Raw genomic sequence first — 172,388 nt, forward strand, 5'->3', positions numbered from 1 at the left:
TCGTCAGCTCACGTCGTCATCGACCCAGTCGAACGTCTTCGTCACCGCCTTCTTCCACAACCGGTACGTGCGCTCGCGCTCTGCCTCGTCCATCTGCGGCTCCCAGCGCTTGTCCTCGGCCCAGTTGTCGATGACGTCCTGCTCACCGGACCAGTAGCCGACGGCGATGCCGGCGGCGTAGGCAGCACCGAGCGCCGTCGTCTCGGCCACCTTCGGCCGGACCACCGGAACGCCCAGGATGTCCGCCTGGAACTGCATGAGGGTCTCGTTGGCGACCATGCCGCCGTCGACCTTGAGCTCGGTGAGGTCGACACCGGAGTCGGCCGCCATGGCGTCGTTGACCTCCCGGGTCTGGAACGCCGTCGCCTCGAGGACCGCACGGGCGATGTGTCCCTTGTTGACGTACCGGGTCAGGCCGACCAACGCGCCACGGGCGTCCGCCTTCCAGTACGGCGCGAAGAGCCCGGAGAACGCCGGGACGAAGTAGGCGCCGCCGTTGTCGTCGACCGACTTGGCCAGGTCCTCGATCTCCGGTGCGGACGTGATGATCCCGAGGTTGTCCCGGAACCACTGCACGAGAGATCCGGTGACGGCGATCGACCCCTCGAGCGCGTAGATCGGCGCGTTGTCACCGATCTTGTACGCCACCGTGGTGAGCAGCCCGTTCTCGGAGGGCACCGCCTCGGTCCCGGTGTTGATGAGCATGAAGTTGCCGGTGCCGTAGGTGTTCTTGGCCATGCCGACCTCGAAGCAGGCCTGCCCGAACGTCGCAGCCTGCTGGTCGCCGAGGATGCCGGCGATCGGCACACCGGGGATCATGCCGCCGCGCCGGCCCTCGCCGTACACCTCGGAGGAAGAGCAGATCTCCGGCAGCATCGACATCGGAATGCCCATGTCCGCCGCGATGTCCTCGTTCCAGGTCAGGGAGTCGACGTTCATGAGCATGGTGCGCGAGGCGTTCGTGACATCCGTGAGGTGCCGGCCGCCGTCCGTGCCGCCGGTCATGTTCCACACCAGCCAGGCATCCGTGTTGCCGAACAGCAGGTCCCCGGCCTCGGCCCTCTCCCGTGCACCGTCGACGTTGTCGAGGATCCACTTGACCTTCGGCCCCGAGAAGTAGGTCGCGAGCGGCAGGCCGACGCGCGACTTGTACTTGTCGGCCCCCTCGGATCCGCCGAGCTCCTCGACGATCTTCTGTGTCCGGGTGTCCTGCCACACGATGGCGTTGTAGACCGGCTCACCGGTGTTCTTGTCCCACACCACCGTGGTCTCACGTTGGTTGGTGATGCCGACCGCCGCGAGGTTCTCGTAGGTGATGTTCGCCCGTGTCAGCGCGAGCCCCACCACCTCGCGGGTGTTCCGCCAGATCTCCTTGGGGTCGTGCTCGACCCATCCCGCTTTGGGGAAGATCTGCTCGTGCTCGATCTGCCCGCTCTCGACCGGCTGGCCCGCGTGGTCGAACACGATCGCGCGCGTACTGGTGGTGCCTTGGTCGATAGCGAGGACGTAGGTGTCGTCAGCCATGGTGCTCCCTTCCGAGTGTCCGGGCACCGGAGGTCGCTGCCCGGTCGAGCGATGTCAGGTCCGTGCTGTCTCGACGTGGTGGGTCTACTCGACGTGGCGGGTCTACAGGAAGTCCCCGCCGTACGCGGCGCCGACCACGCCCGCCAGCACGCCGCCGACGATGGGGCCGGCCACCGGCACCCAGGAGTAGGCCCAGTCGCTGGAGCCCTTGCCCCTGATCGGCAGGACGGCGTGCGCGATGCGCGGACCGAGGTCACGAGCCGGGTTGATCGCGTACCCCGTCGGGCCACCGAGGCTCATGCCGATGCCGACGACGAGCATGGCGACGGCGAGCGGGCCGAGCCCGCTCGGCGACGGGCCGAACATGAGGATGACGAAGACGAGGACGAACGTGCCGACGACCTCGGTGGCGAAGTTCCAGCCGTAGCTGCGGACCTCGGGTCCGGTCGAGAAGACGGCGAGCTTGACCGCGCCCGGGGCGTCCTGGTCGAAGTGGCGCTTGTAGGCGACGTACATGATCACGGCGCCGAGGAAGCCACCGACCAGCTCGCCGGAGAGGTAGGTCATGACGTTCGCGAACGTCGTCGGAATGGGGGCGATGCCCAGTTCCTCGTTGCCCGCGAACAGGTCGCCGCCGCTGGCCGCCAGGCCGAGGGTGACGGCCGGGTTGATGTGCGCGCCCGTCTTGAAGGCCGTGTACACGCCGGCGAAGACGGCCAGGCCCCAGCCGAAGGTGATCAGCACCCAGCCGCCGTCGAACCCCTTGTTCTTCGGAAGGACGGCATTCGCCACGACGCCGCAGCCCAGCAGCGTCAGCATGGCGGTGCCCATCACCTCCGAGAGGAAGATGTCGAACGCTGACAGTTCCACTGTGAACTCACTTTCCGGTCACGTCGGTGTGACCAGTCGGGCGCCTACCGGCGCAGTTTCCCCGCGGTGGTCCGCGGCCGGTGAACGAATGATGCCCTTCGATGCCGCCGGAGGCGTCGTGTTTCGTGACGTGCCCCAGCCGGTGCCGCCTCCTGCCTGCCGAATGCGCGCATGCGGGTCAGTCCGTGCCCAGCTCGCGGACTGGGACCAGATCCTCGGCGGCAAGCCTGGCCTGCTCCGCCGCCGCGTCGGTGCGTTCGCGTTCCGCAGCGGCCTCGGCCTCGGCCCGCGCCCGATAGGCCTCGATCTCCTCGCGGGTGCGGGTCTTGTCCCACCCGAGCCGGGGTGCCACGATCGCGGCGATCTCCTCCACCGCGCAGACCCCTCGGTCCCGGGTCTCGAAGCTGAGCCGTATCCGGCGCTCGAGGATGTCCTCGAGATGCAGCGCGCCCTCGTGGCTGACCGCGAAGGCGACCTCAGCGGCGAGGTAGGCCTCGGCGCTCGGCAGGGGGTCGGCCAGCTCCGGCTCACGGTCGACGATCTCCAGCAGTGCGGAGATCTCGGAGCCGTACCGGTGCAGCAGGTGGTCCACGCGCTCAGCGGTCCATCCGCGTTCCGCGGCGATCCGGGCGGCGCGCTTCTTCGTCGCGGCGAACCCTTCGGCGCCGATCAGCGGCGTGGCCGTGGTGACCGACGGATTGGCCGACGCGCGCGCGCCGAGCGCGAAGTCGACGGCGTCCTCGGCCATCTTGCGGTACGTGGTGAGTTTGCCGCCGGCGATCACGGTCAGTCCGGGCGCGGCCTCGGTGACGGTGTGCTCACGTGAGACCTTGGTGCTCGACGTCTCGCCGCCGGCGACCCCGGGCTGGAGCAGCGGCCGGAGGCCGGCGTAGACCCCGATGATGTCCTCCCGCGTCAGCGGTGGGTCCAGCACCGCGTTCGCCTGCTCGAGGATGTAGTCGACGTCCTCCGCGGTCGCAACCGGATGCTGCCGGGCCTCGGTCCATGGGGTGTCGGTGGTGCCAATGACCCAGTACCGCTCCCACGGGATGACGAACAGGACGGACTTCTCGGTCCGGAGGAAGAGTCCGGTCTCCCCGGAGATCCGTTCCTTCGGCACGACGATGTGCACACCCTTGGAGGCCAGCACCTTCAGCCCGACATCGGTGCCGCCGAGCGCCTCGGTCTCCTCGGTCCATACGCCTGTCGCGTTGATGACGTGACGCGCCCGGACCGTGCGTCGCTCGCCGGTCTCCAGATCGACGACGACGGCGCCGGTCACCTCACCGGCCGGGCCCTTGGTGAGGTCGAGGACCTGGGTCCGCGACGCCGGCAGGGCACCGTACGCGGCCGCCGTCCGTACCAGAGCGAGCACGAGCCGGGCGTCGTCGACGCGTGCGTCGTAGAAGCGGATGGCGCCGACCATGCTGTCCCGGCGCATGTGCGGGAAGACCCGCAGCGCCGCGTCCTTGCTGTAGTGCTTCTGGATCGGCACGGACCGGCCGCGGGCGCCGAGCAGCGCCAGGGCGTCGTACATGCCGACCCCGACAGCGCTGTAGGCGCGTTCGACCAGCGGGGTCTTCAACGGCCACAGGAACGGCTGCGCGGTGACCAGGTGCGGCGCCGTCGTCCGCAGCAGCAGGCCCCGCTCGCGCAGCGCCTCGGCCACCAGGGCGAAGTCGAGCTGGTAGAGGTAGCGCAGGCCACCGTGGACGAGCTTGGACGACCGGGACGACGTGCCGGCCGCCCAGTCCTGCATCTCCACCACCGCGGTGCGCAGCCCGCGCGTCGCCGCGTCGAGCGCGATACCGGCGCCGGTGACCCCACCGCCGATGACCAGGACGTCCACGCCCTCCTCGTCCGACATCGCCTCCAGGGCCGCGGTGCGGGTCTCCTGGTTCAACTGCGCGCCCACGTCACCGCTCCTCGTCGTCGGTCGGTCCGGCTGCCCGGCTGAGGCCTATGCTGGCCGCGCTCGCACACACGCGCAATGGCGCTGCACGAACGTGCGATGAACAGGAGGTGGCGTGAGCGGTCGTGATCACCCGTGGTGAGCCGGGACGAGATGGTGTATGTCGCCGCGCAGATGTATTACCTCCAGGACGAGACGATGGAGGCCATCGCGCGCCGGCTCGGGGTGTCCCGGTCGACGGTCTCGCGGCTGATCCAGCGCGCGCGGGACACCGGTCTGGTGCACATCTCGCTGCAGCCGCGCACCGCCGGCGCCGACGCGCTCTCCCGTGAGCTCCAGGAGGCGTTCGGCGTCCGGGCGCACGTCGTCTCGGTGCGGGAGGGTACGGCGGAGATGCAGCGGCTGGAGCAGGTGGCGCAGGTCGCGGGCCGCCTCGTCTCCTCGTGGGTCGAGCCGGGCACGGTGCTCGGCCTGGCCTGGGGAACGACCACCTCCGCCGTGGTCGGGCACCTGACGCCGCGGCGGGCGCCAGGCAGCGCCGTCGTCCAGCTCAACGGCGCCGCGAACCCGGTCACCTCGGGGATTCCGTACGCCGGCTCGATCATGACCGCCGCCGCGGAGGCGTATGACGCGCGCGTGCACCACTTCCCGGTACCGGCGTTCTTCGACTACGCGGAGACGAAGGCCGCGATGTGGCGCGAGCGTTCGATCCAGCGTGTGCTGGCCGTCCAGAAGCGGGCGGACATCGCTCTTTTCGGCGTCGGCGCCCTGACCGGGCCGCTGGCCTCGCACGTGTATTCCGCCGGCTACCTCGACCCGGCGGAACTGGCCGACCTGCGTGCCGGCGGCGTCGTCGGCGACGTGTGCACCGTGCTGCTCCGGGAGGACGGCTCCTACGACGACATCGCCCTCAACGAGCGGGCGACCGGGCCGACGCCACGCGAACTGCGGCGTCTCGGCCGCCGGGTATGCGTGGTCGCCGGCACGGCCAAGGTCAGTCCGCTGCTCGGCGCCCTGCGCACCGGCGCGGTCACCGACCTCGTGGTCGACGAGACCACCGCGCGGGCGGCGATCGAACGGCTCCACGGCCACCACCACAGCGCACGACCGGGGTGGAACCCGTTCGACGACGCCGCCGTTCGCCTGCGCTCGCGCGACCGCGGCGCGACGCCGCCCGAGGATGCCTGACCCGACCGCCCCTCCCGTGCCGAGTGATCAGTCCTGTGCCGAGTGGTCAGTCGTGTCCACCGCCGCGGGCCGAGCAGGACACAGCGAATACTTATACGATGTACTGCATGAACAGGCAGGCGCCAGGTCCCGCACCGGACGGCATCGAGGTCCGGCAGGCGTTACCCGCCGACGTCCGCGCCATCTACGAGCTCGTCCGTCCCTACGCCGAACAACGCATCCTCGTCGCGAAAGAGCTCGTCGAGTACTTCGAGGCAGTCCAGGAGTTCGTCGTCGCCGTCGACCAGGACAGCCGTGAGGTGGTCGGTTGCGGCGCCCTCCACGTGCTCTGGGACGACATCGCGGAGGTGCGCACGCTCGCCGTCGCGCCGGAGATGGCCGGCCGGGGGATCGGCCACCTGCTGCTCGAGGCGCTGCTGGGCCGGGCCCGGCACCTCGGCCTGCGCCGGGTGTTCTGCCTGACGTTCGAGGTCGGCTTCTTCGGGCGGCACGGCTTTCAGCCGATCGAGGGCACGCCGGTCGGCACCGACGTCTACGCCGAGATGCTCCGTTCCCACGACGACGGCGTCGCCGAGTTCCTCGACCTCGCGCGGGTCAAACCCAACACTCTGGGCAACTCGCGCCTGCTGCTCGAGCTCTGAGCGCCGCGGGCACGCGGCTCGCCATCGACCTGCTGATCACCGGCGCAAGTAGCGGAGCACCACGATGGCCTGCGCGCCGACCAGCGCGCATGCGCACACCGCCAGCCAAGCGTCCGGGCGCGCCAACATCCACGCCGTCACGCCCAGGACCAGGAGTGCACCGAGGACCGAGGCCAACCACTCGTAGGCGGCACGAACCCCGCGGGTGACGGCGCGGGACTCGCCGCCGCGGAGCACCCGGCGCAGTCCGAGGCCCGTGACCACGGCCGCCACCAGGGTCACGGCCTGCGCCAGGAGCAGCAGGGACAGTCCCGGCCACGGGTCCACCTCTCCGCTGAGCAGTACCAACGCCGCCCCGAGACCGCCGAGGCCGACGCACGCACCGGCGGTGACGGCCAACGCGATCCGCAGCGCCCGCACACCGCGGGTCGGCCGAGAATCCGGGCGTGGACCAGGTTCCGGGCCTGCGCCCGGGTCCGGCTCTGGACGGGCGCCTGAGTCGGGCGCCGAATCAGCCCCGGGGCCTGTCACGGCAGTCGGTAGGCGGCAACACCGCCGTCGTCGGAATCCGCTGGCGCCACCAGTCCGTCGGTGACCAGCGACGCCAGGGCGCGGGCGGGCTGGCCGGGATCGGCGAGAGCTGCGGGGTCGGCGCCGTCCGCGACCGCCCGCAGAACCTCCTCCTCGCTCACCGGACCGTCCGGTCGATCCCGCAGCAGCGCCATGATCTTGCCGCGTGCCTGCCGGTCGGTGCCGTGCCAGGCCTGCCGACGCCGGAGACCCGCGTGCGGATCGGCCGGCCGTCCGGCGCGGCGCCAGGCGCAGTACCCCCGGAGCGGGCAGGCCTCGCAGCGGGGCGCGCGTGCGGTGCAGACCAGGGCTCCGAGCTCCATGAGGCCGACGTTCCACCGCACCGAATCCGGCGTGTGCGCAGGCAGCCGGGCGGCGGCCCGCTGCCGCTCCGCCTGAGTCAGGCTGGGCGCGGGCAGGGCATGGCCGTCGAAGAGCCGGCCCAGGACCCGGCGCACGTTGGTGTCCAGGACGACCACACGGCGGCCGTACGCGAAGGCGGCCACGGCGGCGGCCGTGTAGGAGCCGATGCCGGGCAGAGCGAGGAGTTCGGCTTCCGTCCCGGGGACCCGGCCACCGTGGTGCGCGACGATCGCCTGGGCGCACTCGCGCAGCCGCAGCGCACGCCGCGGATAACCGAGGCGGTCCCAGGCACGCAGCACCTCCGCCGCCGGCGCGGCGGCCAGGTCGGTCGGCGCCGGCCAGGCGGCCATCCACCGGTGCCAGGCCGGCTCGACCCGGCTGACCGGCGTCTGTTGCAGCATGACCTCGCTGACGAGCACGCCCCACGCACTCGTATCCGGTCGGCGCCACGGCAGGTCGCGCGCGTGCTCGTCGTACCAGGCGAGGACATCACGGTGGAGCTCGGTCGGGTTCTGCACCCCAGCAGTCTGCCAAGCCACACGTGACGGGCGGCACTCGAGAAGAACGACCGGTCCGCGGCGCGCCCACATGGGCGGCGAGTCGCGGTCGTCGTACGGTCACAGCGTGGTCCCGACGCGCAGCACGACGGCGCGCCCCCGACCCGCAGGCGGGGCGCCGGGACAGCGTGCACCCAGGAACGGCCCGTCCCGGCCTCGTCGCCGGCCCAGCCGGCGGGTGATCCGGCGCCGGCGCGCGGTGGCCCTGCTCGTGGTCGTGCTCGTTCTGGTCGGTCTCGTCTGGGGCGTGCGCGCCGCCGCGGGCCTGGCCACCGAGTGGCTGGGCGACGAGGCGGCGGAGGACGAGGCGACCGAAGCGGATGCGCCGGCCGAGGAGCAGACCGCACCGCCGCAGCCCGGGCCGTGCGCCCCCCGTGATCTCGACGTCACGCTGGAGCCGCAGCACGGCTCGGGCGGCACCGACTTCGCCCTCACCCTGCTCAACGCACGTGGCTCGGCGTGCCTGGTCGACGTCGGCTCCGCGAACCTGGCCATGACGGTGCACTCGGGCGAGGACCGGGTGTGGGCCTCCGCCGACTGCCCGAGCGGTCCTGAGGAGCACCCGCTGCTGCTCGCGCGCGGCGACCGCACCCAGACTGTCGTGACCTGGGACGGCCGCCGTTCCGAACCCGGTTGTTCCGGCGACCGGCAGATGGGTGGGTCGGGGACCTACCGGGTGGAGACCGCTCTCGACGGCGTCGCCCTTCCGACGGCTGAGGCGAGCTTCACGCGCTGACCACGACGGGCCCGGACGGCGTCATCGCTGCGTCGCGCGCCGACCGGCTTTCGGAACCGAAAGCTCATCGTCGCTGTTGACACCGCGCGCGCCGATTCCTAGCGTGCTGCCCGATAGCCGGCGACGGGGCCGGCGCGGAGAGCTGAGGGCAACGATGCGAGACAGCAGACGAATCATCGCGACCGCGGCAGGACTGACACTCTTCGGTGCGCTCGCCGCCTGCAGCGAAGGGGACCCGGGCACCGGCGGGAACGGCGAGGGGGACGGTGGCCCGATGGGCGACGGCGAGTTCGACCTCATCGGATACATGGCCCAGGACATGTCGAACCCGTTCTTCCAGGCCATGGAGGAAGGGATCGTCGCCGAGGCCGACGAACTCGGGGTCGAGGTCAACACCCAGGACGGACGCCAGGACCTGAACGAGCAGAACGACCAGATCGACACGTTCATCCAGCAAGGGGTGGACGCGATCCTCCTCAACGCCGTCGACTCCGAAGGCATCGGGCCTGCGGTGGAACGGGCCGTCGACGCCGGCATCGTCGTCGTCGCGGTCGACGTCGAGGCGCAGGGCGCCATGGCCACCGTCACCCTGGACAACGTCCAGGCCGGTGAGGTCGCCTGCGAGTACCTCGTCGAGCAGATCGGCGGCTCGGGCAACATCCTGCTCGTCGACGGCACGCCGATCAGCTCGGTCCAGGACCGCGTCGAGGGCTGCGAGAGCGTGCTCGAGCAGCACCCCGAGGTCGAGGTGGTCGGGCACCAGAACGGCGACAACGGACGTTCCGAGGCACTGAGCATCACCGCCGACCTGCTCACCGCCCATCCCGACGTCGTCGGCATCTTCGGCATCAACGACCCGACGGCGCTCGGTGCCATGCTCGCCGCCCAGCAGGCCGGCTACGACGACCTGACCATCGTCGGCGTCGACGCCTCGCCCGAGGCCGTCGACGCGCTCGAGAGCGACAGCATGTTCATGGGCTCGGCGAAGCAGGATCCGACGACTCAGGGTTCGATCGCCCTGCAGATGGCCCACGACCTGTTCAACGGCGAGGAGCTCGAGGAGAACCCGGTGCTCGTGCCGACCGAGATGCTCACCCGCGAGAACCTCGACGAGTACGAGAGCTGGTGACCGTGACCACGGGCGGGAACGCCAAGGGCACGCTGCTGCGGATGCGGGGCATCACCAAGGCGTTCTCGGGTACAGCCGTCCTGGCGGACGTCGACGTCGACCTGTACCGGGGCGAGATCCACGCCCTCATGGGGGAGAACGGCGCGGGTAAGTCGACGCTGATGAAGGTGCTCGGCGGTGTCCACCTCGCCGACGCCGGACACATCGAGTTCGACGGTGCCCACGTGGCCTTCACCTCGCCGGGTGAGGCGATGGACCGCGGCGTGGTGATGATCCACCAGGAACTGAGCACCGTCCCGGACATGACGGTGGCCGAGAACCTGGCGCTGGGGTCCGAGCCGGCGCGGGCCGGGTTCGTCCTCGACCGCCGCCGGCTACGGTCCGAGGCGCTGCGCAAGCTCGGGCCCATCGGTGGCGGGATCGATCCCGACCTGCCGATGCGCAAGCTCTCGGTCGGTCGTCAGCAGATGGTCGAGATCGCCCGGGCGATCGACCAGCAGGCCAAGATCCTCGTGCTCGACGAGCCGACGGCGTCGTTGTCCGACACCGAGTCGCGCCGCCTGTTCGAGGTCCTGGAGCGGATGCGTGACGCCGGGATGGGACTGTTCTACATCTCCCACCGGCTGGACGAGGTCTGGCGGCTCGCCGACCGCGTCACGGTGCTGCGGGACGGCCGGCACGTGAGTACCACACGTCGCGGAGAGATCAGCCAGAACGACGTGGTGGGCCGGATGATCGGCCGCCAGGTGGAGGCCCTCTATGTGCGCGAGCACCGCCGGCCCGGTGACGTGGTGCTCCGCGTGCGTGACCTCGTGGGCCGCGACAACGGCATCGGCCCCGTCTCCTTCGACGTGCGGGCCGGTGAGGTGGTCAGCCTCGTCGGCCTCATCGGCGCCGGCCGCACCGAGATCGCACGGACCGTCTACGGCGTCGACGCGCGCGGCTCTGGCACCGTCGAGATCGGCGGCCGCCAGGCCCGCATCGGCGGCCCCGGTGACGCGATCGCCCGGCGCATCGGCATGGTGCCGGAGAGCCGGAAGGAGCAGGCGCTGTTCTCCTGGATGGACGTGCGGGACAACATCACGATCGCCTCACTGCGCAAGCACTCCCGCTGGGGCGTGCTCAACCAGCGCCGGGTCGACGCCGCCGCCCGGCAGTTCATCGACGACCTCACCATCCGGATCCGGTCGCCACGGCAGGAGGTCCGCACCCTCTCCGGCGGCAACCAGCAGAAGGTCGTCCTCTCGCGGTGGCTGGCCAACGATCCGCGCCTGCTCATCCTCGACGAGCCCACGCGCGGCGTCGACGTCGGTGCCAAGCACGAGATCTACCGGATCATCAACGAGCAGGCCGAGCAGGGCACGGCGCTGCTCGTGGTCTCCTCCGATCTGCCGGAGGCGCTCGGCATCTCGGACCGGCTCCTGGTGGTCCGGGACGGGGTGATCGTCGCCGAGCTCGACGGCGCCGGCGCCACGGAGGAGGACGTCATGTCGCACGCCACAGGTGTGGCGAAGGAGGCCTCATGAGTCAGTCACAGGCGCCCGCAGCGGACCCGGCGGAGGCGCCGGCGCAGACGTCGGGTGCCAGGATCGCGCGGCGCGCTCTTGACCTGTGGAGCACCTGGGGCATCGCCCTGGTGCTCCTGCTCCTCATCGCCCTGATGGCGTTGATCGCACCGAACTTCGTCAGTCTGTCCAACGCGTTCAACATCATGCGGGCCACCTCGATCACCGCGATCCTGGCCGCAGGCGTGACCGTCGTCATCCTCACCGCCGGCATCGACCTGTCCGTCGGCTCTGTCCTGGCCGTGTGCGGCGTCAGCTCGGTGGTGCTGTGGAACGCGGGCCTGCCAGCCGTGCTGTGCGTCCTCATCCCGATCCTGCTCGGCGCACTCATCGGGCTCGTGCACGGCACCCTCGTGGCCTATCTGTCGCTGGCGGCCTTCATCGTCACACTCGCCGGCCTTACGGCCTGGCGCGGGACTGCCTACGCCCTGACCGGTGGCCGGCCCCTCATCGCCGAGGGGGACCTCGGGTTCAGCATGCTCGGCAGCGGGAACTTCATCGCGGTCCCGGTGCCCATCTGGCTCATGCTCGCCACCTACGCCGTGCTGTGGTTCATGCTCGAGCGGACGACCTGGGGCCGGCACGTCTACGCCGTCGGCGGCAATCCCGAGGCGGCGCTCATGGCCGGCATCAAGGTCCGCCGCGTGCTGACGTCGGTGTATGTCATCTCCGGCTTGGCCGCCGGCCTGGCCGGTGCGATGTTCGCCGCACGGGTCGAGTCCGGTCAGCCCAACTCCGGGCAGGGGTACGAACTCGAGGCGATCGCCGCCGTCGTCCTGGGTGGTACATCGCTGGCCGGAGGCCGCGGGCGGATCCTCGGCACGCTCGTCGGCGCCCTCATCATGGGGGTGCTGTCCAACGGCATGATCCTCATGAACACCCCGTTCTTCACCCAGCTCATCGTCCAGGGCGTCGTGATCGTGGTCGCGGTGGCGATCGACAGCCTGAAGAACCGCTACACCCGCTGACCAGGTCATGGCGCCCTCGCCGGAGCCTCCCGCGCGACGTACCGCGGTGGACAGGCGGAAACTCGCGTTGGAGAAGGTGCGTGCACGCGAGTTCGTCCCGGTGGCCGACCTCGCGGCCGAGCTCGGTGTCTCCGTGGTGACGGCCCGGGGCGACGTCGCCCACCTGGCGGAGGCCGGGCTCGTCCGGCGCGTGCGGGGCGGCGCGATCATCGCCCGGGCGGAGCAGTCCGAGCCCCCCTTCGAGGACCGCCTCGGAACATTCGCGCAGGAGAAGGCGACGCTCGGCATGGCCGCTGCCGGGATGGTCACGCCCGGTTCCGCCGTCGTCCTAGACGGCGGGACCACCTGCCTGGCGGTGGCGAAGGCGATCGTGGCCCGCCACGACCTCGAGGACCTGACAGTCTACACCCCGTCGCTGAGCACCGCGACGGCGCTCGTGGCGGCGGCGCCGCGGGTCACGGTCGTCGTCACGGGCGGGACGCTGCTGCCGCAGGCCCAGACGCTGGGCGGGCCGTATTCGGAGCTCATCCTCGACCGGGTCATTGCCACGACGGCGTTCATCGGCTGCAACGGCGTCTCGGACGCGGACGGCATCTCGGCGGCCGACCCCGGGGAGGCGGAGCTCAAACGCCGCATGCTCGCCTCTGCCAAGACGGGCGTGGTGGTCACGGATGCGTCGAAGTTCGTCCAGCACGGCACGGCCCGCGTCTGTCACGTGGACGAGGTCGGCCTGGTCCTCACCGCCGGGACCGTGGACCGGGCGCTCATCGCCGCCGTCACGGGGGCCGGCGGCACGGTCCAGGAGGTCTGAGCGGGCTCGATCGATCAGCTGAAGCGTTCCAGGATCGAGGACTCGGCGAGCCTGGACAGGCCCTCCCGGATCGCCCGGGCGCGGCTGGGACCGACCCACTCGACGGCCTGAAGCTCTTCGGCACTGGCGGACAGCAGAGCCTGGAGCGTGCCGCAGTGGGACACGATCGCCTCGGCGACCGGCAGCGGCAGGCGAGGAATCCTGGCAAGCACGCGATAGCCGCGCGGGGTGAGCGAGGCGTCGACGGCGTCTCCCTCCAGGCCACCGACCCCGAGGAAGCGGGCGATGGTCGGGATGTCGACCAGCTCGGCCGAACTGAGCCCGGCCAGTGCGGCCAGGACGCGGGCCGGTCCGTCCGGACGGTCGTCGGCGAGGTAGTCCCGCACGATGAGCGTCCGATCCTGCTCCAGCCCGCTCACGAGCTCCTCGAGCTGCAGCGAGAGCAGCCGCCCGTCCGTTCCCAGCTCCAGGACGTACCCCTCGACCTCGGCGGAGATCCGCGCCACCATCTCCATCCGCTGGATCACCGTGACGACGTCGCGCACGGTGGCAAGATCCTCGATCTCGAGCGCCGAGAGGGTCGCCGAGACCTCGTCGAGCCGGGCCTTGTACCGCTCGAGCGTGGCCAGAGCCTGGTTCGCACGCGAGAGGATGACGTCGGAGTTCTCCAGCACATGGCGGTGCCCGCCGGCGTAAAGCGCCACGGTGTGCATCGACTGACTGACCGAGATCACGGGGTAGCCGGACTGCTTCGCGACCCGCTCCGCCGTGCGGTGCCGCATCCCTGATTCGGACGTTTCGATGCTCGCGTCCGGCAGGAGCTGGACGTTGGCACGCCGGATCCGCCGGTTCACGCGGTCCACCACGACGGCGCCGTCCATCTTGGCCAGCTCGCGCAGCCGCGTGGCGGAGAACTCCACGTCGAGATGGAACCCGCCGGAGCACATCTGCTCCACGTGATCGTCGTAACCGAGCACGACGATCGCGCCGGTGCGCCCCCGGAGCACCCGCTCCAGGCCGTCACGCAGTTCCGTGCCGGGCGCCACCGCCTCGAGCATCCGGCGCAGCGCGGCGTCACCGACGGGCTCGGGCACGTGACCTCACTGACGTGTCGTGGGACCTGCGGGGGCGGGGATCCGCCACCGGGCGCCATTCTAGAGGTGGCCTCAGTCGTCCGGCGTGACGATCCGCGGACGCCAGCGCTGCTTCGGTCGAGGCTCGCCGATCGTCGTGGCGACGTTCCCGAGCCACAGCAGAGCTTGATGAATGGTCGCGACCTCGACGACGTCGGCACGCACCTTGTCGAGTGAGACGGATTCTCGCGTACCGGCCGGTACGAGGATGCGGCGGTGGCCGAGGCGCGCGGCCTCGGCCACGCGCTGGCCCAGCATGCTGACCCGGCGGATGTCCCCGGAGAGCGAGACCTCGCCGACGGCGGCCACGTCCAGCGGGATCGGGATGTCGGCCGCGGCCGAGGCGATCGCCAGGCAGACGGCGAGGTCGCTGCCCGGGTCACCGGAGCGCATCCCGCCGACGGTCGCGGCGTAGACGTCCTTGTCGTAGAGCCGGACGCCGGCGATGCGCTCGGTGACGGCGATGAGCATCGAGACCCGTGAGGTGTCCAGGCCGCTGACCCCGCGCCGTGGGTTCGGTGCGTTCGTGTCGGAGACCAGCGCCTGGATCTCGGCCAGCAGCGGCCGGCGCCCCTCGATCGTGACCGTGATGCACGTGCCGGGCACCGGCTCCTCGCGCACGCCGCGGAACAGCCCGCTCGGGTCGGCCACCTCGACCAGGCCGCCGTCGGTCTGCTCGAAGCACGCCACCTCGTCCGCGGGGCCGAACCGGTTCTTCACCGCACGCAGCAGCCGCAGCGTGGTCTGCCGGTCGCCCTCCATGGACAGGGTGGTGTCGGCGACGTGCTCCAGCGCCCGTGGTCCGGCCACGGTCGACTCCTTGGTCACCTGGCCGACGAGGCAGAACGGGATGCCTCGCGCCTTCGCCAGGCGGGTCAACGTTCCGGCGACCGCCATCACCTGGGCGACGCCACCGGCGCGCCCCTCGACCTCGGACGAGGAGACCGTCTGCACCGAGTCGACGATGACGAGAGCGACGCTGTCACCGAGTGCGTCGAGGTGGCCGACGGCCTCTCCGAGGTCACCGGAGTCCGCGAGGTAGAGGTGGTCATCGGTGGCTCCGATCCGGCGGGCGCGCGTGGCGAGCTGGTGCACCGACTCCTCGCCGGAGACGTACAGCACGGGTCTGCCCGTGGCCGCTGCCACGCTGTTCGCCGCGGTCAGCAGCAACGTCGACTTGCCCGCTCCGGGCTCGCCGGAGAGCAGCAGGACCTGCCCGGCGACGAGCCCGCCACCGAGGATGCGGTCGAGTTCGCCGAGGCCGGTCTTTAGCCGGGATCCGACCTCGGCCTCGCTGATCTCCGAGACGCGGCGTGCCGGGCGTTGCGGCGCCGCGGCGACAGCAGGTCGCGCCGGCGCGGCGGCGGCCGACTCCTCGACCGTCCCCCAGGCCTGGCACTCGCCGCAGCGGCCCACCCATTTCGACGTCGTCCAGCCGCACTCGGTGCACCGGAACGTGGGGCGGGTACGTGTCGCGGGGCTCACAGCCACCACGGTACGGCGCGGGCCTGACACGCGTCCGAACCGCTGCACAGGAATGACGAGTGGGCGCACGAGTGACGAGCGGGCACAGGAATGACGAGTCGGCACACGAGTGACGAATCGGCGGGGGAGGCGGTGGCCGACTACACTCGCGGCCACTTCGAGAAGAGGGGACGACGACGATGCCGAGGACCAGCGAACGGCCCTCCGGTGCGTCCTCACCGCCGTCCATGGCGGACGTCGCCGCCGCGGCCGGCGTCTCGCACCAGACCGTCTCCCGCGTCCTGAACACCCCCGACCTCGTACGCGAGGAGACCCGGGCGCGCGTCGAGGACGCCATCCGTGCCCTCGGGTACCGGCGCAACCGCACCGCTCGCGCCCTGCGCACCCAACGCAGCGGCCTGGTCGGCGTCGTCAATCCCGGCGAGGCACGGTTCGGGCCGGCCCACACCACGATGGCGATCGAGGAGGCGGCCCGGCAGGCCGGCTACGCCACCACCATGGCGGTGGTCCGCGACGCCGACCCCGCCACGGTCGACGGCGTGCTCGAGTTCTTCCTCGACCACCGGGTCGACGGGATCATCGTCATCGCCCCGGTGACCGCCGTCGCGGCGGCCGCCGACCGCCTGGTCGGCGAGCTCCCCGTCGTCCTGGTGGCCGCGGGGCTGCGACCGACCCGCCGCCGGCACGTGGTCGGCGTGGACCAGGAACTCGGCGCGCGCCTGGCCACCCGCCACCTCGTCGGCCTCGGGCACCGGCGTATCGCGCACGTCTCCGGCCCGCACGACTGGTTTGACGCACGCGCACGCATCGACGGGTGGCGCCACGAGCTGGAATGCGCCGGCCTGCGCGTGCCGCCCCTGATCACCGGAGGCTGGGACGCCGAGGACGGCTACCGGGTGGCCCGTGGGCTGGTTGCCGCCGGTGATGTGCCCGAGGCGATCTTCGCGGCGAACGACCTGCTCGCTCTCGGCATCATCCGGGCGCTGGAGGAGGCCGGGTTGCGGGTGCCCGACGATGTCTCCGTCGTCGGGGTGGACGACGCCGAGGGGGCGGGATTCTTCAGTCCGCCGCTGACCACGGTGCGCCAGCCGTTCTCCGAGGTCGGGCGGGCGGCGATCGAGACCGTGCTGAAGGCGATGGACGGCGAGGCCTCGCCGGCACGCCGGGTCATCGCACCGGAACTCGTCGTCCGGGCTTCGACCGCCGCTGCCCGGGTTTGACAGCGCCGCTGGTGTGATCGTTAACATCCGAGTCGCGTCTCGAAAGCCGGGACGCGACCTGCAGCCCCTGCACACCGCCCAGTCGTGGCAAAGGAGCCGAAACCTCATGCAGTCCCAGGACACCGGCCGGCAGTCGACGCCCGATCCAGGTCCGTCCGTCACGCCCGCCGAGGCGCTCGCCGCGGGGCGCACCGCCCTCGGTATCGAGCTCGGGTCCACCCGGATCAAGGCGTGCCTGATCGGGGAGGACCACGCCGTGCTCGCCAGCGGTGGCAGCGACTGGGAGAACCAGTTCGTCGACCGCATGTGGACGTACGCGCTCGAGGACGTCTGGTCCGGGTTGCAGGCCGCGGTCGCCGAGCTGCTGGACGACGCCGAGCGCCGCCACGGCGTGCGCCCGACGACGGTGGGATCGATGGGGATCTCGGCGATGATGCACGGCTATCTCGCGTTCGACGCCGAGGGGGAGCTGCTGGTGCCGTTCCGGACGTGGCGCAACACGACCACGGAGACGGCCGCCACCGAGCTGACCGAGCTGTTCGGCCACAACGTGCCGCTGCGCTGGTCCGTCGCGCACCTCTACCAGGCGGTGCTCGACGGCGAGGAGCACGTGCCGGCCGTGGACTTCCTGACCACGCTGGCCGGCTACGTGCACTGGCGGCTGACGGGCCGGCGGGTGCTCGGCGTCGGCGACGCCTCGGGGATGTTCCCGGTGGACGCGGCGACCCGCGACTACGACGCCCGCATGCTCAGCGCGTTCGACGAACGGGCCGGCGGCCACCCGACCGCGCCGTCGCGGCCGCTGGGTGAGCTGCTCCCGCAGGTGCTCGTCGCCGGGGAGGACGCCGGGAGCCTGACGGAGGAGGGGGCCGCCCTGCTCGACCCGAGCGGGAGCCTGCAGGCCGGGATCGCCGTGTGCCCGCCCGAGGGGGACGCGGGCACCGGCATGGTCGCGACCGGGGCCGTCGCCCCGCGGACCGGGAATGTCAGCGCCGGCACCTCGATCTTCGCCATGGTGGTGCTCGAGCGCCCGCTGCAGGCCGTCCACCCGGAGCTCGACATCGTCACCACCCCCGCGGGCGACCTGGTGGCGATGGTGCACTGCAACAACGGCGCCAGCGAGCTCGGCGCCTGGGCGGACATGTTCCGCGAGTTCGCCGCGGCCCTGGGCCACCCGGCCGAGCCGGCCGACGTCTACCGCGCCCTGCTGGGTGCCGCGCTGGACGGCGAGGCCGACGGCGGCGGACTGCTGGCCTACAACTACCTCTCGGGCGAGCCGATCACCGGCCTGGCGGAAGGGCGGCCCATGGTGGTGCGCACGCCGGGCAGCCGGCCGAGTCTGGCCAACTTCGCCCGCACCCAGGTCTACGGCGTCTTCGGCACGCTGTCCCTCGGCATGCGGGTCCTGGCCGACGAGGGCGTGAGCGTGGACGAGATGTTCGCCCACGGCGGGCTGTTCCGCACCGCCGGGGTCGCCCAGCGTCTGCTCGCCGCCGCGATCGAGGCGCCCGTGGCCGTGGGGCACACCGCCGCCGAGGGCGGCGCCTGGGGGATCGCGGTGCTGGCTGCGTACCAACGCCGCGGCGGGGACGCCAGTCTGGCTGACTACCTCGCCGGGGACGTCTTCGCGCAGTCGGAGGCCGACGTCGTCGAGCCGGACCAGGGTGACGTCGCCGGCTACCGCGCCTGGCTGGAGCAGTACTCCGCCGGCCTGGCGATCCAGCGCGCGGCCGCGGAGGCCGTCCGGTGACCGAGAAGGACCGCGAGATGAGGAGGGTCGGTGCCGACCATGTCAGGTGAGGTCCCCGGCGCGATGCGCGCCGCCGTCGACGCCGCGAAGGAGAAGGTTGCCCGGCTGCACGCCGAGCTTCCCCGGTGGGAGCTCGTGGTGTGGACCGCGGGCAACGTCTCCGAGCGGGTGCGTGGCGTGGACGGGCATCCCGATCTGCTGGTGATCAAGCCCTCCGGCGTCACGTACGACGAGCTCACGCCCGAGGCCATGGTCGTGTGCGACCTCGACGGCGCCCTCGTCGAGGGGGACCGCGCGCCGTCGTCGGACACCGCGGCCCATGCGTATGTCTACGCGCACATGGACGAGGTCGGTGGCGTGGTGCACACGCACTCCACGTACGCGACCGCGTGGGCGGCCCGGCGCGAGCCGGTCCCGTGCGTGCTGACGATGATGGCCGACGAGTTCGGTGGTGACATTCCGGTCGGGCCGTTCGCCCTCATCGGTGACGACTCGATCGGCCGCGGGATCGTCGAGACCCTGCGCGAGTCGCGCTCGCCCGCGGTTCTCATGGCCCAGCACGGGCCGTTCACCGTCGGCGCGGACGCCAAGGCGGCGGTCAAGGCGGCGGTGATGTGCGAGGAGGTGGCGCGCACCGTCCACATCGCCCGCCAGTACGGCGAGCCGAAGCGGATCGAACAGGCGAAGATCGACTCGCTCTGGGAGCGCTACCAGAACGTCTACGGTCAGGCCGACGAGCACGGTCAGGCCGACGAGCACACAACCACCGAGCACGACGGCGTTGTCGCCACCGAGGAGCCCACCGCATGAACACCCCCTTCGACGGCAAGCAGATCTGGTTCCTGACCGGGTCACAGGACCTCTACGGCGAGGACACCCTCCGGCAGGTCGCCGAGCAGTCCCAGCAGGTCGTGGCGGCGCTGAACGAGGCCGCCGAGATCCCCGTCCCGATCGAGTGGAAGCCGGTCCTGAAGGACCGTGACGCCATCCGCCGGGCCGCCCTGGACGCCAACTCCGACCCGAACTGCCTGGGCGTCGTCGTGTGGATGCACACCTTCTCGCCGGCGAAGATGTGGATCCTCGGCCTGGACGCGCTCGCCAAGCCGATGCTGCACCTGCACACGCAGGCCAATGTCGAGCTGCCCTGGGCGGACATCGACATGGACTTCATGAACCTCAACCAGGCGGCCCACGGCGACCGCGAGTTCGCCTACCTCGCCACCCGCATGGCCACGCCCCGCAAGACGGTGGTCGGCCACGCCACGCACCCGGCCGTGCGCGCCAAGGTCGGCACCTGGGCCCGCGCCGCCGCCGGCCGGGACGCGCTGACCAACCTGCGGCTCGCCCGGTTCGGCGACAACATGCGCGGCGTCGCCGTCACCGAGGGCGACAAGACCGAGGCGGAGATCCGGCTCGGCACGTCGGTGAACACCTGGGGCGTGAACGACCTCGTCGAGCGGGTCGAGGCGGTCCCGCAGGCCGACGTCGACGCGCTGCTGGCCGAGTACGACGAGACCTACGACGTCGCCCCGGAGCTGCGCGCCGGTGGCGAGCGGCGCGAGTCGCTGGCCTACGGCGCCCGACTCGAGGCGGGCATGCGCTCGTTCCTGGAGGAGGGATCCTTCGGCGCCTTCACCACGAACTTCGAGGACCTCGGCGGCCTGCGCCAGCTGCCCGGCCTTCCCGTCCAGCGGCTCATGGCCGCCGGCTACGGTTTCGGTGCCGAGGGTGACTGGAAGACGGCGATCCTCGTCCGCGCCGCCAAGGTCATGGGACACGGGCTGCCCGGCGGGGCCTCCCTCATGGAGGACTACACCTACGAGCTCACCGAAGGGAAGGAGAAGATCCTCGGCGCCCACATGCTCGAGATCTGCCCGACCCTGACCGCCTCCACGCCCCGGCTCGAGATCCACCCGCTCGGCATCGGCAACCGGGAGGACCCGGTGCGCCTGGTCTTCGACACCGATCCTGGCGAGGGCATCGTCGTCGCCCTGTCCGACCTGCGTGAACGGTTCCGGCTCACCGCCAACGTCGTCGACATCGTCCCGCCCGACGCCGAGCTACCGAACCTGCCGGTGGCGCGCGCGGTCTGGCAGCCGCGGCCGGACTTCGCGACCTCCGCCGAGTGCTGGCTGACCGCCGGCGGCGCGCACCACACCGTGCTCTCGACCGCGGTGGGCCGGGAGGCCTTCGAGGACCTCGCGGACATGGTGGGCCTCGAGCTCGCCACCATCGACGCCGGCACCACCACCCGCTCCTTCGCCCAGGAACTGCGGTGGAACGCGGCGTACCACCGACTCGCCCAGGGGCTCTGACGTCCCCCGGCGACTTCCCGGGCATACCCGGGAACCACACCGACCACCCCGCCCGACCGGGAGGGGCCGGCCCGGCCGGCCGCCGTCGTCACCCACATCCGGGCGCCGACGGCGCGGCCGGGTGAACTCCGAGGAGGACACACCATGCGAAGCACCAGGATTGCGGCCATCGGCGCCGGGTTCACCCTCGCACTGACCCTCACCGCCTGCGCCGGAGAAGGCGCCGGCAGCGGGGGCGGCGGTGACGACGGTGGCGAGGGCGCCGGCGAGGACGCGACCGTCGGCGTGGCCATGCCCACCCAGACCTACGAGCGCTGGGTCGCCGACGGCAACAACGTCCGCGAAGGACTGGAGGAGGCCGGCTACAACGTCGATCTCCAGTTCGCGAACGACGACATCCCCACCCAGTCCCAGCAGATCGACCAGATGATCACCCAGGGCGTCGACGTGCTCGTCATCGCCGCCATCGACGGCACGGCGCTGTCGGGACAGCTGCAGGCGGCGGCCGACGCCGGGATCCCCGTCATCGCCTACGACCGCCTGCTGCGTGACAGCGAGAACGTCGACTTCTACGTCACGTTCGACAACTACCAGGTCGGGGTCGCCCAGGCGACGTCCCTGCTGCACGGGCTCGGCCTCGTCGACGAGGAGGGCAACGAGGTCGACGACGCGCCGGAGGGCCCGTTCAACGTCGAGCTCTTCGCCGGCTCGCTCGACGACAACAACGCCCACTACTTCTGGGACGGCGCCATGGACACGCTCCAGCCGTACCTCGAGGACGGCACCCTGGAGGTCCCCTCCGGGCAGACCAACATCGAGCAGGCCGCCACCCAGCGCTGGGAGCAGGAGACCGCGCAGGAGCGCATGGAGAACCTGCTGACCTCCACCTACAACAGCGGCCAGGAGCTCGACGGCGTCCTCGCCCCGGCCGACCCGCTCTCCCGCGGCATCATCAACGCCCTGCGCAGCGACGGCCGCGGCCAGACCATCGAGGACGGCCTGCCCGTCATCACCGGTCAGGACGCCGAGATCGCCTCGATCAAGCTCATCGCCGACGGCGTGCAGTACTCGACGATCTTCAAGGACACCCGCGACCTCGCCGACCAGGCCGTCAGCGCCGCGACCGCGTTCCTCGAGGGCAACGAGCCCGAGGCGAACGACACCGAGACGTACGACAACGGCGTCAAGGTCGTGCCGTCGTACCTGCTCGAGATCCACACCGTCTACGAGGACAACATCACCGAGACCCTCGTCGACACCGGGTACTACACCGAGGAGCAGGTGGAGTCCGGGCAGCTGTGACCCGGCTCTGACCATCGGGCCACGGAGCCGGGCCGCGATCCGGTCCCGGTCCGCGGGGCGGTGTGGGAGCGCTCACACGCCTCCCGCACCGCCCCGGACCCGAGCAAGCCATGAGGAGAACCATGAGCGAGAACATCCTCGAGATGCGCGCCATCACCAAGAGATTCCCGGGCGTCACGGCGCTGAAGGACGTCTCGCTGTCGGTGCGCCGCGGCGAGATCCACGCCATTTGCGGCGAGAACGGTGCGGGGAAGTCGACCCTGATGAAGGTGCTCTCCGGGGTCCACCCGGCCGGCACCTACGAAGGCGAGATCCTCTTCGACGGCGAGCCGGTCAGCTTCGCCTCGATCAACGACTCCGAGGCGCGCGGCATCGTCATCATCCACCAGGAGCTGGCGCTGATCCCGCACCTGTCCATCGCCGAGAACATCTTCCTCGGCAACGAACAGGCCAGGGGTGGCTTCATCAACTGGAACGAGACGAACGCCCGCGCGGCTGACCTGTTGGCCCAGGTGGGCCTGGCGGAGAACCCCACCACGCACGTGGGCACCCTCGGCGTCGGCAAGCAGCAGCTGGTCGAGATCGCCAAGGCGCTGTCCAAGGACGTGCGCCTGCTCATCCTGGACGAGCCCACGGCCGCTCTGAACGACCAGGACTCCGAGCACCTGCTCGGACTCATCCGTCAGCTCCGCGACCGCGGTGTCACCTGCATCATGATCTCCCACAAGCTCGGGGAGATCGCCGAGATCGCGGACACCACCACCATCATCCGGGACGGCTCGACCATCGAGCAGATCGACATGTCCTCGCCCGACGCGACCACCGCCCGCATCATCCGCGGCATGGTCGGCCGGGACATCGACCACCTCTTCCCCGAGCACACCTCGAAGCCGGGGGAGGAGGTCTTCCGCATCGAGGACTGGACCGTCATGCACCCGACCCAGCCGGGACGGGTGGTCGTCGACGGCGCCAGCCTGAACGTGCGCGCCGGGGAGATCGTCGGCATCGCCGGCCTCATGGGCGCTGGACGCACCGAGCTCGCGATGTCCGTCTTCGGTCAGTCCTACGGTCGCGACATCTCTGGGCGGGTCTACCTCCACGGCAAGGAGGTCAGAACCCGGACCGTGGCCGAGGCCATCGAGAACGGCATCGCCTACGCCACCGAGGACCGGAAGAAGTACGGCCTCAACCTCATCGAGGACATCCGCCGGAACATCGGCTCCGCCGGGCTGAAGAAGCTCTCCCGCGGCGGCTGGGTGGACGGCAACCAGGAGATCGCCGTCGCGCAGCAGTACCGGCAGGACCTGAACATCAAGGCGCCGTCCGTGATGTCGGTCGTCGGCCAGCTCTCCGGCGGCAACCAGCAGAAGGTCGTCCTAAGCAAGTGGCTGTACACCGAGCCCGACCTGCTCATCCTCGACGAGCCGACCCGAGGCATCGACGTCGGCGCCAAGTACGAGATCTACACGATCATCAACCGACTGGCGGACGCCGGTAAGGCCGTCCTCGTCATCTCCTCCGAGCTCCCCGAGCTCCTGGGCATCTGCGACCGGATCTACGCCCTGTCCGCCGGCCGGATCACCGGCCAGATGGACGCGTCGACCGCGACGCAGGAGAGCCTCATGGAACTCATGACCCAAGAGAAGGACTAAGCCATGCCCGGCACGTCGAACCTCGTCGAGCTCCTGACGCGCAACCTGCGTCAGAGCGGCATCTACATCGCGTTCGTCTTCATCGTCGCGCTCTTCACCGTCCTCACCGGCGGCACGCTGCTCGCGCCGAACAACGTGACGAACCTGATCCTGCAGTACTCCTACATCCTCATCCTCGCCATCGGCATGGTGATGATCATCGTGGCCGGCCACATCGACCTCTCGGTCGGCTCGGTCGTCGCCCTCACCGGTGCCGTCTCCGCGGTCCTGACGATCCAACAGGGCCTGCCGTGGTGGGTCGGCGTCCTCGCCGCCCTCGGGACCGGCGTCCTGGTGGGCATCTGGCAGGGCTTCTGGGTCGCCGTCGTCGGGATCCCGGCGTTCATCGTCACCCTCGCCGGCATGCTCATCTTCCGCGGCCTGACCCTGCAGGTCCTCGGGAATGTCTCGCTGTCCCCTTTCCCGTCGGAGTACCAGCAGATCGCCGGCGGCTTCCTCAACGGCCTCATCGGTGGACAGGGCTACGACGCGTTCACGCTGCTCATCGCTGCCATCGCGGTCATCGGCTACGCCGTCTCCTCCTGGCGCACCCGCATGCGCAAGCTGGAGTTCGACCAGCCGGTCGAGTCGCTGGTGCTGTTCGCGCTGAAGATCCTGGCGATCGCCGCCGTCGTCATGGCCTTCGCCTGGCAGCTCGCGCACAGCCGCGGACTGCCGATCGTGCTCATCCTTCTCGCGGCGCTGGTCCTCATCTACGGTGCGGTGACCAAGCGCAGCGTCTTCGGCCGGCACATCTACGCCATGGGCGGTAACCTCTCCGCGGCCCAGCTCTCCGGCGTGAACACCCGACGGGTCAACTTCCTGCTGTTCGTCAACATGGGCGTGCTCGCCTCGATCGCCGGCATCGTGTACGCCTCGCGCTCGAACAGCGCGCAGCCCGCGGCCGGTGAGATGTTCGAGCTGGACGCGATTGCCGCCGCCTTCATCGGTGGCGCGGCGGTGACCGGCGGCGTCGGTACGGTCATGGGCGCGATCGTCGGCGGTCTGATCATGGCTGTCATGAGCAACGGCATGCAGATCATGGGCATCGAGCAGTCCACCCAGTCCGTGGTTCGCGGTGTGGTGCTCGTGCTCGCCGTGGCGTTCGACGTCTACAACAAGCGGCGGGCGCAGGGCAGCCGCTGACCGGACGCCCTTTCCTGCCGAGCGCCTTCCCGCCGAGAGCGGAAACCTGAGCTTCGAGCGGACGTTTGAACAACCGCTTTTGACTCGAGTTTCCGCTCTCGGCGGGCGGCGGGTGGGAATGGGGCGCGTGCGGTCCTGGTTCCAGGCTGCATGACCGACGTCGAGAGCGCGGGCCAGGGGTTCCTCTCCGGGGACCTCCTGGCCCGTATCCGTTCCCGTGCCGCCACCTACGACGCCGAGAACTCTTTCCCGTACGAGGACTTGGACGACCTGCGCGAGGCCGGGTATCTGACCGCCATGGTGCCCACCGAGTTCGGCGGGGGCGGCCTGACCCTCGAACAGATGACGGCCGAGCAGCGACGGCTGGCCGCGGCCGCGCCTGGCACGGCGCTCGCGGTCAACATGCACCAAGTGTGGGTCGCGGTCGCGAATGCCGTGCGGGCAACCGGGGACGACTCGGTCGACTTCGTACTGCAGGAGGCGGCCGACGGCGAGATCTTCGCCTTCGGCGTCTCCGAACCGGGCAACGACCTGGTGCTCTTCGCCTCGGTCAGTGAGGCCCGTCCCGACGCGCGGCCCGACGGTGGCGGCTACACCTTCCACGGGCTGAAGATCTTCACCTCCCTGGCGCCGGTGTGGACCCGGCTCGGCACGTTCGGCACCGACAGCACCGGGGACGAGCCGCGCAACGTCTGGGGGTTCGTCTCCCGGGAGGGGACCGAGCAGGTGGGGGAGTGGGACGTCCTCGGCATGCGCGCCTCCCAGTCCTTCGCCACCAAGCTCGACGGCGCCCACGCACCCGCCGACCGCGTGGTGCGCATCCTCCCGCCGGGGCCGACGACGGACCCGTTCGTCGTCGGCATCTTCACCGCGTTCGAGACGCTGCTTGCCGCCGTGTACACGGGCATCGCGGAGCGCGCGATCGAGCTGGCGACCCAGACCGTGGGCAAGCGGACCAGCTTGAAGAATGGCGGCGCGCCGTACAGCGCCGACCCGGACATCCGCTGGCGCCTCGCGGACGCCGCCATCCAGCTCGACTCCGTCCTGCCACAGTTGCGTGAGCGGGCCTGGGAGTTCGACGCCGGGGTCGAGGTCGGAGCGCTGACGCTGCCACGCTTCTCGGCAGTGAAGTCGCGTGCCACGGAGGTCGCGCTCGACGTGGTCACCAAGGCGGTCCGAGTCTCCGGCGGTGGGATGTACGCCAACACCAACGAACTCTCCCGGCTCTACCGCGACGTCCTCGCGGGGCTGTTCCATCCGAGCGATGACGAGTCGCTGCACGGGGCCTGGGCGAACGCCCTCCTCGGCCCGGTGAACCCCTGAGTGCCGAGTCGTCAATCCGGTGCCGACTCGTCAATCGTGTGCCGAGCGGTCAATCCTGTGCCGGCTCGTGCGCGCCGGGTGGTCAATCCTGTGCCGGCTCGTGCGCGCCGTTCTGCCCGAAGTCTGAGGGGCTCTCCCACTCCAGCGTGTAGCGGAAGAACAGCCGCCGACGCACCAGCGCCCCGGGCAGGATCTGGCGCGCGGCGGAAGCGATCTCATCGACGCTCAGCTCCGGGTCGCGGACGGGCATCGCGTCGTCCGGTGCGTCCCGACGCACCGGAAGTGGGTGCTTGGCCAGCCCGACGACGGGGTTGAGAAGGGCAGAGGCCAGGTCGTAAACCGTGTCGGCCGGCGAACTGACCCGCGCCAGTCCGACGACGAGGAGCCGCCCACCCGGGCGCAAACAGCTCCTTCGCGTGCACGAGCGACTCCTCGAGCGGCATGTGATGCAGTGACGCGACCATGGTGATGAGGTCGAATGTGCCGCCGACGTCCGCGAACCGTGCCTGGCACGCTCGTACTCGGGGTTGCCCGGCGGTCCGATGGCGCGTGGCCGCCACCATCGCCGCGTCCACGTCGATGGCGAGCACCTCGTCGACGAGACGGCCGAGCCGTTGCGCGAGCAACCCCGCGCCGCAGCCGACCTCCAGCGCGCGACCGCGCCGGGATGGCAGGCGCCGGCAGATCCAGCCGTGGAAATAATCGTTGTGGCTCCACGGATGGCGTGCGTTGAATCGGCTGAGCGCATGTCCGACCGCCCGGACCGGGAGACGGGACGAGGCACGGACGTCCATGGGTTTCGCCCGGTCAGCCCGTGCCGGTGGCCGGGACCGGCGTCTCGATCCAGGATGCCGGATCGGCGATGACCGCCTCCAACGCCCGCATCGCCCCTCCGGTCGCGGCGGGGGCGTCGTCGGGCGGGGCAGCCCTGAGCGTGACCGAGGACCACGGTGCCGCGAGGGTGCGCACCCTCAGCTGTTCCTCGATGCCCGGGCGGAGCGCGTCGACGAACGGGACGAAACCGCTGCCGAGGACGATCTCGTCGGCGTCAACGATATTGACGGTCGAGGCCAGCGCGACCCCGAGCGCCCAGGCCGCTCGGTCCACGGCGGCCAAGGCCTGGGGGTGCCCCTCGGCGACAGCCCGCTGCAGGTCCGCGGACGACGCCGTCGGCGGCAGGCCGGCCGCGGCGAGGACGGCGTGCTTGCCGGTGTAGACCTCCAGGCAGCCCCGTGAGCCGCAGTGGCACGGCGGGCCGTCCGGTTCGATGGAGACGTGCCCGATCTCGCCCGCCCAGCCGTGCTGACCGGCCACCACCTGCCCGCGGCTGACGATGGCGGCCCCGACGCCGATGTCGCCCGCCACGTAGAGGAACGTGTTCCGCTCAGCCACCCGGCCCGGCGCCGCATGCGCGATCCCGTACGCCGCCAGGTGCGCGTCGTTGTCCACCCGCAGGTCCACGCCAGCCGGCAGCGCTGCGTCACCGAGCAGCTCCGCCGGGGTGATGTCCCGCCACCCGAGGTTCGGCGCCAGCAGCAGCCGCCGGCCCTCGGCGTCCACCAGCCCCGGAAGCCCGAGCCGCGCACGCGCCACACGCGCGCCCGCGGCGTGGACCCGGGCCACCAGGCGGGCGGCCAGCTCGCCGGCGCGGGGGAGCACGTCCGCGGGATCGGAGGCCTCGAAGTCCCCGGTGAGATGCTCCTCGGCGAGCACCGCGCCGGTCAGGTCGACCACCCGCCCGGTCATGTAGTCGACGTTGACGTGCAGTCCCAGCCCTGCCACGGAGCCGGCCGCCGGGGCCAGCGGGACCGCCGGGCGCCCCGGACGGCCACGACCGTCCGCGTCGCGGGTGATCAGCAGGCCCGCCCGCACCAACTCCTCGGTGAGCCGTGAGACGGTGGACCGGGTCATCCCCGTCTCGGCCGCCAGGCGCGCTCGCGAGAGCGGTGTGGCGCTGGCGAACACGGTCTGGGAGACCACGGCGAGATTGTGCTCACGCAGCGACGACTGCCGGGCGGCGACGGCGTCACGGCGACGCTCGAGCGGGGCCTCGGCGCCGGTGTCGGCGTTGCTCTCTGCGGGTCGGGTCACGGGCTTGACCCTACTCTGCACCGGACGTAAGTTTCGCAGGACAACAAATATCGACGTCAACCTCGACGACGAGACCGGAACGGAGCCCGCCATGGTGCGCAAGCCCACGAAAGACGACCACTTCTCCTTCGGACTCTGGACGGTCGGCTGGACCGCCCGGGACCAGTTCGGCGACGCCTCTCGCCAGGAGCTCAACCCTTGGGACTACGCCACCAAGCTCGCCGAGCTCGGTGCCTGGGGCGTGACCTTCCACGACGACGACGTCGTCCCCTTCGGCAGTGACGACGCCACCCGCGCGGACATCCTCCGTACCTTCAAGAAGGCGGTCGACGACGCCGGCCTGGTGATCGAGATGGTCACCACCAACACCTTCACCCATCCCGTGTTCAAGGACGGCGCGCTCACCTCGAACGACCGGTCCGTGCGTCGCTTCGGGCTGCGTAAGCTGCTGCGCAACGTCGACCTCGCTGCCGAGGTGGGGGCCTCCACGTTCGTGATGTGGGGCGGCCGCGAGGGCAGCGAGTACGACGGCGCCAAGGACGTCAACGCCGCCCTGAACCGCTACGCCGAGGGCATCGACACCGTCGCGGCCTACATCAAGGAGCAGGGCTACGACCTCAAGATCGCGCTCGAGCCGAAGCCGAACGAGCCGCGCGGCGACATTCTGCTTCCCACGGTCGGCCACGCACTCGGCCTCATCGCCAAGCTCGACAACGAGGACATCGTCGGCCTGAACCCGGAGACCGGTCACGAGCAGATGGCCGGGCTCAACTACACGCACGGCATCGGCCAGGCGTTGTGGGCGGGCAAGCTCTTCCACATCGACCTCAACGGCCAGCGCTCCATCAAGTACGACCAGGACCTCGTCTTCGGTCACGGTGACCTGCTCTCGGCGTTCTTCACCGTCGACCTCCTCGAGAACGGCTTCCTGGGCGGCGGCCCCACCTACGACGGACCGCGCCACTACGACTACAAGCCCTCGCGGACCGAGGGCCTGCAGGGCGTGTGGGACTCGGCCGCGGCGAACATGGAGATGTACCTGCTGCTCGCCGAGAAGGCGAAGGCCTACCGCGCGGACCCCGAGGTGCAGCGGGCGTTCGAGCAGGCCGGCGTGCTGGAGCTGTCCCAGCCCACGCTGAGCGAGGGCGAGTCGATCAGCGACTTCCTCGCCGACCGCAGCGCGTTCGAGGACTTCGACGCCGATGCCGCGGCCGAGCGGGAGTTCGGGTTCGTGCGGCTGAACCAGCTCGCCATGGCGCACCTGGTCGGCTGACCCATGGCCACGCTGGTTGCCGGCATCGACTCCTCGACCCAGTCGTGCAAGGTCGTGATCCGGGACGCCGAGACCGGCGCGCTGGCCCGGTTCGGCCAGGCGCCGCACCCGGACGGCACCGAGGTCGACCCGGCGGCGTGGTGGGACGCCCTCCAGGCCGCCGTGTCCGCCGCCGGCGGGCTCGATGACGTCGCGGCCGTCTCGGTCGGTGGCCAGCAGCACGGCATGGTCGCCCTCGACGCCGACGGAGAGGTGATCCGCCCGGCGCTGCTGTGGAACGACACCCGTAGCGCGCCGTCGGCCGAGGACCTGATCACCGATCTCGGTGGCCCGGGGGAGTGGTCCCGGGCCACCGGTTCGGTGCTCGTCGCGTCCCTGACCGTGACCAAGCTGCGTTGGCTCGCCGATCACGAGCCGGACAACGCCGCGCGGGTGGCCGCCGTCGCCCTGCCGCACGACTGGCTGACCTGGAAGCTCATGGGCGCCGGGTCCCTGGACATGCTGACCACCGACCGGTCCGACGCCTCCGGCACGTCCTACTTCGATGCCGCGGCCGGACAGTACCGGCGGGATCTGCTGGCCATGGCGCTGCGGCGCGAGAGCGCGGAGGACATCGTGCTGCCGCGGGTGCTCGGCCCGAACCAGAGCGCGGGGATCGGCGACACCGCGGCCGGCCTCGGCCACCTCGTGCTCGGCCCGGGAGCCGGGGACAACGCCTCGGCCGCGCTGGGGTTGGGCATGCGGCGCGGTGACGTGGCGATCTCCATCGGTACGTCCGGCGTCGTCTCTGCCGTGGCACCGGACCCGGTGGATGACCCGTCCGGCACGGTCAACGGCTTCGCCGACGCCACGGGCGCGTTCCTGCCGCTGGCGGTGACGCTCAACGGCTCGCGGGTGCTGGACGCGACGGCGCGGCTGCTCGGCGTGGACCACGGCGAGCTCGCCGAGCTCGCCCTCGCCGCGGATCCCGGCGCCGGCGGGCTGACCCTCGTGCCCTACCTCGAGGGCGAGCGCACCCCGAACCTGCCCGACGCGACCGGCTCGCTGCTCGGCATGTCCGTGGCCGGCATGACCCGGGAGAACCTGGCCCGGGCCGCCGTCGAGGGCCTGCTGTGCGGGCAGGCCGACGGCGTGGCCGCGGTCGAGGCGCTCGGAGTCCCGGTGGAACGGATCCAGCTCATCGGCGGCGGAGCACGCTCGCGCGCCGTGCAGCAGGTCGCCCCGGCGATCCTGGGCCGTGACGTTCAGCTACCCGAGCCGGGTGAGTACGTGGCCGACGGCGCGGCTCGTCAGGCCGCCTGGGTCCTCGCCGCCACGGAGGAGCCGCCGACCTGGCAGACCTCGAAGGTCACCACGGTCGAGGCCGCACCGACGCCGGAGGTGCGGGAGCGCTACGCCGAGCGTCGCCACCTGGTGGCCGACCGGGTCTGAGCGCGCTCGCGTCCGACGACGACCGAGGGCCCCGGCCGACACAGTCGGCCGGGGCCCTCGCCGTTCTCTCGGCGCCGCTCGTCACGTCCGGCTGAACCGTCGCCGGACCAGCAGCGCCAGACCGCCGAGGAGCAGCAGCACCGCGGAGAGCAGGGCCGCACCCGTGGCGTCGGCGCCGGTGTCCGGCAACCCGCCGTCACGGCCGGGCCCCGGTGCCGGTGCCGGTCCCGGCTCCGGTCCGGTGGCGGGAGGCTCCTCGCCCGCGGGGACCACGTGGACCGTCGCCGACGCGGTCAGGTCCGGGTTGTCGCGGTCCGTCGCCGTGACCGTGACCGTGCCGCCCGAGGCCCCGGCGGGGACCGTGCAGGTCGCGCTACCCGTCCCGTCCGCACCGATCGTCACGACGGAGCGGCCGATGACCGGGTTCATCTCGCACACCACCTCGACCTCCGAGCCCGGCGTGAAGCCGCCGAGATCGATCGGGATGTCTTCGCCGGGTGCGACCGTGTCCGGCACCGTGACCGACGGTTCGTCGTCCGGTGGTCCCGGCTGGTCGTCGTCGGCGGCCACGGTGACGGTTCGGGTCACGGTGACCGTGCTGCCCGCCGAGTCGGTGACTGTGTAGGTCAGCCCGTACTCGCCCGGCGTCGACGTATCGACCATCCCGACGACGCGGATCTCCTCCGTGAGGTCACCGTCCTCGGCGTCGGTGGCGCTGACGCCCTCGAGCGGGTCGAAGTTCGCCCCTTCGGGGATCTCGACCGGGCCGACCCCCTCGAGCACCGGCGGGGTGTTGTCCGGCGGGGTCTGCGCGACGGTCACCGTGCGGGTGACCTCGATCGCCGTCCCGTCGGAGTCCACGACCCGGTACGTCAGCTCGTAGTCGCCCGGAGTGGAGGTGTCGACGGTACCGGTGACCTCGATCTGGTCGGTGAGGTCGCCGTCCTCCGGGTCGGTGGCGGTCACGCCCTCGAGCGGGTCGAACTCGGCCCCTTCGGGGATCTCGACCGCGTCCACGCCCTCCAGGACCGGCGGCGCGTTCGGCGGTGCCGCCTCACCCACGGTCACGATCCGCGTCACGGTCGTCGTCGCGCCGTCGGAGTCCGTGACCGAGTACGTCAGCTCGTACTCGCCCGGGGTGGTCGTGTCGACGGTGCCGGTGACCTCGATCTGGTCGGTGAGGTCGCCGTCCTCGGCGTCGGTGGCGCTGACGCCCTCGAGCGGGTCGAACTCCGAGCCGGCCTCGATCGTCACGCTGTCCACGCCCTCCAGCACGGCGGGACTGTTGGCCGCCGTGACCGTCACCACGCGGTTCGTCGTCACAGTCGTGCCGGCCGAGTCGGTGACCGAGTAGACCAGTTCGTAGTCGCCCGGGGTGGTGGTGTCGACGGTGCCGGTGACCTCGATCTGGTCGGTGAGGTCGCCGTCCTCGGCGTCGGTGGCGCTGACGCCCTCGAGCGGGTCGAACTCCGAGCCGGCCTCGACCCGGACCTCGTCGATGCCTTCGAACACCGGAGGCGTGTTGGGTGTCGCCTCGGTGACCGTGACGACCCGGGTCACCGTGACGGTCGTGCCGGCCGAGTCGGTGACCGAGTAGACCAGTTCGTAGTCGCCCGGGGTGGTGGTGTCGACCTCACCGGTGGTCTCGATCTGGTCGGTGAGGTCGCCGTCCTCGGCGTCGGTGGCGCTGACGCCCTCCATCGGGTCGAACTCCGAGCCCTCATCGACCTCGACACCGCCCACGCCCTCGAGCACCGGCGCGCTGTTCGGCGGGCCGGCCTCGGCGACCGTGACGACCCGGGTGACGGTGATGGTGCTTCCCCCCGAGTCGGTGACGGTGTAGGTGAGTTCGTAGTCGCCGGGGGTGGTGGTGTCGACGGTGCCGGTGACCTCGATCTGATCGGTGAGGTCGCCGTCCTCGGCGTCGGTGGCGCTGACGCCGGCCAGCGGATCGAAGTCCTCGCCCTCGATCACCGTGGTCGCGCCCACGCCCTCCAGCACGGGCGGCGTGTTCGGCTCCCCGGTCGGGTCCTCGGTGACCGTGACCGTCCGCGTCACCGTGACGGTCGCGCCGTCGGAGTCGGTGACGGTGTAGGTGAGTTCGTAGTCGCCGGGGGTGGTGGTGTCGACGGTGCCGGTGACCTCGATCTGGTCGGTGAGGTCGCCGTCCTCGGCGTCGGTGGCGCTGACGCCGGCCAGCGGATCGAACTCCGACCCCTCACCGACCTCGATCGAACCGACACCGTCGAGCACGGGCGGCGTGTTGCTCGCCGCCTCGACGACCGTCACCACGCGGGTGGCCGTGACCGTGGTCCCGTCGGAGTCGGTGACGGTGTAGGTGAGCTCGTACTCGCCCGGGGTGGTGGTGTCGACGGTCCCGGTGACCTCGATCTGGTCGGTGAGGTCGCCGTCCTCGGCGTCTGTGGCGCTGACGCCGGCCAGCGGATCGAAGTCCTCGCCCTCGACCACCGTGACCGCGTCGACCCCCTCGAGCACCGGCGCGGTCCGCACCGGAGGAGCCGCCGTCACGGTGACCACGCGGGTGGCCGTGACCGTGGTCCCGTCGGAGTCGGTGACGGTGTAGGTGAGTTCGTAGTCGCCCGGTGTGGTGGTGTCGACGGTGCCGGTGACCTCGATCTGGTCGGTGAGGTCGCCGTCCTCGGCGTCGGTGGCGCTGACGCCGGCCATCGGATCGAACGGCGCACCTTCCTGCACCTGTGCGGCACCCACCCCCTCGAGCACCGGCGCCGTGTTGCCCGGCGTCGCCTCGGCGACCGTCACCGTCCGGGTCACCGTGACGGTTCCCCCGGCGGAGTCGGTGACGGTGTAGGTGAGCTCGTAGTCGCCCGGGGTGGTGGTGTCGACGGTGCCGGTGACCTCGATCTGGTCGGTGAGGTCGCCGTCCTCGGCGTCGGTGGCGGTCACGCCCTCGAGCGGGTTGAACTCGTCGCCCTGCTCGAGGGTGACGGCACCCACCCCCTCGAGCACCGGCAACTCGTTGTCCGGCGCCGCCTCCTCCGAGACCGTGACGGTCCGGGTGGCGGTGACGGTGGTGCCGTCGGAGTCGGTGACGGTGTAGACCAGTTCGTAGTCGCCGGGGGTGGTGGTGTCGACGGTGCCGGTGACCTCGATCTGGTCGGTGAGGTCGCCGTCCTCGGCGTCCGTGGCGCTGACACCCTCGAGCGGGTCGAACTCGCTACCCGGCTCCACCGTCGTGTCCACGATGCCCTCGAGCACCGGGGCGGTGTTCGGCGCCGGTTCCACGGTCACCACACGGGTCACCGAGACCGTCGCACCCGCCGAGTCCGTCACCGTGTAGGTGAGCTGGTACTCGCCCGGTGTGGTGGTGTCGACGGTGCCGTCGACGGTGATGTCGGCGGTGAGGTCGCCGTCCTCCGCGTCGGTCGCGCTCACCCCGGACATCGGGTCGAACTCCGACCCCGCGGTGACCGTGACGCCGTCCGCGCCTTCGATCACCGGCGCGTTGTTCACCGGCGGTGACGGCAGCACGGAGACGACGCGCTCCGTGGTCACGGTCGCCCCCGCCGAGTCCGTCACCGAGTAGGTGAGTGTGTAGTCGCCCGGTGTGGTGGTGTCGACGGTGCCGTCGACCGTGATGTCGGCGGTGAGGTCGCCGTCCTCGGCGTCCGCGGCGCTGACCCCGTCCATGGGATCGAAGGCCGTTCCGGTGAAGATCTCTACCGAGTCCGCCCCCTCGATCACCGGCGCGGTGTTCGGCGTGGGAGCCACGACAACCGTGCGAGTGGCCGTGACCGTTGTGCCCGCCGAGTCGGTGACCGTATAGGTGAGTTCATACTCGCCGGGTGTGGTGGTGTCGACGGTGCCGGTGACCTCGATCTGGTCGGTGAGGTCGCCGTCCTCGGCGTCGGTGGCGCTGACGCCCTCGAGCGGGTCGAACTCCGAGCCGGCCTCGATCGTCGTGCCCTCCACGCCGCCCAGCACGGGCGGTGTGTTGACCGGCTCCGGCTCCGTGACGGTGACCACGCGGGTGACCGTCACGGTCGTGCCCGCCGAGTCGGTGACCGAGTAGGTCAGTTCGTACTCGCCGGGGGTGGTGGTGTCGACGGTGCCGGTGACCTCGATCTGGTCGGTGAGGTCGCCGTCCTCCGGGTCGGAAGCCGCGACGCCGGCCATCGGGTCGAACTCGCTGCCGGAGACCACCGTCACCGCCTCGACCCCCTCCAGGACCGGCGGCTCGTTCGGTGGAGCGCTCACCGTGACGATCCGGGTGGCCGTGACAGTGGCGCCGTCGGAGTCGGTGACGGTGTAGGTGAGTTCGTAGTCGCCGGGGGTGGTGGTGTCGACGGTGCCGGTGACCTCGATCTGGTCGGTGAGGTCGCCGTCCTCGGCGTCGGTGGCGCTGACGCCCTCGAGCGGGTCGAACTCCGCCCCCTCGGCGACCTCGACGGAGTCCACTCCTTCGAGCACCGGCGGGGAGTTGACGGGGTCCGGCTCGATGACGGTCACCACGCGGGTGGTGGTGACGGTGGCGCCGTCGGAGTCGGTGACGGTGTAGGTGAGTTCGTAGTCGCCGGGGGTGGTGGTGTCGACGGTGCCGGTGACCTCGATCTGCTCGGTGAGGTCGCCGTCCTCGGCGTCCGTGGCGCTGACGCCGGCCATCGGATCGAACTCGCCGCCGGCGACCACCATGGTCGCGCCCACGCCGTCGAGTATCGGAGCCGAGTTCGGCGCCGGTAGCACGGTCACGATCCGGCTCTCGGTGACCGTGGCGCCGCCCGAGTCGGTCACCGAGTAGGTGAGCGTGTAGTCGCCCGGGGTGGAGGTGTCGACGGTGCCGTCGACGGTGATCTCGCTGGTCAGGTCGCCGTCCTCCGGGTCGGACGCCGAGACGCCGGCCAAGGGGTCGAAGTCGGCCCCGAGGTCCACGGTGGTGTCCGCCGTTCCGTCGATCGCGGGCGGCGTGTTCACGGGCTCAGGGTCGACGACCGTCACGGTCCGCGTCGCGGTCACCGTCGTGCCGCCCGAGTCGGTGACGGTGTAGGTGAGTTCGTAGTCGCCGGGGGTGGTGGTGTCGACGGTGCCGTCGACGGTGATCTCGCTGGTGAGGTCTCCGTCCTCGGCGTCGGCGGCGCTGACGCCGGCCATCGGATCGAACGCGCTACCGGTGAGGACGGTGGCGTCCACCACGCCGTCAAGGGTCGGTGCCGTATTGACCGGATCCGGGTCGGGATCCGCCGTCACCGTCACGATCCGGGTGGCGGTGACGGTGGTCCCGTCGGAGTCGGTGACCGAGTAGACGAGTTCGTAGTCGCCCGGTGTGGTGGTGTCGACGCTGCCGTCGACGGTGATCTCGCTGGTGAGGTCTCCGTCCTCGGCGTCGGTGGCACTGACACCCTCCATCGGGTCGAACTCCGCCCCCTCGGCGACCTCGACGGAGTCCACTCCCTCGAGCACCGGAGGCGTGTTGACCGCCGCCTCGATGACGGTCACCACGCGGGTGGCCGTGGTGGTGGCGCCGTCGGAGTCGGTGACGGTGTAGGTGAGTTCGTAGTCGCCGGGGGTGGTGGTGTCGACGGTGCCGGTGACCTCGATCTGGTCGGTGAGGTCGCCGTCCTCCGGGTCGGTGGCGCTGACGCCGGCCATCGGGTCGAAGACCGCGCCCTCCGGGATCTCGACGGCGCCCACGCCCTCGAGCATCGGCGCTTCGTTCGGCGGGACCAGGACCGTCACCGTCCGGACGACCGACGTCGTCGCGCCGTCGGAGTCGGTGACGGTGTAGGTCAGCGTGTAGTCGCCGGGCGTCGAGGTGTCGACCGTGCCGTCGACGGTGATGTCGGCGGTGAGGTTGCCGTCCTCGGCGTCGGTGGCGCTGACGCCGGCCATCGGGTCGAACTCCGCACCGACGTCGATCGCGGTGTTCTCCGCTCCCTCGATCATCGGCGGCTCGTTGGCCGGCGGCGCCTCCGTGACGGTCACGGTGCGGACCGCGGTGGTGGTGGCGCCGTCGGAGTCGGTGACGGTGTAGGTGAGTTCGTACTCGCCGGGGGTGGTGGTGTCGACCTCGCCGGTGATCTCGATCTGGTCGGTGAGGTCGCCGTCCTCGGCGTCCGTGGCGCTGACGCCGGCCATCGGATCGAAGACCGCGCCCTCCGGGATCTCGACGGCGCCCACGCCCTCGAGCACCGGCGCCTCGTTCGGCGGGGCGGTCACCGTCACGGTCCGGGTGGCCGTGGTGGTGGCACCGGCCGAGTCGGTGACGGTGTAGGTGAGCGTGTACTCGTCTGGCGTGGAGGTGTCGACCGTGCCGTCGACGGTGATCTCGCTGGTGAGGTCGCCGTCCTCGGCGTCGGTGGCGCTGACGCCGGCCATCGGATCGAATTCGCCACCCTGTTCGACCGCAATGTCGGAGACACCCTCGAGGACCGGCGGAGTATTGGCCGGCGGCGCCTCGGTCACGGTCACGGTGCGCACCGCCGTCGTCGTGGCGCCGTCGGAGTCGGTGACGGTGTAGGTGAGTTCGTACTCGCCGGGGGTGGTGATGTCCACCGTGCCGTCGACGGTGATGTCGGCGGTGAGGTCGCCGTCCTCCGGATCGGAAGCCGTGACGCCGGCCATCGGGTCGAACACCGTCCCCTGCTCGACGGCAATGTCCACCACGCCGTCGAGAGCCGGGGCGGTGTTCGGTGCCGGCGTCACGGTGACCACGCGGGTGGCCGTCGTGGTGGCCCCGTCCGCGTCGGTCACCGAGTAGGTGAGCTCGTAGTCGCCGGGTGTGGTGGTGTCGACCTCGCCGGTGATCTCGATCTGGTCGGTGAGGTCGCCGTCCTCGGCGTCGGTGGCGCTGACGCCGGCCATCGGGTCGAACTCCGTGCCGACCTCGACCGACACACTCCCGACACCGTCGAGCGCCGGTGGGGTGTTGACCGGCTCGGGCTCCGTGACGGTGACCACTCGGGTCGCCGTCACCGTGGCGCCGGCGGAGTCGGTGACCGTGTACGTGAGCTCGTAGTCGCCGGGTGTGGTGGTGTCGACCTCGCCGGTGATCTCGATCTGGTCGGTGAGGTCGCCGTCCTCGGCGTCGGTGGCGCTGACGCCGGCCATCGGGTCGAACTCGGTGCCGGCCTCGATCACCGTGTCCATCACGCCCTCGAGCACGGGGGCGGTGTTCGGTGCCGGTGTCACGGTGACCACGCGGGTGGCCGTGGTGGTGGCTCCGGCGGAGTCCGTCACGGAATAGGTGAGCGTGTACTCGCCGGGTGTCGAGGTGTCGACGCTCCCGTCGACGATGATCTCGCTGGTGAGGTCTCCGTCCTCGGCGTCGCTCGCGCTGACACCCGCCATCGGGTCGAACTCGCTGCCGGCCTCGACCGTCGTGCCCACGACACCGGCCAGTTCCGGTGCCTGGTTCGGCGGCTCGGTCACGGTCACGATCCGGGTGGCCGTGGTGGTGGCGCCGGCGGAGTCGGTGACGGTGTAGGTGAGTTCGTAGTCGCCGGGTGTGGTGGTGTCGACGCTGCCGTCGACGATGATCTCGCTGGTGAGGTCGCCGTCCTCGGGGTCGGTCGCGCTGACGCCGGCCATCGGGTCGAACTCGTTGCCGGCCTCGACAGTCGTGCTCGCGACCCCCTCGAGGACCGGCGCCTCGTTGGGCGGAGCGGTCACCGTGACCACCCGGCTGGTCGTGACGGTCGCGCCGTCGGAGTCGGTCACCGAGTAGGTGAGCTCGTAGTCGCCGGGGGTGGTGGTGTCGACGGTGCCGTCGACGGTGATGTCGGCGGTGAGGTCGCCGTCCTCGGGGTCGGTGGCGGTGACACCGGCCATCGGGTCGAAGGCGGTGCCCTGTTCGACGACGACGTCTGCCGCGCCCTCGATGACCGGTGGCTCGTTGGGCGGTTCGCTCACCGTCACCACGCGGGTGACGGACGACGTGGCGCCGTCGGAGTCGGTGACGGTGTAGGTGAGTTCGTAGTCGCCGGGGGTGGTGGTGTCGACGGTGCCGTCGACGGTGATGTCGGCGGTGAGGTCGCCGTCCTCGGGGTCGGTGGCGGTGATGCCGGCCATCGGGTCGAAGTCAGCACCGAAGTCCACCGTGGTGTCCGTGGCCCCCTCGATGACCGGCGGCGCGTTCGGCGGAGCCGAGACGATCACCGTCCGCGTCGCCGTCACCGTCTCCCCCTCGGAGTCGGTCACCGAGTAGGTGAGCTCGTACTCACCGGGCGTGGTGGTGTCGACGGTGCCGTCGACGGTGATCTCGCTGGTGAGGTCGCCGTCCTCGGGGTCGGTGGCGGTGACGCCGGCCATCGGGTCGAAGTCGGCGCCGAAGTCGACGGTCGTGTCGGCGACGCCCTCTAACGTCGGCGGCTGGTTCACCGGCGCGGCCTCGGACACTGTCACCGTCCGGATCACAGTCGCGGTGGCGCCGTCGGAGTCGGTGACGGTGTAGGTGAGTTCGTACTCGCCGGGGGTGGTGGTGTCGACGGTGCCGTCGACGGTGATCTCGCTGGTGAGGTCGCCGTCCTCGGGGTCGGTGGCGGTGACGCCGGCCATGGGGTCGAAGGCGGTGCCCTGTTCGATGGCGACGTTGGTGGCGCCCTCGATCACGGGCGGCTCGTTGGGCGGTTCGCTCACCGTCACCACGCGGGTGACGGACGTCGTCGTCCCGTCGGAGTCGGTGACGGTGTAGGTGAGTTCGTAGTCGCCGGGGGTGGTGGTGTCGACGGTGCCGTCGACGGTGATCTCGCTGGTGAGGTCGCCGTCCTCGGGGTCGGTGGCGGTGATGCCGGCCATGGGGTCGAAGGCGGTGCCCTGTTCGATGGCGACGTTGGTGGCGCCCTCGATCACGGGCGGCTCGTTGGGCGGTTCGCTCACCGTCACCACGCGGGTGACGGACGTCGTCGTCCCGTCGGAGTCGGTGACGGTGTAGGTGAGTTCGTAGTCGCCGGGGGTGGTGGTGTCGACGGTGCCGTCGACGGTGATCTCGCTGGTGAGGTCGCCGTCCTCGGGGTCGGTGGCGGTGATGCCGGCCATCGGGTCGAACTCGGTGCCGAAGTCCACGGTGGTGTCCGTGGCGCCGGTGATGACCGGCGGCTCGTTCGGGGGCTCGGTGACGGTGACGATCCGCGTCACGGTCGCCGTGGCGCCGTCGGAGTCGGTGACGGTGTATGTCAGCTCGTACTCGCCCGGGGTGGAGGTGTCAACGGTGCCGTCGACGGTGATCTCGCTGGTGAGGTCGCCGTCCTCGGGGTCGGTGGCGCTGATGCCGGCCATCGGGTCGAACTCGGCGCCGAAGTCCACGGTGGTGTCCGTGGCGCCGGTGATGACCGGCGGCTCGTTCGGGGGCTCGCTGACGGTGACGATCCGCGTCACGGTCGTGGAGTCACCGTCGGAGTCGGTGACGGTGTATGTCAGCTCGTACTCGCCCGGGGTGGAGGTGTCAACGGTGCCGTCGACGGTGATCTCGCTGGTGAGGTCCCCGTCCTCCGGGTCGGTCGCCGTCACCCCGGCCATCGGGTCGAAGTCGGCGCCGAAGTCCACGGTGGCGTCGTCCGCGCCCTCGATCACCGGAGCGGCGTTCGGCGGCTCCGCCACCGTCACGGTCCGGACCACACTCGCGGTGGCGCCGTCGGAGTCGGTGACCGAATACGTGAGCTCGTACTCGCCGGGGGTGGAGGTGTCGACCGTGCCATCTACGGTGACGTCGGCGGTGAGGTCACCGTCCTCCAGGTCACTGGCCGTGACGCCGGCCATCGGGTCGAAATCGGACCCCGCTTCGACGACGGTGTCGGCCGCCCCCTCGATCGTCGGAGGTGTGTTCGCCGGCGCCGGCTCGACGACGGAGACCACGTCCGTGGCCTCGTTGCCCGAACCGTCCGTCGCACTGATGGTCAAGTCACCGAGGGCGACGTCGTCGGGCAGCACGAGGGAGTCAGTACCCGATCCCGTGCCGTCGAGCGTCACCTCCGACGTGCCGACGACGTTGCCGTCGGAGTCGGTGTAGGTGACGGTCACCGTCGAGTCCGGCGGGAAGCCCGAGATGTTCGAGGTGACGGTCCCACCCGGGTTGAGCTCGTCGGGGGTCGCCTCCAGCGCAGGAGCCAGCTGCTCCACCCGCACACTGGAGGAGGCCAGCGGGATGTCGACGGCATCGAGGGTGGGTAGGACGGTCAGGTCGAGCGCGGTGACGGTGAACAGCCCGTTCTCCGCCGTGGACTGGGCGTTGATGGTGATGGACAGCAGATCCGCGAGGATGCCGTCGAGGATCGGGTCCAGGGTGTTGACGAGCCCGGAGACCGTCCCGCCGACGAGGTTCGTCGTCGTCTGCTGGCCCGTGGTCAGCACCGGCTGGAGGGCCGAGCCGATGGAGGGGATGAGGTTCTCGAGCACCGGCTCGAGCGCACTCGTCAGCGACCCCAGGTTGATCGTGGTCGGCGGGAGGAGCGGCGGGTCCCAGACGACGGATCCGGTGATATCGACGTCGGGCTGCGTCTCGGACTGGCCGAGGAAGTCCGCCAGGGTTCCGGTGATCGAGGCGTCGACGGTGCCGCTGACCGTCCCGCCGATGCCGCTGATGGTGGGGTTGAAGTCGATGGTGATCTCGGTGCTGAGCAACGCCGCGGTGACCGCGTCCGTGATCAGGCCGGTGACCTGGCCGAGCAGGTCGGCGATCGTGTCGGTGATCTGGGTGATCTCCTCGGCGGTGAGGAGTTCGGTGTTGGGATCGAGTCCGTTGAGGTTCCCGCCGTGCAGCTGGGCGAGGTCGATCGTGATGTCTCCGGTGGTCAGGTCGATGGCGACGAGCCCGTTGTCGCTGACCAGCGGCTCCTGCAGCACGCCTGCTGTGACGGCGCTGAGGTCCACCTGGGCATTGACCTGCGGTGCGCCGAGGTTGACGTTGATCAGGCCGAGGACGTTGACCGGCGGCGGCGCCAGGGTGTTCAGCGTCTGCTGGACGGTGCCGTCAGGCCCCAGCATCCCGTTGAGCTGAGTGCTGACCGATGCCAGGTTGGCGTCCACGGCGTTCGTCAGGTCGCCGACCAGAGGGCTGGAGACCGTCATCTCCAGACCGGAGACGACGTACTCGCTCGTCGGGTCTGAGCCGGTGGTCTGGTGCGCCGTCGAGGCCAGGGCGCCGATGCCGAGGCTGACCTCGTCGACGATCTCGTCCGTCAGCCCGTCGATGCCGAGCTGGCCGAGCAGCGCGGTCGCGTCGAGTCGGGCCATGTCGACGCCCTGGTTCTCCTGGACCGCGCCGAGGTCGATCGCGCCGTCATTCGTCACGGCGCCCGAGGAGGCGGTGGCGTGGTACGGGTCCGGGGCGTACGCATAGTCGTTGAGCACGCCCGCACCGGCGCCGGGGCCCAGGTCGAGCAGGGCCGGGCCGGAGCCGTCACCGATGAGCGGCAGGCCGGGGAGGGAGACGCCGACGCCGATCAACTCGGAGAGCAGGGCAGCATCGATCGTGCTGCTGTTGACGGTCGGATCGCTGGGGTAGCCCGACTCCGCGCCCACCAGCGAGGCGAGCTCAGTGCTCAGGGCCTCGACCGCGAGGAACTCGGCGATGGCCTCGGACTGATCGCTGTCCAGCGCACTCGCCGGGGGAGCGAGGAACGCTCCGGCAAGTGCCGCGGTCGCGACCGTTCCGACCGCCGCTCGGCGCCGCCCCCCGTGATGCCGCTTCGAACGCCACATGTGTCCGACCCCTTCGCCGGTTCCGCCTCCTGATCGCGACCGGCCCGGACGGCACCGGCGAGAGCCGGAGTCCCGGTCACCGCCGCGCACCGGGCACACGGCCCGGAAATGCGCGCACGGGTTCCAGGAAATCCGGTCGACCTCCCTGTCGCGCCGGTGCCGTGAGAACCATTCACGTGCCGCCGATTGTTGTGTGGCTCACAGGCGCCGTCAAGCCCACGGTGAGGAGCTGACCAGGACGTTCGGCCCGAGGGCTGGGGTCTCGGTCCCACAACAGGAAACGCGCACACCCCATTCACCGAAATGCGGCGGAGGCACATTCACGAAATAGGTTTCGCTTCGTCGTGGTGTCGGATTCCTGGCCCTCATTCGATGAGCCGGACCCTGGCGCCGAGGACGGTGCATCTCCGATCGCGAGACGGGACGCCGTACGGCCGGTAGGTTTACGGGTGCATTTCGACGCAGCGGGAGGCTGGACGTGCGAAAGCCTTTCGAGAGTGTTGCGTGTGGACGGACGAAGGAGTGCGTCGATGGGGAGCAGGCCGACGCTCGAGGTGGTCGCCCGCGAGGCCGGGGTCTCGAAAGCGACCGTCTCGAAGGTGATCAACGGGCGCGACGACGTCGGACCGACGACACGAGAACGGGTCCAGGCCGTCATCGCGTCCATGGGGTACATGCCGACGACTGGGCGGCGCACCAAGGACACCGCGCCCACCGTCACCGTGCTGTTCGACGCGTTCGTCAACCTCTACTCCGCCCAGGTCCTCACCGGGGTGGTGACCGCCGGGCTGGAGCAGGGGGTGGACGTCGTCGTCAATCATCTGCCTGCGGGTAACGGCCCGGGGGCGTTGAGTCCGGCATGGTTCCGGTCCCTGGCGGGGCGTGGACATGCGGGCGTCATCGTGGTGACCACCGAGATGAGTCCCGAACAGGTGCGGTCCTGCTCGGCGGCCGGCCTCGGGCTGGTGGCGATCGACCCGGTCAGCATCGACCCGAGTACCACGGACCGGCTGGTCAGCGTCAGCGCCACCAACTGGTCCGGCGGGATGCAGGCCACCGAGCATCTGCTCTCCCTCGGACACCGTCGTATCGGCTTCGCGGGCGGACCGCCCGCGTCCCGTCCGGCCGAACAGCGCCTGCACGGCCATCTCGCCGCCCTCGGTGCCCGCGGCATCCCGCGTGAGGACGACCTCGTCCACCTCGGCGGCTTCGCCTACGAGGACGGCCTCGCCATGGCCGAGCGGCTGCTCTCGCTTCCGGACCGTCCGACCGCCGTCGTCGCCGGGTGCGACGCCTCCGCGCTCGGCGTCATGGAGGCGGCCCGGGCGCGCGGCCTGCGCCTGCCCGAGGAGCTCTCGATTGTCGGCTTCGACGACACCTACGCCGCGGAGTGGACCTCACCGCAGCTGACCACGGTGCGCCAGCCGATGACCGAGATGGGGCGGGTCGCGCTGCGCACCGTGCTCGAACTGTCGAACGGGATGCGGCCGGAGACCCACCACTTCGAACTGGCCACCACGCTGGTCGTGCGGTCCTCGACGACCCCGCCGCCACACGCCGCCGCGGCGTGACGCAGGGGACGCGGCTCTCACGGACGGTGCGCGAACACCTCGAGCAGATTGGTGTCACCGGAGACGATGAGCAGATCCTCCGCCCCGATCCGGGTGGACTCGCTCGCGTACTCGAACGGCTCACCGGGCGGCTTGACCCCGATCACCGTCACCCCGTAACGCTCGCGGATCTTGCTCTCACCGATGGTGAAGCCGTGCGTCTCCCGCGGCGGACGCATCTTGACGATGGTGAAGCCGTCCTCCATCTCGATGTAGTCGAGCATCCGCCCGGAGACCATGTGGGCCACCCGCGCCCCGGCGTCGTACTCCGGGTAGACGACATGGTGGGCGCCGATGCGGCGCAGGATGCGGCCGTGCTCGGCGCTGATCGCCTTCGCCCAGATCTGCGGCACCTCGAGGTCGACCAGGTTGGCCGTGGTGAGCACCGAGGCCTCCAGCGAGGTCCCGATCCCGACGACGGCGACCTGGAAGTCCTCGGCGCCGAGTTGTTCCAGCGCGTCCGGATTGGTCGCGTCCGCCTCGACGAGCGGCAACCGGTGCGACCACTGCTGGACCAGGTCCGGGTCCTTCTCCACGCCGAGGACCTCGCGGCCGAGCCGCTCCAGGGTTGCGGCCAGGGCAGCGCCGAACCGGCCCAGGCCGATCACCAGCACGCCCGTGTCGCGGGAAGGGCTGTCACTCATCGGTGTCACTCACTCTCCGTCGTCTCAGCCGATGACCGGACGCTCGTTCGGCATGCGGATCACCCGGCGCCGCTGCCGCAGGGCGAGCGCGGCGGCCATGGTCATGGTGCCCGTGCGGCCGAGGAACATCAGCGCACTGAGAATGTACTTCCCGGAGTCGGGCAGGTCGGGCGTGATGCCCGTGGTGAGGCCCACCGTGGCGAAGGCGGAGATGACCTCGAAGAGCACCACGTCCAGGTGCAAGTCGCTGACCGCCAGCATCGCCAGGGTGCCTGCCCCCACCAGGGTGGCGCCGAGGAAGGCGACCGAGACGGCCAGCCTGACGGTGGAGGATCCCACGCGCCGCCCGAAGGCCTCGATGTCCCGGTCACCGCGCGCCTCGGCGACGATGGCGAGGACGAGCACGGCGAACGTCGAGACCTTGATGCCGCCGGCCGTCGAGGCCGACCCGCCGCCGACGAACATCAGCGCGTCGGTGAGGAACCAGCTCGCCTCGCGCATCTCGCCGACGTCGATGGTCGCCAGACCGGAGGAGCGGGGGTTCACCGACTGCACCATGCTCGCGAGGATCCGCTCGTCCACCGCCAACGGGCCGAACGTGTCCGGGTTGGACCACTCGAACGCGCCGATCGTCACCGCGGTCGCGACGGCGAGCACGAGATACGTCGTCATGGACAGCTTGGTGTGCAGTGTCCAGCGCGTCCACGGCTTGCGACCACGCCGGTTCCGCAGGCTGCGTGCGACGTCGAGGATCACCGGGAAGCCGATGGCGCCGATCGCGGTCCCGAGGATCAGCGGCACGCAGAACCACCAGTCGCCGACGAAGCCGCCGATGCCGTACTCGAGGTTCACGAACCCGGCGTTGTTGAAGATGCTCAACGCCATGAAGACCCCGTGCCACAGCGCGGTCGGCACCGACTCGCCCATGGTGAGGAACCGAGGCACCAGCACCGCGGTGAGGACCGCCTCGATGACGAGCGAGGCGACGACGACGGCGCGCACCAGGGTGCCGACCTCGCCCAGGCGGGTGGTCTTGGTCTCCGTGGCCGCCAGCATCTTCTGCGTCAACCCGATCCGCCGGGAGACCGCGAGCCCGAGGATCGAGGCCAGGGTCATCACGCCCAGCCCACCGATCTTGATGCCGACCAGCAGCACCACCTGGCCGAACGGCGACCAGTACGTCGCGGTGTCCACCGTCACCAGGCCGGTCACGCACACCGCGGAGACTGCGTTGAACAGGGCGTCGGCGAACGGCGCCCGCTGGCCGGACGCGGTCGCGGCAGGCAGGGACAGCAGGGCCGTCACCACCGCGACGATCCCGGCGAAGACCAGGAGCGCGAGCCTCGCCGGTGACTGACGGGCGACCTCGTCGATCCAGTCGCGGGCCCGCGAGACGGCGGAGCTGTTGGTGCGGACCCGCTGCGGAGGCTGCGCCACCCGTCCCTCCTGTGCTCCTCGGTGACGACCGGCCGGGACCGGCCCGTCGCGGCGCCACGATGTCGGTGCCCACTCTGGCACAGCCCGCGGCGGACGCCATGCCCGTGGCGGGTGGGTCGGCGACTACGGTGGGGCAGCATGGCTCGTACCGTGCTGGTGTGGTCCGACGAGCTCGTCGGCTATGACTTCGGCGCCGGGCACCCGATGGCGCCGGCGCGGCTCGTCCTCACGGTCGAGCTCATGCGGGAGCTCGGCGTTCTCGACGCCGACGACCTCGAGGTGCTCGGCGCACCGGTCGCCGAGGACGCGGACCTGCTGCGGATCCACACCGCCAACTACGTGGCGGCGGTCCGGGACGCCGAGGGGGACGGCCAGGCCCGCGAGAGCATCGGCCTCGGCACCGTGGACAACCCCGTCTTCCCGCACGTGCACACCGCCTCGGCACGGGTCGCCGGAGCCACGTTGCGTGCGGCGCGATCCGTCTGGCAGGCGACGGGACCGGCGCGGGCGCTGAGCCTGGCCGGCGGACTGCATCACGCCATGGCCGACCGCGCCTCCGGGTTCTGCGTATACAACGACGTCGCCATCGCGATCGCGTGGCTCGTCGAGGCCGGCGCGCGGGTCGCCTACGTCGACCTCGACGCGCACCACGGCGACGGCGTCGAGCGCGCCTTCTTCGACGACGACCGCGTGCTGACGATCTCGGTGCACCAGCACCCGGGCACCCTGTTCCCGGGCACCGGCTACCCGCAGGACATCGGCGCCGGGACCGCCCGGGGCGGGGCGGCCAACGTCGCGTTGCCCGCCGGGACCTCCGACGCCGACTGGTTGCGTGCCGTGGACGCGGTCGCGCGGCCCCTGGTGCGGCATCACGCCCCGGACGTGCTGGTCACCCAGCACGGCTGCGACAGTCACGGCAACGACCCGCTCACCGAGCTCGAGGTCTCGGTCGACGCCCAGCGCCGTGCCGCGATACTGATGGCCGAGCTGGCAGACGATCACGCCGGCGGACGGTGGCTCGCGACCGGAGGCGGCGGCTACGACGTCGTCGGGGTCGTCCCCCGGGCGTGGGCGCATCTGGCCGCGGTGCTAACCGGCCGGCCGATCGACCCGGCGACCGAGGTCCCGCAGACCTGGCAGCGGCGGGTGACCAAGCTGGCGGACCTGCGCCCCCCGTCGACGATGTCCGACGGCGGCGTGGGCGACTTCACGCCGTTCACGGACGGATACAACCCCGACGACGCCGTCGACCGCGCCATCATGGCGACCCGCCAGGCGGTCTTTCCGTGGCACGGGCTGGACGCCGTCCTGGACTGAGCCCTGGACAGATGGAGTACGCTCGGGCGGCGTTGGACGTGACCGAACTGAGACCAAACGTTTCGGTCGGGCGCACGTACCTCTATATTGCGAGGTGCGTCAGGGTCGCCGACCGGCGGCAACGAGAGAACGGGTGGAGATGGCCGACCAGCTGGGAGCGCCGCGGTTCCTGACCGTGGCCGAGGTCGCCCAGCTGATGCGGGTGTCCAAGATGACGGTGTATCGGATGGTGCACGCCGGTGATCTGCCCGCCGTGCGCATGGGCCGGTCCTTCCGCGTCCCGGAGGCCGCCGTGGAGAAGCTCATCGCCGAAGGCCTTGGCGACGAGTGGGGCGCCGCCGCGCAGTAGGCCGTCCTGCACCGAGAGCGGACGATTGAGTCAAGAGCGGATGTTTGAACGTCCGCTCTTGACTGAGGTTTCCGCTCTCGGCGGGCGCCGCTCGGGCTAGGGCAGTGGCGGCGAGATCCGCGCCGGCAGGTAGACTTCTTCAGTTCCGCGCGAGCCAGGCTCGCGCCGACCCGATGTCACGACCGATCAGTGAGGTACCCGTGGGTTCAGTCATCAAGAAGCGCCGCAAGCGCATGTCCAAGAAGAAGCACCGCAAGCTGCTTCGGCGCACGCGGCACCAGCGCCGGAACAAGAAGTAGCCGACGCCGCAGGAGCGAGAGGCATGACCGCACCCGTCGAACCGTCCGAGGTTCGCGTCGTGCTCTACGGGCGCGACGGCTGCCACCTGTGTGACCGCGCCCGCGCCACGCTCGAACGGGTGCGCGCCGAGACCGGTGAGAGTTACGTCGAGATCGACGTCGACAGCGACGACGACCTACGGGAGCGCTACGGCGAGCTCGTCCCCGTGGTCACGGTGGACGGGACCCAGCAGGGGTACTGGCGCATCGAGGCCGACCGGGTGAAGGCGGCACTGGCGGACCGGTAGGGGTCGGCACGGCCACACCGGCGGCGAGAACGAGACGAGGACGGCGGCTACGGCCGCCGTCCTCGTCGCGTGTGCGCCGGTCCGCCGGTTGTCGTCTCGACCGGCCCGCGCCTGTGACGCAGTGGTCAGGCGTTCGTCTCGGCTTCGGCCGACTCGGCCGCCTCGCCGGCGTCGGCGGTCGCCTCCACCTCGAGGGTGATGGTGACCTTCTCGCCGACGAGGACGCCGCCGGTCTCGAGGGCGGCGTTCCACGTGAGGTCGAAGTCCTTGCGGTTGATGACGGTCTGGCCGCTGAAGCCGATGCGCTCGTTGCCGAACGGGTCGGTGGCGGCGCCGTTGAACTCAGCCTGGAGCTCGACCTGCCGGGTCACGCCGTTGATGGTGAGGTCACCGGTGACCGTCAGGTCCTCCTCGGTGCCGCTGACCGCCCTGGAGACGAAGGTCCACTCCGGCTTGTTCTCGGCGTCCCAGAAGTCGGGCGAGCGCAGGTGGCCGTCACGGTTGGCGTCGCCGGTGTCCACGGACGCGGCCTCGATGGTGACGTTCACCGACGAGTCGGCGAGGTTCTCACCGACGGTGATGGTGCCCGAGAAGCCGAGGAACTTGCCCCGCACCTTCGAGATGCCGGCGTGCCGGACCGAGAATCCGATCTCGGTGTGCGACGGGTCGATGACGTAGGTGCCTGCGGGAATCGTGCTCATACCGTGGTCCTCCTCAGTGGCCCCGCGCGGGACCGAAGTAGTTGACGTTTAAACTATATACTTCTCGGGTCGACATGAGGCAAGAGGTGGGCGGTGATCCGGCGGTGCGCCGGTGCGGACCTACCGGACGAGGGAGAGCAACGTGACCGATGTGCGTTGGCTGAGCGCCGCGGAGCAGCAGTCGTGGCGCAACTACCTGCGCGGCAATGCGGCTCTGGCGGAGCTGCTGAACCGGGACCTGGTCGCCACCGCCGGCCTCTCCCTCAGTGAGTATGAGATCCTCGTCCGTCTCTCTGAGGCGGATGGATGCACGCTGCGCATGTCGGTACTCGCGGAGGACCTCGTCCATTCGCGCTCGCGCCTGACGCACGAGGTGCGCCGGCTCGAGGCGGAAGGACTGGTCGAACGCCGGCCGTGCCCGCAGGACCGGCGCGGCATCAACGCCGTGCTCACCGACGCCGGACTCGCCCGCCTCCAGGCTGCTGCCCCCGGCCACGTGGAGTCGGTACGGCGGCGCCTGGTGGACAGACTGACCCCCGAGCAGTTCGCCCAGCTCGGCGAGATCATGGCGCTCATCGCCGCCGACGAAACGCGACCGCGGAGCCACGTCGGCCCGCCGGACGGGGCGTGAGCGTTCTCACCGTGCGGCGAGCCGGCCGGCGCCGGGCAACCCGCGGCGCACCGGCCGGGCGATGCGACACTGGGAGCATGGAGCGCACCACCGTCCACCTCATGCGACACGGCGAGGTGCACAACCCCGACGGCATCCTCTACGGACGCCTGTCCGGGTACCGGCTCTCCGACCGTGGCCGCCAGATGGCCGCTCGCGTGGCCGAGGACCTCCGTGAAGGCGGGCACGACGTGCGTGCCGTCGTCGCCTCGCCGCTGCTGCGTGCGCAGCAGACTGCTGCCGCCACCGCCGAGGCGTACGGGCTCGAGGTGGCCACCGACCCGCGGCTCATCGAGGCCGCCAACCACTTCGAAGGACTCGCCGTCAGCGCCGACCGCCGGCAACTCGCCCATCCGCGGCACTGGCCGGCGTACCTCAACCCGCTCCGGCCGAGCTGGGGCGAGCCGTACCGCGCTCAGGTGCGCCGGGTCCGGGACGCCGTGGTCGCCGTGCTGGACAAGGTCGCGGGCGGAGAAGCCGTCCTGGTCAGCCACCAGCTCCCCATCTGGGTGACACGCCGTCACCTGGAGGGGCGGCCGCTCTGGCACGACCCCCGGCGCCGGGAATGCTCCCTCGCATCGCTGACGTCATTGACGTTCGTCGGACGCAGGCTGATCGCCGTCGGGTACCGCGAGCCCGCCGCCGACCTCCTGGTCGGGGCGCGCGACACCGTGCCGGGCACGTCGCCGGCCGACCTGCCCGCCACTGTCACCTCCGCCCAGCCGGTGCCCGGGGAGGGGGCGACGGCGTGAGAGCACGTTCCGTCGTGGCGGCGGTCGCCGTCGTACTCGCCGCGCTCGCCGGCTGCGCGCCGGCGGGAACAGACGACGGTGGGGGAGCCGGAGCGGTCGACGCCGGCTACGAGTCCGGCGACGGGTCGTTCACCACCTGGGAGCCCGACGAGCGCGGCGAGCCCGTCGAGCACACGGGCACCACCTACGACGGCACCGAGGTCGATCTCGCGAGCATGCGCGGTGACGTCGTCGTGCTGAACTTCTGGTACGCCGCCTGCCCCCCGTGCCGGGCCGAGGCGCCGGACCTGAAGGCCATCGCCGAGGACTACACCGGCCAGGACGGCCCCGGGGTGCAGATGCTCGGGGTCAACCCGCGCGACGACACCGGCACCGCACAGGCCTTCGAGCGCACCTTCGACCTGCCATACCCCTCCCTGCACGACGAGCGGGCGCAGGCGGTGGCGGCCCTGGAGGGGGTCGTGCCGCTGCAAGCCATGCCCTCGACGGTGGTGATCGACCGCGAGGGCCGGGTGGCCGCCCGCGTCCTCGGCCAGGCGGATCCGGAGATCCTGCGCGGCCTCATCGACGACGTCGTCGCCGAGGACGCAGGGCAGGAGTCCTGACATGTGGGACCAGCTCGGGCAGACTTTCCAGCACACGGTGGTGGATGGCTCCATGCTGGCCGCCCTGCCGGTGGCGGCAATCGCCGGCCTGGTCTCCTTCGCCTCGCCGTGTGTGCTGCCGTTGCTTCCCGGCTACGTCGGATACCTCGGCGGCATGTCCTCCGTCACCGGGGCCGTCGGCGCCACGGCGGCCGGCGGACGGCGCCCGCGCTTCGACCTGCGGCTGCTGGCCGGGGTGTTGCTCTTCGTCGCCGGGTTCTCCGCCGTCTTCGTCCTCCTCGGTGTCGCGTTCTCCCTCGCCGGGCTCGCCCTGCAGCAGTGGATGGACATCGTGCTGCGGGTCCTCGGCATCGTGGTGATCCTGCTCGGTCTGGCCTTCCTGGGGTACCTGCCGTTCCTGCAGACCGACCGGCGCCCGCACCTCGCGCCGCGTGCCGGGCTGGTCGGGGCCCCGCTCCTCGGCGTGGCGTTCGGACTCGGGTGGGCACCGTGCATCGGGCCGACGCTCGCGGCGGTGCTCACCCTGTCCTTCGGTGGCGCCGACCCCGGCCGCGGGGTGGTGCTCGCCGTGGCCTACTGCCTCGGTCTGGGCGTCCCGTTCGTCGTGGTCGCCATGGTGTTGTCGAGTTCGACCCGCCTGCTACGCGTCCTCGGCCGGCATCGCCGCACGGTCCAGCGACTCGGTGGCGGACTGCTGGTGCTCCTCGGGTTGGCACTGGTCACCGGACTGTGGGCCGACTTGTCCGGGTACCTGCAGGGACTCGTCCAGGGCTTCGAGACGGTGGTGTGAGTGGCTGAGCACGAGCGGCAGACGGTCGCCGCGAGCGAGGCGGACCCGACCAACCTCAGCTCGAAGGCGGGACAGGGCGAACGACTCGCCGAGGGGGAGCGCCCCGGCGCGGACGGTGCGGCTCCCGACCGGCCGGAGGTGAGTCAGCCGAGCCTCGGGCTGCTCGGCTGGTTGCGGTGGATATGGCGGCAGCTGACCAGCATGCGGGTGGCGCTCATGCTGCTGCTCCTGCTCGCGGTGGCCGCGCTGCCCGGCTCGTTCATCCCGCAGACGCCCCAGGACCCCGCCGCCGTCACGGACTTCCGGACCGATCACCCGGCGCTGGCGCCGTGGCTGGACCGGCTGGGCTTCTTCGACGTCTACAGCTCGGTCTGGTTCGCGGCGATCTACCTGATGCTGTTCACCTCGCTCATCGGCTGCATCGTGCCACGCGTGGCTACCCACTGGCGCGCCCTGCGGGCTCGGCCGCCGCGCGTGCCACGCCGGTTCGACCGGTTCCCGGCCAAGCGCTCGGTGCTGCTCGCCGAGGACGCCGACACTGTCGAGGCCGCCGTCCTGCGGCGACTCAAGGGGCGGTACCGGGCTGCGGTGACCGACCGCGGGATCACCGCCGAGCGTGGCTACTTGCGCGAGACCGGCAACATCGTCTTCCACCTGGCCCTGGTGGGCGTGCTCGTCTCCTTCGCCGCCGGTCAGCTCTACAGCTACCGCGGCCAGGCGGTGGTCGTCGAGGGGGAGTCGTTCGCCAACTCGGTCGTCGATTACGACAGCTTCGACCCGGGCACGTTCTTCGACTCCGGCGATCTCGAGCCGTTCACGTTCACCCTGGACGAGTTGCGCTCGGAGTTCACCGTCGACGCGCAGGCGCGCGGATTCGGAGCCGACGTCACCGTCACCGAACCGGGCGGCGGCACCCATCGGGACACCATCGTGCCCAACGAGCCGATGAACGCGGGCGGCGCCAACGTCTACCTCTCCGGCAACGGCTACGCACCACGGCTGACGGTCCGCGACGGCGCGGGGGAGACGGCGTTCTCCGGCACCGTCCCGTTCCTTCCCGAGGACGACGTCTACACCTCCCGCGGCGTCGTCAAGGTGCCCGACGTCAGCGGCGGGCAGGAGCAGATCGGCCTGACCGGCGCGCTGCTGCCCACCGCCGTGGTCGAGCCGGACGGTTCCGGCGCCCATTCGGTCCATCCGCAGCCCAACGCCCCGCTACTGGTGCTCACGCTGTGGGCCGGCGACCTCGGCCTGGACGAGGGCGTCCCGCAGAACGTCTACGTCCTCGACACCGACGAGATGCGCCAGGTCTACGAGGAGCGCGAGGACGGCTCGCCCGGGTTGGCGGAGACCGGCCAGCAGCCGGTGACCCTGTTCATCGAGCCAGGGCAGACGGTCCAGCTGCCCGAAGGGCTCGGCTCGGTCAGCTGGGACGGCCTGCCCCGGTTCGCCGCCCTCGACCTGCGCTACGACCCGTCGCTTCCGTACCTGCTCGGATCCTCGATCGCCGCGATGCTCGGGCTGTTCGCCTCGCTGTTCGTGCCGCGGCGGCGGCTGTGGGTCCGGCTGGAGCCTGCGGCCGGTGGCCGGACCCGGCTCACCTCCGCCGCCCTCGCCCGCGGGGACGACCCGGGCCTGGGCCGGGAGCTGGACCGGGTGGTCGAGGCCGCCGGCACGCCGGTGCAGAATGAGGAGACAGACACGAAGGGAACGTCCCGATGACCGACGTCGGCCAGCTCAGCACCCTCCTCATCTACGGAACCATGGCGGCCTACGGGGTCGCCCTGGTCGCCTTCGCCGTCGACCTGTCCGGGCTGCGTGACCGCGGCCCCGAGGGACGACCGCGCAAGGCCGTCGGCATCGCCATGTCGACGACGACGCTGGGGGTGGTGCTGCATCTTGCCGGGGTCGTGCTGCGCGGCGTGGCCGCCGGCCGGGTGCCGTGGGCGAACATGTACGAGTTCTCCATCCTCGCCACCCTCATCGCCGTGGGTGTGTTCCTCGGACTGCAGCGCGGCCGGGACATGCGCTTCCTCGGCACCTTCGTCCTCGGGCCGACCCTCCTGCTCCTCGGCATCGCCGTCTCGGTGCTCTACGTCCGCGCCGACGGCGTCCAACCCATCCTGGACAGTTACTGGCTGATCATCCACGTCTCCATTGCCACCATCGCTACCGGCATCCTGACCGTGGCGGCGACCCTGTCCGTCCTGCAGCTCGTCCAGGAGCGCGCCGAGCTTCGGCAGGTCGAGCAGGAGGCCGCCGAGGTCGCCGACCGGGAACTCGTCGGCGCCGGCGCGCCGGCCCGGCCGGCCTCCCGCGGACCCGGCCGTGGCCGCCGGTCGAAGGTATGGCAGGCGATGCCGAACTCGGCCGAGCTCGAGCGGCTGGCGTTCCGGCTCAACGCCGTCGGCTTCATGCTGTGGACCTTCACGGTCGTCGCCGGAGCCATCTGGGCCGAGCACGCCTGGGGCCGGCCGTGGGGCTGGGACCCGAAGGAGGTCTTCTCGTTCGTGGTCTGGGTCGTCTACGCGGCCTACCTGCACTCCCGCGCCACCCGCGGCTGGGAGGGGAGGCGCGCCGCCTACCTGTCGATCTTCGGGTTCGCCTGCGTGCTGGCGAACTACTTCCTCGTCAACTTCCTCTTCGACAGCATGCACGCCTACAGCGGACTCTGAGGCTGCGCCGTCGCCGGGCCACGCCGCGACGACGGTACCGTCCGGCGCGGGTCTCCTCGGCTCAGCCGGTCTGCCCGGGATCCGTGCTGCCTTGACCACTATCGCGGCCGCGGCGTTCGTCGTCCCGCCGCTGGCGCTCGGCTCGCCGGCGCTCGCGTTCGAGTCGGGCCAGGAACTCCGGGTCGTCGTCCGGGGCGACCGGTCCGCGTGACGGCGGCCGCCGGCCCGATGCGCCGCGGGCCGGTCCCGGCCGCCCCGGGCCGCGACGGTTCCCCGCCGAGACCCGCCGGGCGACGAGCCACACGACGGGACCGACGAGCGGCAGCAGGACGATGAGGACCAGCCACAGCGGCTTGGGCAACCCGGCCGGCATCTCGTCCTGCGGTGTCCGCACGCAGTCGATGAGCGCATACACCAGGACGGCGAACGCGAGGGCGAGAGGGAGCAGTCGGGCCATACATCTCAGGGTAGGTGGCCGCGGCGCCGGGCGCGGGACCGGCCGTCGGGCGCGGGACCGTCCGGCGGACGCCTACGCTGTCCGGGTGCGTCTGTTCGTCTACTCCCTGCTGCGGGTGGGCATCATCCTCGCCTGTGCCGTGGTGCTGTACCTGCTCGGCATGCGGTCGTGGCTGCTGTGGGGCAGCGCGGTCGTCGTCGGGGCGATGGTCTCGTTCCTCGTGCTGCGGCGCCAGCACGCCGAAGCGGCACAGGTCCTCTCCCAGTACGACCCGCTGCGCGCCCAGCGGCCCCGCTTCTCGCGTGAGGCAGAGGAGGACGCCGCGTATGAGGACGCCGCGGTCGACGCGGCAGGCGAGGGCTCCGCTGCGGGCGAGTCTGCGGGCAAGTCTGCGGGCGAGGACTCAGAGGGCGAGGCCGACGCCGAGGAGGAGTCCGTAGACGAGCTCGAGACGCCCCGTCCCGGCGAGGACGGCGATGAGGTCCCGCCCGCTCGCCCCGGCGAGGACCGGGCGGGCTAGCCGCGCCACCCACCAGCCGAGCGGCAGCACCAGCAGGGCCCACGGGCGCTCCAGTGCGCACACCAGCCCCAGCGCCAGGGGTGCCACGACGAGCGCGACGTAGCTCCACCGGGCCCGGCGGTCGCCCAGGCGGACGGCGAGCGTGAGTTTGCCCACCTGGCGGTCCGTGGGAATGTCCCGGATGTTGTTGACCATCAACAGGGCGGACGCCACGAGGCCGATCCCCGCGGCTCCGACCCACACCGGCCACGTGCGCGCGGTCTCCGGTGACTGGGTGTAGGCGGTGCCGACCGTGGCCATGAGGCCGAAGAACAGGAAGACGGAAACTTCGCCCAGACCCAGGTACCCGTACGGTCGCCGGCCGCCGGTGTAGAACCACGCGGCGGCCACCGCGAGTGCCCCTAGCGCCAGGAGCCACCACTGACCGATCAGTGCGACCAGGGTCACACCCAGGGCACCGGCCACGCCGAACGCGGCGAACGCGGCAGCCTTGACGGCCGCGGGGCTCGCCGCCCCGCCTCCGGTCAGCCGCGGCGGCCCGGTCCGCACGTCGTCCGTGCCGCGGACGCCGTCGGAGTAGTCGTTCGCGTAGTTCACGCCGACCTGCAGTGCGAGCGCCAGACCGGCGAAGAGCACGGCCCGCACGGCGTGACCGGGCCCGTAACCCGGCACAGTGCCGATGGCGGCACCGGTGCCGACGAGGACCGGGGCGACGGCGGCCGGCAGCGTCCTCGGGCGCGCACCGTCCAGCCAGTCGGCGAAGGTGGCCATGGAGCTCCGGGTCTCGCGTCGGGCGGTCAAGGGCAGAGTGTGGCACGTGCCAGGGCCGGGCTCAGCGCCGGCGGCGGGCACTCACTATATGTGGGCTGAGCCGGGGTCCGGTGCGCCTGCGCCGGACGGCGGGTGCGGCGGGTGCTCCTCCACCCCGGTCACCCTCGGCTGCGCGTGGGCCACGGCTCGGTCGGGGAGCTGCGGGTCGTGGCTGACGGCGGCCGTGGCCCGGCGGCCGAGCGCCGTGGCCGCGAGATGGGCCGTCGCGCGACGGTCCACCTTGCCCGGCCCGCGCAGTGGGAGTGCCTCGGTGAGCACGAGCACCCGCGGGGCGTGGGCGGCGCCCAGCTCGACGCGGACGGTCTCGCGCAGGTCGGCCAGACGCACACGCTCGCTCGCGCGAGGCACCACGACCGCCGTGACGAGCTCGCCCCACTCCTCGTCGCCGACTCCGACGACGGCGACCTCTGCCACGCCCGGGTGCTCGCCGAGCAGGCGCTCGACGGCGGCGGGAGAGACCTTCACCCCACCGGTGTTGACGACGTCGTCCACCCGCCCCAGGACGCGCAGCCGCTCACGGCCGCCCTCGACGACGAACGCTCCGCGATCGCGGGTGCGGTGCCAACGGAGGCCGTCGGAGGTGACGAACGCGTCCGGGTCGGCGCCGTCGAGATAGCCGGCGGCGAGGACCGGCCCGGCGATCTCCACCCGGTCGTCCTCGCCCAGCCGCACGCGCACCCGGGGCAGCGGCACGCCGTCGTAGACGCAGCCGCCACCGGTCTCGGTCATCCCGTACGTGGTGCGGACCGCCAGACCGGCGCCGCGGGCCTCGGCGAGCATGCCGGGTGAGCTGGCCGCACCACCGACGAGGATCCCGGTGAGCCGGCGTAGCGGCGCCACGACTCGTTCGCCCGCCCGCAGTACCCGGCCGAGCTGGGTGGGCACCAGCGAGAGGAACGCCGGCAGGTCGACCCGGGCCGCCGCTGCGGCGAGCGCCCGCGGATCGAACCCCTCGGAGGTGTCGACGACGACCGGGTCTGTTCCGGCGACGACCGTCCGGACGAGGAGCTGGAAGCCGGCGACGTGGTGCGCGGGGACGGCAAGCACCCAGCGCCCCGGCCCGCCGAGCCGCTGCGCCGTGGCGTCGGCGCCGGCCACGAGTGACCGGTCGGTGAGCGCGACGTGCCGACCGGCCCCGGTGGTGGACCCGGAGGTGCGCAGGGCGGCGGCGGTCCCGCCCGGGACGGGACCGCGCATCCGGGCGCGCAACTCGGCGAGTGCCCGCTCCCCGGTAATCTCCGGCGCATGCGGCAGCAGGACGGTCGAGCCGGCGCCCGCGGTGTCCTCACCGCCGAGCACGGGTACCAACCGCCGGCGCAGCGCCGCGTGCAGTCGGAACACGTCCTCCGGTGCCGTTCCGCCCCGCAGCGGCAGCACGGTGGGCGCAGTGCGGGAGGCTGCCTCCGGCGACGGGGAGGACGGCTCGGGCTCGGCCTGCACACGAACACTGTAGGCGCGGGCTACGGTGGCCCGCGCAGGGGGAACGCGAGACGAACGACAGGTGACCTCATGGCGACCTCCCCTGGCCACGACCGGCGACCGGACGGCGACCCGTCGGCGCGACCGCCGACCCGCCGTGCGGTATCGGCCGCGCTGCTGAGTGCCGTGGCGCTCGGCGTCGCGGGCTGCTCCTCCTCAGGGCGGACCGCGGCGCCCGCCGACCGTCCGACGCCCACCCCGAGTCCCGAACCCACGCCCACGCCGACGCCGGAGCCGGCACGCTGGCCACTGACCGGGATCGAGGTCGACGGTGACGTGCCGGACCGGCCCGCGCTGTCGGTGAAGATCGAGAACTCGCCCGAGGCCCGCCCCCAGACCGGTCTCGATCAGGCCGACGTGGTCTTCGAGGAACTGGTCGAGGGCGGCATCACCCGCTTCAACGCCGTGTACCACTCGGTGGTCCCCGGCGAGCTCGGGCCCATCCGCTCGATCCGACCGATGGACGCCGCGATCGCCGGGCCCTTCGGTGGCATGCTCGCGTTCTCGGGCGGCCAACCCGGCTACGTCTCGCGCGCGCAGGACGCCGGCCTGACCGTGGCGTCCTTCGACGCCGGAGACGCCGGCTTCTTCCGGCTCGACGGGCGGGTCGCGCCGCACAACGTCTACGGCCGCGGCGAGGACCTGCTCGCCCAGGCCCGCGGGACGGCCGGCCCGCCCGAGGAGATCTTGGCCTTCGCCGCGGAAGCGGACGCGGCGAGCGCCACCGCCGGGACGACCACCGACCGCATCTCGCTGACCTTCCCCGCCGCGAGCCCGGGCTGGCGCTGGGAACCCCGCGCCCGCCTCGCCCGCGCGGCCGGCACCGGGGCGTGGCGCCGGACCGAGGACGGCCGCGCCCAGTCCACCGCCGATGGCCGGGCGCTGCGCGCGGCCAACGTCGTGGTGCTGCGTGTCCAGGTGCGCGCGACCGGCCGCCTCGACGCAGCGGGCAGCCCGGTGCCCGAGACCGTGCTGACCGGCGAAGGGGACGGCGTCGTCTTCAGCCGTGGGCACGCCGCCCCGATCCGGTGGGCGAAAGGCCGGGCGGCCGGTCCGTTGGAGCTGCGCGGTGACGACGACGAGCCGGTACGGCTCGCGCCGGGGCCGACGTGGATCGAGCTCCTCCCGCGCAGCGCGGGACTGGCGTACTGAGCCGCCACCACGACCGGCGCGGAGCCCACGGACCCTCGGACGTCAGGGCCCGACGAGGCGTGCCGGGGCATGGCGCGTTCGGCCCTGCGGTGGTGAGCCGGGGCGCGGACTCCTAGGGTGAGGGCCGCCGTCGACCCGAAGGAGGGCCCATGTCGCTCGCCGTGCTGGACCGCGAACGGACCGTCGCCAAACCCGGCTTCAACCGGTGGCTCATCCCGCCGGCCGCGCTCGCGGTGCACCTGTCCATCGGGCAGGTCTACGCGACGAGCGTCTACAAGAACGCGCTCGCCGAACACTTCGGGACGGCGCTGACGCCGATCGGCATCATCTTCTCGATCGCCATCGTCGTCCTCGGCCTCAGCGCCGCGATCTTCGGGACGTGGGTCGACAAGGGCGGTCCGCGGCGTGCCATGGCCACGGCCGCGCTGTGCTGGTCGGTGGGCTTCCTCGTCGGCGCCGTCGGGATCTGGACGTCCCAGCTCTGGCTGGTCTACCTCGGCTACGGCGTCATCGGCGGTATCGGGCTCGGCATCGGCTACATCTCGCCGGTCTCGACACTCATCAAATGGTTCCCGGACCGGCCGGGGCTCGCGACCGGGATGGCCATCATGGGCTTCGGCGGCGGCGCGATGATCGCCAGCCCGCTGTCCTCCTGGCTCATGGGCCTCTACGACCCGGACTACGACCCCTCCGCATCGGGCGAGGTGGCCTCGGGCAACGCCGTCGCGCTGCTGTTCCTCACCCTGGGGATCGTCTACGGGATCCTCATGCTCTTCGGGGCCGCCATCGTGCGCGTCCCGGCCGAGGGGTGGAGGCCGCGCGGCTTCGACCCGAGCACCTCCGAGGACAAGCCGATGGTCACCGACGCGTCGGTCTCGGCGAACAACGCCATCAGGACGCCGCAGTTCTGGTTCGTCTGGATGGTGCTGTTCTGCAACGTCACCGCCGGGATCGGCATCCTCGAGCAGGCCTCGCCGATGATCCAGGACTTCTTCCGCGAGGGCGGCTCGTCCGCGGTCGCCGCAGGTGCCGCCGCCGGGTTCGTCGGCCTGCTGTCGCTGTGCAACATGGCGGGGCGGTTCGTGTGGTCCTCGACCTCGGACTACATCGGCCGGAAGAATATCTACATCGTCTACCTCGGGCTCGGGATCGTGCTGTACCTGCTGCTCGCGCTGTTCGGGACGGTGTCGGTGTTCCTCTTCGTCCTCATGGCCGGCGTCATCATCAGCTTCTACGGCGGAGGATTCGCCACCGTCCCGGCGTACCTGCGAGACCTGTTCGGCACCTTCGAGGTCGGCGCCATCCACGGCCGGCTGCTCACCGCCTGGTCCGCCGCCGGCGTCGCCGGACCGCTGATCATCAACGGCTTCCTCGATGCCCGCGGCGAGCCGGGCAACCTCGTCGCCGCCGACTACCGGCCCGCGCTGCTGACGATGGTCGGCATCCTCGCCGTCGGCTTCGTCTGCAACCTGCTCGTGCGGCCGGTCGCCGAGAGGTTCCACGAGAAGGACACCGGCGAGCCCGCCGCGCGCCGCGGCGAGCGCGGTGCCACCGATGACGAGGTCGAGCCGCGGCGCTCCCCGCTGATCGTGCTCGCGTGGGTGCTCGTCGGGCTCCCGCTGGCCTACGGGGTGTGGCAGACGGTCACCCAGGCGGTCGCCCTCTTCGGATGACGGGAGCGGCAGCCCTGGCGAGCCGCGGTCTCAGCCCGCGGCCTCCGCGGCCGCAGGGTCGCGGCGGACGATGCGGGTGAGCATCTCGTGCAGCGTGGCCCGCTCGGACGGGTCGAGGTCGCCGAGCACCTCGTCGAGGGAAGCGTCCACGAGAACCTTCGCGCGCCGGTAGGTCTGCTTCCCGCGGGCCGTGGCGGCCACGGCCTTCTGTCGCCGGTCCGCCGGGTTGGGGCGCCGCTCGGCGAGGCCGCGGGTCTCCAGGCCGTCCACCAGGGCCACGATCTGGCTGGGGTCGAGGCGCAGATCGTCGGCAAGCGCACGCTGGCTCATGCCCCCGGTGTCGATGACGCGCTCGAGCAGCGTGTAGGACCGCACACTCAGGTCGAGTGGGCGCAGCGCCTGGGTCGCGCGGGCCACGCCTTCGGCGCTCGCCAGTGAGAGCAGCAGCCCGAGGTTGTCCCGGCTCGACATGCGGTTCCTCCCGTGGTCGGCCCGAGCGTACGGGCGGACAGTTGTCAGGGTCAATGATTGACACTCACCACGAGTGCCGGGAGACTCGGCGTGCGCCGGCCCGGTGCCGGCCGGCAGTGCCGACCTGCGTCGACGACGACATGGAGGAGTGTATGGATCTGACGGGGAAGGTCGCCATCGTCACCGGCAGCGGCCGTGGACTCGGCCTCGCATACGCGCGCGAGCTCGCCCGGCACGGCGCGAGCGTCGTCGTCAACGACGTGGACCAGGAGGCTGCGGACGAGGCCGTCGCGACGATCACCGGCGACGGCGGCCGCGCCACCGCCGTCGTCGCACCGGTCGGGCCGACCGAGACCGCGACGCGACTCGTCGAGACCGCGGTCGAGTCCTTCGGTCGCCTGGACGTCCTCGTCACCAACGCCGGCGTGCTGCGCGACACCGTGCTGTGGAAGATGTCGGACGAGGACTTCGACACCGTCGTGAACGTGCACCTGCGCGGCACCTTCACCTGCGTGCGCGAGGCCGCCACGCACATGCGCAGCGCCGGCGAGGGGGGCCGGATCATCTGCATCGGCTCACCGACCGGTCAGCGGGGAAACTTCGGGCAGACCAACTACGCCGCGGCCAAGGCCGGCATCGTCGGGATGGTGCGGACCTGGGCGCTCGAACTGGCACGGGCGAACGTCACGGTCAACGCAGTGATCCCGGTGGCGGCGACGGCGATGACCGACACCGTGCCGTTCTTCAAGCAGTTCTCGGACGCCGCCGACCGCGGCGAGCCCGTCCCGTGGGCGCGCCGGGTGCTGAGCTTCGGCGACGCCGACGACGTCGCCGGACTCGTCGCCTTCCTCGCCTCCGACGAGGCCGCCGAGATCTCGGGCCAGGCGGTCGGCATCGGCGGTGACCGGCTCGCACTGTGGTCGCACCCGGACGAGGTCGTCACCGCCTTCCAGGACGGCGGCTGGCGTGCCGAGTCCATCGCGGCCGGTTTCGACGCGCTGTTCGGTCGCAGGCTCCAACAGGTCGGCCAACCCATGCCCGAACCACCCGCGGACGCCCTCCCGGGCGAGGGGAAGCGGTGACGTCGGTGCCCGCCAGGTACACCTGCGCCGTCGACGCGTCGGCGCTGTCCGCCGTCGACATGCACGTGCACGTCGAGAAGGACCACACCGGCCACCAGTCCCTGCCGGAGGCCTTCGTCGAGGCCGCCGCCACCTACTTCAAGGCACCCACGGACCGCCTCGACGTCGACGAGACCGCGGCGTACTACCGCGAGCGGTCCATGGCCGCCGTCGTCTTCACCGTCGACGCGACCACCGCTCTCGGGCACCGACCGAACTCGGTCGAGGACATCGTGGCCGGTGCCACCCGGAACAACGACGTCCTCATCCCCTTCGGGTCGGTCGACCCATGGGCGGCCGACGCCGCGAGCCGGATCCGGCGGCAGGTGGAGGACTGGGGCGTCCGGGGCTTCAAGTTCCACCCGTCCGTGCAGGACTTCGACCCCTCGGACGCCCGGCACTTCCCGCTCTACGAGGTCATCGAGTCCTACGGTCTGCCGGCGCTGTTCCACACCGGACAGACCGGCATCGGAGCGCGCACACCCGGAGGGTTCGGGATCTCCCTGGCACTGTCGAACCCGATGCTGCTCGACATCGTGGCCGCGCGCTTCCCGGGGATGCCGCTGATCATGGCGCACCCTTCGGTGCCATGGCAGGACGAGGCGATCGCCGTGGCCACCCACAAGGGCAACGCCTACATCGACCTGTCCGGCTGGTCGCCGAAGTACTTCCCGCCGCAGCTCGTGCAGCAGGCGAACTCGCTGCTGCAGGACAAGGTGCTCTTCGGATCGGACTTCCCGCTGCTGACACCGGACCGGTGGCGCCGTGACTTCGACAACCTCGACATCAAGGACGAGGTCCGGCCGAAGATCCTCAAGGACAACGCCGTGCGCCTGCTGGGACTCGCCACGGCCGACGAAGGAGTGTCATCAACGTCATGAACGAGGTCACCACGGTCGCCTTCGACCAATTGCCCACCCTGGCCGGCACGGACCTGGGGTTCACCGGGTACCGGGAGGTCACGCAGGACCAGGTCAACCTCTTCGCCGAGGCCACCGACGACCATCAGTGGATCCACGTCGATCCCGTGCGCGCCGCCGCGGGGCCTTTCGGCGGACCGATCGCCCACGGCTACCTTTCGCTCGCGCTGGTGGTGCCGTTCTTCGAGGAGCTGCTCCAGGTCGAAGGCGTCACGGCCAAGGTCAACTACGGGTTGGAGAAGGTCCGGTTCCCGGCGCCAGTGCCGGTCGGCGCCCGGATCCGGATGGGCTCGACCATCCGTGAGGTCGTCGACGTCCCCGGCGGATACCAGCTCACGATGGACAATGTGGTCGAGGTCGAGGGCGGCGCCAAGCCCGCCGTGGCCGCGACGACGCTGTTCCGTTTCTACGGCTGAGTCTCGCCGCGCGGGCCTGGCCCGGGACGAGGAGGTGGCCATGACCGCGCAGGAGCGGCTGTACGGCGACGTGGACCCGTACCGCTACGAACTGCTGCTCACCGATCCGGAGCGCGCCGCACTGCGGCGGCTGCGCGACGTGCTCGACCGGGACATCCGCCCGCTGATCGACGAGCTGTGGGACGCCGGCGAATACTCCTCGGCGGTCGTCGAGCCGCTCGCAGGGCTGCGGCTCATGGACCCCTTCACCGCGGCCGGCGAGATCTCACCCGGCTTCCGGCACCGGGCGCTCTTCGAGGGCTTCCGCACCTTCGAGCTCGCGCGCACCGACGTCTCGACAGCCGTGGCCTACAGCGGGCAGGCGATGTTGTTCCGCAACGCGGTGCTGGAAGGTGGTTCGCCGGAGCAGGTCGCCGAGCTCGACGCCGCGATGCGCAGCTTCGAATTGACCGGGGTCTTCGCCCTGACCGAACCGGACCACGGCAGCGATGTCGCCCGCGGGCTGCGCACGACGGCGCGCCGCGAGGGCGAGGAGTGGGTCATCCACGGCGCGAAGCGGTGGATCGGCGGCGCCGCCCATGCCGACGTCCTGGCCGTGATGGCGCGCGACGAGGAGGACGATCAGGTCAAGGCGTTCCTCGTGGACCGACACGACCCGGCGGTGCAGATCGAGAAGATCCGGCGCAAGGCGGCGCTGCGGATCGTCGACAACGGCCACATCACGCTCGAAGGCGCGCGGGTACCGGAATCGCGCCGACTGCAGCGCGTCGAGTCGTTCCGGGACGTGGCCCGCATGCTGCGTTCGATGCGGAGCGGCGTGAGCTGGATGGCGTCGGGGGCGCAGGCCGGGGCGTTCCGCGCGGCGGTGCGGTATACGACGCAGCGCGAGCAGTTCGGGCGGCCGGTCGCGGGCTTCCAGCTGGTCCAGGACAAGCTAGCCACGATGTTGGGCAACCTCACGGCGTCGCTGGGGATGGCCGTGCGGTTGAGCCAGCTCGCCGACGGCGAAGAGCACACGGACGCGTGCGGCGGCGTGGGGTACACCGACGCCGACGCCGCCATGGCGAAGGCGTGGATCGCCCGTCGCACACGCGAGACGGTGGCGCTGGCCCGTGAGGTGTGCGGCGGCAACGGCATCACCCTCGACACGGAGGTCGCACGCTTCCACGCCGACGCCGAGCCGATCTACACCTTCGAGGGCACGAACGAGATCAATCAGCTCGTCGTCGGCCGCGCGATCACGGGCATCAGCGCCTTCGTGTGAGGAGCGCCACTAGTCGGCGACGGCAACCGCTCGCCCGATGGTCGCCGGGTTCTCCAGCGCATCCAGGACGGCCTGGGCGAGGTTTGCCCGGGAGACCGAGAAGCTGCCGCGGACGTTCCGATCCATCGAGCTGCGGTACGCCGCCGTGCGGGGGCCGTCGGTCAGTCGCGGCGGCCACATGAGTGTCCAGTCCGTCCCGGACGCGGTGATGAGTGACTCCATCGCACGCTGGTCGGCGAAAGAGTGCCGCAACACGCGCCCGAGGACCGGTTTGACCACACCCCGGACGAACCTTCCGTCACCCTCGGTGTGGAAGCCGGCGGCACTGACGGCCACGAGGCGCCGGACGCCGGTCGCCTCCATCGCGGACAGGGCCGTGCGCGCGACGTCAGTCTGCACGCTCGTCGGGCCGGTGCCGCGTGGGCCGACCGTACAGACGACGGCGTCCGCACCGCTGACGGCGCCGGCAACGGTACGTGGGTCGGCGAGGTCCAGGACGCGAACCTCAAGGCTGCCGGGGGCATCGGTCGGGCGGGTGCCATCGAGCTCGTCCCGGGAGATCCGGCTACGGGCGACGGCGGTCACCGCGTGGCCGCGCTCAAGCGCCTGTGCGGTGATTTGACGGCCGGTCCGCCCGCTGGCACCGAAGAGGGTGAGGCGCATGTCTGTCTCCGTTCCGTGGCTGCCTACATCAGGGTGAGTGAACACTTACCACTATCGTGGTGAGTGAACACTCACCCCGTCAACATCGGAGGGACCCGTGGCCGCCAGGGATCGGATCCTCGACGCCGCGGCGCAGATCATGCGCAGTGAAGGCCTCACGCACGCCACGACCAAGGAGATCGCCCGGGTGGCCGGCTGCTCCGAGGCGCTGCTGTACAAGCACTTCGCGGACAAGACCCGACTCTTCGCCGCCGTGCTGCAGGAGCGGGCGCCGGCCCTGGTCGATCTCCTCGCGTCGTTGCCCGAGCGCGCCGGCACCTCGACCGTCCGGGAGAACCTCCTCGAGGTGGTGGCCGCCGCTCGCGTGTTCTATCTCGAGACCTTCCCGATGGCCGCCGGCCTGTTCGCGGACCGGGAGTTGCTGACCGCGCACCGGGCCCGGCTCGCCGAGATCGGTGCCGGCCCGGAACACGTCAACGTGGCGGTGGCGGACTATCTGCGCCGGGAACGCGACCTCGGCCGGGTCCGGGCGGGGGTCGACGAGAGCGCCGCGGCCACCCTGCTGCTCGGCGCGTGCCTGCAGGAGGCGTTCCTGACGCGGTTCTGGGGCCGGGAGACCATCGACACCGATCCGGCCGCCCTCGTCGGCGCGGCGTGCGACGGCCTTCTCGTGGAGTGAGCCCCAGGGCCTTGTCGTGGAGTGAGCCTCAGAAGTAGTACGGGAAGCGCGACCAGTCGGGGTCCCGCCGCTCGAGGAAGGCGTCGCGGCCCTCGACGGCCTCGTCCGTCATGTAGGCGAGCCGGGTGGCCTCACCGGCGAAGACCTGCTGGCCGGCCAGTCCGTCGTCGGCCAGATTGAACGCGAACTTCAGCATCCGGATCGCCTGCGGCGACTTGGTCGCCACGGTAGCGGCGTATTCGAGGGCGAGATCCTCGAGGTCGTCGTGATCGGCGACCTCGTTGACCACACCCCACCGCTCGGCGGTCTGCGCGTCGTACTCGCGCGCCAGGAAGAAGATCTCCCGCGCGCGCTTGTCCCCGACCTGACGCGCGAGCAGGGCGGAGCCGTACCCGGCGTCGAAGGAACCGACATTGGCGTCGGTCTGCATGAACCGCGCGTGCTGGCGCGAGGCGACGGACAGGTCGCACACCACGTTGAGGCTGTGCCCGCCGCCTGCCGCCCAACCCGGGACGGCCGCGATGACCACCTTCGGTGTGGTGCGGATGAGGCGCTGGACCTCGAGGATGTGCAGGCGGCCGGCACGGGCAGGGTCGACCGCCTCCGCGTGGCCCGAACCGGCCGCATCCTCGAAGCGGTGGTACCGGTAGCCGTCCCGGCCGCGAATACGTTGGTCCCCACCTGAGCAGAACGCCCAGCCGCCGTCCTTGGGGCTGGGCCCGTTGCCGGTGAGGATGATCGCGGCGACGTCGGAGGTCATCCGGGCGTGGTCGAGCGCCCGGTAGAGCTCGTCCACGGTGTGCGGGCGGAAGGCGTTCCGGACCGACGGCCGGTCGAACGCGATCCGGACCACGGGTAGGTCGCGCTCCTCGCCGTTGCGGCGGACCCCGCGGTGGTAGGTGATGTCGGTGAAGTCGAAGCCGGCGATCTCGCGCCAGCGCATAGGGTCGAAGATCTCCGAGACACGGGCGGGCAGGCTCGTCACGTCCGTCACCCTACGTCCCGCCCGCCCGGGGTACCGCCGACCCCCGCACCGCTCTACGATCGCCGACATGACCGGCGAGGTCATCGACTGGTTGCTCGACTCCGACCCGGCGTTGCGCTGGCAGGTCGAGCGCGACCTCGCGGGCGCACCGGAGGCCGTGTGGGCCGCGACGAGGGCGTCGGTGGTGTCCGAGGGATTCGGCGCCCGCCTGATCTCCCACCAGGATCCGGACGGACAGTGGGCCGGCGGGGCGTTCTTCCCGGCCGGCTTCGACTTCTCCCGGGTCCCGCACGAGGGACAACCCTGGACGGCCACCACCTGGTCCCTGAACGCCCTGCGCGAATGGGGAGCGGACTCGCACGCGCTCGCCGGAACCGCCGAAAAGCTCGCGCGGAACGCGCGATGGGAGTACGACGACAGACCGTACTGGAACGGCGAGGTCGACTGCTGCATCAACTCCTGGACCCTGTCCAACGGGCTGTGGCTGGGCGCCGACGTCGACGCCCTCGCCACCTGGTTCCCGGAACACCAGCAGGCCGACGGCGGGTGGAACTGCGAGTGGGTCGAGGGGGCGACACGCTCGTCGTTCCACTCGACGCTGAACGCACTCAAGGGCCTGCTGGACCACGAACGCGCGAGGAACGAGACCGGCCGCGTCCGCGGGGCGCGCCGCCGCGGTGAGGAGTATCTGCTCCGGCGCCGGCTGAGCCGCAGACTCTCCACGGGCGAGATCGTCGGGCCGTGGGTGGCACACCTCGCGTACCCGTTCTTCTGGCGGTACAGCGTGCTGAACGCGGCCGACTACTTCCGTGCGGCGTCGATCCACGACGGCGCCGCGCCCGACCCGCGCCTCGGCCCGGCGATCGAGCTCATCAGGAACGCCCGGCAACCGGACGGCACTTGGCTCCAGGCCGGTCGGCCAGCGGGGGAGGTGTGGTTCGAGGTCGACGCTCCCGCCGGCGAACCCTCCCGATGGGTCACGTTCTACGCCCTGCGCGTGCTCCGCTGGTGGGAGGTAGAACACCGGGACGAGCCGGCCGCGTGAGGGCTGCGAGGCCGCCGCCTATCCTGACCTCCATGCCTGCCGCCCTGCCCGAGGTCCGCGCGACCTACGCGATCGGCCTGCGGACCCGGTTCCGGCGGATCACCACGCGCGAGGGCGTCCTCGTCCGCGGTGACGCCGGCTGGGGAGAGGTCTCCCCGTTCTGGGACTACGACGACGCCGAATCCGCCTCGTGGTTGCGGGCGGGACTGGAGGCCGCGGAGCACGGGTGGCCGGAACCGGTCCGCGACCGCATCCCCGTCAACGTCACCGTGCCCGCCGTGGGCCCCGACGACGCCCACGCCACGGTCACGCGCTCGGGCGGCTGCACCACCGCCAAGGTCAAGGTCGCCGAGCCCGGCCAGAGCCTCGCGGACGAACAGGCGCGCCTCGAGGCCGTCCGCGACGCCCTCGGTCCGCACGGTGCCGTCCGCATCGACGCCAACGCCGCCTGGGACCTCGAGACCGCGCTCGACCGGCTCGCTCACCTGGACCGGGCCGCCGGGGGACTGGAGTACGCCGAGCAACCGTGCGCCGACGTCGCCGACCTGGCCGCGCTCCGGCGTCGCACCGGCGTCCCCATCGCCGCCGACGAGTCCGTCCGCCGCGCCGACGACCCGCTCGCCGTCCGCCGTGCCGAGGCCGCGGACGTCGTCGTGCTCAAGGTCCAGCCGCTCGGGGGCGTGCGTGCGTGCCTGCGCCTCGCCGCGGACATCGGCCTCCCGGTCGTGGTCAGCTCCGCCCTCGAGACCTCGGTCGGGATCGCCGCCGGCGTCGCCCTTGCCGCCGCCCTGCCCGAGCTGCCGCACGCCTGCGGCCTGGCCACCGTGGACCTGCTCACGCGCGATGCCGTTCCCGAGCCGTTGCTGCCCCGCGACGGCGCCTTGCCGGTGCGCAGGCCGGAACCGACCGACGCCGACCTGACCGCCGTCGCGGCCGGCGACGACGTCGCCGAGCGCTGGTCGCGCCGGCTCGCCGGCATGGGCGCACATCTGGCGGCGACCCGGTGACCGCCGCATCCGGGAGCGGGCACGCCGCCGCACAGCCGCTCGATGCCACCGGCACCGCGCGGGCCCTGGTCACCGCCCTGGTCGCCGGAGGAGTGCGGGAGGTGGTCCTCGCCCCCGGGTCCCGCAGCGCCCCGTTCGCGTACGCGCTGCACGAGGCCGAGCAGGCCGGATGGCTGCGGCTGTACGTCCGCCTGGACGAGCGCGGCGCCGGTTTCCTGGCGCTCGGGATCGCACGCGCCACCGGTGCTCCGGTCGCCGTCGTGACCACGTCGGGAACGGCGGTCGCCAACCTCCATCCTGCGGTGCTCGAGGCCGCGCACGCCGGCGTCCCGCTCCTCGCCCTGACCGCGGACCGGCCGCACGAGATGCGCGGCACCGGCGCGAACCAGACCACCGACCAGGTCGGCCTCTTCGGTGACGCTGTGCGGTACGCCGTCGACCTGCCGGCCGCCCCGCAGGCCGGACCGGGCCTGACCCAAGTCGTCACCCGGGCCCTCGCGGCGGCCTGCGGCAGCCGGAGCCGGGATCCGGGCCCGGTCCACCTCAACGTGGGCCTGCGTGATCCGCTCGCACCCCACGACCCCTGGCAGCCGGGCGCTCCGCCGGCCCGCCGGGCCGTCGTCGACGCCCCGGCGGCGCTGCCGCCGACACCGCTGCGGCCGGGACCGCGCACCGTGGTCGTCGCCGGGGACGGGGCGGGCCCGGCCGCCCGGGCCCTCGCCGAGCAGGCGGGCTGGCCGCTGCTCGCCGAGCCCACCTCGGGCGCACGCACCGGACCGGCCGCGATCGGTCCCTACCGTGCGCTGCTCGACCACCCGGAACTGGGCGGTGCAGTCGAACGCGTCGTCGTCATGGGCCATCCGACCCTGTCCCGGCCGGTCAGCGCCCTGCTCGCGCGGCCGGACCTCGAGGTCGTCGTCGTCTCACCGGGCGGCATCTGGACCGATGTGGCCGGTACGGCCGATCGCGTCGTCGGCGCCGTCACCCTCGAGGGCACGCCGGAGGACCCCGCCTGGCTCGACCGGTGGCGCCTCGCGGCAGCGGCCGCGTCCACCGTGCTCGACCAGCACGCCGACACCGCGTTCGACGGGCTCACGGTCGCCCGGGAGGTGTGGCGCGCCGGCGGCGTCGGGGCGCTCGTCGTCGGCTCGTCCAACCCGGTCCGCGACCTCGACCTCGTCGCGCCACCGGCCACGGACCCCGCACCCGCCCTCGCCAACCGCGGACTCGCCGGCATCGACGGCACCGTGGCCACCGCCACCGGCGTGGCGCTCGGCCTCGGCCTGCCCGTGCGCGCGCTGCTTGGGGACCTGACGTTCCTGCACGACGCCGGCTCGCTCGCGCGCGGAAGCCTCGAACGCGACGTCGACCTCCAGCTCGTGGTCGTCGACGACGGCGGCGGTGCCATCTTTGCCACGCTCGAGCACGGCGCACCGCAGCACGCCCCGGCCTTCGAACGCGTCTTCGCCACGCCCCAGGACGTCGATCTCGCCCGCCTCGCCGGCGCCTACGGGGCGAACCACACCCCGGTGACGACGGCGGAGCAGCTCACCGAGGTGCTCGCCGCCCCCGTGCGAGGGCGCTCCGTGGTCACCGTGCCGGTCGACCGGACGCACCTGCGCCGCACCCGTCACGGCCTCGCCGAGGACATCGCCCGCGCCGTGCACGCGGCCCTGACCTGAGCGCCCGGTCGCACGGCCCGGACAGGACGGGCGGACCGGACAGGACGAGCGGCCCGACGTGCGGGTGCGTCCAGGCAATGCCCAGCTTCCCGTGAGGCGTACCCCAGGTCGGTGATGTTCCCTGCATTCATCACGAGGACAGAACCACGAAGGAGTCAGCGATGAGTTCCCCCGACACCAACCGGCCGAGCGGCGAGCCGTACCCCTGGTCGTCGCCGTCCGCGCCGCGCTCCTGGCAGTCCTCCTCGGCGCCGGAGCAGCAGAGCCCGTACTCGGCCACGCCCTACGAGGCCGGTCAGCACCAGGAGGCCGGGGACGTGCACGAGGCGAACCCACACGGGGCGAATCCGCACGAGGCGGCCACGCCCGAGGCGCCCCAGCAACCGTACGGTTACGCCGCGTACGGCTCGTACCCCGGGTACGAGCAGTCGCAGGCGGAGCACACCACTGCGCAGTACGCCTACACCCGCCCCGGCGAGCACACTGGCCACCAGCACAGCGCCAAGCGCCGTCCGGGGTGGCCGGCGCTGGTGGCCGTCGGTGCCGGCGCGGCCCTCCTCGCCAGTCTCGGTACCGCCGGCCTGACTGGTGCCTTCGACGACGCCCCGGCGAGCAATCAGGGTCAGGTCCAGGACCCGCAGGACTCCTCCGACTCGTCCGCGGGCCCGGTGGTCACCTCGACGACGGATGATCCGGACTGGGCGAACGTCGCCGACGCCGTCCGACCCGGCGTCGTCGCCATCCAGGTGCAGACCAGCGGCGGCAGCGGTCAGGGCTCCGGCGTCGTCCTCGACCAGGACGGGAACATCCTCACCAACAACCACGTCGTCGGCGGGGCGGGCGACGGGGGACAGATCGTCGTCACGCTCTCCGACGGGCGGCAGTTCGAGGCCGAGGTCGCCGGCACCGACCCGACCACCGACCTGGCGGTCATCACGCTCGTCGACGCGCCGGACGACCTCCAGCCGGCCACTATGGGGTCCTCCGAGGACGTCGTCGTCGGTGACCAGGTGATGGCCGTCGGCAACCCGCTGGGTCTGAGCTCGACGGTCACCACCGGCATCGTGTCCGCGCTCGACCGGCCGGTCTCCACCGCCTCGAGCCAGCAGTCGCCGGGCCAGCAGGCCGAGCCGGTCGTCACGAACGCGATCCAGGTCGACGCGGCGATCAACCCGGGCAACTCCGGCGGACCGCTCTTCGACGCCACCGGCCGGGTCATCGGGATCACCAGCTCGATCGCCGGCGTCCCCGGCGCCAGCACCTCCGGCAGCATCGGGCTCGGATTCGCCATCCCGAGCGACCTCGCGTCGACCGTCGCCGATCAGCTCATCGACAAGGGGGTGGCCGAGCACGCCTATCTCGGGGTGTACCTCGAGGACGGCACCGTCGAGACCGACGGCGCCCACCGCACCGGCGCCGAGGTCGTCCGTGTCGAGTCCGGCACCCCCGCGTCTGAGGCAGGTCTGCAGCAGGGCGATGTCATCACCGCCATCGACGACGACACCGTCTCCGGCGCCGAGTCCCTGACGGGGTACGTGCGCCAGTACTCCAGCGGCGACCAGGTCACCCTCTCCGTCGTGCGGGACGGTGAGCAGATCCAGGTGCAGACGACGCTGGCCACCCGCGAGGACGGCTGACCACCGGCGACCCGCCCTTCGGCGAGAGCGGACGATCAAGTCTTGAGCGGACGTTTGAACGTCCGCTCAAGACTCAGGTTTCCGCTCTCGGCGGGGGCGGGATGCGCGAGCGCGGTCGGGCGTGCGGCTCAGCCGAGGGCCGTGCGCATGACCTCGAACTTCGCCTCGGCCTCGGCCAGCTCGGCGCCGGGGTCGGACGCCGCCACGACACCGCACCCGGCGAAGAGCCGCAGCCGGCGCCGGTCGGCACCGATCTCACCGGACCGCAGACCGATGCCCCACTCGCCGTCGCCGTCGTGCCCGATCCAGCCGACCGGACCGGCGTACCGGCGCCGATCCATCGCCTCGGCCTCCCGCAGGATCGCCGTCGCCTCGGCGGTCGGCGTCCCGCCGACCGCCGCCGTCGGGTGCAGCGCCGCCGCGAGCGACAGGCTGGACGGGCCGAGACCGCCGGGGGAGTGGGCGGGGAAGGTACTGGGGTGGCCGAACGCACCGTCGACCACCCCGGTGATGTCCGTGGCGAGGTGCATGACGTTGGGCAGGTGGAGCACGAACGGGGCGTCCGGCACGTTGATGGACGCACAGTACGGCCGCAGCGCCCGCACCAGCGAGGCGACGGCGAACTCGTGCTCCTCGAGGTCCTTGGAGGACCGCGCGAGTTGGGCCGCGTGGCGCAGGTCGTCCGCGTCGTCCCCGGTACGCCGGATCGTCCCGGCCAGCACCCGGCTCGCCGCCAGGCCCTTCTCCCGGCGTACGAGCAGCTCGGGTGTGGCGCCGACCAGCCCGTCGACGCTGAACGTCCAGCACCAGTCGTAGCTCTCCGCCAGCCGGCCGAGGAGGTGGCGGACGTCCACCTCGCGCTCGGTCCGCGCCACGACGTCGCGGGCCATGACCACCTTCGAGACCTCGCCCGCGGTGATCCGCCGCACCACCTCGGCGACCGCGCTCGACCACTCCTGCGCGGTCAGGGCGCCGTCGGCGTAGGTCACCCGTCCCGGCGTGCGCACCGGCTCGGGCTCCGGAAGGCGCGGTTCCTGTCCGTCCGGCAGCGTGGTCGCCGTCGTCATCCAGGCCCGGCCTTCGCGGCGGCCGACGACGACCCGCGGAACCACCAGCGTGCCGCCCGCGCTCGAGGACGGGGCGAAAGCGAACGAGCCGAACGCGACGGGGCCGGTCCCGGTGGCTGCGACCTCGTCCTCCACGGCCATGCCCGCGACCGCGCGCGCCCAGGCCGTGTCCGCCTCCCGGATCCGGTCCGGGCCGGACGTGTCGATCCGCAGCGCCGTGCCCCAGCCGACGAGCCCGTCGCCACGCCGCACCCAGGAGAACGTCTGGGTCGGGTCGGCCGACGGCAGCAGCGCCGCCAGGTCGCCCGGGTCGGCGATTTCGCGGGTACGCACCAGCAGCTCGGCCTCGGCGCCGACGGGCACCGGCCGCAGGGCGGGAACGCCGTCACGTCCGGCGGGCCGCGGACCGGAGGAGGAGGACGGAGGCATCACGCGCAACAGTACTGGCCCGCCATGTGCTGGTCCGCTCGTGCGGAACTGGGATGATGGAGCGCATGAGCCGAGCGAGCCTGGAGAAGGACCCCCGTGAGGTGGCGGGCATGTTCGACGGCGTCGCGCGCCGTTACGACCTGACCAATGACGTCCTCTCGCTCTGGCAGGACCGGATCTGGCGGGTCGCCACCCGAAAGGCGGCCGGCGCGCGGCCGGGCGACCGGGTGCTCGACCTCGCCGCCGGAACCGGGACCTCCGCGGAGGAGTACGCCGACGCCGGCATCGACGTCATCCCGTGCGACTTCTCCACCGGCATGCTCGACGTCGGCAAGCGCCGGCGGCCTGACCTGTCCTTCGTGGCCGGCGACGCCACCCAGCTGCCGTTCGCCGACGAGGCCTTCGACGTCGTCACCATCTCCTTCGGGCTGCGCAACGTCGCCGAACCCAGCCGCGCGTTGCGGGAAATGCTGCGGGTCACCCGGCCAGGTGGCCGCCTTGTGGTCTGCGAGTTCTCCCGGCCGACGTGGGCACCCTTCCGGGCGGCCTACGAGTACTACCTGACGACGGTGCTTCCGCGGGTCGCCTCGCTGGTCTCCTCGAACACCGAGGCCTACAGCTATCTCGCCGACTCGATCGGCGCCTGGCCGGACCAGATGGCACTCGGTCGCCTCATCCGCCGCGCCGGCTGGCGCGACGTCGCCTACCGCAACCTCTCCGGCGGCGTCGTCGCCATCCACCGCGGGGTGCGGCCGGACTGAGCGGACGCCGTGCCGAACCGGGACCTCGCGGGACAGCATGACGAAGAGGGGACACGACCAGCCGGGGTTAGGCGACCCTAACAAGACGCCCGAATGCGGCCCTCGTAGACTCGCGGTGGGCCACATCGGCCCACCACCTGTCCTGGAGCGATGACGTTGGGTACAGCTGCGCGCGCGGAGACGCCGTCCGGTGACGGCGCTGCCAGCGCGCCCTCGCCTGCCCCGACGCCGCAGACCCTCGGTGGCGCGGACGAGGCCGACGTGATCGTCGTCGGGGCGGGGCCCGGGGGGGCCGCCGCGGCGCACTACCTCGCCCGGACTGGCCTGGAGGTGCTGCTGCTCGAGAAGGCCCGTTTCCCGCGCGACAAGGTCTGTGGAGACGGCCTCACCCCGCGAGCGGTGGCCGAACTGATCCGGATGGGGGTCCCGACCCGCGAGTCCGACGGCTGGATCCGCAACTGGGGCCTGCGCGCCCACGGCGCGGGCCACACCTTCGAGATCCCGTGGCCGGAGCTTGCGGAGATGCCCTCCTACGGGCTGGCGCGCGCCCGCGTCGGCCTCGACGAGACCCTCGCCCGGCATGCCGAACGCTCCGGGGCGAGGCTGCGCGAGGGGATGTCGGTCACGGGGCCGGTGCGCCACGAGCGCTCCGGGCGCATCCTCGGGGTCCGTGCCCGGCCGGTCGACGAGCGTGGACGCCGCACGGGGGAGGACGTCACCTTCCGTGCGCCCGTCGTCCTCGACGCCGGCGGGGTCTCCGCACGGCTCGCGACCGCCGTGGGCGTGGAGAAGAACGTCAAACGGCCGATGGGCGTCGCGGTCCGCACGTACTTCCGCTCGCCCCGGCACGATGACCCGATGATGGAGTCCCACCTCGAGCTCTGGGACGGCGAGCCGGGTCGGTCGAAGCTCATGCCCGGCTACGGCTGGATCTTCGCCCTCGGTGACGGCACCGTGAACGTCGGCCTCGGCTCCCTCTCGTCCACGGCCCGGCCCACCGGCCTGGACTACAAGGCGATGTTCCGCACGTGGATGCGCAACGTCCCCGCGGAGTGGGGGTTCACCCCGGAGAACCAGATCGGCGACCTGCGCTCGGCGGCGCTGCCCATGGCGTTCAACCGCAAGCCGCACTACACGCAGGGCCTGCTGCTCGTGGGTGATTCCGGTGGCATGGTCTCGCCGTTCAACGGCGAAGGGATCGCCTACGCCCTGCAGTCCGGGCGGATCGCGGCGGACGTCGTCGGCCAGGCGCTGGCGCGCTCGTCCGGCTACGCCCGCGAGAAGACACTGCGAACCTATCCGGCGATCCTCGCGGAGGAGCTCGGCGGGTACTACTCGCTCGGGCAGGCCTTCGCCCGGCTCATCGAACGGCCCGAGGTGATGCGGCTGTGCGTCAGGTACGGCCTGCCCCGGCCGACGTTGATGCGGCTGGTGATGAAGCTCCTCTCGGACGGGTTCGACCGTCGTGGCGGGGACTGGATGGACCGGACCCTCACGGCCCTGACCAAGGTGGCGCCGGCGTCATGAGCACGGGGTCAGCAACGGAGCTGGGCAGGACGAGCCGCCGAGGGGCGGCGACACGGCGGTGGCGACCGCGTCTGGCGAACGAACCGGCGCGGACGTCGTACGCTGGCGACGAGACGGTCGTCACATTTGTCGACGATCCATGCGGCACACCGACGGAGGCACGATGACGAACCCGTACGTCCCGCTGCTGATCATGGCGGGCGTGGCTGCCGTGATGGCGCTCGGCGGCATCGCCACGTCACAGATCGTCGGGCCGAAGCGGTACAACCGGGTCAAGGTCGCCAACTACGAGTGCGGCATCGACCCGACGCCGCGCGCCGCGCACGCCGGCCGTTTCCCGGTGAAGTACTACCTCGTCGCGATGACGTTCATCATCTTCGACATCGAGGTGGTCTTCCTCTACCCGTGGGCGGTGGCGTTCTCCGAGCTGGCCGTGTTCGGGCTCGTGGCCATGCTGCTGTTCATCGCCCTCATCACGGTGCCCTACCTCTACGAGTGGCGCCGCGGCGGGCTCGACTGGGACTGACGGACGCGACCGGGACGACCGGCCCGAACCACGGAGCGAACGCCCGCAGTTCGGGGCTGAGAGGAGGCAGACATGGGTCTCGAGGAGAAGGTGCCCGCCGGGTTCGCGCTCGGCACCGTCGAGAAGATCGTCGGACTCGCCCGCAAGGGTTCGGTCTGGCCCGTGACCATGGGCCTGGCCTGCTGCGCCATCGAGATGATGGCTGTCGGTACGCCGCGCTTCGACATCTCCCGCTACGGCATGGAGGTCTTCCGTGCCTCGCCACGGCACGCGGACCTCATGATCGTCTCGGGCCGGGTCAGTCACAAGATGGCCCCCGTCGTGCGCACCATCTACGACCAGATGCCTGAGCCGAAGTGGGTCATCTCGATGGGCGTCTGCGCCTCCTCCGGGGGGATGTTCAACAACTACGCGATCGTCCAGGGCGTGGACCACGTGGTGCCGGTGGACATCTACCTGCCCGGCTGCCCGCCCCGGCCCGAGATGCTCATCAACGCGATCCTCGAGCTGCACGAGCAGATCAAGAACGCCCCGCTCGGCGTCAACCGTGAGGAAGCTGCCCGTGCCGCCGAGGAGGCCGCACTCGAGGCCACGCCGACGAGCCGGATGAAGGGACTGCTGGCATGAGCGCACCGGATGAGGGAGGTGCAGCATGAGTGAGGAGGACAAGCGCGACGCCCGCGACGCCGCTCGCACCGTCAAGCCCGGCGGCGGTGACGCCGAGGTCGGGCAGCGGCCCACGGCGGCGGCCCTGGAGGCCGGCGGACAGAACGTGCCCGCGGAGCCGGGGGCGCGCCGCCGCCTGGAGGTCGTGGACACCCGTCGCGGGCTCTTCGGAGTCGAGGGCTCGGGAGACACCTCCGGCTACGGCGGCCTCGTCTCCGAGATCTCACTGCCGCCTGCCGCCGAACGGCCGTACGGCGGATGGTTCGACGAGGTCGTCGACATCCTCATCGAGCTGCTCACCGAGCAGGGTATCGACGCCGACGAGGCGCTCGAGAAGGTCGTCGTCGACCGCGGCGAGCTGACGATCTTCGTCGCCCGTCAGCACCTGCCCTTGGTCGCCCGCGCGCTGCGCGACGACCAGGACCTGCGCTTCGAACTGTGCCTCGGCGTCTCTGGCGTCCACTACCCGCACGACGCCGGCCGTGAACTGCACGCCGTCTACCACCTCATGTCCGTCACTCACACCCGCGAACTGCGCCTCGAGGTCACCTGCCCGGACGAGGACGCCACCATCCCGAGCGTCGTCGACACCTACCCGGGCAACGACTGGCACGAACGCGAGACGTGGGACATGTTCGGCATCGTCTTCACCGGCCACCCCGACCTCGCCCGGTCCCTCATGCCGGACGACTGGGTCGGTCACCCGCAACGCAAGGACTACCCGCTCGGCGGCATCCCGGTGGAGTACAAGGGCGCCGTCGTTCCGCCACCGGACAGCCGGAGGTCGTACCACTGATGGCGCAGCAGTCCACGAACTTCTCCCGCCCGATGGCGACGGGCCCGGCCACGGAGGAGGCCGAGCCCACCGGCGCCCCGGAGTTCGTCGCCGACGGCGGCGACTGGGCCGAGATCACCGCCGAGGCCGAGCGTCTCGGCGAGGAACGCATCGTCGTCAACATGGGCCCGGTGCACCCCTCCACTCACGGGGTGCTGCGCGTCGTCCTCGAGCTCGACGGCGAGATCGTGCGCGAGCTGCGTCTCGGGACCGGGTATCTGCACACCGGCATCGAGAAGAACATGGAGTTCCGCACCTGGACGCAGGGTGTGACGTTCTGTACCCGCATGGACTACGTGGGCCCGTTCTACCAGGAGGTCGCGTACTGCCTTGCGGTCGAGAAGCTGCTCGGCATCACCGGCGAGGTGCCCGAGCGCGCCACGACCATCCGGGTCCTCCTCATGGAGCTCAACCGCATCGCCTCCCACCTTGTGGCGATCGGCACCGGCGGCAACGAGCTCGGCGCGACCACGATGATGACGGTCGCCTTCCGCGGGCGCGAGGACATCCTGCGGATCTTCGAGCGGATCACCGGCCTGCGGATGAACCACGCCTACATCCGCCCCGGCGGTGTCGCCCAGGACCTGCCTCCGGGCACCACCGACTACATCCGTGAACTGCTGCCGAACATCCGTCTGTCGGTCAAGGAGCTGCAGGACCTGACCCAGGAGAACCCGATCTTCAAGCTGCGTCAGCAGGAGGTCGGCTACGTCTCTCTCTCGGCCGCGATGGCGCTCGGGCTGACCGGGCCGTCGGTCCGTGCCGCAGGGCTCCCGCTGGACCTGCGCAAGACCCAGCCCTACTGCGGCTACGAGACCTACGACTTCGAGGTCCCGACCCGGGACTACTCCGACAACTACAACCGCACCCAGGTCCGGTTCGAGGAGTGCTACGAGTCGATCAAGATCATCCTCCAGGCACTCGAACGGCTCGAGCAGCGCGAGGGACCGGTCATGGTCGCCGACAAGAAGATCGCCTGGCCCGCTCAGCTCTCGGTGGGGTCCGACGGGCAGGGCAACAGCCTGGAGCACATCCGGCAGATCATGTCGACCTCCATGGAGTCCCTGATCCACCACTTCAAACTGGTCACCGAAGGGTTCCGGGTGCCCGCCGGCCAGGCGCATCAGTCGATCGAGCACTCCCGTGGGATCCTCGGCGTGCACGTGGTCTCCGACGGCGGCACCCGGCCGTACCGGGCCCACTTCCGGGACCCCTCGTACTCCAACCTGCAGGCGACGGCGATCATGGCCGAGGGAGGCCAGCTGGCCGACCTGGTGGTCACGCTCGCCTCGATCGACCCGGTACTCGGAGGTGTGGACCGATGACCGCGACCACCCGCGAGTTCTACGCCCACGACGTCGAGGCGCGCCTGCGGAGAGAGGCCGCCGAGATCGTCGCGCGCTACCCGGACGCCCGGTCCGCCCTGTTGCCGCTGCTGCACCTGGTCCAGTCCGAGGACGGTTACGTCTCCCCGCGCGGCATCGCGCTCTGCGCGGACATCCTGGAGCTCACCCGGGCGGAGGTCAGCGCCGTCGCTACCTTCTACACCCAGTACAAGCGCCACCCGAACGGCGAGTACACCGTCGGCGTCTGCACCAACGCACTGTGCGCCGTCATGGGTGGCGACATCATCTGGGACCGGCTCTGCCAGCACCTCGGCATCGGCCACGACGAGACGACGGCGGACGGCAAGATCACCCTCGAGCAGGTCGAGTGCAACGCGGCCTGCGACTACGCCCCGGTGATCATGGTCAACTGGGAGTTCTTCGACAACCAGACCCCGGCCAGCGCCGTCGATCTGGTCGACACCATCACCGCGGGCGAGCCCGTCCGGCCCACCCGCGGCGCCGAGACGGTCGCGACCTTCAAGGAGATCTCCCACCTGCTGGCCGGGTTCGAGGACGGCCGGGCCGACGAGGGGGTCGGCGCCGGCGAGGCGACCCTCCTGGGCCTGCGCATCGCTCGCGAGAACGGCTGGACGAGCCCCCGGCCGGCCGACCGCGTCGCGGCGGAACGGGCCGAGGACCGCCCGGGCGAGGAGGTCACCGAGCCCACGGCCGACGTCGCCGGCGCCGAGACCTCCGGCACCGCCCCGGTCGGCGACGAGTCCTCCAGCGCCGAACGGCCGGCCGGACACGCACCAACGAAGACCGACGAGGCGGCCGGCGAGGCTGAGCCCGAGCGGCCCGACCGGGCGGCGCGGACCGACGAGGAGAAGTCATGACGACCGAGTACACGGTCGACCGGCTCACGCCGGTCCTGTCGGACATCTGGGACGTCGAGAACTCCTGGAAGCTGGACGTCTACCGCGACCACGGCGGCTACCGCGCCTGGGACAAGGCGCTGACCATGGCCCCCGAGGACATCGTCGAGACGGTGAAGGCCTCCGGCCTGCGGGGCCGCGGCGGCGCCGGCTTCCCCGCCGGACTCAAGTGGTCCTTCCTTCCGCCGCCGGACGGCGGGCCGCGCTACCTCGTCGTCAACGCCGACGAATCCGAGCCGGGCACCTGTAAGGATGTCCCGCTCATGCTCGCGAACCCGCACGCGCTGATCGAGGGAGTGGCGATCACCTCCTACGCCATCGGCGGGCACCACGCGTTCATCTACCTGCGCGGGGAGGTGGCGCACGTCTACCGGCGGCTGCTGCAGGCCGTGCGGGAGGCCCGCGAGGCCGGCCTCATCGGAAAAGGCGTCGGCCCCAACGGCGACGTCGACCTCGAGATCACCGTGCACGCCGGCGCCGGGGCGTACATCTGCGGCGAGGAGACCGCCCTGCTCGACTCGCTCGAGGGCCTGCGCGGCCAGCCGCGCCTGAAGCCCCCGTTCCCGGCGGTGGCGGGCCTGTACGCCCGCCCGACGGTGCTGAACAACGTCGAGTCGATCGCATCCGTCCCGGCGATCATCGCCAACGGCGTCGACTGGTTCACCGCGATGGGCACCGAGAAGTCCGCCGGCCACGGCCTGTTCTCCGTCTCCGGGCACGTGACGAACCCCGGGCAGTTCGAAGCGCCGCTCGGCATCACGATGCGCGAGCTCATCGAGATGGCCGGCGGGATCCGCGACGGTCACCGGCTGAAGTTCTGGACGCCGGGCGGCTCCTCCACCCCCATCCTCACCGACGCCGAGCTCGACGTCCCGCTCGACTACGAGTCCGTGGGCGCCGCCGGCTCGATGCTGGCCACCCGGGCCCTGATGGTCTTCGACGAGACCACCTCGGTGGTGCGGGTGATCGCCCGCTGGACCGACTTCTACCAGCACGAGTCCTGCGGCAAGTGCACGCCCTGCCGGGAAGGCACCTACTGGATGAAGCAGGTCATGCACCGCCTCGAGGCCGGCGAGGGCAAACCGAGCGACATCGACCTCCTGCTCGACGTCTCCGCCAACATCGCCGGCCGCTCGTTCTGCGCCCTGGGTGACGCGTCCGCGACGCCGATCCAGAGCGGCATCAAGCACTTCCGCTCCGAGTTCGAGGCCGGCACCCACACCCCGGCCTGGGAGCTCTTCCCCTACGAGGCCTCGGCCGTCTTTGAGGCAGGTGTCCCCCGATGACCGCGACCGCCCGGACCGACCGCGCCGCCGACGTCGAGATGATCACGGTCACCATCGACGGCGTCGAGGTCGAGGTGCCCAAGGGCACCCTCGTCATCCGCGCCGCCGAACAGGCGGGGATCCAGATTCCCCGGTTCTGCGACCACCCGCTGCTCAAGCCCGCCGGGGCCTGTCGACAGTGCCTCGTCGACGTCTCCGCCCCGGACCGTGAGGGCAACCTGCGCCCGATGCCCAAGCCGCAGACCTCGTGCACGATCGAGGCCACCCCCGGCATGGTCGTCGCCACCCAGCACACCTCGGAGGTGGCGGAGAAGGCTCAGCACGGGATCATGGAGTTCCTCCTGATCAACCACCCGCTGGACTGCCCGGTCTGCGACAAGGGCGGCGAGTGCCCGCTGCAGAACCAGGCGATGAGCAACGGCCGGGCCGCCAGCCGGTTCACCGACATCAAGCGCACCTTCCCCAAGCCGATCAAGGTCTCCACCGAGATCCTGCTCGACCGCGATCGGTGCATCCTGTGCCAGCGGTGCACCCGGTTCTCCGACGAGATCGCCGGCGACCCGTTCATCGCGCTGCAGGGACGCGGCGGCGGGACTCCGGGCGAGGAGGTCCACGGCGTCAACGGATCCCAGATCGGCACCTTCGACGAGCACGTCCTGCACTTCACCTCCTCCGGTGAGGAGGAGCCGACGGTGCTCGCCACCGACCTCGTCGGGCCGCGGGGCGAGCCCGGCCTCACCGACGGACTCGCCGCCGGCCCGCTCGGCGTCGCCGAGAGCGACACCTCCGGCCGCCCGTTCGCCTCCTACTTCTCCGGCAACACCATCCAGATCTGCCCGGTCGGTGCCCTGACCTCCGCGTCCTACCGATTCCGGTCCCGGCCCTTCGACCTCGTCTCGACCCCGTCGGTCGCCGAGCACGACGCCGGCGGCAGCGCGATCCGCGTGGACCACCGCCGCGGCGTGGTCCTGCGCCGTCTCGCCGGCGAGGACCCCGAGGTCAACGAGGAGTGGATCACCGACAAGGACCGGTTCGCCTTCACCTGGCAGTCCGCCCCCGACCGGCTCACCACCCCGCTGGTGCGCGAGCCGGACACGGGCGAGCTGGTGCCCACCAGCTGGGCCGACGCCCTCGACGTCGCGGCCGCCGGGCTGCGCAGTGCCCGCGAGAACGGGGGAGTCGGACTGCTGCCTGGCGGCCGGCTCACGCTCGAGGACGCCTATGCGTGGTCGAAGTTCGCCCGCACCGTCCTGGGCACCAACGACGTCGACCACCGGGCACGCCCGCACAGCGACGAGGAGGCCGCCTTCCTGGCCGGTCACGTCGCCGGCCGCAGCCTCGAGGTCACCTACTCCGACCTCGAGACCGCCGGAGAGGTCCTCCTCGTCGGACTGGAGCCCGAGGACGAGTGCGGCACGATCTTCCTGCGGCTACGCAAGGGCGTCCTCGCCGGCACCGTCCACGTGACCACGATCGCGCCCTGGGCCACCCGCGGGAGCGCCAAGATGCGCGCCCGGCTCCTCGCGGCAGCGCCCGGCACCGAACCGGAGGTCCTGTCCGCGGTCCACGAGGGCGGCGACCACGCCGACCTGGCCGAGGCGCTCGCCGGTGACGGCGCCGTGGTCCTCGTGGGGGAACGGGCCGCCGAGGTCCCCGGCACCCTGACCGCCGCCGCGCAACTCGCGGAACGGACCGGAGCCCGCCTCGCCTGGGTGCCGCGACGGGCCGGGGACCGCGGCGCCGTCGAGGCCGGCCTGCTCCCGGGCCTGCTGCCCGGCGCCCGCGCGGTGACCGACACGACCGCACGGGTGGACACCGGAGCCCTGTGGCACACCGACTCCCTGCCGGCCGAGCCCGGACGGGACCTCGGTGGCATCCTCGCCGCCGCCCGTGACGGCGATCTCTCCGGCCTCGTCGTCGGCGGCCTCGAGCCGGTCGACCTGCCGGACGTCACCGTCGCGCGCGAGGCCTTCGCCGCCGCCGGGTTCCTGCTCCAGCTCGAGGTCCGGCGCTCGGAGATCACCCAGCACGCGGACGTCGTCCTCCCGGTCGCGCCGCCGGCTGAGAAAGCCGGCACGTTCCTCAACTGGGAAGGTCGCGCCCGCCCGTTCGGACAAGTGCTCGCCTCCCGCGCACTGTCCGACCGGGAGGTCCTGGCCCGGCTCGCCGCCGAGCTCGGCACCGACCTGCGCGTGGACGACCTCGACGCGCTGCACACCGAGCTCGGCGACCTCTACGAGCACGCGCCGGGGTCCGCTCCCGCGCTCCGGACGGCGGCGGCGCCGGTCCCACAGCCGCGCGAGGGCGAGGCCGTGCTCGCGACGTGGAAGCTCCAGCTCGACTCCGGCCGCGGACAGGACGGCGAACCGCACCTGGCCGGTACCGCGCACCGCCCGGTGGTCCGGCTCAGCCGGGAGACCGCCGCTGCGCTCGGCGTCGTCGATGGCGACCGGGTCAGCGTGACCGGACCGGCCGGATCGATCAGCCTGCCGCTGGCGACGACGCCGATGCCCGACCACGTCGTGTGGCTCCCTGCCAACTCACCCGGATCGCACGCCCGGGAGACCCTCGGTGTCGGGGCCGGCGCCGTCGTCGGCATCCGCGCGGGAGAGGTGACTCAGTGAACGTGACGACGACCGGAACCGTCGTGGCCGCGGCTGCCGCGCCCACCGCCGACTTCAGCAACGACACCTGGTGGATCTGGGTGATCAAGTCCGTCGGCATCCTGGTCTTCCTGCTGCTGTCCGTGCTGGTGGCGATCTGGGCCGAGCGCAAGGTGCTCGCCCGGATGCAGACCCGTCCCGGACCGAACGTGCACGGGCCGTTCGGCCTGCTGCAGTCGCTCGCCGACGCCATCAAGCTCCTGCTCAAGGAAGACTTCTCGATCAAGGGCGCGGACAAAGTCATCTACGTCCTCGCGCCGCTCATCGCGGTGACCAGCGCGCTGCTGGTCATGGCGGTCATCCCGTTCGGCCCCGAGGTCTCGATCTTCGGCGTCGTCACCCCGCTGCAGCTGACCGACATGCCGGTCGCCGTGCTGTACATCCTGGCCGTCACGGCGCTCGGCGTGTACGGCATCGTGCTTGGGGGGTGGGCGTCGAACTCCACCTACCCGCTGCTGGGATCGGTGCGCTCGTCGGCGCAGGTCATCTCCTACGAGCTGGCCATGGGCCTCTCGCTCGTCAGCGTCTTCCTCGTCTCGGGCTCGCTGTCGACCTCGCAGATCGTGGACGCGCAGACGCAGCTGTGGTGGTGCATCGCGCTCGCCCCGGCGTTCCTCGTCTACCTCGTCTCGATGGTCGGTGAGGTCAACCGGCTCCCGTTCGACCTCCCGGAGGCCGAGGGCGAGCTGGTCGCCGGACACATGGTCGAGTACACGTCGATGAAGTTCGCCTGGTTCTTCCTCGCCGAGTACATCAACATGTTCAACGTCTCGGCGGTGGCAACCACGCTGTTCCTCGGCGGCTGGCACGCCCCGTGGCCGCTGACGTTGATCGGCGACGGTGTGCTGAACACCGGTTGGTGGCCGTTGCTGTGGTTCGTCGGCAAGGTGTGGCTGGGCATGTTCTTCATGTTCTGGCTGCGCGCCACGTTGCTGCGCTTCCGCTACGACCAGTTCATGAACCTCGGCTGGAAGATCCTCATCCCCGCCGCGCTCGTGTGGCTGGTCCTCGTCTCGATCGTCCAGGGCGTGCGCCAGTTCGCCGAGGTCGACCTGCGCACCATGCTGCTGTGGATCGCCGGGATCTTCGCCGTCCTCATGGTCGTCATGCTCGTCTGGCCGGAGAAGAAGGACGGGCGTGAGGACACCGCTGAGCCGGGCGGACGCGCGGATGTGCCGGCGACCCCGCGGCACCGGACCGACGTACTGCCGGCCGACGAGACGTTCGACCCGTTCGCCGGCGGCTACCCGGTACCGCCCCTGCCCGGCCAGAAGCTGCCCCCCTCGCCCCGCGAGCGGCGACGGCGTGAGACGTCCGCCGCCGTGACGAAGGCAGGCACCACGACCACCACCGAGAAGGAGGGTGACGATGCCTGAGGACCGCCGCGACGACCGCAAGGCCCGCGCCGGCAAGCAGGCGCGCCCGGAGCGGCAGGACCGGCCCGCCCGCCCGGACAAGCGCCGCACCAGCGGTCAGGTCGAGAAGCGACGCGAGCTGCCACCCGAGCTCGCCCCGGAGCAGAAGGGGCCGATCGGGCGGATGTTCGCGCCCGTCGCCGGGTTCGGCGTGACGATCTCCTCGATGTTTCGGCCCACCGTCACCGAGCAGTACCCGTTCGAGAAAGTTCCCACCCAGCCGCGGTACCACGGCCGGCACCAGCTCAACCGGTACGCCGACGGCCTGGAGAAGTGCATCGGCTGCGAGCTGTGCGCCTGGGCGTGCCCGGCGGACGCCATCCTCGTCGAGGCCGGCGACAACACCCCCGATGCCCAGTACTCGCCGGGCGAACGGTACGGCCGCGTCTATCAGATCAACTACCTGCGGTGCATCCTCTGCGGCCTGTGCATCGAGGCGTGCCCCACCCGCGCGCTGACGATGACGAACGAGTACGAGCTCGCCGGCCCGACACGCGAGAGCCAGATCTACGAGAAGCAGGATCTGCTGGCCCCCATGCTCGACGGCATGCTCGCCGCCCCGCATCCGATGGTCGAAGGCACGGACGACGACGACTACTACCGCGGGGATGTCACTGGTCCCACCGAGGAGCAGGTCGAGTGGGTCCGCCGGCACCGGCCGGACGAGCCCACCCTGGAGACCGCGCGACCCGTGGCCCCCACCGGGGGCCGGCAGTGACGCCCGCGACCGCCGCACCCGTCCTGGCACCCGTCCTGGCGCAGGCAGCCCAGGGGCCGGGGACCGCCACCGCGTCGAGTGGTGAGACGGTGCTCTTCTGGATCCTCGCGCCGGTCATGGTGCTCGCCGCGCTCGGGCTGTTGTTCTCCCGCCGTGCCGTCTACGCCGCGATGGCCGTGGTGCTCGTCATGGTGTGCATCGCCGCCATGTACATCGCCCAGGACGCCACCTTCCTCGGTGTCGCCCAGGTGGTGGTGTACACCGGCGCGATCATGATGCTGTTCCTCTTCGTGCTCATGCTCGTGGGCGTCGATGCCTCGGACTCCCTGCACGAGACCATCCGTGGGCAGCGCTGGTTCGCCGGTCTGGCAGGTCTCGGGCTCGCCGCCCTGCTCGCCGGCGTCGTGCTCCGAGCCACCACACCCGCCCCGGCCGGGCTGGAGTCGGCCAACGCCGACACCAACCCCGTGGGCGTGGCCCGGCTGATCTTCTCGGACAACGTCTTCGCGATGGAGCTGACCGGCCTGTTGCTCATCACCGCCGCCGTCGGAGCCGTCACCCTGACGCACCGGCAGCGGCTCGGACGCAAGTTCAGCCAGGAGGAGGTCGCGAACGCCAAGATGGATGCCTACCGGCGCGGCACCGGCCGGCTCAACCAGCTGCCCGCACCCGGGGTGTACGCCCGGTCCAACGCCTCCGACCTGCCCGCGCTGTCCGCCACCGGTGAGCCGCTCGAGGCCTCCGTCCCGCGAGTGCTGCGGATCCGCGGCCAGGAGCGTTCCATCGCGGAGGTCAGCCCCGAGACCGCCGAGGCGCTCACCCGCGCCACGATGGGCCAGGCCACCTCGCCACTGGGGGGCGAGGGCACGCGCACCGTCACCCGCGCTCAGATGCCGTCCATGCGCGGCGACGGGCCGCCGCGGCCACGGATCGGAGTGCCGCGCGGTGACCAGGATCAGGTCGAGGCCGCCGATGACCGTGCCGGCATCGACCCGCCGCCCGCCGAGGCACCGGATGGGGAGACTGCGACCCGGGAGGACCAGCAGTGAGTCTCGTGAACTACCTGGTCCTGTCCGGCATCCTGTTCGCGATCGGGGCCACGGCCGTGCTGCTGCGGCGCAACGCGATCATCGCCCTCCTCGGCGTCGAGCTCATGCTCAACGCCTCGAACCTGGCCCTGGTGACCTTTTCCCGGATCCACGGCGACCTGACCGGCCAGGTCCTGGCGTTCTTCGTCATGGTGGTTGCCGCGGCCGAGGTCGTCGTCGGGCTGGCCATCATCGTGTCCATCTTCCGAACCCGCAGGTCCGCGTCGGTCGACGACGCCAGCCTGCTGAAGAGCTGAAGGGACCGACGTGCCCGCTCTCGCGCCGATGAGTGCCGCCCCGGTGGCCGACGCCGCCACCGGGACGGCGAGTCTCGCCTGGCTGCTGATCGCCATCCCGCTGGCCTCCGCTGCGCTCCTGCTGCTGCTCGGGCGCCGCTCCGACCGGTGGGGACATTGGCTCGGCGTCCTCGCGCCGATCGCCGCCTTCGTCGTCGGCCTGGTCATCATCGTCCAGCTCCTCGGCGCCGGTGCCGAGGACCGTGTCATGGACCTGCACCTGTACACGTGGGTGCCGGCCGGTGACCTGGCGATCGATGCCGGCCTGCGGATCGATCCGCTGTCGATGAGCTTCGTCATGCTCGTGACGTTCGTCGGCAGCCTCATCCACATCTACTCCGTGGCATACATGGCCCACGACGCCGCGCGCCGCCGGTTCTTCGCCTACCTCAACCTGTTCGTGGCGGCGATGCTGCTGCTCGTCCTCGCCGACAGCTACGCCCTGCTGTTCATCGGCTGGGAGGGTGTCGGTCTGGCGTCCTACCTGCTCATCGGGTTCTGGAACCATCACCTCGAGTACGCCGTGGCCGCGAAGAAGGCGTTCGTGATGAACCGGGTCGGTGACGCCGGACTCATCCTCGCCATGGCGGTGATGTTCACCGCCCTGGGAGGTGTCGACTTCACCACCGTCCTCGGCGGGGCGGGCGATGCCGGCCAGGGCGTCGCGAACGCGACCGTGCTCCTGCTGCTGCTCGCGGCCTGCGGGAAGTCCGCCCAGTTCCCGCTGCAGGCGTGGCTCGGGGACGCCATGGCGGGTCCGACGCCGGTCTCGGCGCTCATCCACGCCGCCACCATGGTCACGGCCGGCGTCTACCTCCTGGTCCGTTCCGGCCCGCTGCTGGCCGCGGCTCCGGAGGCCACGCTCGTCATCGCCCTCGTCGGGGCGGTGACGCTGCTGTTCGGGGCGATCGTCGGTTCCGCCAAGGACGACATCAAGAAGGTGCTCGCCGCCTCGACGATGTCCCAGATCGGTTACATGATGCTCGGTGCCGGCTTGGGCCCGGTCGGGTTCGCGTTCGCGATCTTCCATCTCATCACTCACGGGTTCTTCAAGGCCGGGATGTTCCTCGGCGCCGGGTCCGTCATGCACGGCATGGACGACTCGGTCGACATGCGCGGCTTCGGCGGCCTCTCCCGCGTCATGCGGATCACCTGGTTGACGTTCATGGCCGGCTGGCTCGCCATCCTCGGCGTCCCGCCGTTCTCCGGGTTCTGGTCCAAGGACGCCATCATCGAGACGGCGTTCACCGGTGAGGGCTGGGAGCCATGGGTGCTGGGAACCACCGCGCTCGTGGGTGCCGGCATCACGGCGTTCTACATGTCCCGGCTGTTCTTCATGACCTTCCACGGCCGGGCCCGGTGGACGAGCGACGCCGCGGAAGCCGCACGGAACGCCCGTCCGGAGCGACACCCGCACGAGTCGCCCGCCCTGATGACGGTCCCGATGATCGTCCTCGCCGTCGGCTCGGTCGCGCTGGGCTGGTTGCTCGCCCTGGGCGACGGCTTCGCGGTCTGGCTGGAACCCTCGGTCGGGCACGCCGAGCACCACGAGCCGGTGCTCCCTGTCGCGGTGCTCATCGGCCTGACCCTGGTGCTGGTTGTGATCGGCGCGGCGATCGCCTGGCTGCGCTACGGCGCGCGCCCGGTCCCGGCCGAGGCACCGGCCGGTTCACCGCTGACCCGCGCGGCCCGGCAGGACCTCTACCAGGACGCGGTCAACGAGAGCCTGTTCATGCGGCCCTCGCAGTACCTCACCCGCGCCATGGTCTTCGCTGACGGCACCGTCGTCGACGGATTCGTCCGCGGGATCGCCCGGTCCACCGCCGGGCTCGGCTCGAGCCTGCGCCGGGCGCAGACCGGGTACGTCAGGTCCTACGCCGCCATGATGCTCGGCGGCGTCGTTCTCGCCCTCGTCGTCGTCCTCGCCACGCGCGTGTCGTGGGGAGGGTGACCGAGACATGAATGGAGTCGAAGCGATGGCCCCGTGGCTGACCGTGCTCATCGTGGTGCCCCTGGCGGCCGCTGCGCTGCTGTGGGCGGTGCCACCGCTGCACCGTCTCGCGCGGCCGTACGCGATGGTCGTCTCGCTCGTCGAGCTCGCCCTTGCCCTCGTCATGCTCACCGACTTCGACATGGCCGCGGCGGGCACCGTCCAGCTCACCGAGACCCACGCGTGGATCCGCCAGCTCGGCGTCTCCTACGCGCTCGGGGTCAACGGGCTGAGCCTGGCGCTGATCCTCCTGCTGGTCTTCCTCGTCCCGATCGTGCTGCTGGCCGCCTGGCGCGAACACGAGGTGGCCGCCGACGGCGAGAAGGTCGAGCGTCGTCAGGCCGGGTTCGTCGCCCTCGTCCTCGCCCTCGAGGCACTGGTGGTCGGTGTCTTCGCCGCCCGCGACGTCTTCCTCTTCTACGTCCTGTTCGAGGCGATGCTCGTCCCGGTCTACTTCCTAGTCGGCAGCTACGGCGGTCCGAAGCGGCGCACCGCGGCGCTGAAGTTCCTGCTGTACTCGCTCGTCGGCGGCCTGATCATGCTGGCCGGCGTCGTCGCCGTGTACCTCGCCGGACCCGGCGGCGAGCAGGGCTTCCTCATCGACTCACTCGCCGGCTCGCTGGAGACGTCGGTGTGGGGCGAGCGGCTGCTGTTCCTCTCGTTCTTCATCGCCTTCGCGATCAAGGCACCGATGTGGCCGGTGCACACCTGGCTGCCGGACACCGCGCAGCAGGCACCACCGGGTGCGTCGGTGCTGCTGGTCGGCGTGCTGGACAAGGTCGGCACGTTCGGGATGATCGCCCTGTGCCTGCCGCTGTTCCCGAACGCGGTCGAGTGGGCGGCGCCGGTGGTCATCGCGCTCGCCCTGGTCTCCATCGTCTACGGCGGGCTGCTCGCCGTCGGGCAGCGCGACCTCATGCGGCTCATCGCGTTCACCTCGGTGAGCCATTTCGGGTTCATCGTGCTCGGCATCTTCATCCGCGACCAGGTCGCTCTGACCGGCGCGATGGTCTACATGGTCGCGCACGGCGTGGCGACGGCGGCGATGTTCCTCGCCTCCGGCTTCCTCACCCGGCGTGGCGGGACGCAGGAGATCCCGGCCTACAGCGGCATGCAGAAGGTCGTGCCCGTCCTGGCGGGGACGTTCCTCATCTCCGGTCTGGCGCTGATCTCGCTGCCCGGACTGAGCGGGTTCGTGCCGGAGTACCTCGTGATCGTGGGGACCTTCCGGGTCTCGGTGGTGGCCGGCGTCGTCGCCGTCCTCGGCGTCATCGTCGCCGCGGTCTACCTGCTACTGCCGTATCAACGGATCTTCACCGGGAAGACGGCCGACTCGCTGACCGAGGTCCCGGACCTGGGTGTCCGGGAACGGTGGGTGATGGTGCCGTTGGTCCTCGCGATGCTCGCGCTGGGCCTGTACCCGGGGCCGGTGGTCGACGCCGTGACGCCGGTGGCCGACGGCCTGGCCGTGGAGCAGCCCGCATCGATCTCGGACGCCGCCGAGGAGGGGAGCGCCCAGTGACCACGTTCGAAGCGCCGACCGTCGTGTGGGCGGCCCTGCTGCCCACGCTCCTGGTCGCCGGAGGCGCCGTCGTCGGTGTGCTCATCGAGGCGTTCGTCCCGCGCGGGCCGCGGCGGCTGGTCCAGGTCCTGCTGGCGCTGCTGGCCGTGGTCGGGTCCCTGGTGGCGGTGGTGTGGCGCTGGACCGAGGTGACGGCCGGCAGCCCGCAGCACGTCGTCGGCTCCGCCGTCGTCGAGGACGCGCCCGCGCTCGCCGCCCAGGCGATTCTCGCCGTCGTCGGCTTCGTCGGGCTGCTGGTGATCGCCGACCGCACCGAGTCGGGGGAGGGGGCCTTCGTCGCCCAGGCAGCGGCCCGGCCCGGCTCCGTGGACGAGGCCGACTCGACCCGGGCCGGCCTGGTCCAGACCGAGGTCTATCCGCTCACCATGTTCGCCCTGGCGGGCATGTTCGTCTTCGCCCAGGCCAACGACCTGCTCACGCTGTTCATCGCGCTCGAGGTCCTCTCCCTTCCGCTGTACGTCCTCTCCGGGCTCGCGCGGCGCCGGCGGTTGCTGTCGCAGGAAGCGTCGATGAAGTACTTCCTGCTGGGTGCCTTCGCTTCGGCGTTCATGATCTTCGGCATCGCGCTGCTGTACGGCTACTCCGGAGACATCACCTTCGCCGGTCTGGCGCAGGCGGTGCCGGAGACCGTGGGCATGGACGGCCTGCTGCTGGCGGGATCGGTGATGGTCGTGGTTGCGCTGTTGTTCAAGGTGGGGGCCGTCCCGTTCCACGCCTGGACCCCCGACGTGTACACCGGAGCGCCGACGCCGGTGACGGGCTTCATGGCGGCCGCGACCAAGCTCGCCGCCTTCGTCGCCCTGCTGCGGTTCGTCTACGTCGCCCTGCCGGACATGAGCTGGGACCTGACGCCGTTCTTCTGGGTCATCATCGTCCTGACCATGCTCGTCGGCACCGTGGTCGGCATCGTGCAGACGGACGTCAAACGCATGCTGGCGTACTCCTCGATCGCGCACGCGGGCTTCGTGCTCATCGGCGTCGTCGCCCTGGAGCAGATCGCCATCTCCGGTGTGCTGTTCTACCTGCTCGCCTACGGGCTGGCCACCGTCGGCGCGTTCGCCCTCGTCACCCTGGTGCGCGAGCGCGACCCGGATGGCAACGTCACGGGTGAGGCCACGCACCTGTCGCAGTGGGCCGGCCTGGGCCGGCGGAACCCTGTCGCCGCCCTGGCGATGACCGTGTTCCTGCTCTCGTTCGCGGGGATCCCGCTCACCGGCGGGTTCATCGGAAAGTTCGCGGTGTTCAGCGCCGGCGTCGCCGGCGGGCAGACCCTGCTCGTCGTCCTCGCGGTGCTGGCCTCGGCCGCCACGGCCTTCTTCTACGTCCGCCTCATCGTGCTCATGTTCTTCACCGAACCCGACGGCGAGACGGTGGCGGCGGTCAGCTCCGAGGGCCTGACCACGGTGGCCGTGGCCGTCTGCGGCGTGGGCACCCTCCTGCTCGGCGTGCTGCCCGGTCCGGTGCTGGCGCTCGCCGAGCAGGGGGCGACGTTCCTGCCGTGACTCGGGCGGTCCCGGCGCCCGGTACCGTGCATCCTGTGACGACGCCCATGCTCCCGCTCGGCGACCCGCAGCTCGAGGAACGGCTGCAGCCGAAGCTCGACGACGTCGAGGTGCGACTGCGCCGCGCCGTCGCCGACGGCGACGATCTCGTGGACCCGCCGAGCGGACATCTGGCGGCGGCGGGCGGAAAGCGGCTGCGGCCGTTGCTCACCCTGCTCACCGGCGAGCTCGGCCGTCCGGGGGACGAGGTCGTCACCGCCGCGGTGGCGGTCGAACTGACTCACCTGTCGACGCTGTACCACGACGACGTCATGGACTCCGCGTCGCTGCGGCGCGGAGCCCCCGCGGCGCACGAGGTGTGGGGCAACTCGGTGGCCATCCTCACCGGCGACCTGCTCCTCGCCCGCGCTTCGCGCCTGGTGGCCTCGCTCGGCGCGGAGGCGGTCCGCCGGCACGCCGTGACGTTCGAGCGGCTCTGCCTGGGACAGCTCCACGAGACGTTGGGGCCGGCCGACGGCGAGGACCGCGTGGCGCACTACCTGCAGGTGCTGGCCGACAAGACGGGATCGCTCATCGCCGCCGCCGCGCGGTACGGGGCGGACTTCTCCGGAGCCGGCCAGGAGACTGCGGACCTGCTGGCCCGGTACGGCGAGAAGGTGGGGGTCGCCTTCCAGCTCGCCGACGACGTCATCGACCTGTCCGCCGACGCCGCGACCACCGGCAAGACGCCCGGCACCGACCTGCGCGAGGGTGTGGACACCATGCCGGTGCTCCTGCTGCGCCGGCGCGCGGCCACCGGCACCCTCGACCCGGGTGGGCGCACACTCCTCGAGCGCCTCGCCGGCGACCTCGACTCCGACGAGACGCTGCGTGCCGTGGTCGCCGACCTGCGGAACCACGAGGTGGTCGCCGAGGCCCGCGCGCTCGCCGAGCAATGGGCGCACGACGCCGTCGCCGAGCTCGAGCCGCTGCCGGCGTCACCGGTCAAGGACGCCCTCGTCGCCTTCGCCGACCTCGTCGTCGACCGCCTCGCCTAACCCCAGCACCCGACTCGTCACTTGTGTGCCGAATGGTCAATGATGGGCGGGCCTGTCAGCGACCGAACGCAGCATCCGCCGGTGGGCCAGAACCCCGTCCACGCTGAAGACCGCCACCGCGATCCAGACGATGACGAAGCCGGCCAGCCGTTCGGGCGGCATCGGCTCGTGGAAGAGCAGGACGCCCACCGCCAGCTGCAGCACGGGCGTGGCGTACTGGAGCATCCCGATCACGCTGAGTCGTAGCCGTTGGGCGGCTGCGGCGAAGAGCAGCAGTGGCACCGCCGTCGCGGGCCCGGAGAGCATGAGCAAAAGGCTGAACCCCACCTCGCCCCCGAAAGCACCGCGGTCCACGGCGGCGAGGTAGACGAGGAAGCCGGCTGCGGGCAACGCCAGCACGGCCGTCTCGGCGCCCAGGCCCGGCAGGGCGCCGACGGTGCGGCCCATGCGGTTCTTGACCAGACCGTACATACCGAAGGCGCCGGCCAGGCACAGCGATATCCAGGGCAACTTGCCGTACCCGACCGCGATGACCACCACCGCCGCCGCACCCAGGCCGCAGGCCGCCCATTGCAGCGGGCGGAGCCGTTCGCGGAGCACGAGCACCGCGAGCAGGACGGTCACGAGGGGATTGATGAAGTAGCCGAGTGCGGCATCGACCGTGCGGCCGGTGTTCACGCCGTAGATGTAGACGAGCCAGTTCGCGGCGATGAACATGCCGGCGAGCGTCACCAGACCGACGGTGCGCGGATGGCGCAGGATCTCCCGCACGGCGTGCATCTGCCGGGTCACGACGAGCACGACCACACAGAACAGCAGCGCCCAGACGATGCGGTGGGCCACGACCTCGACGGCGCCGGCGCGCTCGAGCATGCGGAAGTAGAGCGGGATGGCACCCCACAGCAGGTAGGCGCCGAGCCCCATCGCCAGCCCGGTTCGATCCGAGGAGGATGCAGGGGGCACCGGCGAAGGTTCGCACATCAGCGGCCTCGCCGGCACGGTGTTTCACGTTTCGGCCTCCGGCTGCCGGCCGGTCTCGTCGGGCGGTCGGGGCGGTGTGATCTCGCTCGCCGGCGCGGGACCGGCGCGGCAGAGCCCATAGACTGGAACGAGGACTTTCCCGCCGTCGGCGTGTCGGTCGACACCTGACGGTCCCGTCGTCGAGAGGTAGTTGTGACCGACTCCCGCCCGCTGAGCGTGGCACTTGTGGGTGCCGGGCCCGCCGGCATCTATGCCGCAGACATCCTGTCCAAGTCGGGCCTCGAGGTCAGCATCGACCTGTTCGAGCGTCTGCCCGCACCGTTCGGCCTCGTGCGCTACGGCGTCGCGCCCGATCATCCGCGGATCAAGCAGATCGTCGTCGCGCTGTACAAGATCCTCCAGCGTGGTGACATCCGGCTCGTCGGTAACGTCGAGGTCGGCAAGGACGTCTCGCTGGACGAGCTGCAGAAACACTACGACGCCGTCATCCTCTCCACGGGGTCCGACCGGGACGCCCCGCTCGACCTCCCGGGCGTCGACCTCGACGGGTGTTACGGCGGCGCGGACTTCGTCTCCTGGTACGACGGTCACCCCGATGTGCCGCGCACCTGGCCGCTCGACGCGGAGCAGGTGGCGGTGATCGGCGCCGGGAACGTGGCCCTCGACGTGGCGCGCATGCTGACCAAGCACGTCGAGGACCTCATGCCCACCGAGATCCCCGAGAACGTCGCCGAAGGCCTGCGCAGCAACCGGGTCACGGACGTGCACCTGTTCGGCCGGCGCGGGCCGGCCCAGGCCAAGTTCACCCCGCTCGAGCTGCGTGAGCTCGGACAGGTGCCCGACGTCGATGTCCTCGTCTACGACGAGGACTTCCAGTTTGACGAGGGGTCGGAGGAGGCGATCCGTGCCTCGAACCAGACCAAGCAGGTGGTCAAGACCCTCATCGACTGGACGCTGAAGGACAAGGACGAGCTCACGGCGTCCCGCCGGATCCACCTGCACTTCCTGCACCGGCCGGCCGAGATCGTCGGCGACGGCAGGGTCGAGGCCCTCCGGACGGAGCGGACCGAGCTCACCGGTGACGGCAACGCGCGCGGCACCGGCGAGTTCGTCGACACCCCCGTCCAGGCGGTCTACCGCGCCGTCGGCTACTTCTCCTCCCCGATCCCGGGGGTCCCGTTCGACGAGATCCGCGGTGTCATCCCGAACATCGAGGGCCGGGTCCTCGGCGAGGACGGCGAGTGGATGTCGGGGCTGTACGCCACCGGCTGGGTCAAGCGAGGTCCGGTCGGGCTCATCGGCTCGACGAAGTCCGACGCCCGCCAGACGATCGGGCACTTGGTCGAGGACGCCGAGGCGGGCCGCTTGCAGGCGCGGGCGGACCGGGCGGACGAGATCGGCCACGACGCCATGTTGGCCGCGCTCGAGGCGAACGGCGTGCGCTACACCACCTGGCAGGGATGGGAGCTCCTCGACGCCTTCGAGCAGCAGCTCGGCTCCGAGTTCAACGGTGGGACGACCCGGGAGCGCATCAAGGTCGTCGACCGGGACACCATGACGGCGATCTCCCGTGGCGAGGAGCACGCCGGCCGGTTGTACTGAGCCGGACCCGGGCCGAGGGCTGCCGAGATGTGCCGGTACCGGCGTGCGTCCGCCGCACCCTCACCCGTCGACCCGCCCCTCACACGTCGACCCGCCGACGCAGCCGCCGGAGCTTGGCCGGACCAATCCCGGGGACCTGACTCAGCGCCTCCGCCGTCGGGAACGGTCCGTAGGTGTTCCGCCATGTCAGGATCCGGTCCGCGATGGCCCCGCCGACACCGGGCAGCTCCGCGAGCTGTGCGGCGGTGGCGGTGTTGACGTTGACGCGCGTGGACGGGCGCACCAGGGCGGTGACGCCCCGCACGATCTGGACCAGCAGGGCGGTCACGAAGACGACGGCGCCGATCGCGGGCCCGCCGACGAACAGCAGCAGCGCGGTCTGCAGGAACGGCACGTACGTCTGCTCCTGCGGCGGGCCGACCCAGACGGTGCGGCCCTGCGCCTGCCATCCCGGGTCGGCGGGGTCGGGGGCACGGTCACAGGTGAGGGTGACGGTCCCGGAGCCGGTGGGGAAACTGAACGCCGGGTCGTAGTCCTCGTGGGTACGTCCCCCGGCGACGGACATCCGCAGGTCGGCGCCGTCACTGTCCCGAGCTGTGCAGGCCACGTCCTCGGTGTGATCCTCCGGTACCCACACCCATCGCGTCTGCCCGGCCGGCAGGTCGAGCGTCGTGGGCTCCGGCATCGTGACCTCCGCCTCCCACGTGGTGGCGAGCGAATCCGCCGCGAGGAACAGCATGACGCCGAGGATTCCTACACCGAAGAACATCACGGCCGCGAGCGCGTGGTACCGGCCGTAGCGCGGGCGCACACGCGGAGGTGTCCGCGCCTCGGGCAGGTCCGTCTCGACGTCGGCGGTGGGCACGCCGGGGTAGGGGCGCAGCGAGAGGTCGCCGGGCAGGACCACCGTGACCGCCGGGGCCGCGGCGGATGCCGCGTCCGACGGGCTGTCCGCCGTCTCGCCGGAGGCGTCCGACGGCGTCTCCGGCCGCGATTCGGGCGGGCCGGAGGCGAGGAGGTCCCGGTACGGGTCCGACGGACCGGCTCCCTCTGCCGACACTGTCCCCCCTCCGACGGCCCCGTGGCACCGGACGGCCTCGGCGTCCGGACTGCTGCGGCTGGGATCAGCGTAAGCAATCGCCGGTGCGGCCGTCTGCCTCCTCACGTCGGGAACGTGCTCGGCCCCGACAGCGTTGTCCAGGACAGAAGCCCGCGGCCAGCTGGTCCGGCCACCGGCACCGACCTGAACGAGGAGGAACCGCGCCACGATGAGTGGTCACCGCAACGGTCTGAAGACCGCGCTGCTCTTCGGCGCCATGTGGGCGATCCTGCTGTTCGTCGGCGGCATCATCGCGCGCAGTGCGGGCAACTCCATGTTCCTGTGGTTGTTCACCCTGCTGGGGCTGGGCATGACGTTCTACAGCTACTGGAACTCCGACAAGCTCGCGATCCGCGCCATGGCCGCCCGTCCCGTCAGCGAGATCGAGGCCCCGCAGCTGTACGCCATGGTCCGCGAGCTCTCCACGGCGGCGCGGCAGCCGATGCCTCGGTTGTACATCTCGCCGACGCAACAGCCCAACGCCTTTGCCACCGGGCGCAACCCTCGCAACGCTGCCGTCTGCTGCACCGAAGGCATCCTGCGGCTGCTGGAACCGCGTGAGCTGCGTGCCGTGCTGGGCCACGAACTGATGCACGTCTACAACCGCGACATCCTCACCTCGTCCGTCGCCTCCGCCGTCGCCGGCATCATCACGTCCGTCTCGCAGTTCCTGCTCTTCTTCGGCGGCGGACGTGAACGGGCCAACCCGCTCGCCCTTCTCGCGACTGCACTGCTCGCCCCGATCGCGGCGGCGCTCGTCCAGCTGGCCATCTCGCGTACCCGTGAGTTCGATGCCGACGAGGACGGCGCGCGGCTCTCCGGCGACCCGCTCGCACTGGCCTCGGCGCTGCGCAAGATCGAGGCGGGGGCGAACGCCCGGCCCCTCGAGCCGTCTCAGCGCCTGGAGAACGTCAGCCACATGATGATCGCGAATCCGTTCCGGGGCGGCGGAGCGGCGCGGCTCTTCGCGACCCACCCGCCGATGAAGGACCGGATCGCCCGTCTGGAGCAGATGGCCGGCTACTGAGCGCCCCGCGCCCGTACGGCCGGGCACGGGAGCCGTGCGCTCTCTCGTCTCCGGCCGACGGACCGACCGGCCGCCTACCGGTAGTTGACGAACTGCAGCGCGGCGTCGATGTCCCCGGCCTCCTTCAAGAGCGTGATCACAGCCTGGAGGTCGTCCCGGCTCTTCGAACTCACGCGGACCTCGTCCCCGGTGACCTGGGTCTTGACGCCCTTGGGGCCCTGGTCACGCACGAGCTTGGTGATCGTCTTCGCGTCCTCCTTGCTCAACCCTTCCTTGAGGGCCCCGACGAGGCGGAACTCCTTGCCGGAGGCCTTCGGCTCGCCGTCGCCCAGGTCGATCGCCTTGAGCGAGACCCCGCGTCGGATCAGCCTGGTCTGCAGGACGTCGAGCGCCGCGCGCACGCGCTCCGCGGAGTTGGCCACGATGGTGACAGCGTCGCCGGACAAGGTGATCGACGCCCCGACGCCGCGGAAGTCGTAGCGCTGCCCGATCTCCTTGTTCGCCTGGTTGACGGCGTTGTCCACCTCCTGCCGGTCGACCTTGCTGACCACGTCGAACGATGAGTCGGCCATCGATTCCTCCTACTCGCGTCGAGCCCTGAGTGATCCCCAGGGTGTGATGATCCTCGCCCCGGACCGATGCGGCGTCGGACCGTGCCGAGTTGCTATGGTTCCATCTGCGCTTGATGCGTACGGCGGGTTGCCCGAGCGGCCAAAGGGAGCTGACTGTAAATCAGCCGCGTTACGCTACGCAGGTTCGAATCCTGCACCCGCCACGGACCGGTTCACGGCGAGACTCGCCGTCGAGCCCCCGCCGAGAGCACTGGGTGACCAGGCGCTCGTCAGCGGTGTGAGTGGTCTCACCGGATCTGGTACTCCCGAGATTTCCCGCGCGGGTGCCCGGCCCGGTAGGCTCGTCCGCGCTGCCCCGATAGCTCAGTCGGCAGAGCATCTCCATGGTAAGGAGAAGGTCAAGGGTTCGATTCCCTTTCGGGGCTCTGGTCTGACCGTACGTCGTCGTACCATCGATGTGCGGGCAGGACGCGGCGGGGTAGCTCAGTCGGTAAGAGCGCACGACTCATAATCGTGAGGTCGCGGGTTCGAGCCCCGCCCCCGCTACCGCAGCGACAGCGACCGCACGGTCGCAGATGCTCGAGACGAAACGTGAGGAACCGACGTGGCCAGCAAGACCGCCGACATCCGCCCCAAGATCACCCTCGCCTGCGAGGTGTGCAAGGAGCGCAACTACATCACCAAGAAGAACCGGCGGAACAACCCCGACCGGCTTGAGCTGCCCAAGTTCTGCCCGCGCTGCAACGCCAAGACGGCGCACCGCGAGACCCGCTGAGGCAGCACCAGGCTTCGGCCTCGTTCACCCCATAGCCTGGGGTGATGACCGAGGACACCGCACGCCCCACCAGCGTCGATCCGACGCTCGTGGGGCGTTCCTATGCCCCCAGGGAGACCTACGAGGTCTCCCGCGCCAAGATCGCGGAGATGGCAGCTGCCACCGGCGCGACTCATCCCGCGCACACCGATCCCGACGCCGCGTTCGAGCTCGGCCACGCCGACGTGGTCGCGCCTCCGACGTTCGCGGTCGTCCTGGCCCAGCGCGCCGAGCAGGCGTACGTCGCGAGCCCTGAGTCGGGCATCGACTTCTCCCGGGTCGTGCACGCGGAGGAGCACTTCACCCACCACCGCGCGATCGTCGCGGGTGACCGGCTGCGGACCACCGTGCACGTGGACAAGATCGTCGAACGCGGTGGCATCACACTGGTCACCACCCGCGCCGAGATCGCCGACACCGACGACGCTCCCGTCGCCACCGTGACCTCGACGCTCGCCGTGCGGGGGGAGGGCCGATGAACGCCACACCCGAACACCGTGAGTCGGCACCGGAGGCCACGAACGCGGCGCCGGCGCTCACCGAGCTCGAGCCGGGGCAGGAGGTGCTGCGCCGCACCTACGCGATCGACCGGGGCCGGCTGGTCCGCTACGCCGGGGCCAGCGGCGACTTCAACCCGATCCACTACAGCGACCGGGTGGCCACCGAGGCCGGCCTGCCGGGCGTCATCGCCCACGGGATGCTCACCATGGGGCTGGCCGGCTCCGCCGTCGTGGACTGGGCGGGCGACCCGGCCGCCGTCGCCGAGTACGGCGTGCGGTTCACCCGGCCCGTCGTGGTGCCCGACCCCGGTGAGGCGGAGATCGAGGTGGTCGGCACGGTCGGGTCCGTGGACCTGGCTGCCTCGTCCGTGCGTGTGGATCTGAAGGTCACCTGCGACGGGACGACCGTCCTCACCAAGGCGCAGGCGGTGATCCGCCTCGGCTCCCCGTAACCTGGCCCCGTGACACAGACCTCCCGGACGTTCCGTGCCCCCGGGGCCGCAGCGCCTCGCCTGGCCGACCTGACGACCTTGCGCGTCGGGGGGCCGGCCGGCTCGTTCGTCGAGGCCACGACCGAGGCTGAGCTCGTCGAGGTCGTCCGCGAGGCGGACGAGGCCGGCACACCGCTGCTGGTGCTCGGCGGCGGGTCGAACCTGCTCGTGGCCGACGCCGGTTTCGACGGCATGGTGGTCCGCGACGTGCGCCGGGGGATCGACGCCACGGCGGACTCGGCCTGCGCCGGCGCCAACCTCGTGGTGGCCGCCGGGCAGGACTGGGACGAGGTGGTCGCCACCGCCGTGGACGAGGGGTGGATGGGTGTCGAGGCCCTGTCCGGTATCCCGGGATCCACCGGTGCCACGCCGGTCCAGAACGTCGGCGCCTACGGCCAGGAGGTCGCCGAGACCCTCGCCTCGGTCCGCGTCTACGACCGTCTCGAGCGGCGCGTCCGGATGCTCGCCGTCGGCGAGCTCGGCCTGGGGTACCGGACTTCCGTGCTCAAGCGGTCCCGCACCGAACCGGACGACGGCGGAGGGCGGACCTGGCAGCCGTCCGGCCGGTACGTCGTCCTCGAGGTCGCGTTCCAGATGCGGTTGGCGAGCCTGTCGGCGCCGGTGCGCTACGCGGAGCTGGCCCGTCGTCTTGACGTGCCGATCGACTCCCGCGTCCCAGCGACGGAGGTCCGCGAGGCGGTCCTCGCGCTGCGGCGCGGCAAGGGGATGGTCCTCGACGCCGGCGACCACGACACCTGGTCGGCCGGCTCGTTCTTCACCAACCCGATCCTGCCGGCCGAGGACGCCGACCGGTTGCTGCCGCAGGACGCCCCGCGGTTCCCCGTCACGGACCACAGGCGTCTCGCCCAGGAGGGCGGCAGTGCTCCGGCGGCCGAGGGCCTCGTCAAGACGTCGGCGGCCTGGCTGATCACCCGCGCCGGTTTCGACAAGGGGTACGGCGCACCTGGGCCGGCGAGCCTGTCGACCAAACATGCGCTTGCCCTGACGAATCGGGGACAGGCCACGGCGGCGGACCTCCTCGCTCTGGCCCGGACCGTACGAGACGGGGTGCGCGACGTCTTCGGTGTCACGCTCGAGCCGGAGCCCGTCCTGGTCGGCGCCGAGCTGTAGTCGGGCGGTGCGGGCGATCGTGGCCGAGAGCGAGACCAGGCGGCTGCTGCGGGCCAAGGACGTCATGGATCGCCACTACGCCGAGCCGCTGGACGTCCCGGCGCTCGCCCGCGTCGCGCTGCTGTCCCCGTCGCACTTCACCCGCCGGTTCCGTGCGGTGTTCGGCGAGACACCGCACCAGTACCTCTACCGGCGACGCATCGAACGGGCGCAGCGGCTGCTGCGCACCACGGATCTGCCGGTGACCGAGATCGGCCACGGCGTCGGGTACGCGAGCCTGGGGACGTTCACCCGCACCTTCCGCCGCCTCACCGGCGAGACGCCGACGGCGTTCCGGCGCCGAGGGGCCGTCGCTCCGGTGCCGGGGTGCGTGGCGCGGGCCTGGGGACGATCGAGTCGTTTCGGAGAAGCTGCCTGCTGACCGCGGGCTCTAGCGTCGAGACCATGTTCACCTCGATCGCCATCACGCCCATGTACGTCACCGACCAGGACGAGGCGCTCCGGTTCTACACCGAGACCCTCGGCTTCACCGTCGACACCGACGTGGACCTCGGCACCATGCGTTGGCTCACCGTCGCGCTCCCCGGGGACCCCGAGCGGCAGGTGCTCCTGCAACGCATCGGGGACCAGACCGCCACGGGCAGCGCGGAGACAGCCGCCATGCTCCGCGAGCTGACCGAACGCGGCACCACCTCGTGGATGATCCTGAACACCGACGATTGCCGGGCCGCGCACGCCGAGCTCACCCGGCGCGGCGCGGAGATCATCCAGGAACCGGAAGAGCATCCCTACGGCGTCGACATGGCTGTCCGCGACCCGTTCGGAAATCAGATCCGCATCACCCAGCGCAACGACTGGCGGCCATAAGCGCCGGTCAGTCCGCCATGAGCGCGCCTCGCACGAGGTCGAGCGCCTCCGCCTCGCTGAGCCCGGCCGCCCGGGCCTGCCGGGCGAACGACCGGGCGGAGCGGCGGACCGTCGCCACCGTCGCGGCGCGCGCCTGGTCCCCCGCGGCGGCCACGACCGTGCCGTGCCGGCGGCGGGAAACCACCGTGCCGGTCGCCTCCAGCTCGCGGTACGCGCGCTGGACCGTGCCGACGGCCACACCGAGGTCGGCGGCCAGATCGCGCACCGTCGGCAGGCGGTCGCCGGGGGTGAGTGAGCCGGCGGCGACGAGAGCGGTGACCTGGCCCCGGATCTGCTCGTACGGCGGTACCCCGGAGGAGAGGTCGACGGCGATGTGCATCCTCAGGCTGCCACTGTCGTCGTCGTGGGCTGTGGTGCCGGCAGCGCCGTTCCGGCCGCGATCACGGAGGTGAGGCCGCACAGCAGTCCGACCACGCCCGCCGTCCACGCCGCGAGTGTCCATCCTGCGTTGGTGAGAGAGACGGCAGCGACGAGGAGTACGGCGGCCGACGTCGCGCCGACGCACAACTGGACTCCGCCCAGGATGCGGCGCGCACCGGTCCGCCGCAGCAACTGATCGTCCTCCGGGGTGGCACCGGCGACGGCGGGCCGGTGCGCCACGCGATGCAGCACCCATGCCGTCGCGACCAGCACCACGATCAGGCCCACAGCGATCGGCCCGGCGTACCGGCTACCCGGGTACGGTCCCGACGCGCCGCCGAGACGTCCGGCGAGGGCGCCCTCGGCGGTGATCATGGCCGGTACCGCCCGCCCCGTCTCGTCCGCGGTCAGGACGAAGACCCCGAGCGCGATCCCGAGCACGGCGGCCGTGCCGCACAACAACCGCACGCGCGGTGGCGAGAGTGCCCGGAGCGACCGGCGGTGCAGCGTCGCCTGGCGCACGGATCCCGCGGGTCGTGGCCAGGTGTGCTCACCGACCGCCACGATGGCCAGGAAGACGAGGCAGCCGGCCGTCGGGGCAAGGGCCGTCACGATCCCCGGAGGGGACTGAGCGCCGACCGGTAGGGCGGTGATCAACGTGATCGCGACCGTGAATCCACCGACCGCGCCGACGCCGGTGGTGAGGTTCTCGTGCCGGCTGGCAGCCGCCCGCACGGCACTCGTGGTGTGCTCCGGAACCGTGCGGTTGATCGCCAGGAAGACGAGGACGGCCGTGAGCGCAAGCAGCAGGACGGGGAGGAGAAGGGAGAGCATCACGCACCAATGTATCGACTCATTGATTCAATGAGAACGCTAGGTCACGCCCTGACCTGCGGTCAACGAGCCGGTCCGTCGCTGAGCTCGCGGACGGCGGAGCGGACAGCATCCAGCAGGTCGGCGTCGTCGAGTACCCGGAAGTGTCCCTGCCCGGCGAGCCGGATGTTGCGCCGCGCACCCGGGAGCTCACCCGAACCGGGGATGTGCGGGTCCCAGGCCGGCGCGATGGCCACGATCCGCTCGTGCGTCTCGGTGCGGGAAGCCAGGGCGCGGATCCGGCGGTCCTGCGGCCGGAGCCGGCGCACCGCCGAACCCGGCGGGAAGAAGCGGGCGTAGACCGACCCGGCCCACGGCGTCGCGACGGCGACCAGCCCGGCCACGCGCGCGCCGGCGGGGGAGTGCATGACCGTCTTGCCGATCAGTCCGCCCTTGGAGTGCGCGACCAGGACGACGCCGGACAGTTGCCGGCCCCGCAGATAGGCACCGACACGGGTGGCCGCGTCGTCGACATGCCGACGATTGATGCCGAGGTCGGTCACGACGTGCACCGGATGCCCCGCCTGAGCGAGGTGGTGGCCGAGTGGTTCGAGGAACCGCCAGGTCTCGAAGATCCCGGGCAGCAGCAGCACCGGCGCACCCGCGGCGGCGATACCCGCATCCGGCGTGGCGAGCAGTCCGGCAGGGTCGGTCCGTGGCCCGAGCAGCGCCCGCAGCTCGTGGCGTACCGCGTAGGCGTAGTCCCGCGCCCGGACGGTGAGCCCGAGTCTCACGGCTGCGCCTGACCTGATCGGTCGCGGCCAGGGGTGTGCGTGCGGACCAGCACCTCGAGGGCGGCGTCGGCCATCTCGTCGGCGTGATCGAGGACCACCGAGTGGGCCGCGCCCGGAACGGTGCGGGCGCTCGCGTCCGGCGCGGCGGCGAGCAGCGTCCGGATCCAGGCGGGCGGCGTGACCGCGTCCCGGTCGCCGCGTACCAGGGTCAGCGGCCCCTCGACGGCGCGGATCCGGTGCTCGATCGGGTAATTGATCATGGCGGGCAGCGTCCGGGCGTACCAGCGTGGTCCGCAGGCGAGGTACGCGCGGCTGGCGATGCGCCGCATCCGTACTGGTTCATGCGGCACCGTCCGGGCGAACCGGAGCACCTGCGCCGGGATCGACCGCGCCGCGGCATCGACCGTGGGCCCGACGAGGACGGCCCCGTGCGCCAGATCCGGTCGGGTGGCGAGCAGCTCGGTGGCCACCTGCGTTCCCATCGACTGGGCGAGAACGATGGCGCCGGTGACCTCGGCGTCGTCCAGAGCCGCAGCGACCACGCCGGCGAAGCCACCGATGTCGAGCGCCGTCGTGGGCCGGCGCAGTCCGGCGAACCCGGGAAGGTCGACGAGCAGCACCTCGCCGTGTGCGGCGAGTCGCATCGCGAGCGGGCGGAAGTAGCGCGAGGAGACGCCGATCCCGTGCAGGAACACGAACGTCGCGTCACCCGGCTCCGTCGTGGCGAACCGATGGACCCGCAGGAATGCTCCGCCCGGGCGCCAGACGGTCGTCCGCACGTGCACCGGGCGTTGCTCGTGCGCGGGCGGAGCCTCGTTCGCGGTGCTCACGGGCCGGCCAGCCAGGCGTCGACCTCGGAGAGCATGGCGCGCTTGGCGGACTCGGCCGCGAGCGAACCTCGGATGGAGGCCCGGGCGAGATCGGCGAGCGCGGCGTCGTCCAGTCCGTGCGCCTCCCGCGCGATGCGGTACTGCTCGCTCAGCCGGGAGAGGAACAGCAGGGGGTCGTCCGCGCCGAGCGCCACCCGGGCACCGGCGTCGAGGAGGGCGCGGAGCGGCACGTCACCGGGTTCGGGGTAGACGCCGAGAGAGACGTTGGAGGCGGGGCAGACCTCGAAGGTGATGCCGGCGTCGACGAGTCGCGCGAGCAGGTCGGGATCCTCGGTCGTGCGGATCCCGTGCCCCAACCTCACCGGCTTGAGATGGGTGACGACGTCGCGGACGTGCTCGGGGCCCTCGAGCTCGCCGCCGTGCGGAACCCCGACCAGGCCGGCACGCCGGGCGATGCGGAAGGCCGGCGCGAACTCCGACGTCGTCCCCCGCCGTTCGTCGTTGCTCAGGCCGAACCCGATGACCTCGCCGGGTCCGTCACCGGCGTGCCGGGCCGCGAGTCTGGCGAGGGTCCGGGCGTCGAGCGGATGGCGCGTGCGGGAGGCGGCGACGATGACCGCCACCTCGACGCCCGTCGCGGCGGACGCGGTGCGTGCCTCGTCGATGACGATCTCCAGGGCGGGCGTGATGCCGCCGACGAACGGGGCGTAAGACGTCGGGTCCACCTGGATCTCGAGCCGGCGTGAGCCCTCTGCGGCGTCGTCCTCGGCGGCCTCGCGCACGATCCGGCGCATCGCCTCCTCCGAGCGCACGACGGCTCGGGCGGTGTCGTAGGAGCGTTGGAAGCGGAACCAGCCTCGCTCGGACGCCGGCACACGCAGCGGGTCGTCGTCCACGAGTGAGGTGGGAAGTCGCATGCCGGCCTGCTCGGCGAGTTCCTCCAGCGTCGAGATCCGCATCGATCCGGTGAAATGCAGGTGGAGGTGAGCCTTCGGCAGGGTGTCCAGGTCGCGCACCTCCAGCAGTGTGCCAGGACTGCGGCGCCCGATCGCGCCGGGGCTCCGGACGGGCGAAACGCCGTGTCGAGCGCCATGACGTGCGCGGACATGGTGAACTGTTCCCCATGAGCGTCCCCGCGGCCGCCCAGCGTGAACCGGCCGACGTCGCGATGCTGACCGGCACCGAGGCCGGCGGCATGATCGCCGGTGCGCTCGAACCGGACGGGTCGCGCCTGCTGGACTGGCAGGTGCACACCGTCCATCACCGCCCCGGTGCCGGCGTGACGGTCGGGTATACCGCCACTGTGGAACGCCCGGCCCCGAGCGGGCCGGTCCGTGCCGAGGAGTACATCTGCGCGACGACGGCGCAGCTCAGCCACACCGGCACGCCCGGTCTGGTCCGGCTCGGGACGCCCGGTGGGGCGCCGGTGCATCTGTGGCGCCACCCGGCGGACCCGGAGCTTCCGGGGCTCGCCGTCGCGTGCGACGCGACGCGGCTCGCCGAACGGCTCGGTACCCCGGTCAGTGTGGAGCTCCTGGCCTACCGGCCGACCCGTCGGGCGGTCGTCCGCGTCACGCGGGCCGACCGGTCGCAGACGGCCGACGCGCGGGACCGCACCGCCTACCTCAAGGTGGTGCGTCCGTCGGTGGCCGCGGCGTTCGTCGACCGGCACCGCATGCTCACCGACGCCGGCGTCCCGGCGCCCCGCGTCCTGCGCGCCGACGACGACGGCATGGTGCTGCTGGAGACCGGGCGTGGCACGCCGTTGGCCAACCTGCTGGCGCGCGGCCTTGGTCAGCGCGGCGACGAGGTGCTCTCCGCGTTGGTCAGCACCCTCGACGCCCTCCCGCCGGCGGTGCTCGACCTGCCGCGGCGGCCGGCGTGGTCGGACCGGGTCGACCACTACGCGCACGCGGCCGCCACCGTGCTGCCCGAGCATGCGGCCCGGACCGCCGCCCTCGCCGCCGGCGTGAACGAGCTGATGGCCGCGTCCGACGCCGGTCCCGTCGTCCCCACGCACGGCGACTTCTACGAGGCGAACGTCCTCATGGACGATGCGCCCGGCGTGGTCTCGGTGGCGACGTTGCTCGACGTGGACGCCGTGGGGCCGGGACGGCGGGTCGATGACCTCGCCTGCCTGCTGGGGCACGTGTCGGTGCTGCCGCACCTGGCGCCGCAGACCTACCCGTACGTTCCCGCGGTGCTGGAGGCGTGGACCGCGGCGTGCAGCCGCATGGTGGACCCGGTGGCGTTGCACGCCCGCTCGGCGGGCGTCGTCCTCTCGCTGGTCGCCGGGGCGCGGCGCACCGACGGCGGGCACTGGCGCTCGGACGCCGAGGGGCGGTTGGCCCGTGCCGAGTCGTGGCTGGCACGCGGCCGCGAACTCCTCGCGCAACGCGGCCCGCGCTGACGAGCGCGAGCGAGGGACGAGCGGAGGGCGAGGAGGCCGGGCAATCAGGTACGGCCCGCGCTGACGAGCGCGAGCGAGGGACGAGCGGAGGGCGAGGAGGCCGGGCAATCAGGTACGGCCCGCGCTGACGGGCCCGAGTGATGATCAAGCAGGGCGACACGGGGAACCTGCTGGACGTGTCCCACATCACCGCTACGGTGTCCGCCATGGAAACGCTCGAAGACGCTCTCGGCGAGATCAGTGGCTGGGTCTGGGGGCCGTGGTTCCTCATCCCGCTGCTGCTGCTCACCGGGCTCTACCTCAGCGTCCGGCTCACCGGGGTCCAGATCCGGAAGCTCGGCCCCGCCCTCAGCCTCGCCCTCCTGCGCCGCAAGGACGCGTCCGCGGACGGCGACATCTCCCACTACCAGGCATTGACGACGGCGTTGGCGGCGACGGTGGGTGTCGGCAACATCGCCGGCGTCGCGACCGCCATCTTCCTCGGCGGCCCGGGGGCGATCTTCTGGATGTGGGTCACCGGCCTGCTCGGTATGGCGACCAAGTACTCCGAGGCCTTCATGGGTGTGCGCTTCCGTACCAAGGACGCCAAGGGCGCGATCTCCGGCGGTCCGCAGTACTACCTCGCGCGGGCGATCCCGAACACGTTCGGGAAGACGCTGTCGATCCTGTTCGCGATCTTCGCCGTCATCGCCAGCTTCGGCATCGGCAACATGACCCAGTCCAACACGGTCTCGGCCTCCATGGAGGGGTCCTTCGGTGTTCCGACCTGGGTCTCCGGGCTCGTCATGGCGGTCCTGGCCGGTGTGGTCCTGATCGGCGGGATCAAGTCGATCGGCCGCGTCACGGCCGGCATCGTGCCGCTGATGATCGTGGCCTACGTCGGCAGCGCACTCGTGCTGCTCGTCCTCAACGCCGGCGCGATTCCCGGCGCGTTCGCCACCATTTTCACCGACGCCTTCACCGGAACGTCCGCGACCGGGGGGTTCGCCGGCGCCGCGGTGGCCGCGGCTATCCGTTACGGCGTCGCTCGCGGCATCTTCTCCAACGAGTCCGGGCTCGGCTCGGCCGCGATCGCCGCAGCGGCCGCACAGACCCGTCACCCGGTCCGCCAGGGTCTGGTGTCGATGACCCAGACGTTCATCGACACGATCATCGTGGTCACGATGACCGGCCTGGTCATCGTCGTCACGGATGCGTGGACGACCGGCGAGGACGGCGCGGTCATGACGGCGACGGCCTTCGACACCGGCCTGGCGAGCTGGGGCCACTACATCGTGACCATCGCCGTCGTCTTCTTCGCGTTCTCGACGGTGCTGGGCTGGTCCTACTACGGCGAGCGATGCATGGAACGGCTGGTCGGCATCAAGGGGGTCATGCCCTACCGGGTGATCTTCACCGTCGTCATCTTCATCGGCGCCACCACAGAGTTGACCGTGGTCTGGGGTTTCTCCGACATCATGAACGGGCTGATGGCCCTGCCCAACCTCATCGGATTGCTCATCTGCGGCGGTCTCATTGCACGGGAGACCCGCGCCTACCTGCGCCGGGACCCCACGCTGCGGAACGCGCCCGAGGTCTCCACACTGGACGGCGTGGACGCGCTGGACCGCCGGTAGGACCACGAGGCCAACCATGAGCTCGCCACCGTCCGGCTACCCACGCCTGATGCACACGGTGCTGGACGCCGCCGACGCCCGTGGCCTCGCCGAGTTCTACCGGCAGCTGCTCGGTCTGCGCTACCGGCCGGGCGACGAGCCGCCGTCAGCAGGCGAGCACGACCTGGATTGGCTCGTCCTGGTCGACGACCACGGCACTCGGCGCCTGGCGGTCCAGCGGGTGCCGGAGCTGCCGCGCAGCACGTGGCCCGGGACCGACGTGCCGGCCCAGGCACACGTCGACTTCCTGGTCGACTCCACGGCTGAGCTCGTCCGGCATCGCGACCGGGCCCGGGCGCTGGGCGCTGAGATCCTGCTGGACCGCAGCACCGACCCCGACGAGCCGCTCTACGTCCTCGCCGACCCGGCCGGTCATCCGTTCTGCCTATTGGCTCAGCCGGGCACCTGAGGCCGCCGCCCGACTCAGCCCAGTAGCTCCTGGATCCGGCGCACACCCTCGGCCAGGTCCTCGTCGCCGAGCGCATAGCTGAGCCGGAGGTATCCGCTCGGTCCGAAGGCCTCGCCGGGAACGACGGCCACCTCGGCCTCCACGAGGATGAGTTCGGCCAGCTCCACGGAGGTGCGCGGTGTCCGTCCCCGGATGGTCCGTCCCAGCACTCCTTCGACCGAGGGGTAGCCGTAGAACGCGCCACGCGGCGTCGGGACCGTGACGCCGTCGATCCCGGCGAGCATGTCTACCATCGTCCGGCGGCGCCGGTCGAAGGCCTCCCGCATCTGTGCCACGGCGCTCAGGTCACCACTGACCGCGGCGAGCGCGGCCCGCTGGGAGACGTTCGCGACGTTCGAGGTGAGGTGGGACTGCAGATTCGTCGCGGCCTTGATGACGTCGCTCGGGCCGATCATCCAGCCCACGCGCCAGCCCGTCATGGCGTAGGTCTTGGCGACACCGTTGAGCACGATCGTGGTTTCGGCCAGTTCCGGCACGGCGCGCACGATCGGGGTGAACACCGCGTCGTCGTAGACCAGGTGCTCGTAGATCTCGTCGGTGATCACCCAGATGCCGTGCTCGTGGGCCCACCGTCCGATGGCGGCGGTCTGCTCGGGGGAGTAGACCGATCCGGTCGGGTTCGACGGTGAGTTGAACAGCAGGGCCTTGGTGTGCTCGGTCCGGGCCGCCTCCAGCTGGTCCACCGTCACCAGGTAGTCCTGGTCGGCGCCGGCGAAGACCTCGACCGACTTGGCGCCGGCGAGTGCGATCGCCTCCGGGTAGGTGGTCCAGTACGGGCTGGGCAGCAGGACCTCGTCGCCCGGGTCGAGGATCGCCGCGAACGCCTGGTACACGGCCTGCTTGCCGCCGTTGGTGACGAGGACGTCGTCGGGGGAGACCTGGTAGCCGGAGTCCCGCTCCGTCTTCGCGGCGATCGCCTCGCGCAGCTCGGGCAGGCCCTTGGCAGGGGAGTACCGGTGGTTCACCGGGTCCTTGGCCGCGGCGACGGCGGCCTCGACGACGTAGTCCGGCGTCGGGAAGTCCGGTTCGCCCGCGCCGAAGCCGATGACCGGCCGGCCGGCGGCCTTGAGAGCTTTGGCCTTCGCGGTCACGGCCAGCGTGGCCGACTCCGCGATGGCGGACAGACGTGCGGACACTCGGGGCTTCGTGGTCTGCGGAGCATTCACCGTCCTATCGTGGCACGCGGCCGGGAGCGGCGTCCGGGCTGTCTTGGCTGGTGGCGGCGCGCCCATGTGACGAGGGTCCCTCGTCGACCGGTTCGACCTCGGTACTGGTCAGCACGTACACTCGTCGTCGGTGGATTCCACCATGCTGCGGCGTGCCCACGGGCGGCCGGGGTTCTGGTGGGTCGTTCGCCGAAGGGCAGTGGCGCAATTGGTAGCGCACCGGTCTCCAAAACCGGCGGTTGTGGGTTCGAGTCCCTCCTGCCCTGCGAGGCCCGCACCGGCGTGGTGCGGCCTGCTGCCCGGACCGTCCGCAGGGTCGGTCCGGATTCCCGCCCAGAACGGGCGGGCGAAACGGCCAGAGGACGAAGGAACCTGAGTGAGCGAGTCTGCGAGCGCGACGTCGGGGCGCCCTGAGCGTGCGGCGGGCTCCGGTTCGGCCGGTGCGAAGCGGGGATTCTTCGCGCGGATCGTGCTGTTCGTGCGGCAGGTCATCGCGGAGATCAGGAAGGTCGTCCGCCCCACCCGCAACGAACTGCTCACCTACTTCGTCGTGGTGCTCGTGTTCGTCGCGGTGATCATGGCCTTCGTCGGAGTCCTCGATCTGTCGTTCGGCCGGCTCGTGCTGTGGGTCTTCGGTTGACGTCCAGCGGGACGAACGAGCACCGCCGCAGTACCGCACGAGAAGTCAGCATCATTCCAGTCATGAGAAAGCAGGTCCGAAGTGTCTGAGGAGAATCTCGAGCCCCGAGGCGTCGACGAGGCGCCGCTCGAGTCCCAGCCGGAGGCCGACGACGCGCCCGCCGAGACCAGCGACGCCGCGGCGACCGAGCCCGCCGAGGACACGACCGCCGAGGGGACCGCAGAACCGGCGCCCGCGGAGGAGGACCCGGCCGAGGCGTTCCGTCGTGAGCTGCGCACGCTGCCCGGCCAGTGGTACGTGGTGCACACCTACGCCGGTTACGAGAAGCGCGTGAAGGCGAACCTCGAGAACCGGATCCAGAGCCTGAACATGGAGGACTACATCTACCAGGTGGAGGTCCCCATGGAAGAGGTCGTGGAGATCAAGAACGCGCAGCGCAAGATCGTCAACCGCGTGCGCATCCCGGGCTACACCCTCGTGCGGATGGACCTCACCGACGAATCGTGGGGCGCCGTGCGGCACACCCCGGGCGTGACCGGCTTCGTCGGGAACACCCACCAGCCGGTGCCGCTCAACGAGGACGAGGTCTTCTCCATGCTCGCGCCCGCGCTGGAGGCCCCCGCCCCCGCGGCAACCGGCGCGGCCAAGACGCCGGCCGCCACGAGCGGCGCGCCGGCGCCCGCCCCGATCCAGGTGGACTTCGAGGTCGGCGAGTCGGTCACGGTCACCGACGGCCCGTTCGAGACGTTGCCGGCGACCATCTCCGAGATCAGCCCGGAGAGCCAGAAGCTCAAGGTGCTGGTGACGATCTTCGGCCGCGAGACCCCCGTCGAGCTCGGCTTCGACCAGGTCGCCAAGATCTGACGGCCCGGGGCCAGAGCCCCGGGTTTCTCCCACCCAGACTTCCCGCGAGAGATTCGCGGGAGATGCAACCGGGTCATCGCCCACGGCGTCGGCCCACGAACAGAAAGTAGGGAAGCATGCCTCCCAAGAAGAAGGTCGCCGGCTACATCAAGCTGCAGATCCAGGCCGGCGCCGCGACCCCCGCGCCGCCGATCGGTCCGGCGCTGGGTCAGCACGGCGTCAACATCATGGAGTTCTGCAAGGCCTACAACGCGGCCACCGAGTCGCAGCGCGGCAACGTGATCCCGGTCGAGATCACCGTGTACGAGGACCGCTCGTTCACGTTCATCACCAAGACGCCGCCCGCGGCCGAACTCATCAAGAAGGCCGCCGGTGTGGCCAAGGGCTCCGGCACCCCGCACTCGGCGAAGGTCGGCTCCATCAGCCGCGAGCAGGTCGAAGAGATCGCCCGCACGAAGATGGAGGACCTCAACGCCAACGACATCGACGGCGCCGCCAAGATCGTGGCCGGCACCGCCCGGTCGATGGGGATCACGGTCGACGACTGACGTCGCGACCGGGTCCCGTCCCCGTATCCACGCGCCGCACGGCGCACCAGTGGCAGGGTCCGCGCGGGCCCGTAGCACCACGACTGCGAGAAGAGAGAAGCAGATGACCACGCGCAGCAAGGCCTATCGTCAGGCCGACGAGAAGATTCACCGCGACCAGCCCTACGCCCCGCTCGAGGCCGTCCGGCTGGCCAAGCAGAGCGCCACGACGACGTTCGACTCCACGGTCGACGTCGTCTTCCGGCTCGGGGTCGACCCCCGCAAGGCGGACCAGATGGTCCGCGGCACCGTCAACCTCCCGCACGGCACCGGTAAGACCGCCCGGGTGATCGTCTTCGCCCAGGGCGAGCGCGCGAACCAGGCGATCGAGGCCGGCGCGGACGAGGTCGGCGGCGACGAGCTCATCGAGAAGGTCGCCGGCGGCTACACCGACTTCGACGCGGCCGTGGCCACGCCGGACCTCATGGGCAAGGTCGGCCGTCTCGGCCGCGTGCTCGGTCCGCGCGGCCTCATGCCTAACCCGAAGACCGGCACCGTGACCATGGACGTCGCCAAGGCCGTCTCGGACATCAAGGGCGGCCGCGTCGAGTTCCGCGTCGACCGGCACGGCAACCTGCACTTCGTCATCGGCAAGGCGAGCTTCACCGAGGAGCAGCTCGTCGAGAACTATGCCGCCGTCCAGGAGGAGATCCTGCGGCTCAAGCCGTCCAGCTCGAAGGGTCGGTACATCACCAAGGCCACCATGAGCACGACGATGGGCCCCGGCATCCCGCTGGACGCCACCAAGACGCGCAACCTCACCACCGAGGCGGCGTCCTGACCTCGCACGACGCGACGGCGGCGTAGCCCGCCGCGCGACGGCCCGGTCACCACATGGTGGCCGGGCCGTCGCACGTCCGGGGGCCGGAGGGCCGAGACTTGCACCGTGGGCACGGGACCGGCCGTCGGTCATCCGGCAGCGTCCCGCACGGACGGGCTCGCCCGCAGCGCGGCCTCGGTCCGGCTCGCCACGCCCAACTTCCGCAGGATCGCCGAGACGTGCACCGAGGCCGTCTTCCGACTGATGAACAGCCGCTCGGCGATCTGCCCGTTGGTCATCCCCTCGGCCACCAGGGCGAGGACCTGACGCTCCCGGTCGGTCAGCTGGTCCTCCGCCGTCGTCCTTGCCGGTGCCGCGGCCCCGGCGCTCGCCAGCAGCGCCTCCGCGCGGTCCGCCACCAGGCCGCACGAGATGCGTCGGGCGGCTGCGACCGCCTCGGTGAGCCGTCCACGTGCCGCATCGCGGTCTCCCCGCGCCAAGAGGTCGGCCCCCTCCCGGGACAACGCGTACGGCGCCACGTAGGCGGGCGCGGGCTGCGCCTCCCGGACCGCCAACCACGGCCCTTCCCCCAGCTCCGCCGCGAAGAGCGCGGCGTGCACCGGGCCCGTCGGCCAACGCACCGCACGCCCCAGCACCTCCCGGTACGGCTCGACCGCGACGTCCCTGCCCTCCTCTCGCGCGCGGGCGAGCACCTTGGCCGCGACCGCCAGCACCGGCAGGGCGTACTTCCCGGCGAGCCGGTCCGGAACCAGGACATCGGCGACGAGCTCGAGGGCGTCGTCCAGGTCGCCGCGCTCCAGCGCCAACTCGGTCAGGGTGACCGCGGTCCGGGAGCGGATCTGCATCTCGTTCCTGGCGTGCCGGATCCAGATCTGTCGTTGCCGCCGTGCCATCGTCTGGGCCCGATCGACGTCCCCGCGCCAGAACGTCAGCCACGTCCACCGCTCGTGGAGGTAGACCGCGAACGCGCTCGGGGCAACCAACGGCACAGACGCCTCGTACCAGGCGTCGGCCTCGTCCCACCGGCCCAGGCCGAGCCACGCCTCGGCCACGTTGCCCTCGAGCATGGCCCGCGAGGCCCAGCCGGCGCCGCGTTCGCGGGCACGCGCCGCTCCCTCTGAGGCGACCTCCAGCGCCCGCGAGTACTCGCCGAGCGTGAGCAGGGCGTCGGAGAAGTTCGTGTAGTACCGGGTCAGTGGGCGCCACTCCTCGCCCGCGAGCTCGCGCGCACGCGCCATCTGCTCCAGGGCGTCGATGTCACCGCTCGTAACCCGGGCCATGGTGGCGATGTTGACGAGGATCGACGCCGTCGAACGATCGCCGGCCTCCATCGCGACCGTGTATCCCTCGTCCGCCGCCCTGACCGCCTCCTCGAGCCGGCCGGCGAGCATCGCGGCGCGGGACTTCCACATGAGCAGGTCGCTCCGAGCCGCCACGGCGTCCTCGGGAAGGCTCGCCAGGGCGTCGTCGAGCGTCGAGGTCGTTCCCGTCGCGTCCGGGAGGTCACCCGGCACATCGCTCGGGAAGAAGAATCCGCAGACGGTGCCCAGGGCCCGGGCTCGTCCCGCGGGGTCGTCCTCGGGCCACTCCCGCAGCGCCTGCCGCGCAAGCGCCACGGCCCGGTCGAGCTGGGTGGAGCCGTGGACCGCGATGGCCACGCGCCGCAACAGCTCGGCGTGGACGATCCCGGTGGCCGACTCCGGATCGCGGACCAGGTCCCACAGGTCCAGGGCGCGTTCGCCGAGTGCGACGGCGGTCGACGTCGCCCCCTCCCGTTCGGCGGCGGCCTGGGCGACGACGGCGGCGGTCAGGGCGCGGTCCGGAACCCGCGCCGCCCACCAGTGGTCGGCGACCTGGGCCAGTCGCGCGACCGAGGAGGGGCCCGCCTCGAGCGCGATCGCGTAGGCGGTGTGCAGGCGGCGCCGCTCGCCCGGCAGCAGCTCGGCCGCCACCGCCTCCTGCATGAGCGCGTGCCGGAACTGGTACCCGTCGGCGTCCGCTCGGAGCACCAACGCGTCCACCGCCTCCCTCGCGGCGCCCTCCGCCGCCGCGAGCCGATCCTCGGTCAGGACCGCCGTGAGCAGGTCGTGCGGTGCCCGTCGGCCGGCGGCGGCTACGGCACGGCAGAACTCCTGGGCCCGGGGTGAGAGCTGGGAGTAGCGCAGCAGCAAGACCTCACGCAGCGACTCCGGCATCGCTCCGCCGACGACCGTCGCCAGCTCCTCGACGTAGAACGGCACGCCCTCGCTGCGTTCGACGAGGTCCTCCAACCCATCGACGGCGGTACCGGGCTCGGCGGCCTCCAACAGGTCGAGGGCGAGCTGGACCACCTCGTCCGTGCGCAACCGTCCCAGGTCGATCCGGGTGACGAGACGCGCCCGCTCGAGCTCGGCGAGGGCGGCCCGGAGTGGATGCCGGCGTCCGACGTCGTCGCTTCGGTAGCTGGCGAGCAGGAGCAGCCCCGCCCGCGGCGCGACCCGTGCCAGGCGCGCCAGGCAGGCGCGAGTGGCGTCGTCCGACCAGTGCAGGTCCTCGAGGACGACGACGAGCGGTCGTCGTCGTGACAACCCGACCAGCAGGTCGGTCAGGGCCTCGGGGAGCCGGCCGGTGTCGGCACCGGAGCGGACCTCCACCAGGCCCGGCGAGAGGACGCCCAATGCGTCCGCCGCCGGGCCGGCGGCTTCGAGCGTGGCCTCGGCCCCGAGGAGCTGTACGGCGTCTCGCAGGATCCCCTCCAGGCCGGCGTAGGGCACCGGCCCGGTCCCCGACTCCGCGCACTGCCCTCGCAGGACCAGCGCGCCCTCGCTCTCGCCGTCCGATTCCGGGGGAGCGGCGAGTAGTTCTTCGAGCAGCCGCGTCTTGCCGATCCCGGCCTCGCCGGCGACCACGACGGCGCCGCCCTCGCCCCGGCAGGCCGCGTCCCGCGCCTGCCGCAGGGACGCCAGCTCCGCGGTGCGTCCGACCAGCCGGGCGCGGGGTACGTGCATGGCGTCATCGTGCCAGCCGGCGCAGCGGCGTGTGGCGGTGCGCCGGTCGGTGAGGTGCCCGTCCGGCCCGGGCGTCAGTTCGCACCGCCCAGACGCGGTGCGCGCAGCGGCGCCGGCCGGCGCACCGGGCGCCACCGAGGCGTCCGCACGACGGCCTCGGGACGGGCACGGCGGGCCATGCGGCGGTCGAGCTCCCGCTCTCGCTCAGCGGCCTCGAGCCGGTAGATCGCGTAGTGGATCTCGGGATGCATCGCTTCCTCCTGCGCCGGCGGACCCCGGCGGCCCGCCACGAGGCCCACGCTCCGGGTCTGAGGTAGCCGGGCACATCGGGCGCGACCCCCACGCGTGCCCCCGGGACCGGCGACGGCCGGCGACTGAGGTACCTTGCGTGCTCGCCCCTCCGCTCCGAGCCAGAGCTGGGTGACCGTGGCGCTTCCGGGACTGTGGCGAAGCACACGGCCCCCTCCCGCACTCGGCGTTGTGACCGGGGGAGCGGTGCCGGTAGTGTGGGTCCTCGCCAAAGACCGCCGGTCTCCCGCCCGCCAGGGTGGGGCCAAGTCCGCGATCGCGGAGCCTGCGCAGGTGCCACACGCTCGAACCCGCTCGACGACTCCTCAGTCGCCGGCCGCAGTCTGAGCCCCGTGCCCTGCGCGCGGGGCTCTTGTCGTTCCGGGCCCACCGACCGCGCGTCACGACCGGAAGGAGGGCCATGGCGAGGCCTGACAAGGCTGCGGCAGTCGCCGAACTCACGGACCAGTTCCGTGCGGCGAGCGCCGTCATGCTCACCGAGTACCGCGGGCTCAGCGTCTCCCAGCTCCAGGAGCTGCGTCGCTCGCTCAGTGGTACGGCCAGCTACGCCGTCGTGAAGAACACGCTCGCGACCCTCGCGGCGAGGGAGGCAGGCCTCGAGGACATCGAGGAAGACCTGGCCGGCCCCACCGCCATCGCGTTCGTCACCGGGGAGCCGGTGGACGCGGCCAAGGCGCTGCGTGACTTCGCCAAGGCGAACAGCGAGCTCGTCATCAAGGGTGGTGTCGTGGAGGGCAGCAAGCTCTCCGCCGACGGCGTCAACAAGCTTGCCGAGCTCGAATCCCGCGACGTGCTGCTCGGCAAGGCAGCCGGCGCGTTCAAGGCGGCCCTGTTCCAGGCTGCCTACGTGTTCAACGCGCCGACCACCCAGGCCGCGCGCGCTGTCGAGGCCCTGCGCGAGAAGCAGGCCGCCGCGGCCTGAGCCGTCCGGCCCAGGACCCCGGCATCCACCGGAAACCTCTGCTCGCGTAGCAGGAGCAGGACACACAGGAAGGAACGCCACTCATGGCGAAGCTCAGCACCGACGAGCTCATCGACGCTTTCAAGGAGCTCACCCTCGTCGAGCTCTCCGAGTTCGTGAAGCAGTTCGAGGAGACGTTCGACGTCACCGCCGCCGCCCCGGTCGCCGTGGCCGGCGCGGCCGCCCCCGCCGCCGGTGGCGGCGAGGGTGGCGCCGAAGCCGCCGAGGAGAAGGACGAGTTCGACGTCATCCTCGACTCCGTCGGCGACAAGAAGATCCAGGTCATCAAGGAGGTGCGTGGTCTGACGTCCCTCGGCCTGAAGGAGGCCAAGGACCTCGTCGACGGCGCGCCCAAGCCGGTCCTGGAGGGCGTCAACAAGGAGACGGCCGACAAGGCCAAGGAGGCCCTCGAGGGCGCCGGCGCCACGGTCACCCTCAAGTGACACCCGGCGATCGGGCCCGGGTGGCCTGACGGCCCCCGCCGCCCATCGCCTTCACGGACGAGGCCCGCACCCGTGTGGTGCGGGCCTCATCCGTGCCCACCGGACCGGTTGGACACCGCACATGGACAGCCGGTATGCTGACGCTTTGCGCTGACTCTGCCTGCCCGCAGATCGGCCCTCCGCACCCGCCCGGTCGCCCGGCCGGCAGGTGGTCGGCGCAGTGTGCACCCCACTCGCAGGGAAGGACCCCCTTTGGCTGCCTCGCGCACCTCTTCCGCACCTACTGCAGACGCTATCGCGAACCGTACGGCTTCCCGCCGCATTTCCTTCGCCAAGATCCACGAGCCTCTCCAGGCACCCGACCTGCTCAGCCTCCAGACGGAGAGTTTCGACTGGCTCCTCGGCTCCGACGCCTGGCGTGAGCGCGTCGAGGCCGCCGCCGCCAAGGGCGAGACCAACCTCAACACCACCTCCGGTCTGGAGGAGATCTTCTCGGAGATCTCCCCGATCGAGGACTTCGGCCAGTCGATGTCGCTCTCGTTCCGGGACCACCGGTTCGAGCCGCCGAAGTACACCCCGGAGGAGTGCAAGGAGAAGGACTTCACCTACGCCGCTCCGCTGTTCGTGACCGCCGAGTTCGTCAACTACACGACCGGCGAGATCAAGTCGCAGACGGTGTTCATGGGCGATTTCCCGCTCATGACCGACCGCGGCACCTTCATCATCAACGGTACCGAGCGCGTCGTCGTCTCCCAGCTCGTGCGGTCCCCGGGTGTCTACTTCGAGCGGACGCCCGACAAGACCTCGGACAAGGACGTCTTCACCACCAAGGTGATCCCGTCCCGCGGCGCCTGGCTCGAGTTCGAGGTCGACAAGCGCGACGCCGTCGGCGTGCGCATCGACCGCAAGCGCAAGCAGTCGGTGACGGTGTTCCTCCGCGCCCTCGGCATGACCGAGGGAGAAATCCGCGAGGAGTTCGCCGATTACCCGGTGCTGCTGGAGACTCTCGAGAAGGACAGCGTCCATACCCAGGACGAGGCCCTGCTCGACATCTACCGCAAGGTCCGCCCCGGGGAGCCGCCGACGGTCGAGGCCGGCCGCACGCTGCTGGAGAACTACTACTTCAACCCCAAGCGCTACGACCTGGCGAAGGTCGGCCGGTACAAGCTGAACAAGAAGCTCGGTATGAGCTCCGACCTCAGCGAGTCCGTCCTGCGCATCGAGGACGTCACCGCGACGATCAAGTACCTCCTCGCGCTGCACAAGGGTGAGGAGACCATTGCCGGCACGCGCGACGGCGAGGCCGCCGAGATCCGCGTCGAGACCGACGACATCGACCACTTCGGCAACCGTCGCATCCGCGCCGTCGGTGAGCTCATCCAGAACCAGGTCCGTACCGGCCTGTCCCGCATGGAGCGCGTGGTCCGCGAGCGGATGACGACCCAGGACGTCGAGGCGATCACCCCGCAGACCCTGATCAACATCCGGCCCGTGGTGGCCTCGATCAAGGAGTTCTTCGGGACCTCCCAGCTCTCGCAGTTCATGGACCAGAACAACCCGCTGGCGGGGCTGACGCACAAGCGGCGCCTGTCCGCGCTCGGTCCGGGCGGCCTGTCCCGCGACCGTGCGGGTATGGAGGTCCGTGACGTCCACCCGTCGCACTACGGCCGCATGTGCCCGATCGAGACCCCTGAGGGGCCGAACATCGGTCTGATCGGCTCGCTGGCGACCTTCGCCCGGATCAACCCGTTCGGTTTCGTCGAGACCCCGTACCGGGTGGTCGAGAACGGCCGCGTCACCGACGAGGTCGTCTACCTCACCGCCGACGACGAGGACCGGCACGTCATCGCGCAGGCGTCCGCCCCGCTCGACGACGACGGCAACTTCGTCCAGAGCCAGGCCCTGTGCCGCCTCTCCGGCGGTGAGCCCGCCCTGGTCGCCGTCGACGAGATCGACTACATGGACGTCTCCGCGCGCCAGATGGTCTCGGTCGCCACGGCGATGATCCCGTTCCTCGAGCACGACGACGCCAACCGCGCCCTCATGGGCGCGAACATGCAGCGTCAGGCCGTGCCACTGCTGCGCAGTGAGGCCCCGCTGGTGGGCACCGGCATGGAGCGGCGTGCCGCTGTCGACGCCGGTGACGTCATCGTCGCCGACAAGCCGGGCGTGGTCACCGAGGTCTCCGCGGACGCCATCCACGTCCAGGGAGACGACGGCACCACCCAGCTCTACCGCGTGGCGAAGTTCCGCCGGTCCAACCAGGGCAACTCCTACAACCAGCGGGTGCTGGTCGACGAGGGGCAGCGGGTCGAGCCCGGTTCCGTCCTCGCCGACGGCCCCGCCACCGACGAGGGCGAGCTCGCACTCGGCCGCAACCTGCTCGTCGCGTTCATGTCCTGGGAGGGCTACAACTTCGAGGACGCCATCATCCTGTCCCAGCGTCTGGTGCAGGACGACGTGCTCACCTCGATCCACATCGAGGAGCACGAGGTCGACGCCCGCGAGACCAAGCTCGGCGCCGAGGAGATCACCCGGGACATCCCGAACGTCTCCGAGGAGGTCCTCGCCGACCTCGACGAGCGCGGCATCATCCGCATCGGTGCCGAGGTCAGCTCCGGCGACATCCTCGTCGGCAAGGTCACCCCGAAGGGTGAGACCGAGCTGACTTCCGAGGAGCGGCTGCTCCGCGCGATCTTCGGTGAGAAGGCCCGGGAGGTCCGCGACACCTCGCTGAAGGTCCCGCACGGCGAGTCCGGGATCGTCATCGGGATCCGCGAGTTCTCCGAGGAGGACGGCGACGAGCTGCCCCCGGGCGTGAACCAGATGGTGCGCGTCTACATCGCCCAGCGGCGCAAGATCACTGACGGCGACAAGCTCGCCGGCCGCCACGGCAACAAGGGCGTCATCTCGAAGATCCTGCCGGTCGAGGACATGCCGTTCCTGCCGGACGGCACTCCGGTCGACATCATCCTCAACCCGCTCGGCGTGCCGGGCCGGATGAACGTCGGCCAGGTCCTCGAGCTACACCTCGGGTGGATCGCCGCCCAGGGCTGGGACGTCACCGAGGCCGCCAAGGTCGCGGAGGAGTGGACGAAGAACCTCCCGCCGGAGGCGCACGTCGGTGAGCCGGGCACCCCGGTCGCCACGCCCGTGTTCGACGGGATCCACCAGGAGGAGATCGAGGGGCTGCTCGCCAGCACGAACCCGAACCGGGACGGTGACCGCATGGTCGGCACCGACGGCAAGGCCCTGCTGTTCGACGGTCGCTCCGGCGAACCGTTCCCGGACCCGATCTCGGTCGGCTACATGTACGTGCTCAAGCTGCACCACCTGGTCGACGACAAGATCCACGCCCGCTCGACCGGCCCGTACTCGATGATCACGCAGCAGCCGCTGGGCGGTAAGGCCCAGTTCGGCGGTCAGCGCTTCGGCGAGATGGAGGTCTGGGCCCTCGAAGCGTACGGAGCGGCCTATGCCCTCCAGGAGCTGCTGACCATCAAGTCCGACGACGTCACCGGCCGCGTCAAGGTCTACGAGGCCGTCGTCAAGGGCGAGAACATCCCCGAACCGGGCATCCCCGAGTCCTTCAAGGTGCTCATCCAGGAGATGCGCTCGCTGTGCCTGAACGTCGAAGCACTCGACGCGGAGGGCAACGCCATCGAGCTGAAGGACGCCGACGACGAGGTGTACCGGGCCGCCGAGGAGCTCGGTATCGACCTCTCGCGCCGTCCGGATGCCAGCAGCGTCGACGAACTGTAGAGCCCGCAGGGAGCCTCGGCGCGGCGCCGTCGGCCCCGGTGTACACGGCCGGCGGCGCCCCCGCAGGACCTACCTCCCTTCGACGCTCAACCCAAGCTGTACACGGCGGAATACCTATCGGAAGTAGGAACCCTTGCTCGACGTCAATGTCTTCGACCAGCTGCACATCTCGCTCGCGACCGCGGGCGACGTGCGCGAGTGGTCGCACGGTGAGGTCAAGAAGCCGGAGACCATCAACTACCGCACCCTGAAGCCGGAGAAGGACGGCCTGTTCGGCGAGCAGATCTTCGGCCCGACCCGTGACTGGGAGTGCGCCTGCGGCAAGTACAAGCGGGTGCGCTACAAGGGCATCATCTGTGAGCGTTGCGGTGTCGAGGTCACCCGCTCCAAGGTGCGCCGCGAGCGGATGGGCCACATCGAGCTCGCCGCCCCGGTCACCCACATCTGGTACTTCAAGGGCGTCCCGTCGCGCCTGGGGTACTTGCTCAACCTCGCGCCGAAGGACCTGGAGAAGGTCATCTACTTCGCGGCCTACATGATCACCGAGGTCGACGAGGAAGGCCGGCACGAGGACCTGCCCTCGCTCCAGAACGAGATGGACCTGGAGAAGAAGCAGCTCGAGCAGCGGCGCGACAACGACATCGAGGCGCGCGCCCAGAAGCTCGAGTCCGACCTGGCCGAGCTCGAGGCCTCCGGCGCCAAGGCCGACCAGCGGGACAAGGTCCGCAAGTCGGCCGAGCGGGAGATGGCCCAGCTGCGTAAGCGGGCGGAGCAGGACCTGGAGCGGCTTGACCGCGTCTGGGACCGCTTCAAGAATCTCGCCGTCGGTGACCTCGAGGGCGACGAGGTGCTTTACCGCGAGCTCATCGCCCGCTACGGCATCTACTTCAAGGGCGCCATGGGCGCCGAGGCCATCCAGTCCCGGTTGGAGAACTTCGACTTGGAGGCCGAGGCGGACGCGCTGCGTGAGGTCATCGCGACCGGCACCGGCCAGCGCAAGACGCGCGCCCTCAAGCGCCTCAAGGTCGTCAACGCGTTCCTGACCACCGGCAACTCGCCGCTGGGCATGGTCCTGGACTCCGTCCCGGTCATCCCGCCGGACCTGCGGCCGATGGTCCAGCTCGACGGCGGTCGGTTCGCCACCTCCGACCTCAACGACCTGTACCGCCGCGTCATCAACCGGAACAACCGCCTCAAGCGGCTGCTCGACCTGGGCGCGCCCGAGATCATCGTCAACAACGAGAAGCGCATGCTCCAGGAGTCGGTGGACGCGCTCTTCGACAACGGTCGCCGCGGCCGTCCGGTCACCGGACCGGGCAACCGCGCCCTGAAGTCGATCTCCGACATGCTCAAGGGCAAGCAGGGGCGGTTCCGCCAGAACCTGCTGGGTAAGCGTGTCGACTACTCGGGCCGTAGCGTCATCGTCGTCGGCCCGACGCTGAAGCTGCACGAGTGCGGCCTGCCCAAGCAGATGGCGCTGGAGCTGTTCAAGCCCTTCGTCATGAAGCGGCTGGTGGATCTCAACCACGCCCAGAACATCAAGGCGGCCAAGCGCATGGTCGAGCGCTCCCGCCCGCAGGTCTGGGACGTGCTCTCCGAGGTCATCCGCGAGCACCCCGTGCTGCTCAACCGCGCCCCGACGCTGCACCGCCTGGGCATCCAGGCCTTCGAGCCGCAGCTCGTCGAGGGCAAGGCGATCCAGCTGCACCCGCTCGTCTGCGCGGCCTTCAACGCCGACTTCGACGGTGACCAGATGGCCGTGCACCTCCCGCTGAGCGCGGAGGCCCAGGCCGAGGCCCGCATCCTCATGCTGTCCTCGAACAACATCCTCAAGCCCTCGGACGGCCGTCCGGTGACCATGCCCTCGCAGGACATGATCGTCGGCCTGCACCACCTGACCGCCGAGCACGACGGTGCCCTGGGTGAGGGGCGCGCGTTCTCCTCCCCGGCCGAGGCCATCATGGCCTTCGACCGGAACGAGCTGGACATCAACGCCGCCGTGCGGATCCGCTTCGACGAGCTGGTGCCGCCGCAGGGGTGGACCGCTCCCGAGGGCTGGGAGGACGGCCAGCCGGTCGTGCTCGAGACCACCCTGGGCCGGGCGCTGTTCAACGAGCTGCTGCCGACGGACTACCCCTACATCAACCACGTCGCGGACAAGAAGGTGCTGGGCGCGCTGGTCAACGACCTCGCCGAGCGGTACCCGAAGGTCGAGGTCGGCGCCAGCCTGGACGCTCTGAAGGAGGCCGGCTACCGCTGGGCCACTTGGTCCGGTATGACCATCGCCGCCTCCGACGTCGTCGCTCCCCAGGCCAAGGCCGAGATCCTCGACCGGTACGAGGGCGAGGCGGCCAAGATCCAGGAGCAGTACGACATGGGTCTGATCACGGACGACGAGCGCCGCCAGGAGCTCATCGACCTGTGGACCCGGGCCACCGACGAGGTCGACCGGTCCATGCGGGAGAACTTCCCGCAGCGGAACACCGTCTTCCGGATGGTCTCCTCCGGTGCACGCGGTAACTGGATGCAGGTGCGTCAGATCGCCGGTATGCGTGGTCTGGTCGCCGACCCGAAGGGCGAGATCGTGCCCCGGCCGATCACGTCCAACTACCGCGAGGGCCTGTCCGTCCTCGAGTACTTCATCGCCACCCACGGTGCCCGTAAGGGACTGGCCGACACCGCGTTGCGGACGGCCGACTCCGGCTACCTCACCCGACGACTGGTGGACGTCTCCCAGGACGTCATCATCCGCGAGGAGGACTGCGGCACGCGCATGGGCCTGACGCTGCCGATCGCCGAGCCGGACAGCCAGGGCAACCTGGTGCGTTCGGACGAGGTCGAGACCAGCGTCTACGCCCGCACGCTGGCCCAGGACGTCAAGGACGCCGACGGCAACGTGCTCGCCGAGGCGGGTGCCGACGTCGGTGACGTGCTCATCGCCAAGCTCGTCGACGGTGGGATCACCGAGGTCAAGATCCGCTCGGTGCTCACCTGTGAGTCCGCGGTCGGGACGTGCGCGAAGTGCTACGGACGCTCCCTGGCCACCGGCCTCCTCGTGGACATCGGCGAAGCGGTGGGCATCATCGCCGCGCAGTCGATCGGTGAACCCGGTACCCAGCTGACGATGCGGACCTTCCACACCGGTGGTGCCGTCTCCTCCGAGGACATCACCCAGGGTCTGCCGCGTGTCCAGGAGCTCTTCGAGGCCCGCACGCCCAAGGGCGAGGCCCCGATCGCCGAGGCCGCCGGCCGCGTCAAGATCGACGACACCGAGCGTTCGCGCAAGATCGTCATCGTCCGCGACGACGGCCAGGACGACGCCGTGTACCCGGTCACCAAGCGTGCCCGGCTGCTGGTCGAGGACGGCGAGCACGTCGGCGTTGGCAAGCAGCTCATCGCCGGTGCCGTCGACCCGAAGAAGGTCCTGCGCATCCTCGGCCCGCGGGCGACGCAGAAGCACCTCGTCGAGCAGGTCCAGGAGGTCTACCGCTCCCAGGGCGTGGAGATCCACGACAAGCACATCGAGGTCATCGTGCGCCAGATGCTGCGTCGCGTGACGATCCTCGACTCGGGCGACTCGCGCCTGCTGCCCGGCGAGCTCATGGAGCGTGCCCGGTTCGAGGCCGAGAACCGTCGCGTGGTCTCCGAGGGCGGGACGCCCGCCTCGGGCCGGCCGGAGCTCATGGGCATCACGAAGGCGTCGCTGGCCACCGACTCGTGGCTGTCGGCCGCGTCCTTCCAGGAGACGACCAAGGTCCTCACGGAGGCCGCCATGTCCTCGCGGCGTGACCCGCTGCTCGGCCTGAAGGAGAACGTCATCCTCGGAAAGCTGATCCCGGCCGGCACCGGTCTGCCGCGGTACCGCGACGTCGTCGTGGAGCCCACCGAGGAGGCCAAGCAGCAGGCGTTCAGCCGGATGGGGTACAGCGACCTCGACTTCGCGCCGGCCGGTGGCCGGGAGGAGTCGATCCTGCTGGACGACATCGACTTCGGCTCGGACAACTATGGGCTGGAGTTCCGCTGACGCAGGCCCAGCACGGCGGGGTCGGGGGAGGGCCGGACACGGCCGCCCTCCGGCCCCGCCGGCCTGTGCGGCCGGTCCGCCCGGAGGTGGCGCATGCCACGCCGATCGGCGCCATCGGCCCTTTGACGCGGTATTCTGCGGCAGAGTACGCTGGTCGGCGGTGCCCGCGACCACGGGCCCTCGTGCGTGCGCCTCTCACGCCGCTGGGTGACCAGCGTGGCTGAGCGGGGCCGCCGGCGTCAACGCCAGCAGCAGCCGGTCACCCCATCTCTCGATGCGCGGTGTGCGGCGTACCGCAGCTGGACGACACGCCCGACAGCGGGGGCAGCGTGAGCGAGCCCCGCGGGCCGAGTGAGGTGCCCGGAGGGGTGACCTCCCGAGCAGGCAGCAGAACCGCAAGACAACAAGCGTGAGTAGACCCGAGACGGAGAAGTAGTGCCCACGATTCAGCAGCTGGTCCGCAAGGGCCGTAGCGTCAAGGCCGGCGCGTCCAAGACGCCGGCCCTCAAGGGCAGCCCGCAGCGCCGCGGGGTGTGCACCCGCGTCTACACGACCACCCCGAAGAAGCCGAACTCGGCTCTGCGGAAGGTGGCGCGTGTCCGTCTGTCCTCCGGGATCGAGGTCACCGCGTACATCCCCGGCGTGGGTCACAACCTCCAGGAGCACTCGATCGTGCTGGTGCGCGGCGGTCGTGTGAAGGACCTGCCGGGCGTTCGGTACAAGATCGTCCGCGGCGCGCTCGACACCCAGGGTGTCCGTGGCCGCCAGCAGGCTCGCAGCCGTTACGGCGCGAAGAAGGAGAAGAAGTAATGCCGCGCAAGGGCCCAGTCCGGAAGCGTCCGCTGGTCGTCGACCCCGTCTACGGCTCGCCGATCGTGACCCAGCTCGTCAACCGCGTGCTGCAGGACGGCAAGAAGTCGACCGCCGAGCGCATCGTCTACGGCGCGCTCGAGGGCGTGCGGGACAAGACCCAGTCCGACCCCGCCGTCGTGCTGAAGCGGGCGCTGGAGAACGTCCGGCCGTCGCTGGAGGTCCGCTCCCGCCGCGTCGGCGGTGCGACGTACCAGGTCCCCGTCGAGGTTCGCCCGGTGCGGCAGACCACGCTGGCGCTGCGCTGGCTGGTCGACTACTCGCGCACCCGCCGGGAGAAGACCATGACCGAGCGCCTGATGAACGAGATCCTCGACGCCTCGAACGGCCTCGGGGCTTCGGTCAAGCGCCGCGAGGACACCCACCGCATGGCCGAGTCCAACCGCGCCTTCGCGCACTACCGCTGGTAGTCCGCCCCGCCGTCCCCGCCGGGGGCGGCGAGTCCTTCCTGACGAACGAGACGAAGAGAGCCTCACGTGGCACTTGACGTGCTGACCGACCTGACCAAGGTCCGCAACATCGGCATCATGGCGCACATCGACGCCGGTAAGACGACCACCACCGAGCGGATCCTGTTCTACACCGGGATCAACTACAAGATCGGTGAGGTCCACGACGGCGCCGCCACCATGGACTGGATGGCGCAGGAGCAGGAACGCGGCATCACTATCACCTCGGCCGCGACCACCTGCTTCTGGCGCGACAACCAGATCAACCTCATCGACACCCCGGGTCACGTCGACTTCACCGTCGAGGTGGAGCGGTCGCTGCGCGTGCTCGACGGCGCGGTCGCCGTCTTCGACGGCAAGGAGGGTGTGGAGCCGCAGTCGGAGACCGTGTGGCGCCAGGCGGACAAGTACAACGTGCCGCGCATCTGCTTCGTCAACAAGATGGACAAGCTCGGCGCGGACTTCTACTACACGATCAAGACCATCGAGGACCGCCTCAAGGCGACGCCGCTGGTCATGCAGCTGCCCATCGGTGCCGAGAACGACTTCCAGGGCGTGGTCGACCTCGTGACGATGAAGGCGAAGACCTGGCGCGGTGACGTCAAGATGGGCGCCGAGTTCGAGACCGAGGACATCCCGGCGGAGCTTCTCGAGCGTGCGGAGGAGTACCGCACCCAGCTCGTCGAGAAGGTCGCCGAGGCCGACGAGGAGCTGCTGGAGAAGTACTTCGGCGGCGAGGAGCTCACCGAGGACGAGATCAAGAAGGGTGTGCGTGCGCTCGTCGTCTCCGGCGAGGCGTACCCCGTGTTCTGCGGTTCGGCGTTCAAGAACAAGGGCGTCCAGCCGCTGCTCGACGCCGTGGTCGACTACCTGCCCTCCCCGCTCGACGTGCCGGCCGTCCAGGGCCACGCCGTCGGCGACGAGGACGAGGTGATCGAGCGCCACGCCGACGAGAAGGAGCCCTTCTCCGGCCTCGCGTTCAAGGTCGCCACGCACCCGTTCTTCGGCAAGCTCACCTACGTCCGGGTCTACTCGGGCAAGGTCACCCAGGGCGCACAGGTGCTCAACTCGACCAAGGGGAAGAAGGAGCGCATCGGGAAGATGTTCCAGATGCACTCCAACAAGGAGAACCCGGTCGAGGACGCCCACGCCGGCCACATCTACGCGTTCATCGGCCTCAAGGACGTCACCACCGGCGACACGCTGTGCGCCCAGGACTCGCCGGTCATCCTCGAGTCGATGACGTTCCCGGAGCCGGTCATCCACGTGGCGATCGAGCCCAAGACCAAGGGTGACCAGGAGAAGCTCTCCACGGCGATCCAGAAGCTCGCCGAGGAGGACCCGACCTTCTCCGTCCGCCTGGACGAGGAGACCGGCCAGACCATCGTCGGGGGTATGGGCGAGCTCATGCTCGACATCCTCGTGGACCGCATGAAGCGCGAGTTCAAGGTCGAGGCCAACGTCGGTGCTCCGCAGGTCGCCTATCGGGAGACCATCCGCCGCACGGTGGAGAAGGTGGAGTACACCCACAAGAAGCAGACCGGTGGCTCCGGCCAGTTCGCGAAGGTCCAGGTCACCTTCGAGCCGCTCGACACGGCCGAGGGCGAGCTGTACGAGTTCGAGAACAAGGTCACCGGTGGCCGCATCCCGCGTGAGTACATCCCCAGCGTGGATGCCGGCATCCAGGACGCGCTCCAGAACGGTGTCGTCGCCGGCTACCCGATGGTGGGCGTCAAGGCCATCCTGCTGGACGGCCAGTACCACGAGGTGGACTCGTCCGAGATGGCCTTCAAGGTCGCCGGCTCGATGGTCGTCCGCGAAGGCATCAAGCGTGCCGACCCGGCGCTGCTCGAGCCGATGATGGACGTCGAGGTGCGCACGCCCGAGGAGTACATGGGCGACGTCATCGGCGACCTCAACTCCCGCCGTGGCATGATCCAGTCGATGGAGGACGCGAGCGGCGTCAAGGTCGTCCGCGCCCTCGTGCCGCTGTCCGAGATGTTCGGGTACGTCGGGGACCTGCGGTCCAGGACCCAGGGCCGCGCCGTCTACACGATGCAGTTCGACAGCTACGCGGAAGTTCCTCGGAACGTCGCCGAGGAGATCATCAAGAAGACCCGGGGCGAGTGAAGGCCCACAGGTCGACCCTGCAAGACATCCATAACCGACCCGTAGGATCCATTCGCCCCGGCAGGGGCTCCGAGGGCACCTGCCAGAGCTGAGAAACTACCCGAGTCCCAGGAGGACACCAGTGGCGAAGGCCAAGTTCGAGCGGACCAAGCCGCACGTCAACATCGGCACCATCGGTCACGTCGACCACGGCAAGACGACGCTGACTGCCGCGATCTCGAAGGTGCTGCACGACAAGCTCCCGGAGCTGAATGAGTTCACCCCCTTCGACAAGGTGGACAACGCACCCGAGGAGAAGCAGCGCGGCATCACGATCAACGTCGCGCACGTCGAGTACCAGACCGAGGCGCGGCACTACGCCCACGTCGACGCTCCCGGGCACGCCGACTACATCAAGAACATGATCACCGGTGCCGCCCAGATGGACGGCGCGATCCTGGTGGTCGCGGCCACGGACGGCCCGATGGCGCAGACCCGTGAGCACGTCCTCCTGGCCCGCCAGGTCGGCGTGCCGTACCTGCTGGTCGCGCTGAACAAGGCCGACCTCGTCGAGGACGAGGAGATCCTCGAGCTCGTCGAGATGGAGGTCCGCGAGCTGCTCTCCAGCCAGGAGTTCCCCGGCGACGACGTCCCGGTCATCCGGGTCTCGGCGCTGCAGGCGCTCGAGGGCGACGAGAAGTGGGTCAAGTCCATCGAGGAGCTCATGGACGCCGTGGACGCCAACGTCCCGGACCCGCAGCGCGACATCGACAAGCCGTTCCTCATGCCGATCGAGGACGTCTTCACGATCACCGGCCGCGGCACCGTGGTCACCGGCCGCGTCGAGCGCGGTCAGCTCAAGGTGAACGAGGAGGTCGAGATCCTCGGCATCAAGGAGCAGAAGCAGACCACCACGGTCACGGGCATCGAGATGTTCCGCAAGCTGCTCGACACCGCGGACGCCGGCGAGAACGTCGGCCTGCTGCTGCGCGGCACCAAGCGTGAGGACGTCGAGCGCGGCCAGGTCGTCTGCAAGCCGGGCTCGATCACTCCGCACACCAAGTTCGAGGGGCAGGTCTACATCCTCACGAAGGACGAGGGTGGCCGCCACAACCCGTTCTACTCGAACTACCGTCCGCAGTTCTACTTCCGGACCACCGACGTCACCGGCGTTATCACGCTGCCCGAGGGCACCGAGATGGTCATGCCGGGCGACAACACCGAGATGTCGGTCGAGCTCATCCAGCCGATCGCCATGGAGGAGGGCCTCGGCTTCGCGATCCGCGAGGGTGGCCGCACCGTCGGTTCCGGCCGCGTCACCAAGATCCTCGAGTGATCTGTCGCCGGGGCTGACCCGGTAGCCGGCTCCGGCCGGCGGGCGCGCAGGATCACGAGGGCCCGGCAGCAGGTGCTGCCGGGCCCTTGTCGTGCCCGGGCCTCGTCGTGCCGGGGCACTGCCTCGGCACAGGCCGGTGCGCGGCGTCACAGCCCACCCACTCGCGCGCGGCGGCGGGCCGTTGCTAAACTCGTTCCTCGGTTCGCCCCGCGAGCAGGCACGAGCACGATATTCGTGGCGTCGGTTTCGCCGCGAAAGTCCAGCCGCGTGAGCCATCCCTCATCGGAAGAGGCTCCGCGCGACTGGTCAAGCAGGTGCCCGCTCTGGCAAACTGGAGCGGTTGCCTGGGGGCAGGCCCCAGCAGTCATGTCGTCCGCAGTGGCCGGGAGGCTCGCGGACAACAGCATCACAACGACCCATCCCCGCTACGGAAGCTCCGGGTCGGCGCGTGTCGAGTATCGCGACACGCCCGAGCGCGGGGGTCGGACAAGGTAGCGGTACGAGAGAGGTTAGACGACGCCATGGCGGGACAGAAGATCCGCATCCGGCTCAAGTCCTACGACCACGAGGTCATCGACAACTCGGCGCGCAAGATCGTCGACACGGTGACCCGCGCTGGTGCGACGGTCGTGGGCCCGGTGCCGCTGCCGACGGAGAAGAACGTCTTCACCGTCATCCGTTCACCCCACAAGTACAAGGACAGCCGCGACCACTTCGAGATGCGCACGCACAAGCGGCTCATCGACATCGTGGACCCGACGCCGAAGGCAGTCGACTCGCTCATGCGCCTCGACTTGCCGGCGGACGTCAACATCGAGATCAAGCTCTGAGGACACCTGCCATGACTACGACTTCCCAGCAGGCTGCGGGCCGCACCGTCTCGGCGCTGCTCGGCACCAAGCTCGGCATGACCCAGGTCTGGGACGACGCCGGCCGGATGGTCCCCGTCACCGTCGTCAAGGTGGGCACCAACGTCGTCACCCAGGTCCGGACCGCCGAGACGGACGGCTACAGCGCCATCCAGCTCGCCGCCGGCGCCATCGACCCGCGCAAGGTGACTCAGCCGCTCAAGGGCCACTTCGCCAAGGCGGACGTGACGCCCCGGCGCCACGTCGCGGAGGTGCGCACGCTGGACGCCGCCGAGTACGAGCCGGGCCAGGAGCTGTCCGTGGACATCTTCTCGGCCGGCCAGTTCGTCGACGTCGTCGGCACGACCAAGGGCAAGGGCACCGCCGGTGTGATGAAGCGGCACGGCTTCGCCGGCGTGGGCGCTTCCCACGGTGCGCACCGCAACCACCGCAAGCCCGGCGCGATCGGCGGCGCCGCCACCCCGGCGCGCGTCTTCAAGGGCCTGAAGATGGCCGGCCGGATGGGCAACGTCCGCCAGACCACCCAGAACCTCCTCGTCCACGCCGTCGACGCCGAGCAGGGTCTGCTGCTCATCAAGGGTGCCGTTCCCGGCCCCAAGGGCGGCACGGTCGTGGTCAAGACCGCCGTGAAGGGGGCGTGAACCGCATGACGGAGCAGACTGAGCAGTCGGCGATCTCCGTCGACGTGCTGGACGCCGAGGGCAAGAAGGCCGGTTCCGCCGAGCTGCCCGTGGACGTGTTCGACGCGCAGACGAACATCCCGCTGATCCACCAGGTCGTCGTCGCGCAGCAGGCGGCGGCACGCCAGGGCACGCACGCCACCAAGACGCGCAGCGGTGTGCGCGGCGGCGGCCGTAAGCCGTACCGGCAGAAGGGCACCGGACGCGCCCGTCAGGGTTCGACCCGCGCCCCGCAGTTCGCCGGAGGTGCCACCGTCCACGGCCCGCAGCCGCGTGACTACAGCCAGCGGACCCCGAAGAAGATGAAGGCGGCCGCGCTGCGTGGCGCCCTCTCGGACCGGGCCCGCGCCGGCCGCGTGCACGTGGTCTCCGAGCTCGTCTCCGGCGAGGCCCCGAAGACCAAGAGTGCGCTCGCCGCACTGCGCAACGTCGTCGGGGACCGCACCGCCGTCGTGGTCGTCGAGCGTGACGACGAGAAGACCATGCTGAGCCTGCGGAACGTGCCGAGCGTGCACCTGCTCTGGGCCGACCAGCTCAACACCTACGACGTCCTCGTCAACGACGACGTCGTGTTCACCTCCGGCGCGCTGGAGACGTTCCTCGCGGGACCGAAGGCCGCGCCGGGCGCGGAGTCTGCCCAGGAGGAGGAGAAGTGAGCGTCGAGGCGTCCAAGAACCCCCGCGACATCATCATCAAGCCGATCGTCTCGGAGAAGAGCTACTACCTGATCGACGAGGGCAAGTACACCTTCGAGGTCGACCCGCGCTCGAACAAGACCGAGATCAAGAACGCCGTTGAGAAGATCTTCGACGTCAAGGTGGCCTCGGTGAACACCGCGAACCGTCCGGGCAAGTCCCGCCGCACGCGGTTCGGCATCGGCAAGCGCAAGGACACCAAGCGCGCGATCGTCACGCTGCGCGAGGGCTCCATCGACATCTTCGGCGAGGTCTCCGGCTGACGCCGGTGAACCGGAAGAGGGATCTGATCCATGGCAATCCGTAAGTACAAGCCGACGACGCCGGGCCGCCGCGGCTCGTCCGTGGCCGACTTCGTCGAGGTCACCCGCACGACGCCGGAGAAGTCGCTGGTCCGCCCGCTGTCCAAGAGCGGCGGCCGGAACTCCTCGGGCAAGATCACCACCCGGCACAAGGGTGGCGGTCACAAGCGCGCCTACCGCGTGATCGACTTCCGTCGTCACGACAAGGACGGCGTGCCCGCAACCGTGGCGCACATCGAGTACGACCCCAACCGCACGGCCCGCATCGCACTGCTGCACTACGCCGACGGCGAGAAGCGCTACATCCTCGCACCGAACCGGCTCAAGCAGGGCGACCGGATCGAGAACGGCCCCGGCGCGGACATCAAGCCCGGCAACAACATGCCGCTGCGGAACATCCCGGTCGGCACCGTGGTGCACGCCATCGAGCTGCGGCCCGGCGGCGGAGCCAAGATCGCCCGGTCCGCCGGCGCGTCGGTCCAGCTCGTGGCCAAGGAGGGCAAGTTCGCCCAGCTGCGGATGCCCTCCGGCGAGATCCGCAACGTCGACGCCCGGTGCCGCGCCTCGGTCGGCGAGGTCGGCAACGCCGAGCAGTCGAACATCAGCTGGGGCAAGGCCGGCCGCATGCGGTGGAAGGGCAAGCGCCCGACCGTGCGCGGTGTCGTCATGAACCCCGTCGACCACCCGCACGGCGGCGGTGAGGGCAAGACCTCCGGTGGCCGTCATCCGGTCAGCCCGTGGGGTAAGCCCGAGGGCCGCACCCGCCGTCCGAACAAGCCCAGCGACCAGCTCATCGTGCGCCGTCGCCGGACCGGCAAGAAGCGCTGAGGAGAGTCATGCCGCGCAGTCTGAAGAAGGGCCCCTTCGTCGACGACCACCTCCAGAAGAAGGTGGACGCCCAGAACGAGCAGGGGACCAAGAACGTCATCAAGACCTGGTCCCGCCGGTCGGTCATCACGCCCGACTTCCTGGGCCACACCTTCGCGGTGCACGACGGCCGCAAGCACGTGCCGGTCTTCGTCACCGAGGCGATGGTCGGCCACAAGCTGGGGGAGTTCGCCCCCACCCGCACCTTTCGCGGGCACGACAAGGACGACCGCAAGGCCCGCCGCCGCTGAGGCGCGCGCACCGAACCGAGAAGTAAGGCAGGAACATGGAAGCCAAGGCGCAGGCGCGATTTGTGCGCGTCACGCCCATGAAGGCACGCCGCATCGTGGACCTCGTCCGCGGTCAGCGGGCCGAGGAGGCCGTCTCCGTGCTGCGGTTCGCCCCGCAGGCGGCGGCCGAACCGGTCCGCAAGGTCGTGGAGTCCGCCGTCGCCAACGCCCGCGTGAAGGCCGACCAGGCCGGCGAGGCGTTCGACGAGTCCGCGCTCGTGGTGCTGGAGGCGTACGTCGACGAAGGCCCCACCCTCAAGCGGTTCCGTCCGCGTGCCCAGGGCCGGGCCAGCCGCATCCTCAAGCGCACCAGCCACATCACCGTCGTCGTCGGTGAGCCCGACAACGCGGCCCTGCAGGCCGCCGGAACGAAGGGGAGGGCCCGGTAATGGGTCAGAAGGTCAACCCGACCGGGTTCCGGCTCGGTGTCACCACCGATCACCGCTCCCGTTGGTTCGCCGACAGCACCAAGGAGGGACAGCGGTACCGCGACTACGTCCGCGAGGACGTGGCGATCCGGCGGCTGATGTCCGCCGGTCTCGAGCGGGCCGGGATCTCCAAGGTCGATATCGAGCGCACACGGGACCGCGTGCGCGTGGATCTGCACACCGCGCGTCCGGGCATCGTCATCGGTCGCCGCGGTGCGGAGGCGGACCGGCTGCGCGGCGAGCTGGAGAAGCTCACCGGCAAGCAGGTTCAGCTGAACATCCTCGAGGTGAAGAACCCCGAGCTGGACGCTCAGCTGGTCGCCCAGGGCATCGCCGAGCAGCTCGCCAGCCGCGTCTCGTTCCGTCGCGCCATGCGCAAGGGCATGCAGTCCGCGCAGCGCGCCGGCGCCAAGGGCATCCGGGTGCAGTGCTCCGGCCGCCTCGGCGGCGCGGAGATGTCGCGCTCGGAGTTCTACCGCGAGGGACGCGTCCCCCTGCACACCCTGCGCGCCAACATCGACTTCGGGTTCTTCGAGGCCCGCACGACCTTCGGCCGGATCGGCGTGAAGGTCTGGATCTACAAGGGTGACGTGACCGAGAAGGAGTACGCCCGCGAGCAGGCGGACACTCCGTCCCGCGCACCGCGTGGCCGGGGCCGTGGCTCCCGGCGCGGCGGTGAGCGTGGCGGCGAGTCGCGCCAGCAGGGCGCACCCGCGGAGGCTGCCGGCAGCGCGCCGGCCGCCGAGGCCTCGGCACAGACCGGAACGGAGGCCTGAGCCGTGCTCATCCCCCGGCGGACCAAGCACCGCAAGCAGCACAAGCCCTCGCGCCGCGGCGTGGCCAAGGGCGGCACCTCGATCAACTTCGGTGACTACGGGATCCAGGCCCTCGAGGGCTCCTACGTCACCAACCGCCAGATCGAGGCGGCTCGTATCGCGATGACCCGTCACATCAAGCGCGGCGGCAAGGTCTGGATCAACATCTTCCCGGACCGGCCGCTGACCAAGAAGCCCGCCGAGACCCGCATGGGTTCCGGCAAGGGCTCGCCCGAGTGGTGGGTCGCCAACGTCAAGCCCGGTCGCGTCATGTTCGAGCTGGCCGGCGTCGACGAGCGGCTCGCCCGCGAGGCGATGTCCCGTGCGCAGCACAAGCTGCCCATGAAGACCCGATTCGTTGCTCGTGAGGGTGGTGAAGGCTGATGGCCATCGGAACCAAGGGCCTGGCCCCGTCCGAACTGGACGCGATGGACGACGAGCGCCTCGCTCAGGAGCTCGAGAAGGCCAAGGCCGAGCTGTTCAACCTGCGGTTCTCCGCGGCCACCGGCCAGCTCGAGGACCACGGGCGCCTCAAGGCTGTGCGTCGCGACATCGCCCGCATCTACACGATCGTGCGCGAGCGCGAGCTCGGCATCCGTACCGCGCCGAGCAGTCAGGAGTGAGGAACCAGTGAGCGAGAACGCAACGGTCGACGGCGCTGAGGCGACCGCGACCCAGCGGAACTTCCGCAAGACGCGTCGCGGCTACGTCGTGAGCGACAAGATGGACAAGACCGTGGTGGTCGAGGTCGAGGACCGCGTCAAGCACGCGCTCTACGGCAAGGTCATCCGGCGGACCCAGCGGGTCAAGGCTCACGACGAGTCGAACGAGGTCGGGGTCGGCGACCTCGTCCTCCTCATGGAGACCCGGCCCCTCTCGGCCACCAAGCGCTACCGCGTGGTGGAGATCCTCGAGAAGGCCAAGTAATCCTTCCAGCGGGGTTCGGTTCGTATCGACGGATCGGTCTCGAGATCGACTTTCGTTGCGAGCCGGTCGGCCTCTCGGTCGGTTGAGTGGCGAGACAGGTCAAGAAGGCTCTCGCGAACGCGTGAGACCGAGACAACTTCACCAGGACTCGCGGGAGCGAGAACCAGCAACGAGTTCACCAAGGCTCGCGCCCGGCGCGAGAACCAGGTCGACAAGGAGAAACAAGTGATCCAGCAGGAGTCGCGGCTGAAGGTCGCCGACAACACCGGTGCGAAGGAGATCCTGACCATCCGGGTTCTCGGGGGCTCCGGTCGGCGCTACGCCGGCATCGGCGACACGATCGTCGCCACCGTCAAGGACGCCATCCCCGGTGGCAACCTCAAGAAGGGCGACGTCGTCAAGGCCGTGGTCGTGCGCACCGCCAAGGAGCGTCGTCGCCCGGACGGCTCGTACATCAAGTTCGACGAGAACGCCGCCGTCATCCTCCGCGGTGACGGTGACCCGCGCGGTACGCGTATCTTCGGCCCGGTCGGCCGCGAGCTGCGCGACAAGCGGTTCATGCGCATCGTCTCTCTGGCGCCGGAGGTGCTCTGACCATGGCGAAGATCAAGAAGGGCGACCTCGTCGTCGTCATCGCCGGCCGCGACAAGGGCAAGCAGGGCCGGGTGCTCGAGGTCCACAAGGACACCGACCGCGTCGTTGTCGAAGGCGTCCAGCGGGCCACGAAGCACACCCGGGTCGGCCAGTCCTCCCGCGGCGCGCGCACGGGCGGCATCGAGACCGTCGAGGCCCCCATCCACGTGAGCAACGTGATGGTCGTCGACCCGGAGACCAAGAAGGGCACCCGGGTGGGCTACCGCACCGAGCAGGTCGAGCGCGACGGCCGGACCAAGACTCAGCGCGTCCGCGTCGCCAAGCGCTCCGGTAAGGACATCTGAGCATGACTGCCACCACCGAAACCGCCGAGACCACGACCGCCCCCACGCCGCGGCTCAAGCTGCGTTACCGCGAGGAGGTCCTCCCCGCGCTGCGTGAGGAGTTCGGTCACCAGAACGTCCACCAGGTGGGCGGGCTGACGAAGATCGTCGTGAACATGGGCGTCGGGGACGCGGCCCGCGACTCCAAGCTCATCGAAGGGGCGATCAACGACCTCAGTCTCATCACCGGTCAGAAGCCGCAGGTCACCCGGGCCAGGAAGTCCATCGCGCAGTTCAAGCTGCGGGAAGGACAGCCGATCGGCGCGCACGTGACGCTGCGCGGAGACCGGATGTGGGAGTTCCTCGACCGGCTGCTGTCCCTGGCGCTGCCCCGCATCCGCGACTTCCGCGGTCTCTCGCCCAAGCAGTTCGACGGCAACGGCAACTACACCTTCGGTCTGACGGAGCAGGCGATGTTCCACGAGATCGACCAGGACAAGATCGACCGTGTCCGCGGCATGGACATCACCGTCGTCACTTCGGCGACCACCGACGATGAAGGGCGTTCGCTGCTGCGTCGCCTGGGCTTCCCGTTCAAGGAGGACTGATGGCGAAGACCGCTCTGATCAACAAGGCCAACCGGAAGCCGAAGTTCGCTGTGCGCGCCTACACGCGGTGCCAGCGCTGCGGCCGCCCGCACTCCGTCTACCGCAAGTTCGGCCTGTGCCGCATCTGCCTGCGGGAGATGGCCCTCGCCGGGCAGCTGCCCGGCGTGACGAAGTCCAGCTGGTAAAACGACTACGTCGCAGGTCCTTCACAGGAAACCTCGACGAGGAAGGGCTGACGCCCGATGACCATGACCGATCCCATCGCAGACATGCTCACGCGTCTGCGTAACGCCAACTCGGCGTACCACGAGTCGGTGACCATGCCGTACTCGAAGCTCAAGGCGAACATCGCCGAGATCCTGAAGGCGGAGGGCTACATCGCCGGCTGGACCGTCGAGGACGCCGAGGTCGGCAAGAAGCTGACCCTGGACCTGAAGTTCGGCCCGAACCGTGAGCGGTCCCTCGCCGGGGTCCGCCGCGTCTCGAAGCCGGGTCTGCGTGTGTACGCCAAGTCCACGAACCTGCCGAAGGTCCTGGGCGGCCTCGGGGTGGCGATCCTGTCCACCTCATCCGGCCTGCTGACCGACCGTGAGGCCCAGAGCAAGGGCGTGGGCGGGGAAGTCCTCGCCTACGTCTGGTGAGAGGAGGAGCCAGATATGTCCCGCATCGGAAAGCTCCCCGTCACCGTGCCCTCCGGCGTCGAGGTCACCATCGACGGCCAGGACGTCACCGTGAAGGGGCCGAAGGGCACCCTGTCGCACACGGTGGCCGAGCCCATCACCGTCGACCGTGACGACGAAGGCGCCATCGTGGTGAGCCGCCCCGACGACGAGCGCGAGTCGCGCTCGCTGCACGGGCTCACCCGCACCCTGATCCAGAACCTCGTCGTCGGTGTGACCGACGGGTACACCAAGGAGCTGGAGATCGTCGGCACCGGCTACCGCGTCCAGGCCAAGGGGCAGGACCTCGAGCTCGCGCTCGGTTTCTCGCACCCGGTCTCGGTCGCGGCCCCGGAAGGCATCACCTTCCAGGTGCAGGGTCCGAACAAGTTCTCCGTCTCCGGCATCGACAAGCAGCTCGTCGGTGAGGTCGCGGCGAACATCCGCAAGATCCGCAGGCCCGAGCCGTACAAGGGCAAGGGCGTGCGTTACGCCGGCGAACAGATCCGCCGCAAGGTCGGAAAGGCGGGTAAGTAACCCATGGCTGTCACCATCAAGCGTCAGTCGAAGGCCAAGGGCAAGCAGATCGCCCGGTCTCGCCGGCACCTGCGGGTGCGCAAGCGGATCTCGGGCACGGCCGACCGGCCTCGCCTCGTGGTCACCCGTTCCAGCCGCCACATGGTTGCCCAGCTCGTGGACGACACCGTCGGCCGCACGCTGGTCTCCGCGTCCACGCTCGAGGCCGACCTGCGCACGGCCGAGGGGGACAAGAGCGCCAAGGCCCGCCGCGTCGGCGAGCTTGTAGCCGAGCGGGCGAAGGCGGCCGGCCTCAGCGCCGCCGTTTTCGACCGTGGCGGCAACAAGTACCACGGCCGGGTCGCGGCCGTGGCCGACGGTGCCCGTGAGGGCGGGCTCACCCTGTGAACGTACGAGAGCAGAGGAACATCTGATGGCTGCACCGCAGCGAAGCAGGACCGGCGCCGCCGGCTCCGGCGACAACCGCGACGGCGGCGCCCGCGAGGGCGGCAACCGTCGGGACGGCGGTCGTCAGGGTCGCCGGGACGGCCGTCGTTCCGAGGACAAGAACCAGTACATCGAGCGCGTCGTCACGATCAACCGCGTCGCCAAGGTCCACCAGGGCGGTCGTCGCTTCAGCTTCACCGCGCTGGTCGTCGTCGGCGACGGCGAGGGAACGGTCGGCGTCGGCTACGGCAAGGCCAAGGAGGTGCCCGCGGCAATCGCCAAGGGCGTCGAGTCGGCCAAGAAGAACTTCTTCCGGGTCCCGCTGATCGCCCGGTCGATCCCGCACGCCGTGACGGGAGAGGCCGCCGCCGGCGTCGTGTTCCTGCGTCCGGCCTCGCCCGGTACCGGTGTGATCGCCGGCGGACCGGTGCGTGCCGTCCTGGAGTGCGCCGGCATCCACGACATCCTCACCAAGTCGCTCGGCTCGTCGAACGCCATCAACATCGTCCACGCGACGGTGGAGGCGCTCAAGCAGCTCGAGCAGCCCGAGGCGGTGGCCGCGCGCCGCGGCCTGCCGCTGGAGCACGTGGCCCCGGCCGCGATGCTGCGGGCGCGCGCCGCGGGTGAGGCCAAGGAGCGCGAGGACGCCGAGGCGGCCGAGGCGAAGTCCGGACAGACCGTCGGGGCGGGTGCGTGATGGCACAGCTCAAGGTCACCCAGACGAAGTCCGCCATCGGCGGTAAGCAGAACCAGCGCGAGACGCTGCGCACCCTCGGTCTCGGCCGTATCGGTCAGTCCGTGCAGCGCGAGGACCGGCCCGAGGTGCGCGGCATGATCACGACGGTGGCGCACCTCGTCACCGTCGAGGAGGTCGACTGATGGCCGAGTCCCAGACTCCCGACAACTCGGAGGAGGTGGGCCCCGCGCTGCGGGTGCACCACCTGCGCCCGGCTCCCGGTGCGAAGTCCGCCAAGATCCGCGTCGGACGCGGTGAGGGCGGCAAGCGCGGGAAGACCGCGGGCCGTGGCACCAAGGGCACCAAGGCCCGTTACCAGGTCCCGGCTCGCTTCGAGGGCGGGCAGATGCCGCTGCACATGCGGCTGCCCAAGCTCCGTGGCTTCAAGAACCCGTTCCGTACCGAGTACCAGGTGGTGAACCTGGACAAGCTCGGTGCGCTTTACCCCGAGGGTGGCCCCGTCACCCGGGAGGACCTCGCCGCCAAGGGGGCGGTGCGCGCCGGTCAGCCGGTCAAGGTCCTCGGCACCGGTGAGCTGAGCGTCAAGCTCGAGGTGACCGTCGACGCCTGGTCGGCGTCGGCCAAGGAGAAGATCGAGGCAGCCGGCGGGTCCATCTCCGCCGAGTGATCCTGAGCCGCGGGCGGCCCGGCCCTGTCCACCACAGCGCCGGGCCGCCCGCGGCTGTCTCGACATCACGTAGGCTGGTCGGCGGCCCGCTCGGCCCGCACGACGCCGGCCACCCCGATGGACCGATCAGCAGGAGGAAGTTTGCTCGGCGCATTCGTCCAGGCGTTCCGGACGCCTGATCTGCGGCGCAAGCTGCTCTTCACGCTGGGCATCATGGCGGTCTTCCGCCTCGGAACCTTCGTTCCCGCCCCGGGCGTCTCGTACCCGAACGTGCAGCAGTGCATCCAGGGGGGCGGCACCGCCGACCTGCTCGGGATGGTCAACCTCTTCAGCGGTGGTGCGCTGCTGCAGCTGAGCATCTTCGCGCTGGGGATCATGCCGTACATCACGGCGAGCATCATCACCCAGCTCATGCGCGTGGTCATCCCGCGGTTCGATGAACTGCACAAGGAGGGCCAGGCCGGTCAGGCGAAGCTGACCCAGTACACGCGGTACCTGACGATCTTCCTGGCGATCCTGCAGTCGACGGTCATCGTCTCCGTCGCCAACACCCAGCTCTTCCCGAACTGTCCCGTCCAGCCGATCCCCGACGACTCACCGCTGACACTGGTCATCACGATCATCGCGATGACCTCCGGGACCGCCCTGATCATGTGGCTCGGTGAGCTCATCACCGAGCGGGGTGTCGGCAACGGCATGTCGCTGCTCATCTTCACCTCGATCGCCGCGTCCTTCCCCTCGGCGTTCGGCTCGGTGCTGGAGAGCGACGGCGGCGTCGCACGGTTCGCGGCGCTGATCGGGCTCATCCTCCTCATCACGCTGCTCATCGTGTTCGTCGAGCAGTGCCAGCGTCGGATCCCGGTCCAGTACGCGAAGCGGATGATCGGGCGGCGGATGTACGGCGGCTCGTCCACCTACATCCCGATCAAGATCAACATGGCGAACGTCATCCCGGTGATCTTCGCGTCCTCGATCCTCGCGCTGCCCACCCTGGCCGCCCAGTTCGGTGAGGCCAATTCGGGATGGGTGCGCTGGATCCTCGAGCACGTCGCCAACCCGCAGTCCGCGATCTACATGGCGATCTTCGCCCTGATGATCCTGTTCTTCGCGTTCTTCTACACCTCGATCACCTTCAACCCGGAGGAGGTCGCGGACAACATGAAGCGCTACGGCGGGTTCATCCCCGGCATTCGCGCCGGGCGCCCGACGGCGGAGTACCTCCAGTACGTCATGACCCGCATCACCACGGTCGGCGCGATCTACCTGACGCTGGTCGCGCTGATCCCGACCATCGCCTTCGCGCAGATGGGCATCTCCCAGCAGCAGCTGGCCTTCGGCGGCACCTCGATCCTCATCGTGGTCGGCGTCGGCCTGCAGACCGTCAAGGAGATCGACTCCCAGCTCCAGCAGCGTCACTACGAAGGGTTCCTCCGATGAGCGCACGTCTGGTCCTCCTCGGCCCTCCCGGGGCCGGCAAGGGCACGCAGGCCACCCGTATCAGCGAGCGGCTCGGCGTCCCGGCGATCTCCACCGGGGACATCTTCCGCGCGAACGTCGCCGAGCAGACCGATCTCGGTCAGCAGGCCCAGCGCTACATGGACGCCGGCGAGTACGTGCCCGACGAGGTCACCAACGCCATGGTGCGGGACCGTCTCGGACAGTCCGACGCCGCCTCCGGCTTCCTGCTCGACGGGTACCCGCGCACCCCTGAGCAGGTCGCCGAACTGGACGACATCCTTGCCGGCGCGGGAGCCGGTCTGGACGCCGTCGTCGAGATCGACGCCGACACCGAGGAGGTCGTCGGCCGGCTGCTCAAGCGCGCCGAGGAGCAGGGGCGCAGCGACGACACCGAGCCGGTCATCCGCCGGCGTCTGGAGGTCTACGCCGAGCAGACCGCCCCCCTGGCCCAGACCTATGACGCGAGGGGTCTGCTCGTCCGCGTGAACGGCGTGGGTAGCCTGGACGAGGTCACCGACCGGATCATGCAGGCCCTGGAGCCGAAGCTCGACCGGGCCGAGGGCGACGCGCAGGCCTGACGTGTTCGGCCGCGCGCGCATCGAGTACAAGACGCCCGACCAGGTCCGCACGATGCGGCGGGCAGGTCTCGTGGTCGCCGACATCCATGCCGCTCTGCGTGAGGTCGCGGCCCCCGGACGGACGACGGCGGAGCTCGACGCGGTCGCGGCCGAGGTCCTGCAGCGGGCCGGTGCGCGGTCGAACTTCCTCGGCTACCACGGATTCCCGGCGAACGTGTGCATCTCCGTCAACGAGGAGATCGTCCACGGCATCCCGGGGGAGCGGGTCCTCGCCGCCGGCGACCTGGTCTCCTTCGACTGCGGAGCGGTGGTTGACGGCTGGCACTCCGATGCCGCGTTCAGCACGGTCGTCGGTGAGGGTGGTGGTGGCGACGCCGCGGCCTCCGAGGCGCTGTCCGCCGTGACCGAGGAGGCCATGTGGGCGGCGATCGCCGCGCTGGCCACGGGGGACCGGCTGAACGTGGTCGGCGATGCGGTCGAGACCGTGGTCGAGGCTGCAGCACGGGAGGGCCGCGGGGAGTTCGCCGTCGTCACCGAGTATGTCGGACACGGCATCGGATCGGCCATGCACCAGGCGCCGGACGTGCTCAATTACCGGACGCGGGAGAAGGGGCCCAAGCTGCGCCCCGGGATGTGCCTGGCTGTCGAGCCGATGCTCACGGCCGGCAGCCCCGAGAACACCGTCCTCGAGGACGACTGGACGGTGGTCACGACGGACGGCTCCCGGGCCGCACACTGGGAACACTCGGTTGCGTTGGTCGACGGTGGGGTCTGGGTGCTGAGCTCGCCCGACGGCGGGGCCGCCAAGCTCGCCGAGCACGGCGTCACCGTCGCACCGCTGGATTGAGGACGGCCCCCCTGGTCGGCGGGGTGGAAGTTCTTGTCGCCGGACGTTCGCTCGCTGCCTCGTTCATGTGCCTGCTGCCTCGCGCTTCGGCGCGGCCGGGTGCTCGTGCCTCGGCCCGACCGCCCCGCGTGCTTCGTCATGAGGCAGTTCCTCGGTCGCTCGTGCCAGACCCAGTCAGCCCGGCGACAAGGACCACCGCCCGCAGGGAGCAGCGGGACCGTGTCGGTGACCGCTGTCACGGGTTGCACGAGTACCCACGGCGCTGCCGTATGTCGTAGGATAGATCGCTGGGCATGGCTTCACTGTGCTCTCGTTCCGGTTCTGCGCGAGCAGATCGGTGCGGGCGCACACGGTGGAGCGGCACCGGCACACCACCAACCTGAGCGGGAGTAATGGCGAAGAAGGACGGCGTCATCGAGATCGAGGGCAGTGTCATCGAGGCACTCCCGAACGCGATGTTTCGTGTGGAGCTGAGCAACGGCCACAAGGTCCTTGCCCACATCTCCGGCAAGATGCGTCAGCACTACATCCGGATCCTCCCCGAGGACCGGGTCGTCGTCGAACTGAGCCCGTACGACCTCACCCGGGGTCGCATCGTCTACCGCTACAAGTAAGCACGCGAGCGAGCGCCGCCGCCCGGGACCCCGGGTCACGCGGCGGCGGAGGAATCATGAAGGTCAAGCCGAGCGTCAAGAAGATCTGCGACAACTGCAAGGTGATCCGCCGTCACGGCCGCGTGATGGTGATCTGCAGCAACTTGCGGCACAAGCAGCGTCAGGGCTGACAAGCCCTCCGGCCGGGACCGTACGTCCCGGCGCACGCGCATCATCAGCGATCCACGCAGGGACGCAACCCCCGGTTCGGAGGCCGGGGCCCGCCGGCCGGCGGGGGGATGGTGCGGAAGACCTCCGACCCACAACAGGAGTCAAAGTTGGCACGTCTTTCCGGCGTCGACCTCCCGCGCGAGAAGCGCCTCGAGGTCGCACTCACCTACATCTACGGCGTCGGCCGCACCCGCGCCGCCGAGGCGCTCGAGGCGACGGGCGTGAGCCCCGACCTGCGCGTCAAGGACATGAGCGACGACGACCTCGTCAAGCTCCGTGACTACATCGAGGGCAACTACCAGGTCGAGGGCGACCTCCGCCGTGAGGTTGCCGCGGACATCCGCCGCAAGGTCGAGATCGGCTGCTACCAGGGCCTGCGCCACCGCCGCGGCCTGCCGGTCCACGGCCAGCGCACCAAGACCAACGCCCGGTCCCGCAAGGGCCCGAAGCGCACCGTCGCCGGCAAGAAGAAGGCCGGCAAGAAGTAGACGCACAGGGGCCCCGGCCCCCGTGTTCCCCCGACAAGCGGTGGACGCACGGTCCTCACCGTGCGGTCCGACGACCTAGGAGCAGACCCGCATGCCACCCAAGACCCGTACGGCCACCGCGGCGCGCAAGCCGCGCCGCAAGGAGCGCAAGAACGTCGCGCACGGCCACGCCTATATCAAGTCCACCTTCAACAACACCATCGTCACGCTCACGGACCCGCAGGGTGGCGTGATCGCGTGGGCCTCCTCCGGGCAGGTCGGCTTCAAGGGGTCGCGCAAGTCGACGCCGTTCGCCGCCCAGCTCGCCGCTGAGGCAGCCGCGCGCCGCGCCCAGGAGCACGGCATGAAGAAGGTCGACGTCTTCGTCAAGGGTCCCGGCTCCGGCCGTGAGACCGCGATCCGCTCCCTGCAGGCCACCGGCCTCGAGGTGGGCTCGATCCAGGACGTCACTCCGCAGGCCCACAACGGCTGCCGGCCCCCCAAGCGTCGCCGCGTCTGAGCATTCAGGCGGCTGAGCGTCAGGTGGCGGGCCCACGGCCCACCACCCCCACGCGGCCCTCGGGCCGCACCCCTGCCGGACGGACCGAGGCCGGCAGGTCCTCGCATGACGTCATATAGCGGACGTCGGCTGAAAGGAATCCCTCAGTGCTCATCGCCCAGCGCCCCGCACTCACCGAAGAGGTCGTCACCGAACAGCGGTCCCGGTTCACCATCGAGCCGCTCGAGCCCGGTTTCGGCTACACCCTCGGTAACTCGCTGCGTCGCACCCTGCTGTCCTCCATCCCCGGCGCCGCCGTCACCTCCATCCGGATCGACGGCGTGCTGCACGAGTTCTCCACCGTCGAGGGGGTCAAGGAGGACGTCACCGAGATCATCCTCAACATCAAGGACGTCGTCGTCTCCTCGGAGAACGACGAGCCGGTCGTGATGTACCTGCGCAAGCAGGGCCCCGGTGTGGTCACCGCCGGCGACATCACCCCGCCCGCCGGTGTGGAGGTGCACAACCCCGATCACCGGATCGCGACGCTCAACGGCAACGGCAAGCTCGAGATCGAGCTCACCGTCGAGCGTGGCCGCGGATACGTCTCCGCCGTGCAGAACAAGAGCGCGGACTCGGAGATCGGTCGCATCCCGGTCGACTCGATCTACTCGCCGGTCCTCAAGGTGACGTACAAGGTCGAGGCCACCCGTGTCGAGCAGCGCACCGACTTCGACAAGCTGATCGTCGACGTCGAGACCAAGAACGCGATCGCCCCGCGCGACGCGCTCGCCTCCGCCGGCAAGACGCTCGTCGAGCTCTTCGGGCTCGCGCGTGAGCTCAACGTCGAGGCCGAGGGCATCGAGATCGGCCCGTCACCCACGGACGCCGCGCTCGCGCAGGACCTCGCCCTGCCGATCGAGGACTTGGGGCTGCTCTCCCGCTCCTACAACTGCCTCAAGCGCGAGGGCATCCACACCGTGGGTGAGCTCGTCGCTCGCTCCGAGGCCGACCTGCTGGACATCCGCAACTTCGGCGCGAAGTCCATCGGGGAGATCAAGGAGAAGCTCGCCGGTCTCGGTCTGAGCCTGAAGGACAGCCCCGCGGACTTCGACCTCGCCGCCGTCACCGGCGTCGAGGAGGAGGACGACGCCTACGGCGACATCCAGTTCAGCGACGAGCAGCGCGGCTGACTCTCACCTCACCCGACACAAGCACCAGGAGTAACCATGCCTACCCCCGCCAAGGGACCCCGTCTGGGTGGCAGCCCCGCGCACGAGCGTCTCATGCTGGCGAACCTCGCCACGGCGCTCTTCGAGCACAAGCGGATCACCACCACCGAGCACCGCGCCAAGCGTCTGCGGCCGGTGGCGGAGAAGCTCATCACGCTGGCCAAGCGCGGTGACCTGCACGCCCGCCGCAAGGTGATGACGACCGTGCGACGCAAGGACATTGTCGCCGAGCTCTTCGAGGAGACGGCGCCGAAGTTCGCCGAGCGCAACGGCGGCTACACCCGCATCACCAAGGTCGGCCCCCGCAAGGGCGACAATGCCCCGATGGCGGTCATCGAGCTCGTTCTCGAGCCGGTGAGCCCCAAGCAGGCGACCGTGCGTGAGGCCGAGAAGGCCGCCGAGCGTGCGGCCTCCGCTGAGCAGACCGCGGAGACCGAGACGCAGGCAGAGGCCGCGGAGACGGCTCCGGCCCCGGCCGCGGAGGAGACCGCGGACGCGACGGCCGAAGCTGTCGAGGCCGAGGCGCCCGGCGAGCAGGGCTCGGCAACCGAGGCCGTCGAGGCCTCCGAGACGGTCGAGGCCCAGCAGGACGCGGCCGAGCAGGCGGCCGCCGCGACCGACGATCAGGCCGCGGATGCCCAGGCCGGCCAGGCCGAGGGTGACGTCGACCCACGACGCTGAGCCACACCTGAGCACGAGGGCCCGGACCGGCACGGTCCGGGCCCTCGTGCTGTCTCGCACCTGCGTCCCTGCGGCTCAGCCGCGTCTGTCGAGCTCGCGCTCCAGGCCGTCCAGCAGCAACCGCAGACCGAAGCGGAACGTCTGCTCCCACCCGGCGTCGAAGGTGTCCTCGGACATCCCGGCCATCGTCGGGTAGTCGCCGGAGTTCATGGCCCGCTCGAGGAAGGGCAGTTGCGCGGACCAGAACTCCTCGTCGCTCATGCCCGCCTCCGCCACGGCGGCGTTGTACTGGATCTCCTGGCGGACCGTGCCGGTGACGTAGCCGTCAACGGTGGAGACGATCATCATCTTCTCCTGGTCGCTCAGGGGGAGGCCGGCCAGCTGGGACATGAGCAGCTCCATTCCGCCGGTACTGCTCGGGCCGAGGACGGGCCGGGTCCAGTTGACCTGCATGAGCCACGGATGCGCGAGGTAGAGCTCGCGTCCGCCGACGGCGTTCCGCTCCAGCACCTCACGCCACGGCCTGTCCGCGTAGTCCTCCCGGGGGCCTGGGGCGCTGAGCCGGTCGAGCATGAGATCGAGCAGCACGGCCTTGTCGGGAACGTACCGGTAGAGCGACATGGTGCCCACGTCGAGGTCGCGCGCGAGCCGGCGCATGGACAGCGCATCCAGCCCTTCGGCGTCGGCGATCGTGATGGCGGTCTCGACGATCCGCTCGAGCGTCAGCGTTCTGCGCGGCCCCCTCGACGGCTCGGGCAATCCGTGCCACAGCAGCTCGAGACTGCGGGTGACCCGTTCCTTCTCACGGGAGACCGCGTCGGACTGCTCGGTGCGCACCTGTGTCAGACCGCGCCGCGCCGCATCGACGACGGTGCGCCCCGGGTGCGGTTGTTCGTTCTCCTCACGCATCACCGACATGGTACTTGCCTACTGCGTACGGTGTCCGCTAGCTTGGTGCGTACACCGTACCCAGGAGGTTCCCGTGCCCCCCACCCCGTTCGGGCTCGCCGTCGAAGCGGAAGGGCTCACCAAGCGCTACGGCGACAACCTCGCCCTCGACGGCGTCGACCTCGCCGTTCCCCGCGGCACCGTCCACGGGCTGCTCGGCCCGAACGGCGCCGGCAAGACCACGACGGTCCGCATCCTCACCACCCTCACCCGGCCCGACGGTGGCCGCGCCCACGTCGTCGGACACGACGTCGCCAGCGCCCCGCGTCAGGTCCGACGCGTCATCGGCCTGACCGGCCAGCAGACCACCGTCGACGACCTGCTCACCGCCCGGCAGAACCTCACGATGTTCGGCCGGCTCTTCCGGCTCGACAAGGCCGCCGCGCAGCGCCGTGCCGCCGAGCTGCTCGAGCAGTTCAGCCTCGCCGAAGCCGCCGACCGTGCGCCGAAGAAGTTCTCCGGCGGCATGCGGCGCCGGCTCGACCTCGCGGCCAGCATGATCCTCGCCCCGGCCGTGCTCTTCCTCGACGAGCCGACAACCGGCCTGGACCCCGCCGGCCGTCGCGAGGTCTGGCAGGCCGTCCGCGAGCTCGCCGCCGCCGGCACCACGGTCCTGCTCACGACGCACTACCTCGACGAGGCCGACCAGCTCTGCGACCGGATCAGCGTCATCGACCACGGCCAGAACTTCGTCGAGGACACCCCGGCCGGCCTCAAGCGCCGGATCGGAGACGATCGCCTCGAGATCGTCGTCGCCGACCCTGCCGACCTCGGCGCGGTCGCCCGGCTCGTCGCACGGGCCGCCACCGCCGAGCCGGTCGTGGACGAGACCGCGAGCACGGTCGGCGCGCCGGTTCCCGACGGCGTCCGGGCCCTGACCGAGGTCGCCGCCGAGCTGCGGTCCTCGGGACTGGAGGTGGCCGACATCGGGCTGCGCCGTCCCACACTCGACGAGGCTTTCCTCCAGCTCACGGGCCAACGCCCGGAGCCGATGTCCGCATCCACAGCCGCGTCCGCACCGAAGCCTGCCGGCGCATCCGCGTCCGGCATCCCCGAGGAGACCCGATGACCACCGCCGCACTGGCACAGCCCCACGACGACACCCTGGTCAGCCGCCTGAGATGGGCGGCCCGCGACTGCTGGACCATCGTGCTCCAGGAGTTCACCCACCTGCTACGTCAACCGTCCACCTTCGCCTGGCAGCTCGGCATGCCCGTGGTCATGGTGCTGATGTTCGTCTATGTCTTCGGCAGCGCCATGGACGTCACCGGCATGGGGGCCGGCGTCGGGTACATCGACTACGCGATGCCCGGCATGTTCGCCATGACGGTGGCATTCGGGTTCATGAACACTGCCTACGCCGTGACGCTGAACAAGGAGAAGGGGTTCATGGACCGGTTCCGGTCCATGCCGATGTCCTCCTCCGCCGTCGTCACCGGCCGCGGGGTGGCCGACGTCATCCAGGCGGCCCTCGACCTGGTGGTGATCGTCGCGATCGCCCTCATCGTCGGGTGGCGCCCGGGCGGAAACCTGGCTGAGACGCTCGCCGCTTTCGCGCTCCTGCTCTGGCTGCGGCTGGCCCTGATCTTCATCGGCATCTACCTCGGACTGCGGTTGAAGAACACCGAGGCCGCGGGCAGCCTGTTCGCCGTGGCCTTCCCGTTCGGGTTCATCTCCTCGGTCTTCGCCCCGCCGGAGATGATGCCCGGCTGGCTCGGCGCCGTCGCCGCGTGGAACCCTGTCTCCTCCACCGCCGGCGCGATCCGCGAGCTCTTCCACACCCCGGGGACCGAGGCAGCGGCCGGCGGCTACTGGATCGCCGAGCACGCGATCGGCGGTGCCCTCCTCTGGCCGGCGGTGATCATGGCGATCTTCATCCCGCTGGCGGTCCGGCAGTTCCAGAACCTCAGCCGCTGACCGCACGTACCCTGACCGCATGTCCGGCGCCGTCGTCCTCATCCACGGGATCCGCGGGGCGTCGACGATCTGGCGGCAACAGCTGGCAGCCCTGGAACGGGCCGGCATCCCCGCTCTGGCGCCGGACCTGCCAGGGCACGGCAGCCGCCGCGGCACGGATTTCACGGTCGAGGCGGCTATGGAGGTCATCGACCGGGCCGCCGGCGAGCTCGCCGACCGTGGCCCGGTGCTCGTGGCCGGAATCTCGCTCGGCGGTTACCTGGTGCTGCACTGGGCCGCCCGGCCGACCTCGAGGCCTGCGGGTGTTCTGGCCGCGTCCTGCTGCACCCAGCCGCGGGGCGTCGGTCTGGCTGCATACCGGCGGGTGGCACAGGCCGTGGCGCGGCTTCCGGACGGTGGCGCCCATCTCAGCGACACCCTCTCCCGCCGCCTCCTCCCGGACCAGGGCTACACCGACCTGGTCGCCGGCGGCGTCGCCGTCGAGGTGATGGTCCCGGGACTGACTGCCATGGCCGGCGTCGACACCGAGCAGGACATCAGAGCGATCGAGGCGCCTGTGTGGTTCGTCAACGGCCGGCTCGATCACTTCCGCATCCACGAGCGTCGGTTCGTGCGGGCCGCCTCCGACGGCCGCCTCGTGCTCATCCCTGGGGCGACGCATCTCGTCTCCCTGACGCACCCGGTGGCCTTCAACCGCGTGCTCTTGGAATTCGCTGGCGATCTCGCCCGCCGGGACACGACCATGGCCTGATGACCACCCTGCCCTTGTCCGGACGGACCGCGCTCGTCACAGGCGCCGGCCGGCGGGCCGGTATCGGGTTCGCCGTCGCCACGCGGATAGCCGAGATGGGGGCTGACCTCGTGCTCCACCATCACGGTCCGCACGATGACGACCAGCCCTGGGGACGTGACGACCTCGCCGCTGTGCGTGCCGCGCTCAGCGAGCACATGGCCGAGGGTGCGCGGCTCCGCGACGTCGCCGCCGACCTCGCCGACCCGGATGAGCCCGGCCGTGTCGTCGCGGAGGCCGCCGCGCTGACCGGGCATCTCGACATCCTCGTGTGTAACCAGGCCAGGTCCGGCGGCGACGGCGCGCTCGCCGAGATCGGCGTGGATCAGCTCGACGCGCACTGGCAGGTCAACGCCCGTGCCACGCTGCTGCTCACGCAGGCCTTCGCCGACCGTCACGACGGCCGCGAGGGTGGCCGGGTGGTCTGGATGACCTCCGGTCAGCAGCTCGGCCCGTTGCGCGGCGAGGTCGCCTACGCCGCGTCGAAGGCCGCCCTGGCGGGCCTGACCGCCACCGTCGCCGACGAGCTCATCGATCAGGGCATCATCCTCAACACCGTCAACCCCGGCCCCGTGGACACGGGCTTCCTCGGTCGCGGCGTATGGCTTCCGGACGAGGTGCTCGACGACGTGGAGTCACGGTTCCCGACCGGGCGGGTCGGCCGGCCCGACGACCCGGCGCGCCTGATCGCCTGGCTCGTCAGCGACGAGGGCCGGTGGGTGGTCGGTCAGGTGCTCAACACCGAGGGCGGCTTCCGCCGCAGCTGAGGGTTCCTGCGTCGTCGTGGAGCGACTTCACCGGATCCGCAGGTCCCAGGCCCGCACGCCGCCGATGATCCCGGCCGAGTTCGGCACGATGACGACGTCGTCACCGAGGCGGGAGAGGACCTGCGGGGTGATCCGGCGCGAGTTCCCGCCGCCGAGGTAGAGCCGGTCCCACCAGTACATCGGCCGCAGCGCGTCGATCACGGTGCGGGCGCGCCGGGACCACATGGCGTCCCCGAGCCGGAGCCGCTCGTGCTCGCCGATGTAGTCGTCGTAGGTCAGCCCCCATTTGACCGGGCCCCGGCTCAGCTCCACGTGCGGGGCGAGCACGCCGCCGTCGAAGACCGCGTTGCCCAGTCCCGTCCCGAGGGTCACGATCATCTCCAGCCCGGCACCGGTGATGGCCCCGGCGCCGTGCACCTCGGCGTCGTTGAGTACCAGCACTGGGATGCCGAGCGCCTCCTGCAGCGCGTTCTTCATGTCGAAGCCCGACCAGTGCAGCTCCAGCTCCGGCAGCACCCGGGTGCGCGGCCCGGACCGGGTGATGTAGTGCGGAGTGTGGATGACGACGCCGTGCCGCAGCATGCCGGGCATCCCCACCGTGGCTCGGCTGGCCGGCGGTAGCTGCCGGGCCAGGGAGACGATCGTGCTCACCAGCCGGGAGGGCGGCAGGGGATAGTGCGTCGCGGTCCGGACCGGCTGGGCATGCATCGTGCCCGCCGCGTCCAGCACGGACGCCTTGATTCCGCCGCCGCCGCAGTCGACCGCGAGCGTGGTGACTCGCTGGCCGACGTCCTCGTTCTCCGCCGCGGCTACCTCCACCTGGGGGAGATTACCCGCCCGGCGCGGTGACCTCGCGGCGATCGTCCGGCAGCCGGCGGGTCGACCGCCGGGAGTCCAGGTGCTCCAGCAGCGGCAGCACCACGCGCCGGCTGGTGCCCAGGCGCACCCGGGCCTCGCTGGTGGTGAACGGCTGCGGCAGGTCGGCCAGCGCGGCCACGGCGCGGTCCGCGGCGTCCGCACCGAGCACCACGCCGGGCGCGGGCCGCAGAACTCGCCCGGCCCGCGCCGCGGCCGCCAGCACCCGGTCGTCCAGCCCCAGCTCACGGAGCCGGTCCGCCGTCGGGGCGGCGAAGGGGGCCTCCGCGAGCTCGGCCTCCAGCTCGGCCAGCGCGGCCTCGATCCGCTCCGGCAGGCTGGGCCGATGGTCGAGCCGGGCCCGCCCCGCCTCGAGCCGCAGCGGCGCGCGCAGCACGGCCGGGACCGCCGCCTGCGGCAGGTCGATGAGATCCGCCAGTGCCGCCGTCGGGATCCCGGGGTCGACCGGGGCGGCGGAGTCGTGCTCGCGGACCGCGCGCTCGGCCGCCTCGGCCGCGCGGTGCGCCCGGTCCCGGGAGATCAGCACGTCACCGGCCACCACGCCGAGGGCGCCGGGATCGGAGACCGGGGCGCCGATGCGGCGCAGGAACGCCGTCGTGACGACCTCCCGTCGGGCGAGCTCACCGGCCGGATCGGGCTCGCCGTCGAGCGTGGCGAGCACCGCTGCCCGCCGGGCGGCGGCCCCGCGTCGGCCGAGCGGCCCGGGTGCCGGGTCGAGGACCCGCACGCCCCACAGCCTGCGCGAGCCCGGATCCCGCAACAGGGCGCGGTCACCGATCCGCAACGGGAGCGCACGTCCCAGCACCAACCGCGCGTGCCGGTCCCCGAGCGGCCGGTGATGGGTCGCGACCGCCGCCGCCCCCACGTGCAGCATCGGGCGTTCCGGCGGCCGGTCCGCGGTGGTGGAACCGGCCGGCTCCACTCGCACGTCCACGACGTCGCTCACGTGCCATGCCTCCGGCGTGATCAGGGCGGCGCCCCGGCGCAGGTCGTCGACGTCTCCGGTGAGGTTGAGCGCCACCCGCGCGACTCCTGTCGCCTCACCGACCTCCTCGCCGAGCGACTGCACGGCCCGCACCTGTACCGTGCCACCCTCATACGCGAGCCGGTCGCCGGGACGGACACGTCCGGCCGGCAGCGTGCCGGTCACCACCGTGCCGGCGCCGGTGACCGTGAAACGCCGGTCCACCCACATCCGCACGTCGGCGTCCGGGCTCGGCGCGGGCACCTCGGCCAGCACTGCGGTCAGCCGTGCCCGCAGCTCCTGCAGACCCGCGCCGGTGCGGGCACTGACCGGGACGACGGCGGCCCCGGCCAGGCCGGTCCGGGACAGTTCGGCCCGTGCACGGCCCGCGGCCGGTCCCGGGTCGGCCAGATCCGCCCGGGAGATCGCCACCACCGCCTGCGTGACCCCCAGGGCGTCCAGGGCGGCGAGATGCTCGGCGGCCTGCGGCATCCACGGATCGTCCGCCGCCACGACGAGGAGCGCGACCGGCACCGGTCCGATGCCGGCGAGCGTGGTCGGGATGAACCGTTCATGCCCGGGGACATCGACGAACGCGACCCGGTCGTCGCCCGCCAGGCCGGGCAACCGGGTCCAGGCGTAGCCGAGCTCGATCGTCAGTCCCCGGCGGTGCTCCTCGGGCAGACGGTCCGGATCGGTGCCGGTCAGGGCCCGTACCAGGCTCGACTTGCCGTGGTCGACGTGCCCCGCCGTGACGACGACGTGCACGCTCAGCCCTCCACCGGCTCGGCCCGCCCGGCCGTCCGGTCACAGGCGCGGACGGCGGCCACCAGCACGGCGTCGTCCTCCTCCGGCACGGTGAGCAGGTCCAGGAGCAGCCGCCCGTCCCGCACGTGCCCCACGACCGGCGGGTCCGTGGCGCGCAGCGGGTCGGCGAGAGCCGAGGGCAGCGCGACGGCGGCCGAGGCGAGCTCCACGCCCGGTGCACCACCACCCCCGACCGCGCCGACCGAGTCCACGGCCTGCGCGCCCAGGTCGGCCAGCTCGGCGGCGAGGTCCTCGGCCCGACGTCGCAGCATCGCCGGGTCCGCCGTCAGCATGGCGGGCACCGGTGGCTCCGGACCGCGGAGCGTGGCCTCCAGGGCGGCGAGGGTGAGCTTGTCCACCCGCAGGGCGCGGGCGAAGGGGTGGCGGCGCAGACGACGGACGAGATCGGCGTCACCGAGCAGCAGGCCGGCTTGCGGCCCGCCCAGCAGCTTGTCCCCGGACGCCGTGACCAGGGCGGCACCGGCACGCAGGGTGCCGGCGGCGTCGGGTTCGTCGGGCAGCCGCGGGTGCGGGGCGAGCAGGCCGGAGCCGATGTCGGCGACCACCGGGACCGGCAGTTTCGCCAGCTCCTCGACCGGAACCGCGGAGACGAAGCCGCTGACCCGGAAGTTCGATGGGTGGACCTTGAGCACGAAGGCGACGTCGTCGTCGATCGCGTCGGCGTAGTCGGTGAGCCGGACCCGGTTGGTGGTGCCGACCTCCCGCAGCCCGACCCCGAGGGACTCGAGGAGTTCGGGGATCCGGAACCCGTCGCCGATCTCGACCATCTCGCCCCGTGCCAGGACCACGTCCCGGCCCGCGGCCAGTCCGCGTGCGGCCAACGCCAGTGCGGCCGCACCGTTGCCCACCACGTGGACTCCGCCGGCGTCCGGGACGGCCTCGGCCAGTGCCGCCAGGGCACCGGCGCCCCGGCTTCCGCGCTGTCCGGTCGTCAGGTCGAGCTCCACATCCGTGGTACCCGCGGCCCGGGTCACGGCGTCGACCGCCGCGGGGGAGAGCGGTGCCCGGCCGAGGTTGGTGTGCACGACGACGCCGGTGGCGTTGAGGACCGGGCGCAAGGAGGTCGCCGACGCCGGCAGCCGCGCCACCGCGTCGTCGGCCACGTGATCGGCGGAGATCCGCCCGGATCGGCACGCCTCCTGCGCCTCGCCGACCGCCCGCTTGACGAGCCGCTCACCGAGCCGGACGGCCGCGGCAGTCAGGCGCGGGTCGGCGAGCACCCGATCGGTGCGCGGGACGGCGCGGCGAGGGTCCAACGCGCTGCTCCTCCTCGGCCGTGAGCGGTGGTGTGGCGGAGGCGGACGGGAATCGAACCCGCCTGGCCGGGAATCCCGGCCACAACGGTTTTGAAGACCGCGCCCGTCACCAGACGAGGTACGCCTCCGCGCCTCACCCTAGTGCGCGGCCGGAGGGGTGCGCGCGAGCCGAGACCGCCGTGGTCGCCGACTTGTCCCTCGGGTCGCGGGAGCCGCTCGAGACGTCTTAGTGTGACCACTGTGACTGCCACCACCTCGACGACGCGGCTCACGCAGTACGCCGCGGGCGGCGGCTGCGCCTGCAAGGTGCCGCCGGGCGAGCTGGAGCAGCTCATGGCCGGCCTCCCCGGACCGGCCGCACCGGCCGCCGAGCGGCTCGTGGTCGGCACCGAGACAGGCGACGACGCCGCAGCGGTGCGGATCGATGCCGGCCGCGCCGTGCTCGTCACCGCGGACTTCTTCACCCCGGTCGTCGACGACGCCCGCACGTGGGGCCGGATCGCCGCGACCAACGCGCTGTCCGACATCTATGCCATGGGTGGCACGCCCGTCGTCGCGGTCAACCTGCTGTCCTGGCCCCGGTCCACCCTGCCGATGGAGCTCGCCGCCGAGGTGCTGGCCGGTGGCGCCGAGGTCTGCGCCGACGCCGGGGTGCTCGTCGGCGGCGGTCACAGTATCGACGACCCGGAGCCGAAGTACGGGCAGGCCGTGACCGGGCTCGGCGACCCCGACCACCTCCTGCGCAACGACGCCGGCGCAGCGGGCACACCGCTGACCCTGACCAAGCCGCTCGGCCTCGGCGTGCTGAACAATCGTCACAAGGCAACCGGCGAGGTCGTCGACGCGGCCGTCGCGGTGATGACCACGACCAACGAGGCGGCCGCGCGTGCGGCGCTCGCGGCCGGCATCACCTGCGCCACCGACGTCACCGGGTTCGGCCTGCTCGGGCACCTGCACAAGCTGGCCCGCGCCAGCGGCGTGGACGCCGTCGTGGAGGCCGCGGCCGTCCCGTACGTCGACGGGGCCCGGTCCGCCCTCGCCGCCGGCTTCGTTCCCGGGGGGAGCCGCCGCAACCTCGACTGGGTGCGCCCGCACCTGACCTCCGCGGTGGAGGAGGACGAGCTCGTCCTCCTCGCCGACGCCCAGACCTCCGGCGGCCTCCTGCTGGCCGGTCAGATCCCCGGGCACCCGGTGATCGGTGAGCTTCGCGCGCCCGCCGACGGGCACGGCGGCAGAATCGAGGTGCGGTGATGTCGACGTCGTTCCTCGGCTGGCCCGTGCTGCGCCAACTCACCCGCAAGGACCCGCTCGGCCGCGGGCCCGCGGTCCGCTCGGCCGCCACCGACAGCAAGGTCGCGCGCACACAGAGCGCGGACCGGGTGGCCAAGAGCGTGTGCCCGTACTGCGCCGTCGGATGCGGCCAGCGTGTCTACGTCTCCGACGAGCAGGTCACCCAGATCGAAGGTGATCCGGACAGCCCCATCTCGCGCGGACGCCTGTGCCCGAAAGGCTCCGCGAGCAAGTCGCTCGTGACCAACCCGGACCGCCTCACCACCGTGAAGTACCGCCGTCCGTACGCCACCGAGTGGGAGGAGATCCCGCTCGAGCGGGCGATGGAGATGATCGCCGACCGGGTGCTCGCCACGCGCGGCGAGACCTGGCAGGACACCGACGATCACGGACAGCGGGTCCGGCGCACCCTCGGCATCGCCAGCCTGGGCGGGGCGACGCTGGACAACGAGGAGAACTACCTCATCAAGAAGCTCTTCACCGCGATGGGTGCCATCCAGGTGGAGAACCAGGCACGCATTTGACACTCCTCCACGGTTCCCGGTCTGGGAACCAGCTTCGGCCGGGGCGGTGCCACCGGTTTCCAGCAGGATCTCGCCAACTCGGACTGCATCATCATCCAGGGGTCGAACATGGCCGAGGCCCACCCGGTGGGCTTCCAGTGGGTGATGGAGGCCAAGAAGCGCGGTGCACGGATCATCCACATCGACCCGCGCTTCACCCGCACCTCGGCGCTCGCCCACCAGTTCGTGCCGCTGCGGGTGGGCACCGACATCGTCTTCCTCGGCGCGATCATCAACTACGTGCTCCAGCACGAGCTCGACTTCCGCGAGTACGTGCTGGCGTACACGAACGCGGCGACCGTCCTCGACGAGGCCTACGCCGACCCCGAGGATCTCGACGGCCTGTTCTCCGGGTTCGATCCCGAGACCCGCACCTACGACACCGACTCGTGGCAGTACGCCGGCAGCCTGGCCGAGGAGGGCGACGAGCAGCATCAGGAGTCCCGTCAGCGCAGTACGGCACAGCCCATGCAGCACGAGGCCCGCGGCATGCAGGTCTCGGGCGAGCAGGAGCGCGACCTGACGCTGCAGCACCCGCGGTGCGTCTACCAGGTACTCAAACGGCACTTCGCCCGCTACACCCCCGAATTGGTCGAGGAGACGTGCGGTGTGCCACGCGAGGAGTTCGAGAAGGTGGCCCGGGCCTGGGTGGAGAACTCCGGGCGGGAACGGACGACGGCGCTGGTCTACTCCGTCGGCTGGACCCAGCACAGCGTCGGCGCACAGTACATCCGCACCGGCGCCATCCTGCAGCTGCTGCTGGGCAACATGGGCCGACCGGGCGGCGGCATCCTCGCGCTGCGGGGGCACGCCAGCATCCAGGGGTCGACCGACATCCCGACCCTGTTCAACTTGCTGCCCGGTTACCTCCCGATGCCGAACGCGGGTGATCACCCGGACTTCGATTCCTGGGTGGATTCCCTGCGTCACCCCGGGGCGAAAGGGTTCTGGGGGAATGCTCCGGCCTACGCCGTCAGCCTGCTCAAGGCCTACTTCGGCGAGGCGGCCACCGCGGAGAACGACTACCTCTTCGATCACCTGCCGCGGCTGACCGGGGACCACGGCACGTACCGCAGCGTGCTCGACATGATCGACGGCAAGGTCAAGGGATACTTCCTGCTCGGCCAGAACCCGGCGGTCGGCTCGGCACACGGACGTGCCCAGCGGCTCGGGATGGCCAACCTCGACTGGCTGGTGGTCCGCGACCTGGTCGAGATCGAGTCCGCGACGTTCTGGAAGGACGCACCCGAGGTCGCGACCGGCGAGATCGTCCCGGAGGAGTGCCGCACGGAGGTCTTCCTCATGCCGGCGGCCTCGCATGTGGAGAAGGAAGGCACCTTCACCCAGACCCAGCGGCTGCTGCAGTGGCGCGAGAAGGCGGTCGACCCGATCGGCGACCGCCGCAGCGAGCTCTGGTTCTTCTACCACCTGGGCCGCAAGCTCAAGGAGCGCCTGGCGGACTCCACCGAGGCGCGGGACCGACCGCTGCGCGATCTCGCCTGGGACTACCCGACCCACGGCAGGCACGACGAGCCGAGCGCCGAGGCCGTCCTGCAGGAGATCAACGGGTACGAGGTCGCGACCGGGCGGCTGCTCTCCTCCTTCACCGAGCTCAAGGACGACGGGTCGACCGTCGGCGGCTGCTGGATCTACTGTGGCGTCTTCGCCGACGGCGTCAACCAGGCGGCCCGCCGCCGGCCGGGCGCGGACCAGTCCTGGGTGGCGCCCGAGTGGGGCTGGGCGTGGCCCGCCAACCGCAGGATCCTCTACAACCGCGCTTCGGCCGACCCGGACGGCAGGCCGTGGAGCTCGCGCAAGGCCTATATCTGGTGGGACGAGGAATCCGGTTCGTGGACCGGACACGACGTGCCCGACTTCGAGAAGACCAAGCGGCCGGACTACACCTCGCCCGAGGGATCCGAGGGTGTCGAGGCCCTCGCCGGCGACGACCCGTTCATCATGCAGGGCGACGGCAAGGGAGCCCTGTTCGTGCCGCAGGGGCTGCTGGACGGCCCGCTGCCGACGCACTACGAACCGGTCGAGTCCCGGGTGCGCAACCCGCTCTACGGCCAGCAGGGCAACCCCACCCGGATCGAGTACCAGCGGCACGACAACCCGCTCAACCCCGGGCCGGACACCGGCGACGTCTTCCCGTACGTGTACACGACCTCCCGGCTGACCGAGCACCACACCGCTGGCGGCATGAGCCGCTATCTTCCCTACCTGTCCGAGCTGCAGCCGGACATGTTCGTCGAGGTCAGCCCGGATCTGGCCGCTGAGCGCGAGCTCGAACACATGGGCTGGTGCCACGTGATCACCGGCCGGTCCGCCGTCGAGGGCCGCGTGCTGGTGACCGAGCGACTCCGGCCGCTGCGGATCGACGGCCGGGTGATCCACCAGGTCTGGCTGCCCTACCACTGGGGCAGCGGCGGCCTGGTGACCGGGGACTCGGCCAACGACCTCTTCGGAATCAGCCTGGAACCGAACGTCCTCATCCAGGAGACCAAGGCCGGCACCTGTGACGTCCGGCCGGGGCGGCGGCCCCGCGGCCCGGCGCTGAGCGCCTACGTCGCCGAGTACCGCCGCCGGGCCGGGATCGACGACGGCGGCGGCGCCATCGTGACCGCCGCCCCGGCCGGTGGTCCGGGCGGATCGGAGAGCGGCGCCGACGACACGGAGGGGACCGATGAGTAGCAACAGGCTGTTCGGACCGGTCGACCCGGCCACGGAGGCCGGATACGTCGACCCGCCGCCCCGGAAGGGCTTCTTCACCGACACCTCCGTGTGCATCGGCTGCAAGGCCTGCGAGGTGGCGTGCAAGGAGTGGAACCTCATCCCCGACGACGGGTTCGACCTCCTCGGATCCTCCTACGACAACACCGGTGCGCTCGGGGGGAGCACGTGGCGCCACGTCGCGTTCGTCGAGCAGCCCACCCGGCGGGTCGACCTCGGGATGCCCGGGATGGGGCCGCCGGAGGAGGCCGCGGTCGACACACCGGTGCCGCAGGGGCCGTCCGCTCCACCGCCGGGCGCCGGGTACGAGGACGTCGACGCGCTCGCGGCCGCGGGCCGGATGACCGCGCCACTGACCGGGCCCGGAGCGGCCGAGGAACCGCCCGACTTCCGCTGGCTCATGTCCTCCGACGTGTGCAAGCACTGCACGCACGCCGCGTGCCTGGATGTGTGCCCGACCGGTGCCCTGTTCCGGACCGAGTTCGGCACGGTCGTCGTCCAGGACGACGTATGCAACGGCTGCGGCTATTGCGTCGCCGCGTGCCCCTACGGCGTGATCGAACGACGGAAGGGCCCGGAGGGCACACCGAACGTGGGCATCGCCCAGAAGTGCACGCTGTGCTACGACCGGCTCGGCGCCGGCATGGAGCCGGCGTGCGCGAAGGCGTGTCCGACCGACTCGATCCAGTTCGGCGACGTCGAGGAACTGCGCGCTCGGGCCGAGCGGCGCCTGGCGGAGGTACAGGCGAGCGGCGAGGACCGCGCGCAATTGTACGGCCACGACCCGGACGACGGCGTCGGCGGTGCCGGGGCGTTCTTCCTATTGCTGGACGAACCGGAGGTCTACGGGCTGCCACCGGACCCGGTGGTGACCACCCGGGACCTGCCTGCCATGTTCAATCGTGCAGGGCTGGCCGGCCTGGCGCTGCTCGCCGGTGCCGCCGCGGCGTTCCTCGGAGGGCGGCGGTGAGCGCCAGGCATGCGGCCTCGCCGGGGCGCCGCGACGAGGGCCGGGCGCAGCCCGCCGGCGGTGGCGACGGCGAGTACACGACCTACTACGGCCGCCCGGTGGTCAAGGCGCCGCCGTGGGAGGTCGACATCCCGGCGTACATGTTCGCCGGGGGGCTTGCCGCGGGCTCCTCGCTGCTCGCCGCCGGCGGCGACCTGACCGGTCGGCCGGCGCTGCGCCGAGCTGGTCGGTTGACCGCGGCCGGAGCGCTCGGCTTCTCGATGGTGGCGCTGATCCACGACCTCGGCAGGCCGGAGCGGTTCCTCAACATGCTCCGCACCATGAAGCTCACGTCACCGATGTCCGTCGGCACGTGGATCCTGTCCCTCTACGGCGGCCCGGCGGGCCTGGCCGCCGCGAGCGAGGTGGCTCGGTGGGCCGGCCTGCGGCGCGGACCGTTCCGGCTGCTGGCCGCCCTGGACCGTCCCGCCGGCGTGGCCGCCGGGCTGACTGCACCGCCGGTGGCGGCGTACACCGCGGTGTTGCTCGCGGACACGGCGACGCCGTCGTGGCACGAGTCCTACCGGGAGCTCCCGTTCGTCTTCTGCGGCTCGGCCGCAGCCGCCGCGGGTGGTGCGGCGATGATCCTGGCCCCGGCGGACCAGGCGGGGCCGGCGCGGCGCCTCGCCGTCGGTGGCGCCGTCGCGGAGGTCGCCGCCGAACAGCGCATGGAGCGCTCGATGGGACTCACCGCCGAGCCGCTGCATCACGGCAAGGCCGGCAAGCTCATGACGGCGGCGAAGTACCTGACGGCCGGGGGCGCGGCGCTCTCGCTCCTGGCCGGCCGCTCCCGCGTGGCCGCCGTCACAGCCGGTGCCGCCCTCCTGGCCGGGTCGGCGTGCACCCGGCTCGGCATCTTCGAGGCGGGGATCGCCTCGGCCGAGGACCCGAAGTACACCGTGGTGCCGCAACGCGAGCGACTGCGCCGCGGTCAGCCGGTGCGCTACGAGGGCTGACCGCGCCTGCAGGAAGGGCCAGGCCTCGAGCGCGTACCCGAGAGGGAGGAAGCGGCGGTTCCCGGGATCCAGGTCCTCCCTCTCAGGTGCACTCCGGTCAGGTGTAGGCCGGTCAGGTGTAGGCCGGTCAGGTGTAGGCCGGTCAGGCGTCCCTCAGGCGGCCGTGATCATCCCGTGCGGGTCGAGGACGAACTTCTTGGCTGCACCCTCGTCGAAGTCGGCGTAGCCCTTCGGTGCCTCGTCGAGAGAGATCGGGGTCGCGTTGACGTTCTTCGCGATCGAGACCTTGTCGTGCAGGATCGCCTGCATCAGGCCGCGGTGATACTTCATCACCGGACACTGACCGGTGGCGAACGAGTGCGACTTCGCCCAGCCGAGACCGATCCGGATGGACAGCGAGCCCTCCTGCGCGGCCGGGTCGGACGCCCCCGGGTCACCGGTGACATACAGCCCCGGGATCCCCAGGGCGCCGCCGGCACGGGTGATGTCCATGAGCGAGTTCAGCACCGTCGCGGGGTGCTCGGTCGCGGCCTCGCCACCGTGACCGCGGGCCTCGAACCCGACGGCGTCGACGCCGCAGTCGACCTCAGGGGTGCCCAGGATCTGCTCGATCTGGTCCTTCGGGTCGCCCTGGGAGACGTCGACCGTCTCGCAACCGAAGCTCCTGGCCTGCGCCAGCCTGTCCGGATTCAGATCCCCGACGATGACGACGGCGGCGCCCAGCAGGTGGGCCGACGTCGCCGCGGCCAGTCCGACCGGGCCGGCACCGGCCACGTACACCGTCGAGCCGACCCCGACCCCCGCGGTCACGGCGCCGTGGAAACCGGTCGGGAAAATGTCCGAGAGCATGGTCAGGTCGAGGATCTTCTCCATCGCCTGGTCCTTGTCCGGGAAAGTCAGCAGGTTCCAGTCGGCGTACGGGACCAGCACGTACTCTGCCTGCCCGCCGACCCAGCCGCCCATGTCGACGTACCCGTAGGCCGAGCCCGGACGGTCGGGGTTGACGTTGAGGCAGATCCCGGTCTGTCGTTCCTTGCAGTTGCGGCACCGGCCGCACGCGATGTTGAACGGGACCGAGACGATGTCGCCCTGCTTGATGAACTCCACGTCGCGCCCGACCTCGACCACCTCGCCCGTGATCTCGTGGCCGAGCACCAGCCCCTCCGGTGCGGTAGTCCGGCCGCGGACCATGTGCTGGTCCGAGCCGCAGATGTTGGTCGAGACCGTCTTGAGGATGACGCCGTGATCGACGCGTCGTCCCACGTTGTCCGGATTGACGCCCGGACCGTCCTTGAGTTCGAACTCCGGGTACGGGGTGTCGATGACCTCGACCTTGCCCGGGCCTGCATAACTGACTGCCTTGTTGGCCACCGTCGAGCCTCCTTGCTGCCTGGTCGGATCGCCGGGCGTCGTCGCCCGCGATCCCACGTTCCCACGTGGGCGGTGGTCCGCAAGCGGGAACGGCGCGGCGCGGGCCCGCGCTTCCACAGCACAGGCCGAGACGGGGCGGCGCCGCGCTCGTGGCGGTGGATGAGGCATGCATCCGGCAGGAGGGCACCCGGCGGCAGCCGATAGCCTCGCAGGGTGAGCACCAGCCCGGCCGACGACCTGGTCCGTGTCCGGCTCGACCTGGCGTACGACGGCAGCGACTTCGCCGGCTGGGCCACCCAGCCCGGCCTGCGCACGGTGCAGGGTGTCGTCGAGGACGCGCTGACCACCGTGCTGCGGCTCGACCGACCGGCGCGGCTGACCGTCGCCGGCCGCACCGACGCCGGCGTGCACGCCCGGGGCCAGGTCGCCCATGTCGACCTGCCCCGCCCGGCCTGGGACGGCGTCGTCGGGCGCAGTGACCGGCGCCCGGGTGAAGCGCTGGTGACCAAGCTGTCCGGAGTGCTCAGCCGCGGTCACCTGCCACGGGGGGCCTCCGACGTCGTCATCCACCGGGCGACCGAGGCGCCAGCGGGCTTCGACGCGCGGTTCTCCGCCGTCTGGCGCCGCTACGTCTACCGGATCGCGGACCGTCCCGAAGTGGTCGACCCCCTGCGCCGCCGGGAGGTCGTGCGGATCACCCGGCATCTCGACGTCGCCGGCATGGAGGAGTCCACGTGGGGGCTGCTCGGCGAGCACGACTTCGCCGCGTACTGCAAACCCCGCGAGGGGGCGACCACCATTCGTGAGTTGCTGGACTTCCAGTGGCGCCGCGTGCCGCCGTTCGCGCCGGACGCCGGTCTCGTCATCGCGGAGGTCCGCGCCGACGCGTTCTGCCATTCGATGGTGCGTGCGCTCGTCGGAGCGTGCCTCGCCGTGGGGGAGGGCCGTCGATCACCCGAGTGGCCGGCTGAGGTGCTCGAGGCAGGGGTGCGCGATTCGGCCGTGACCGTCGCGCCGGCCCACGGTCTGACGCTCGAGGAGGTGGCCTACCCGGCGGACGGGGAGCTCGCGGAGCGGGCGGCGGCCGCACGGACGGTGCGCACCCTGGAGGAGTAGCGGGGCGCTGCGCAGACCGCGCCGGAACGAGGTTGCAGGAATCGTCGATTTTTCGACGGATTCTGCAACCGCGGTGACCGGCGCTCGGTCCACCGCGCCCCGATCAGGTGCGAACGCGCTCGGAGCCCGCGTAGACGTTGACGCTGCGGCCGCGGCTGAACCCGGCCAGCAGCATGCCCGACTCGGCAGCGAGCTCCTGTGCGAGGGAGGACGGTGCGCTCACCGCGGCCAGCGCCGGGATCCCCGCCATCCGGGCCTTCTGCACGAGCTCGAAGGAGGCCCGGCCGCTCACCTGCAGGACGGTTCCGGTCAGCGGCAGGCCCCCGTCCCGCAGGGCTCGTCCGATCACCTTGTCGACCGCGTTGTGCCGTCCGACGTCCTCGGCCACGTCGAGCAGGTCCGGACGCCGGCTGTTCTGGCCGCCAGGACCGATGGCGAAGAGCCCGGCCGCGTGGGTTCCGCCGGTGGCGTCGAACGTGCGCTGTGCCTCCCGGAGCCTGTCGGGCATCGCGAGCAGCGCCGGCAGGTCAACCCGCATGGGATCGGCCGCCACGTCGAAAACGGATGTCTGGCGGACCGCGTCGATCGAGGCGGTGCCGCAGACCCCGCACGAGCTCGAGGTGTACACCTGGCGGGCCCGCGCCGGATCGGGAGGCGTCACGCCCGCGGCGAGCCGTACGTCCACAATGTTGAAGCTTGCCGTGCCGTCCGGGTTTACCCCGGGGCCGTAGCCGATCTCGGCGATGTCGTCGCGGCCGGTGACGACTCCCTCCGAGACAAGGAAACCCGCCACCAGGTCGAAATCGCGGCCGGGTGTGCGCATCGTGACGCTCCACGCGCGCCCCTCCAGCCGGATCTCCAGCGGTTCCTCGCCGGCGAGCCGGTCCGGGCGCCGGCGCGGCTCGGCGTCCAGGGACAGCCGCAGCACCGGCCGGCGCTGAGTCACACGGGCCATGGGCCCATCCTGCCCCCTCCGCGCGGCCGAGGTGAGTTCGGCCTGCGCTGCGGCCGAGATGCTCGTTCCTCGCCCTCAACCTTCGCTGCGCGGCTCGTCGGGCTCGGGTGGGATGGTCGCCCTCCTCGCGCTGCGCTGCGGCCGAGATGCTCGTTCCTCGCCCTCAACCTCCGCTGCGCGGCTCGTCGGGCTCGGGTGGGATGGTCGCCCTCCTCGCGCTGCGCTGCGGCCGAGATGCTCGTTCCTCGCCCTCAACCTCCGCTGCGCGGCTCGTCGGGCTCGGCGGTGCCGCCCTCGTCGATAGCGACGTCCCCGCCGGGCTCGTCCTCGATCGCCATGGCCGACTCCTCGGGGCCGAACCTCGCGCCGGCGGCCCCGACGTCCGACCCGTAGACGTCCTGCGCCTCACCGGGCAGATCCGTGGGGTCGTCGTCGTCCGGTTCCGCCACGATCCGCCCGGCCGCGGTGTCCGTCGCACCGTCGGGAGCCTGCTCACCCGACGGCCCCGGCGCCGCGTACGGCGAGGCATCCGGGTCCCCCTCGGAGGTCGGCTCGTCCTCCCACACGTCCGGCTCCTCACGAGCGAGCCGGTCGTCGTGCGTCTCACCCTCACGCTGGCCGGACTCGGTGAGGTCCATCCCGGCGAGCGGATCGTCGTCGGGGGCAGTGATGCCCTCGTCGAGTACATCCTCCGAGGGACGGTCGACGAGCTCGTCGTCCTCGCCCGGCTGCCAGGACTGGTCCGGGACGTACTGGTCCTCGCCGGGACCGGTGGGCTGCGGCGTCGGCTCGGTGTGGTCGGTGCTCATGGCACCAGGCTGGCCCGTCCCCGAGTGCTTCGCATCCCGGAGCCGGGACGGCGCTGTGCCGGGCTCACCGGCTGCTGCAACTCGATGACCCAATCCTGCTGATCATCGGACTCGGCGCGGACGTACAGCTCCCGGTTCGGTCCCGACGGATGCAGTCCGCGGGCCTGGATCTCGGCGTGGATCGCCTGCCACGTCGCCCCGATTCCGGCCACGGGCCCGAGGTGCACCCCGCAGATCGCCCGTTCCACGGCGGGGAGCTCGACGATCTCGAACTCGGCACGGGGCTCGCCGGAGTACTCATACCCCGCAGTGACACGCGGGGCGGGGCCTTCCATCTCGTAGTACGCGATCGGTGTCTCCAAGGCGCCGCAGACCTCCCCGACGAGCGCGGCGACGCCGTCGAACAGATCCCCGACCACCCCGACGAACTCGGACCCTTCGGAGACGGCGGCACTGCGGGCGGCCAGGCGAACGGCAGGCAACGGTTTCTCGACGACGTCGATGCGGGTCATGGACCGCTCCTTCTCGATCAGGTGGAGCCGCCGTTCCACGTCGGCGAGCCGCGCGGCGGCGCGCTCGTGTTCACGTTCGACCTCGGCACGCCGCTCCCGCAGCAGGGCGGTCAGCCGGTCCGGACCGATCCCGTCCTCCAGCGCGAGGGCGATGTCATCGAGACCGAATCCGAGCTGACGCAACGCCACGATCCGGTGCAGGCGTGCGAGCTGCGAGGGGTCGTATGAGCGGTAGCCGGTGCGGGCGTCGACGTGGGCGGGCACGAGAAGACCGGCCGCGTCCCAGTGCCGCAACATGCGGTGGGAGACCTGACCGATCTGCGCGAACGCTCCGATGGACAACACGATGTCCGTTCTCCCGTCTGCCACGGTGTCAGAGTCAAGTCCTGGACCCATTGTCCGCCCGGGCACAGTCCGGGCCCGGCCGAAATCCGATGGACGCGCCCGGGCGTGGCCAGGTGAGGTGAGGGCGTGGCTCACCTGGACCTCGCCGGCATCGGCTACGACCTTCCCGACGGGCGAGGGCTGTTGTCCGATGTCTCCCTCCGCGTCGGCGACGGCGACCGGGTGGCACTCGTCGGTCCCAACGGAGCCGGCAAGACGACGTTGCTGCGCATCGCGACGGGGGAGCTCACCCCGCACCGAGGAGCGGTGACGCGCAGTGGCACCGTCGCCGTCATGGACCAGCTCGTCGGGCGCACACGCGGCGGCCACTCCGTGCGCGACCTCCTGGTCGAGCACGCACCCTCGCGGCTGCGCGAGGTCGCCGAACGACTCGCCACGGCCGAGCTCGCGGTCATGACCGACGACGACGAGCCCGCCCAGCTGGCGTACGCCCAGGCGCTGGCGGACTGGGCGGAGGTCGGTGGGTACGCCGCCGAGGCGGAGTGGGACGAGATCACTCACGCCGTGCTCGCCCAGCCGTACGAACGCGCCCAGCACCGCGCGGTCACCTCACTCTCCGGCGGAGAGGCCAAACGCATCGTGCTGTCCGCGCTGCTGCGCTCACCCGCTGAGCTGCTCGTCCTCGACGAACCGGACAACTCGCTCGACGTCCCCACCAAACGCTGGCTCGAGGATCAGCTGCGGGCCAGTGACAAAGGCGTGCTCTTCATCAGTCACGATCGCGAACTGCTCGCCCGGACCGCGACCCAGATCGCCTCGCTCGAACCGGGAGCCCCGGGGTCGACCGCGTGGGTGCACACCGGATCGTTCGCGACGTTCCCGCAGGCCCGTGCCGAACGGATGAGCAGACTCGAGGAACTGCGCCGTCGCTGGGACGAGGAGCACGCCAAGCTCCGGCAGCTCGTCGCGATGTACAAGCAGAAGGCCGCCTACAACTCGGACATGGCGGCACGGCTCCAGGCCGCTCGGACCCGCCTCGCGAAATTCGAGGAGGCCGGGCCACCGCAGGCGGTGACCCTCGAGCAGCATGTGGACATGCGGCTGCGGGGCGGACGGACCGGGAAGCGGGCGATCGTCTGCGAGAGGCTCGCCCTGGAGGGTCTGACTCAGCCGTTCGACCTCGAGGTCTGGTTCGGCGAACGCCTCGCCGTGCTGGGAGCCAACGGCACCGGCAAGTCGCACCTGCTGCGGCTGCTGGCCGCCGGGGGGAGTGACCCCGAGCCGGAGCACGCACCGGCTGACGGGCGAGCTGTCGACCCGGTCCCGCACACCGGGCTCGCACGCCTCGGTGCGCGGGTGCGGCCGGGCTGGTTCTCCCAGTCGCACGTCCGCGAGGACCTGACCGGGCGCACGTTGCTGGAGGTGCTGCATCGCGGAGAGGGCGGCCGGCCCGGCATGGGGCGTGAGCAGGCCGGGCGGGTGCTCGACCGGTACGGCCTCGCCCGGTCCGCGGAGCAACAAATCGGAACGCTCTCCGGCGGACAGGCTGCGCGCCTGCAGATCCTCCTCCTCGAACTCTCCGGCGCCACGCTACTGCTGCTGGACGAACCGACCGATAACCTCGACCTGCACTCGGCCGAGGCGCTGGAGTCTGCGCTCACCACCTTCGAGGGGACGGTGGTCGCAGTCACCCATGACCGCTGGTTCACCCGGTCCTTCGACCGCTTCCTCCAGGTGCGGGCGGACGGGACCGTCGTCGAGACGCCAGAACCGGCCTGGGAGGACGACGGCGTCCGGTCCCGGTGAGTCGGCGCGAAGGGACGTGGCGGGTTTCACGATCCGCGGCCACCGGCGGTCCTTTGCCCGCGGGACCGGCGCCAGGTACCCTGAGTGGCGTTGCGCGATCCCGCGTGCGCTCGCCGGTGCCTCCCACTCGCCGGTTCTCGAGCGCGGTCGAGAGCGACGAGCAACACTGACCATCGGTTGCAGCGCGGCCATCGCTGCACCGCAGGAACGCTGAAGAAACGAAGGCTACGCCCGTGCGCACGTACACACCGAAGCCCGGCGACGTCACGAAGAACTGGTACGTCATCGACGCGACCGACGTCGTCCTCGGCCGGCTCGCGACCCAGGTCGCGACCCTGCTCCGTGGGAAGCACAAGCCGACCTTCGCCCCGCACGTGGACAACGGGGACTTCGTCATCGTCATCAACGCTGACAAGGTCGCCCTGACCGGGAGCAAGCGCGAGAAGAAGATCGCGTACCGCCACTCCGGTTACCCGGGTGGGCTGAAGGCCACCTCCTACGAGGAGCTGCTCGAAAAGCGCCCCGAGCGCGCCGTGGAGAAGGCCGTTCGCGGCATGCTCCCGAAGAACTCCCTGGGGCGCGGCATGCTCAGCAAGCTGAAGGTCTACGCCGGTGCGGAGCACCCGCACCACGCGCAGAAGCCGCAGACCTTCGAGATCACCCAGGTGGCCCAGTAAGCGCACTGTGCGCCTGCGGCCCAGAACAGGACTGAAGGAGAACTGTGGCTGAGACCACTCCCGAGATCGACCTCGAGGACGAGAACGTCCCCACCAGCTACACCAGCGAATCCGACGCCCCGGCCGCCGGCCAGGGCAGCTCGCTGACGGCCCCCGGTCAGGCCCTCGGCCGCCGCAAGGAGGCCGTCGCCCGGGTCCGGCTCGTCCCGGGCAGCGGCCATTGGACCATCAACGGCCGGTCGCTGGAGGAGTACTTCCCGAACAAGCTGCACCAGCAGCTCGTCAACGACCCGTTCCGCCTGCTCGACATCGAGGGCCGGTTCGACGTGATCGCCCGCATCAACGGCGGCGGCATCTCCGGCCAGGCCGGTGCGCTGCGCCTGGGCATCGCCCGCGCGCTGAACGAGATCGACACCGAGTCGAACCGTCCGATCCTCAAGAAGGCCGGGTTCCTCACCCGCGACGCTCGCGCGGTGGAGCGCAAGAAGGCCGGCCTGAAGAAGGCCCGTAAGGCACCCCAGTACTCCAAGCGCTGACGAACGCGAGGCGGAGTGTGGGTCCGAGGTACGAGGACCCGCTGGAGCCGGAGCGTGAGGAGGCGCGTCGGTCGGTACAGCGCTGACGAACGCGAGGCGGAGTGTGGGTCCGAGGTACGAGGACCCGCTGGAGCCGGAGCGTGAGGAGGCGCGTCGGTCGGTACAGCGCTGACGAAGG

The 172,388-nt window shown here is 71.1% G+C and carries 161 protein-coding genes, 5 tRNA genes and 1 pseudogene; 126 read left to right on the plus strand and 41 right to left on the minus strand.

All coding sequences use genetic code 11. The features are described 5' to 3' along the window. Window positions 1–3: 3 nt before the first annotated feature. The 3 genes from glpK to ACFSE6_RS01130 form a co-directional block, all read right to left on the minus strand. Complete coding sequence (gene glpK, locus ACFSE6_RS01120) at window positions 4–1,524, minus strand: glycerol kinase GlpK (RefSeq protein ID WP_388001865.1); 1,521 nt, start codon at window positions 1,522–1,524, stop codon at window positions 4–6. A gap of 102 nt (window positions 1,525–1,626) precedes the next feature. Then, window positions 1,627–2,388 carry an MIP/aquaporin family protein gene (locus tag ACFSE6_RS01125; protein ID WP_388002344.1) on the minus strand — a complete coding sequence of 254 codons (762 nt, stop codon included), beginning with the start codon at window positions 2,386–2,388 and terminating at the stop codon, window positions 1,627–1,629. 184 nt (window positions 2,389–2,572) lie between these two features. Further along, a complete protein-coding gene (locus ACFSE6_RS01130) occupies window positions 2,573–4,261 on the minus strand; it encodes a glycerol-3-phosphate dehydrogenase/oxidase (protein WP_388002345.1) in 1,689 nt (562 codons plus the stop codon). Window positions 4,262–4,444: 183 nt separating this feature from the next. Here ACFSE6_RS01130 and ACFSE6_RS01135 point away from each other — a divergent pair, with 183 nt between their 5' ends. Next, complete coding sequence (locus tag ACFSE6_RS01135) at window positions 4,445–5,494, plus strand: sugar-binding transcriptional regulator (RefSeq protein ID WP_388001866.1); 1,050 nt, start codon at window positions 4,445–4,447, stop codon at window positions 5,492–5,494. A 107-nt stretch (window positions 5,495–5,601) separates the two neighbouring features. Beyond that, entirely contained in the window at window positions 5,602–6,135 is a 534-nt protein-coding gene (locus ACFSE6_RS01140; protein ID WP_388001867.1) for an amino-acid N-acetyltransferase, read from the plus strand. A gap of 36 nt (window positions 6,136–6,171) precedes the next feature. On the opposite strand, the gene ACFSE6_RS01145 is transcribed toward ACFSE6_RS01140, so the two are convergent. Together ACFSE6_RS01145 and ACFSE6_RS01150 are read right to left on the minus strand one after the other, a co-directional pair. Further along, window positions 6,172–6,555 carry a hypothetical protein gene (locus ACFSE6_RS01145; protein ID WP_388001868.1) on the minus strand — a complete coding sequence of 128 codons (384 nt, stop codon included), beginning with the start codon at window positions 6,553–6,555 and terminating at the stop codon, window positions 6,172–6,174. Window positions 6,556–6,662: 107 nt separating this feature from the next. Further along, a complete protein-coding gene (locus ACFSE6_RS01150) occupies window positions 6,663–7,586 on the minus strand; it encodes an HhH-GPD family protein (RefSeq protein WP_388001869.1) in 924 nt (307 codons plus the stop codon). Window positions 7,587–7,803: 217 nt separating this feature from the next. On the opposite strand from ACFSE6_RS01150, the gene ACFSE6_RS01155 reads away from it, so the two are divergent. The 5 genes from ACFSE6_RS01155 to ACFSE6_RS01175 all read left to right on the plus strand — a co-directional run bounded on the left by ACFSE6_RS01155 (window position 7,804) and on the right by ACFSE6_RS01175 (window position 12,834). Then, window positions 7,804–8,361, plus strand: coding sequence for a hypothetical protein (locus tag ACFSE6_RS01155; RefSeq protein ID WP_388001870.1), 558 nt, complete (start codon window positions 7,804–7,806; stop codon window positions 8,359–8,361). Between the two features lie 154 nt (window positions 8,362–8,515). Beyond that, complete coding sequence (locus ACFSE6_RS01160) at window positions 8,516–9,490, plus strand: ABC transporter substrate-binding protein (protein WP_388001871.1); 975 nt, start codon at window positions 8,516–8,518, stop codon at window positions 9,488–9,490. Further along, window positions 9,487–11,016 (plus strand): sugar ABC transporter ATP-binding protein, encoded by a 1,530-nt coding sequence (locus tag ACFSE6_RS01165; protein WP_388001872.1) that lies wholly within the window; start codon window positions 9,487–9,489, stop codon window positions 11,014–11,016. Before ACFSE6_RS01160 ends, ACFSE6_RS01165 begins: the two co-directional genes overlap by 4 nt. Next, window positions 11,013–12,023 (plus strand): ABC transporter permease, encoded by a 1,011-nt coding sequence (locus ACFSE6_RS01170; RefSeq protein ID WP_388001873.1) that lies wholly within the window; start codon window positions 11,013–11,015, stop codon window positions 12,021–12,023. The genes ACFSE6_RS01165 and ACFSE6_RS01170 overlap by 4 nt, the downstream gene beginning before the upstream one ends. Window positions 12,024–12,069: 46 nt before the next feature. Beyond that, window positions 12,070–12,834 carry a DeoR/GlpR family DNA-binding transcription regulator gene (locus ACFSE6_RS01175; RefSeq protein ID WP_388001874.1) on the plus strand — a complete coding sequence of 255 codons (765 nt, stop codon included), beginning with the start codon at window positions 12,070–12,072 and terminating at the stop codon, window positions 12,832–12,834. Between the two features lie 14 nt (window positions 12,835–12,848). On the opposite strand, the gene disA is transcribed toward ACFSE6_RS01175, so the two are convergent. Further along, on the minus strand, window positions 12,849–13,928 hold the full coding sequence (disA, locus tag ACFSE6_RS01180; RefSeq protein ID WP_388001875.1) for a DNA integrity scanning diadenylate cyclase DisA: 1,080 nt from the start codon (window positions 13,926–13,928) through the stop codon (window positions 12,849–12,851). Between the two features lie 72 nt (window positions 13,929–14,000). After that, the gene (gene radA, locus ACFSE6_RS01185) at window positions 14,001–15,461 is read right to left on the minus strand and encodes a DNA repair protein RadA (RefSeq protein WP_465254106.1); all 1,461 of its coding nucleotides are present in this window, start codon (window positions 15,459–15,461) and stop codon (window positions 14,001–14,003) included. Window positions 15,462–15,631: 170 nt separating this feature from the next. On the opposite strand from radA, the gene ACFSE6_RS01190 reads away from it, so the two are divergent. From ACFSE6_RS01190 to ACFSE6_RS01225, 8 genes are all read left to right on the plus strand, one after another. Continuing rightward, a complete protein-coding gene (locus tag ACFSE6_RS01190; RefSeq protein ID WP_388001877.1) occupies window positions 15,632–16,672 on the plus strand; it encodes a LacI family DNA-binding transcriptional regulator in 1,041 nt (346 codons plus the stop codon). Window positions 16,673–16,778: 106 nt separating this feature from the next. After that, entirely contained in the window at window positions 16,779–18,422 is a 1,644-nt protein-coding gene (locus ACFSE6_RS01195) for a xylulokinase (protein ID WP_388001878.1), read from the plus strand. A gap of 39 nt (window positions 18,423–18,461) precedes the next feature. Then, window positions 18,462–19,232, plus strand: coding sequence for an L-ribulose-5-phosphate 4-epimerase (locus ACFSE6_RS01200; protein WP_388002346.1), 771 nt, complete (start codon window positions 18,462–18,464; stop codon window positions 19,230–19,232). Beyond that, window positions 19,229–20,737 carry an L-arabinose isomerase gene (gene araA, locus ACFSE6_RS01205; protein ID WP_388001879.1) on the plus strand — a complete coding sequence of 503 codons (1,509 nt, stop codon included), beginning with the start codon at window positions 19,229–19,231 and terminating at the stop codon, window positions 20,735–20,737. The genes ACFSE6_RS01200 and araA overlap by 4 nt, the downstream gene beginning before the upstream one ends. A gap of 144 nt (window positions 20,738–20,881) precedes the next feature. Continuing rightward, window positions 20,882–22,039, plus strand: a complete 1,158-nt coding sequence (gene chvE, locus ACFSE6_RS01210) for a multiple monosaccharide ABC transporter substrate-binding protein (RefSeq protein WP_388001880.1) — start codon at window positions 20,882–20,884, stop codon at window positions 22,037–22,039. Between the two features lie 122 nt (window positions 22,040–22,161). Then, window positions 22,162–23,691 (plus strand): multiple monosaccharide ABC transporter ATP-binding protein, encoded by a 1,530-nt coding sequence (gene mmsA, locus ACFSE6_RS01215; RefSeq protein ID WP_388001881.1) that lies wholly within the window; start codon window positions 22,162–22,164, stop codon window positions 23,689–23,691. Between the two features lie 3 nt (window positions 23,692–23,694). Beyond that, the gene (gene mmsB, locus ACFSE6_RS01220) at window positions 23,695–24,876 is read left to right on the plus strand and encodes a multiple monosaccharide ABC transporter permease (RefSeq protein WP_388001882.1); all 1,182 of its coding nucleotides are present in this window, start codon (window positions 23,695–23,697) and stop codon (window positions 24,874–24,876) included. A 150-nt stretch (window positions 24,877–25,026) separates the two neighbouring features. Further along, entirely contained in the window at window positions 25,027–26,199 is a 1,173-nt protein-coding gene (locus ACFSE6_RS01225; RefSeq protein WP_388001883.1) for an acyl-CoA dehydrogenase family protein, read from the plus strand. 82 nt (window positions 26,200–26,281) lie between these two features. On the opposite strand, the gene ACFSE6_RS01230 is transcribed toward ACFSE6_RS01225, so the two are convergent. The 3 genes and pseudogenes from ACFSE6_RS01230 to ACFSE6_RS01240 all read right to left on the minus strand — a co-directional run bounded on the left by ACFSE6_RS01230 (window position 26,282) and on the right by ACFSE6_RS01240 (window position 28,290). Then, the gene (locus ACFSE6_RS01230) at window positions 26,282–26,602 is read right to left on the minus strand and encodes a hypothetical protein (RefSeq protein WP_388002368.1); all 321 of its coding nucleotides are present in this window, start codon (window positions 26,600–26,602) and stop codon (window positions 26,282–26,284) included. A gap of 49 nt (window positions 26,603–26,651) precedes the next feature. Then, a pseudogene (locus ACFSE6_RS01235) lies at window positions 26,652–26,993 on the minus strand (class I SAM-dependent methyltransferase); the annotation flags it as partial. A 13-nt stretch (window positions 26,994–27,006) separates the two neighbouring features. Beyond that, a complete protein-coding gene (locus ACFSE6_RS01240; RefSeq protein WP_388001884.1) occupies window positions 27,007–28,290 on the minus strand; it encodes an ROK family protein in 1,284 nt (427 codons plus the stop codon). Window positions 28,291–28,381: 91 nt separating this feature from the next. On the opposite strand from ACFSE6_RS01240, the gene xylA reads away from it, so the two are divergent. Continuing rightward, window positions 28,382–29,563 (plus strand): xylose isomerase, encoded by a 1,182-nt coding sequence (xylA, locus tag ACFSE6_RS01245; protein WP_388001885.1) that lies wholly within the window; start codon window positions 28,382–28,384, stop codon window positions 29,561–29,563. A gap of 3 nt (window positions 29,564–29,566) precedes the next feature. Then, a complete protein-coding gene (xylB, locus tag ACFSE6_RS01250; protein WP_388001886.1) occupies window positions 29,567–30,994 on the plus strand; it encodes a xylulokinase in 1,428 nt (475 codons plus the stop codon). Between the two features lie 81 nt (window positions 30,995–31,075). Here xylB and ACFSE6_RS01255 read toward each other — a convergent pair whose 3' ends face one another. Next, entirely contained in the window at window positions 31,076–42,664 is an 11,589-nt protein-coding gene (locus tag ACFSE6_RS01255; protein WP_388001887.1) for an immunoglobulin-like domain-containing protein, read from the minus strand. A gap of 530 nt (window positions 42,665–43,194) precedes the next feature. Here ACFSE6_RS01255 and ACFSE6_RS01260 point away from each other — a divergent pair. Beyond that, window positions 43,195–44,235 carry a LacI family DNA-binding transcriptional regulator gene (locus tag ACFSE6_RS01260; RefSeq protein ID WP_388001888.1) on the plus strand — a complete coding sequence of 347 codons (1,041 nt, stop codon included), beginning with the start codon at window positions 43,195–43,197 and terminating at the stop codon, window positions 44,233–44,235. Window positions 44,236–44,252: 17 nt separating this feature from the next. Here the strand turns inward: ACFSE6_RS01260 and ACFSE6_RS01265 are convergent, their stop codons facing one another. After that, window positions 44,253–44,918 carry a potassium channel family protein gene (locus ACFSE6_RS01265; protein WP_388001889.1) on the minus strand — a complete coding sequence of 222 codons (666 nt, stop codon included), beginning with the start codon at window positions 44,916–44,918 and terminating at the stop codon, window positions 44,253–44,255. 24 nt (window positions 44,919–44,942) lie between these two features. Beyond that, window positions 44,943–46,355 carry a TrkH family potassium uptake protein gene (locus ACFSE6_RS01270; protein ID WP_388001890.1) on the minus strand — a complete coding sequence of 471 codons (1,413 nt, stop codon included), beginning with the start codon at window positions 46,353–46,355 and terminating at the stop codon, window positions 44,943–44,945. Window positions 46,356–46,493: 138 nt separating this feature from the next. On the opposite strand from ACFSE6_RS01270, the gene ACFSE6_RS01275 reads away from it, so the two are divergent. The 4 genes from ACFSE6_RS01275 (at window position 46,494) to ACFSE6_RS01290 (ending at window position 48,607) form a co-directional block, all read left to right on the plus strand. Further along, window positions 46,494–47,672, plus strand: coding sequence for an acetoin utilization protein AcuC (locus tag ACFSE6_RS01275; RefSeq protein WP_388001891.1), 1,179 nt, complete (start codon window positions 46,494–46,496; stop codon window positions 47,670–47,672). 139 nt (window positions 47,673–47,811) lie between these two features. Continuing rightward, a complete protein-coding gene (locus ACFSE6_RS01280; RefSeq protein WP_388002347.1) occupies window positions 47,812–48,021 on the plus strand; it encodes a helix-turn-helix domain-containing protein in 210 nt (69 codons plus the stop codon). 200 nt (window positions 48,022–48,221) lie between these two features. After that, the gene (locus tag ACFSE6_RS01285; protein ID WP_109274628.1) at window positions 48,222–48,320 is read left to right on the plus strand and encodes a 30S ribosomal protein bS22; all 99 of its coding nucleotides are present in this window, start codon (window positions 48,222–48,224) and stop codon (window positions 48,318–48,320) included. A 23-nt stretch (window positions 48,321–48,343) separates the two neighbouring features. Further along, window positions 48,344–48,607, plus strand: coding sequence for a glutaredoxin family protein (locus ACFSE6_RS01290; RefSeq protein WP_388001892.1), 264 nt, complete (start codon window positions 48,344–48,346; stop codon window positions 48,605–48,607). Window positions 48,608–48,732: 125 nt separating this feature from the next. On the opposite strand, the gene ACFSE6_RS01295 is transcribed toward ACFSE6_RS01290, so the two are convergent. Next, a complete protein-coding gene (locus ACFSE6_RS01295) occupies window positions 48,733–49,308 on the minus strand; it encodes a YceI family protein (protein WP_388001893.1) in 576 nt (191 codons plus the stop codon). A gap of 142 nt (window positions 49,309–49,450) precedes the next feature. Here ACFSE6_RS01295 and ACFSE6_RS01300 point away from each other — a divergent pair, with 142 nt between their 5' ends. From ACFSE6_RS01300 to ccsB, 6 genes are all read left to right on the plus strand, one after another. Next, window positions 49,451–49,939, plus strand: coding sequence for a MarR family winged helix-turn-helix transcriptional regulator (locus tag ACFSE6_RS01300; RefSeq protein ID WP_388001894.1), 489 nt, complete (start codon window positions 49,451–49,453; stop codon window positions 49,937–49,939). A 77-nt stretch (window positions 49,940–50,016) separates the two neighbouring features. After that, window positions 50,017–50,730 carry a histidine phosphatase family protein gene (locus tag ACFSE6_RS01305; RefSeq protein ID WP_388001895.1) on the plus strand — a complete coding sequence of 238 codons (714 nt, stop codon included), beginning with the start codon at window positions 50,017–50,019 and terminating at the stop codon, window positions 50,728–50,730. Beyond that, window positions 50,727–51,335 (plus strand): TlpA family protein disulfide reductase, encoded by a 609-nt coding sequence (locus ACFSE6_RS01310; RefSeq protein WP_388001896.1) that lies wholly within the window; start codon window positions 50,727–50,729, stop codon window positions 51,333–51,335. The genes ACFSE6_RS01305 and ACFSE6_RS01310 overlap by 4 nt, the downstream gene beginning before the upstream one ends. Window position 51,336: 1 nt before the next feature. Next, on the plus strand, window positions 51,337–52,125 hold the full coding sequence (locus ACFSE6_RS01315) for a cytochrome c biogenesis CcdA family protein (protein WP_388001897.1): 789 nt from the start codon (window positions 51,337–51,339) through the stop codon (window positions 52,123–52,125). After that, window positions 52,126–53,847: a cytochrome c biogenesis protein ResB gene (resB, locus tag ACFSE6_RS01320; RefSeq protein ID WP_388001898.1), complete on the plus strand. Its 1,722-nt coding sequence runs from the start codon at window positions 52,126–52,128 to the stop codon at window positions 53,845–53,847. Further along, window positions 53,844–54,800 carry a c-type cytochrome biogenesis protein CcsB gene (gene ccsB / locus ACFSE6_RS01325; protein WP_388001899.1) on the plus strand — a complete coding sequence of 319 codons (957 nt, stop codon included), beginning with the start codon at window positions 53,844–53,846 and terminating at the stop codon, window positions 54,798–54,800. The genes resB and ccsB overlap by 4 nt, the downstream gene beginning before the upstream one ends. 61 nt (window positions 54,801–54,861) lie before the next feature. Here ccsB and ACFSE6_RS01330 read toward each other — a convergent pair whose 3' ends face one another. Then, a complete protein-coding gene (locus ACFSE6_RS01330) occupies window positions 54,862–55,257 on the minus strand; it encodes a PLDc N-terminal domain-containing protein (RefSeq protein WP_388001900.1) in 396 nt (131 codons plus the stop codon). An 85-nt stretch (window positions 55,258–55,342) separates the two neighbouring features. Between ACFSE6_RS01330 and ACFSE6_RS01335 the strand changes: the two genes are divergently transcribed. Further along, the gene (locus tag ACFSE6_RS01335) at window positions 55,343–55,777 is read left to right on the plus strand and encodes a DUF4229 domain-containing protein (protein ID WP_388001901.1); all 435 of its coding nucleotides are present in this window, start codon (window positions 55,343–55,345) and stop codon (window positions 55,775–55,777) included. On the opposite strand, the gene ACFSE6_RS01340 is transcribed toward ACFSE6_RS01335, so the two are convergent. Beyond that, the gene (locus ACFSE6_RS01340) at window positions 55,661–56,548 is read right to left on the minus strand and encodes a 1,4-dihydroxy-2-naphthoate polyprenyltransferase (protein ID WP_388002348.1); all 888 of its coding nucleotides are present in this window, start codon (window positions 56,546–56,548) and stop codon (window positions 55,661–55,663) included. The two genes, ACFSE6_RS01335 and ACFSE6_RS01340, sit on opposite strands and share 117 nt — an antisense overlap. A gap of 84 nt (window positions 56,549–56,632) precedes the next feature. Further along, window positions 56,633–58,048 (minus strand): AMP-binding enzyme, encoded by a 1,416-nt coding sequence (locus ACFSE6_RS01345; protein WP_388001902.1) that lies wholly within the window; start codon window positions 58,046–58,048, stop codon window positions 56,633–56,635. Window positions 58,049–58,117: 69 nt separating this feature from the next. On the opposite strand from ACFSE6_RS01345, the gene ACFSE6_RS01350 reads away from it, so the two are divergent. Both ACFSE6_RS01350 and ACFSE6_RS01355 read left to right on the plus strand, forming a co-directional pair. After that, complete coding sequence (locus ACFSE6_RS01350) at window positions 58,118–59,239, plus strand: DUF3048 domain-containing protein (RefSeq protein WP_388001903.1); 1,122 nt, start codon at window positions 58,118–58,120, stop codon at window positions 59,237–59,239. A 149-nt stretch (window positions 59,240–59,388) separates the two neighbouring features. Then, the gene (locus ACFSE6_RS01355) at window positions 59,389–60,912 is read left to right on the plus strand and encodes an OFA family MFS transporter (protein ID WP_388001904.1); all 1,524 of its coding nucleotides are present in this window, start codon (window positions 59,389–59,391) and stop codon (window positions 60,910–60,912) included. 30 nt (window positions 60,913–60,942) lie between these two features. On the opposite strand, the gene ACFSE6_RS01360 is transcribed toward ACFSE6_RS01355, so the two are convergent. After that, window positions 60,943–61,383, minus strand: coding sequence for a MarR family winged helix-turn-helix transcriptional regulator (locus ACFSE6_RS01360; RefSeq protein WP_388001905.1), 441 nt, complete (start codon window positions 61,381–61,383; stop codon window positions 60,943–60,945). Window positions 61,384–61,535: 152 nt separating this feature from the next. Between ACFSE6_RS01360 and ACFSE6_RS01365 the strand changes: the two genes are divergently transcribed. The 4 genes from ACFSE6_RS01365 to ACFSE6_RS01380 are packed head-to-tail and all read left to right on the plus strand — an operon-like array spanning window position 61,536 to window position 65,104. Then, the gene (locus tag ACFSE6_RS01365) at window positions 61,536–62,465 is read left to right on the plus strand and encodes an SDR family NAD(P)-dependent oxidoreductase (RefSeq protein WP_388001906.1); all 930 of its coding nucleotides are present in this window, start codon (window positions 61,536–61,538) and stop codon (window positions 62,463–62,465) included. After that, window positions 62,462–63,385: an amidohydrolase family protein gene (locus tag ACFSE6_RS01370; RefSeq protein ID WP_465254091.1), complete on the plus strand. Its 924-nt coding sequence runs from the start codon at window positions 62,462–62,464 to the stop codon at window positions 63,383–63,385. The genes ACFSE6_RS01365 and ACFSE6_RS01370 overlap by 4 nt, the downstream gene beginning before the upstream one ends. Next, entirely contained in the window at window positions 63,382–63,840 is a 459-nt protein-coding gene (locus ACFSE6_RS01375; protein ID WP_388001907.1) for a MaoC family dehydratase, read from the plus strand. Before ACFSE6_RS01370 ends, ACFSE6_RS01375 begins: the two co-directional genes overlap by 4 nt. A 40-nt stretch (window positions 63,841–63,880) precedes the next feature. Beyond that, a complete protein-coding gene (locus tag ACFSE6_RS01380) occupies window positions 63,881–65,104 on the plus strand; it encodes an acyl-CoA dehydrogenase family protein (RefSeq protein ID WP_388001908.1) in 1,224 nt (407 codons plus the stop codon). A 9-nt stretch (window positions 65,105–65,113) separates the two neighbouring features. Here the strand turns inward: ACFSE6_RS01380 and ACFSE6_RS01385 are convergent, their stop codons facing one another. After that, window positions 65,114–65,767 carry an NAD(P)-dependent oxidoreductase gene (locus ACFSE6_RS01385; RefSeq protein ID WP_388001909.1) on the minus strand — a complete coding sequence of 218 codons (654 nt, stop codon included), beginning with the start codon at window positions 65,765–65,767 and terminating at the stop codon, window positions 65,114–65,116. Between the two features lie 97 nt (window positions 65,768–65,864). On the opposite strand from ACFSE6_RS01385, the gene ACFSE6_RS01390 reads away from it, so the two are divergent. Further along, complete coding sequence (locus tag ACFSE6_RS01390) at window positions 65,865–66,446, plus strand: TetR/AcrR family transcriptional regulator (protein ID WP_388001910.1); 582 nt, start codon at window positions 65,865–65,867, stop codon at window positions 66,444–66,446. Between the two features lie 28 nt (window positions 66,447–66,474). On the opposite strand, the gene ACFSE6_RS01395 is transcribed toward ACFSE6_RS01390, so the two are convergent. Continuing rightward, window positions 66,475–67,431 carry a 1,4-dihydroxy-2-naphthoyl-CoA synthase gene (locus ACFSE6_RS01395; protein WP_388001911.1) on the minus strand — a complete coding sequence of 319 codons (957 nt, stop codon included), beginning with the start codon at window positions 67,429–67,431 and terminating at the stop codon, window positions 66,475–66,477. 67 nt (window positions 67,432–67,498) lie between these two features. On the opposite strand from ACFSE6_RS01395, the gene ACFSE6_RS01400 reads away from it, so the two are divergent. The 4 genes from ACFSE6_RS01400 (at window position 67,499) to ACFSE6_RS01415 (ending at window position 72,802) form a co-directional block, all read left to right on the plus strand. Continuing rightward, entirely contained in the window at window positions 67,499–68,476 is a 978-nt protein-coding gene (locus tag ACFSE6_RS01400; protein WP_388001912.1) for a squalene cyclase, read from the plus strand. A 32-nt stretch (window positions 68,477–68,508) separates the two neighbouring features. Then, the gene (locus ACFSE6_RS01405; RefSeq protein WP_388001913.1) at window positions 68,509–69,483 is read left to right on the plus strand and encodes an o-succinylbenzoate synthase; all 975 of its coding nucleotides are present in this window, start codon (window positions 68,509–68,511) and stop codon (window positions 69,481–69,483) included. Next, window positions 69,480–71,165, plus strand: a complete 1,686-nt coding sequence (gene menD, locus ACFSE6_RS01410; RefSeq protein ID WP_388001914.1) for a 2-succinyl-5-enolpyruvyl-6-hydroxy-3-cyclohexene-1-carboxylic-acid synthase — start codon at window positions 69,480–69,482, stop codon at window positions 71,163–71,165. Before ACFSE6_RS01405 ends, menD begins: the two co-directional genes overlap by 4 nt. Window positions 71,166–71,326: 161 nt before the next feature. Continuing rightward, window positions 71,327–72,802, plus strand: coding sequence for a S1C family serine protease (locus tag ACFSE6_RS01415; RefSeq protein WP_388001915.1), 1,476 nt, complete (start codon window positions 71,327–71,329; stop codon window positions 72,800–72,802). Window positions 72,803–72,930: 128 nt separating this feature from the next. Here ACFSE6_RS01415 and ACFSE6_RS01420 read toward each other — a convergent pair whose 3' ends face one another. Continuing rightward, the gene (locus ACFSE6_RS01420) at window positions 72,931–74,298 is read right to left on the minus strand and encodes an isochorismate synthase (protein WP_388001916.1); all 1,368 of its coding nucleotides are present in this window, start codon (window positions 74,296–74,298) and stop codon (window positions 72,931–72,933) included. 65 nt (window positions 74,299–74,363) lie between these two features. On the opposite strand from ACFSE6_RS01420, the gene ACFSE6_RS01425 reads away from it, so the two are divergent. The 17 genes from ACFSE6_RS01425 to ACFSE6_RS01505 all read left to right on the plus strand — a co-directional run bounded on the left by ACFSE6_RS01425 (window position 74,364) and on the right by ACFSE6_RS01505 (window position 94,453). Next, window positions 74,364–75,059 carry a demethylmenaquinone methyltransferase gene (locus ACFSE6_RS01425; protein WP_388001917.1) on the plus strand — a complete coding sequence of 232 codons (696 nt, stop codon included), beginning with the start codon at window positions 74,364–74,366 and terminating at the stop codon, window positions 75,057–75,059. Between the two features lie 150 nt (window positions 75,060–75,209). Beyond that, a complete protein-coding gene (locus ACFSE6_RS01430; RefSeq protein WP_388001918.1) occupies window positions 75,210–76,586 on the plus strand; it encodes a geranylgeranyl reductase family protein in 1,377 nt (458 codons plus the stop codon). A 163-nt stretch (window positions 76,587–76,749) separates the two neighbouring features. Next, the gene (locus ACFSE6_RS01435) at window positions 76,750–77,112 is read left to right on the plus strand and encodes an NADH-quinone oxidoreductase subunit A (protein WP_388001919.1); all 363 of its coding nucleotides are present in this window, start codon (window positions 76,750–76,752) and stop codon (window positions 77,110–77,112) included. A gap of 72 nt (window positions 77,113–77,184) precedes the next feature. Next, window positions 77,185–77,739, plus strand: coding sequence for an NADH-quinone oxidoreductase subunit B (locus ACFSE6_RS01440; protein ID WP_388001920.1), 555 nt, complete (start codon window positions 77,185–77,187; stop codon window positions 77,737–77,739). Window positions 77,740–77,764: 25 nt separating this feature from the next. Then, complete coding sequence (locus ACFSE6_RS01445) at window positions 77,765–78,574, plus strand: NADH-quinone oxidoreductase subunit C (RefSeq protein ID WP_388001921.1); 810 nt, start codon at window positions 77,765–77,767, stop codon at window positions 78,572–78,574. Window positions 78,575–78,606: 32 nt separating this feature from the next. Further along, complete coding sequence (locus ACFSE6_RS01450; RefSeq protein ID WP_388002350.1) at window positions 78,607–79,938, plus strand: NADH-quinone oxidoreductase subunit D; 1,332 nt, start codon at window positions 78,607–78,609, stop codon at window positions 79,936–79,938. After that, window positions 79,935–80,837, plus strand: a complete 903-nt coding sequence (nuoE, locus tag ACFSE6_RS01455; protein ID WP_388001922.1) for an NADH-quinone oxidoreductase subunit NuoE — start codon at window positions 79,935–79,937, stop codon at window positions 80,835–80,837. The genes ACFSE6_RS01450 and nuoE overlap by 4 nt, the downstream gene beginning before the upstream one ends. Further along, window positions 80,834–82,162, plus strand: a complete 1,329-nt coding sequence (gene nuoF / locus ACFSE6_RS01460; protein WP_388001923.1) for an NADH-quinone oxidoreductase subunit NuoF — start codon at window positions 80,834–80,836, stop codon at window positions 82,160–82,162. Before nuoE ends, nuoF begins: the two co-directional genes overlap by 4 nt. Continuing rightward, window positions 82,159–84,786, plus strand: a complete 2,628-nt coding sequence (locus ACFSE6_RS01465; protein WP_388001924.1) for an NADH-quinone oxidoreductase subunit G — start codon at window positions 82,159–82,161, stop codon at window positions 84,784–84,786. Before nuoF ends, ACFSE6_RS01465 begins: the two co-directional genes overlap by 4 nt. Before the next feature lie 2 nt (window positions 84,787–84,788). Further along, the gene (nuoH, locus tag ACFSE6_RS01470; protein ID WP_465254107.1) at window positions 84,789–86,201 is read left to right on the plus strand and encodes an NADH-quinone oxidoreductase subunit NuoH; all 1,413 of its coding nucleotides are present in this window, start codon (window positions 84,789–84,791) and stop codon (window positions 86,199–86,201) included. Between the two features lie 163 nt (window positions 86,202–86,364). Next, window positions 86,365–86,958 carry an NADH-quinone oxidoreductase subunit NuoI gene (nuoI, locus tag ACFSE6_RS01475; protein ID WP_388002351.1) on the plus strand — a complete coding sequence of 198 codons (594 nt, stop codon included), beginning with the start codon at window positions 86,365–86,367 and terminating at the stop codon, window positions 86,956–86,958. Then, entirely contained in the window at window positions 86,955–88,007 is a 1,053-nt protein-coding gene (locus tag ACFSE6_RS01480) for an NADH-quinone oxidoreductase subunit J (protein WP_388001926.1), read from the plus strand. The genes nuoI and ACFSE6_RS01480 overlap by 4 nt, the downstream gene beginning before the upstream one ends. After that, window positions 88,004–88,303 (plus strand): NADH-quinone oxidoreductase subunit NuoK, encoded by a 300-nt coding sequence (gene nuoK / locus ACFSE6_RS01485; RefSeq protein WP_388001927.1) that lies wholly within the window; start codon window positions 88,004–88,006, stop codon window positions 88,301–88,303. Before ACFSE6_RS01480 ends, nuoK begins: the two co-directional genes overlap by 4 nt. A 28-nt stretch (window positions 88,304–88,331) precedes the next feature. After that, window positions 88,332–90,293 (plus strand): NADH-quinone oxidoreductase subunit L, encoded by a 1,962-nt coding sequence (gene nuoL, locus ACFSE6_RS01490; RefSeq protein WP_388002352.1) that lies wholly within the window; start codon window positions 88,332–88,334, stop codon window positions 90,291–90,293. Between the two features lie 7 nt (window positions 90,294–90,300). Further along, on the plus strand, window positions 90,301–91,854 hold the full coding sequence (locus ACFSE6_RS01495) for an NADH-quinone oxidoreductase subunit M (protein ID WP_388001928.1): 1,554 nt from the start codon (window positions 90,301–90,303) through the stop codon (window positions 91,852–91,854). Then, complete coding sequence (gene nuoN, locus ACFSE6_RS01500; protein ID WP_388001929.1) at window positions 91,851–93,416, plus strand: NADH-quinone oxidoreductase subunit NuoN; 1,566 nt, start codon at window positions 91,851–91,853, stop codon at window positions 93,414–93,416. Before ACFSE6_RS01495 ends, nuoN begins: the two co-directional genes overlap by 4 nt. Window positions 93,417–93,463: 47 nt before the next feature. Continuing rightward, the gene (locus ACFSE6_RS01505) at window positions 93,464–94,453 is read left to right on the plus strand and encodes a polyprenyl synthetase family protein (protein WP_465254108.1); all 990 of its coding nucleotides are present in this window, start codon (window positions 93,464–93,466) and stop codon (window positions 94,451–94,453) included. Between the two features lie 36 nt (window positions 94,454–94,489). On the opposite strand, the gene rarD is transcribed toward ACFSE6_RS01505, so the two are convergent. Beyond that, window positions 94,490–95,416 (minus strand): EamA family transporter RarD, encoded by a 927-nt coding sequence (gene rarD, locus ACFSE6_RS01510; RefSeq protein ID WP_388001931.1) that lies wholly within the window; start codon window positions 95,414–95,416, stop codon window positions 94,490–94,492. A 210-nt stretch (window positions 95,417–95,626) separates the two neighbouring features. On the opposite strand from rarD, the gene ACFSE6_RS01515 reads away from it, so the two are divergent. Further along, entirely contained in the window at window positions 95,627–97,036 is a 1,410-nt protein-coding gene (locus ACFSE6_RS01515; protein ID WP_388001932.1) for an FAD-dependent oxidoreductase, read from the plus strand. A gap of 79 nt (window positions 97,037–97,115) precedes the next feature. Here the strand turns inward: ACFSE6_RS01515 and ACFSE6_RS01520 are convergent, their stop codons facing one another. After that, a complete protein-coding gene (locus ACFSE6_RS01520) occupies window positions 97,116–98,096 on the minus strand; it encodes a ComEA family DNA-binding protein (protein WP_388001933.1) in 981 nt (326 codons plus the stop codon). Window positions 98,097–98,304: 208 nt separating this feature from the next. Here ACFSE6_RS01520 and htpX point away from each other — a divergent pair, with 208 nt between their 5' ends. Beyond that, window positions 98,305–99,162, plus strand: coding sequence for a zinc metalloprotease HtpX (htpX, locus tag ACFSE6_RS01525; protein WP_388001934.1), 858 nt, complete (start codon window positions 98,305–98,307; stop codon window positions 99,160–99,162). Window positions 99,163–99,236: 74 nt separating this feature from the next. On the opposite strand, the gene ACFSE6_RS01530 is transcribed toward htpX, so the two are convergent. Continuing rightward, window positions 99,237–99,734, minus strand: coding sequence for a YajQ family cyclic di-GMP-binding protein (locus ACFSE6_RS01530; RefSeq protein ID WP_388001935.1), 498 nt, complete (start codon window positions 99,732–99,734; stop codon window positions 99,237–99,239). Window positions 99,735–99,855: 121 nt separating this feature from the next. Here ACFSE6_RS01530 and ACFSE6_RS01535 point away from each other — a divergent pair. The 9 genes from ACFSE6_RS01535 to ACFSE6_RS01575 all read left to right on the plus strand — a co-directional run bounded on the left by ACFSE6_RS01535 (window position 99,856) and on the right by ACFSE6_RS01575 (window position 103,537). Then, window positions 99,856–99,937: transfer RNA gene (locus ACFSE6_RS01535), tRNA-Tyr, on the plus strand. A gap of 149 nt (window positions 99,938–100,086) precedes the next feature. After that, window positions 100,087–100,159, plus strand: a tRNA-Thr gene (locus ACFSE6_RS01540). 47 nt (window positions 100,160–100,206) lie between these two features. After that, a tRNA-Met gene (locus ACFSE6_RS01545) sits at window positions 100,207–100,280 on the plus strand. Between the two features lie 58 nt (window positions 100,281–100,338). Beyond that, window positions 100,339–100,509: a 50S ribosomal protein L33 gene (rpmG, locus tag ACFSE6_RS01550; RefSeq protein WP_388001936.1), complete on the plus strand. Its 171-nt coding sequence runs from the start codon at window positions 100,339–100,341 to the stop codon at window positions 100,507–100,509. A gap of 44 nt (window positions 100,510–100,553) precedes the next feature. Further along, entirely contained in the window at window positions 100,554–101,027 is a 474-nt protein-coding gene (locus ACFSE6_RS01555; RefSeq protein WP_388001937.1) for an FAS1-like dehydratase domain-containing protein, read from the plus strand. Beyond that, window positions 101,024–101,500: a MaoC family dehydratase gene (locus ACFSE6_RS01560; protein ID WP_388001938.1), complete on the plus strand. Its 477-nt coding sequence runs from the start codon at window positions 101,024–101,026 to the stop codon at window positions 101,498–101,500. Before ACFSE6_RS01555 ends, ACFSE6_RS01560 begins: the two co-directional genes overlap by 4 nt. Window positions 101,501–101,509: 9 nt before the next feature. Next, the gene (locus tag ACFSE6_RS01565; protein WP_388001939.1) at window positions 101,510–102,670 is read left to right on the plus strand and encodes a UDP-N-acetylmuramate dehydrogenase; all 1,161 of its coding nucleotides are present in this window, start codon (window positions 101,510–101,512) and stop codon (window positions 102,668–102,670) included. 64 nt (window positions 102,671–102,734) lie between these two features. After that, complete coding sequence (locus tag ACFSE6_RS01570; protein ID WP_465254109.1) at window positions 102,735–103,091, plus strand: helix-turn-helix domain-containing protein; 357 nt, start codon at window positions 102,735–102,737, stop codon at window positions 103,089–103,091. Between the two features lie 23 nt (window positions 103,092–103,114). After that, window positions 103,115–103,537, plus strand: a complete 423-nt coding sequence (locus ACFSE6_RS01575) for a VOC family protein (protein WP_388001941.1) — start codon at window positions 103,115–103,117, stop codon at window positions 103,535–103,537. 7 nt (window positions 103,538–103,544) lie between these two features. On the opposite strand, the gene ACFSE6_RS01580 is transcribed toward ACFSE6_RS01575, so the two are convergent. From ACFSE6_RS01580 to ACFSE6_RS01600, 5 genes are all read right to left on the minus strand, one after another. Next, entirely contained in the window at window positions 103,545–103,916 is a 372-nt protein-coding gene (locus tag ACFSE6_RS01580; RefSeq protein WP_388001942.1) for a GntR family transcriptional regulator, read from the minus strand. 2 nt (window positions 103,917–103,918) lie between these two features. Further along, on the minus strand, window positions 103,919–104,791 hold the full coding sequence (locus tag ACFSE6_RS01585) for a hypothetical protein (RefSeq protein WP_388001943.1): 873 nt from the start codon (window positions 104,789–104,791) through the stop codon (window positions 103,919–103,921). Between the two features lie 62 nt (window positions 104,792–104,853). After that, the gene (locus ACFSE6_RS01590) at window positions 104,854–105,564 is read right to left on the minus strand and encodes an esterase/lipase family protein (RefSeq protein WP_388001944.1); all 711 of its coding nucleotides are present in this window, start codon (window positions 105,562–105,564) and stop codon (window positions 104,854–104,856) included. Further along, window positions 105,561–106,394 (minus strand): alpha/beta fold hydrolase, encoded by an 834-nt coding sequence (locus ACFSE6_RS01595; protein ID WP_388001945.1) that lies wholly within the window; start codon window positions 106,392–106,394, stop codon window positions 105,561–105,563. The genes ACFSE6_RS01590 and ACFSE6_RS01595 overlap by 4 nt, the downstream gene beginning before the upstream one ends. Continuing rightward, entirely contained in the window at window positions 106,391–107,410 is a 1,020-nt protein-coding gene (locus ACFSE6_RS01600) for an adenosine deaminase (RefSeq protein ID WP_388001946.1), read from the minus strand. Before ACFSE6_RS01600 ends, ACFSE6_RS01595 begins: the two co-directional genes overlap by 4 nt. A 107-nt stretch (window positions 107,411–107,517) precedes the next feature. Here ACFSE6_RS01600 and ACFSE6_RS01605 point away from each other — a divergent pair, with 107 nt between their 5' ends. The 3 genes from ACFSE6_RS01605 (at window position 107,518) to ACFSE6_RS01615 (ending at window position 110,868) form a co-directional block, all read left to right on the plus strand. Further along, entirely contained in the window at window positions 107,518–108,804 is a 1,287-nt protein-coding gene (locus tag ACFSE6_RS01605; RefSeq protein WP_388001947.1) for a phosphotransferase, read from the plus strand. Window positions 108,805–109,010: 206 nt separating this feature from the next. Further along, complete coding sequence (locus tag ACFSE6_RS01610; protein ID WP_388001948.1) at window positions 109,011–110,420, plus strand: alanine/glycine:cation symporter family protein; 1,410 nt, start codon at window positions 109,011–109,013, stop codon at window positions 110,418–110,420. Between the two features lie 49 nt (window positions 110,421–110,469). After that, window positions 110,470–110,868, plus strand: coding sequence for a VOC family protein (locus ACFSE6_RS01615; protein ID WP_388001949.1), 399 nt, complete (start codon window positions 110,470–110,472; stop codon window positions 110,866–110,868). 14 nt (window positions 110,869–110,882) lie between these two features. On the opposite strand, the gene ACFSE6_RS01620 is transcribed toward ACFSE6_RS01615, so the two are convergent. Beyond that, window positions 110,883–112,064, minus strand: a complete 1,182-nt coding sequence (locus tag ACFSE6_RS01620) for a pyridoxal phosphate-dependent aminotransferase (protein WP_388001950.1) — start codon at window positions 112,062–112,064, stop codon at window positions 110,883–110,885. A gap of 223 nt (window positions 112,065–112,287) precedes the next feature. Between ACFSE6_RS01620 and ACFSE6_RS01625 the strand changes: the two genes are divergently transcribed. The 5 genes from ACFSE6_RS01625 (at window position 112,288) to rplA (ending at window position 114,966) form a co-directional block, all read left to right on the plus strand. Further along, window positions 112,288–112,360 (plus strand) — tRNA-Trp (locus ACFSE6_RS01625). Between the two features lie 110 nt (window positions 112,361–112,470). Then, on the plus strand, window positions 112,471–112,734 hold the full coding sequence (gene secE / locus ACFSE6_RS01630) for a preprotein translocase subunit SecE (protein WP_388001951.1): 264 nt from the start codon (window positions 112,471–112,473) through the stop codon (window positions 112,732–112,734). An 81-nt stretch (window positions 112,735–112,815) separates the two neighbouring features. Continuing rightward, a complete protein-coding gene (gene nusG / locus ACFSE6_RS01635) occupies window positions 112,816–113,598 on the plus strand; it encodes a transcription termination/antitermination protein NusG (protein WP_388001952.1) in 783 nt (260 codons plus the stop codon). A 116-nt stretch (window positions 113,599–113,714) separates the two neighbouring features. Next, on the plus strand, window positions 113,715–114,146 hold the full coding sequence (rplK, locus tag ACFSE6_RS01640; protein ID WP_388001953.1) for a 50S ribosomal protein L11: 432 nt from the start codon (window positions 113,715–113,717) through the stop codon (window positions 114,144–114,146). A 103-nt stretch (window positions 114,147–114,249) separates the two neighbouring features. After that, window positions 114,250–114,966: a 50S ribosomal protein L1 gene (rplA, locus tag ACFSE6_RS01645; protein WP_388001954.1), complete on the plus strand. Its 717-nt coding sequence runs from the start codon at window positions 114,250–114,252 to the stop codon at window positions 114,964–114,966. Between the two features lie 128 nt (window positions 114,967–115,094). Here rplA and ACFSE6_RS01650 read toward each other — a convergent pair whose 3' ends face one another. Both ACFSE6_RS01650 and ACFSE6_RS01655 read right to left on the minus strand, forming a co-directional pair. Beyond that, complete coding sequence (locus ACFSE6_RS01650; protein WP_388001955.1) at window positions 115,095–117,953, minus strand: ATP-binding protein; 2,859 nt, start codon at window positions 117,951–117,953, stop codon at window positions 115,095–115,097. 74 nt (window positions 117,954–118,027) lie between these two features. Then, the gene (locus tag ACFSE6_RS01655; RefSeq protein ID WP_388001956.1) at window positions 118,028–118,204 is read right to left on the minus strand and encodes a hypothetical protein; all 177 of its coding nucleotides are present in this window, start codon (window positions 118,202–118,204) and stop codon (window positions 118,028–118,030) included. 458 nt (window positions 118,205–118,662) lie between these two features. Here ACFSE6_RS01655 and rplJ point away from each other — a divergent pair, with 458 nt between their 5' ends. The 38 genes from rplJ to rplQ all read left to right on the plus strand — a co-directional run bounded on the left by rplJ (window position 118,663) and on the right by rplQ (window position 149,186). Next, the gene (gene rplJ, locus ACFSE6_RS01660) at window positions 118,663–119,184 is read left to right on the plus strand and encodes a 50S ribosomal protein L10 (RefSeq protein ID WP_388001957.1); all 522 of its coding nucleotides are present in this window, start codon (window positions 118,663–118,665) and stop codon (window positions 119,182–119,184) included. Window positions 119,185–119,267: 83 nt separating this feature from the next. Next, window positions 119,268–119,666, plus strand: coding sequence for a 50S ribosomal protein L7/L12 (rplL, locus tag ACFSE6_RS01665; RefSeq protein ID WP_388001958.1), 399 nt, complete (start codon window positions 119,268–119,270; stop codon window positions 119,664–119,666). 252 nt (window positions 119,667–119,918) lie between these two features. Then, the gene (gene rpoB / locus ACFSE6_RS01670) at window positions 119,919–123,428 is read left to right on the plus strand and encodes a DNA-directed RNA polymerase subunit beta (protein ID WP_388001959.1); all 3,510 of its coding nucleotides are present in this window, start codon (window positions 119,919–119,921) and stop codon (window positions 123,426–123,428) included. Window positions 123,429–123,561: 133 nt separating this feature from the next. Further along, window positions 123,562–127,452 carry a DNA-directed RNA polymerase subunit beta' gene (locus ACFSE6_RS01675; RefSeq protein WP_388001960.1) on the plus strand — a complete coding sequence of 1,297 codons (3,891 nt, stop codon included), beginning with the start codon at window positions 123,562–123,564 and terminating at the stop codon, window positions 127,450–127,452. A 435-nt stretch (window positions 127,453–127,887) separates the two neighbouring features. Further along, window positions 127,888–128,262 carry a 30S ribosomal protein S12 gene (gene rpsL / locus ACFSE6_RS01680; protein ID WP_345215101.1) on the plus strand — a complete coding sequence of 125 codons (375 nt, stop codon included), beginning with the start codon at window positions 127,888–127,890 and terminating at the stop codon, window positions 128,260–128,262. Next, the gene (gene rpsG, locus ACFSE6_RS01685) at window positions 128,262–128,732 is read left to right on the plus strand and encodes a 30S ribosomal protein S7 (RefSeq protein ID WP_388001961.1); all 471 of its coding nucleotides are present in this window, start codon (window positions 128,262–128,264) and stop codon (window positions 128,730–128,732) included. The genes rpsL and rpsG overlap by 1 nt, the downstream gene beginning before the upstream one ends. A 66-nt stretch (window positions 128,733–128,798) precedes the next feature. Continuing rightward, on the plus strand, window positions 128,799–130,901 hold the full coding sequence (gene fusA, locus ACFSE6_RS01690; RefSeq protein WP_388001962.1) for an elongation factor G: 2,103 nt from the start codon (window positions 128,799–128,801) through the stop codon (window positions 130,899–130,901). Between the two features lie 121 nt (window positions 130,902–131,022). Next, window positions 131,023–132,216: an elongation factor Tu gene (tuf, locus tag ACFSE6_RS01695; protein ID WP_388001963.1), complete on the plus strand. Its 1,194-nt coding sequence runs from the start codon at window positions 131,023–131,025 to the stop codon at window positions 132,214–132,216. 521 nt (window positions 132,217–132,737) lie between these two features. Beyond that, the gene (gene rpsJ / locus ACFSE6_RS01700) at window positions 132,738–133,046 is read left to right on the plus strand and encodes a 30S ribosomal protein S10 (RefSeq protein WP_388001964.1); all 309 of its coding nucleotides are present in this window, start codon (window positions 132,738–132,740) and stop codon (window positions 133,044–133,046) included. A gap of 11 nt (window positions 133,047–133,057) precedes the next feature. Continuing rightward, window positions 133,058–133,726, plus strand: a complete 669-nt coding sequence (rplC, locus tag ACFSE6_RS01705) for a 50S ribosomal protein L3 (protein WP_388001965.1) — start codon at window positions 133,058–133,060, stop codon at window positions 133,724–133,726. 5 nt (window positions 133,727–133,731) lie between these two features. Beyond that, the gene (gene rplD, locus ACFSE6_RS01710) at window positions 133,732–134,421 is read left to right on the plus strand and encodes a 50S ribosomal protein L4 (RefSeq protein ID WP_388001966.1); all 690 of its coding nucleotides are present in this window, start codon (window positions 133,732–133,734) and stop codon (window positions 134,419–134,421) included. Continuing rightward, complete coding sequence (gene rplW / locus ACFSE6_RS01715; RefSeq protein ID WP_388001967.1) at window positions 134,418–134,723, plus strand: 50S ribosomal protein L23; 306 nt, start codon at window positions 134,418–134,420, stop codon at window positions 134,721–134,723. The genes rplD and rplW overlap by 4 nt, the downstream gene beginning before the upstream one ends. Before the next feature lie 30 nt (window positions 134,724–134,753). Next, a complete protein-coding gene (gene rplB, locus ACFSE6_RS01720) occupies window positions 134,754–135,590 on the plus strand; it encodes a 50S ribosomal protein L2 (RefSeq protein ID WP_388001968.1) in 837 nt (278 codons plus the stop codon). Between the two features lie 8 nt (window positions 135,591–135,598). Then, window positions 135,599–135,880: a 30S ribosomal protein S19 gene (gene rpsS / locus ACFSE6_RS01725; RefSeq protein WP_388001969.1), complete on the plus strand. Its 282-nt coding sequence runs from the start codon at window positions 135,599–135,601 to the stop codon at window positions 135,878–135,880. 35 nt (window positions 135,881–135,915) lie between these two features. Next, on the plus strand, window positions 135,916–136,308 hold the full coding sequence (rplV, locus tag ACFSE6_RS01730) for a 50S ribosomal protein L22 (RefSeq protein WP_388001970.1): 393 nt from the start codon (window positions 135,916–135,918) through the stop codon (window positions 136,306–136,308). Next, a complete protein-coding gene (rpsC, locus tag ACFSE6_RS01735; RefSeq protein WP_388001971.1) occupies window positions 136,308–137,123 on the plus strand; it encodes a 30S ribosomal protein S3 in 816 nt (271 codons plus the stop codon). The genes rplV and rpsC overlap by 1 nt, the downstream gene beginning before the upstream one ends. Before the next feature lie 3 nt (window positions 137,124–137,126). Beyond that, window positions 137,127–137,546, plus strand: coding sequence for a 50S ribosomal protein L16 (rplP, locus tag ACFSE6_RS01740; RefSeq protein WP_388001972.1), 420 nt, complete (start codon window positions 137,127–137,129; stop codon window positions 137,544–137,546). After that, window positions 137,546–137,785 carry a 50S ribosomal protein L29 gene (gene rpmC, locus ACFSE6_RS01745; RefSeq protein WP_388001973.1) on the plus strand — a complete coding sequence of 80 codons (240 nt, stop codon included), beginning with the start codon at window positions 137,546–137,548 and terminating at the stop codon, window positions 137,783–137,785. Before rplP ends, rpmC begins: the two co-directional genes overlap by 1 nt. Window positions 137,786–137,792: 7 nt before the next feature. Further along, window positions 137,793–138,089: a 30S ribosomal protein S17 gene (gene rpsQ / locus ACFSE6_RS01750; protein ID WP_388001974.1), complete on the plus strand. Its 297-nt coding sequence runs from the start codon at window positions 137,793–137,795 to the stop codon at window positions 138,087–138,089. A gap of 225 nt (window positions 138,090–138,314) precedes the next feature. Beyond that, on the plus strand, window positions 138,315–138,683 hold the full coding sequence (gene rplN / locus ACFSE6_RS01755; RefSeq protein WP_388001975.1) for a 50S ribosomal protein L14: 369 nt from the start codon (window positions 138,315–138,317) through the stop codon (window positions 138,681–138,683). Between the two features lie 2 nt (window positions 138,684–138,685). Further along, the gene (gene rplX / locus ACFSE6_RS01760; protein WP_388001976.1) at window positions 138,686–139,027 is read left to right on the plus strand and encodes a 50S ribosomal protein L24; all 342 of its coding nucleotides are present in this window, start codon (window positions 138,686–138,688) and stop codon (window positions 139,025–139,027) included. Between the two features lie 2 nt (window positions 139,028–139,029). After that, complete coding sequence (rplE, locus tag ACFSE6_RS01765) at window positions 139,030–139,614, plus strand: 50S ribosomal protein L5 (RefSeq protein WP_388001977.1); 585 nt, start codon at window positions 139,030–139,032, stop codon at window positions 139,612–139,614. Then, window positions 139,614–139,799 carry a type Z 30S ribosomal protein S14 gene (locus tag ACFSE6_RS01770; protein ID WP_388001978.1) on the plus strand — a complete coding sequence of 62 codons (186 nt, stop codon included), beginning with the start codon at window positions 139,614–139,616 and terminating at the stop codon, window positions 139,797–139,799. The genes rplE and ACFSE6_RS01770 overlap by 1 nt, the downstream gene beginning before the upstream one ends. 57 nt (window positions 139,800–139,856) lie before the next feature. Beyond that, on the plus strand, window positions 139,857–140,255 hold the full coding sequence (gene rpsH / locus ACFSE6_RS01775; protein ID WP_388001979.1) for a 30S ribosomal protein S8: 399 nt from the start codon (window positions 139,857–139,859) through the stop codon (window positions 140,253–140,255). Between the two features lie 15 nt (window positions 140,256–140,270). Next, window positions 140,271–140,810, plus strand: coding sequence for a 50S ribosomal protein L6 (gene rplF / locus ACFSE6_RS01780; RefSeq protein ID WP_388001980.1), 540 nt, complete (start codon window positions 140,271–140,273; stop codon window positions 140,808–140,810). Between the two features lie 3 nt (window positions 140,811–140,813). After that, window positions 140,814–141,197 carry a 50S ribosomal protein L18 gene (rplR, locus tag ACFSE6_RS01785; protein WP_388001981.1) on the plus strand — a complete coding sequence of 128 codons (384 nt, stop codon included), beginning with the start codon at window positions 140,814–140,816 and terminating at the stop codon, window positions 141,195–141,197. A 25-nt stretch (window positions 141,198–141,222) separates the two neighbouring features. Then, a complete protein-coding gene (gene rpsE, locus ACFSE6_RS01790; RefSeq protein ID WP_388001982.1) occupies window positions 141,223–141,933 on the plus strand; it encodes a 30S ribosomal protein S5 in 711 nt (236 codons plus the stop codon). Then, complete coding sequence (gene rpmD, locus ACFSE6_RS01795) at window positions 141,933–142,115, plus strand: 50S ribosomal protein L30 (RefSeq protein WP_388001983.1); 183 nt, start codon at window positions 141,933–141,935, stop codon at window positions 142,113–142,115. Before rpsE ends, rpmD begins: the two co-directional genes overlap by 1 nt. Further along, the gene (gene rplO, locus ACFSE6_RS01800) at window positions 142,115–142,600 is read left to right on the plus strand and encodes a 50S ribosomal protein L15 (protein WP_388001984.1); all 486 of its coding nucleotides are present in this window, start codon (window positions 142,115–142,117) and stop codon (window positions 142,598–142,600) included. The genes rpmD and rplO overlap by 1 nt, the downstream gene beginning before the upstream one ends. A 141-nt stretch (window positions 142,601–142,741) precedes the next feature. Beyond that, on the plus strand, window positions 142,742–144,037 hold the full coding sequence (gene secY, locus ACFSE6_RS01805; protein ID WP_388001985.1) for a preprotein translocase subunit SecY: 1,296 nt from the start codon (window positions 142,742–142,744) through the stop codon (window positions 144,035–144,037). Then, window positions 144,034–144,636 carry an adenylate kinase gene (locus ACFSE6_RS01810; RefSeq protein ID WP_388001986.1) on the plus strand — a complete coding sequence of 201 codons (603 nt, stop codon included), beginning with the start codon at window positions 144,034–144,036 and terminating at the stop codon, window positions 144,634–144,636. The genes secY and ACFSE6_RS01810 overlap by 4 nt, the downstream gene beginning before the upstream one ends. Window position 144,637: 1 nt before the next feature. After that, window positions 144,638–145,483 carry a type I methionyl aminopeptidase gene (gene map / locus ACFSE6_RS01815; RefSeq protein ID WP_388001987.1) on the plus strand — a complete coding sequence of 282 codons (846 nt, stop codon included), beginning with the start codon at window positions 144,638–144,640 and terminating at the stop codon, window positions 145,481–145,483. Between the two features lie 392 nt (window positions 145,484–145,875). Beyond that, complete coding sequence (gene infA, locus ACFSE6_RS01820; protein ID WP_388001988.1) at window positions 145,876–146,097, plus strand: translation initiation factor IF-1; 222 nt, start codon at window positions 145,876–145,878, stop codon at window positions 146,095–146,097. A gap of 56 nt (window positions 146,098–146,153) precedes the next feature. After that, on the plus strand, window positions 146,154–146,267 hold the full coding sequence (gene rpmJ / locus ACFSE6_RS01825; protein WP_123303956.1) for a 50S ribosomal protein L36: 114 nt from the start codon (window positions 146,154–146,156) through the stop codon (window positions 146,265–146,267). Between the two features lie 147 nt (window positions 146,268–146,414). Beyond that, window positions 146,415–146,795 carry a 30S ribosomal protein S13 gene (rpsM, locus tag ACFSE6_RS01830; protein ID WP_388001989.1) on the plus strand — a complete coding sequence of 127 codons (381 nt, stop codon included), beginning with the start codon at window positions 146,415–146,417 and terminating at the stop codon, window positions 146,793–146,795. A 91-nt stretch (window positions 146,796–146,886) separates the two neighbouring features. Beyond that, window positions 146,887–147,294: a 30S ribosomal protein S11 gene (gene rpsK / locus ACFSE6_RS01835; RefSeq protein ID WP_388001990.1), complete on the plus strand. Its 408-nt coding sequence runs from the start codon at window positions 146,887–146,889 to the stop codon at window positions 147,292–147,294. 146 nt (window positions 147,295–147,440) lie between these two features. Beyond that, window positions 147,441–148,466, plus strand: a complete 1,026-nt coding sequence (locus tag ACFSE6_RS01840) for a DNA-directed RNA polymerase subunit alpha (protein WP_388001991.1) — start codon at window positions 147,441–147,443, stop codon at window positions 148,464–148,466. 36 nt (window positions 148,467–148,502) lie between these two features. Continuing rightward, window positions 148,503–149,186: a 50S ribosomal protein L17 gene (rplQ, locus tag ACFSE6_RS01845; protein WP_388001992.1), complete on the plus strand. Its 684-nt coding sequence runs from the start codon at window positions 148,503–148,505 to the stop codon at window positions 149,184–149,186. A 75-nt stretch (window positions 149,187–149,261) separates the two neighbouring features. On the opposite strand, the gene ACFSE6_RS01850 is transcribed toward rplQ, so the two are convergent. Beyond that, the gene (locus tag ACFSE6_RS01850; RefSeq protein WP_388001993.1) at window positions 149,262–150,095 is read right to left on the minus strand and encodes a TetR/AcrR family transcriptional regulator; all 834 of its coding nucleotides are present in this window, start codon (window positions 150,093–150,095) and stop codon (window positions 149,262–149,264) included. A gap of 73 nt (window positions 150,096–150,168) precedes the next feature. On the opposite strand from ACFSE6_RS01850, the gene ACFSE6_RS01855 reads away from it, so the two are divergent. The 4 genes from ACFSE6_RS01855 to ACFSE6_RS01870 are packed head-to-tail and all read left to right on the plus strand — an operon-like array spanning window position 150,169 to window position 153,608. Beyond that, window positions 150,169–151,203, plus strand: a complete 1,035-nt coding sequence (locus tag ACFSE6_RS01855; protein WP_388001994.1) for an ATP-binding cassette domain-containing protein — start codon at window positions 150,169–150,171, stop codon at window positions 151,201–151,203. Beyond that, on the plus strand, window positions 151,200–152,051 hold the full coding sequence (locus ACFSE6_RS01860; protein WP_388001995.1) for an ABC transporter permease: 852 nt from the start codon (window positions 151,200–151,202) through the stop codon (window positions 152,049–152,051). Before ACFSE6_RS01855 ends, ACFSE6_RS01860 begins: the two co-directional genes overlap by 4 nt. A gap of 19 nt (window positions 152,052–152,070) precedes the next feature. Next, on the plus strand, window positions 152,071–152,802 hold the full coding sequence (locus ACFSE6_RS01865) for an alpha/beta fold hydrolase (protein WP_388001996.1): 732 nt from the start codon (window positions 152,071–152,073) through the stop codon (window positions 152,800–152,802). Beyond that, a complete protein-coding gene (locus ACFSE6_RS01870) occupies window positions 152,802–153,608 on the plus strand; it encodes an SDR family oxidoreductase (RefSeq protein ID WP_388001997.1) in 807 nt (268 codons plus the stop codon). Before ACFSE6_RS01865 ends, ACFSE6_RS01870 begins: the two co-directional genes overlap by 1 nt. Window positions 153,609–153,635: 27 nt before the next feature. Here the strand turns inward: ACFSE6_RS01870 and ACFSE6_RS01875 are convergent, their stop codons facing one another. The 4 genes from ACFSE6_RS01875 to ACFSE6_RS01890 form a co-directional block, all read right to left on the minus strand. After that, entirely contained in the window at window positions 153,636–154,427 is a 792-nt protein-coding gene (locus tag ACFSE6_RS01875; RefSeq protein ID WP_388001998.1) for an ROK family protein, read from the minus strand. Window positions 154,428–154,437: 10 nt separating this feature from the next. After that, on the minus strand, window positions 154,438–156,216 hold the full coding sequence (locus ACFSE6_RS01880; protein WP_388001999.1) for a SelB domain-containing protein: 1,779 nt from the start codon (window positions 156,214–156,216) through the stop codon (window positions 154,438–154,440). 2 nt (window positions 156,217–156,218) lie between these two features. Next, entirely contained in the window at window positions 156,219–157,532 is a 1,314-nt protein-coding gene (selA, locus tag ACFSE6_RS01885; RefSeq protein WP_388002000.1) for an L-seryl-tRNA(Sec) selenium transferase, read from the minus strand. 33 nt (window positions 157,533–157,565) lie between these two features. Then, window positions 157,566–157,660 (minus strand) — tRNA-Sec (locus tag ACFSE6_RS01890). A 103-nt stretch (window positions 157,661–157,763) separates the two neighbouring features. Between ACFSE6_RS01890 and selD the strand changes: the two genes are divergently transcribed. The 4 genes from selD to nrfD are packed head-to-tail and all read left to right on the plus strand — an operon-like array spanning window position 157,764 to window position 164,083. Then, the gene (gene selD / locus ACFSE6_RS01895) at window positions 157,764–158,783 is read left to right on the plus strand and encodes a selenide, water dikinase SelD (protein WP_465254092.1); all 1,020 of its coding nucleotides are present in this window, start codon (window positions 157,764–157,766) and stop codon (window positions 158,781–158,783) included. Beyond that, entirely contained in the window at window positions 158,783–162,079 is a 3,297-nt protein-coding gene (fdh, locus tag ACFSE6_RS01900; protein ID WP_388002002.1) for a formate dehydrogenase, read from the plus strand. Before selD ends, fdh begins: the two co-directional genes overlap by 1 nt. Beyond that, window positions 162,072–163,088 (plus strand): 4Fe-4S dicluster domain-containing protein, encoded by a 1,017-nt coding sequence (locus tag ACFSE6_RS01905; protein WP_388002003.1) that lies wholly within the window; start codon window positions 162,072–162,074, stop codon window positions 163,086–163,088. The genes fdh and ACFSE6_RS01905 overlap by 8 nt, the downstream gene beginning before the upstream one ends. Then, window positions 163,085–164,083, plus strand: coding sequence for an NrfD/PsrC family molybdoenzyme membrane anchor subunit (gene nrfD, locus ACFSE6_RS01910; protein WP_388002004.1), 999 nt, complete (start codon window positions 163,085–163,087; stop codon window positions 164,081–164,083). The genes ACFSE6_RS01905 and nrfD overlap by 4 nt, the downstream gene beginning before the upstream one ends. A 153-nt stretch (window positions 164,084–164,236) precedes the next feature. Here the strand turns inward: nrfD and fdhA are convergent, their stop codons facing one another. Further along, window positions 164,237–165,454 carry a formaldehyde dehydrogenase, glutathione-independent gene (fdhA, locus tag ACFSE6_RS01915; RefSeq protein WP_388002005.1) on the minus strand — a complete coding sequence of 406 codons (1,218 nt, stop codon included), beginning with the start codon at window positions 165,452–165,454 and terminating at the stop codon, window positions 164,237–164,239. 213 nt (window positions 165,455–165,667) lie between these two features. On the opposite strand from fdhA, the gene truA reads away from it, so the two are divergent. Further along, the gene (gene truA, locus ACFSE6_RS01920; RefSeq protein ID WP_388002006.1) at window positions 165,668–166,570 is read left to right on the plus strand and encodes a tRNA pseudouridine(38-40) synthase TruA; all 903 of its coding nucleotides are present in this window, start codon (window positions 165,668–165,670) and stop codon (window positions 166,568–166,570) included. Between the two features lie 103 nt (window positions 166,571–166,673). Here truA and fdhD read toward each other — a convergent pair whose 3' ends face one another. The 3 genes from fdhD to ACFSE6_RS01935 all read right to left on the minus strand — a co-directional run bounded on the left by fdhD (window position 166,674) and on the right by ACFSE6_RS01935 (window position 169,215). After that, entirely contained in the window at window positions 166,674–167,525 is an 852-nt protein-coding gene (gene fdhD / locus ACFSE6_RS01925) for a formate dehydrogenase accessory sulfurtransferase FdhD (RefSeq protein ID WP_388002007.1), read from the minus strand. A 251-nt stretch (window positions 167,526–167,776) separates the two neighbouring features. After that, window positions 167,777–168,334 carry a hypothetical protein gene (locus ACFSE6_RS01930; RefSeq protein WP_388002008.1) on the minus strand — a complete coding sequence of 186 codons (558 nt, stop codon included), beginning with the start codon at window positions 168,332–168,334 and terminating at the stop codon, window positions 167,777–167,779. Next, a complete protein-coding gene (locus tag ACFSE6_RS01935) occupies window positions 168,331–169,215 on the minus strand; it encodes a MerR family transcriptional regulator (protein WP_388002009.1) in 885 nt (294 codons plus the stop codon). Before ACFSE6_RS01935 ends, ACFSE6_RS01930 begins: the two co-directional genes overlap by 4 nt. Window positions 169,216–169,317: 102 nt before the next feature. Here ACFSE6_RS01935 and ACFSE6_RS01940 point away from each other — a divergent pair, with 102 nt between their 5' ends. The 3 genes from ACFSE6_RS01940 (at window position 169,318) to rpsI (ending at window position 172,210) form a co-directional block, all read left to right on the plus strand. Next, entirely contained in the window at window positions 169,318–170,997 is a 1,680-nt protein-coding gene (locus ACFSE6_RS01940; protein ID WP_388002010.1) for an ABC-F family ATP-binding cassette domain-containing protein, read from the plus strand. A 233-nt stretch (window positions 170,998–171,230) separates the two neighbouring features. Continuing rightward, window positions 171,231–171,674 (plus strand): 50S ribosomal protein L13, encoded by a 444-nt coding sequence (rplM, locus tag ACFSE6_RS01945; RefSeq protein WP_388002011.1) that lies wholly within the window; start codon window positions 171,231–171,233, stop codon window positions 171,672–171,674. Between the two features lie 44 nt (window positions 171,675–171,718). Next, on the plus strand, window positions 171,719–172,210 hold the full coding sequence (gene rpsI, locus ACFSE6_RS01950; RefSeq protein ID WP_388002012.1) for a 30S ribosomal protein S9: 492 nt from the start codon (window positions 171,719–171,721) through the stop codon (window positions 172,208–172,210). Window positions 172,211–172,388: the final 178 nt, after the last annotated feature.

This window comes from Georgenia deserti (genome assembly GCF_042680605.1).
In the GTDB taxonomy this organism is placed as follows: Bacteria; Actinomycetota; Actinomycetes; order Actinomycetales; family Actinomycetaceae; genus Allobogoriella; species Allobogoriella deserti.

Excerpts from the sequence above, each read along its gene's own strand:
- ACFSE6_RS01190 (WP_388001877.1), top strand. The coding sequence starts at position 15,632 with ATGCCGAGGACCAGCGAACGGCCCTCCGGTGCGTCCTCACCGCCGTCC.
- ACFSE6_RS01555 (WP_388001937.1), top strand. The coding sequence starts at position 100,554 with ATGACCGAGGACACCGCACGCCCCACCAGCGTCGATCCGACGCTCGTG.
- ACFSE6_RS01860 (WP_388001995.1), top strand. The coding sequence starts at position 151,200 with ATGACCACCGCCGCACTGGCACAGCCCCACGACGACACCCTGGTCAGC.
- ACFSE6_RS01360 (WP_388001905.1), bottom strand. The coding sequence starts at position 61,383 with ATGTCGAGCCGGGACAACCTCGGGCTGCTGCTCTCACTGGCGAGCGCC.
- rpsS (WP_388001969.1), top strand. The coding sequence starts at position 135,599 with ATGCCGCGCAGTCTGAAGAAGGGCCCCTTCGTCGACGACCACCTCCAG.
- ACFSE6_RS01865 (WP_388001996.1), top strand. The coding sequence starts at position 152,071 with ATGTCCGGCGCCGTCGTCCTCATCCACGGGATCCGCGGGGCGTCGACG.
- ACFSE6_RS01225 (WP_388001883.1), top strand. The coding sequence starts at position 25,027 with ATGACCGACGTCGAGAGCGCGGGCCAGGGGTTCCTCTCCGGGGACCTC.
- rpsE (WP_388001982.1), top strand. The coding sequence starts at position 141,223 with ATGGCTGCACCGCAGCGAAGCAGGACCGGCGCCGCCGGCTCCGGCGAC.
- nuoF (WP_388001923.1), top strand. The coding sequence starts at position 80,834 with ATGACGACCGAGTACACGGTCGACCGGCTCACGCCGGTCCTGTCGGAC.
- ACFSE6_RS01505 (WP_465254108.1), top strand. The coding sequence starts at position 93,464 with ATGCTCCCGCTCGGCGACCCGCAGCTCGAGGAACGGCTGCAGCCGAAG.
- rplJ (WP_388001957.1), top strand. The coding sequence starts at position 118,663 with ATGGCGAGGCCTGACAAGGCTGCGGCAGTCGCCGAACTCACGGACCAG.
- rplF (WP_388001980.1), top strand. The coding sequence starts at position 140,271 with ATGTCCCGCATCGGAAAGCTCCCCGTCACCGTGCCCTCCGGCGTCGAG.
- htpX (WP_388001934.1), top strand. The coding sequence starts at position 98,305 with ATGAGTGGTCACCGCAACGGTCTGAAGACCGCGCTGCTCTTCGGCGCC.
- ACFSE6_RS01530 (WP_388001935.1), bottom strand. The coding sequence starts at position 99,734 with ATGGCCGACTCATCGTTCGACGTGGTCAGCAAGGTCGACCGGCAGGAG.
- ACFSE6_RS01465 (WP_388001924.1), top strand. The coding sequence starts at position 82,159 with ATGACCGCGACCGCCCGGACCGACCGCGCCGCCGACGTCGAGATGATC.
- ACFSE6_RS01330 (WP_388001900.1), bottom strand. The coding sequence starts at position 55,257 with ATGGCCCGACTGCTCCCTCTCGCCCTCGCGTTCGCCGTCCTGGTGTAT.
- fdhD (WP_388002007.1), bottom strand. The coding sequence starts at position 167,525 with ATGGCCCGTGTGACTCAGCGCCGGCCGGTGCTGCGGCTGTCCCTGGAC.
- ACFSE6_RS01295 (WP_388001893.1), bottom strand. The coding sequence starts at position 49,308 with ATGAGCACGATTCCCGCAGGCACCTACGTCATCGACCCGTCGCACACC.
- ACFSE6_RS01420 (WP_388001916.1), bottom strand. The coding sequence starts at position 74,298 with ATGCCTCCGTCCTCCTCCTCCGGTCCGCGGCCCGCCGGACGTGACGGC.
- rplQ (WP_388001992.1), top strand. The coding sequence starts at position 148,503 with ATGCCTACCCCCGCCAAGGGACCCCGTCTGGGTGGCAGCCCCGCGCAC.
- ACFSE6_RS01290 (WP_388001892.1), top strand. The coding sequence starts at position 48,344 with ATGACCGCACCCGTCGAACCGTCCGAGGTTCGCGTCGTGCTCTACGGG.
- ACFSE6_RS01160 (WP_388001871.1), top strand. The coding sequence starts at position 8,516 with ATGCGAGACAGCAGACGAATCATCGCGACCGCGGCAGGACTGACACTC.
- rplB (WP_388001968.1), top strand. The coding sequence starts at position 134,754 with ATGGCAATCCGTAAGTACAAGCCGACGACGCCGGGCCGCCGCGGCTCG.
- ACFSE6_RS01195 (WP_388001878.1), top strand. The coding sequence starts at position 16,779 with ATGCAGTCCCAGGACACCGGCCGGCAGTCGACGCCCGATCCAGGTCCG.
- ACFSE6_RS01385 (WP_388001909.1), bottom strand. The coding sequence starts at position 65,767 with ATGCGCCTCACCCTCTTCGGTGCCAGCGGGCGGACCGGCCGTCAAATC.
- ACFSE6_RS01280 (WP_388002347.1), top strand. The coding sequence starts at position 47,812 with ATGGCCGACCAGCTGGGAGCGCCGCGGTTCCTGACCGTGGCCGAGGTC.
- ACFSE6_RS01585 (WP_388001943.1), bottom strand. The coding sequence starts at position 104,791 with ATGCTCTCCCTTCTCCTCCCCGTCCTGCTGCTTGCGCTCACGGCCGTC.
- ACFSE6_RS01870 (WP_388001997.1), top strand. The coding sequence starts at position 152,802 with ATGACCACCCTGCCCTTGTCCGGACGGACCGCGCTCGTCACAGGCGCC.
- ACFSE6_RS01355 (WP_388001904.1), top strand. The coding sequence starts at position 59,389 with ATGTCGCTCGCCGTGCTGGACCGCGAACGGACCGTCGCCAAACCCGGC.
- mmsB (WP_388001882.1), top strand. The coding sequence starts at position 23,695 with ATGCCCGGCACGTCGAACCTCGTCGAGCTCCTGACGCGCAACCTGCGT.
- rplX (WP_388001976.1), top strand. The coding sequence starts at position 138,686 with ATGGCGAAGATCAAGAAGGGCGACCTCGTCGTCGTCATCGCCGGCCGC.
- ACFSE6_RS01850 (WP_388001993.1), bottom strand. The coding sequence starts at position 150,095 with ATGCGTGAGGAGAACGAACAACCGCACCCGGGGCGCACCGTCGTCGAT.
- ACFSE6_RS01425 (WP_388001917.1), top strand. The coding sequence starts at position 74,364 with ATGAGCCGAGCGAGCCTGGAGAAGGACCCCCGTGAGGTGGCGGGCATG.
- ACFSE6_RS01340 (WP_388002348.1), bottom strand. The coding sequence starts at position 56,548 with ATGGCCACCTTCGCCGACTGGCTGGACGGTGCGCGCCCGAGGACGCTG.
- ACFSE6_RS01445 (WP_388001921.1), top strand. The coding sequence starts at position 77,765 with ATGAGTGAGGAGGACAAGCGCGACGCCCGCGACGCCGCTCGCACCGTC.
- ACFSE6_RS01170 (WP_388001873.1), top strand. The coding sequence starts at position 11,013 with ATGAGTCAGTCACAGGCGCCCGCAGCGGACCCGGCGGAGGCGCCGGCG.
- rplD (WP_388001966.1), top strand. The coding sequence starts at position 133,732 with ATGACGGAGCAGACTGAGCAGTCGGCGATCTCCGTCGACGTGCTGGAC.
- ACFSE6_RS01255 (WP_388001887.1), bottom strand. The coding sequence starts at position 42,664 with ATGTGGCGTTCGAAGCGGCATCACGGGGGGCGGCGCCGAGCGGCGGTC.
- ACFSE6_RS01430 (WP_388001918.1), top strand. The coding sequence starts at position 75,210 with ATGACGTTGGGTACAGCTGCGCGCGCGGAGACGCCGTCCGGTGACGGC.
- ACFSE6_RS01200 (WP_388002346.1), top strand. The coding sequence starts at position 18,462 with ATGTCAGGTGAGGTCCCCGGCGCGATGCGCGCCGCCGTCGACGCCGCG.
- rpsJ (WP_388001964.1), top strand. The coding sequence starts at position 132,738 with ATGGCGGGACAGAAGATCCGCATCCGGCTCAAGTCCTACGACCACGAG.
- ACFSE6_RS01560 (WP_388001938.1), top strand. The coding sequence starts at position 101,024 with ATGAACGCCACACCCGAACACCGTGAGTCGGCACCGGAGGCCACGAAC.
- rplL (WP_388001958.1), top strand. The coding sequence starts at position 119,268 with ATGGCGAAGCTCAGCACCGACGAGCTCATCGACGCTTTCAAGGAGCTC.
- ACFSE6_RS01140 (WP_388001867.1), top strand. The coding sequence starts at position 5,602 with ATGAACAGGCAGGCGCCAGGTCCCGCACCGGACGGCATCGAGGTCCGG.
- rpsK (WP_388001990.1), top strand. The coding sequence starts at position 146,887 with ATGCCACCCAAGACCCGTACGGCCACCGCGGCGCGCAAGCCGCGCCGC.
- ACFSE6_RS01580 (WP_388001942.1), bottom strand. The coding sequence starts at position 103,916 with ATGCACATCGCCGTCGACCTCTCCTCCGGGGTACCGCCGTACGAGCAG.
- rplE (WP_388001977.1), top strand. The coding sequence starts at position 139,030 with ATGACTGCCACCACCGAAACCGCCGAGACCACGACCGCCCCCACGCCG.
- nuoL (WP_388002352.1), top strand. The coding sequence starts at position 88,332 with ATGAGTGCCGCCCCGGTGGCCGACGCCGCCACCGGGACGGCGAGTCTC.
- ACFSE6_RS01930 (WP_388002008.1), bottom strand. The coding sequence starts at position 168,334 with ATGAGCACCGACCACACCGAGCCGACGCCGCAGCCCACCGGTCCCGGC.
- nuoI (WP_388002351.1), top strand. The coding sequence starts at position 86,365 with ATGTTCGCGCCCGTCGCCGGGTTCGGCGTGACGATCTCCTCGATGTTT.
- ACFSE6_RS01415 (WP_388001915.1), top strand. The coding sequence starts at position 71,327 with ATGAGTTCCCCCGACACCAACCGGCCGAGCGGCGAGCCGTACCCCTGG.
- glpK (WP_388001865.1), bottom strand. The coding sequence starts at position 1,524 with ATGGCTGACGACACCTACGTCCTCGCTATCGACCAAGGCACCACCAGT.
- ACFSE6_RS01450 (WP_388002350.1), top strand. The coding sequence starts at position 78,607 with ATGGCGACGGGCCCGGCCACGGAGGAGGCCGAGCCCACCGGCGCCCCG.
- ACFSE6_RS01400 (WP_388001912.1), top strand. The coding sequence starts at position 67,499 with ATGACCGGCGAGGTCATCGACTGGTTGCTCGACTCCGACCCGGCGTTG.
- rplC (WP_388001965.1), top strand. The coding sequence starts at position 133,058 with ATGACTACGACTTCCCAGCAGGCTGCGGGCCGCACCGTCTCGGCGCTG.
- ACFSE6_RS01495 (WP_388001928.1), top strand. The coding sequence starts at position 90,301 with ATGAATGGAGTCGAAGCGATGGCCCCGTGGCTGACCGTGCTCATCGTG.
- ACFSE6_RS01305 (WP_388001895.1), top strand. The coding sequence starts at position 50,017 with ATGGAGCGCACCACCGTCCACCTCATGCGACACGGCGAGGTGCACAAC.
- xylB (WP_388001886.1), top strand. The coding sequence starts at position 29,567 with ATGGCCACGCTGGTTGCCGGCATCGACTCCTCGACCCAGTCGTGCAAG.
- rpmD (WP_388001983.1), top strand. The coding sequence starts at position 141,933 with ATGGCACAGCTCAAGGTCACCCAGACGAAGTCCGCCATCGGCGGTAAG.
- nuoE (WP_388001922.1), top strand. The coding sequence starts at position 79,935 with ATGACCGCGACCACCCGCGAGTTCTACGCCCACGACGTCGAGGCGCGC.
- ACFSE6_RS01375 (WP_388001907.1), top strand. The coding sequence starts at position 63,382 with ATGAACGAGGTCACCACGGTCGCCTTCGACCAATTGCCCACCCTGGCC.
- ACFSE6_RS01440 (WP_388001920.1), top strand. The coding sequence starts at position 77,185 with ATGGGTCTCGAGGAGAAGGTGCCCGCCGGGTTCGCGCTCGGCACCGTC.
- ACFSE6_RS01615 (WP_388001949.1), top strand. The coding sequence starts at position 110,470 with ATGCACACGGTGCTGGACGCCGCCGACGCCCGTGGCCTCGCCGAGTTC.
- ACFSE6_RS01570 (WP_465254109.1), top strand. The coding sequence starts at position 102,735 with ATGGATCGCCACTACGCCGAGCCGCTGGACGTCCCGGCGCTCGCCCGC.
- ACFSE6_RS01810 (WP_388001986.1), top strand. The coding sequence starts at position 144,034 with ATGAGCGCACGTCTGGTCCTCCTCGGCCCTCCCGGGGCCGGCAAGGGC.
- ACFSE6_RS01380 (WP_388001908.1), top strand. The coding sequence starts at position 63,881 with ATGACCGCGCAGGAGCGGCTGTACGGCGACGTGGACCCGTACCGCTAC.
- rpmC (WP_388001973.1), top strand. The coding sequence starts at position 137,546 with ATGGCCATCGGAACCAAGGGCCTGGCCCCGTCCGAACTGGACGCGATG.
- mmsA (WP_388001881.1), top strand. The coding sequence starts at position 22,162 with ATGAGCGAGAACATCCTCGAGATGCGCGCCATCACCAAGAGATTCCCG.
- ccsB (WP_388001899.1), top strand. The coding sequence starts at position 53,844 with ATGACCGACGTCGGCCAGCTCAGCACCCTCCTCATCTACGGAACCATG.
- ACFSE6_RS01275 (WP_388001891.1), top strand. The coding sequence starts at position 46,494 with ATGGCTCGTACCGTGCTGGTGTGGTCCGACGAGCTCGTCGGCTATGAC.
- infA (WP_388001988.1), top strand. The coding sequence starts at position 145,876 with ATGGCGAAGAAGGACGGCGTCATCGAGATCGAGGGCAGTGTCATCGAG.
- rplO (WP_388001984.1), top strand. The coding sequence starts at position 142,115 with ATGGCCGAGTCCCAGACTCCCGACAACTCGGAGGAGGTGGGCCCCGCG.
- ACFSE6_RS01435 (WP_388001919.1), top strand. The coding sequence starts at position 76,750 with ATGACGAACCCGTACGTCCCGCTGCTGATCATGGCGGGCGTGGCTGCC.
- ACFSE6_RS01905 (WP_388002003.1), top strand. The coding sequence starts at position 162,072 with ATGAGTAGCAACAGGCTGTTCGGACCGGTCGACCCGGCCACGGAGGCC.
- ACFSE6_RS01605 (WP_388001947.1), top strand. The coding sequence starts at position 107,518 with ATGAGCGTCCCCGCGGCCGCCCAGCGTGAACCGGCCGACGTCGCGATG.
- ACFSE6_RS01315 (WP_388001897.1), top strand. The coding sequence starts at position 51,337 with ATGTGGGACCAGCTCGGGCAGACTTTCCAGCACACGGTGGTGGATGGC.
- rplA (WP_388001954.1), top strand. The coding sequence starts at position 114,250 with ATGACCACGCGCAGCAAGGCCTATCGTCAGGCCGACGAGAAGATTCAC.
- ACFSE6_RS01610 (WP_388001948.1), top strand. The coding sequence starts at position 109,011 with ATGGAAACGCTCGAAGACGCTCTCGGCGAGATCAGTGGCTGGGTCTGG.
- rpsC (WP_388001971.1), top strand. The coding sequence starts at position 136,308 with ATGGGTCAGAAGGTCAACCCGACCGGGTTCCGGCTCGGTGTCACCACC.
- xylA (WP_388001885.1), top strand. The coding sequence starts at position 28,382 with ATGGTGCGCAAGCCCACGAAAGACGACCACTTCTCCTTCGGACTCTGG.
- rpsG (WP_388001961.1), top strand. The coding sequence starts at position 128,262 with ATGCCGCGCAAGGGCCCAGTCCGGAAGCGTCCGCTGGTCGTCGACCCC.
- rpmJ (WP_123303956.1), top strand. The coding sequence starts at position 146,154 with ATGAAGGTCAAGCCGAGCGTCAAGAAGATCTGCGACAACTGCAAGGTG.
- ACFSE6_RS01130 (WP_388002345.1), bottom strand. The coding sequence starts at position 4,261 with ATGTCGGACGAGGAGGGCGTGGACGTCCTGGTCATCGGCGGTGGGGTC.
- ACFSE6_RS01265 (WP_388001889.1), bottom strand. The coding sequence starts at position 44,918 with ATGAGTGACAGCCCTTCCCGCGACACGGGCGTGCTGGTGATCGGCCTG.
- rplV (WP_388001970.1), top strand. The coding sequence starts at position 135,916 with ATGGAAGCCAAGGCGCAGGCGCGATTTGTGCGCGTCACGCCCATGAAG.
- ACFSE6_RS01365 (WP_388001906.1), top strand. The coding sequence starts at position 61,536 with ATGGATCTGACGGGGAAGGTCGCCATCGTCACCGGCAGCGGCCGTGGA.
- rpsH (WP_388001979.1), top strand. The coding sequence starts at position 139,857 with ATGACCATGACCGATCCCATCGCAGACATGCTCACGCGTCTGCGTAAC.
- ACFSE6_RS01260 (WP_388001888.1), top strand. The coding sequence starts at position 43,195 with ATGGGGAGCAGGCCGACGCTCGAGGTGGTCGCCCGCGAGGCCGGGGTC.
- rplK (WP_388001953.1), top strand. The coding sequence starts at position 113,715 with ATGCCTCCCAAGAAGAAGGTCGCCGGCTACATCAAGCTGCAGATCCAG.
- ACFSE6_RS01770 (WP_388001978.1), top strand. The coding sequence starts at position 139,614 with ATGGCGAAGACCGCTCTGATCAACAAGGCCAACCGGAAGCCGAAGTTC.
- araA (WP_388001879.1), top strand. The coding sequence starts at position 19,229 with ATGAACACCCCCTTCGACGGCAAGCAGATCTGGTTCCTGACCGGGTCA.
- ACFSE6_RS01575 (WP_388001941.1), top strand. The coding sequence starts at position 103,115 with ATGTTCACCTCGATCGCCATCACGCCCATGTACGTCACCGACCAGGAC.
- ACFSE6_RS01350 (WP_388001903.1), top strand. The coding sequence starts at position 58,118 with ATGGCGACCTCCCCTGGCCACGACCGGCGACCGGACGGCGACCCGTCG.
- rplR (WP_388001981.1), top strand. The coding sequence starts at position 140,814 with ATGGCTGTCACCATCAAGCGTCAGTCGAAGGCCAAGGGCAAGCAGATC.
- ACFSE6_RS01655 (WP_388001956.1), bottom strand. The coding sequence starts at position 118,204 with ATGCATCCCGAGATCCACTACGCGATCTACCGGCTCGAGGCCGCTGAG.
- ACFSE6_RS01650 (WP_388001955.1), bottom strand. The coding sequence starts at position 117,953 with ATGCACGTACCCCGCGCCCGGCTGGTCGGACGCACCGCGGAGCTGGCG.
- ACFSE6_RS01405 (WP_388001913.1), top strand. The coding sequence starts at position 68,509 with ATGCCTGCCGCCCTGCCCGAGGTCCGCGCGACCTACGCGATCGGCCTG.
- chvE (WP_388001880.1), top strand. The coding sequence starts at position 20,882 with ATGCGAAGCACCAGGATTGCGGCCATCGGCGCCGGGTTCACCCTCGCA.